Origin of the sequence: Nocardia sp. NPDC050413 (assembly GCF_040655475.1) — a bacterium.
Taxonomy (GTDB): domain Bacteria; phylum Actinomycetota; class Actinomycetes; order Mycobacteriales; family Mycobacteriaceae; genus Nocardia; species Nocardia coubleae.
Window position 1 is genome coordinate 1 of record NZ_JBFAJZ010000006.1, and the last position, 227,330, is coordinate 227,330.

Annotated in this window: 210 protein-coding genes, 6 tRNA genes, 1 rRNA gene and 1 pseudogene (1 of these 218 running past the window's edge); 111 read left to right on the forward strand and 107 right to left on the reverse strand. The window is 67.5% G+C overall.

Going from position 1 to position 227,330, the window contains the following annotated elements:
• The first annotated feature begins 176 nt into the window (after positions 1–176).
• The 4 genes from rrf (at position 177) to AB0I19_RS16420 (ending at position 3,365) form a co-directional block, all read left to right on the forward strand.
• Positions 177–293, forward strand: a 5S ribosomal RNA gene (gene rrf / locus AB0I19_RS16405).
• Positions 294–453: 160 nt separating this feature from the next.
• On the forward strand, positions 454–1,101 hold the full coding sequence (locus tag AB0I19_RS16410; RefSeq protein WP_067642724.1) for a YdcF family protein: 648 nt from the start codon (positions 454–456) through the stop codon (positions 1,099–1,101).
• Between the two features lie 86 nt (positions 1,102–1,187).
• Positions 1,188–1,997: an SAM-dependent methyltransferase gene (locus AB0I19_RS16415; protein ID WP_357149415.1), complete on the forward strand. Its 810-nt coding sequence runs from the start codon at positions 1,188–1,190 to the stop codon at positions 1,995–1,997.
• 48 nt (positions 1,998–2,045) lie between these two features.
• The gene (locus tag AB0I19_RS16420) at positions 2,046–3,365 is read left to right on the forward strand and encodes a sensor domain-containing diguanylate cyclase (protein ID WP_067642721.1); all 1,320 of its coding nucleotides are present in this window, start codon (positions 2,046–2,048) and stop codon (positions 3,363–3,365) included.
• On the opposite strand, the gene AB0I19_RS16425 is transcribed toward AB0I19_RS16420, so the two are convergent.
• Positions 3,353–4,339 (reverse strand): acyl-ACP desaturase, encoded by a 987-nt coding sequence (locus AB0I19_RS16425; RefSeq protein ID WP_357149418.1) that lies wholly within the window; start codon positions 4,337–4,339, stop codon positions 3,353–3,355. The two genes, AB0I19_RS16420 and AB0I19_RS16425, sit on opposite strands and share 13 nt — an antisense overlap.
• A 181-nt stretch (positions 4,340–4,520) precedes the next feature.
• Here AB0I19_RS16425 and AB0I19_RS16430 point away from each other — a divergent pair, with 181 nt between their 5' ends.
• Positions 4,521–5,741: a KasA/KasB family beta-ketoacyl-ACP synthase gene (locus AB0I19_RS16430; protein WP_357149421.1), complete on the forward strand. Its 1,221-nt coding sequence runs from the start codon at positions 4,521–4,523 to the stop codon at positions 5,739–5,741.
• Entirely contained in the window at positions 5,741–7,615 is a 1,875-nt protein-coding gene (fadD32, locus tag AB0I19_RS16435; protein WP_357149423.1) for a long-chain-fatty-acid--AMP ligase FadD32, read from the forward strand. The genes AB0I19_RS16430 and fadD32 overlap by 1 nt, the downstream gene beginning before the upstream one ends.
• Positions 7,616–7,684: 69 nt before the next feature.
• Here the strand turns inward: fadD32 and AB0I19_RS16440 are convergent, their stop codons facing one another.
• The 5 genes from AB0I19_RS16440 to AB0I19_RS16460 all read right to left on the reverse strand — a co-directional run bounded on the left by AB0I19_RS16440 (position 7,685) and on the right by AB0I19_RS16460 (position 12,513).
• A complete protein-coding gene (locus AB0I19_RS16440; protein ID WP_357149426.1) occupies positions 7,685–9,262 on the reverse strand; it encodes an LCP family protein in 1,578 nt (525 codons plus the stop codon).
• Positions 9,259–10,461: an Ig-like domain-containing protein gene (locus tag AB0I19_RS16445; protein ID WP_357149429.1), complete on the reverse strand. Its 1,203-nt coding sequence runs from the start codon at positions 10,459–10,461 to the stop codon at positions 9,259–9,261. The genes AB0I19_RS16440 and AB0I19_RS16445 overlap by 4 nt, the downstream gene beginning before the upstream one ends.
• A 26-nt stretch (positions 10,462–10,487) precedes the next feature.
• The gene (locus AB0I19_RS16450) at positions 10,488–11,033 is read right to left on the reverse strand and encodes a YceI family protein (RefSeq protein WP_357149432.1); all 546 of its coding nucleotides are present in this window, start codon (positions 11,031–11,033) and stop codon (positions 10,488–10,490) included.
• An 89-nt stretch (positions 11,034–11,122) separates the two neighbouring features.
• Entirely contained in the window at positions 11,123–11,317 is a 195-nt protein-coding gene (locus tag AB0I19_RS16455) for a hypothetical protein (protein WP_181700085.1), read from the reverse strand.
• Positions 11,314–12,513: an MFS transporter gene (locus tag AB0I19_RS16460; protein ID WP_357149435.1), complete on the reverse strand. Its 1,200-nt coding sequence runs from the start codon at positions 12,511–12,513 to the stop codon at positions 11,314–11,316. Before AB0I19_RS16460 ends, AB0I19_RS16455 begins: the two co-directional genes overlap by 4 nt.
• A 105-nt stretch (positions 12,514–12,618) precedes the next feature.
• Between AB0I19_RS16460 and AB0I19_RS16465 the strand changes: the two genes are divergently transcribed.
• Entirely contained in the window at positions 12,619–13,449 is an 831-nt protein-coding gene (locus AB0I19_RS16465; RefSeq protein WP_357149438.1) for a DUF72 domain-containing protein, read from the forward strand.
• A 314-nt stretch (positions 13,450–13,763) separates the two neighbouring features.
• Entirely contained in the window at positions 13,764–14,072 is a 309-nt protein-coding gene (locus AB0I19_RS16470) for an Rv3235 family protein (protein ID WP_357149441.1), read from the forward strand.
• A gap of 6 nt (positions 14,073–14,078) precedes the next feature.
• On the opposite strand, the gene AB0I19_RS16475 is transcribed toward AB0I19_RS16470, so the two are convergent.
• Positions 14,079–14,567, reverse strand: a complete 489-nt coding sequence (locus AB0I19_RS16475; protein WP_357149444.1) for a DUF4254 domain-containing protein — start codon at positions 14,565–14,567, stop codon at positions 14,079–14,081.
• A gap of 97 nt (positions 14,568–14,664) precedes the next feature.
• Positions 14,665–15,810 carry an acyl-CoA dehydrogenase family protein gene (locus tag AB0I19_RS16480; RefSeq protein WP_357149446.1) on the reverse strand — a complete coding sequence of 382 codons (1,146 nt, stop codon included), beginning with the start codon at positions 15,808–15,810 and terminating at the stop codon, positions 14,665–14,667.
• A 331-nt stretch (positions 15,811–16,141) separates the two neighbouring features.
• Here AB0I19_RS16480 and AB0I19_RS16485 point away from each other — a divergent pair, with 331 nt between their 5' ends.
• Positions 16,142–17,428, forward strand: a complete 1,287-nt coding sequence (locus AB0I19_RS16485) for a hypothetical protein (RefSeq protein ID WP_225280870.1) — start codon at positions 16,142–16,144, stop codon at positions 17,426–17,428.
• A 63-nt stretch (positions 17,429–17,491) separates the two neighbouring features.
• Here AB0I19_RS16485 and AB0I19_RS16490 read toward each other — a convergent pair whose 3' ends face one another.
• The 10 genes from AB0I19_RS16490 to AB0I19_RS16535 all read right to left on the reverse strand — a co-directional run bounded on the left by AB0I19_RS16490 (position 17,492) and on the right by AB0I19_RS16535 (position 28,169).
• Positions 17,492–19,069 (reverse strand): AIM24 family protein, encoded by a 1,578-nt coding sequence (locus AB0I19_RS16490; RefSeq protein WP_357149448.1) that lies wholly within the window; start codon positions 19,067–19,069, stop codon positions 17,492–17,494.
• A 66-nt stretch (positions 19,070–19,135) separates the two neighbouring features.
• Complete coding sequence (locus AB0I19_RS16495) at positions 19,136–19,696, reverse strand: GNAT family N-acetyltransferase (RefSeq protein ID WP_357149451.1); 561 nt, start codon at positions 19,694–19,696, stop codon at positions 19,136–19,138.
• Positions 19,693–20,667 (reverse strand): ABC transporter substrate-binding protein, encoded by a 975-nt coding sequence (locus AB0I19_RS16500; protein WP_357149454.1) that lies wholly within the window; start codon positions 20,665–20,667, stop codon positions 19,693–19,695. The genes AB0I19_RS16495 and AB0I19_RS16500 overlap by 4 nt, the downstream gene beginning before the upstream one ends.
• Positions 20,668–20,699: 32 nt before the next feature.
• Positions 20,700–21,779, reverse strand: coding sequence for an iron ABC transporter permease (locus tag AB0I19_RS16505; protein ID WP_357149457.1), 1,080 nt, complete (start codon positions 21,777–21,779; stop codon positions 20,700–20,702).
• Entirely contained in the window at positions 21,776–22,687 is a 912-nt protein-coding gene (locus AB0I19_RS16510) for an ABC transporter ATP-binding protein (RefSeq protein ID WP_357149459.1), read from the reverse strand. Before AB0I19_RS16510 ends, AB0I19_RS16505 begins: the two co-directional genes overlap by 4 nt.
• Complete coding sequence (locus AB0I19_RS16515; protein ID WP_357149462.1) at positions 22,684–23,670, reverse strand: hypothetical protein; 987 nt, start codon at positions 23,668–23,670, stop codon at positions 22,684–22,686. The genes AB0I19_RS16510 and AB0I19_RS16515 overlap by 4 nt, the downstream gene beginning before the upstream one ends.
• Positions 23,667–24,932, reverse strand: coding sequence for an MFS transporter (locus tag AB0I19_RS16520; RefSeq protein WP_357149464.1), 1,266 nt, complete (start codon positions 24,930–24,932; stop codon positions 23,667–23,669). The genes AB0I19_RS16515 and AB0I19_RS16520 overlap by 4 nt, the downstream gene beginning before the upstream one ends.
• Positions 24,929–26,095 carry a cysteine synthase family protein gene (locus tag AB0I19_RS16525; protein ID WP_357149467.1) on the reverse strand — a complete coding sequence of 389 codons (1,167 nt, stop codon included), beginning with the start codon at positions 26,093–26,095 and terminating at the stop codon, positions 24,929–24,931. The genes AB0I19_RS16520 and AB0I19_RS16525 overlap by 4 nt, the downstream gene beginning before the upstream one ends.
• Positions 26,092–26,913 (reverse strand): hypothetical protein, encoded by an 822-nt coding sequence (locus tag AB0I19_RS16530; protein WP_357149470.1) that lies wholly within the window; start codon positions 26,911–26,913, stop codon positions 26,092–26,094. The genes AB0I19_RS16525 and AB0I19_RS16530 overlap by 4 nt, the downstream gene beginning before the upstream one ends.
• Positions 26,910–28,169 carry an ATP-grasp domain-containing protein gene (locus AB0I19_RS16535; RefSeq protein ID WP_357149472.1) on the reverse strand — a complete coding sequence of 420 codons (1,260 nt, stop codon included), beginning with the start codon at positions 28,167–28,169 and terminating at the stop codon, positions 26,910–26,912. Before AB0I19_RS16535 ends, AB0I19_RS16530 begins: the two co-directional genes overlap by 4 nt.
• Before the next feature lie 100 nt (positions 28,170–28,269).
• Between AB0I19_RS16535 and AB0I19_RS16540 the strand changes: the two genes are divergently transcribed.
• Both AB0I19_RS16540 and AB0I19_RS16545 read left to right on the forward strand, forming a co-directional pair.
• Complete coding sequence (locus AB0I19_RS16540; RefSeq protein WP_357149475.1) at positions 28,270–28,962, forward strand: hypothetical protein; 693 nt, start codon at positions 28,270–28,272, stop codon at positions 28,960–28,962.
• A gap of 94 nt (positions 28,963–29,056) precedes the next feature.
• Positions 29,057–30,481 (forward strand): amidase, encoded by a 1,425-nt coding sequence (locus AB0I19_RS16545; RefSeq protein ID WP_067642664.1) that lies wholly within the window; start codon positions 29,057–29,059, stop codon positions 30,479–30,481.
• A 4-nt stretch (positions 30,482–30,485) separates the two neighbouring features.
• On the opposite strand, the gene AB0I19_RS16550 is transcribed toward AB0I19_RS16545, so the two are convergent.
• Together AB0I19_RS16550 and AB0I19_RS16555 are read right to left on the reverse strand one after the other, a co-directional pair.
• On the reverse strand, positions 30,486–30,710 hold the full coding sequence (locus tag AB0I19_RS16550) for a hypothetical protein (RefSeq protein WP_067642662.1): 225 nt from the start codon (positions 30,708–30,710) through the stop codon (positions 30,486–30,488).
• A 199-nt stretch (positions 30,711–30,909) separates the two neighbouring features.
• The gene (locus tag AB0I19_RS16555) at positions 30,910–31,359 is read right to left on the reverse strand and encodes a MarR family transcriptional regulator (protein WP_357149478.1); all 450 of its coding nucleotides are present in this window, start codon (positions 31,357–31,359) and stop codon (positions 30,910–30,912) included.
• Positions 31,360–31,428: 69 nt separating this feature from the next.
• On the opposite strand from AB0I19_RS16555, the gene AB0I19_RS16560 reads away from it, so the two are divergent.
• The 7 genes from AB0I19_RS16560 (at position 31,429) to AB0I19_RS16590 (ending at position 36,299) form a co-directional block, all read left to right on the forward strand.
• Positions 31,429–31,803 carry a cupin domain-containing protein gene (locus AB0I19_RS16560; protein WP_357149481.1) on the forward strand — a complete coding sequence of 125 codons (375 nt, stop codon included), beginning with the start codon at positions 31,429–31,431 and terminating at the stop codon, positions 31,801–31,803.
• Between the two features lie 67 nt (positions 31,804–31,870).
• Positions 31,871–32,800, forward strand: coding sequence for a metal ABC transporter substrate-binding protein (locus AB0I19_RS16565; protein WP_067642653.1), 930 nt, complete (start codon positions 31,871–31,873; stop codon positions 32,798–32,800).
• The gene (locus tag AB0I19_RS16570; protein ID WP_067642650.1) at positions 32,797–33,525 is read left to right on the forward strand and encodes a metal ABC transporter ATP-binding protein; all 729 of its coding nucleotides are present in this window, start codon (positions 32,797–32,799) and stop codon (positions 33,523–33,525) included. Before AB0I19_RS16565 ends, AB0I19_RS16570 begins: the two co-directional genes overlap by 4 nt.
• On the forward strand, positions 33,522–34,394 hold the full coding sequence (locus AB0I19_RS16575; protein ID WP_357149485.1) for a metal ABC transporter permease: 873 nt from the start codon (positions 33,522–33,524) through the stop codon (positions 34,392–34,394). The genes AB0I19_RS16570 and AB0I19_RS16575 overlap by 4 nt, the downstream gene beginning before the upstream one ends.
• Before the next feature lie 31 nt (positions 34,395–34,425).
• A complete protein-coding gene (locus AB0I19_RS16580) occupies positions 34,426–34,776 on the forward strand; it encodes an MmcQ/YjbR family DNA-binding protein (RefSeq protein WP_357149488.1) in 351 nt (116 codons plus the stop codon).
• Positions 34,777–34,789: 13 nt separating this feature from the next.
• Complete coding sequence (locus AB0I19_RS16585) at positions 34,790–35,332, forward strand: YaeQ family protein (protein WP_067497047.1); 543 nt, start codon at positions 34,790–34,792, stop codon at positions 35,330–35,332.
• Between the two features lie 43 nt (positions 35,333–35,375).
• The gene (locus tag AB0I19_RS16590; protein WP_357149491.1) at positions 35,376–36,299 is read left to right on the forward strand and encodes an alpha/beta hydrolase; all 924 of its coding nucleotides are present in this window, start codon (positions 35,376–35,378) and stop codon (positions 36,297–36,299) included.
• On the opposite strand, the gene AB0I19_RS16595 is transcribed toward AB0I19_RS16590, so the two are convergent.
• A complete protein-coding gene (locus tag AB0I19_RS16595) occupies positions 36,290–36,871 on the reverse strand; it encodes a TetR/AcrR family transcriptional regulator (protein WP_067642643.1) in 582 nt (193 codons plus the stop codon). The genes AB0I19_RS16590 and AB0I19_RS16595 overlap by 10 nt on opposite strands.
• Before the next feature lie 93 nt (positions 36,872–36,964).
• On the opposite strand from AB0I19_RS16595, the gene AB0I19_RS16600 reads away from it, so the two are divergent.
• A complete protein-coding gene (locus AB0I19_RS16600) occupies positions 36,965–38,002 on the forward strand; it encodes a beta-ketoacyl-ACP synthase 3 (RefSeq protein WP_357149494.1) in 1,038 nt (345 codons plus the stop codon).
• On the opposite strand, the gene AB0I19_RS16605 is transcribed toward AB0I19_RS16600, so the two are convergent.
• Positions 37,999–38,463 carry a CinA family protein gene (locus AB0I19_RS16605; protein ID WP_357150139.1) on the reverse strand — a complete coding sequence of 155 codons (465 nt, stop codon included), beginning with the start codon at positions 38,461–38,463 and terminating at the stop codon, positions 37,999–38,001. The genes AB0I19_RS16600 and AB0I19_RS16605 overlap by 4 nt on opposite strands.
• Positions 38,412–38,783, reverse strand: coding sequence for a hypothetical protein (locus AB0I19_RS16610; protein ID WP_357149496.1), 372 nt, complete (start codon positions 38,781–38,783; stop codon positions 38,412–38,414). The genes AB0I19_RS16605 and AB0I19_RS16610 overlap by 52 nt, the downstream gene beginning before the upstream one ends.
• Before the next feature lie 285 nt (positions 38,784–39,068).
• Between AB0I19_RS16610 and AB0I19_RS16615 the strand changes: the two genes are divergently transcribed.
• On the forward strand, positions 39,069–39,713 hold the full coding sequence (locus tag AB0I19_RS16615; protein WP_357149499.1) for an MspA family porin: 645 nt from the start codon (positions 39,069–39,071) through the stop codon (positions 39,711–39,713).
• Positions 39,714–39,747: 34 nt separating this feature from the next.
• Positions 39,748–40,413: an MspA family porin gene (locus AB0I19_RS16620; RefSeq protein ID WP_067496968.1), complete on the forward strand. Its 666-nt coding sequence runs from the start codon at positions 39,748–39,750 to the stop codon at positions 40,411–40,413.
• A gap of 195 nt (positions 40,414–40,608) precedes the next feature.
• On the opposite strand, the gene AB0I19_RS16625 is transcribed toward AB0I19_RS16620, so the two are convergent.
• The 6 genes from AB0I19_RS16625 to AB0I19_RS16650 all read right to left on the reverse strand — a co-directional run bounded on the left by AB0I19_RS16625 (position 40,609) and on the right by AB0I19_RS16650 (position 47,376).
• Positions 40,609–41,991: a HAMP domain-containing sensor histidine kinase gene (locus AB0I19_RS16625; RefSeq protein ID WP_357149502.1), complete on the reverse strand. Its 1,383-nt coding sequence runs from the start codon at positions 41,989–41,991 to the stop codon at positions 40,609–40,611.
• Positions 41,978–42,679 (reverse strand): response regulator transcription factor, encoded by a 702-nt coding sequence (locus AB0I19_RS16630; protein WP_357149505.1) that lies wholly within the window; start codon positions 42,677–42,679, stop codon positions 41,978–41,980. Before AB0I19_RS16630 ends, AB0I19_RS16625 begins: the two co-directional genes overlap by 14 nt.
• Positions 42,676–43,203: a TerD family protein gene (locus AB0I19_RS16635; RefSeq protein WP_357149508.1), complete on the reverse strand. Its 528-nt coding sequence runs from the start codon at positions 43,201–43,203 to the stop codon at positions 42,676–42,678. The genes AB0I19_RS16630 and AB0I19_RS16635 overlap by 4 nt, the downstream gene beginning before the upstream one ends.
• Positions 43,204–43,218: 15 nt before the next feature.
• Positions 43,219–44,508 carry a Na+/H+ antiporter NhaA gene (gene nhaA / locus AB0I19_RS16640; RefSeq protein WP_357150142.1) on the reverse strand — a complete coding sequence of 430 codons (1,290 nt, stop codon included), beginning with the start codon at positions 44,506–44,508 and terminating at the stop codon, positions 43,219–43,221.
• Positions 44,509–44,665: 157 nt separating this feature from the next.
• Positions 44,666–45,247 carry a TerD family protein gene (locus AB0I19_RS16645; protein WP_067496979.1) on the reverse strand — a complete coding sequence of 194 codons (582 nt, stop codon included), beginning with the start codon at positions 45,245–45,247 and terminating at the stop codon, positions 44,666–44,668.
• Positions 45,248–45,303: 56 nt separating this feature from the next.
• Positions 45,304–47,376 (reverse strand): acyltransferase family protein, encoded by a 2,073-nt coding sequence (locus AB0I19_RS16650; protein ID WP_357149511.1) that lies wholly within the window; start codon positions 47,374–47,376, stop codon positions 45,304–45,306.
• A 170-nt stretch (positions 47,377–47,546) separates the two neighbouring features.
• On the opposite strand from AB0I19_RS16650, the gene AB0I19_RS16655 reads away from it, so the two are divergent.
• Positions 47,547–48,593 carry a hypothetical protein gene (locus AB0I19_RS16655; RefSeq protein ID WP_357149514.1) on the forward strand — a complete coding sequence of 349 codons (1,047 nt, stop codon included), beginning with the start codon at positions 47,547–47,549 and terminating at the stop codon, positions 48,591–48,593.
• Here AB0I19_RS16655 and AB0I19_RS16660 read toward each other — a convergent pair whose 3' ends face one another.
• Both AB0I19_RS16660 and AB0I19_RS16665 read right to left on the reverse strand, forming a co-directional pair.
• The gene (locus tag AB0I19_RS16660) at positions 48,594–48,962 is read right to left on the reverse strand and encodes a MerR family transcriptional regulator (RefSeq protein ID WP_357149517.1); all 369 of its coding nucleotides are present in this window, start codon (positions 48,960–48,962) and stop codon (positions 48,594–48,596) included. It abuts the gene before it with no gap.
• A gap of 1 nt (position 48,963) precedes the next feature.
• Positions 48,964–50,481, reverse strand: a complete 1,518-nt coding sequence (locus AB0I19_RS16665) for a SulP family inorganic anion transporter (protein WP_357149520.1) — start codon at positions 50,479–50,481, stop codon at positions 48,964–48,966.
• A 392-nt stretch (positions 50,482–50,873) separates the two neighbouring features.
• Between AB0I19_RS16665 and AB0I19_RS16670 the strand changes: the two genes are divergently transcribed.
• The 4 genes from AB0I19_RS16670 to AB0I19_RS16685 all read left to right on the forward strand — a co-directional run bounded on the left by AB0I19_RS16670 (position 50,874) and on the right by AB0I19_RS16685 (position 60,948).
• Complete coding sequence (locus tag AB0I19_RS16670) at positions 50,874–51,812, forward strand: hypothetical protein (RefSeq protein WP_357149523.1); 939 nt, start codon at positions 50,874–50,876, stop codon at positions 51,810–51,812.
• Between the two features lie 291 nt (positions 51,813–52,103).
• A complete protein-coding gene (locus AB0I19_RS16675) occupies positions 52,104–57,560 on the forward strand; it encodes a carboxyl transferase domain-containing protein (RefSeq protein ID WP_357149526.1) in 5,457 nt (1,818 codons plus the stop codon).
• Positions 57,561–57,894: 334 nt separating this feature from the next.
• Complete coding sequence (locus AB0I19_RS16680) at positions 57,895–58,935, forward strand: carboxylate--amine ligase (protein WP_225280910.1); 1,041 nt, start codon at positions 57,895–57,897, stop codon at positions 58,933–58,935.
• Positions 58,936–58,947: 12 nt separating this feature from the next.
• Positions 58,948–60,948 carry a hypothetical protein gene (locus AB0I19_RS16685; RefSeq protein ID WP_357149528.1) on the forward strand — a complete coding sequence of 667 codons (2,001 nt, stop codon included), beginning with the start codon at positions 58,948–58,950 and terminating at the stop codon, positions 60,946–60,948.
• Here the strand turns inward: AB0I19_RS16685 and AB0I19_RS16690 are convergent.
• Positions 60,945–61,217, reverse strand: a complete 273-nt coding sequence (locus AB0I19_RS16690; RefSeq protein ID WP_181697801.1) for a hypothetical protein — start codon at positions 61,215–61,217, stop codon at positions 60,945–60,947. The two genes, AB0I19_RS16685 and AB0I19_RS16690, sit on opposite strands and share 4 nt — an antisense overlap.
• 195 nt (positions 61,218–61,412) lie before the next feature.
• Between AB0I19_RS16690 and AB0I19_RS16695 the strand changes: the two genes are divergently transcribed.
• The gene (locus AB0I19_RS16695) at positions 61,413–61,829 is read left to right on the forward strand and encodes a hypothetical protein (protein ID WP_357149531.1); all 417 of its coding nucleotides are present in this window, start codon (positions 61,413–61,415) and stop codon (positions 61,827–61,829) included.
• Positions 61,826–62,293 (forward strand): hypothetical protein, encoded by a 468-nt coding sequence (locus tag AB0I19_RS16700; RefSeq protein ID WP_357149533.1) that lies wholly within the window; start codon positions 61,826–61,828, stop codon positions 62,291–62,293. The genes AB0I19_RS16695 and AB0I19_RS16700 overlap by 4 nt, the downstream gene beginning before the upstream one ends.
• A 3-nt stretch (positions 62,294–62,296) precedes the next feature.
• Here AB0I19_RS16700 and AB0I19_RS16705 read toward each other — a convergent pair whose 3' ends face one another.
• Together AB0I19_RS16705 and AB0I19_RS16710 are read right to left on the reverse strand one after the other, a co-directional pair.
• The gene (locus AB0I19_RS16705) at positions 62,297–62,692 is read right to left on the reverse strand and encodes a Rid family hydrolase (protein ID WP_356987064.1); all 396 of its coding nucleotides are present in this window, start codon (positions 62,690–62,692) and stop codon (positions 62,297–62,299) included.
• 70 nt (positions 62,693–62,762) lie between these two features.
• Positions 62,763–63,401: a PadR family transcriptional regulator gene (locus AB0I19_RS16710; protein ID WP_357149536.1), complete on the reverse strand. Its 639-nt coding sequence runs from the start codon at positions 63,399–63,401 to the stop codon at positions 62,763–62,765.
• A 142-nt stretch (positions 63,402–63,543) separates the two neighbouring features.
• Here AB0I19_RS16710 and AB0I19_RS16715 point away from each other — a divergent pair, with 142 nt between their 5' ends.
• Positions 63,544–64,476: an ATP-binding cassette domain-containing protein gene (locus AB0I19_RS16715; RefSeq protein ID WP_357149539.1), complete on the forward strand. Its 933-nt coding sequence runs from the start codon at positions 63,544–63,546 to the stop codon at positions 64,474–64,476.
• Positions 64,473–65,282, forward strand: coding sequence for an ABC transporter permease (locus AB0I19_RS16720; RefSeq protein ID WP_357149542.1), 810 nt, complete (start codon positions 64,473–64,475; stop codon positions 65,280–65,282). Before AB0I19_RS16715 ends, AB0I19_RS16720 begins: the two co-directional genes overlap by 4 nt.
• 1 nt (position 65,283) lies before the next feature.
• Here the strand turns inward: AB0I19_RS16720 and glmS are convergent, their stop codons facing one another.
• Positions 65,284–67,116 (reverse strand): glutamine--fructose-6-phosphate transaminase (isomerizing), encoded by a 1,833-nt coding sequence (glmS, locus tag AB0I19_RS16725; RefSeq protein WP_357149544.1) that lies wholly within the window; start codon positions 67,114–67,116, stop codon positions 65,284–65,286.
• 10 nt (positions 67,117–67,126) lie between these two features.
• On the reverse strand, positions 67,127–67,504 hold the full coding sequence (locus AB0I19_RS16730) for a hypothetical protein (protein WP_245655485.1): 378 nt from the start codon (positions 67,502–67,504) through the stop codon (positions 67,127–67,129).
• Between AB0I19_RS16730 and AB0I19_RS16735 the strand changes: the two genes are divergently transcribed.
• Together AB0I19_RS16735 and AB0I19_RS16740 are read left to right on the forward strand one after the other, a co-directional pair.
• Positions 67,503–67,682, forward strand: a complete 180-nt coding sequence (locus tag AB0I19_RS16735) for a hypothetical protein (RefSeq protein ID WP_067497001.1) — start codon at positions 67,503–67,505, stop codon at positions 67,680–67,682. The genes AB0I19_RS16730 and AB0I19_RS16735 overlap by 2 nt on opposite strands.
• A gap of 101 nt (positions 67,683–67,783) precedes the next feature.
• Positions 67,784–68,377 (forward strand): hypothetical protein, encoded by a 594-nt coding sequence (locus tag AB0I19_RS16740; protein WP_357149549.1) that lies wholly within the window; start codon positions 67,784–67,786, stop codon positions 68,375–68,377.
• Here the strand turns inward: AB0I19_RS16740 and AB0I19_RS16745 are convergent, their stop codons facing one another.
• The 8 genes from AB0I19_RS16745 to AB0I19_RS16780 form a co-directional block, all read right to left on the reverse strand.
• A complete protein-coding gene (locus AB0I19_RS16745; protein ID WP_357149552.1) occupies positions 68,378–69,976 on the reverse strand; it encodes a carboxylesterase family protein in 1,599 nt (532 codons plus the stop codon).
• A gap of 78 nt (positions 69,977–70,054) precedes the next feature.
• Positions 70,055–70,486 (reverse strand): MarR family transcriptional regulator, encoded by a 432-nt coding sequence (locus AB0I19_RS16750; RefSeq protein ID WP_357149554.1) that lies wholly within the window; start codon positions 70,484–70,486, stop codon positions 70,055–70,057.
• A 92-nt stretch (positions 70,487–70,578) separates the two neighbouring features.
• A complete protein-coding gene (locus AB0I19_RS16755) occupies positions 70,579–71,643 on the reverse strand; it encodes a Gfo/Idh/MocA family oxidoreductase (protein WP_357149557.1) in 1,065 nt (354 codons plus the stop codon).
• 96 nt (positions 71,644–71,739) lie between these two features.
• Positions 71,740–72,153, reverse strand: a complete 414-nt coding sequence (locus AB0I19_RS16760; RefSeq protein ID WP_357149560.1) for a hypothetical protein — start codon at positions 72,151–72,153, stop codon at positions 71,740–71,742.
• Positions 72,154–72,193: 40 nt separating this feature from the next.
• Positions 72,194–72,604 (reverse strand): arsenate reductase ArsC, encoded by a 411-nt coding sequence (locus AB0I19_RS16765; protein ID WP_357149563.1) that lies wholly within the window; start codon positions 72,602–72,604, stop codon positions 72,194–72,196.
• Complete coding sequence (arsB, locus tag AB0I19_RS16770) at positions 72,601–73,698, reverse strand: ACR3 family arsenite efflux transporter (RefSeq protein WP_357149566.1); 1,098 nt, start codon at positions 73,696–73,698, stop codon at positions 72,601–72,603. The genes AB0I19_RS16765 and arsB overlap by 4 nt, the downstream gene beginning before the upstream one ends.
• Positions 73,695–74,057 carry a metalloregulator ArsR/SmtB family transcription factor gene (locus AB0I19_RS16775; RefSeq protein ID WP_067642571.1) on the reverse strand — a complete coding sequence of 121 codons (363 nt, stop codon included), beginning with the start codon at positions 74,055–74,057 and terminating at the stop codon, positions 73,695–73,697. The genes arsB and AB0I19_RS16775 overlap by 4 nt, the downstream gene beginning before the upstream one ends.
• 70 nt (positions 74,058–74,127) lie before the next feature.
• Positions 74,128–74,757: a helix-turn-helix domain-containing protein gene (locus AB0I19_RS16780; RefSeq protein ID WP_357149570.1), complete on the reverse strand. Its 630-nt coding sequence runs from the start codon at positions 74,755–74,757 to the stop codon at positions 74,128–74,130.
• 82 nt (positions 74,758–74,839) lie between these two features.
• Between AB0I19_RS16780 and AB0I19_RS16785 the strand changes: the two genes are divergently transcribed.
• A complete protein-coding gene (locus AB0I19_RS16785; RefSeq protein ID WP_357149573.1) occupies positions 74,840–75,721 on the forward strand; it encodes an alpha/beta fold hydrolase in 882 nt (293 codons plus the stop codon).
• Between the two features lie 58 nt (positions 75,722–75,779).
• On the opposite strand, the gene AB0I19_RS16790 is transcribed toward AB0I19_RS16785, so the two are convergent.
• Together AB0I19_RS16790 and AB0I19_RS16795 are read right to left on the reverse strand one after the other, a co-directional pair.
• Positions 75,780–77,096: an FtsX-like permease family protein gene (locus AB0I19_RS16790; RefSeq protein ID WP_357150145.1), complete on the reverse strand. Its 1,317-nt coding sequence runs from the start codon at positions 77,094–77,096 to the stop codon at positions 75,780–75,782.
• The gene (locus tag AB0I19_RS16795) at positions 77,093–77,866 is read right to left on the reverse strand and encodes an ABC transporter ATP-binding protein (RefSeq protein ID WP_357149576.1); all 774 of its coding nucleotides are present in this window, start codon (positions 77,864–77,866) and stop codon (positions 77,093–77,095) included. Before AB0I19_RS16795 ends, AB0I19_RS16790 begins: the two co-directional genes overlap by 4 nt.
• Before the next feature lie 70 nt (positions 77,867–77,936).
• On the opposite strand from AB0I19_RS16795, the gene AB0I19_RS16800 reads away from it, so the two are divergent.
• Positions 77,937–78,497, forward strand: coding sequence for a TetR/AcrR family transcriptional regulator (locus AB0I19_RS16800; RefSeq protein WP_357149579.1), 561 nt, complete (start codon positions 77,937–77,939; stop codon positions 78,495–78,497).
• A gap of 209 nt (positions 78,498–78,706) precedes the next feature.
• Here AB0I19_RS16800 and AB0I19_RS16805 read toward each other — a convergent pair whose 3' ends face one another.
• The 3 genes from AB0I19_RS16805 to AB0I19_RS16815 form a co-directional block, all read right to left on the reverse strand.
• Positions 78,707–79,105 carry a hypothetical protein gene (locus tag AB0I19_RS16805; protein WP_357149582.1) on the reverse strand — a complete coding sequence of 133 codons (399 nt, stop codon included), beginning with the start codon at positions 79,103–79,105 and terminating at the stop codon, positions 78,707–78,709.
• A gap of 254 nt (positions 79,106–79,359) precedes the next feature.
• Entirely contained in the window at positions 79,360–79,866 is a 507-nt protein-coding gene (locus AB0I19_RS16810; RefSeq protein ID WP_357149584.1) for an ankyrin repeat domain-containing protein, read from the reverse strand.
• Between the two features lie 122 nt (positions 79,867–79,988).
• Positions 79,989–81,095, reverse strand: a complete 1,107-nt coding sequence (locus AB0I19_RS16815; protein WP_357149587.1) for an NADAR family protein — start codon at positions 81,093–81,095, stop codon at positions 79,989–79,991.
• 146 nt (positions 81,096–81,241) lie between these two features.
• On the opposite strand from AB0I19_RS16815, the gene AB0I19_RS16820 reads away from it, so the two are divergent.
• The 4 genes from AB0I19_RS16820 to AB0I19_RS16835 all read left to right on the forward strand — a co-directional run bounded on the left by AB0I19_RS16820 (position 81,242) and on the right by AB0I19_RS16835 (position 85,464).
• A complete protein-coding gene (locus tag AB0I19_RS16820; protein WP_357149590.1) occupies positions 81,242–82,234 on the forward strand; it encodes a hypothetical protein in 993 nt (330 codons plus the stop codon).
• Positions 82,227–83,687, forward strand: coding sequence for a hypothetical protein (locus AB0I19_RS16825; RefSeq protein WP_357149593.1), 1,461 nt, complete (start codon positions 82,227–82,229; stop codon positions 83,685–83,687). The genes AB0I19_RS16820 and AB0I19_RS16825 overlap by 8 nt, the downstream gene beginning before the upstream one ends.
• A gap of 406 nt (positions 83,688–84,093) precedes the next feature.
• Positions 84,094–84,717 carry a hypothetical protein gene (locus AB0I19_RS16830; protein ID WP_357149596.1) on the forward strand — a complete coding sequence of 208 codons (624 nt, stop codon included), beginning with the start codon at positions 84,094–84,096 and terminating at the stop codon, positions 84,715–84,717.
• 171 nt (positions 84,718–84,888) lie between these two features.
• On the forward strand, positions 84,889–85,464 hold the full coding sequence (locus AB0I19_RS16835; protein ID WP_357149599.1) for a dihydrofolate reductase family protein: 576 nt from the start codon (positions 84,889–84,891) through the stop codon (positions 85,462–85,464).
• Here AB0I19_RS16835 and AB0I19_RS16840 read toward each other — a convergent pair.
• Positions 85,446–86,150, reverse strand: coding sequence for a helix-turn-helix domain-containing protein (locus AB0I19_RS16840; RefSeq protein WP_357149602.1), 705 nt, complete (start codon positions 86,148–86,150; stop codon positions 85,446–85,448). The genes AB0I19_RS16835 and AB0I19_RS16840 overlap by 19 nt on opposite strands.
• Before the next feature lie 85 nt (positions 86,151–86,235).
• Between AB0I19_RS16840 and AB0I19_RS16845 the strand changes: the two genes are divergently transcribed.
• The 4 genes from AB0I19_RS16845 (at position 86,236) to AB0I19_RS16860 (ending at position 91,182) form a co-directional block, all read left to right on the forward strand.
• Entirely contained in the window at positions 86,236–86,745 is a 510-nt protein-coding gene (locus tag AB0I19_RS16845; protein ID WP_357149605.1) for a DUF1990 domain-containing protein, read from the forward strand.
• A 386-nt stretch (positions 86,746–87,131) separates the two neighbouring features.
• On the forward strand, positions 87,132–87,716 hold the full coding sequence (locus tag AB0I19_RS16850) for a hypothetical protein (protein WP_357149608.1): 585 nt from the start codon (positions 87,132–87,134) through the stop codon (positions 87,714–87,716).
• 227 nt (positions 87,717–87,943) lie between these two features.
• A complete protein-coding gene (locus AB0I19_RS16855) occupies positions 87,944–88,963 on the forward strand; it encodes a hypothetical protein (protein WP_357149611.1) in 1,020 nt (339 codons plus the stop codon).
• A gap of 326 nt (positions 88,964–89,289) precedes the next feature.
• A complete protein-coding gene (locus AB0I19_RS16860) occupies positions 89,290–91,182 on the forward strand; it encodes a hypothetical protein (RefSeq protein ID WP_357149614.1) in 1,893 nt (630 codons plus the stop codon).
• A gap of 178 nt (positions 91,183–91,360) precedes the next feature.
• Here AB0I19_RS16860 and AB0I19_RS16865 read toward each other — a convergent pair whose 3' ends face one another.
• Together AB0I19_RS16865 and AB0I19_RS16870 are read right to left on the reverse strand one after the other, a co-directional pair.
• Positions 91,361–93,232 (reverse strand): ATP-dependent helicase, encoded by a 1,872-nt coding sequence (locus AB0I19_RS16865; protein WP_357149617.1) that lies wholly within the window; start codon positions 93,230–93,232, stop codon positions 91,361–91,363.
• The gene (locus AB0I19_RS16870) at positions 93,232–95,217 is read right to left on the reverse strand and encodes an AAA family ATPase (RefSeq protein WP_357149620.1); all 1,986 of its coding nucleotides are present in this window, start codon (positions 95,215–95,217) and stop codon (positions 93,232–93,234) included. The genes AB0I19_RS16865 and AB0I19_RS16870 overlap by 1 nt, the downstream gene beginning before the upstream one ends.
• Before the next feature lie 234 nt (positions 95,218–95,451).
• Here AB0I19_RS16870 and AB0I19_RS16875 point away from each other — a divergent pair.
• Positions 95,452–96,222: pseudogene (locus AB0I19_RS16875) on the forward strand (transposase).
• A gap of 994 nt (positions 96,223–97,216) precedes the next feature.
• On the opposite strand, the gene AB0I19_RS16880 reads toward AB0I19_RS16875, so the two are convergent.
• From AB0I19_RS16880 to AB0I19_RS16900, 5 genes are all read right to left on the reverse strand, one after another.
• A complete protein-coding gene (locus AB0I19_RS16880; RefSeq protein WP_357149623.1) occupies positions 97,217–98,371 on the reverse strand; it encodes a TerD family protein in 1,155 nt (384 codons plus the stop codon).
• A 479-nt stretch (positions 98,372–98,850) separates the two neighbouring features.
• Positions 98,851–99,447 (reverse strand): hypothetical protein, encoded by a 597-nt coding sequence (locus AB0I19_RS16885; RefSeq protein ID WP_357149626.1) that lies wholly within the window; start codon positions 99,445–99,447, stop codon positions 98,851–98,853.
• A 240-nt stretch (positions 99,448–99,687) separates the two neighbouring features.
• Positions 99,688–100,749, reverse strand: coding sequence for a site-specific integrase (locus tag AB0I19_RS16890; protein ID WP_357149629.1), 1,062 nt, complete (start codon positions 100,747–100,749; stop codon positions 99,688–99,690).
• Positions 100,746–100,925, reverse strand: coding sequence for a hypothetical protein (locus AB0I19_RS16895; RefSeq protein ID WP_357149631.1), 180 nt, complete (start codon positions 100,923–100,925; stop codon positions 100,746–100,748). The genes AB0I19_RS16890 and AB0I19_RS16895 overlap by 4 nt, the downstream gene beginning before the upstream one ends.
• A gap of 591 nt (positions 100,926–101,516) precedes the next feature.
• Positions 101,517–101,598, reverse strand: a tRNA-Leu gene (locus tag AB0I19_RS16900).
• Between the two features lie 396 nt (positions 101,599–101,994).
• Here AB0I19_RS16900 and AB0I19_RS16905 point away from each other — a divergent pair.
• Positions 101,995–111,300 carry a fatty acid synthase subunit beta domain-containing protein gene (locus AB0I19_RS16905; RefSeq protein ID WP_357150148.1) on the forward strand — a complete coding sequence of 3,102 codons (9,306 nt, stop codon included), beginning with the start codon at positions 101,995–101,997 and terminating at the stop codon, positions 111,298–111,300.
• An 11-nt stretch (positions 111,301–111,311) separates the two neighbouring features.
• Positions 111,312–111,749: a holo-ACP synthase gene (locus tag AB0I19_RS16910; RefSeq protein WP_067486057.1), complete on the forward strand. Its 438-nt coding sequence runs from the start codon at positions 111,312–111,314 to the stop codon at positions 111,747–111,749.
• A 30-nt stretch (positions 111,750–111,779) separates the two neighbouring features.
• On the opposite strand, the gene AB0I19_RS16915 is transcribed toward AB0I19_RS16910, so the two are convergent.
• Positions 111,780–112,412, reverse strand: a complete 633-nt coding sequence (locus AB0I19_RS16915) for a TetR/AcrR family transcriptional regulator (RefSeq protein ID WP_084457458.1) — start codon at positions 112,410–112,412, stop codon at positions 111,780–111,782.
• Positions 112,413–112,695: 283 nt separating this feature from the next.
• Between AB0I19_RS16915 and AB0I19_RS16920 the strand changes: the two genes are divergently transcribed.
• A complete protein-coding gene (locus AB0I19_RS16920) occupies positions 112,696–113,907 on the forward strand; it encodes a hypothetical protein (RefSeq protein WP_357149634.1) in 1,212 nt (403 codons plus the stop codon).
• A gap of 49 nt (positions 113,908–113,956) precedes the next feature.
• Here the strand turns inward: AB0I19_RS16920 and AB0I19_RS16925 are convergent, their stop codons facing one another.
• Both AB0I19_RS16925 and AB0I19_RS16930 read right to left on the reverse strand, forming a co-directional pair.
• Positions 113,957–114,712 carry an ABC transporter permease gene (locus tag AB0I19_RS16925; protein ID WP_357150151.1) on the reverse strand — a complete coding sequence of 252 codons (756 nt, stop codon included), beginning with the start codon at positions 114,710–114,712 and terminating at the stop codon, positions 113,957–113,959.
• 5 nt (positions 114,713–114,717) lie between these two features.
• Positions 114,718–115,659 carry an ATP-binding cassette domain-containing protein gene (locus AB0I19_RS16930; protein ID WP_357149637.1) on the reverse strand — a complete coding sequence of 314 codons (942 nt, stop codon included), beginning with the start codon at positions 115,657–115,659 and terminating at the stop codon, positions 114,718–114,720.
• Positions 115,660–115,780: 121 nt separating this feature from the next.
• Here AB0I19_RS16930 and AB0I19_RS16935 point away from each other — a divergent pair, with 121 nt between their 5' ends.
• Entirely contained in the window at positions 115,781–116,512 is a 732-nt protein-coding gene (locus tag AB0I19_RS16935) for a TetR/AcrR family transcriptional regulator (protein WP_357149640.1), read from the forward strand.
• Here the strand turns inward: AB0I19_RS16935 and bcp are convergent, their stop codons facing one another.
• Positions 116,513–116,986 (reverse strand): thioredoxin-dependent thiol peroxidase, encoded by a 474-nt coding sequence (gene bcp / locus AB0I19_RS16940; RefSeq protein WP_067486928.1) that lies wholly within the window; start codon positions 116,984–116,986, stop codon positions 116,513–116,515. It abuts the gene before it with no gap.
• A gap of 78 nt (positions 116,987–117,064) precedes the next feature.
• Here bcp and AB0I19_RS16945 point away from each other — a divergent pair, with 78 nt between their 5' ends.
• Positions 117,065–117,292, forward strand: coding sequence for a DUF3618 domain-containing protein (locus AB0I19_RS16945; RefSeq protein WP_067984714.1), 228 nt, complete (start codon positions 117,065–117,067; stop codon positions 117,290–117,292).
• 96 nt (positions 117,293–117,388) lie between these two features.
• Here AB0I19_RS16945 and AB0I19_RS16950 read toward each other — a convergent pair whose 3' ends face one another.
• Positions 117,389–117,688 carry an excalibur calcium-binding domain-containing protein gene (locus tag AB0I19_RS16950; RefSeq protein WP_067486070.1) on the reverse strand — a complete coding sequence of 100 codons (300 nt, stop codon included), beginning with the start codon at positions 117,686–117,688 and terminating at the stop codon, positions 117,389–117,391.
• Between the two features lie 117 nt (positions 117,689–117,805).
• Positions 117,806–118,777 carry a pirin family protein gene (locus tag AB0I19_RS16955; protein WP_067486934.1) on the reverse strand — a complete coding sequence of 324 codons (972 nt, stop codon included), beginning with the start codon at positions 118,775–118,777 and terminating at the stop codon, positions 117,806–117,808.
• Between the two features lie 69 nt (positions 118,778–118,846).
• Between AB0I19_RS16955 and AB0I19_RS16960 the strand changes: the two genes are divergently transcribed.
• On the forward strand, positions 118,847–119,296 hold the full coding sequence (locus AB0I19_RS16960) for a MarR family transcriptional regulator (protein ID WP_357149645.1): 450 nt from the start codon (positions 118,847–118,849) through the stop codon (positions 119,294–119,296).
• Here AB0I19_RS16960 and AB0I19_RS16965 read toward each other — a convergent pair whose 3' ends face one another.
• Positions 119,297–120,958, reverse strand: a complete 1,662-nt coding sequence (locus AB0I19_RS16965) for a helicase HerA-like domain-containing protein (RefSeq protein WP_357149648.1) — start codon at positions 120,956–120,958, stop codon at positions 119,297–119,299.
• A 172-nt stretch (positions 120,959–121,130) separates the two neighbouring features.
• On the opposite strand from AB0I19_RS16965, the gene orn reads away from it, so the two are divergent.
• From orn to AB0I19_RS16980, 3 genes are all read left to right on the forward strand, one after another.
• On the forward strand, positions 121,131–121,769 hold the full coding sequence (orn, locus tag AB0I19_RS16970; protein WP_067486075.1) for an oligoribonuclease: 639 nt from the start codon (positions 121,131–121,133) through the stop codon (positions 121,767–121,769).
• Positions 121,770–121,823: 54 nt separating this feature from the next.
• Positions 121,824–121,896: transfer RNA gene (locus tag AB0I19_RS16975), tRNA-His, on the forward strand.
• Positions 121,897–122,051: 155 nt separating this feature from the next.
• Positions 122,052–122,393 (forward strand): hypothetical protein, encoded by a 342-nt coding sequence (locus tag AB0I19_RS16980; RefSeq protein ID WP_067486076.1) that lies wholly within the window; start codon positions 122,052–122,054, stop codon positions 122,391–122,393.
• A 54-nt stretch (positions 122,394–122,447) separates the two neighbouring features.
• Here AB0I19_RS16980 and AB0I19_RS16985 read toward each other — a convergent pair whose 3' ends face one another.
• Positions 122,448–123,656, reverse strand: coding sequence for an Ig-like domain-containing protein (locus AB0I19_RS16985; protein ID WP_357149651.1), 1,209 nt, complete (start codon positions 123,654–123,656; stop codon positions 122,448–122,450).
• A gap of 253 nt (positions 123,657–123,909) precedes the next feature.
• On the opposite strand from AB0I19_RS16985, the gene AB0I19_RS16990 reads away from it, so the two are divergent.
• The 3 genes from AB0I19_RS16990 to AB0I19_RS17000 all read left to right on the forward strand — a co-directional run bounded on the left by AB0I19_RS16990 (position 123,910) and on the right by AB0I19_RS17000 (position 125,598).
• Positions 123,910–123,982 (forward strand) — tRNA-Lys (locus AB0I19_RS16990).
• Between the two features lie 561 nt (positions 123,983–124,543).
• The gene (locus AB0I19_RS16995) at positions 124,544–125,173 is read left to right on the forward strand and encodes a transglycosylase SLT domain-containing protein (RefSeq protein ID WP_067642507.1); all 630 of its coding nucleotides are present in this window, start codon (positions 124,544–124,546) and stop codon (positions 125,171–125,173) included.
• A gap of 80 nt (positions 125,174–125,253) precedes the next feature.
• Complete coding sequence (locus AB0I19_RS17000) at positions 125,254–125,598, forward strand: hypothetical protein (protein WP_357149654.1); 345 nt, start codon at positions 125,254–125,256, stop codon at positions 125,596–125,598.
• A gap of 1 nt (position 125,599) precedes the next feature.
• On the opposite strand, the gene AB0I19_RS17005 is transcribed toward AB0I19_RS17000, so the two are convergent.
• Positions 125,600–126,220, reverse strand: coding sequence for a LysE/ArgO family amino acid transporter (locus tag AB0I19_RS17005; protein ID WP_067486088.1), 621 nt, complete (start codon positions 126,218–126,220; stop codon positions 125,600–125,602).
• Between the two features lie 71 nt (positions 126,221–126,291).
• Between AB0I19_RS17005 and AB0I19_RS17010 the strand changes: the two genes are divergently transcribed.
• On the forward strand, positions 126,292–127,188 hold the full coding sequence (locus tag AB0I19_RS17010) for a LysR family transcriptional regulator ArgP (protein ID WP_357149657.1): 897 nt from the start codon (positions 126,292–126,294) through the stop codon (positions 127,186–127,188).
• Between the two features lie 4 nt (positions 127,189–127,192).
• Here the strand turns inward: AB0I19_RS17010 and cmrA are convergent, their stop codons facing one another.
• Positions 127,193–127,996, reverse strand: coding sequence for a mycolate reductase (gene cmrA, locus AB0I19_RS17015; protein WP_067486092.1), 804 nt, complete (start codon positions 127,994–127,996; stop codon positions 127,193–127,195).
• Between the two features lie 49 nt (positions 127,997–128,045).
• On the opposite strand from cmrA, the gene AB0I19_RS17020 reads away from it, so the two are divergent.
• Together AB0I19_RS17020 and AB0I19_RS17025 are read left to right on the forward strand one after the other, a co-directional pair.
• Positions 128,046–129,374, forward strand: coding sequence for a cytosine permease (locus AB0I19_RS17020; RefSeq protein WP_357149660.1), 1,329 nt, complete (start codon positions 128,046–128,048; stop codon positions 129,372–129,374).
• Positions 129,375–129,422: 48 nt separating this feature from the next.
• Positions 129,423–130,598 (forward strand): phosphotransferase, encoded by a 1,176-nt coding sequence (locus AB0I19_RS17025; RefSeq protein WP_357149663.1) that lies wholly within the window; start codon positions 129,423–129,425, stop codon positions 130,596–130,598.
• A 157-nt stretch (positions 130,599–130,755) separates the two neighbouring features.
• Here the strand turns inward: AB0I19_RS17025 and AB0I19_RS17030 are convergent, their stop codons facing one another.
• Positions 130,756–132,786 carry an NADPH-dependent 2,4-dienoyl-CoA reductase gene (locus AB0I19_RS17030; protein WP_357149666.1) on the reverse strand — a complete coding sequence of 677 codons (2,031 nt, stop codon included), beginning with the start codon at positions 132,784–132,786 and terminating at the stop codon, positions 130,756–130,758.
• Positions 132,783–133,337: a PadR family transcriptional regulator gene (locus tag AB0I19_RS17035; protein ID WP_357149669.1), complete on the reverse strand. Its 555-nt coding sequence runs from the start codon at positions 133,335–133,337 to the stop codon at positions 132,783–132,785. The genes AB0I19_RS17030 and AB0I19_RS17035 overlap by 4 nt, the downstream gene beginning before the upstream one ends.
• A gap of 113 nt (positions 133,338–133,450) precedes the next feature.
• On the opposite strand from AB0I19_RS17035, the gene AB0I19_RS17040 reads away from it, so the two are divergent.
• Positions 133,451–134,791: an MFS transporter gene (locus tag AB0I19_RS17040; protein ID WP_357149672.1), complete on the forward strand. Its 1,341-nt coding sequence runs from the start codon at positions 133,451–133,453 to the stop codon at positions 134,789–134,791.
• Between the two features lie 180 nt (positions 134,792–134,971).
• Here the strand turns inward: AB0I19_RS17040 and AB0I19_RS17045 are convergent, their stop codons facing one another.
• Positions 134,972–135,598: a TetR family transcriptional regulator gene (locus AB0I19_RS17045; protein WP_357149675.1), complete on the reverse strand. Its 627-nt coding sequence runs from the start codon at positions 135,596–135,598 to the stop codon at positions 134,972–134,974.
• A gap of 172 nt (positions 135,599–135,770) precedes the next feature.
• Between AB0I19_RS17045 and AB0I19_RS17050 the strand changes: the two genes are divergently transcribed.
• The 3 genes from AB0I19_RS17050 to AB0I19_RS17060 are packed head-to-tail and all read left to right on the forward strand — an operon-like array spanning position 135,771 to position 138,365.
• Positions 135,771–136,862, forward strand: coding sequence for a ferredoxin reductase (locus AB0I19_RS17050; RefSeq protein WP_357149677.1), 1,092 nt, complete (start codon positions 135,771–135,773; stop codon positions 136,860–136,862).
• 40 nt (positions 136,863–136,902) lie between these two features.
• Positions 136,903–138,051 (forward strand): acyl-CoA desaturase, encoded by a 1,149-nt coding sequence (locus AB0I19_RS17055; RefSeq protein ID WP_357149679.1) that lies wholly within the window; start codon positions 136,903–136,905, stop codon positions 138,049–138,051.
• Positions 138,051–138,365 (forward strand): hypothetical protein, encoded by a 315-nt coding sequence (locus tag AB0I19_RS17060; RefSeq protein ID WP_067486107.1) that lies wholly within the window; start codon positions 138,051–138,053, stop codon positions 138,363–138,365. The genes AB0I19_RS17055 and AB0I19_RS17060 overlap by 1 nt, the downstream gene beginning before the upstream one ends.
• Here the strand turns inward: AB0I19_RS17060 and AB0I19_RS17065 are convergent, their stop codons facing one another.
• Positions 138,366–138,851: a DUF4254 domain-containing protein gene (locus AB0I19_RS17065; RefSeq protein ID WP_084457441.1), complete on the reverse strand. Its 486-nt coding sequence runs from the start codon at positions 138,849–138,851 to the stop codon at positions 138,366–138,368.
• Positions 138,852–139,186: 335 nt separating this feature from the next.
• On the opposite strand from AB0I19_RS17065, the gene AB0I19_RS17070 reads away from it, so the two are divergent.
• Entirely contained in the window at positions 139,187–139,501 is a 315-nt protein-coding gene (locus tag AB0I19_RS17070; RefSeq protein WP_067642455.1) for a hypothetical protein, read from the forward strand.
• A 2-nt stretch (positions 139,502–139,503) separates the two neighbouring features.
• Here AB0I19_RS17070 and AB0I19_RS17075 read toward each other — a convergent pair whose 3' ends face one another.
• The 4 genes from AB0I19_RS17075 to AB0I19_RS17090 form a co-directional block, all read right to left on the reverse strand.
• Positions 139,504–140,496, reverse strand: a complete 993-nt coding sequence (locus AB0I19_RS17075; RefSeq protein ID WP_067486110.1) for an ATP-binding cassette domain-containing protein — start codon at positions 140,494–140,496, stop codon at positions 139,504–139,506.
• Positions 140,497–140,498: 2 nt separating this feature from the next.
• Complete coding sequence (locus AB0I19_RS17080; protein ID WP_357149684.1) at positions 140,499–141,332, reverse strand: ABC-2 family transporter protein; 834 nt, start codon at positions 141,330–141,332, stop codon at positions 140,499–140,501.
• Positions 141,325–142,113, reverse strand: a complete 789-nt coding sequence (locus AB0I19_RS17085; protein WP_357149687.1) for an ABC-2 family transporter protein — start codon at positions 142,111–142,113, stop codon at positions 141,325–141,327. Before AB0I19_RS17085 ends, AB0I19_RS17080 begins: the two co-directional genes overlap by 8 nt.
• Before the next feature lie 310 nt (positions 142,114–142,423).
• Positions 142,424–143,524, reverse strand: a complete 1,101-nt coding sequence (locus AB0I19_RS17090; RefSeq protein WP_357149690.1) for an alpha/beta hydrolase — start codon at positions 143,522–143,524, stop codon at positions 142,424–142,426.
• Positions 143,525–143,705: 181 nt separating this feature from the next.
• Here AB0I19_RS17090 and AB0I19_RS17095 point away from each other — a divergent pair, with 181 nt between their 5' ends.
• From AB0I19_RS17095 to AB0I19_RS17125, 7 genes are all read left to right on the forward strand, one after another.
• Positions 143,706–144,896, forward strand: a complete 1,191-nt coding sequence (locus AB0I19_RS17095) for a lipid-transfer protein (protein WP_357149693.1) — start codon at positions 143,706–143,708, stop codon at positions 144,894–144,896.
• A gap of 30 nt (positions 144,897–144,926) precedes the next feature.
• Entirely contained in the window at positions 144,927–145,367 is a 441-nt protein-coding gene (locus AB0I19_RS17100) for an SRPBCC family protein (protein ID WP_067486118.1), read from the forward strand.
• On the forward strand, positions 145,364–146,242 hold the full coding sequence (locus tag AB0I19_RS17105; protein ID WP_357149696.1) for a MaoC/PaaZ C-terminal domain-containing protein: 879 nt from the start codon (positions 145,364–145,366) through the stop codon (positions 146,240–146,242). Before AB0I19_RS17100 ends, AB0I19_RS17105 begins: the two co-directional genes overlap by 4 nt.
• 12 nt (positions 146,243–146,254) lie before the next feature.
• On the forward strand, positions 146,255–147,133 hold the full coding sequence (locus AB0I19_RS17110; protein WP_357149699.1) for an SDR family oxidoreductase: 879 nt from the start codon (positions 146,255–146,257) through the stop codon (positions 147,131–147,133).
• 2 nt (positions 147,134–147,135) lie between these two features.
• Entirely contained in the window at positions 147,136–149,346 is a 2,211-nt protein-coding gene (locus AB0I19_RS17115; RefSeq protein WP_357149702.1) for an acyl-CoA dehydrogenase, read from the forward strand.
• Between the two features lie 119 nt (positions 149,347–149,465).
• Complete coding sequence (locus tag AB0I19_RS17120; RefSeq protein WP_357149705.1) at positions 149,466–150,176, forward strand: TetR/AcrR family transcriptional regulator; 711 nt, start codon at positions 149,466–149,468, stop codon at positions 150,174–150,176.
• 998 nt (positions 150,177–151,174) lie between these two features.
• Positions 151,175–151,522, forward strand: a complete 348-nt coding sequence (locus tag AB0I19_RS17125) for a hypothetical protein (protein ID WP_357149708.1) — start codon at positions 151,175–151,177, stop codon at positions 151,520–151,522.
• Positions 151,523–151,631: 109 nt separating this feature from the next.
• Here the strand turns inward: AB0I19_RS17125 and AB0I19_RS17130 are convergent, their stop codons facing one another.
• The 10 genes from AB0I19_RS17130 to AB0I19_RS17175 all read right to left on the reverse strand — a co-directional run bounded on the left by AB0I19_RS17130 (position 151,632) and on the right by AB0I19_RS17175 (position 164,378).
• Complete coding sequence (locus AB0I19_RS17130; RefSeq protein ID WP_357149711.1) at positions 151,632–151,907, reverse strand: hypothetical protein; 276 nt, start codon at positions 151,905–151,907, stop codon at positions 151,632–151,634.
• Positions 151,908–151,926: 19 nt separating this feature from the next.
• Positions 151,927–153,189: a glycosyltransferase family 87 protein gene (locus AB0I19_RS17135; RefSeq protein ID WP_357149714.1), complete on the reverse strand. Its 1,263-nt coding sequence runs from the start codon at positions 153,187–153,189 to the stop codon at positions 151,927–151,929.
• A complete protein-coding gene (locus AB0I19_RS17140; protein WP_357149717.1) occupies positions 153,189–153,713 on the reverse strand; it encodes a TerD family protein in 525 nt (174 codons plus the stop codon). Before AB0I19_RS17140 ends, AB0I19_RS17135 begins: the two co-directional genes overlap by 1 nt.
• Before the next feature lie 48 nt (positions 153,714–153,761).
• Positions 153,762–155,069, reverse strand: a complete 1,308-nt coding sequence (gene nhaA / locus AB0I19_RS17145) for a Na+/H+ antiporter NhaA (RefSeq protein WP_357149720.1) — start codon at positions 155,067–155,069, stop codon at positions 153,762–153,764.
• A 277-nt stretch (positions 155,070–155,346) separates the two neighbouring features.
• Positions 155,347–160,377: a DNA repair ATPase gene (locus AB0I19_RS17150; RefSeq protein WP_357149722.1), complete on the reverse strand. Its 5,031-nt coding sequence runs from the start codon at positions 160,375–160,377 to the stop codon at positions 155,347–155,349.
• Positions 160,374–162,239, reverse strand: a complete 1,866-nt coding sequence (locus AB0I19_RS17155; RefSeq protein WP_357149725.1) for a flotillin family protein — start codon at positions 162,237–162,239, stop codon at positions 160,374–160,376. The genes AB0I19_RS17150 and AB0I19_RS17155 overlap by 4 nt, the downstream gene beginning before the upstream one ends.
• Positions 162,239–162,859: a hypothetical protein gene (locus AB0I19_RS17160; protein WP_357149728.1), complete on the reverse strand. Its 621-nt coding sequence runs from the start codon at positions 162,857–162,859 to the stop codon at positions 162,239–162,241. The genes AB0I19_RS17155 and AB0I19_RS17160 overlap by 1 nt, the downstream gene beginning before the upstream one ends.
• Positions 162,860–163,183: 324 nt before the next feature.
• Positions 163,184–163,663 (reverse strand): SRPBCC family protein, encoded by a 480-nt coding sequence (locus AB0I19_RS17165; protein WP_357149731.1) that lies wholly within the window; start codon positions 163,661–163,663, stop codon positions 163,184–163,186.
• Positions 163,660–163,995, reverse strand: a complete 336-nt coding sequence (locus tag AB0I19_RS17170; protein ID WP_357149734.1) for a metalloregulator ArsR/SmtB family transcription factor — start codon at positions 163,993–163,995, stop codon at positions 163,660–163,662. Before AB0I19_RS17170 ends, AB0I19_RS17165 begins: the two co-directional genes overlap by 4 nt.
• Before the next feature lie 309 nt (positions 163,996–164,304).
• Positions 164,305–164,378, reverse strand: a tRNA-Arg gene (locus tag AB0I19_RS17175).
• 134 nt (positions 164,379–164,512) lie between these two features.
• Here AB0I19_RS17175 and AB0I19_RS17180 point away from each other — a divergent pair.
• From AB0I19_RS17180 to AB0I19_RS17210, 7 genes are all read left to right on the forward strand, one after another.
• A complete protein-coding gene (locus tag AB0I19_RS17180) occupies positions 164,513–166,594 on the forward strand; it encodes a cytochrome c oxidase assembly protein (RefSeq protein WP_357149737.1) in 2,082 nt (693 codons plus the stop codon).
• 68 nt (positions 166,595–166,662) lie between these two features.
• Positions 166,663–167,565 (forward strand): serine/threonine dehydratase, encoded by a 903-nt coding sequence (locus tag AB0I19_RS17185; RefSeq protein WP_357150154.1) that lies wholly within the window; start codon positions 166,663–166,665, stop codon positions 167,563–167,565.
• A 128-nt stretch (positions 167,566–167,693) separates the two neighbouring features.
• Positions 167,694–168,263, forward strand: coding sequence for a single-stranded DNA-binding protein (locus AB0I19_RS17190; protein ID WP_357149739.1), 570 nt, complete (start codon positions 167,694–167,696; stop codon positions 168,261–168,263).
• A gap of 70 nt (positions 168,264–168,333) precedes the next feature.
• A complete protein-coding gene (gene ettA, locus AB0I19_RS17195) occupies positions 168,334–170,010 on the forward strand; it encodes an energy-dependent translational throttle protein EttA (RefSeq protein ID WP_357149742.1) in 1,677 nt (558 codons plus the stop codon).
• A gap of 198 nt (positions 170,011–170,208) precedes the next feature.
• Positions 170,209–175,095 carry an NAD-glutamate dehydrogenase gene (locus AB0I19_RS17200; protein WP_357149745.1) on the forward strand — a complete coding sequence of 1,629 codons (4,887 nt, stop codon included), beginning with the start codon at positions 170,209–170,211 and terminating at the stop codon, positions 175,093–175,095.
• Positions 175,096–175,136: 41 nt separating this feature from the next.
• A complete protein-coding gene (locus tag AB0I19_RS17205; RefSeq protein ID WP_067486948.1) occupies positions 175,137–175,562 on the forward strand; it encodes a thioesterase family protein in 426 nt (141 codons plus the stop codon).
• A 4-nt stretch (positions 175,563–175,566) separates the two neighbouring features.
• On the forward strand, positions 175,567–176,238 hold the full coding sequence (locus AB0I19_RS17210; protein ID WP_357149748.1) for a hypothetical protein: 672 nt from the start codon (positions 175,567–175,569) through the stop codon (positions 176,236–176,238).
• A 34-nt stretch (positions 176,239–176,272) separates the two neighbouring features.
• On the opposite strand, the gene AB0I19_RS17215 is transcribed toward AB0I19_RS17210, so the two are convergent.
• Entirely contained in the window at positions 176,273–176,593 is a 321-nt protein-coding gene (locus AB0I19_RS17215; RefSeq protein ID WP_357149751.1) for an AzlD domain-containing protein, read from the reverse strand.
• Entirely contained in the window at positions 176,590–177,570 is a 981-nt protein-coding gene (locus tag AB0I19_RS17220) for an AzlC family ABC transporter permease (protein ID WP_357149754.1), read from the reverse strand. The genes AB0I19_RS17215 and AB0I19_RS17220 overlap by 4 nt, the downstream gene beginning before the upstream one ends.
• Positions 177,571–177,634: 64 nt before the next feature.
• Here AB0I19_RS17220 and AB0I19_RS17225 point away from each other — a divergent pair, with 64 nt between their 5' ends.
• Positions 177,635–178,204 (forward strand): XRE family transcriptional regulator, encoded by a 570-nt coding sequence (locus AB0I19_RS17225; protein ID WP_357149757.1) that lies wholly within the window; start codon positions 177,635–177,637, stop codon positions 178,202–178,204.
• On the opposite strand, the gene AB0I19_RS17230 is transcribed toward AB0I19_RS17225, so the two are convergent.
• Positions 178,205–178,918, reverse strand: coding sequence for an HNH endonuclease (locus AB0I19_RS17230; protein WP_225280980.1), 714 nt, complete (start codon positions 178,916–178,918; stop codon positions 178,205–178,207).
• Between the two features lie 152 nt (positions 178,919–179,070).
• On the opposite strand from AB0I19_RS17230, the gene AB0I19_RS17235 reads away from it, so the two are divergent.
• The 10 genes from AB0I19_RS17235 (at position 179,071) to AB0I19_RS17280 (ending at position 187,137) form a co-directional block, all read left to right on the forward strand.
• Positions 179,071–179,484, forward strand: coding sequence for a globin (locus AB0I19_RS17235; RefSeq protein ID WP_357149760.1), 414 nt, complete (start codon positions 179,071–179,073; stop codon positions 179,482–179,484).
• A gap of 175 nt (positions 179,485–179,659) precedes the next feature.
• Positions 179,660–181,261, forward strand: a complete 1,602-nt coding sequence (locus AB0I19_RS17240; protein ID WP_357149763.1) for a glycoside hydrolase family 13 protein — start codon at positions 179,660–179,662, stop codon at positions 181,259–181,261.
• A 61-nt stretch (positions 181,262–181,322) separates the two neighbouring features.
• Positions 181,323–181,601 carry a hypothetical protein gene (locus AB0I19_RS17245; protein ID WP_067486150.1) on the forward strand — a complete coding sequence of 93 codons (279 nt, stop codon included), beginning with the start codon at positions 181,323–181,325 and terminating at the stop codon, positions 181,599–181,601.
• A complete protein-coding gene (locus AB0I19_RS17250) occupies positions 181,588–182,052 on the forward strand; it encodes a DUF5130 domain-containing protein (RefSeq protein WP_067486151.1) in 465 nt (154 codons plus the stop codon). The genes AB0I19_RS17245 and AB0I19_RS17250 overlap by 14 nt, the downstream gene beginning before the upstream one ends.
• 151 nt (positions 182,053–182,203) lie before the next feature.
• Positions 182,204–183,343 carry an MFS transporter gene (locus AB0I19_RS17255; protein ID WP_357149766.1) on the forward strand — a complete coding sequence of 380 codons (1,140 nt, stop codon included), beginning with the start codon at positions 182,204–182,206 and terminating at the stop codon, positions 183,341–183,343.
• Between the two features lie 36 nt (positions 183,344–183,379).
• Positions 183,380–184,246 (forward strand): alpha/beta hydrolase, encoded by an 867-nt coding sequence (locus AB0I19_RS17260; RefSeq protein ID WP_357149769.1) that lies wholly within the window; start codon positions 183,380–183,382, stop codon positions 184,244–184,246.
• A 106-nt stretch (positions 184,247–184,352) separates the two neighbouring features.
• Complete coding sequence (locus tag AB0I19_RS17265) at positions 184,353–185,552, forward strand: lipase family protein (protein ID WP_357149772.1); 1,200 nt, start codon at positions 184,353–184,355, stop codon at positions 185,550–185,552.
• 138 nt (positions 185,553–185,690) lie between these two features.
• On the forward strand, positions 185,691–186,080 hold the full coding sequence (locus AB0I19_RS17270) for a helix-turn-helix transcriptional regulator (protein ID WP_067642419.1): 390 nt from the start codon (positions 185,691–185,693) through the stop codon (positions 186,078–186,080).
• Positions 186,081–186,308: 228 nt separating this feature from the next.
• Positions 186,309–186,560, forward strand: coding sequence for a DUF5713 family protein (locus AB0I19_RS17275; protein WP_357149776.1), 252 nt, complete (start codon positions 186,309–186,311; stop codon positions 186,558–186,560).
• Positions 186,561–186,615: 55 nt separating this feature from the next.
• A complete protein-coding gene (locus AB0I19_RS17280; protein ID WP_357149779.1) occupies positions 186,616–187,137 on the forward strand; it encodes a DUF2199 domain-containing protein in 522 nt (173 codons plus the stop codon).
• Positions 187,138–187,228: 91 nt separating this feature from the next.
• Here the strand turns inward: AB0I19_RS17280 and AB0I19_RS17285 are convergent, their stop codons facing one another.
• Positions 187,229–187,828: a TetR/AcrR family transcriptional regulator gene (locus AB0I19_RS17285; RefSeq protein WP_357149782.1), complete on the reverse strand. Its 600-nt coding sequence runs from the start codon at positions 187,826–187,828 to the stop codon at positions 187,229–187,231.
• A gap of 60 nt (positions 187,829–187,888) precedes the next feature.
• Between AB0I19_RS17285 and AB0I19_RS17290 the strand changes: the two genes are divergently transcribed.
• The 3 genes from AB0I19_RS17290 (at position 187,889) to AB0I19_RS17300 (ending at position 191,347) form a co-directional block, all read left to right on the forward strand.
• A complete protein-coding gene (locus tag AB0I19_RS17290; RefSeq protein ID WP_357149785.1) occupies positions 187,889–188,872 on the forward strand; it encodes a patatin-like phospholipase family protein in 984 nt (327 codons plus the stop codon).
• Between the two features lie 169 nt (positions 188,873–189,041).
• Positions 189,042–190,514, forward strand: coding sequence for an NAD(P)/FAD-dependent oxidoreductase (locus tag AB0I19_RS17295; RefSeq protein WP_357149788.1), 1,473 nt, complete (start codon positions 189,042–189,044; stop codon positions 190,512–190,514).
• Positions 190,511–191,347, forward strand: a complete 837-nt coding sequence (locus tag AB0I19_RS17300; RefSeq protein WP_357149791.1) for an SDR family oxidoreductase — start codon at positions 190,511–190,513, stop codon at positions 191,345–191,347. Before AB0I19_RS17295 ends, AB0I19_RS17300 begins: the two co-directional genes overlap by 4 nt.
• Before the next feature lie 8 nt (positions 191,348–191,355).
• Here AB0I19_RS17300 and AB0I19_RS17305 read toward each other — a convergent pair whose 3' ends face one another.
• From AB0I19_RS17305 to pepN, 4 genes are all read right to left on the reverse strand, one after another.
• On the reverse strand, positions 191,356–191,946 hold the full coding sequence (locus AB0I19_RS17305; protein WP_067486173.1) for an ATP-dependent Clp protease proteolytic subunit: 591 nt from the start codon (positions 191,944–191,946) through the stop codon (positions 191,356–191,358).
• An 8-nt stretch (positions 191,947–191,954) separates the two neighbouring features.
• Complete coding sequence (locus AB0I19_RS17310; protein ID WP_067486178.1) at positions 191,955–192,560, reverse strand: ATP-dependent Clp protease proteolytic subunit; 606 nt, start codon at positions 192,558–192,560, stop codon at positions 191,955–191,957.
• 168 nt (positions 192,561–192,728) lie between these two features.
• Entirely contained in the window at positions 192,729–193,181 is a 453-nt protein-coding gene (locus tag AB0I19_RS17315) for an SRPBCC family protein (RefSeq protein ID WP_357149794.1), read from the reverse strand.
• 156 nt (positions 193,182–193,337) lie between these two features.
• On the reverse strand, positions 193,338–195,929 hold the full coding sequence (pepN, locus tag AB0I19_RS17320) for an aminopeptidase N (RefSeq protein WP_357149797.1): 2,592 nt from the start codon (positions 195,927–195,929) through the stop codon (positions 193,338–193,340).
• A gap of 166 nt (positions 195,930–196,095) precedes the next feature.
• Here pepN and AB0I19_RS17325 point away from each other — a divergent pair, with 166 nt between their 5' ends.
• Positions 196,096–196,932, forward strand: a complete 837-nt coding sequence (locus AB0I19_RS17325) for a phosphoribosylaminoimidazolesuccinocarboxamide synthase (RefSeq protein WP_357149800.1) — start codon at positions 196,096–196,098, stop codon at positions 196,930–196,932.
• A gap of 15 nt (positions 196,933–196,947) precedes the next feature.
• Here the strand turns inward: AB0I19_RS17325 and AB0I19_RS17330 are convergent, their stop codons facing one another.
• Positions 196,948–197,304 (reverse strand): helix-turn-helix domain-containing protein, encoded by a 357-nt coding sequence (locus AB0I19_RS17330; RefSeq protein ID WP_357149802.1) that lies wholly within the window; start codon positions 197,302–197,304, stop codon positions 196,948–196,950.
• Positions 197,305–197,385: 81 nt separating this feature from the next.
• Between AB0I19_RS17330 and AB0I19_RS17335 the strand changes: the two genes are divergently transcribed.
• Positions 197,386–198,249 (forward strand): NAD(P)-binding domain-containing protein, encoded by an 864-nt coding sequence (locus tag AB0I19_RS17335; RefSeq protein ID WP_357149805.1) that lies wholly within the window; start codon positions 197,386–197,388, stop codon positions 198,247–198,249.
• Between the two features lie 74 nt (positions 198,250–198,323).
• Here the strand turns inward: AB0I19_RS17335 and AB0I19_RS17340 are convergent, their stop codons facing one another.
• Positions 198,324–199,082, reverse strand: a complete 759-nt coding sequence (locus AB0I19_RS17340; RefSeq protein ID WP_357149808.1) for an NAD(P)H oxidoreductase — start codon at positions 199,080–199,082, stop codon at positions 198,324–198,326.
• Positions 199,083–199,204: 122 nt separating this feature from the next.
• Here AB0I19_RS17340 and AB0I19_RS17345 point away from each other — a divergent pair, with 122 nt between their 5' ends.
• Positions 199,205–200,167, forward strand: a complete 963-nt coding sequence (locus tag AB0I19_RS17345; RefSeq protein WP_067642409.1) for an AraC family transcriptional regulator — start codon at positions 199,205–199,207, stop codon at positions 200,165–200,167.
• 1 nt (position 200,168) lies between these two features.
• On the opposite strand, the gene AB0I19_RS17350 is transcribed toward AB0I19_RS17345, so the two are convergent.
• A complete protein-coding gene (locus tag AB0I19_RS17350) occupies positions 200,169–200,660 on the reverse strand; it encodes an NUDIX domain-containing protein (protein ID WP_357149811.1) in 492 nt (163 codons plus the stop codon).
• Positions 200,661–200,699: 39 nt separating this feature from the next.
• A complete protein-coding gene (locus AB0I19_RS17355; RefSeq protein WP_357149814.1) occupies positions 200,700–201,110 on the reverse strand; it encodes a MarR family winged helix-turn-helix transcriptional regulator in 411 nt (136 codons plus the stop codon).
• 64 nt (positions 201,111–201,174) lie between these two features.
• Between AB0I19_RS17355 and AB0I19_RS17360 the strand changes: the two genes are divergently transcribed.
• Positions 201,175–201,594 (forward strand): MarR family transcriptional regulator, encoded by a 420-nt coding sequence (locus AB0I19_RS17360; protein WP_357149817.1) that lies wholly within the window; start codon positions 201,175–201,177, stop codon positions 201,592–201,594.
• A 9-nt stretch (positions 201,595–201,603) separates the two neighbouring features.
• Here AB0I19_RS17360 and AB0I19_RS17365 read toward each other — a convergent pair whose 3' ends face one another.
• Complete coding sequence (locus AB0I19_RS17365) at positions 201,604–202,824, reverse strand: FAD-dependent oxidoreductase (RefSeq protein WP_357149820.1); 1,221 nt, start codon at positions 202,822–202,824, stop codon at positions 201,604–201,606.
• A gap of 149 nt (positions 202,825–202,973) precedes the next feature.
• Here AB0I19_RS17365 and AB0I19_RS17370 point away from each other — a divergent pair, with 149 nt between their 5' ends.
• Entirely contained in the window at positions 202,974–203,615 is a 642-nt protein-coding gene (locus AB0I19_RS17370; RefSeq protein ID WP_357149823.1) for a DsbA family protein, read from the forward strand.
• Between the two features lie 126 nt (positions 203,616–203,741).
• Here AB0I19_RS17370 and AB0I19_RS17375 read toward each other — a convergent pair whose 3' ends face one another.
• On the reverse strand, positions 203,742–204,686 hold the full coding sequence (locus AB0I19_RS17375; protein WP_357150157.1) for a M48 family metallopeptidase: 945 nt from the start codon (positions 204,684–204,686) through the stop codon (positions 203,742–203,744).
• Between the two features lie 327 nt (positions 204,687–205,013).
• On the opposite strand from AB0I19_RS17375, the gene AB0I19_RS17380 reads away from it, so the two are divergent.
• The gene (locus AB0I19_RS17380; RefSeq protein ID WP_067486200.1) at positions 205,014–205,487 is read left to right on the forward strand and encodes a ribose-5-phosphate isomerase; all 474 of its coding nucleotides are present in this window, start codon (positions 205,014–205,016) and stop codon (positions 205,485–205,487) included.
• Positions 205,488–205,491: 4 nt separating this feature from the next.
• On the forward strand, positions 205,492–206,295 hold the full coding sequence (locus AB0I19_RS17385) for a DNA-formamidopyrimidine glycosylase family protein (RefSeq protein ID WP_357149826.1): 804 nt from the start codon (positions 205,492–205,494) through the stop codon (positions 206,293–206,295).
• A 95-nt stretch (positions 206,296–206,390) separates the two neighbouring features.
• Here AB0I19_RS17385 and AB0I19_RS17390 read toward each other — a convergent pair whose 3' ends face one another.
• The gene (locus AB0I19_RS17390) at positions 206,391–207,347 is read right to left on the reverse strand and encodes a GGDEF domain-containing protein (protein WP_067486965.1); all 957 of its coding nucleotides are present in this window, start codon (positions 207,345–207,347) and stop codon (positions 206,391–206,393) included.
• 648 nt (positions 207,348–207,995) lie between these two features.
• On the opposite strand from AB0I19_RS17390, the gene AB0I19_RS17395 reads away from it, so the two are divergent.
• The 3 genes from AB0I19_RS17395 (at position 207,996) to fabG (ending at position 208,977) form a co-directional block, all read left to right on the forward strand.
• Positions 207,996–208,066: transfer RNA gene (locus AB0I19_RS17395), tRNA-Gly, on the forward strand.
• Positions 208,067–208,108: 42 nt separating this feature from the next.
• Positions 208,109–208,185 (forward strand) — tRNA-Pro (locus AB0I19_RS17400).
• A gap of 33 nt (positions 208,186–208,218) precedes the next feature.
• Complete coding sequence (gene fabG, locus AB0I19_RS17405) at positions 208,219–208,977, forward strand: 3-oxoacyl-ACP reductase FabG (protein WP_357149829.1); 759 nt, start codon at positions 208,219–208,221, stop codon at positions 208,975–208,977.
• A 3-nt stretch (positions 208,978–208,980) separates the two neighbouring features.
• On the opposite strand, the gene AB0I19_RS17410 is transcribed toward fabG, so the two are convergent.
• From AB0I19_RS17410 to AB0I19_RS17420, 3 genes are read right to left on the reverse strand one after another with little or no spacing between them, the layout of a single operon-like run.
• Entirely contained in the window at positions 208,981–209,340 is a 360-nt protein-coding gene (locus AB0I19_RS17410; protein WP_357149832.1) for a hypothetical protein, read from the reverse strand.
• A 49-nt stretch (positions 209,341–209,389) separates the two neighbouring features.
• Positions 209,390–210,193, reverse strand: coding sequence for a metallophosphoesterase (locus AB0I19_RS17415; RefSeq protein WP_357149835.1), 804 nt, complete (start codon positions 210,191–210,193; stop codon positions 209,390–209,392).
• A 42-nt stretch (positions 210,194–210,235) separates the two neighbouring features.
• On the reverse strand, positions 210,236–212,713 hold the full coding sequence (locus AB0I19_RS17420; protein WP_357149838.1) for a phosphoketolase family protein: 2,478 nt from the start codon (positions 212,711–212,713) through the stop codon (positions 210,236–210,238).
• A gap of 162 nt (positions 212,714–212,875) precedes the next feature.
• Here AB0I19_RS17420 and AB0I19_RS17425 point away from each other — a divergent pair, with 162 nt between their 5' ends.
• The 5 genes from AB0I19_RS17425 to clpX all read left to right on the forward strand — a co-directional run bounded on the left by AB0I19_RS17425 (position 212,876) and on the right by clpX (position 217,848).
• Complete coding sequence (locus tag AB0I19_RS17425) at positions 212,876–213,397, forward strand: FKBP-type peptidyl-prolyl cis-trans isomerase (protein WP_357149841.1); 522 nt, start codon at positions 212,876–212,878, stop codon at positions 213,395–213,397.
• Between the two features lie 142 nt (positions 213,398–213,539).
• The gene (gene tig, locus AB0I19_RS17430) at positions 213,540–214,904 is read left to right on the forward strand and encodes a trigger factor (protein WP_357149844.1); all 1,365 of its coding nucleotides are present in this window, start codon (positions 213,540–213,542) and stop codon (positions 214,902–214,904) included.
• 164 nt (positions 214,905–215,068) lie between these two features.
• A complete protein-coding gene (locus AB0I19_RS17435) occupies positions 215,069–215,644 on the forward strand; it encodes an ATP-dependent Clp protease proteolytic subunit (RefSeq protein WP_067984684.1) in 576 nt (191 codons plus the stop codon).
• Between the two features lie 45 nt (positions 215,645–215,689).
• Positions 215,690–216,355 (forward strand): ATP-dependent Clp protease proteolytic subunit, encoded by a 666-nt coding sequence (locus AB0I19_RS17440; protein WP_067486212.1) that lies wholly within the window; start codon positions 215,690–215,692, stop codon positions 216,353–216,355.
• Between the two features lie 212 nt (positions 216,356–216,567).
• Positions 216,568–217,848, forward strand: coding sequence for an ATP-dependent Clp protease ATP-binding subunit ClpX (gene clpX / locus AB0I19_RS17445; protein ID WP_067486214.1), 1,281 nt, complete (start codon positions 216,568–216,570; stop codon positions 217,846–217,848).
• A gap of 79 nt (positions 217,849–217,927) precedes the next feature.
• On the opposite strand, the gene AB0I19_RS17450 is transcribed toward clpX, so the two are convergent.
• A complete protein-coding gene (locus AB0I19_RS17450; protein ID WP_067486980.1) occupies positions 217,928–218,737 on the reverse strand; it encodes a hypothetical protein in 810 nt (269 codons plus the stop codon).
• Positions 218,738–219,212: 475 nt separating this feature from the next.
• Between AB0I19_RS17450 and mihF the strand changes: the two genes are divergently transcribed.
• Positions 219,213–219,527: an integration host factor, actinobacterial type gene (gene mihF / locus AB0I19_RS17455; protein WP_019045768.1), complete on the forward strand. Its 315-nt coding sequence runs from the start codon at positions 219,213–219,215 to the stop codon at positions 219,525–219,527.
• A gap of 69 nt (positions 219,528–219,596) precedes the next feature.
• Here the strand turns inward: mihF and AB0I19_RS17460 are convergent, their stop codons facing one another.
• Positions 219,597–220,793 carry an FHA domain-containing protein gene (locus tag AB0I19_RS17460; RefSeq protein ID WP_357149848.1) on the reverse strand — a complete coding sequence of 399 codons (1,197 nt, stop codon included), beginning with the start codon at positions 220,791–220,793 and terminating at the stop codon, positions 219,597–219,599.
• A gap of 116 nt (positions 220,794–220,909) precedes the next feature.
• On the opposite strand from AB0I19_RS17460, the gene AB0I19_RS17465 reads away from it, so the two are divergent.
• A complete protein-coding gene (locus AB0I19_RS17465; RefSeq protein ID WP_357149851.1) occupies positions 220,910–221,551 on the forward strand; it encodes a TetR/AcrR family transcriptional regulator C-terminal domain-containing protein in 642 nt (213 codons plus the stop codon).
• Positions 221,548–222,183 carry a GNAT family N-acetyltransferase gene (locus tag AB0I19_RS17470; RefSeq protein WP_357149854.1) on the forward strand — a complete coding sequence of 212 codons (636 nt, stop codon included), beginning with the start codon at positions 221,548–221,550 and terminating at the stop codon, positions 222,181–222,183. Before AB0I19_RS17465 ends, AB0I19_RS17470 begins: the two co-directional genes overlap by 4 nt.
• Positions 222,184–222,582: 399 nt before the next feature.
• Here AB0I19_RS17470 and AB0I19_RS17475 read toward each other — a convergent pair whose 3' ends face one another.
• Together AB0I19_RS17475 and AB0I19_RS17480 are read right to left on the reverse strand one after the other, a co-directional pair.
• On the reverse strand, positions 222,583–224,142 hold the full coding sequence (locus tag AB0I19_RS17475) for a glycerol-3-phosphate dehydrogenase/oxidase (RefSeq protein WP_357149857.1): 1,560 nt from the start codon (positions 224,140–224,142) through the stop codon (positions 222,583–222,585).
• Positions 224,143–224,160: 18 nt separating this feature from the next.
• A complete protein-coding gene (locus AB0I19_RS17480; protein ID WP_067642397.1) occupies positions 224,161–224,754 on the reverse strand; it encodes a TetR/AcrR family transcriptional regulator in 594 nt (197 codons plus the stop codon).
• 194 nt (positions 224,755–224,948) lie between these two features.
• Here AB0I19_RS17480 and AB0I19_RS17485 point away from each other — a divergent pair, with 194 nt between their 5' ends.
• Together AB0I19_RS17485 and AB0I19_RS17490 are read left to right on the forward strand one after the other, a co-directional pair.
• Entirely contained in the window at positions 224,949–226,577 is a 1,629-nt protein-coding gene (locus tag AB0I19_RS17485) for an FAD-binding oxidoreductase (protein ID WP_357149861.1), read from the forward strand.
• Positions 226,574–227,330: the 5' portion of a diacylglycerol kinase family protein gene (locus AB0I19_RS17490; protein ID WP_357149864.1), read on the forward strand. 194 nt of this gene lie beyond the right edge of the window; only the first 757 of its 951 coding nucleotides appear in the window; it begins with the start codon at positions 226,574–226,576; the stop codon falls past the right edge of the window. Before AB0I19_RS17485 ends, AB0I19_RS17490 begins: the two co-directional genes overlap by 4 nt.

The window sequence follows — 227,330 nt, forward strand, 5'->3', positions numbered from 1 at the left end:
GAAGCACGGTAACGTGTGGAGGTGACCGGTACTAATAGGCCGAGGGCTTACTATCGAAGGTGTTACGCGTCCACTGTGCGGTATCTGAAACAACACACAGATCACCGAGACAATAACTGTTCATTCCGTTTAGGCGGGTGAGTGGTTGTGGCTCTCTGTGGATAGTTTCATAGTGTTACGGCGGTTATAGCGGTGGGGAAACGCCCGGTCCCATTCCGAACCCGGAAGCTAAGGCCACCTGCGCCGATGGTACTGCACTCGACAGGGTGTGGGAGAGTAGGACACCGCCGGACAATCATTCACGAAAGCCCTCTGACTACGGTCAGGGGGCTTTCGTCGTTTCCAGGGTAGTTCCGGGCACGAAACAGAACCGACCAGCGAATGTTTCGGATTCGGCAGCGGCGGGAGCGCTTGTCCGTCACCATGATGCGACGTCGCTCTGGAGGTTGTCGCATGGACCGGCTCGCTCATCAAGTTCTCCGTCGCGGCGCTGCCGCGCTCGTGCTTCCCGCCGCCCTCATCGGGGCGGTCCTCACCGCCGCACCGGTAGCCGCCGAACCGAAACCCGACCCGCTCGCGGGCATCACCGACCGGGTCACCGCCGACATGCTCGGCGCCGCGAATTCCCTTGCGGGAGTGGCGGGAATCGACCTACCCGAGACCTACGGCCCCGAGACGGCGATCGTCGTACTCGGCTACGGCCTGCAACCCGACGGCACCATGCGTGCCGAGTTGAGCAACCGGCTGCACGCCGCGCTTGTTCAGGCGTACATGTCACCCGCCTCGCCGGTGATCGTCACCGGTGGCAATCCGCGCAACGGGGTCACCGAGGCGCAGGTGATGGCCGACTGGCTGCATGTGCGCGGAGTGGCCAGGCACCGGCTGCACGCCGAAACCGAGGCCGGTTCCACCGTGCAGAACGCGAAATTCTCGGCGCAGCTCATGGCGGCACTCGGCGCGCACAAGGCGGTGCTCATCACCTCGGCCGACCATATGCGCCGGGCGCTGGAGAACTTTCTGGCAGCCGGGGTGCCGGTCGTCGCGACGATGACGCCGGACGTGGCGCCGCTGTGGGCGCAGCCGTACGGTGCGGACAAGTGAACCGAACATCGCCTATGTCGGTGCCGGAGTTTACGATCATCGAATGCCGCCGGGGCGCGGCACGGAAAGACAGGGGTTGATCGGCGATGGACAGGCCTGCCTGGGCACCGGACGGTGTCGATATGCAGCAACCGAGCCCGGCTCGGATGTACGACGCACTACTCGGTGGCTCGCACAATTTCGCGGTCGACCGGATGGCTGCCGAAATGGGCACCAAGTTGGTGCCGGATCTGCCGCGCCTGGCGCTGAGCAACCGGGCGTTCCTGCGGCGTGCGGTCCGCTTCATGCTCGACGCGGGCATCCGCCAGTTCCTCGACATCGGTTCCGGTATCCCCACCGCGGGCAATGTGCACGAGATCGTGCACGAACTCGACCCGCAGGCCCGCGTGCTCTATGTCGACATCGACCCGGTGGCCGTCATGCATTCGCGCACGATCCTGCACGGGAACGAGCGGGCGGGCGCGATCGAGGCCGACCTGCGCAAGACCGACGACCTGCTGGCCGCCGTCCGGGAGACCGGACTGATCGACTTCGCGGAGCCGGTCGGACTGCTCCTGATCGCGGTGCTGCATCTGGTGTCCGACGACGACGACCCGGCGGGGAAGGTGAGCGCGCTACGCGAGGTGCTCGCGCCGGGCAGTCTCGTCGCCATCTCCCACCTGACCTCGGAATTGCGGCCGGAGGACGCGGGTAAACTGAGCGCCAACGCGGCGAACGAGAACCGGGTCGGTATCCATTTCCGGCCCAAGGACGCGATCGTCGCCATGTTCGATGGTTGGGATCTGGAGTCGCCGGGCGTGGTGGAACTGCCGGCGTGGCGACCTGAGTCGGAGCGAGATCAGCACGAGAAGCCCGGGCGTTCGCTCGGTCTCGGTGGGGTCGCGCGCAAGGGCTGAGCCCGTCGTCACGGCGGTGCGAGAGACGACGACAGGGGCGGATGAACGGTGGGGTCATGGGAGCTGGCGCAGCGGTGGGCTGACGCGCTCGACGGTGTGGTCGCTCCCACCCTCACCCGCTCCCAGATCGAGGACATGCTCGCCGCCCTGTGCACGGGTCTCATCGATGCCGCGCGCGGTGGTGAAGACCCCGACGTCGCCCGGCAGGCGGCGCGCATGCTGGTCGCGGTGAACTACCGCGATCCGGCCGCGGTGAGCCGTACGGTTCCGGTGCTGTGCACCGACCTCGTCGAGCACGCCGCCGCCGGTTTCGACGACCCGGCGCTGCCCGAAATCCGTAGCCGCGCAGTCGCTTTGGCGGGTGACTTCGCGGCCGGTTTCACCGCCGCACTGCGGGCGGCGGCACTGGCCGAACAGGAACAGACGCTGGCCGCGGTGCTCTCGGCCGCGCAGGAGGCAGAGGACCGGCGCGCCCTGTCGGAGGCCCGTTTCGAGGCCGTTTTCGACGGTGCGCTGGTCGGCATCGGCACCGTCGACATGACCGGCAGCGTGGTGAACTGCAACCTGACGCTGGCCGAAATGCTCGGACAGACCCCCGAGTCGATGGTCGGACGCACCGTCGCCGACATCCTCGGCCCGGCGAACCTCAACGATGCCTTCGTCGAACTGCAGCGGATGGTCGCGGGCGAGTCGGAGAGCTTCCGGACCGAGACCGAACACATTCGCGACGACGGCCGGGTCACCTCGATCGATCTGTCGATGTCGGCGGTTCGTGACGGCGAGGGCGCGATCCGGTTCCTGGTCGGTGTCGCGGTCGACGTCACCGAGCGCAAGCAGCTGGCCGACCGGCTGTGGCACGACGCCAACCACGACGCGCTGACCGGCCTGCCGAACCGGTCGCACCTGTTCAGCCGGCTCGCGGGCGCCGAACCACCGGTCGGCGTGTGCTATCTGGATCTCGACGGCTTCAAGGAGATCAACGACCTGTGGGGCCACACCATCGGTGACCGGGTGCTGCGGGTGGTGGGCGACCGCCTTCGCGACACCCTCGGCCCCCGCTCGGCGCTGCCCGCGCGTATCGGTGGCGACGAATTCCTCGTGCTCGTCGAAAAGTGTTCGGGTGAACAGGCATTGACCGAGCTGGCCGACGAGCTCATGGCGGCGTTGTCGGCGCCGCTCGAGGTGGACGGGCACATGCTCGCCGTGGGCGTGAGCATCGGCACCGCCTTCTTCGAACAGCCACCGGCCGCCGCCGACGAACTGCTCCAGGCCGCCGACGCCGCGATGTACCGGAACAAACACCATGCGCGAGCGGCGATCCGGCCACAGGTGCACCGGTCGCCGCCCGCGCTCGATCAGACCAGCTGACGTTGCTTCGCGCGCGCGAGTGAACGATCGCGCTGTTCCTCGAAGCGCACCACGTCCTGGCGCAACCGGTCGAGGAAGGCAGCCAGATCGTCGCGCGCTTTCTCGCCCCGCGGACCGAAATCGGTGCGCTCGAAGATATTCCATTTGCGCAGCACCGGCAGCAGGACTTCCTCGAGGTGCTGGCGCAGATCGTAGATGCCGTGCTTGGCCATCAGCACACCGTTGCGGCGCCACCCGGGCATGCCCGCGCCTGGCATCTGGAAACCGGCCACGATGGTCGCGATCGCCTCCATGGTCTGGTCGGGTGCCAGGTCGAGGGCGGCCGCGCACAGGTTGCGGTAGAAGATCATGTGCAGGTTCTCGTCGGCGGCGATGCGCGCGAGCATGCGGTCGGCGATCGGATCGTCGCAGGCACGGCCGGTGTTGCGGTGGCTCACCCGGGTGGCCAGTTCCTGGAACGTCACATACGCCACGGAGTACAGGAAACCGGCGCCGGAGGTGTCGCGCACATCGAAGGCGCCTGCCTTCTCGTCGACCACCGACATGGCCGAGTAGCCGTTGGTCATGTGGATCATCCGTGCGTTCTCGAGCGCGACCGGGTCGACGCCGCGCGTCACGACCAAATAGTCACGCATCACGATGCCGTGCCGGTTCTCCTCGGCGGTCCACCGACCGACCCAGGTGCCCCAGGCGCCGTCCTGGGAGAAGTTCTCGGCGATCTCGCGGTGATAGGAGGGCAGGTTGTCCTCGGTGAGCAGATTCGTGATCATCGCCGCCTTGGCGACCTCGTTCAGGGCGGATTGCTCGGGCGCCCAATCGATTCCGCCCATCGATGCGAAATTGCGGCCCTGCTCCCACGGCACGTAGTCGTGCGGATGCCAGTCCTTGGCCATCGATAGATGACGATCGACATTGCTCGCCGCAACATCTTCCAATTCGATCAGCAGTTCCAGCTGGGTGAGGTTCCTGGCCACGCTCGTGCCCTTTCGCTGCAGGGAAAAGCAAGAGTCGGTAATGTTGCCGGTCGTCGCCGAGAATAGACCCGGCACAAGGCACCTGGCGAAACGCGGTGCCATTCTCTACGCTTCACCAGTTCAGCTCCATCAGCGGTTCCCGTTCAGTCGTGGCATAGCTAGAGAGAGTGAGCGAAGAATTATGACGGACATCGTGGTCACGAGCCTTGCGGCGACCACGTCGATCGCGGGCGACGTCGACTCGACCTGGAAAGGTCTGCTCAACGGCGAGAGCGGGATCGACGTCCTGGAGGACTCCTTCATCGACGACTTCGACCTTCCGGTGCGGATCGGTGGTCACCTGAAGGTGTCGCCGGCGGCCTCGCTCACCCGCGAGGAGGCGCGCCGGTTGTCCTACGTCGAGCAGATGGCCGTGGTGCTCGGCCGTGAGGTCTGGCGCAACGCGGGCAGCCCCGAGGTCGACCTGGATCGGCTCGGCGTCTCCATCGGTACCGGGCTCGGCGGCGCCGAATCCCTGCTGTACGCGCGGGACAAGCTGTCCAACGGCGGCTACCGGAAGGTGTCGCCGCAGACCGTCGCGGCCATGATGCCCAACGGCGCCGCCGCGTGTGTCGGCGTCGAATTGGGTGCGCGCGCAGGCGTTTCCACGCCCGTTTCGGCGTGTTCGTCGGGTTCGGAGGCCATCGCCAACGCGTGGCGGATGATCGTGATGGGCGATGCCGACATGGTGGTGACCGGCGGGGTGGAAGGCTGCATCCAGGCGGTGCCGATCGCGGCATTCACCCAGATGCGTGCCATGAGCACCCGCAATCACGACCCCAAGGGCGCGTCGCGCCCGTTCGACGTCGACCGCGACGGATTCGTCTTCGGCGAGGCCGGGGCGATGATGGTGATCGAGACCGAGGCCCATGCCAAGGCGCGCGGGGCGACGATCCACGCGCGCCTGCTCGGTGCGGGAGTCACCTCCGACGGCTTCCACCTGGTCGCGCCCGACCCCGACGGCACCGGTGCGGCCCGGGCGATGACGCGGGCCATGCAGACCGGCGGCATCAGCCGCACCGACGTCACCCACATCAACGCCCACGCCACCGCCACCCCCATCGGCGACACCGCCGAGGCCAACGCGATCGGCAAGGCCATCGGGTCGCATGCCTCGGTGTACGCGCCGAAGTCGGCGCTCGGGCATTCGATCGGTGCGGTGGGTGCGCTGGAATCGGTGATCACCGTGCTCAGCGTGCGCGACAGCATCGTCCCGCCCACGCTGAACCTGGAGAACCAGGACCCCGCGATCGACCTCGACGTGGTCTCGGGTCAGGCGCGGCCGGGCCGCATCGATTACGCGGTGAACAACTCGTTCGGCTTCGGCGGGCACAACGTGGCCCTGGCCTTCGGGCGGTTCTGATGATCGGCGAGACACTCGACGACTACCTCGACGAGCACGGCGCCATCCGCATTCCCGGTAACCAGACGCTCATCGATTTCGTCGACAAGCACAGCGAAGCCAACGGCGACGAGCTGGCCTACCGGTTCATCGATTACTCGCGCGAACGCGACGGCGAGTACCAGGAGCTCACCTGGCGTGAGTTCGGGGTGCGGTTGCGGGCGGTGGCGGCGCGCCTGCAGCAGGTCACCGAGCCGGGCGACCGCGTTGCGGTCCTGGCGCCGCAGGGGCTCGACTACGTGGTGGCGCTGTTCGCGGCGGTGTACGCGGGCAATGTCGCGGTGCCGCTGTTCGATCCGGAGGAGCAGGGGCACAGCGATCGGTTGCACGCGGTGCTCGGTGACTGCGAACCGGCCGCGGTGCTCACCGTCACCGGTTCGGCGGCGGGGGTACGCAACTTCTTCCGCGAACAGCCGAACACGCGCAGGCCGAGAATCATCGCGGTGGAGGCGATTCCCGACGCGGTGGGATCGCGCTGGCGCAGGCCCGACATCTCGATCGACAGTGTGGCCTACCTGCAGTACACCTCCGGATCCACCCGGGTACCCGCCGGTGTGGAGATCACGCACCGCTCGGTCGGCACCAATCTGCTCCAGATGATCGACGCCATCGGCATCACCGAGAACGCGCGCGGTGTCACCTGGCTGCCGCTGTTCCACGACATGGGTCTGCTCACGGTGATCCTGCCGACCATCGGCGGCAAGTTCATCACCATCATGTCGCCGAGCGCGTTCGTCCGCAGGCCCTCGCGCTGGATCAAGGAACTCGCCGCGCAGGCCGACGGGGCCGAGATCTACTCGGCCGCACCGAACTTCGCGTTCGAGCACGCCGCGGTGCGCGGGTTGCCCAAGGGCGACGAGACGCTCGACCTGTCGAACGTGATCGGGCTCATCAACGGCAGCGAACCGGTGTCGGTGGCCTCGATGCGCAAGTTCAACGAGGCGTTCGCGCCGTTCGGGCTGTCCAAGACCGCGATCAAACCCTGCTACGGGATGGCCGAGGCGACGCTGTTCGTGTCGGCGACCCGCCGCGAGGACGAGGCGCGGGTGGTCTATGTGGACCGGGGCAAACTCAATGCCGGGCGCATGGTGGAGGTCGACGAGCACGCCGCGCAGGCGGTGGCGCAGGTGTCGTGCGGGTATGTCGCCAGGTCGCAGTGGGCCGTGATCGTCGATCCGGAGACGGGTATCGAGCGGCGTGACGGCGAGGTCGGCGAGATCTGGTTGCACGGCGACAATATGGGCATCGGGTACTGGGGGCGGCCGGAGGAGACCGCGCAGACCTTCCACAACCGGGTGACCCGCAATCCGACCGGCAGCCGGGCCGAGGGCGCGCCCGAGGACGCGACGTGGATGCGCACCGGCGACTTCGGTGCCTACTACGACGGGGAACTGTTCATCACCGGCCGGGTGAAGGACCTCGTCATCGTCGACGGACGCAATCACTACCCGCAGGACCTCGAATACTCGGCACAGGAAGCGAGCAACGCCCTGCGGCCGGGGTTCATCGCGGCGTTCTCGGTTCCAGCGGGAGAACTGCCCGCGCCGGTGCGGGTGGCCGATGCCGACGACATCGCCGAACAGCTCGTCGTGGTGGCCGAAAGGGGTTCGGGGGCGGCGAAACTCGATCCGCAGCCGATCATCGACACGGTGCGTGCGGCGATCTCGCGCAGGCACGGCGTGACGGTGCGTGACGTGCTGCTGGTGCCTGCCGGTTCGATTCCGCGGACCTCGAGCGGCAAGATCGCCCGGCGCGCGTGCCGGGCGGCCTACCTCGACGGGACGCTGCGTGGGGGTTACCGGCAGCAGGACTATCCGGACGCTCCGGTCGACTGAGGTCATCGAAAACGGCTCGGCCGCCGGGAAACCGGTGGCCGAGCCGTTTGTCGTCGGCCGTGGAGCGGCTCAGTTCACGCAGGGGATCGTGTCGCCGATATTGGTGGTGAGTGGTTTCCCGGCGTCCGGCAGGGGCTGTCCGGCGACGCTGGTTGTCGTGGTGACGGGGCGGGTGGTGGTGGTCGGGCTCAGTTCGGCCGGGGGAGTGAAGTCGGCGCCGAGGATGACGCGCACGTGGCCGTCCTCTACCCAGGGTGACGCGGAAACCGGTAGCCCACCGAGGATCTCGGCGACAGCACGGGCGTCATGGATGGCACCGGGGCCGTAGGTGACCGCCGAATAGGGCTCGTCGTTGCCGTCACCGCCGCCGACCTCGCCCTCGCCGTAGCCGCGCGCGGTCAGCATCTTCGACACCAGGGCAGCCTGCCCGGTCGTGGAGCCGACATTGTGCACGTCCACCACGGCATCGGGATTCGCCGCCGTCACAGTGGTTGTCGGGGCCTGCTGACCGAAAGCCGCACGTACCTCGCGTTTGATGGCCGCCGGGTCGACGATATTGACGTCCTGACCGTCGATCACGTCGTAGCGCAGCACCGGCAGGGTGCGGAACTCGACCGGGATGCTGCCCGCCGCACCGAGATCGCGGACGAATTCGAACAGGTCCCAGCCCTGCGACAGGACGATGTCGCGGTGCGCGGCATCCATCAGGGCGGACAGCTTGCTCAGATCGGTGAGCGTGCCGGAGTCCTTGAGCGACTTGGCAACCGAGGTGAGGAAGGCCTGCTGGCGGTGCGTGCGGTCGAGGTCGCCGTTGGGCAGACCGTGGCGCTGACGCACGAACGCGAGAGCCTGGGCCGCGTCGAGATGCTGACGGCCCGCCGGGAACACCGCGCCGGAGAACTCGCTGTCGTCGACGGCATTGGTCAGGCACACATCGACGCCGCCCACCGCGTCGGCCAGGTCGTAGAACCCGGCGAGCGAGATCTCGGCGAACCGGTCGATCGGCACCCCGACCAGGTTGCGCACCGTGGTGACGATGGATTCACGGCCCGCCTCCCGGCTGCGGCGCTCGAGTTCCACCGGGTCGTCGACGCCCTGCTCCATCAACTTCGCCTGCACCACCGCCTTTTTCAGGCCGTACGCCTCTTTGATCTTGATGCGCGAGTAGCCGGGGATGCCGGTGACCGCCACATAGTTGTCGCGGGGGATGGAGAAGGCGACGATCTTGCTCATATCGGCCGGAATGTGCAGCAGGATCAGTGAATTGGCGTTGTAGCCGCCTTCGCTGCCGTCACCGGCGTGCAGCTGATCGAGGATCGCTTTCGGCAGGTCCTTGCCGTCGAGGTCTTTGCGGGTGTCCAGGCCGATCAGCAGGATGTTGACCGCGCCGTCGAGCGAGCGCGGCGCGTCGTCGCCCAGCGCGTCGGAGTGCAGGAAACCGGCATCGAAACCGTTCTTCGCCGACCAGGCGAGGCCGGTGCCCGCCAGCACCGCGAGCGCGACGGCGGCGACGAACATCCTGGTGACGATCGAGCCGATGCGACGCAACCGGGCATGCCCGGTCGAGCGTGGGACGGGTGGGGCGCCGATACGCCTGGGCGGCTGCCGGCGCGGCCAGGGCGCCGGTGGTTCATCGATCCGGTTCACCTCAGGGCACTACCCGCCAGCCACTGGTCCCAGGGCACGCTCCAGTCACCGTTCTGCCACACTTCGAGCGGTGCGCCGCCGGTATTGCGGATCTCCACCACATCACCGGGCTGGGAGAATTCGTAGAACCAGCGCGCGTTCTCCCCGCTGAGATTGAGGCAGCCGTGCGAGACGTTGGTGTTGCCCTGCGCCCAGATGGTGTCGTCGAGTTGATGTAGGTAGATGCCGTCGGTGCTGATCCTGGTCGCCCAGCCGATGGTCTCCTTGTAGCCGAGGCGCGAGTTCACGGGCAGGCCGTAGGTGGAGGAGTCCATCACCACCGGGTTGGCCTTGTCCATGACCGTGTAGATCCCGGGCTGGGTCCAGAAGGAGATGGTTTTGCCTGCCACTTGTTCGCTGCCGCCGCGACCCATCGAGGTCGGCATGGTGCGCACCAGCGCGCCGTTCTCGTATACCTGGACCTGTTTGGTGGTGTCGTCGACGATCGACACGTGGGACGGGCCGATGGTGAAGCTGGTCTTGGTGTCCTCCTGGCCGTAGAGGCCGCCGCCGAGGTCCTTGCCGTAGATATCGGCGGCGAGCGTCACGCGGGTACCCGGCTCGTAGTAGTTCTGCGGGCGCCAGTGGGCGTTGCGGTCGTCGAGCCAGTACCAGGAGCCGGTGACGGGCGGGTCGGTGGTGACCGACAGGTGCCGTTCGGCGGTGGCGCGATCCGGCACGTTCTCGTCGAAGTGGGCGACGACAACCGTGCCGACGCCGAAGGTGCCCTGTGGTGAGAGGGCCGTGCCGCCCGTGGTGCGGAAATACACCTTGGTCTGGTTGTTGGGGGCCAGCGTGGTGAACGTCGAGGTGGTCGGCTCGGTGCCGCGGTCGGTCGCGGCGGTGATCGTGTAGGTGCGGCCGTAGCCGAGGGGCTCGGTCGGCTTCCAGGCGGTGCGGTCGGGAGTGAAGACGCCCTCGACCTCGTTGCCCTGCTCATTGGTCATCGTGACGGAGGTGAGCGTGCCTTCGCTGGTACTGACCCGGACCGGGGCCAGCGGGTCGATTTCGGTGGCGCCCGACTCGGGCGACACCGAGACGACGGCCTCGGGTGGGGCCTTGGTCGAGGACCCGGAGTCGGTGGTCGAGCCGCCGCAGGCCGCGACCAGCAGCAGCACGAGCACGGCGGCCAGCGCGGCCGCACAACGTTGTCGGATCATCTGCCCCTCCCTCGGTCCGGTTCCGCTCAGCTCTGCAGGCCGACCTCGATGTCGAGGGACAGGTTGATCTTGTCGCCGATCACCGCGCCGCCGTCGGCCATCGGCATGTCGATGGTGAGGCCGAAGTCGCGCCGGTTCACGGTGGCGGTCGCGGTGAAACCGGCGACCGGCGCGTCGGCCATGCCGGGGCCGGTGCCGAGGAACTCGACGTCGAGGGTGACCGGGTGGGTGGTACCACGCACGGTGAAATCGCCGGTGACGCTGAATTCGGTGCTCAGGGCCTTGAATCCGGTGGCCTTGAAGGTGGCCGTGGGATAGTTGGCGGCGTCGAAGAAGTCGGCGGTGGCCAGGTGGGCGTCACGCTGGGGGTTGTCGGTGGTGAGCGAGGCGACCTGGATCTCGGCTTCGGTGTCGGCGGTGCCGTCGTCGTGGACGACGAGGGTGCCGGAGAAGTCGGTGAACCGGCCGCGCACCTTGCTCACCATGAGGTGACGAACCGAGAATTCGAGGCTGGAGTGGGCGGGGTCGATGACCCAGGTTCCCGCGGCCAGTCCCTTGGCAGGTGCCGACATGATCTCTCCTCACTTGACGATCCGGCCGAGGGACGGCCGACGGGTGTGAAGCGATAACGAACCCAGCCTAGCCCGGCGGAGAGTATCGGTCAGCTATCGCTGCTCGTCCGTTCGCCGAGGAACCGCAGCAGCGCGGGGTCGGTCGAGGTGAATCGGTCGACCTCCTGGCCGCCGGTGCATTCGAACAAACCGATGGTGACGCTGTCGGCGCGGCGGGTGAGCACCCGCCAGATCGCGCCCGAATCCGCCCAGCGGCGCAGGGTTTCGACCGGGTCGGTGCTCATACCCGTTCACGATAGTTGGCCGCGACCAGCGCGAGGCAGGCCGCGGCGATCACCGCGGTCACCAGATACATGGCGGGATAACCGAACCCGAAGCTGCCGTGCAGCGCCGACAGGATCGCGGGCACACCGAAACCGAGGTAGCTCACCGAATAGAACACCGCGTTCAGCCCGGCCAGGTCGCCGGGGCCGGCGATCCGCTCGATCTGCTGTAGTCCCGCGACCAGGCCGATGCCGTAACCGCTGCCGAGGACGACGGCGGTGAGCAGCGTCGCGCCGATGGTGAGGGTCGACGCGGTCCACGCCGCGAGCAGCATGCCGGCGGTGAGCAGCACGAGCGCGAGCACCGCGGCGCGGGCGGTACCCGGCCGGTCGATGCGGCGCGCGACCGACTGGATGGTGAAACCGCAGCCGAGCGTGACCATGGTGACCAGGGCGGAGAACGCGATCGGGGCCTCGCCGACCTGCCCGAGCATGAGCGTGGGCAGCACGGCGTAGGCGGTGGCGTTGGCGGTGAACAACCACAGGGCCACCGGCACCGCGACCCGCAGGAAGCGGCGGTGACCTGCGGCGGGGATCTTCAGATCGTCGAGCAGCCGGGCCGGATGTGTCTGTCGGCGCACGGTTTCCGGCGCTCTCACCAGCCAGGCCGTGGCCAGGACACACAGCGCCACATTGACCAGATACGCGGTGGAATCGGGCAGCGGGCCCCACTGCGCGAGCACGCCCGCCACACCCGCGCCGAGGGCGAAACCGGCGGTCAGGCTCATCGCCGAGCGCCGGGCGCCGACGCCCGGCCCGGACAATTCCTTGAGCCAGCTGCCGCCGACGGCCATCGCCAGCCCGAGCGCGACACCGCACAGCATCCGCCCGGCCGCGAGCATCGGCACCGACGACGCCCCCGCCGCCAGCAACAGCGAACCGGCCGCGGCGATGAGCGGGGCGGGCAGCATGAGCGGGCGCCTGCCGAATCGGTCCGACAGCGGACCGCCGATGAGCAGGGCGGGCACGATGCCGAGCACGTAGTAGAAAAGCAGCAGATCGACGGCCGTGGCGGCCAGTCCGTGCCCCTTGTACATCACCAGCAACGGGGTGAACTCGTTGCCGCCCCAGGCGATCGCCACCACGGCGGCCGAGACCGCCTGCCAGGCGCGGGTCGCCGGGACAGCACGGGGCCGCTCGCTGGTGAGAATCGCCATCACAGGCCCTTTCTGTCGTGCGCGCACCGGGGAAACGCGCACGGGCGAAATGGTGGCAACCGGTCTCATTTTAGGGACGGGCGCTCGCTGTAATACGGTCGGGTAGTGCGTGAGCTGCGGGTGGGGTGTGCGATGTGGACTCATCCGCAGTGGCCCGCGTCGGCCGAGAAGCTGCGTTCCTACGCCGCGCACTGCGGCGCCGTGGAGGGCAATACGACCTTCTACGCGACCCCCTCGGCCTCGACGGTGCAATCGTGGGCGCGTCAGACCGCGCCGGACTTCCGGTTCGTCCTCAAACCGCCGAGGGCGATCACCCACGAACGAAGGCTCGTCGATTCGCGCGCCGAACTCGCCGCCTTCCTCGACGTGATGGCGCCACTCGGTTCCCGGGTGCACGCGCTGTGGCTGCAGATGCCCGCCTCGTTCGGTCCCGGTGATCTCGGCGCGCTCGCCCGGTTCCAGCGTGAGCTGCCCTCGGGTCTGCGCTGCGCCGTCGAGGTGCGGCACCCTGCCTTCTTCACCGACGACCACGCCGCCGTGCAGCTGGAACGAGTGCTCGGGCGAATCGGCGCCGAATGGGTGCCCTTCGACACGACGGTGCTGTTCGACGGGCCGTCGGCCGACGCGGCCGAGGTGGAGGCGCGGGCGAAGAAGCCTCGCGTGCCCAGGCGTACCCGAGCGCTCACCGAGTACCCGATCGTGCGCTATCACGGCCGTTCCGACGAGGAGCGCACGGTGGCCGGGTGGAAGCCCTGGGTGGCGACGGTGGCGCAGTGGTTGCGGGAAGGCCGGTCGCCGACGGTCTTCGTGCACACGCCCGACAATGCGGCCGCCCGTGACCTGGCCCGCCGGTTCCACGCCGAGGTCGCCGCGGTGGTTCCCGAACTCCCACCGCAACCCGCGGGCGGTACCGAGGAACCGATGACACTGTTCTGACCAGCCTGTCCGCGTCGATTCCGCGCACACTTGTCGGAGGGTCGTGGCATGCTGTGCGCCAGCACTGGGGAGTGTGTGGGCGGGACTCGAGGGGACAGCCCATGTCTGGGTCGATGGATGGAACGTCGTTGTTGCCCGCACCGCACTGTGAGCCGCGCTTGGAGCACGGCGGGCGATCGGAAGAGGTTGTGCCGCACCGGGTTACCCGGGCGCGCACGCGGCGGTCCGGGCACGGGACGCCCGCCGGGATCAGGCGCGCGGTACGCGGTGCGTGTGTGGCGCAGCCGCCGGTGGTCGAAGCGCCCACGGAGACAATGCGATTCGCCGAACAGGTACTGCGGTGGGTGCTCGAAGTCCTCGACCGGCGGCGGTCGGTCACGCATCTGCGACCCTTCGCCGATCCGCTGGTGGTGTCGGCGGTCGCCACCATGCTCACCCAGGATCTGGTTCCCGGAAAGGGATTGGGCGCCGCCAATCTCACGCGTGTCCGGCAGACCTCGGCCGAACCGGGAGCAGCCGAGGTGTTCGCCCTGTATCAGCGGGGCGACCGCACCCTCGCCATCGCCGGACGGATCGAATCGGGCAAGGACACCTGGCGGTTGGTCGCGCTGCGAATGTATTGAAGAAGGCTATTCGGTGCCCGGCCGATGCTGGTCGGCCTGGTCGCGGCCGCTGCCGGGGGCGTCGTCGGAGCCGTCGGGCAGGCGGCGCGTGCCGTTGGCCACCTCGGCGACGAGATCGTCGTAGCCGCAGGCCAATTCGTGCAAGCGCTGCTGGGCGGCACGCAACTCGGCCTCGGCGCCGCAGGCCAGCGCCCGGTAGGTGAGCGCGGCGAAATGGGCCATGCGATCGACGACGGCGCCGATGCTCTCGGTGTGCATCGGCGCCGTGGTCGGTGGTTTCGGCGAGCGGAGCAGCACCCAGCGGTCGATCTCGCAGACCAACCGGGCGCGCTCCCAATCGATATCGCTGGTGTCGCCGGGCACCAGCTGTTCGCGGCGTTCGTGCAGGGCCGCCAGTTCGTGCGCGGCCGCGAGCACGGGGTCAGCGGACCCGGTGACCCCGCACACGGCACGCATCATGTCGGCGCGGGCAGGCAGTCCCGGTTCCCTGTCCACGTTTCGCCGCACCGTCCTCGCCGGAGTTCGTACCGCTTTCCGAAGAACATTCGTCCCGGTCGCGGATACGGATAGGTCGGACGATTCCGCCCGCGGCCTACAGGCTGCGCGCGATGATCTCCTTCATGATCTCGTTGGTGCCCGCGTAGATCAGCTGCACGCGGTTGTCCACCCACATGCGCGCGATCGGGTACTCGTTCATGTAGCCGTAGCCACCGAACAGCTGCAGGCAGGTGTCGGCGATCTGCATCGCCTTGTCGGTGCACCACCACTTGGCCATCGCGACGGTGGGGATGTCGAGCTCGCCGCGCAGGTGCTTCTCGATGCAGTCGTCGATGAACACGCGCGCGATGCGGGCCTCGGTGGCCACCTCGGCCAGCTTGAACTTGGTGTTCTGGAAACCGAACACCGGGCGGCCGAACGCCTCGCGCTCCTTCGTGTAGCGCAGCGTGTGCTCGAGCGCGACCTCCATGCCCGCGACCGCACCGTGGGCCACGATCAGGCGCTCCTGGGGCAGCTGCTGCATCAGCTGGACGAAGCCCTGGCCCTCCTGGGTGCCGAGCAGGTTGCTCACCGGCACGCGCACGTCCTCGAAGAACAGCTCGGAGGTGTCCTGGCCCTTCTGGCCGATCTTGTCGAGCACGCGGCCGCGACGGAAGCCCTCGCGGTCGGCCTCGACCAGCACCAGCGAGACACCCGCGGCGCCCTGGGTGGGGTCGGTCTTGGCGACCACGATGATGAGGTCGGCCTGGGCGCCGTTGGTGATGAAGGTCTTGGAGCCGTTGATGACGTACTCGTCGCCGTCGCGGATCGCCTTGGCCTTCACGGCCTGCAGGTCGGAGCCGGTGCCGGGCTCGGTCATGGCGATGGCGCCGACGACCTCACCGGAGGCCATCTTGGGCAGCCACTGCTTCTTCTGCTCCTCGGTGCCGTAGGCGAGCAGGTAGTGGGCGACGATGCCGTTGTGCAGGCTCACGCCCCAGGAGGTGTCGACGGCGCGCGCCTGCTCCTCCATCAGCACCGCCTCGTGGGCGAAGGTGCCGCCACCGCCGCCGTACTCCTCCGGGATCGACAGACAGAGCAGACCGACTTCGCCCGCTTTGTTCCACAGGTCGCGATCCACATGGTGCTGCTCGCGGTACTTGTCGATATTCGGGACGAGTTCCTTGGCCATGAAGGCGCGGGCGAGGTCGCGCAGGGCGTCCAGATCCTCGTTCATCCAGCTGGACCGATTGGCGGCCATCGAGTCTCCTTATTACGGCTCGGCACAGCACCGGCCTCAGGCGTGACCGGTGGTTACGGATACAGTGTGTACCAATATTGGCGGAGTGACAATAGCGGCTTCGATCGGGGTGGCGAACGGTGTTCGACAACATTTGAGCCGCAGTGAAGTGAAAAGTGGGCTGTTTCGGCCGCAGGTGTGAAATGCGCGTGTCGCTCGCGGCGCGCCGCGTTTGGGCAGTGGTGTGGGAGCATCGGTTTCGCGCCGGAGGGTGAATGCACTAAGAATGGCGTGTGCCGTTCACACGTGTGCTCACCTGTCTGCCATCGCGATCCCGGGGCGGTGGTCTGGCATGACCAGCGAATCGCCCCTCGAGGACGACGTCAGCCAGCTCGCCCAGCGCGTCGAACGGGCGCGCGGACGACTCGCCTACCAGTTCGACCCGGCGCTCACCGACGCCCTGTCCGAGGACGAACTGCGCGCCGAACGTGAACTCGCCGAACGCATCCGTGAACAGGATCGCGAACAGCGCTGGAAACACACCCAGGCGATGGCGCAGGCCTCGGACCGTGCAAGGCAGACCACCGAAGCTATCGAGAAGGCCGACATGCGAGATCTGCTGCTCGCCAGGAAGGCGATGGCCGCCCAGCGGCGCGAATCGAGCCCGCACGCCAAACTCGCCTCGCTGTATCGGCACCGGTCCTGGTCACTGAAGGCGCTGGCGGGCGTGGTCGCCGCGGGCATGCTGTGGTCGGCGGTGAACGTGCAGCAGAACATCGCGCCCGGCGGGCCGACGGACCCGCTGTTCTGGTTCAGTTACCTGCTCGAGGCCATGATCAGCGTGTGTCTGATCATCATCATGGTCGGTACCAACAAGGTGGCCGAATGGGGCGTCATCGACAACCGGCGCCAGGTGGCGCTGGCCGAGATGGCATTGCTCTCGCTCACCGTCACGCTCAACACCTACCCCTATGTGCGTGACGGCCGCTGGTACGACGCCGCCGTACACGCCGTCGCGCCCGTGATGATCGGTGTCGCGCTGCTCATCCACGACGCGGTGAGTGCCAGGTACGGCCTGGCGATCACCCGGGCGACCAGCCAGGTCAGGGACCTGCCCGACCCCGCCGAGAGCATCCTCAACCGGCAGGCCGTCGACGGCGTGCGCCTCACCTACACCCCGCCGATGACCGGAAGCACCCGCATCGAGTCGGCACCGCCCGCGCCGTCGGTGACCGCCCCGATCACCCGCGAACCCGCCTGGACCCCGTCCGAGCCGGTCTCCAACGGCAGGCCGGCCGAGAAGCGCAAGCGGTTCGGCATCGGCAAGCCGTCCTCGGGTGACAAGGCCACAGCGAAGAAGACGGTCGTCGCCGCGGCCGAGCCGGTGAAGGAAACGCCCAAGCCGGTCGAGCAGGTGAAGACCACCGATTCGGTCCCCGCCGCCCGCAAGAGCACGATCTCCGACATCGAGGCCCGCGTCGAAAAGGCCTTCGCCGAAGCCAACTTCGGCTACGAGGCCATCGAACCGACCAGCATCTACGACACCGGCCAGTTCCGCATCGCCGAGAGCCTGGAACAGGAACTCAACGAGATGCGCGAGGCCCGGCGGCAGGCCCGCAAGGAGCGCGCGGGGTCGTAACCACTCCTTCCATACGCGCAAAACCGCCCTGGTTCCGAGCGAACCAGGGCGGTTTCGTGTGTGTCAGCCGAAGAGGCTGCCGCCGGTGCCTGCTTGCTGACCGCCGCCGGTGCCACCGAGGAGGCCGCCGGGTGGGAGTTCGGAGGGCTGGACGATGACGAAGCCGCGGCCGGAGAAGGACAGGGTGCTCGCTTCGCCGGTGCTGCGGCCGATGAGGCGGCCGAGGCCGAAGGAGTCGTTGCGTTTGATGCCGGTCTGCAGGCTGGAGGACCAGGCCACGGCGGCGTTGGGGTCGGCGTAGGTGGCCTGGTCGACAGTGAGGACGACCGGGGTGCCGTGGGTGGTGATGGCGATACGACCGCGGCCGGTGAAGACGCAGTTGAAAAGGCCGGCGTTGGAGGCGATTCCGGCCGCGCCCTGTACCCGGCCGATGTCGTAGCGCAGGGTGGAGTCGAAGGCGAGGACGTTGGCGCCGTTGATGGTGAGACCGTCGGAGCCGTCGAGGTCGATGATGTGCACGTCGGCGGCGCTGTTGGCCAGGAACAGGTCGCCGCGCCCGCTCACCTTCATCAGGGGCACACCTTCGCCGGTGAGGTGCTGCCGGATCGCGCGGCCGATGCCGCCGGAGCCGAGCGCTTCGAATTTCAGGTCACCCTGGTAGGCCACCATCGAGCCGGACCGCGCCATCACCTCCCCGTTCAACCCGACCTTGACCATCTTGCCGCCCTGCTTCTGGATGCCGAGGCCGTTGACCTCGGCATGCGAGGGGTCGAACAGGTCGCTGTGCACGGGCGGGACTCCTTGCTGAGAGGCGTACGAAGGTTGCGCACCAGGGTGAGCGGGTGGTGGGGAACCCGGTTGACCAGGCTGGGGGAACTGCCCGGGCGGCGGGTAGGGGGTTGTTGCATGTCCGGGGGCAGGGGCGTAGGCGCCTTGTCCGGGGGCCGGGGCCTGCCCAGGTGGTGGGTACGCGCCAGGTGGTCCGGGAGGTGCGAACTGCCCGGGAAGGCCGTGACCAGGAATGGGGTGGCCCCCGCCCGCCGGGGGTTGCCCGGGAGGCGTCGGGGCGCCGGGATGCTGCGGTGCACCCTGTGGCGGGTGTGCGGGGAACGCCGTATTGCCTTGGTGCGGAGCTGGTTCGGGTTCGTCGTCGAGGTTCACCCCGTACGCCGACGCGATGCCGGCGAGCCCGTCGTCGTATCCCTGGCCGATGGCGCGCACCTTCCACGCCCCGCCGCGCCGGTAGATCTCCACGCACACCACACCGCTCTCGGTGGTGAGCCCGGAGACGGGGAACGTCAGGGCGGTCGGCCCGGACTGGATAGTGGCGGTGAGGTTGCCGACGGCGGCGAAGGTGGCGGGCCCGCGCCCGTCGAGACTTGCCGTGACCACCACCTTGTCCACATCGGCGGGCAGCGCGGAGGTCTTCACCTGCACGATGTCGGGTCCGCCGTTGCCGTGCCGGTACACCACGCCCGGCCCGGTCGGCTGGTTGAAGAAGACGAAGTCGGCGTCGGAGCGCACCTTGCCCGCGGTGTCGAGCAACAGGGCCGACACGTCGACCGGGGCCGAACAGGCCACGGTGACGGTCAGCTCATCGCCCGGCGCGGGCCGGTTCTCTCCCGGTGCGAGCACGGTCACGACACGGCACCCGAACGCGGGCGGTTTCGCTGCTGTTCCACGAGTTCGATAGTGCCGTGTGTGCCGTCACCGCGCCAGTTCTCGATTCGGCCGGTCGAGGGGGATCTCGAGGTGCACCGTCTGGAATCCGTCGTGCGGACCGCGCGCGTCGTGCACGATGTGGCCGAAGGTGAGCCAGAACTCCAAGGCGCCCGGAGTCCGCGCGTCGGTGTGCAGGTACAGCCGGTCGAATTCCGTTGTGGCCCGGACAGTTTCGACGGCAGCGGTGACGAGCCGGGTGGCCAGCCCGCGCCGGTGGTGTTCGGGCCGGACGTAGACCCGGAACAGCTGAGCGGTGGTGTCGTCGGGATAGCGGCGTGCCAGCTCGGCCGGATGGGGTGGGTGCGCAGGTCCCTTCGCGCGGATCGCGGTGGTGCCGACGACGACTCCCTCGTGCTCGGCCACCCACAGGCGATTGCGCGGGTGACGCAGGTACGTGGCGTCGAGGTCGATCACGTCGTGGTGGTGTTCGGGCAGGTAGCCGATGCCGAACACCTGGTAGAAGGTGTCGAGCATGACGCTGCGTGCGCCGGTCAGGTCGGCGGGACCGGCCGGGCGGACGAGATAGTCGGTGGTGGTCGCGGTCATCGCAGGCCGGCCAGTTCGCGGTCGAGCACTTCCAGACCCTCGACGGCGACCGGTCCCGGACCGGTGTAGCCGAAGGGTGCGACGATGATCCGGTTGTCGCGGATGGCGCGCAGCCCGGCCAGTTCGGGGCGCTGGCGCAGGGTGGTTCGCACCGATTCGGGGGTCTGGTCGCCCTGGGTGAGCAGGATGATCACCTCGGGGTCCTGTGCGATGAGCGTTTCGGTGTTGGCTTCGAAATTGCGTTTGGCGATGTCGCCGTAGATGTTGGACAGGCCGAGGATGCGCATCTGTTCGTGGACGGTGCTCTGGGAGCCGTAGGCCTTGAGCTGGGCCCCGTCGCGCGACAGGATCAGCGCGGCCGCACGTCGAGGAGTCGTTGTGCCGCTGTGCTTTTCAGTGACCGTCCGCACGCGCTGCCGCAGCGTGGCGACTTCGGCGTCGGCGGCCTCCGCGGTGCCGAAGAGCTTGCCGTAGAGCGCGATGTCGGCGAAGACGTCCTCGAAGGTGCCCGCCGCGTCGCGGCAGTAACCACGGGTGACGATCAGCGGGATGTTCACCTGGGCCAGGTCGTCGGGCGTCACCGACAGTCCCTCGACGCTCACCACGAGGTCGGGGGAGCGGGCGATGATCTCCTCGCGAGCGAGTTCGGCTGTCGGCGCGGTGATCTCGATGCCTTTCAGGGCCTCACCGTACTGGCCGGGGAAGGCGGCGGCTTCGAAGGTACGGGTGACGATGCGGTCGGCGGCGCCGGCGGCGGCGATCGTCGGCGCGGCGATGGAGCCGACGGTGACGACCCGCTGTGGTGGCGCGGTGAACGTGACATCACGCCCACAACTCGAAACGGTCAGGGGGAAGCCGTCTTCCGCCGTGCTGGTGGTCGGCGCGGGCCCACCGCAACCGGTGACGACGGCGGTGAGCAGCGCGAGGGCGGGGATCGCACGGTGACGTGCGGAGGAGACACCTGTGAACACGGTGATCGGTATTCCTTTCGATGGAGCAGAAATCAGGAGGCGCGGGAGCGGCGGATCAGCAGCAGGAGCAGGGGCGCGCCGACGGCGGCGGTGACGATGCCGATGGGCAGTTCACGTGGTGCGAAAACGGTGCGGGCGCCCACATCGGCGACCACCAGGAACAGCGCGCCGAGCAGGGCACTCACCACCAGCAGGTGCCGGTGGGTTCCGCCGACGCACAGCCGCGCGACGTGCGGAACGATGAGCCCGACGAAGCCGATCGCCCCCGCGACGGCCACCACCGCGCCGACGGCGAGCGCGACGATCAGCAATGCCCACAACCGGATTCGATTCGGGGCGAAGCCGAGCGTGCGCGCGGTATCGTCGCCCGCTGCGAGCGCGTCCAGGCGTGGCGCCATCAGCAGCACCGCGAGCAGGGCGCCCGCGACCACTGCGACGGTGGTCGCCACCGAGGACCAGGCCGCCGGGGCGAGCGAGCCGAGCAGCCAGAACAGCACGGTCCGCGCGCCTTCGGGGCGGTCGGAGGCGAAGATCAGAAAGCTCGTGGCGGCCGAGAAGATGTAGCCGATGGTCACCCCGCCGAGCAGCAGGCGCAGCGAGGTGAGCTGCCCGTTGATCCGGGAGATGGCGAACAGCAGCACCGTGGCGATCAGTGCCCCGATGAACGCACTCGCCGCCAGTGCGGCGGAGGTGGCCGCCGCGCTCACGCCGAACAGCAGGTAGACGGCGGCACCGGTCGAGGCGCCCGAGGTGACGCCGAGAATGTGCGGATCGGCGAGCACATTGCGCACGATGGTCTGCAGAACGGCGCCGGTGATCGCCAATGCGGCGCCGACGAGCGCGCCGAGCAGTACGCGCGGCACCCGGACCAGCCAGACGATCGAGTCCTGCGCGGTGGTCCAATCGGGAGTCACCGGTCGGCCGAACGTGTGGTGGCCGATGATCCGGGCGACGGTGCCTGGCGGAACCGCCACCGGCCCGAGCCCGGCCGCCACCAACACGGTGACGGCGAGTGCGATGAGCAGCCCGCCGATCAGCAACCCTGTGCGCGTGCGGTGCCGCGCGTGATCGAGATCGTCGACGATCTGCTCGACTTCCAGTGTCGCGGTCATCGCGTCGCCGCCTCTCGGGTCTCGGTCATCGACGGTGACCCGTCGGGGCCGTCATCGGTGAGTTCTGCTGCGCCGCCGGGAGTGTGGTCAGCCGGCGTGGGGTGGATCTCGGCGGCCTCCGCGACAACCGGGTTGTGGTCTTCCGCATCGTCCGACGGTCCGAAGAGGAGTTGGGTGGCGCCGAAGGCGGTGGTGCGGCGGACGGGGATGCGGTAGACGGGTTCGAGGGTTTCGGGGGTGAGGACCTCGTCGACCCGGCCCGCGGCGGCGACTCGGCCGTTGTCGAGCAGGACCAGGTGGTCGCAGTAGCGGGCGGCCAGGTTCAGGTCGTGCAGGACGACGATGGTCGTCGTCTTGCCGAGGCCGCGGACCAGGGCGAGCAGTTCGTGCTGGTAGCGGATGTCGAGATGGTTGGTCGGTTCGTCGAGGAGCAGATGGTCGGCCTGCTGGGCCAGGGCGCGGGCGATGAGGACGCGCTGCCGCTCGCCGCCGGACAGGGTCGCGAAGGGGCGGTCGGCCAGGTCACGGGCGCCGACGCGGGCGAGGGCGGCGGCCGCGGTGATGCGGTCGGCGCGTGAATAGCCTTGGAAGGCACCGACCCAGGGCGCCCGGCCGAGCAGAACCGTCTCGGCGACCGTGATCGGTGTGTCCGGTGGTGATTCCTGGGCGACGACGGCCAGGCGTGTGGCGAGGTCCCGTCCGCGCAGTGTGCCGACCGGGGTGGCATCGATCGTGATGGTCCCACCGGCCGGGCGCAGGGCGCGATACAGCAGGCGCAACAGCGTCGATTTTCCCGACCCGTTCGGGCCGATCAGCCCGACCGTGCACCCCGGGTCGGCGCGGAAACTGATGTTGTCCAGGGTGATTCGTCCGCCGTAGCCGAAGCGGACCTGTTCGATGGTGATCATGCGGGTAGCTCTCTGCTCGGGAGGCGCTCGTGCGGAAGCCGGTGTCCCCGGACCGGTCGCCGGGTGTGGTGCACGCTCACCGCGCAGCCGAACGAAGCGCAGAGCTGCTCAGCGGCAGCGAGTTTGGTGCGATAGTCGCGGTCGTTCTCGCTCAGCAGGATTCCGGTCGTCGTGCCGCTGTGCGCGACGACCACACCCACCGCACCGAGCGCGCGTGCTTCCCGGATGGTCGAGTCCAGGTGCGGGCGGTGGCGGAACGCGGCACTGAGCACAGCGCTGCGGGTGGCCACCGCGCCGATCGCCGTCACGTCCCCGCGCACGATCGCGACACCGAGGTCGTCGAGCAATCCGGCGTATTCGCGCTGGTGCCCGGGGCCGAAAGACGGTTCGGTTCGGTTGAATTCGACGGTGTCGACCACGCCGCCCTCGTCGCCGGTGACGATGGTCAGCGGCGGCAGCGCGCCCAGCCGGGTGTGCAGACGCACCTCCCGATGGAAGTAGGCGACCGTGCCGGAATACATCACCCCGTCGGAGGGCTCGATGGCACGCAGGTCGGCTTCGAGTTCGGTGAGGCCGACCGTGCGGCCTTCGGCATCGGCGACCGCGCGAGCCGTCGCCACCAGATCGGCGGTGGAGCTGGCCAGGCCTTTGCCCTCGGGCAGTTCGCTGCGCACGGTGAGTCGTCCGCCGCGCAGCACCTGTGAGCGTGCCACCATCGCGCTCGCCAGGCGCCGAGCCTTCGACTTGTGCCCGGGGACGACGGTGATGTCGTCACCGCCTGGTTCGAAGACGGCGACGGAGCCGCGCTGGATGGGCAACGTGACGAGGAAATGGCGGTCCCCGTCGAGGACGCCCTGCAGCAGCTCCCCACAGCTGCCGTTGGCGCGGCCGACGCCGATGCCCGGAGTGTCGGCCGTCAGCGGTGTCCGGTGCTCGACGAAAGGCGTGCGCCACTCGCGCACCGGGTGGCGGGGATCAGTCATGTGCGGTCTCCCGAATGAGCCATATCGGCATCGGGCAGCACGGCCCGCCGATGCAAGCCGAGGATCGCGACCGCCGACAGCACACCCGTCCCGGCGCACAGCAGCGCGGGTGGCCAGGTGAGCGACCCGCCCGCCCGGTCGAGCACCGCGCCGCTGAGCGAGGTCGCGACCACGGTGAACAGTCCCGATGCCAGGTAGAACGCCCCGAAATAGGTTCCGGTGAGCCGGTTTCCGGCGAAGCGGCCGATCGACTCGTTCACGAACGGCTGCACTGCCGTCACCCCGATGGCCAGCACCACCGCGCCCGCCACCACGGGAGTCACCCGCAGTACGGTCCCCGCTAGTCCGCTGCCCACGCCTGTGACGACACCCGCGGCGGCCGGGGCGATCAGGAACGACACGCCCATGATCGCCATCCCCGCCGCCATCGCGGGCCCGCGCCGAGGCCGGCGGATGAGCACCGTGGTGACCCGAACCTGCAGGGCCACAACGGCTATGGTCTCCACCACGAACAGCGCGGCCACGGCCCCGGCGCGGTACCGGGGATCGGCGCTGTCCTGTGCCTGCAACGTGAGCAGAAAATAGATCTGGCTCTGCAACGCGAACATCGGCATCAGGGCGAGGGTGAACGCCCAGAAACGGCGATCGGTGAACACGGTCGTGAAGTCGGCGCCGATCCCGCCCTCGTGCGCGGGCACCGGTCGCGCAGGCAGCAGCACCCACTGAACCACCGCCAGCACCACGAAAATCACGGCCGCGACCAGCGCGGATATCCGGAAGCCCGCCGCGATCAACACGGTCCCCAACACCGGCCCGATCGCCGAACCCGCATTGCCGAACACATTGAACAGCGCGAACGCCTCCGCCGACCGCGAACCACTGTCGGTGGCGATATACGCGCGCACGGCCGGATTGAACAGCGCGCCCGCGAAACCCGTGAGGATGGCCGCCGCGAGCACCACCGGCAGTGAACCACCGAGCGCGAACAACGCGAACCCGAGCGCCCGCACGGCCAGCCCCACCATGATCACGCCCCGCGCCCCCAGCCGATCCGCCGCCGACCCCCCGACGAGGAACAGACCCTGCTGGCTCAGATTGCGCACCCCGAGCACGACACCGACCACCGCCGCCGACAGCGCGAGGTCGTGCAGCAGATAGTCGGCGAGGAACGGAATCAGCAGGTAGAAGCCGATATGCCCGACCAGATGATTGACCAGCAGCAACCGCACGCCCTTGGGCAGCGCGAGAAACGTCGTTCTCACCCGAGCACCTCGGCAGCGTCGTCGTGCACCGCGGTGGTGGATTTCCGCACAGGCTCGGCGGTGCCGCGCCCTTGGTCGACCGAGTCCTGCGCCCGGCCGGACGGATCACACATTTCGGTAGCCGGACCGCCAGATGGAGCGGCAGGGTCGCGGACCACTGTGCAACGGCCCCAGCCGCTGACCTCGGCGCTGTCGGGGGTCGGGATGGTTGTGGGTTCTGTTGCGGGAGGGGCGAACAGGCCGTTCGCGCGGCACCAGGTGTCGTTGTAGATGGTTCGGAGGTAGCGGTGGGGGCCGTCGGGGAAGACGGTGAGTACGCGGGAAGCCGGCTCGCGGTCGGCGATCCAGCCGGCGACCAAGGCGGCGGCACCGGTGCTCCAGCCGCCCGCGATTCCGGTGTGGGCCGCGAGTGCGCGGCAGGACGCGACGGCTTCGGCGGCGCCGACCCAGTGCACCTCGTCGAAGTCGGCATAGGCCACGTTGCGGGGGAGGATGCTGCTGCCGAGGCCGCGCATGAGCCTGCGGCGGTCCGGTTGCCCGAAGATGCGGGAGCCGACGGCGTCGACGCCGACTACCCGCAGCCGAGGCCAGCGGGTGCGCAGGACGCGGGTGAGCCCCGCACAGTGGCCGCCGGAACCGATCGAGGCGACGAGCACATCGACGTCGTCGACCTGCGCGAGGATCTCCGCGCCCATGGCCTGGTAGCCACCGGCATTGTCGGGGTTGTCGTACTGGTCGGGCCAGTACGCGCCGGGTGTCGCGGCCAGCAGTTCGGCCAGCCGGTCGAGCCGGGCCTGCTGCCAGCCGCCGGTCGGGTGCGGGGTGGTGACCACCTCGAGGGTGATGCCGAAAGCCGAGAAGAGGGCGCGCAGGTCCGGTTCCAGCTCGTCGTCGACCACCAGCACGATCGGGTGACCGAGCGCCTTGCCTGCCAGGGCGAGGCCCAATCCGAGAGTGCCGCTGGTCGATTCGATGATCGTGGCGCCCGGTGCGAGGTCGCCTCGCGCGGCCGCCGCCCGCATCATCGACACAGCCGCACGGGCCTTCATCCCCGCGATGCTCGCCGATTCGAGTTTGGCTGTGTACCAGCTGTTTCCGGTGGCGACTTGGACGACAGGGGTGTTGCCGATCAGTCGCAGCAGGCCGGGTTGCGGTGCGGTCATGAGAGCTCCCGGTAGGTGACCAGGGTGCTCGCGGCACCGTCGAGGGAGAAGAACGGGTAGGGCTCGGCCGAGATCGCGTGCACTCCGGCGCCGAGGAACCAGGGCAGCACCGCGCTGCCGGTCTGGGCGAAAAGAACAAGGGGTAGTCCCCGCTCGCGCGCGATGGCGCGGAATTCGTCGAATGTGCCGTTGCCCAGGGTCATTCCGGTGACGAGCAGTGCGTCGTAGTCCGACGGAGCCGTCGCCACGGACTCGAAGATCGGTTCACCCCACTCGGTGACACCACCCGCCAGATCGCACGGCACATAGGCGATGCCACGGTCGCGCAACTCGGCCAGCAGCGAACCGACCACCCCGACCACCAGCACCTTGGTGACCCCGGAGGGGAGCAGATCGACGACGGTGTTCGCGCGGCGCCGCGATTTCGTCAACGAGGTCGGCCCCGCCACCACCACGGGGCTACCGTGCAGACCCGCTGCCGCCGGATGCGGGTGCACATGCATCAGATAGGCATCGAGCGCCGCGACACGCACCGCCCCGACCTGGTGTTCGAGCAGGTCACCGACGGTCGCCGCGACACAGTCGTCGATCAGCTCGCCGGTGGCCGAACCGGGTTCGAGCCCACACGAGCCGACCGCCGCACCGACCCGGATGCTGAGCACCTCGTTGCGGTAGGCGCGGGTGCGTCCCGCGTGCCTGGTGCCGTAGGTCGTGAGAAAGGCGGTCGATGCCTTCAGGGTGTCGGGGTCGGGGCCGAGTCGCCCGGTCCGTGCCCACGTGGTGAGCTCGGCCACCGAGGCGGGGTGCGTCTGGATCACGCGACACCGCCGTCGAGCTCGACACGCAGCTCGGCGATCAGGGAATTCGCGAGTTCGCCTGCCTCGCCGAAGTTTTCGGACGTTACGAGGACGTGGCCGAGGTAGGTGTTGTTGTCGGTGGCCGGGCGGACCTCGGCGCCGGGCTCGGGGAGTTTGTGTTCCACGATGCGCGGATCGTCGGCCCAGCCGGCCGCACCGGCGACACGGGTCACCACGCCTGCCCGGTCGGGGACGGCGAAGGCGACGGCGGCGCTCCCGGCGTCGGTCTGCCGTGGGGTGAGCTCGGTTTTCCCACCCAGGACGGCTTCGACATGGACCCTGGTGAGGTCGATGCCGGTGACCCGGCGGACCAGTTCGGTGATCCGGTTGCCCGCGGGGCGTGGGTTCACCTCGATCAGGCACGGCCCGTCGACTGTGAGCTTGACCTCGGTATGGGCGACGGTCGCGTCGAGACCGAGCGCCTCGATCGCCGCCTCGGCGGTGTCCGCGACGGCTTGGCGATCGGTAGCCGACAGGTCGGCCGGGAACATATGGCCCGACTCGATGAAGGCGGGGGCGCCGGTGAGCTGCTTGTCGGTCACCCCGACGACAGTGGTCCGCCCGGCGACGGTCACCGTTTCCACACTGAATTCCGGCCCCTGCACGCATCTTTCGAGCAGCACCTGCGGTGACCTGCGCTGCCCACGCGCGTTCACCGGGAACCCGGCGATGCGCTCCACCGCAGCGCGCAACTCGGCGTCGTCGTCGACCCGGCACACGAACATCCCGCCACACAGATCGATCGGCTTCACCACCAGCGGATAGCCCAATCGAGCTGCGGCGCCGACAATCTCGTCCATCGCCTCGGCGACGGCGAAGTCGGGCCCGGGAACTCCGGCCGCGCGACAGATCTCGCGGGTCCGGTACTTGTCGCATGCCGCGACCACCGCCTCCCGGCCGGGGCCGGGCAGGCCGAGATCGGCGGCGATCGCGGCCACCGTCGGCAGGTAGTAGTCGCACGAGGTGAGTACGCCGTCGAAACCGAAGAGCTCGTGCAGCTTTCGCACATACGGCAGTAGCGCGGCCTCGTCGTTGGTCTCGGCGGTGAACACATTGTCAGCGGCCAGCAGCGGGTGTGGCGACGGTGTGCCCGGGCGGAGGTAATGCCCGAGATCCCTGGTCAGGAAGCTGAATCGGTGTCCGCCGTCCTTGATTCCCTGCGGCAGCAGGGTGCTCATCGAGCCGACCCAGCTCTCCACCATCAGCAGATGTCCCACTACGACCTCCCAGCCTCATCGAGATGATAATGATAACCATTATCGCTACGATTGCCACCGCCGGTCACCGCGATCGGCTGGAATCGATGAGGAATCACCCATGTTCTTGAAGAAAATCGCTGTGCCCGTGGCCCTTTCGCTGTCCGCTCTGGCCGTCACAGCAGCCGGAGCCCAGGCGGAACCCGCGGCGCCGCGGCCGGTCGAATACACCGCGCACACCGACGGCACCACCTCGGTCATCGAGATCGAGCACGGTTCGCTGGTGGTCGACAACGGTGCCCTGCAGGTGCGCGACGCCGCGGGCACCGTCGTCGGCGCGACGCCGCTGACCTTCGCGATCGACGACTTCCAGTTCCCCATCGACGCCCGGGTCGACGGTCGAACGGCGACCCTCACCCCCGCGCTGAGCATGGACAAGGCCGTGTACAAGCCGGTAGCGCTGCCGTTCGAGGACAAGGCGCCGTGGAAGTCCGAATACGACCGTGAACAGGCCGCCTGGTCCCGGATGACGAGCACCATCTCCATGGGCGCCACCATCGGCACCCTCGTCGGTGGCATCGGCGGCGCGGCCCTCGGTTGCCTCGCCGGTGCCGCCGCGGGCGTCGTGCTCACCGGTGCCCTGCTCACCCTGTTCGGTGCGGGACCGCTGGCCGGTTGCGTCGCGGGTGCGGCCGCCGTCGGTTTCCTCGGTGTCCTCGCTGGTCAGATCTTCGTCACCGCGCCGGTCGCCATCGGCGCGGTGATCCAGTACGTCACCACGATCAACCAGCCGTTCACGGCACCCGCCAAGTAGGGGCCCGCTCGTGCGGCTCGCCCACTGCCGGGCGGGCCGCACTGTCTGGCCGAAGTTCGTTACCCGCGCGTACGGTCGCGATTAGGCTGCGGTCATGAGCTCTGCCGTCCACGGATTCACCGACGACGCCCTCGGCGACCACGACGCCGTCGGCCTCGCCGCCGCACTGCGCGCCGGGGAGGTGAGCCGGGCCGAGGTGATCGAGGCCGCGATCGCCCGGACCCAGGCCGTCGACCCGCGCCTCGACGCCGTGCAGGTGCGCAGCTTCGAACGGGCCGCCTCGGCGCCCGAAACCGCCGGGGTGTTCGCCGGGGTGCCCGCGTTCGTCAAGGACAACACCGATGTCGCCGGGCTGCCGAGCTGTCACGGGTCGGCCGCGTTCACGCCGCACCCGGTGACGGCGACGAGCGGGCCCGCCGCGCAATTCCTGCACTCGGGTGTGGTCGTGCTCGGCAAGTCGACGCTGCCGGAGTTCGGGCTCACCGCGAGCACCGAGTTCGTCCACCGCCCGCCGACGCGCAACCCGTGGAATCCGGAGTTCTCGGCGGGCGCCTCCTCGGGTGGGTCGGCGGCGCTGGTCGCGGCCGGGGCGGTGCCGATCGCCCATGCCAACGACGGCGGTGGTTCGATTCGGATCCCCGCCGCCGCGACGGGTCTGGTGGGCCTGAAGCCCACCCGGTACCGGCTGCTCGACCAGCCGGGCGCGCGCAAACTGCCGGTGCACCTGGTGGCCGAGGGTGTGCTCACCCGGTCGGTGCGCGATACGGCGCATTACCTGGCCGCGGTCGAGAGTTTCGGTGCCCACCCGAAACTGGCGCCGGTGGGGCTGGTGGAAGGGCCGAGTGCGCGACGACTGCGCATCGGCGTGGTCACCGCGGATGTGTTCGGCAGGCCGGTGCACCCCGACAACCGGGCCGTCCTCGATTCGGCCGTCCATGTCTTCGCGGGTCTCGGGCACGAGATCGTCGCGAAGCGGCTGGAGGTCGACCCGCGCTTCGTCGACGACTTCAAGCAGTACTGGGCGGTGATGGCCGCGGCGATGACGCTGTCGTTCCGGCTCGGTCATCGCGGACGATTCGACGCGCGCAAACTCGACCCGTTCACCACCGGCCTGATCGGAATGGCCAAACGCAACCCACTGGGTTCCGCGGCGGCCGCATGGCGGCTACGCGCCGGAACCGCGGCCTACGACCGGCACTTCGCCGATATCGATGTGATGCTCAGCCCCGTGCTGTCGCATCCGGCGCCGCGCATCGGTGAGCTGGCGCCGGATCAGCCGTTCGACGACCTGTTCGCCAAGCTCGTCGACTATGTCGGCTTCACGCCGCTCAACAATGTCGGTGGGGGACCGGGCATCTCGCTTCCGCACGGACTGCTGCCGACGGGTCTGCCGGGTTCGGTGCAGCTGGCCGCCCCGCGCGGCGCGGAGCGAACCCTGCTCGACCTGGCCTACCAGCTGGAAGCGGCCAGCCCGTTCCCCCGGATCACCGACCGTCGCGCCGACGCGGGCGCGGCCTGAGGGCTCAGTTGTGGCGGGTCGCCACGTTGATCGGGCGGAGGCTGCCGGTGGTGCCCGCCTCGAACGCCCAGTGCTCGCCACGCCAGGTGGGGTGTTCGGCGCGCCAGCGGTCGACCAGCCGCGGGTCTTCGAGAGAGGCGACGACACCGGCGGAACCGGTGTACTGCAGCCGTTCGTACTTGTGGCGGGTGATGGTGTCGACCGAGGTGGCGGTCGCTAGAGCAGACATTCGAACTCCGGGATAGCGGGAACGGTGCGTGACGAGGCACGGCCCGGACCGGCGGCCCGGGGTGCTGCGGTGGCGCGTCACCGCTCGCAGCCGAGTATGCCGCTCGTCGCGATGTCGCGCGCGGGTTTCGAAAATCCTGTTGTTCGGATTAACGGATACCTGACAACAGATCGTTCGTCCGCCGCGAAGGGTTACGCCCTCACCAGCTCGGGCGGACCCGGCCAGGGGTGACGACCCGCGCCAACACGTCCCTGACCTGGTCGAGGTCCCCCGCGCCGAGGGTTTCGGACCAGTTTTCGGTGAGTTCGCCCAAGGCTGCGTCGGCGGCGCGAGTGCACGCCCAGCCGCGATCGGTGAGCGTGATGAGCCGGGCGCGTGCGTCGCGTGGGTGCGGATTGCGTTCGACATAGCCCTTGGTGACCAGCTCGTCGACCAGTTGGCTCGCCGCCTGCTTGGTGACACCGAGATGCTCGGCGATCTCACCGACGGTCGCCCCGTCGGGTGCCATTCGCACGAAGGCGAAGCCGTGTGTGGGCCGTACATCGGGGAAGCCGGCCGCGGCGACCCCGGCCTGGACCGCGTCGGTCACCTGGGCGGCGGCCGCGAGCAGCAGTAGGGGGAGGTCACCGGCAGGGGGCACGTTCGTCATTCTGGCACTTGACGGGATAGGAAAGCTACTTGACTATATAGACAAGTAAATTGACCAATAGGAGACGCAATGCCGGTAGTCCGTTCCGCCGACGCCCAGGTGCACGAAGTGCACAACGCCCGCTTCACCTCGTTGATCCGCCCCGGCACCGGCAGTGCCGACCTGTGCGTCTGGCAGACCGAGGTCGCTCCCGGCACGGCCGGAGTCGCCCACCGGATCCTCGGAGAAGAGGCATTCGTGCTGCTCACGGGCGAAATCGTCCTCACCATCGACGGTGAGTCGGCCACCCTGCGGCCCGGTGATGCCGCCGTGGCGCCCGCCGGCTCGCTCATCGCGCTCACCGACGAAGCCGGGGCGGGCGCGCGGCTGCTGGTCGCCGTCCGGACCGGCTTCGCCGCGGAGTTGCCGGACGGGTCGACCTTCGTCCCGCCCTGGGCATCATGACCGGTCGCCACCGCTGTTTCGGTGGCAGAACTTGAAAGTTCGGTCACCCGAACAATATAATTCCGGGATGAAGGTTGGGTTCCACCGTTCGTCGCGAGTGCTCGCGGCGTGCGTGCTGAGTGTCATGGTGTTCGCGCTCACCGCTTGCGGTGGCGTCGGCGCGTCCGACGACGACCGGAAGGTGGTCCTCACCACCTTCACCGTGCTCGCCGATATGGCGCGCAATGTGGCCGGTGAGCATCTGCGGGTCGAGTCGATCACCAAGGTCGGCGCCGAGATCCACGGGTACGAGCCGACGCCGGGGGACATCAAGAAGGCCGCGAAGGCTGATCTGATCCTCGACAACGGCCTCAATCTCGAGGCCTGGTTCGCCCAGTTCGTCGCCGACCTCGAGGTGCCGCATGCCGTGGTGAGCGAGGGTGTGACGCCGATGAACATCAGCGAGGACGCCTACGCGGGCAAGCCGAATCCGCACGCGTGGATGTCGCCGGTGAACGCGCAGATCTACGTGGACAACATGGTTCGCGCGTTCACCGATCTCGACCCCGACCACGCCGAGGCCTACCGCGCCAACGGCGAGGCGTACAAGACCCAGCTCGGTGCGGTCCGTGACGAGCTGGTGGCCGCCGTCAGCACGCTGCCCGCCGACCAGAAGGCCCTGGTCACCTGTGAGGGGGCGTTCTCCTACCTGGCCCGCGACGCGGGGCTGACGGAGAAGTACATCTGGCCGGTCAACGCCGAACAGCAGGCCACACCGCAGCAGATCGGGTCGGTGATCGACTTCGTCCGCCAGCGCGGGGTGCCCGCCGTGTTCTGCGAGTCGACGGTGTCGGACGCGCCGATGCAGCGCGTGGTCGAGGCGACCGGTTCGCGCTTCGGCGGCACGCTGTATGTCGACTCGCTGTCGGAGGCGGACGGCCCCGTGCCCACCTACCTCGACCTGATCCGGCACGACGCAGACACCATCGCGGCGGCACTGGCAGGAGCACCGAAATGACCGAGCCTGTTGTCGAAATCCAGGACGTGACAGTTCATTACGGTGATGTGCTCGCCCTCGACAACGTCGAACTCACGTTGAAGTCGGGTCGGGTGTGCGGTCTGATCGGGATGAACGGGTCGGGCAAGTCGACACTGTTCAAGACCGTCATGGGACTTGTCACGCCCGACCGCGGCCGGGTGCTGGTCAACGGTGGCGCACCCGCCGCCGCGCGCAAGGCGGGCGCCCTCGGGTACGTGCCTCAATCCGAGGACGTGGATTGGACTTTCCCGCTGTCGGTGCGCGATGTGGTGATGACCGGGCGCTACGGGAAAATGGGCTTCACCCGGCGCGCGAGCAAGGCCGACAAGGCCGCCGTGGAGGAGGCACTGGCCCGGGTCGAACTCACCGACTTCGCCGACCGGCAGATCGGGCAGCTCTCCGGCGGCCAGAAGAAGCGGACCTTCGTGGCGCGCGGCATCGCGCAGGAGGCGACCATCCTGCTGCTGGACGAACCGTTCGCCGGTGTCGACAAGCGCTCCGAGGCCACCATCACCGCGTTGTTGCGTGAGCTCGCCGCCGGTGGTGCGACGATCCTCGTGTCCACCCACGACCTGCACGCGCTGCCTCGATTGGCCGACGAGGCAGTGCTTTTGAACCGCCGGGTGCTCGAACACGGTGACCCCGACGTGGTGTTGCGGCCCGAGAACCTGGCCAAGGCGTTCGGATTGGACACAGACCAGTGAACCTCGAAGAATTCTTCCTCGACCCGTTGCGCTACGAATTCATGGTCCGGGCGCTGGCGACCACCGTCACCGCGGCCGTGGTGTGCGCGGTGCTGTCGTGCTGGCTGGTGCTGATCGGCTGGTCGCTGATGGGTGACGCGGTGTCGCACGCGGTGCTGCCCGGGGTGGTGCTCGCCTACATCGTCGGCTGGCCGTTCGCGGTGGGCGCGGTGATCTTCGGGTTCCTCGCGGTCGCGTTGATCGGGGTGGTGCGCGATACCAGCCGGGTGAAGGAGGACGCGGCCATCGGGATCGTCTTCACGACGCTGTTCGCGTTCGGGTTGGTGCTGGTGTCGGTGACACCGAGCCAAACAGACTTGAACCACATCGTTTTCGGCAATCTGCTCGGGGTGAGTCGCGAGGAGATGATCCAGATCATGATCCTCGCGGCGATCGTGCTCGTGGCGTTGGTGCTCAAGCGTCGCGACTTCACCCTGTACGCCTTCGACGCCACCCATGCGCACGCCATCGGGCTCAACCCCCGCGTACTCGGCACCGCGCTGCTCGCACTGCTCGCCCTCACCTCGGTGGTGGCGTTGCAGGCGGTGGGTGTGGTGCTGGTGGTGGCCATGCTCATCATTCCGGGCGCCACGGCCTACCTGCTCACCGATCGTTTCTCGCGGATGCTGCTGATCGCGCCGGCCGTGTCGGTGCTGTGCGCGGTCACCGGTCTCTACATCAGCTACCACCTCGACACCGCCGCGGGCGGGATGGTGGTGGTCACCCAGGGCGTCGCCTTCACCCTGGTCTACCTGTTCGCACCGCGTCACGGCATCATCGGCCGCCGCATCACCGCGAGCCGGGCCCGTTCGGCCAAGCTCGCCGTCTGAACCTGTCGGTGCGTTTTGAGATGATCGGATCATGACAGTCACCGGGGACGACGTCCGCACCTTCGCTCTGTCCCTGCCCGGCACCGCGGAGGAATTCGCCTGGGGCATGCCGATTTTCAAGGTCTCGGGCCGCCTGTTCCTCACCCTCCCCGAGAACGAGACCTCGATGGCCGTCCGCTGCCCGATCATCGACCGCGACGAACTGGTCCAAGCCGAACCCGCCAAGTTCTGGATCGCCTCCCACGAGGCGAACAACGCCTGGGTCCGCGTCCGCCTCTCAGCCCTCGACGACCACGACGAACTCACCGCCATCATCACCGACTCCTGGCACCAGGCCGCCCCGCGCGCCCTCCTGGAGTCTCACGAGTCCGCTACCAACTAGGGTGGCGGGTCTTATGGGAATCAGCGCTACTGTGCACACTTTCGCTATTCAGCTCGCCGATGTGGATCGGGGGGTTTATGAGGAGTTGGAGTTGCGGGTGGCTCGGCATCCGTCCGAGACGCTCGAGTACATGGTGACGCGGATTCTCGCGTACTGCCTGCAGTACGAGGAGGGGATCGTGTTCAGTGAGGGTGGGATCTCGGCTACCGACGAACCCGCGGTGCAGGTGCGGGATCTGACGGGGCGGACGACGGCCTGGATCGAGGTGGGGGCGCCCGACTCGGAGCGGATTCATCGGGGGAGCAAGCTGGCCGGGCGGGCGGCGGTGTACACGCATCGGGATCCGGTGAAGGTGCTCGCGCAGTACGCGGGCAAGAAGATTCACAACGCGGCCGCGATTCCGCTCTACAGTTTCGATCGGGCGTTCATCGACGAGGCGGCGCGGCTGGTGGATCGGCGCAATACCGCGAGCCTGTCGATCACCGAGGGCGTGGTGTACCTCGATCTCAACGGCTCCAGCCTGCGGACCGACATCATCGAACAACCGTTGGCCTGAACTGCGGGTAATTTGGCGGGCACCTGTACGAGTGGAGGTTGCGGTGCCCACAGTGATGAGCCGGTTCGTGATTCCGGGGTTCCTGCGGGCAGCCCGCCGCAACCGCAACTACATCGACGCCGAACGCGCCGAGGCCCATATCCGCGAGTTGGCCCTTCGCCCGCTGCCCTACGGCCCGCCACGCACCCTGCGCGGCGTCGACATCGCCGTGGTGCGCGATCGTGGCTGGCCCGTCTACACCCTCACCCCGCGCACCGGACAACCACGCGGCGGCCTGGTGTACGCGCACGGTGGCGGCTGGGTCGGTGAGATCGCGGTGCAGCACTGGCGGCTGGCGGCCATGCTCGCCATCCGCGCACGGCTCACGGTGACGGTGCCGATCTACCCCCTCATCCCGTTCGGCACCGCCGCGGACGTGATTCCCCGCGTAGCCGACCTCGTCCGCACCAGCGCGGACGATCACGGCCCCACCTTCCTCGCCGGTGATTCGGCCGGCGGCCAGATCGCCCTGTCCACCGCTCTGCACCTACGCGACCTCGGCACCACACTGCCGCGCACCGTCCTCATCTCCCCGGCCCTCGACCTCACTCTCGAGAACCCGGAGATCGATGTCGTACAGCAGCGCGACCCGTGGCTCGGTCGCGACGGCGGCCTCGTCTACGGCCGCCGGTGGAGCGGCGAGCTGCCGATGAAGGACCCCATGGTGAGCCCCCTGTTCGGCGATCTCACCGGTCTCGGCCCGATCACCCTGTTCACCGGCACCGACGACATCCTCAACCCCGATGCCCGCCTGCTGCGGGACAAGGCCCGCGCGGCCGGTGTCGACCTGGACTACATCGAGAAACCGGGTCTGGTGCACGTGTATCCGCTGACCCCGAGTCCCGAAGGCGCAACGGCCCGCCGCCACATCGTCACCACGCTGTGCGCGGATCTCGATGGCGCACCGGATGTTTCACCTCAACGCTGAGATAGGTGATAGTTGAACAGGATGGTCAGCTGGGTGACCGCCTGATCGAACGGATGCGCCGACTTGAGCGCCCGGCTGTGCACGATGGTGCCCTCGATGGTGGTGAGCAGGAACCCGGCAAGTGACACCGCCGTCGCCCGTTCGATCCCCGCCGCGACGATGCCGTCGGCCAAGCGCGCGGTCCATTCGGCGAAGGCCTGCCCGGCGATCGACTGCACCACCGGATCGCTTTCGTCCAGCGCGGCGGCCATCATGAACGAACCTGCCCGGAACTCGCTCTGCTCGAGCGGCACCCGCCAGAAGGCGAACAGGTCGGTCAGCCACTGCTGCGCCGACGGCGCGGTCTGCAGGGCGTCGGCCACGGCGCTGACGTGCGAGTACACCAGCCGCGACACGATGCGGGCCGCCGTCTGCACCAGTTCGCTCTTGCCGGAGGGAAAATGCTGGTAGAGCGAGTTGCGTGAGGTATTGCTCCGCTTGAGCAGTTCGCTCAACGCCGCCGCGTGCACACCGTGCTCCTGCACGGTCGCGATGGTGTGCTCGATCAGTCGGGCGCGTGGTCCGGCCGGCATCCGACTCTCCTCCCCGAAACGCTTGATTGAACCGATCGGTTCATGTTAGACCTTATAACGGATGAACCGATCGGTTCACATGGAGAGGATGTCATGCCAACCCCCATCGCCACCTCGATTCCGATCACCCACACGGGAATTCTCGGCCTCGGCGTGTACCGGCCGCGCCGCGTCGTGCCCAACTCGGAGATCGTCGAGGCCATCGACTCCTCCGACGAATGGATCAAGACCCGATCCGGCATCGCCGCCAGGCACTGGGCCGAAGACGACGAAACCATCGTGTCGATGAGCACCGCCGCCGCCCGCGACGCCCTCACCGCCGCGGGCATCACCGCCGACGAGGTGGACGCCGTGCTGCTGGCGACCTCGTCGCAGATGGTCCTCGGCCCCTCGGCGGGCGCGGTGGTCGCCACCGAACTCGGCATGCACGACACCGCCGCCTACGACATCTCCGCCGGGTGCGCGGGCTTCTGCTACGCGCTGGCCGATGCCGCAAACCTGGTCCGCTCCGGTCAGGCGCGCCACGTGCTGGTGATCGGGGTGGAACGGCTCTCGGACCTGCTCGACCGCACCGATCGCGGCACGGCGTTCATCTTCGCCGACGGCGCGGGCGCGGTGGTCGTCGGCGCCGCCGAGCAGGAGGGGATCGGCCCGGTGGCGTGGGGTTCGGACGGGTCACGCACCTCGGCGATCAAGCAGGACAAGGACTTCCAGGAGTACTTCGCCGAGGTGGCGGCCGCCGAGGCCAGTGGCGGCACGACGGTACGGCCCTACATCCGGATGAACGGCACCGAGGTATTCCGCTGGGCCGTCACCTTTCTGGAGCAGGCGTGCCGGGAGGCCTTGAAGCTGGCCGGTGTCACCGCCGCCGACCTGGACGCCTTTGTGCCGCACCAGGCGAATATCCGCATCACCGACGCGCTGGTCCGCACCCTCGACCTGCCCGACACCGTCGCCGTGGCACGCGACATCGTCGACACCGGTAACACCAGTGCCGCCTCGATTCCGATGGCCATGGAACAGTTGCTGCGCAGCGGCGCCGCCGAACCCGGCCAGACGGCGTTGCTGCTCGGCTTCGGTGCGGGTCTGGCGTACGCGGGCCAGGTGGTGCACCTGCCACCGATCGTCTAGCCGGTGAAGCGCTTCTCGCTCTCGCGCAACATCTCCAACGCGCATTGCACCGACTGTTCGAGCACTTGCTCGGGTTCGCCGTCGAAATTCCGGTGCACGGCCCAGGACGTGTCGCGGGTGGCGACAGCGCACCACACCGACCCCGCCGGTTCGCCGTCCTGATCGCCCGGCCCACCGACGCCGGTGGTCGCGGCGGCGATATCGGCGTCGGTCAGTGCCCGCACACCTTCGGCCATGGCCAGTGCGGCCGTCTCCGACACCACCGGCACGTCGGGCACGCCGAGAACGGACTGTTTCACCGTCACGGAGTAGGCGACGACCCCGCCACGGAACCACTGCGCGGAGTCGGGTGCCGCCGCGAGGGCGGCGGCGAGGTTACCGCCGGTGAGGGATTCGGCTACGGCGACTGTCAGCCCGTGACGCTCGGCGAAGTCACCGACATCTGCTGCGGTGGTGATGATGGCCTCCTCTGACGCGCCTGATCGCTGACTGGAACAGCGTAGGCCGCGCCGTCGCGGATGCCGAACTCGAACCGGCACGGGAACAGCGACGGCAGGCCGGTGGCGCGCAGGTCGTAGTTCGCGGCGAGGGTCTGCATGGCCCAGTTCTGCAAAGAATCCGGCAGTCGCAGGGTGGTGCCGTCGACGCAGGAAACATAGGCGTGGGTCTGTTCACCGTCGACCGGAAGCGGGTTGCGCAATCCGACCGCGCCGATGTCGAGAATTCGCCCGGAGTTGTGGGGAGAAGCGACGCTCGGCAAATCCAACTCGATGTCGTCCATGTGGGAAACCGTAACGCAGCAACTATCCAGGGAACATCGAAATCACGCCCCCTATACCGAACTTCGCAACATTGGCTGAACGCCGCATGTGTGACGACCGGTCTGCGCCCATCGCAACACCATCGCAAAGAACCGGAAATCTTCTCGTTCCATGAGCTTCATCGCCGGGTCCTCGACTGGTTCTCACCCCGCCATGGGGCGCGTGAATGCTTCGATCCGGCCCTCGACGCGCCCTGCCAGGTGCCGACGTCGAGGCGATACCGCTCGAACCTGATGAGGGGAAGAATGACAATCAAACGCTTCTACGTGGCCACGGCCGCCGCGGTCGCACTCGGTGGTTTCGCCGCCGGTTCCGCCGGCGCCGACGCTTTCGTCCCGCTGCCCGACGGCCAGAAGGCAGGCCCGGGCGTGACGATCACCCGCACCGCCGAGCGCGCCACCGTTTCGCCGTCGCTGGCGGCCAACGGCGCCGGCCGCGTCGCCTGGGTCTCGGGCACCGTCACCGCCGACGTCACCGCGACGCCGGAGGGCGAGGTCGGCCCGTTCAACGGTCCGTCGGGCAAGGACGGCTCCAACAACTCCTCCACCCACGGCGCCTCGCAGCTGAACACCGGCTACATCGTCGGTTGCCAGGTGGCCATCGGTGACGACGCCATCTCCGCGGGCGTCTCCGGCGGCATCGACCTGTCCGGCGGCAGCCTCGGCGGCTCGGTCGGCCTCGACCTGGGCCCCGGCGAGGTGAAGTTCGTCCAGATCGAGAAGAAGGACATCCTGAAGGCGGGCGTCTACTCGGTCGAGTACCAGGACGTCGAGATCGAGATCCAGGGCTGCGCCGGGTACGCCCAGGCCCGCGCCTACTCGGTCGTGGAGATCATCGGCGACCACTACTCCAAGACCACCCTCTACGGTGCCCCGTTCAGCATCGGCTGAGCGCATCCGACTTCGATCGCAAGGAATGACACACATGATCGACCGTAAGAATTCGGCCCGCATGGCCGGTCTGGTCGGCGCGGCCGCCGTGACCTTCGGCCTGCTGTCCGCCGGTGCCGCCAACGCCGACACCTTCGTTCCGCTGCCCGGCGGCGAGATCGTCAAGACCCTGTCCGACGGTTCGACCGTCACCGTTCGCCTGGTCGGCGAGTCGGCCCTCATCAGCCCGTCGATGGGCTCGACCCCGGTGCACCGCAACGCGTGGGTGTCCGGCTCCGCGCAGGTCGAGGTCTCCGGTAACGCCAAGGGCGGCAAGATCTACCCCGGTTACGTGGTGGGTTGCCAGGTCAACATCGACGGCGGCGGCGTCGAGGGTGGCGTCGAAGGCGAGAGCAGCTGGGACGGCGAGGACGTGAGCGTCGGCGCCGAGTCCGGTGCCGAACTGAGCCTCGGCCCCGGCCAGGCCAAGTCGTTCTACATTCTCGACATCGAGAAGGCCGACGACTACGGCAACGAGGACCACGGCACCAACAACAAGTTCAAGGGCAAGAGCGGCTCGGTGACCTGGGCCGACTCGACCATCGGCCTGAGCGGCTGCGCCGGGTACGCCCAGGCGCGCGCCTTCGTGAAGGTCAAGGTGGAGACCGAGAACGTGAGCTCGGTCGTCACCCTGTGGGGCCAGCCCTTCAGCATCGGCTGATCCTGACAACCCCAGCGGGGCCCGGCGTCCGAGTGGCGCCGGGCCCCGCCGCGTTATGACGAGAAGTCACCGGTGTCGGTGTCGCGCGACGACTTCGGGAATCGGCCGCGTGCCGTGGCAGCGCGACTTGTCCTCCTCCAGCCCGAGGCCGTGGCGATCACCCGACCCGGTGACCGAGACGAGAATGGATCACTTTCATTGCGGCGGCTCGGACGTTTTCTTTGCGATCACGTGACGATCCAGCGCGGGCAGCGTCAACTCGAAGCGCGCACCACCGCCCGGCCGCTCCGAGCAGCGGATCCGGCCCTCGTGTCCCGCAACGGTTTCGGCGACGAGGGCCAGGCCGATGCCGGTGCCGCCCGTGCGACGCGAGGCGGTGACGAAGCGTTCGAAGATGCGTTCGCGATCGGCCGCCTCGACACCGGGGCCTTCGTCGTCGACGGTGACGCGCACCTCGTCGCCGTCGCGCTCGACGCGCACCGCTGCCACACCACCACCGTGGCGTTCGGCGTTGACGAGCAGGTTCAGCAGGGCGCGTTCGAGTTCCATCCGCCGCCCGCGCACCAGTCCCGGGTCGGTGGCCGTGAGCACCTCGGCCGCGACGCGACGGCTCGCGAGCAGGTGGGCCAGCAGTTCGGCCAGCGACAGCGGCGCCGGGTCGGAGCGGTGGATGCCCGCCTCGGCGCGCGCGAGGGCGAGCATGTCGTCGAGCAGACCGCGCAAGTAGGTGGTCTCCTCCACGAGCAGTCCCAATGCGGCGCGCGGTCTTTCGGACAGTTCGTCGCGATGCCCGGCCAGCACGGTCGCGGTGGTGGTCAGGGTGGTGAGCGGGGTGCGCAACTCGTGGCTGAGGTCGGAGACGAGCCTGCGTTCGCGTTCGATGCGCCGCTGCAGGGAGTCGACCATGGCGTTGAAGGCCTCGACGGTCGGCGACAGGTCCACGTCTTCGGGCCGCGACAAGCGCAGGTCGAGGTCGCCCGCGGCGATGCGCGACGCGGTGCCCGCCACCTGGCGTAGCGGGCGCAGCGCGAGGTGCGCGGCCCAGGCGCCGAGCGCGGCGGCCACCGCGACGGCGAGCACCGCGCAGGCGAAGAGGATGGTGCGCAGCATCTTCAGCGTGTCCTCCAGCTCGCGCAGCGGCGCGAATTCCTGGAGGACGGCGCCGTTTTCGACGTAGGTCGCCGTGCGCAGATAGGGCTCGCCCGCGATGCGCACACGGGTGGCGGGCGAGGGCACCTCGGCGGCCCGTTCGAGCGTGGCGACGGTGGCCTGGTCGGCGCCGAGCACACCGGTGCCCGTGGTGGAGTCGAGGAGGGCGATGGTTCCGGCGGGCAGCCGCAACGATTCGAGGGCCTCCTGCCCCGTGGCCAGCGATTCCATCCGCAACCGCAGGATCTCGGCGTGCACTCCTACCGCGCGTTCGACCGTCCGAACCCGTTGGGACTCCATGTAATTGGTGCTGATGGCATACACCGAACCCGACAGCAGCACCGCGACGAGACTGGCGCTGAGGACGAACGCCGCTGTTACGCGACCACGCAGGCCGCGTAACCGGGTGGGCAATTCAGGACCCGGCATCGAGGCGATAGCCGAGCCCGCGCACGGTGACGATCAGGCGCGGTTCGGCGGGATCGCGTTCGATCTTGGTGCGCAGGCGGCGGATGTGCACGTCGACGATGCGGTCGTCGCCGAAGAAGCCGCGGTCCCAGATCTTGTCGAGCAGCACCTGCCTGCTCAGCACGAGCCCGTCGTTCTGTGCCAGTTCGCACAGCAACCGGAACTCGGTGAGCGTCAGGTGCACGTCTTCGCCCGCCAGCCGCACCGAACCGCGCTCCGGGCAGAGGATGAGCTGGCGGTCGGCGTCGAGGACGAGTTCGACCACCTCGCGTTCGGTGTTGTTGCGGGTGCGCCTGCCCACGGCCCTGATGCGCGCGGTCAGTTCCTTGACCTCGAACGGTTTGGTGACGAAGTCGTCGGCGCCCGCTTCCAGGGCGGCGACCACGTCGTGGGTGTCGTCACGGGCGCTGACCACGATGATCGGCACGTCGTGGTCGCGGCGCACCTCGCGGATGCAGGTGAAACCGTCCATGCCGCCGAGCATCAGGTCGACGATCAGGACGTCCGGCACGCCGACGTTGTGCACGTGTTCCAGCGCGTGTTCGGCGCTTTCGGCTTCGGCGACGACATACCCCTCGTCCTCCATCGCCAGCCGCAACGACTCCCGTACCCGGGTGTCGTCCTCCACGATCATCAACTGCGCGCTCATACCGGGCCCAAATATACGGTCAAATGGGGCAGGGCGACGGTCGGGTGATCGGCGAAGATCGGGTCGCCGATCAGCGCGAACTCCCAGCCCGCGCCGGTGCGGTGCAGTTTGCCGAGGACGAAGCCGGTGTGCGAGGTGGCGCTCGACAGGTCGACGCGCACGAGCTCCGCCCCCGTGACGCTGTCGGCGACGCGGCAGAAGCCGTTGACGACCTGCTCGAAGGTCTGTCCGGTGTAGCAGGTGACGAGGAAGACGATGGTGCTGGTCGCGGCGTCGACGCGGGTGAGGTCGACGGTGATGATCTCGTTGTCGCCGTCACCGTCGCCGGTGACGCTGTCGCCGAGGTGGCGCAGGGCGCCGTCGCGGGAGGTGAGCTGTTCGTGGAACGCCGCGTCGACGAAGTCGTTGCCCGCGAACGCCAGGGCCGTCACATTGAGGTCGATGTCCTTGCGGGTATTGCCGAAGGGGCCGGTCGGTGGCGCGGGGTCCCAGCCGAGGCCGACGGTCACGTGGGTGAGAGACATGGTGGAGCTCCTGGATCAGGGTGGGGTCTGCTGATAGACGTCCGGGATGCCGTCGCCGTCGGCGTCGACATTCTCGGCCTCGTCGAGGCGGCGGTAGACGCGGTTGCGGGCGCGCAGCACGATGGTCGCCAGCAGGGCCGCGGCCAGCGTGCCGCACAGCACGCCGATGCGGACGTGGTCGGCGCGGGTGTGGTCGTCGGCGAAGGCCAGTTCGCCGACCAGCAGTGACACCGTGAAACCGATGCCGCCGAGCAGCGCGACACCCGCCACGTCCACCCAGGCCAGATCGGCGTCGAGTTCGGCGCGGGTGAGTTTGGCGGTGAGATAGGTGGTCGCGGTGATGCCGACGAGCTTGCCGACGACCAGGCCCGCCATGATGCCGAGCGTCACCCGGTCGGCGAGGGAATCGGTGAACCCGCTGAGCCCGCCGATGGTGACACCGGCCGCGAAGAACGCGAACACCGGCACCGCCACTCCGGCCGAGAGCGGGCGGATGGTGTGTTCGAACCGTTCGGCCAGGCCGTGTTCGGTGTCGGTCTCGCCGCGCCCGGCCAGTACCGGAACGGTGAAACCGAGCAGCACGCCCGCCACCGTGGCGTGCACACCGGAGGAGTGCACCAGCCACCACGTCACCAGGGCCAGCGGCACCAGCAGGAACGGCGAACTGATCCGGCGCTGCACGGCGACGGCGAACAGGGCGATCGGGATCAGGGCCAGCGCCAGGTAGGGCAGGTGCAGTTCGCTGGTGTAGAAGACGGCGATCACCGTGACGGCGAGCAGGTCGTCGACGACGGCGAGGGTGAGCAGGAAGGTGCGCAGCGCGGTGGGCAGGTGGGTGTTGATCACCGCGAGCACGGCGAGCGCGAAGGCGATGTCGGTCGCGGTGGGGATCGCCCAACCGTCGACCGCGCCGCCCCGGTTGATCGCGAAGTAGATGAGCGCGGGCACGGCCATCCCGCCGACGGCCGCCACCACCGGCAGCGCGGCGCGGCGCGGATCCCGCAGATCGCCCGCCACGAACTCGCGTTTGAGTTCGAGGCCGACGACGAAGAAGAAGATGGCGAGCAGCCCGTCGGCTGCCCACTGACTCAGCGTCAGGTTCAGGTGCAGCGATTCGGGGCCGATGCGGTAGTCGCGCAGTGCCACATAGGCATCCGCCCACGGCGTATTGGCCCAGACGAGCGCGACGATCGCCGCGACGATCAGCAGGACACCGCCGACCGTTTCGCGGCGCAGCACCTCGCTGACGCGACGGGCCTCGGGCCAGCTGCCCCGGGTGAGAACGGTGCGGCGTGCTGCGCGGATCATCCGTGCCGGGGAGAGGTAGGTGCGGACATGTGGGTTCCCGTCTTCGCTCGAACCCCGCTCGACGGAATTCGAGCCGGGCTGCCGACCAGACTTCCCGGCGCACCGAGCCTAACTTTGCCGCACCGACCACACCCCGTGCAAACCGTGCGCGTCGCTAGCCGAGGGCGAAACGCAGCAGCGCCTGCTTGTCGCCCTGCTTGATCTTGCCCTTGCGATCGAGCACCTCGAGCTGCCATACCGGGCCGTTGCGGAAGGCCCGCGCGATGGCGTTGGCGTTCTCGGCGCCCAGCAGCGACGGCCAGATATCGGCCACCGGCTGGCTGTCGGCGCCGGTGGCGTCGTAGATCTTGAACGAGACGTTGTTGGCCTTGTCGAACGAGGATCCCTTCTTGAACGCGGCGGCGACGAACACGATGGCGTCGATCGCGGTCGGCACATTCGCGAAGGTGACGTGCACGGTCTCGTCGTCGCCCGCGGCCGCGCCGGTCTGCTCGTCACCGGTGTGCAGCACCGCGCCGTTGCCGAGCGGGTCGAGCGAATCGAGACCGGCGAAACGCACCGGCTCGCCACCCTGCATCAGGACGGCGACGAGATCGAGGTCGACGCCGCGCTTGCGGCGGGCGATGCCGAGCAGTCCACCGCTGGAACCGGCCGACGGGTCCCAGCTCACCCCCACGCTCATCTTGGTGATACCGGCGAGATCGGCCGCGCCGTCTTCCTTCTTCAGAGTAATCACAGCTCCGAGGCTACGGACTTCCCGAGTTACCCGCATGCCCAAGCGTTTTCGTTGCCTCACCACCATCCGAGCACGGGACCGATGGCGCGGCCGAGCGCGTCGGCGAGGGTGCGCGAGTAGGTGGCGGTGAGGTGGTGCTCGTCGTGGTAGATCAGCACATTGCCCTCGGCGACGGCACAGACGGTCGGGCCGCACACGGCGTCGGTGAGGTCGACGGGGAAGACGTGCGGGAAGGGTGCCGCCGCTTCGCGCTGCGGGTCGATCGGGTCGAGTGCGTCACCGCGGCGCATGCCGCAGCTGATGCGGTCGCCGCCAGAGGCAAGGCAGTCGGTGGCGCGGTAGCGCACGCCGTCGCGGCGCAGCCACGGCGTGTCGCGCAGGGTGAGCACCGCGAGTCCGCGCTCGGACAGGGCCGTCCACACATCGAGGAATTCCGGCGGTGTCTCGTCGCCGCCCGCGTCGCGGGGCCGGGTGCCGATGGTGAACACCCAGTCGGGGCGGTCGGTGCCGAGCCGGTCGATCACCTCGCGCGACCAGTCCCGGCAGTCGGGGATGGGTTCGCCGTTGTAGGTGGCGTCCTCGGCGAGGGTGAGCGGGCACCCCATCTTCAGATACACCTGGATGCGGAACGAATGCTCCTCGGCCAGTACCTGGAGTGCCGGCAACCAGTGTTCGACGTGGGAGCTGCCCGCCATGGCGATGGTGCGTTCGGCGTCGGGGTCGCCGTAGGTGCAGGTGACGACGGAGCGGGTGTTCCAGTCGGCGATGCAGCCGTCGAGCGTCGGCGGCGGCTGGTCGTTGCGGGCCTCGAAGAGGCTGGGCCGCAACGGTTCGGGCGCGACAGGGGTGTTCGCGGTGAGTGCTCGCGCCCCGGGGTACCTGGTCGCCTCGACGTCGGTGGTCGCGGCCGGTGGCGCCGCCCGCACGACGGCGAACTCCCAGGCCGACGCGGTCGCCACCACAGCCGCGAGCAGTGCCGCCACGCCCGCGGTGACCAGGCGCCTGCCGGGCCGGCGCGTCTTGGTGCGCAGTGGTTTCTCGATCAGCTGGTTGGTGAGCCAGGCAAGTGCCAGCGACACCGCGATCACGCCGGTGCCACCGAGCAGGTCGACTCGAGCACTGTCGCGTTCGGTGAGGAAGAAGATGAGAATCGGCCAGTGCCACAGGTACAGCGGGTAGGCGAGCTCGCCGAGCAAGCGCATGTGCCGGTGCGCGAGCAGCCGGTTGGGCCCGTCCCATTCGTGGCGTGGCACGTTGGCGACCGACACGATCACCGCGGCGGCCGCGAGCACCGGAAGCAGGGCGGCCGGGCCGGGGAAGCGGTTGGCGGCGTCGCCGATCAGCCAGCCGCACAGCACAACTCCCGCGATGCCCAGGGCGGCCAGCGGCGCCCGGCACCAGCGCGGCAGCACCAGGTACGGTGCGGCGACCGCGAGTGCCGCCCCGATCAGCAGTTCCCAGCCGCGCGCGAAGGTGTCGTAGTAGTTCCAGCCCTGATGGGTCGCGGTGCCACGGGTCGCGTACACGAAAGATGCCGCGGCAGCGGCGATCACGATCACTCCGACAACGGCTCGCGCCCGTCGCAACCGTGCGCACACCGCGACGAGGATCAGCGCGGCCAGATAGAACTGGCCCTGCACCGACATCGACCAGAGGTGTTGCAGTGGACTCACCGACGGGTCGGCGGCCAGATAGTCGGCCCAAGTGAGCGCCAATTCCCAGTTCTGCGCGAACAGCAGGGAGGCGAGCGTCTGCGCCGCGACCGCCGACCACTGGGTGTAGGGCAGCAGCAGCGTCGAGGCCACCAGAACCCCGGCCAGCACCACCGCCATGGCAGGCAGCAGCCGCCGCGCGGTCCGGCGAACCACCGGCCACACCCACCCGCGTGGACCGTGCTCGGCGCGGCGCAGCAGCATCCCGGTGAAGAAGTAACCGGACAGCACCAAAAAGACGTCTACGCCACCCGACACCCGGCCGAACCAGATGTGGAAAACCACGACCAGGCCGATCGCGAGGCCACGTAGACCGTCGAGGTCGGAGCGGTATTGCACTGTTCCGCTGCGTTGTTCGGCCGTCGAGCCCGAACCTGCCGAGGTCTCCGGCGAGAGAACCGAGGGTGACCACGCCATGTCATGTGACTATCACGCGGCCCGCGTGGATGTCACATCGAGGCATCGAAAACCGTGCGCCGCAGCGAAGATGGCGCGACGGGTTTGCCTTCCACCCGAACAGACGCCAAAATTTCGGGAAGGGACGCGGACATCATCGAATCGATGCCGCGCGGGGTTGGGAGAGACCTGTGACACGCGAAGATCCGCCCGCCGGGGGTGCCGACGATCAGGGTTCGTGGTGGATGACACCGCGTGCCGACGGACAGCAGGCAGATGCCGCCCCGCCGACGGTGCGCGCGGATGCGTCCGGTTTCGGGCAGCAGCCCCCGCCGAGCCAGCCGCAGTGGCCGGTCGGTCAGCAGAGTCAGCCGTGGCAGCAGCCGCCGGTGAGTCAGCCGTGGCAGCAGCCGATGCCGGGACAACCGATGCCCGGTCAGCCGATGCAGGGTCAACCGATGATGGGGCAGCCGCAGTGGCAGCAGCCGCGTCCGCCGTACGCGCGGTCGGGGTCGTCGTCGACGCCGTGGCTGATCGGCGGTGCGGTGGTCTGCGCGTTCCTCGTGCTCATCGTGATCGCGGTGGTGATCGGCGGCAACTCCGATCCCGATTCGCCTGTCGTCGCCGCGCCGACCACCACATCCTCGACGGTGCCGTCCACCTACTCCACCACCTCGGCCGCACCGACCTCGAAGCCGTTCGACTGGAACACCCTCGACAGTGCCTCCACCGACGACACCCCGCTCACCGTGAAAGCCCTGCTCCCGCAAAGCTTCACCGACTCCAAGGGCGTGCTCTACACCCTGCGTGCCAGCGGCGAACACGGGTGCGATCAGCCGGGCAACTCCGACAATGTGTCGTCCGCGATCACGTCCAACGGGTGCACCACCAATATCACCGGCTCCTACATCGACAAGGACGACCACATCCTGGTGTCGGTGAACGTGCTGGTGTTCCCCACCGACTCCGCCGCCCGCTCCGCCTACGACACCCTCGACGGCCAGACCCAGGACTGGGGAATCTGGTGCCCCACAACGGGTCTGGCCAGCGATACCTGCCACGGTGACATCATGTCCGCCACCCGGGTGCAGTGGTCGGCCTACAGCCACCGCTACTTCACCCAGGCCACCGGCATCTACATCGACCTGTCCGACAACAGCAGCCTCGAGGAATGGTGCAAGGCGGGCGCCAACGCGGCGGCCACCACCGTCGGCCCGAAGAACTACTGGCAGAAGTGATCACCGCGCTCGTCGCTCGGCGAGCAACGCGGTGAACTCCTCGGCGTAACCGAGCTGGCGGCGCAGTTTCGCGACGCTGTCCTCGGCTTTGGCGTGCAACGCCGCGAGCAGTTCGCGGGCCGCCGGGTTGCCGAGATCGTCGAGGGCGGACAGCAATTCGCCCATCTCGGCTAGGGTGAAGCCGAGCGGTTTCATCCGGCGGATCACCAACAGCCGGTCGATATCGTCCTCGGTGTAGAGGCGGAACCCACCGGCGCTGCGTGCCGAGGGCCGCACCAGGCCGACCTCGTCGTAGTGCCGAATCGTCTTGACCGACAACTCGGTTCGTTCAGCGACCTGACCGATCTGCAAATGCGCGCGGGCGGGCATCTCAGTGCCCTGCCAGGTGCCCGGAGAGCCTGCCGTGGCGCTGTTCGGAGGCCGCGTCGAGCCCGACGATCTCGACCTTCTTGCCCTTGGACTCGTACTTGGTGGTGATCGCGTCCAAGGTGGCGACCGTCGAGGCGTCCCAGATGTGCGCGTCGGACATGTCGATCACGATATTGCGTGGGTCGTCGACGTAGTCGAATTGGTACACCAGGTCGTTGCTCGAGGCGAAGAACAGTTCGCCGCGCACTTTGTAGACCCTGGTGTCGATGTCGCCGTCGTGGTCGATATCGGCCTCGCCGATCTTCTCGACCTCGGTGAAGTGGGCGACGCGGTGGGCGAAGGCAACCATCGCGGTGAGCACGCCGGCGATCACGCCGTAGGCGAGGTTGTGCGTCGCCACCGTGACGGCGACGGTGACCAGCATGACCGCGGTCTCGGCGAAAGGCATGCGGCGCAGGGTTTTCGGGGCGATCGAGTGCCAGTCCATGGTGCCAACCGACACCATGATCATCACGGCGACGAGGGCGGCCATCGGGATCAGGGCGACGATGTCACCGAGCCCGACGACCAGGATCAGCAGGAACAACCCGGCCAGGAACGTCGAAATCCTGGTGCGCGCACCGGAGGACTTCACATTGATCATCGTCTGGCCGATCATGGCGCAACCGCCCATACCGCCGAAGAAGCCGGTCACCACATTGGCCACACCCTGGCCCCAGCCCTCGCGGGTCTTGTCGGAGTGGCTGTCGGTGATGTCGTCGACGAGCTTGGCGGTCATCAACGACTCGAGCAGACCGACCAACGCCGTCGCCAACGCGTACGGGGCGATGATCTTCAGCGTTTCCAGCGTGAACGGCACATCGGGGATCAGCCAGGAGGGCAGGCTCGACGGCAGCTCGCCCTCGTCACCCACGTTCGGGACGTCGAGCGAGAACACGAGGGTCGCCACGGTGAGCAGCACGATCGCCACCAGCGGGGCAGGGACGACGCTGGACAGCTTGGGCAGGAAGACCATGATCGCGATACCGACGGCGACCATCGGGTACACCAGCCACGGCACTCCGAGCAGGTGCGGGATCTGCGCGGTGAAGATCAGGATCGCCAGCGCGTTGACGAATCCGACCATCACGCTGCGCGGGATGAATCGCATCAGCCGCGCGACCCCGATCACGCTGAGCACGATCTGCAGCACACCGGCGAGGATGACCGTGGCGATCAGGTAGTCCAGTCCGTACTGCCGCATGACGGGCGCGATCACCAGGGCGACCGCGCCGGTCGCGGCCGAGATCATCGCCGGGCGGCCACCGACGAACGCGATGGTGACGGCCATCGTGAACGAGGCGAACAACCCCACGCGCGGGTCGACCCCGGCGATGATCGAGAACGAGATGGCCTCGGGGATCAGGGCGAGCGCGACCACCAGCCCGGCCAGCACTTCCGTGCGGAGCCGGCGGGGGCTGCGCAGGGCGGCCATCACCGACCCTTCGGTCTGTCTACTGGCGGACACGGCTGTCCCCATCGGCTGCTCCCAACGAAAGTGTCGCCCTCACGGCGCTCGGCCGGCACGAGCGGACGCCCGTGCGATCGACCAACCCTACCCTCCCGTAAGGGTAGGGTTGGTCGACCATGGTCACGACGAGATAACCGCAGGTGCGAGCTTCGCCACTGCCGCCCGCCCTCGTGATGGGGAAGTCGGCGCAGGAATCGGCGATCGACGGCGGTTCTGGCCGATCCGAGCTCAGGTCACGAACTGGTCAACGGCCCAGATCACATGGAAAGTGCCAGGTGACGCGCCTAGGGTCGGTTACCGAGCTCGACGAGATGGAGTATTCGCCAAGAGGAAGTCGGGGGCGGACATTGCTTCGCAAGAGACCAAGTACACAGACGTGCCGTGACGCGGTGGAGTTGGCCGTGCGAGCACCGTCGGTGCACAACACCCAACCGTGGCGGTGGCGCATCGGGCACGGCCGCGTCGACCTGTTCGCCGATTTCGGCCGACAGGTCACCGCGACCGATCCGCGCGCCCGTGCGCTGACGGTGAGCTGCGGTGCCGCGCTGCACCATCTGACCGTCGCGTTCGCGATGCTCGGCTGGCACGCGGTCGTCGAGCGGCTGCCCGATCCCGCGCGGCCCGATCATCTCGCGCGGGTCGAACTGACCCCGCGCTCGCCGAGCGACCACGACATCCGGTTGGCCGCCGCCATCCATGTGCGCCGCTCGGATCGGCGCCGCTTCCCCGACCTGCCCATCCCGGCGCGCGACCTGCGTACGGTGTCGCGCTGCGCCTCACGGTTCGGCGCCGCGGCCCGCCACGTCCCCGACATGCTGCTGCCCGGGCTGGCCGAACCCATGCGCTCGGCCGCCGCCCGCCACGCCGTCGACGGTGACTACCTCGCGGAACTGAGCGAATGGAGCGGTTGCCACGGTGAGCTCACAGGTGTGCCCGCCCACAACGCCCCCGCCGCTCGCCGCCCCGACGAACTACCGGTGCGGGTCTTCGCCGACGCGCGGCTGTCGGAGTACACCGACGAACCCGACGCCGCGCACTGGCTGGTGGTGTGTACCCCGCGCGACACCCGGCTCTCCCAGCTGCGCGCGGGCGAGGCGACGAGCGCCATCCTGCTCGAAGCCACCCGGCTCGGTCTCGCCACGAGTCTGCAGTCCGAACCCCTCGGCATGCTCGACCTGCGCGACCAGATCCGCACCACGGTCCTCCAGGAATGCGCCTTCCCGCATGTGATGGTCCGCCTCGGCGTCATGCCCCACGCCGCCGCACCCCTGGAATCCACTCCTCGCCGCCTCGTGGACGACGTCATCGAGTACGACGAGACCGCGTTCGCCATGGCTTAGTTCTCCACCCGGCAGTTCCCGTCAGCGCCGCCGCCCGGTCCGGGTGCGCGGCGCTGACGTGCGTTCGGGCTCGAACGAAATCGGCTCGCCATCCGTAATCATCTCTGTCACGCGGCGATATACGACTGTATCGCCAGACGCGTACTGCCGCTTCGGACAACGATACGTGCGGGTAACCCTGCCTCGCGGTACACATACGTGGCAGAAGAGGGCAGACTGCCAGCAATCGCGAGTTTCGCAACCTCACCCGTCCGGGCCAGGTCCTTGGAGAATTGTGGAAGGAGTCGGCGAGTGTTCAGCCGTATCGCCATCGTGAATAGGGGAGAGGCCGCCATGCGCCTCATCCATGCCGTGCGTGATCTGGCGGCGGCGACAGGACTACCGATCGAAACGGTAGCCCTGCACACCGACGTCGACCGCACCGCGACCTTCGTGCGCGAGGCCGACATCGCCTACGACCTCGGGCCCGCCGCGGCCCGCCCGTACCTCGACCTCAAGGCGCTCGAGAAGGCACTGGTCGCCACCAAGGCCGACGCCGCCTGGGTCGGCTGGGGCTTCGTCGCCGAGGACCCCGCCTTCGCCGAGCTGTGCGAGCACATCGGTGTCACCTTCATCGGCCCGAGCGCCGACGCCATGCGCAAGCTGGGCGACAAGATCGGCGCCAAGTTGATCGCCGAGGAAGTCGGTGTCCCGGTGGCGCCGTGGAGCCGCGGCCCGGTCGACACCATCGACGACGCCATCGAGGCCGCGGGCCGCATCGGCTATCCGCTGATGCTGAAGGCCACGGCCGGTGGTGGTGGGCGCGGTATCCGCGTCATCACCAACGAAGCCGAACTCGTCGACGCCTACGAGCGCACCAAGCAGGAAGCCGCCCGCGCCTTCGGCAGCGGTGTGGTGTTCCTCGAGCGCCTGGTCACCGGTGCCCGCCACGTCGAGGTCCAGGTGATCGCCGACGGTCAGGGCAGCGCGTGGGCGCTGGGCGTGCGCGACTGCTCCGTGCAGCGACGCAACCAGAAGGTCATCGAGGAGTCGGCCTCGCCGGTGCTGAGCGCCGAGCAGACCGCCGATCTGAAGGCCTCGGCCGAGCGGCTCGCGATCGCGGTCGGTTACTGCGGCGCGGCCACCGTCGAATTCCTCTACCACCCCGGCGATCAGCTGTTCGCGTTCCTCGAGGTGAACACCCGCCTGCAGGTCGAGCACCCGATCACCGAGATCACGACCGGTTTCGACCTCGTGCACGCCCAGATCCGCGTCGCCTCGGGCATCAAACTCGAGGGCACCGCGCCCGCCGAGCGCGGCCACGCCATCGAGGCCCGCCTCAACGCCGAGGACCCGGATCGCGACTTCGCGCCCGCCCCGGGCCGCATCGTCCGCCTCGACCTGCCCGCGGGCCCCGGCATCCGCGTCGACACCGGCGTGAGCGAAGGCGACACCATTCCCGCCGACTTCGACTCGATGATCGCCAAGATCATCGCCTACGGCCGCGACCGCGACGAGGCGCTCGGCCGGTTGCGCCGGGCCATGGCCGAGACCCGCGTCGTCATCGAGGGCGGTGCCACCAACAAGAGCTTCGTGCTCGATCTGCTCGACCAGCCCGAGGTGATCGACGCCAGCGCCGACACCGGCTGGATCGACCGCGTGCGCGGCGAGGGCCGCCTGGTCACCCACCGCCACTCCACCGTCGCCCTCGCCGTCGCCGCGATCGACGCCTACGAGGAAGACGAACGCGCCGAACAGCACCGGCTGCTGTCCACCGCGTCGGGTGGCCGTCCGCAGGTGCAGCATCAGAGCGGTCGCCCGCTCGACCTGAAACTGCGCGGCGCGAGCTACCGCGTGCGCGTGGCCCGCATCGGCGCGCACCGCTTCCGCGTCGGCATCGAGGCCGGTGCCGACCTGCGCACCGCCGATGTCGATCTCGATCGTTTCGATCGCCACACCGGCCAGATCGTCGTCAACGGCACCCGGTACCGCCTGATCACCGGCATCCACGGCCCCACCCACGTGGTCGATGTCGACGGCATCACCCACCGCATCAGCCGCGACGAGGGCGGCGTGGTCCGTTCGCCCGCGCCCGCGCTGGTCGTCGGCACCCCCCTCGAAGTCGGCGCCGAGGTCGAGGCCGGTGCGCCGGTGCTCGTGCTCGAGTCGATGAAGATGGAAACCGTGCTGCGCGCGCCGTTCCGCGCCCGCCTCAAGGAATGCGCGGTCTCGGTGGGCACCCAGGTGGAGACGGGCGCGCCGCTGCTGCGCCTGGAACCGCTGGCCGACGACGACGCCGAGGACACCGCCGCCACCGGCACGGTCGTCCTCGACCTGCCCGCCGAGCCGACCCCGCGGAGCCCTCACGAGCGGATGTCGCGTGGCCTACAGGACCTGCGCAGCCTGCTGCTCGGTTTCGACGTCGACCCGCACGACAACAGTCGCGTACTCGACGACTACGTCGTCGCACGCAAGGAAACCGTCGCCGACAACATCCGCCCGCTCGGCGAGGAACTCGAACTGGTGCAGGTCTTCGCCGACCTCGCCGAACTGAGCCACAACCGGCCCGCCGAGGACGACGGCGCCCACAGCCACGTGCACAGCGCCCGCGAGTACTTCCACACCTACCTGCAGAGCCTCGACGTAGAGCGGGCCGGGCTGCCCGAGTCCTACCAGGCCAAGCTGTCGGCCGCGCTCGGCCACTACGGCATCACCGAACTGGACCGCACGCCCGATCTCGAGGCCGCCGTCTTCCGGATCTTCCTGGCCCAGCAGCGGCCCGCCGAGACCGGCGCGGTGATCACCACGCTGCTGCGCGAATGGCTCACCGAGCCCATGCCCGATCAGGTGCTGCGCGAGCCGGTGGGTCTTGCCCTCGAACGGCTCGTCGCCGCCACCCAGGTCCGTTTCCCCGTGGTCGCCGACCTCGCCCGCGGCCTGGTGTACGCCTGGTACGGCCAGCCGCTGCTGCGTCGCAACCGCGCCCGCGTCTACACCAATGTCCGCAGGCACCTGAGCTACCTCGACGCCAACCCGCAGGCCTCCGACCGCACCGAGCGGATCGCGGAGATGGTGCGCAGCACCGAACCGCTCGTCCGCTTGCTCGGCCAGCGGCTGCAGCGCGGCAAGGGCGACCACACCGCCATGCTCGAGGTGCTCACCCGCCGTTACTACGGCAACAAGGGCATCACCGGGGTCCGCACCGAGCAGGTCGGTTCGACCACCTTCGTCGTCGCCGAACGCGCCGGGTCGAGCCTCGTCTCGACCGCGGTGAGCTTCGCCGCGCTCGGTACCGCCCTGGACGGGCTGGCCGAGCTGGCCCGCGGCGCGGTGTCCATCGACGCCGACATCTACCTCAGCTGGGAGGACCAGCCCGAGGACTTCGACGCCATGGCCGTGGCCCTGCAGGAAGTGCTCGGCGCGCACCCGCAGCCGAACCAGGTGCACCGCATCACCGCCACCGTCGCGGGCAGCGGCGGCTCGGTCATGCACCACCACTTCACTTTCCGTCCCTCGGTCACCGGCATGGCCGAGGAGCGGCTGATCCGTGGTCTGCACCCCTACATCGCGCAGCGCATGCAGATGGAGCGGTTGCGCAAGTTCGACCTCACCCGCCTGTCGTCCTCGGACGAAGAGGTGTACCTGTTCCGTGCCGTGGCCAAGGAGAACCCCTCCGACGATCGCCTGATCGCCTTCGCCCAGGTGCGTGACCTGGCTGCGCTGCGTGAGCAGGACGGCAGGCTGGTCGCGCTGCCGACGGCCGAGAGCGCCATCGCCACCTGTGTCGACTCGATCCGCCGGGCCCAGTCGCGGCGCCCGTCGGCCAAGCGGCTCAACACCAACCGCATCGTGATGTACATCTGGCCGCCGATGGATGTCACCCGGGCGGAACTGGAGACCATCGGTGGTCACGTGCTGCCGTCCGCGGCGGGTGTGGGTCTCGAGGAGATCCTGCTCATCGCCCGCCAGCGCGATCCGCAGACCGGCGAGCTGAACAAGATCGTTGTCCGGATCTCCTTCGACGCCACCGGCGGCACCGAGGTGACGGTCGGCGAGCGGACCGACGAAGCCGTCGAACCGCTCGACGAGTACCGCCAGAAGGTGCTGCGCGCGGCGGCCCGCAACACGGTCTACCCCTACGAATTGACCGGGCTGCTCGGCGAATTCACCGAGTACGACCTCGACGAGAACCACGCGCTCGTCCCCGTCGACCGGCCGAAGGGCCACAACAAGGCGGCGCTCGTGGCCGGTGTGGTCACCACCCCGACCCCGCGTCATCCCGAGGGCGTCACCCGCGTGCTGCTGCTCGGTGACCCGACCAAGTCCCTCGGCGCCCTGTCGGAGCCGGAGTGCCGCCGGGTGATCGCGGCACTGGATCTCGCCGAGCAGATGCGTTTGCCGCTAGAGTGGTACGCCCTGTCCTCGGGTGCTCGTATTTCGATGAGCTCGGGCACCGAGAACATGGACTGGGTCGCGGCCGCGCTCAAGCGGATCGTCGAATTCACCCAGGACGGCGGCGAGATCAACATCGTCGTCGCGGGCATCAACGTCGGCGCCCAGCCGTACTGGAACGCCGAGGCCACCATGCTCATGCACACCAAGGGCGTGCTGGTGATGACACCGGATTCGGCGATGGTGCTCACCGGCAAGCAGTCGCTGGACTTCTCCGGTGGTGTGTCGGCCGAGGACAACTTCGGCATCGGCGGTTACGACCGGGTGATGGGCCCCAACGGTCAGGCGCAGTACTGGGCGCCGAACCTCGGCGCGGCGCGCGATGTGCTGATGTCGCACTACGAGCACACCTACGTCGTCCCCGGTGAGTCCGCACCGCGCCGGGCCACCAGCACCGACCCCGTCGACCGGGACATCTCCAGCTTCCCGCACACCCTGGCCGACAGCACCTTCGCCACCGTCGGCGAGATCTTCTCGGCGGCCGCGAACCCGGATCGCAAGAAGCCCTTCGACATTCGCACGGTGATGCGCGCGCTGGCCGACCAGGACCACCCGGTGCTGGAACGCTGGGCGGGCATGGCCGACGCCGAGACCGCCGTGGTGCAGGACGCGCACCTCGGCGGAATCCCGGTGTGCCTGCTGGGTATCGAGTCGCGCAATGTGCCGCGTCGCGGCCTGGTGCCCACCGACGGTCCCGACACCTACACCGCGGGCACCCTGTTCCCGCGCTCGTCGAAGAAGGCCGCACGTGCGATCAACGCGGCCAGCGGGAACCGTCCGCTTGTCGTGCTGGCGAACCTGTCGGGCTTCGACGGTTCGCCGGAGTCGATGCGCAAGCTGCAGCTCGAGTACGGTGCCGAAATCGGCCGTGCGATCGTCAATTTCGACGGCCCCATCGTGTTCTGCGTGATCTCGCGCTACCACGGCGGTGCGTTCGTCGTCTTCTCGAAGGCACTGAACCCGAACATGACCGTGCTCGCCCTGGAAGGTTCGTTCGCCTCGGTGCTCGGTGGCGCGCCCGCCGCCGCCGTGGTGTTCGCCGGTGAGGTCAACGCCCGCACCGCCGCCGATCCCCGCATCGGCGAACTGGAGGCGCGCGTGGCCAACGCCTCGGGCACCGACCGGGCGACCCTGGCCGCCGAACTCGACGAACTGCGGTCGTCGGTGCGCGCGGAGAAGCTGGGCGACGTGGCCGCCGAATTCGACCGCGTGCACAACATCCAGCGCGCGGTGGAGGTCGGTTCGGTCGACGCGATCGTCAGCGTCGCCGACCTGCGCCCGCGCATCATCGAAGCGATCGAAACCCGCCTGGGCTAGGGGGCTTTCGGGTGACCGGCCGTCCTCCCGGGGCGGCCGGTCACAGCTTCGTCATGATTCCCTTCGCTCGATCTGGGTAATTCTCTTGTGGCAGCCCTGTCGGCTGTCGATCGAGAAGGGATAAGGTTTGTCGATTTCCGCTGACGAATCCCAGAGTCGAAATCCGAACAAAGGCTATATCGCCCTTTTGGGCTGGAGTTTGAACGCCGTAGCGGCTGTCGATCGTTTCGATCGGCGCTACATCGTGGTAGCCCCCGCATGGGCGCAAGATTATTGCACAGAACACAACATTCCCTATATTCCATGGGATTTCGAACGTCTCAACGATCGTTCGATGGAGATCGCGGAAACGCTGAAGGATCTGGGCGTCGACGTCGCCATCCCGATCTTCGAGGAGACCGTCGAATGGGCGGGCGCGATCAATTCGGTGTTGCTCGACAACCCTCGCCTGCTCGGCCAAGCCATGTTGCTGCGCGACAAGTCACTGATGAAGCGGCGCGCCCAGCTCGGCGGCATCCGGGTCGGCATCTTCGAGGAGGCGCACGACCGCGACGACGTGGCCCGTTTCCTCAAGCGGGTCAATCAGACCCTGCTCAAGCTCGACGGTGACCCCAACGACCCGATCCACCTCAAGGCCTTCGACAAGGCGGGCTGCCTCGGTCACCGCGTGATCCGCACGCCCGACGAGATCGACACCATCCCCGACGACGAGTTCCCGATGCTGATGGAATCGCATCTCGACGGCTGGGAGTTCGCGGTGGAGGCCTGGGTACACAAGGGCCGCATCTGCTTTCTCAACATCTCCGAATACGTCACCCTCGGCTATTCGGTGTTCGTCCCGGCCACTCCGGAGCTGGAGAAATACCGGCCGGAGATCACCCGTCAGGTCGAAAAGCTCATCAAGACGTTCGACATCGAATTCGGCTTCATCCATCCCGAGTACTTCGTCACCAGCGACGGCGAGATGTATTTCGGCGAGGTCGCCTATCGCCCACCGGGTTTCAAGGTGTTCGAACTACTCGAACGCACCTACGGTTTCAACGCCTACCACGCGCTGGTGCTGGCCTTCGACCCGAAGACCACCGACGAGGAGATCGACGCCTTCTTCCCGAAGGAAGTCGTCGACGCCACCGGGCACGCCGGATGCTTCGGGGTGTACCCGCGCCGGCGGGTGGTCAGCCAGCTGTCGATTCCACCGGAAACCGAGGACCACGACTATTTCGAGTCCCACGAGCTCACCGAGCCGCTGGCCGAGAAAGTCACCAAGCGAACAGCTTTCGGCAACCATTGGGGCCTGCTCTATTTCTTCGGTGACGACCCGTACACTCTGCGGGATCTGCTGAAGCGACAAGAAGAGCTCGACTTCTACATCTGATCGGATCGGCGATTGAGTCCAAGTGACCAGGCGACGCTGGACAAGCGTCTCGCCACCCTCGACCACGCCACCGGGGCCCTGCACGACACCGGCGAATTCGGCAAACAGGTGAAACTGCCCAGAGTGCTCGACGCGCTGCGCCGGGTACTGCTGGTGCCGGGCGGGTGTGCGGCGGTGCGCGAGCGAGCGCAGCGCCTCGAGGCGGCAGGCCTGTTCCTCGGCACCGATTGGGCGCAGCCGCAGATTCTCATTCCGGCGCTGAGCACCGGTTCGCTGCGCAGTGCCAATGCCGACACCGTTGTGGTGGAGGCGGTGAGCGATCTGCGATTGCTCGCCGTGGCCAAGGGTGATTACGAGCATCCGCTGATCTCGGCCGCGGCGGCCGGTGAACACCTGTCGCAGGTGCTCGCGGTGAATCTGTCGCTGCTGTTCTCGCCGCCCACCGAGGCCGAGCGGGAGCAGCAGGGGCGGATGGCGCAGGTGTCGCGCGAGCTGCTGCACTACCTGGTGGCCGAGGTCGGGTACGAGAAGGTGCTCGAGAATCTCGTGGACGAGATCTGGCGGATTCTGCGACAGCGGCCCATCCAGGTGGACGCGGTGAAGCGGATGATCACCCAGATCGCGGTGGCCAGAGCCAATCCCGATGTCGATCTCGGCGCAAGCGGACTCGGCGCGGACAGGCTCATCAGCAGCCTCTACGGCACCACCGAAGGGTGTCGGGAGGATCCCGGTGTCGAGATCTACCGCACCCGCCTCGAATCCATGGACGACAGCGCCCTGCAGTACGAGGCAACAGGTTTCGCGCGTTCCATGCACGACACCGGCCTGGTATCGCCGTATCACGCTGTGCTGCTTCGCTTCCTGCTCGGCAAGGGCGAATACCTGCTCGGCGAGGCGATGGGCCTGTCGAGCACCGGCCGCGACAGCCTGCTCTGCTACCACGAACTCGTCCGCACCCTGATCGAGCAAGCCGTGTTCGTCGAAACAGCGCAGTGTGTCTACGGTTTGGCGTTGCTGCTCGAACGCGGCATCCTCTATCAGCCGCCGGTGGCGCCCGCGCTGTGGCGGCAACTGTCGCTGCGCCTGTCACCGCATTCGCAGCAGCGGTTGACGCAGGTGTTCGGCACGGTGCCCGACCCGCGCGCGCGATTGCTCGCGGGCGTGCTGTCGGTGCTCGGTCAGCCGCTCGGCATCGGTCAGGGCGACAACCCCACCTGCCAGTCGGCGCGGGCCCTGTCGATGTGGGCCTACAACGACCCCGACTACCTGCTGCAATCGGTGGCGTGGGCCGCGCGCGACGACGAGATCGTCATGCACTTCGAAGGTCAGCCGCTGTCCTCACGCGAGCACGGCGACCAGGTGAACGCCCTGCTGCACCACGACCTCGACCCGGTATCGCTACTGGTCGTGCCCCATCTGGACCGCATCTACGCCGAAATGGGCCGCCGGTGCGCGGGCCGTGAGGGCGACCCGCACCGCTGGATCAATCCCGAATTCCACGGATGGTGGTCCGGACGCGGTTTCCGCATCAATGTCGATGTCGCCACCGGCAACCTCGTCGACCTCGACGATTTCCAGCGCCACTTCTACGCCGGCTACCACCCCTTCTACAACGGCAACCAGCCGGTGATCCACCCGCAGCCCGCCGGTATCGCGGTCACCGACAGCGCCGCCCGCTTCGTCGGCTGGCACGCCATCACCATCCTGCGCGTGAGCCTCGACCCGCAGGGCAAGATGCGCGTCTACTTCTACAACCCCAACAACGACAGCGGCCAGGACTGGGGCGACGGAGTAGTCGTCGGCACCGCCGGGCACGGCGAACGCTTCGGTGAAGCGTCACTGCCCTTCGAGCAGTTCGCCTCACGGCTCTACATCTTCCATTTCGACCCGCTCGAGCCCGGCGAATCGGCGGCCGTGGACCGCGCGGAACTGGATCGGGTCACCGGATACATCCGGCGCAGTTGGGGTGCGGACCGCTTGCCGCCGGAAGATGGTGTGGCCGAACGGGATTAACTGTGTGTCGCGAGGTAGACCAGCGTGGCCACGCCGAGCGCGAGCGCGCCCAGGATGCCGCCGGCGATGGTGTCGGCGCGATTGGTCGCGATCCCGCGTTCGATCCGGTCCCAGCCGACGAACGCCGCGCCGACCGCGATCACAGCGGCGGGCACCGCGAGAAACTCACTCGCGAACGGGATCACGGAGAATCCGCACGCGAAGATGCCGAGTACCAACGAGAGCAGTCCCGCACCGTTGCGCGGCGGCGGCACCTGGGGTCCTGGCATTCCCCGAGCGTAGCGGGAGGGGCGTCGGCGGGCGCCGCGTTGTCGGCGGTGACGGCGTGCGTGAGCGCGCGCTCCTCGTCGGCACCGGCCCGTCGCTGACCGGTTGCTGGGAACGAACTCGGCATCTGTTCTATTTCATTTTCGTCCGGAAGTTACTCGGCGTTATATCGTGCAACTCCCTGTTCGAATGCGCTGATGCTCAGGACGAAATGGGGTTTCGCAATGGTGGTCGGGGCAGGGAAGGGTTCGCTGAAAGGAAGCCGTCGCGCGGTTCGGGTGCGTGCGCGGCGGCCGTTGCGGGTGACGGAACTGGTCACCGGGGCGATGGTGTTGCTCGCCGCGGGTGGCGGAATGGCGGGGCCGGTCATCGCGGCTGTACTGGTGTATCGGGCGGGTGGGCCGCGGGTCGGCACCGCCGTCACGGCCTCACTGGTGGTGGCGATCGCGGCGGTGGCGGTGTGCCTGGTCACCGGGCTCTTGCTGCTGGTCACGGCATGGCGTCGTCGCGCACCGCGCCCGGCACCCGACACCACGACGGTGCGAACCCCGGTGTCCCAGGGCCTGCGTCCCCGACTGGGGATGAGCGGCGTCGCCGTGCGGGGTGCGCCATGACGGCGGTAGGGCGGGTCGGCGTCGTCGAATGCCATCGGTGCCGGTTGTTCGTCGAGGTTCTCGACCGGGACCGGTGCGGGACGCGGCTCGCTCAGCTTCTCGCTCGCGCCCGCCAGCACTGGATCAGCCACAGCGATCGCGCCGTGTTCGGTCCACGAAATCACTGGGAGGGCATCACCCTCGACGATGCCGTCCGGTGTCCGGGCGACCTGGTCGAGGCGGCCGCGGCCGGTTGCGGCTGCGGTGACCAGGCCGAGGACCTGGCCACCGTCCTCATGCTGCTCTCGGGCTGTCCCGTCGTGGTCGAGCCGGTCGCGGGGCAGCCGTGTTTCCTGCTGTCTCTGTACGGCTTGGCCGACGACGATCTCGGTCTCGCCGAAACCCTCGTCCAGGTCTTCGAACTCGACCATTCCCTGCGCGTCGTCGACCGGACCAGCTGGACCGTTCCGGTCGACGCCTGCTGACCCTCAGCCGCGCACCGCGAGCGCGTCCACCTCGAACAACATTCCCGGCAGGGCGAGAGCGGCGACGCCGAGCAGCGTCTGGGTGGGCGGTCGCTCACCCCAGATCTGCGCGATCTGCTTGCCGAGCACGGTCAGCTTGTCGAGGTCGTGCTCGACGATGAACGTCCGCAGCTGAGCGACGTCGCCGTAGTCGAGTCCCGCTGAGCGGAGCGCGGTTCCGAGGTTGGCGAAGGCCCGCTCGACCTGTCCGGCGAAGTCGTCGGTGGTGGTGTGTCCCTGTGCGTCCGAGTCGTACTGACCCGCGATCAGCACGAGCTCACCGCTCACCTTCGCGACATGGCTGTAGCCGAACCCGGTGGGATCGTGCAGGTCGGCGGGGTTGCTGATATCCAAAGGCATGGCGTCTCTCCTGTGTGCGCGAATGGTCGGCACAGGGGAGACGACGCACCGCCGGAGAGTGTGACAACCGCTAGCGTGCGTCCGAGGGGTGGGGGCCGGTACTGAACGGGTTGGGCTCGTCGTCGGCGAGAACGCCCACGAAGGGCTCGCCCTCACCGGCGAACACGTACGCGCCGTCGGCGATGCGCTGGATGAGGCCGCGCGTCCACCTCGCTTCGCTGTCGGCCGAGTCGACCCACATGTGCATGATCTCGCCGATGTGCCCGAGCTGCCCCGGTCCCTGCTCCGGGGTGTAGTACTCGGTGACCGAGGTGCGCCACTGCTCGAGCTTGTCGATGCGCTGTTCGAGCAGGGTCACCACCTCGTCGCGGGGGAGGTCGACCATGAACCCGATGCCCGCCGAGAGCATGTCCATCTTCTGGTCGTAGGAGGTGAGGGCCTCGCGCAGCAGGGTGAAGTACTCCTCGGTGCCCGCCTCGGTCAGCTCGTACTCGACGCGCGGAGGTCCGCCGACGGTGCTCGGCGCGACTTCGTGGGCGAGCAGGAGTCCCTGCTTGGCCGACTGCTTGAGCGCGTGGTAGATCGACCCGGGTTTGGCGTTGGACCATTCGTGGGCGCCCCAGAACTCCAGGTCGTTGCGCACCTGGTAACCGTGTGCGCGCCCGTGTTGACGGACCGCGCCGAGAACCAGCAGCCGGATCGCTGACATGGCCGTCTCCCTTCCGCGTGATGGCAACCAAAGGTAGCAGCGGATCAAGTTTGACTACTCGTGTCGGTAATCAAGTTTGACTAATCGAGCACACGCGCGTACGTTGGCCGACCTAGTCAAGTTTGATTAATGGGAGGGTGAAGTGAGCGACCACGAGATAGTCGTCGAGGGCCTGCGCAAGAAATACGGCGCGAAACAGGCACTCGACGGACTCGACCTGGCTGTGCGCACCGGAACCGTGCACGCCGTACTCGGCCCGAACGGCGCGGGCAAGACCACCGCCGTGCGCATCCTCGCCACGCTGCTTCGTCCCGACGAGGGCCGGGTGGAGGTGGCCGGTCTCGATGTGCGCACCCGGGCCGACGAGGTCCGCGCCCGCATCGGGTTGCTCGGCCAGCACGCCGCCGTCGACGAGGAACTCAGCGGCCGCCAGAACCTCGAGATGTTCGGCAGGCTCTATCGGTTGGGTGCACGCGGTGCGAGCGCACGCGCGGAGGAATTGCTGGCCCGTTTCGGGCTGGCCGACACCGGCAAGAAGGCCGTCAAGCAGTACAGCGGCGGCATGCGACGCCGGCTCGACCTGGCCGCCTCGCTCATCTCCGCGCCGCGGGTGCTGTTCCTGGACGAGCCGACGACCGGCCTCGACCCGCGCGGGCGCACCGAGGTGTGGAACTCGGTGCGCTCCCTGGTCGACGGTGGCACCACCGTCCTGCTCACCACCCAGTACCTCGAGGAAGCCGATCAGCTGGCCGACCACATCTCGGTGATCGACCACGGCAGGGTCATCGCCGACGGCACGGCCGACGAACTGAAGGCCGACACCGGCGGCGACCGCATCGACGTGGTGCTGCGCGACCCGGCCCACCTGACCCGCGCGGCCGCGCTCATCCCCGGCGATCCGGTGATCGATGAGGACCGCCGGATGGTCAGCGCCACCGTCGGCGACCGGATCGTCGCCCTCACCGAAACCGTCCGGGCATTGAGCGACAACGGCATCGACGCCGAAGACATCGCGATCCGCCGCCCCACCCTCGACGAAGTGTTCCTGCACCTGACCAAGGAGAACGCGGCATGAGCGTGACTCACACCCACCCGGCTTCGACACTGAGCGCGGCGCTGACCGACTCCTGGACCATGACCCGGCGCGAACTCGCGCACTGGGCGCGCCAACCCGTCCAGGTCGGCGTCGGCCTGGTGTTCCCGGTGATGATGCTGCTGATGTTCGGCTACCTGATCGGCGGCGGGCGCGGCATCGACGGCGACTTCACCGACTACCTGGTCCCCGGAATGCTCACCATGACAATGGTTTTCGGCCTCGACGCCACTATGGTCGCGGTGACCCAGGACCTCGGCAAGGGCGTGATCGACCGCTTCCGTTCGATGCCGATGAACTCGGCGGCGGTGCTGGTCGGGCGCAGCGTCGCCGACATGCTGTCGTCGGTGCTCGGCCTGGCCGTGATGATCGCGGCCGGATACGCCATCGGCTGGCGCTGGCACGACGGACCCGCCGCGTTCCTGGCCGGCGTCGCGCTGTTGCTGCTGTTGCGTTTGGCGATGCTGTGGATCGGGATCTATCTGGCGATGGTCGCGGGCAAACCTGAGCTGGTGCAGACCGTGCAGCTGCTGATCTGGCCGCTGAGTTTCCTGTCCAACGCCATCGCCTCGCCCGAGTCGATGCCGTCCTGGCTGGGCGCGGTCATCGAATGGAACCCGATGTCGGCCACGGCCACCGCCGTGCGTGGCCTGTTCGGCAACCCGGTCGCCGCGGGCGACTCCTGGGCTGCCGACCATGCGGAACTGCTGGCGGTGGCGTGGCCGGTGGCGTTGATCGCGGTGTTCTTCCCGCTCGCGGTGCGGCGGTTCCGCGACCTGAGCCGCTGACCTATTCGACGGTGACGCTCTTGGCCAGGTTGCGCGGCTTGTCCACGTCGCGGCCGAGGGCGAGGGCGCAGTGGTAGGCCAGCAGTTGCAGTGGGATGGTGAGCAACATCGGGTCGAGTTCCGGGGCGACCTTCGGCACCCGGATCACGTCGTCGGCGATGCTGTCGGGCAGGTCCGCGTTGGTGACGGCGATGACCGGGCCACCGCGGGCCTTGATCTGCTCGATCGTGTTGATGTTCTTGGCCAGCAGTTCGTCGTCGGGGACGATCACCACGCTCGGCATCTCCGGGTCGATCAGCGCGAGCGGACCGTGCTTGAGTTCGGAGGCCTGATACGCCTCGGCGTGCACATAGCTGACTTCCTTCAGCTTCTGCGCGCCCTCGCGGGCCACCGGCCAGGCACGCACCCGGCCGATGAAGAACATGCTGCGTGCCTTGGCGTAGCGCTGGGCGATCTCGGCGATGGCCGCTTCGTCACCGATCAGCTGGTCGATGGCGTCGGGCACGGCGCGAAGACCGTCGACGATGCGCTGCCCGTCGGCGGCGGAGAGATCACGCACCCGCCCGAGCAGCAAAGCCAGCATGGTGAACGACACGGTCATGTTCGTGAGCGCCTTGGTCGAGGCGACCGAGATCTCGGGGCCCGCGTGCAGGAACACACCGGCACCGCACTGGCGGGCGATCGCGCTGCCCACCGCGTTCACCGCACCGATCACCCGGCCACCCTTGCGCTGCAATTCCTGCACCGCGGCCAGGGTGTCGAGGGTTTCCCCGGATTGGCTGATCGCCACGTACAGCGCGTCGGGATCGACGACCGGATTGCGGTAGCGGAACTCCGAGGCCGGTTCCGCCGTGGCGGGGATGCGGGCGAGCTCCTCCACCAGTTGCGCACCGAGCTGACCTGCGTAGTACGCCGACCCGCAGCCGAGGAACACCACCTTGCTGATGCCGCGCAGTTCGCGGGCATCCATGTTCAGGCCGCCCAGGCGCGCGGTGGCGAAGCGGTCGTCGAGGCGTCCGCGCAGGGCCCGGCGCACGGCCTCGCTCTGCTCGGCGATCTCCTTGCGCATGAAGTCGGGGTAGCCGCCGAGCGCGTAGTCCTCGGCGGCCATGTCGATGGTGGTCGGCACCTTGTCGGTCTGCTCGGGTTCGGCGCCGAGGGTGCTCGTGCGGAATCCGTCGGCGCGCAGGGTGGCGATCTCGCCGTCGTCGAGGAACACCACCCGCTGGGTGTGGTGCACCAGGGCGGCGACATCGGAGGCGATGAACATCTCGCCGTCGCCGACACCGAGCACGATCGGGCTGCCGTTGCGGGCAACGACCAGCTCGTCGGGCCGGCGCGCGTCGAGGACCAGCAGCCCGTAGGTGCCCTGCACGCGGTGCAGCGCGGCGCGCACGGCGGCCTCGAGCGAGTCGGTGGCGTCGAGCTCGGCCGCGATCAGATGCGCGATGGCCTCGGTGTCGGTATCGGAGACCAGCTCCACACCGAGCGCGGTGAGCTCGGACCGCAGCTGTTCGGCGTTCTCGACGATGCCGTTGTGGACCACCGCGATTCGGCCGCTGGTGTCGGTGTGCGGGTGGGCGTTGGCGTCACTCGGTTCGCCGTGGGTGGCCCATCGGGTGTGCGCGATGCCGACATTGCCGGGCAACGTGGCGGTATCGCCCTTGTCGCGCAGCTCCTGCACCCGGCCCTGCGTCTTGCGAACCCGCAGTTTGCCCCGGTACGGCAGCGCGAGACCCGCCGAGTCGTAGCCCCGGTACTCGAGCCGATGCAACCCTTCCAGCAGCACCGGAACCGCTTGCCGATGCCCGACGTACCCGACGATTCCACACATGCCGGCTCCTTTACCCGTAGACGATGCGCCGCAACTGCCGTTCGGTGAACCGGGGAGCCGCCACCGGCCGCTGCGCGAGTTCGCCCGCGAGCAACCGCCAGATCTCGGCATTACGCACCTGCCGGGCCTGCAACTCCCCGTGCCTGCGGCGCACGAACTCCTCGGCCGTCTCGTCGAAATATCCGACGATATCGGCGACCACCCGAGCCGCGACCCGCTCCGGAAGCCCCGTGGACATGGCCACATGCCGCACCAGCTCCGCCGAGGATCCGTCGTTCACCGCCGCAATCTTGCCCGCCGCGATCGTTTCCGCCAAGTTCCCTGCCCGATTTCGGGCAGAATCGTTGCCCATGGCACCGCGCGGGTATTCGGCGGACACTGGAACCATGGTCGACAGAGAACAACGCACCCCCTTCTACGGGGTGGTGCTGATTCTCGCAGCGCTGGGAGCAACCATGGCAGTGACGTTCTACGGTCCGACCTGGCTGCGCGTCGTCGTGTACCTCTTCATGGTCGTAGCCATCATGGTCGGCGGCGTCATGACCTTCCGCGACTACTCCCGCTGAGCTGCGATCTCGCCCGCGCCCCTGGTCCACGCCAGCGGGCGAGCGAACTGCGAGTGCTTTCGGGCGCCGCCATCGTGGCTGAGCCGTGGCACCATGCGTGGGTGGGTGACTATTTCGAGCGGATCGTCGATGTCGAGGTGGGTGCGGCCGAGGCGGAGGCGCTCGGTGCGCGGGTGGTGGACTGGATGGTGGCGCGTGGCTTGTTGACGCGAGGGATGTCCAGCGAGTCGATGTACAGCTCGAAAGTCGAGACGGGCTATGTCCCCGGGGCGCAGTGGGCGGGTATCGCGGACAACTGGGGCGCCGATTGGCTGCCCGGCCCGGTGGCCGTCATCGTCGGCCGCCATGCCCACCACGGCGGCCAAGGCGAAACCGAACCCGAGTACGCCACCTGCCCCCACTGCGCCACCCGCACCGTCATCATCGATTACCCGAACCGATGGGAAGCCGACCCCGCTGTCTGGCAACCCTTTACGTCCGCGATCGAGGAATGGGTCACCACCGGCGCCGGCGACGTCACCTGCCGAACCTGTCGGACATCCGTACCGATCAACGGTTGGACCTGGTCCGACGACTTCGCCCTCGGCGCGCTGGCTGTCGAATTCTGGCACTGGCCACCGTTGCACGACACCTTCGTCAGCGAGCTCGCCACTCAGCTCGGCCACCGGACCGTGCACCACACCGGCAAATTCTGACTAACCGATCCGGCTGATACCCGACCACAGGTCGCAATGATGCTGGGCTGCAAAAGAATCGCCGATGCTGATCCCGGCGCTGCTCATCTCGAGAGTGGTGCCGGGGGTGGTCGGCCAGTCGGCGAAGTCCGCTGTCACCGGATCGCCGGTGTGGGCGAACCGGGCCCAACTCTGCTGAATGCGGCGGGAGAGCTGGTCGCCTGCCGGCGGCAACGGGATCGGGACGCCGAGCAGATCGGTGAACACGTAGGGAAGTTCGGCCGCGTGAAAGGCGCCGGGCAGCAACGGGTTCTGGCCCAGGGGAGCTTCGTTGAAGCGGTATTGCCAGACCTCGGCCCCACCGGCACGTGCGGCCTCGGTAGTGAAAAAGGCTGGGCAAGCGAAGAATCCGTCGGTGAGCACCTTTTCCTTCGCCTTGACCGGGGAGGGGAACTCGGCCGACGGGTATCGGTGCAGAACCTGACCGGCGTTGTCGCCGAACAGTTCCTGCGCCCAGGTCAGGTAATCGGATTCATCGGGGATCGTGCCCTTCAGGTAGTCGAGCAGGGCGATGAAAGCGGCGCCCTCGTCGGCATTGCTGCCGACCACCAGCGGTATGTCGCGCGCGGCTCCGGCGGCGAGCGCCTCTTCGGGAGTGGAGGTCAACACAACCCCGTCCTGTACGGGGCTCCAGGTGATCGCCATCGAATGCAGTTCGGCACTGGGCGAATCCAGCAGCTTCTCGACCGGAAGCGCGCGCAGGCAGTTCGTTCGCGTGTGCGGATCGTGGCACCCGAGGCTTGCCGCGTAGTCGGCCGACCGCTGGAAGGCGAGTTCCCTGTCCGGCGGTGACAGCGGGCTCCGCGCGCACGACCCACTCTGGATGATCGCCCGGTGGAAAAGGCCCTGTGCCGGCGGCGAAGCGAGCTGCGTGCACACACTCATCCCACCGGCCGATTCGCCGAAGATGGTGACATTGCCGGGGTCGCCACCGAACGCGGCCGCATTCTCCTGTACCCAGCGCAGCGCTGCCTGCTGATCGAGAGTGCCGTACGTTCCCGTGATGCCGCCGGTGCTGTCGGCCAGTTCCGGCAGTGCGAGGAAACCGAACGGGCCGACCCGGTAATTGGGGATGGCCACGATGACCTTGCCCTCACGCACCAATCGGTCGGGGGAGTCGTACTGAGCGTTGGAGCCGAGTACGAAGGCGCCACCGTAAAGCCAGACCATCACCGGAAGATTCGCGCCCGCGGAGTTCTCCGGCACATAGACATCGATGCTCAGGCAGTCCTCGCTGGATTCCTGTAGCGCCAATCCGAACGGCGCCGGAGACGCCTGCGGACACTGCGGCCCATGCGCCACCGCCGCACGCACATCTGTCCACGGAACGGCGGGTCGCGGAGGGGCGAAACGGTTTTCGCCCGCGGTCGCGGCGGCGAACGGAACACCGAGGTATTCGACGATGCCGTTGGTGTGCCGACCGCTGATCGGCCCGCCCGAGACGGTGACCACCGTATCGTCGGGTGCCGCGGCGGCGGGCGAAACCACCACCGCCGCACCGGCACTCGCGAAGACAATGGCCGCAGCCAGCAACTGACGGATGAAGTTCGGGCTCCGCAACGCACGCTCCCACAGTGAAATGCTTTTGAAACAAAACTACTGTAGGTGACCGGCCTCACAGGGGGAAGAGTGCGCGACCTATTCGTCCAGCACGGACAGCAGCCGCTGCAGGGCGGGCACGGCGGATTCCAGCGCCCGTCGATCCGCCGGTGACAGTTTCGCCAGCGAGTCCCGCAGCATGGCCGCACTGGCCCGGTCATACCTGGCCAGCAGTTCCCGTGCCCGCGCAGACGCGACCAGCACCGCCCCGCGCCCGTCCTCGGTCGACGGCACCCGATCCACCAGATCGGCCATCGTCCGAACCAGATTGCTCACCGTCGACTGCGCCACCTTGAGCTCGTCCGCGGCACGCCCCGGCGCCAGACCGTCATGTGCCACAAGCAATCTCAGCAGTTCGATCTGCGCCTCCGGCAGATCGGGCAGTCCCTCCAGTGCCCGTGTCCGCCGCAACACCGCCCGCCGCAGCGGTCCGAGCAACGCACTCAACTGAGCTTCGACGCCACCTGCCATCCCGCCATTCTCCCGGCCACCGACGAATGGCTGTCCGTGGCTACCTACGTCAGGTGTCGAGAGCGGCGGGGCCGGCCGTGGTATGCGGCAGGTCACTCGGACAGTTTCGGCATTTCGATCGGGCGGGAGCCCTCGTGCAGGGACCGCGCGCCCACGACGCCGACCAGCGATGCCGCGATCGCCTGCTCTACCGGGACCAAAGGCTTCGCGCCGTGTTCGACGCATGCGCGGAACCCCTCGAGGATGCGGACCGTGCCCTCGGCTTTCGGCTCGACCGGTGTGCCGTCGGCGAGATACCTGGGTGTGGGTGCGCGTTCTTCGTCGACGGTGGCGCCGCCCACCCATCCTTCGGTGCGCACCCGCACCGACCAGGCGCGATCGCCGGGCGCCCGCACCGATTCCGCCAGCCCTTCGGTGCCGCGCACCGAAACCCAGCTCCAATGGCTGTCGGGTTCGCCCTGCAGGAACCCGTGCCTGCTGATCGCCAGTCCACCGCCACTGAGCCGGACCATCATGACGACCGCCGCTCGCGCATCGGCGGTGTCGACCGGGAACGCCGACACCTCGATCGGCAGCTGACCGGTGAGGGAGAGGATCGGCGAGAGCGTGTGCGTGCAGTAGGCCGTCGGTTCGATGCGTCCTCGCCAATGGGCGGGATCGCCGATCAGGCCCGTCACGTCGGCGGGTGACATCGCGTGCAGATAGTCGGCCTCGATCAAGGTGGGACGGCCGATTTCCCCATCCGCCAAGGCTTTCCGGATGAGATTCACATGCGGATGGAACACGTAGTTCTCGGCGAACGAATACGTCGCCGACGACCGCCGCTCGGCCGCGAGCAGCTCCGCCGCCTGCCGTTCGTCCACGCAGGCAGCCGATTCCGACAGGACGTGGATGCCCCGATCGAGGAACGCGATGGCCAAGGGTGCGTGTTCGTCGAAGTCGTTGGCCAGCATCACGGCATCCATGGGGTGATCGAGAAGCGCGGTCCACTCCTCGAAGAAGGTTGTCCCAGGCAGCATCTCGGCTGCCTCGCCCCGTCGCGCCGCATCCCGATCACACGCGGCGACCACCTCCATCCCCAGCCGCCGACACCACGCCGCCAGATGCAACCCCATCCGCAAACCCACAACCCCGACCCGCATACCCTGTCCCATCATTTCATCCTGTCGGAGAGTGCAGCCGATCGAACAGATACGTCACCGGAGGCAGAGCGCCCTGCCACGCCTCCGCCGACTGATGGACGGAAATCGGATTCAGACGACGTCTGCACGTTCAGCCAGGAATTGATCGAGCAGTTCGAACAAGACCTCGACGATGCGGAGTTCCTGCTCAGGACTGAGATCTGTTTCGTCGTCGCCCGCGGGCAGCGCAATCTGCGTAACCAAACCCGACCAGCAGAGGCTACTCTCGCGACGAAGGTGGTTGGCGAGAAGCCACTCGCGAAAGCCGTCCAGACCTCGACCTCCGGTCCGGCGAGCAGCGTAGTCGTAGCCGTTCAGGAAGCACGTCACGCCACGAACCGTGGTGAAACCGATGTACATGCCTGGGCGCGCGGCGAACTGGATTATGTACTCGCGCTCCGTCAATCCGTCCGGGGCTGTCGGCTTCCACTCGATGGCGCGTGCCCGCCGTGCGAAGTGTGCATCGAGACCTGCAGGTTTCTCCACTCGGATACTTCACCATGTCGACGGTGACCACACTTCCGGTTCAGCGGCGGGTCGGCAGCAATTCGGCGATCAAATCCTCGATGCGCTTCTTGATCTCGTCGCGGATCGGGCGCACCGATTCCACGCCCTTGCCTGCCGGATCCTCCAACTGCCAATCCCGGTAGTCGACGCCGGGAAAGTAGGGGCAGGCGTCGCCGCAACCCATCGTGATGACGACCGTGGACGTCTCGACCGCTTCGGGGGTGAGGATTTTGGGGGACTGGGCGGTGATGTCGATGCCGAGTTCGGCCATGGCTTCGACGGCGGCGGGATTCAGGGTGTCGCCGGGGGCACTGCCCGCGGAACGGACCTCGATCGCATCGCCCGCGAGGTGGGTGAGGAAGCCCTGGGCCATCTGGGACCGTCCGGCGTTGTGGACGCAGACGAAGAGTACCGACGGTTTGCCGCTCATTTGATGTCCTCGGAAGTGAAAGCCGGCGTAGCACCGGCGAATCGGTTGCGCAGCGCCAGCGAGACGTACACCAGCGCTACAAGAACGGGGACCTCGATCAACGGCCCGACAACACCGGCAAGAGCTTCGCCGGAGGTGGCGCCGTAGGTGGCGATCGCCACGGCGATGGCGAGTTCGAAGTTGTTGCCCGCGGCGGTGAACGCGAGGGTGGTGGTGCGCGCGTAGCCCAGGCCCATGACGGCACCGAGTGCGTAACCGCCACCCCACATCACCGCGAAGTACACCAGCAGCGGCAGCGCGATACGTGCCACGTCCCACGGGTGGGAGGTGATCTGACTGCCCTGGAGCGCGAACAGGATCACGATCGTGAACAGCAGCCCGTACAAGGCCCACGGCCCGATCTTGGGCAGGAATGTCGACTCGTACCAGTCGCGGCCCTTGGTCCGTTCACCGATGCGCCTGCTCAGGTACCCGGCCAGCAGGGGGATGCCGAGGAAGATCAGGACCGATTTCGCGATCTGCCAGGGGGAGGTGTCGATGGTGGTCTGTTCCAGGCCGAGCCAGCCGGGCAGCACCGACAGATAGAACCAGCCGAGCACGGCGAACATGAACACCTGGAACATCGAGTTCAGGGCGACCAGCACGGCGGCGGCCTCGCGATCACCGCAGGCCAGGTCGTTCCAGATGATGACCATGGCGATGCAGCGAGCCAGGCCGACGATGATCAGGCCGGTGCGGTACTCGGGTAAGTCGGGCAGGAAGATCCAGGCCAGGGCGAACATGAGGGCGGGGCCGAGCACCCAGTTCAGCACCAGGGAGCCGATGAGGAGTTTGCGGTCGCCGGTGACGGTGTCGAGCCGGTCGTAGCGCACCTTGGCCAGCACCGGGTACATCATGATCAGCAGACCGATGGCGATCGGCAGCGAAACACCGTCGATCTCGACCGCGCCGAGGGTGTCGCCGAGTCCGGGCACCATGCGCCCCAACAGGATTCCGGCCAGCATCGCCGCACCGATCCACAGCGGAAGGAACCGGTCGAGGGTCGACAGCTTGCCGACGACGGGCGGCTGCTCGGCCGTGGTCGCCGTGCTCACGCGGGCACATCCTCGGTGCTCAGCGCGCTGGAAATACGGGCGAACGCTTCGGGCACCACGCGGTAGTACACCCACGAAGCGCGCCGCTCACTGGTGAGCAGCCCCGCCTCGCGCAGCACCTTGAGGTGATGGGAGATGGTCGGCTGGCTCACCTCGACACCGTCGGAGATGTCGCACACGCACGCCTCACCACCGGCGCGACTCGCGACCAGCGACAGCAGCCGAAGCCGCACCGGATCCGACAACGCCTTGAACACCGCGGCGAGCTCGGCCGCCTCGGTGTGGGTCAAGGGATCGCGAACGACCGGTTCCGCGCAGCACGCGGCATCGGCCATCAGATTCAGCTCCGACTTCGACATGCATCGATATTGACGTATATCGAATCAATGTGCAAACGGTGGCGGTAGCTGTCGACTCGGGATGCGCCCGTCAGCCGCCGAAAACGGCGTCGACGACGGACTCGTCGCCGTCGATCTCGATCAACCGGAGGGCACGTGCCTCGTCCAGCGTCAGTGCGCCGGCGGCGAGGCCGAGAAGACATCCGGGATCGGCGCGGACGCCTGCGTCGAGTTCGCGGCCGTCGTGCCGGCCGACCTCGAAGCCCGATCGGGTACCGCGCAGCTGGAAGAACTCCGCCTCGATCTCCAGGCCGATCGTCACCGCACGGCGAAGCTCGACCCGTGCGTTGAGCAAGGCGGGGAGCGCGAGCGCGAGCCACCCGGGACGGAACGAGTCGCCCTCGGCAGGGCCGCGGCTCATCAGTGGCGTCGACCAGCGGATCAGGCCTTCGATCGGTTCACGCAGCTCGGCACCCCACGGTGTGAGGGCGTACTCCACGACGCTGCCCTCGCCGGTCAACCGCCGCTCGATCACACCCGACGCCTCGAGGTCGCGGAGCCGGTCCGCCAGCAGATTCGTTGCGATACCGGGAAGGCCTTCCAAAAGGTCGCGGTACCGGGCCGGGGCGAGGAGGAGTTCCCGGACTATGAGCAGATTCCAGCGGTCGCCGACAACTTCGACGGCCCGGGCGAGCCCGCAGTACTGACCGTAGCTGCGCATCATCACCTACTATCGCTTGATATTATAAAGTGCGCGTGAGATCCTCAAGCATACTCTGATGCCGAGTTCTGAGGAGACCACCGTGGCCGACACAACCAAGAGCGTGCGGCCCGGCTGGGTCGACGACGAACTGTTCCCCTTCGAGAGCCGATTCGTCGAGATCGACGGGCACACCGTGCATTACGTCGACGAGGGATCCGGCCCCACACTGCTGTTCCTGCACGGCAATCCGACCTGGTCGTTCCTCTGGCGCGACGTGATCCGTGAGCTGCGCGCCGACTATCGATGCGTCGCCCTGGACTACCCCGGTTTCGGGTTGTCGACGGCGAAGCCCGGCTACGGCTACCTGCCGGAAGAACACGCCGACGTGGTCACCGCCTTCGTCGACCAGCTCGGCCTCGGCGGCGCCACCCTGGTCGGGCAGGACTGGGGTGGCACGATCGGCCTGGCTGCCGTGCAGCGTCGGCCTGCCGTCTTCGATCGGTTGGTGCTCGCCAATACCTGGGCCTGGCCGGTCAACGGAGTTCTCCACTTCGAGGCTTTCGGCCGCCTCGCCGGCGGGCCCCTGAGCCGCTTCCTGGTCCGCCGGTTCAATCTGCTGGTCAACACCTTCATTCCCACCGGCCACCGGAGGCGCAAGCCGACAGCGGCCGAAATGTCGCACTACAGCAAGGCATTGGATACGCCGGAGCGCCGTCAGGCCTGCGCCGTGCTGCCCGGCCGTGTCCTGGCCGGCCGGGCATTCTTCGCCGAAGTCGAGGCCGGACTCGCCGCCATCGCCCACCTGCCGACGCTGATCGTGTGGGGTGACGCCGACATCGCCTTCCGCGCTCAGGAGCGTGAGCGTCTCGAAGCGACATTCGTCGATCACAAGACCGTGATCGTTGAGGGCGCGGGAACTTACGTGGAGTCGGACGCACCCGAGGAGTTCGTCGCCGCTTTCCGCGAATGGGCTACGAAGTAGCGGAAACGTCGAGCCGACCGGTTGATTCCTATCCGGTCGGCTCGACGGGTCGTCTCTGTTACGCCGCAGCTGCTCGAACCGCTCGACGGCCTGCCGCCGCGGTCACCCCGACCGTTGTGCCCGCACCGAGCACGACGGCGAGCGCATAGGGCAATGGTGCGAACGCGGCGAGCGGATCACCGGTCTTCACGATCGCGAACGGGACGGTGGTGACGAACGCGCCGAACGCACCGGTGACAGCGCTGATGATGACGGCTGCGGCGGCCTCGCCGATGAGCATCCGTTGTGACTGGCTCGCCGTCGCGCCGATGAGGTGCATGGTGGCGAACTCCGGATGGCGACGGGCGATGGAGGCAATCAGGTTGTTGGACAAGGCGATTGCCATGAACGCGGCGATGAGGACTACCACCAGGTAGTTGATGGTGGCCATCAGTTCCCCGTCGCTGCCTCCGGCGCCGTAACTGCTCTCGATGCTCTGCATGGACAGGGTGCCCGCGGCGACCCCGATGAACAGGGTCAGGAAGGTGACCGCGGGACGTATCCGTTCCGGTGCGGTGGCGAGATTCAGTGCGATGAGGTGCCCGGCCGGACCTGAGCGCAGGGCCGGGACCTTGGCGATCACGCGATGCGCCGCACGGATCAGCTCCGGTGCGAGCAGACCCGACCCGACTGCCGCGAGGACACACGCCGGCCCGGTGAGCGCGGTGGTCAGGATGTCGTCCGCATCGACCGCGAGCACGGCCGTCGACGATCCCAGACCGGCCGCGAGCGCCGCACCTGCCGCGATCCGGCGGATGCGCGTTGCACCACCGCGCATCCGTGCCGGCGTGGGATCTTCGATGGGGCTGCGGGCGGCGATGGTGCGGCTGCCGAGCCACGCGGCGGCGACGGCCGCACCCAGCATCAGCACGGTCGCGATCGAGGGGAGTACCACGCCGGGTGAGTAACCGGTGGTGTCGTCGACCAGTTCCGCGCTGCGGATTCCCGCGAGCAGGCCCGCGCCGAGCAGTTGTCCGCCGAGCAGGCCCGGCACGGCGGCGATACTCGCCACGATGGCGGTCTCACCGGCGACCATCCGGCGTATCTGCGACGGCGTGGCGCCGATGAGACGGATGCCCGCGATCTCGTTCGTCCTGCCGTGCAGTGCCACCGCGATCGTGGAGATCATGGCGAACAGGACGATCGCCAGCACCCAGCCGCCGAGGATGAGCGGGAACTGCACGAGAAAATCGCGGTCGCCTTCGGCGGCGGAAAGTCCGGTGCCCAACAGCCCGGCCATGGCGGTGACCAGCGTGGTTCCGGCGGCCGCGACGAGCCCGGTGGCGAAGGCGGAGGTTCGGTGGTGCGCGAACGAGCGCGCGGCCAGGCGCATCATCGCGACCACGCGTTCGAGCCGCGTTCGGCGGATTCGACCAGCACGGCCATCCGGTTCGCGACATCGGCCGCCGTCGGTCGCGCGAGGCGGTCGACGAGGGCGCCGTCGGCGAGGAACAGGACCTCGTCGGAGTACGACGCGGCAACCGGGTCGTGGGTGACCATGATGATGGTCTGCCCCTGGTCGGCCAGGCGGCGCAGCAGGGTGAGAACGTCACGGGCGCTACGGATGTCGAGTGCGCCGGTCGGCTCGTCGGCGAACACCACCTCCGGCTCGGTGATCAGCGCACGGGCGATCGCGACGCGCTGTCGTTGGCCCCCGGAGAGCTGGTCGGGCCGGTGATCGGCGCGCTCGCCGAGACCGACGTGGGCGAGGAGCGCGCGGGTGCGGTCGCGGTCGGGGCGTCGTCCGTCCAGGCGCAGCGGCAGTTCCACGTTGTCGATGGTCGACAGTGCGGGCAGCAGGTTGAACGACTGGAAGACGAAACCGATCCGGCGGCGACGCAGTTTCGCCAGCTCGGTCTGGTCGAGGGCGTCCAGCGCCTGGCCGCTGAAGGTGATGCGCCCCGAGGTGGGTGGCTGTAGTCCGGCCGCGCAGTGCAGGAGCGTGGTTTTGCCCGAGCCCGAGGGGCCCATGACCGCCGTGAACGAACCGGGCGCGAGGTCGAGGTCGACACCGCGCAGTGCGTGGACCGACCCGCTCTCACCGGGGTATTCGCGGCGCAGTCCGCGCAGTGACAGCACTGGCGGGGCCGAAGTAGTGGCGTGCATGGGATTCCTCCATGTGAACGACTGTTCTAAACGATCGTTGTAAACGAACGTTTATATATACTATCGGGACATGAGCAATCGAGACAAGCTCCGGCAGGCGGCACGTGACTGTCTGCTCTCGCTGGGCTACGCGAACACGACCGTGCGCGAGCTGGTCAAGGCGTCGGGAGCCAATCAGGCGTCGATCAACTACCACTTCGGCTCCAAGGAGCGCCTGCTCACCGAGACCCTGCACGACCTCAACCGGGAATGGGGTGACGTTCTCTTCGCGGCTCTCGACGGCGTGGATCCATCCGGTCCGGCGGGCAACGCGGCCAGATGGGAACGGATCATCGCGTCGATCGACGAGCACCGGGCGCTGTGGTACGTGAACTTCGAGTCGGTGTCGGCTTCCCGTCACGATGAGGAGATCAGGGCGATGATCGCCACCGGGCAGCGCGCGGCCCGCCGCATCCTCGCCCGCGCCTTCGGTGGGCTCGACCTCGACACCGCTGATGCCGATGCCATCGATGCGGTCGGCTCTCACTACTTCGCGCTGCTCGTGGGTGTGGCCAGTCAGTGGCTCGCGGACCCTGATCACGCTCCCACCGCGGAGCGCATCGTTGCGGTCGACGCATTGCGGAACTCATAGTTCCGTAATCGGGGGTGTGCTACACCTACCTGGCCCGCCGAAACCGGATGTGGTGCAACCGTTTCCGATGAGTGCGCCTTTCCTGGGCGCGGAAATCGACCGTGATGGACCTTCGGCATTGTCGTCGGGTTCATAGGCAGCACAGCGGCGCCCCGGATCGTGAGATCAGGGGCGCCGCAATTGCATTCAGTATCCGGTTGGGCCGATGCTCAGACCTCGAGCGCGCCCGCGATCTTGGCGGCCATCGCGGTCACCGCCGGGAGCGGAGCACCCTTGGCGGCGTGAGTGGCCGGCTCGATCGCGATCAGCACGGTATCGCGGAAGTTGGCTGCCTCGGCGGGGTAATCGGCCAGCGCAACCATGGCGGCGGTGAGGCTGGGCAACACGGTATCGGCGAGTTCGGCGACAGTCTTGCCCGGCAGGCGGATATCACGGGACTTCGCCGACAGGACATGACCGACCAGTCCGGTCGCGGAGGTGAGCGCGATGGTGCCGTGCGAAACAGCCTTGTGCGGAGCGCCCGCGGCAGCGATCAACGCGACGGCCCCGTACGCGGCGGTGCGCAGGGTGGCCTTGTCCTGGTCGGTCAGGGTGATGGTGGCGTTCATGATGTGCTCCTCGTAATCCGTTGTGGTCCAGCTCCTTCGGAGTAGGACCGCTTTGTTCGATGAACACACTCTGTCGGCCCTCGCTGACACGGACCTGACGCTCAGCTGACGCCAGTGCTGACATGGAGCACGCAGTCCGTAGGTTGATTGCGGTGATCGCTGAACGGATCATCTTCTGCGCCTCATGATCGCTATTTCGATCAGAGATGGCGGCGTACGCAGTCGAGATGGACTAGCTGTAGGCCGGGCGAGCATTATGGTGCTGCGCTGGAGCAAGGTGGTGGGTCGTCGACCCCGCGTTGTTTCTCCACGTCGTCATCGTCGACGAACAGTGAACGGATCTCGGGCTTGTTGGAGATCATTCCGATCAACCACAGCGGGGACTGACCACGGTGGTTCGCGATGCCGGCATCGGCTCCACGGTCTCTGAGTAGGCGTACGACTTCCGTCGTACTCCAGGGACTGCGGAACGCATAGAACAAGGGGGTATCGCCCTTGTCGTCCTGTGCATTCGGGTCCGCGCCCGCATCCAACAGCATTGTCACGGTATCGATTCCGCCGTACTGGGCGGCAAAATGCAGAGGAGTCAGCCCGGCGTGGTCACGATCGTTCGGGTCGCCACCCTGGACGAGCATCTGCTTGATCGCCGGGGCGCATCCCCCATTGGCATCAGCCGCAGCGTAATGCAACTCGGTGCGGCCCGTGCGATCCCGATGGGCGCCTTGCTGCTTGGGTTTCCGCCGCACAGCCAGACCTTTCATCTTCTCTACCCGGGGTCAGAATGCATCTGGCCCGACCGCCGCCCGTTGTGAGGTGATGACATCCGTGTAGCGGTGGCACACGGCGTCGCGATACCCACGAAAGGCCCTGTTGGACGAGCTACTCAGCTGCGGTCATAGGCCAATTCAGCGCGCACCAGTTCCAGGAGTCGACCAATCCAGTTGGCTCCATCCGAACGCTCTGTCCCCCAGTACGTGGCGTCGAATTCTTGATAGTAGATGGGGCTGTCACCGGTGGCGATGAGCTGCTCAGCCAGTTCGGGGTATCGAGCGAACTTCGCGCGAAGAAGCGCGGCCATGACGGCGGCCCGCCTCACCGACCATCCGGAGTGTCGCGTGCCTGACCCGGCGACCTTTTTGGCATCGAAGGGGCGCTCGGCCTGCCGAATCTGTTCAGCGATGTCCGGTTCTTGCGTGGACAGAGCCCAATATGCGTGCACGACTGTGGGATAGAGTTGGTCGGCGTAATTGATCGGCGCGGGAAACTCGTTGCGCAGCACCGAAAGCCCCGCGTCTTCCGGCCAGCCTTGCGGGTACACGACATGGCTCAACGTGATCGGACCGGATCGGCCACCTTCCGGCTCGTCCGTCACTCGCTGTTTCGCCCACCTGGCCTCGGACTGTTCGCGTTCCATGAAATAGGCGAACGCTGCCTCCCGCATCTTCGCGGTGACGATCTCGCCGCCGCCGATCATCGGCTCATCGACGGGGGTGCAGATCACCCGTAGGGGCCGATCCTTATAGTCCATGTCGCCGAGTACGTAACGCCGGTCCGACTCCGGGATCTTCAGGTACGCCTCGGCCAGCGCATGGCGGTCGGCCTCCTCGCGGCTGCTCACGTAATCCGCGATCAGCCGGCGGCAGCGACCGGTCGAATCAGGTCGATCGTTGAGCCGGTCGATCGCGTCGGCGACCTGAACAACGAAGTCGTCCGGGTTGATCCACATCTGCGGTTCGAGAAACTGCCAACCGGCGAGGTCGTGGGCCGAAGCACGGGCACCCGGCTCGATGGTGGTCGCGATCCACCCGCTCGCGAGTTTGTCGCGCAGCCCGTCGAGATCGACCATGCCCCAGCAGTCGATCGCGCCGTCGGCGTAAATCTTCAGGTCGGTGAGGTAATAGCTGCCACCGTTGCGGATGAAGATCGGCCGCCAAGTGCCCTCGATCCGCTGCCCGTCGACAACCCGATATGTCCGATTACCCCGACCCATGCGGTTCAGCGTAGTCCGTCCGCACGGGGGCCCTCAGCCCACCGATCGACGCACCCTCGCGTTGGGGCATGGGTTTCTGTGCAACTTGTCACACCGTGTCTATATTCTCCCAAAGTGGGTAAGGCGCACTGATTTCGGAGGACGCGATGGTCGAGCAGCTCAACGTGGGCAACGCTAAGGAGGGCATCGGCAGGACCGTCGACGGCCTCGGCAAGGTCGCGCGGACCGCGTCGACACAGTTCGTCGGACAGGTCGGCAGCGTCAAGGAAGCTGCCAGGGGCCGCGTCGAAAAGCTGACCGTCAAGAGGGCGGACCCCTACGAAATGGCTGTGGCCGAATACAACGACGTCTTCACCTCCATGGCCGACAGAGGTCTGTCGCTGATGCGTCAGCGTGAACGTTCGACGGATCTGATCGAGCTGGTCGAGCAGTTGGTGAACAGCATCGCCAACACCCCGAAGTCGTTCGACACCGATTTCGACGAGATCGAAGTGCACCGGAAGAGCTTCCTCGACGCGGAGGACTTCGCGCAGAAGGAGTTGGAAGCGGCGCGGCTGTCGGCGGCAGGCGCTGGTGCGGGGTTCGCTGCGGGAACAGCAGTAGCGGGACTCGCGCCGTCCGCGGCGATGTGGGTTGCCACCACCTTCGGGACAGCGTCGACCGGCACCGCGATCTCGACGCTGTCCGGTGCGGCGGCCAGTCAGGCGGCGCTGGCGTGGCTCGGTGGCGGCGCGCTGGCCGCCGGTGGGGGAGGCACGGCCGCGGGCACCACACTGCTCGCACTCGCCGGTCCCATCGGCTGGACCATCGCGGGCGCGACCCTGCTCGCGTCGATCGCTCTGTTCGCGAAGAAGAAGTTCGAGAACAGAGAGGCGAAGCAGGAGGCGCTGACCGCGATCAAGCGAAACACTGTCCTCGTCAAAGGTATGGATGCTCAGATCGACGACCTCCTCCAACGGACGATCTTGCTTCGCGAAGGGTTGGTGAAAGGCTACGGAGAATCGCTGGCACACTTCCGCGCCGATTTCCGCGCGCTCTCGTCCGCCGAACGGATGGAACTCGCAGCCTTGGTGAACAACACGAAGACGTGCGCTGCCATGCTGAGCCGACGCGTCGAACAGGACGCCGACAGTGAGTGAAACGACCGAGCTCGTGACGAGTGTCCAAGAGCAGGCGGTCGCCTCCTGGGTGAGCTATCTCAATCAGCTCCGCATCGACAACTTTCTCGGCGCGCTGAGCCGACAGGATGTACATCTTCGGGACGCACTTACCAGCATCGATGAGGCCATCAGGAAGATCGACCTCGAGGTGGTCGCCGCCAACCGGGGTGGCCGGCACGGCATGCACGGCTTCATCGCCGAGGTCGCGGAGGTCGGCATCGGCAACGCCCGGCAGCAGATCCTGGGCCAGGAGCCCATTTATCGCTGGGTGAACGACAACGGCCCCGTCGACCTGATGCGCGGCACCGTGGAGATTCAGCAGAAATTCGTCGCGGCAGGCGGTCGCTTCGCACTGGGTGCGATCGCCGAACACCTTCAGAAGTATCCGGACTACGTGCGCAACGGCGGGAAATATCAGATCCCTCGCGATTTCTTCGAGGTGGTGCAGCGGCTGCATTCGTTGCCGCCCGAGGAGGCGAGCCGAGAGCTGTCACGCAGTGGAGAGGGACCGTCGTTCAAAGACTGGCAGCGGGTTCAGTCGTTCTTCCAGGACAGATCGGTCGGCCTCGAGTCGCTCGAACCCTCGACGCTCGAATACAGCGAGGTACAGCGCGATGCCTACTCCTCGACGATGGCGGCAGAGAAAGAATCGCTTCTCGCCACAGACCAGTCCGCGCGCGACGTTGCCTACCAGCGGAGCCTGCCTGATCTGCGAGAAGGCGCGACGGCGGGCCTGACTGCCGCCACGCTCGCGGGCGGGACCGCTTTCGTGCTGGCCGTGGTCGCCAGACGCCGGAAAGGTAAGCGGCTCAATGAGTTCAGCGGGCAGGACTGGGCCGATATCGCGGGCGATGCCGGCGTGGGTTTCGGCAAGGGCGGTGTCCGAGGCCTGAGTGTCTACGCGCTCACAAACTTCACCGCTACCTCCGCCGCTGTCGCGAGTTCGATCGTCACCGCTTCCTTCGGTATCGCAGAGCAAGCGAACAAGCTGCGTCGCAACGAGATCGACGAACTGGAGTTCATCGAGAACGCCGAGCTGGTGGCGTTGGAGGCCGCCGTGCGCGCGCTGTCGTCGTTCGTCGGCCAGGCGACCATCCCGATTCCGGTTCTCGGTGCTGTCATCGGCACCGCCATCGGCACTGTGATGTACAAGGCTGTGGCGTCGTCGCTGTCGAAGCGTGAGGCGGCGCTGATCGAGCGCTATATCGAGGAGCAGCGCGTCCTCGATGAGCAGCTCGCCGCCGAATACCAGGAGATGCTGGCGAAGCTGGACCAGGGCATGTCGGACTATCTCGGGTTGCTCGCACGAGCCTTCTCGCCCGACATCCAGGTTGCGCTGACCGGATCGATCCAGCTGGCGGTAGAACTCGGCGTGGCAGCGGATGAGATCTTGGATTCCGATGAGAAGGCTCTCGCCTACTTCCTCGACTGATGTGGAGGGCGGCGGAGCGATCGATTCGTGGTACTCACCGGAGAGATACCCCCACACAGAACAGTCCCCGGTAGTCTCCATCGAAACGAAAGTTGTCAGTCGTCGCTAACAGCTCCGGAATTCGACTGGCTTGCCGGGGGCTTAGCCGGATCCTGAAAAACAACTCACCGCTGTCGACGGACGTCTCTGTCGGTAGCGTAGCCATTCTCCGGTGCTCCGGTATGTCTCCAGTCTGCTCTGATTTCTCCTGCTGTCAATACTTGTCGCCTGACTATTTCGCCGAAATTTCGAGGTCGGGCGGGGTGTTGGGGTGCGGCATTGTGCGGACGGCCGTCGCGGAGGACAGTGGGTATGTCCGGTGGTGTCCACCGGGGGCGCCACTCTTCGGAGAAGCAGGAGGTTGCCTGTGTACGCACGTTCGAGCACTATCGCGGCTCAGCCGTCGTCGATCGACAGCGGGATCGCGTACCTGCGTAACAAGGTGATGCCGCAGTTGCCCGAGTTCGACGGATGGGTCGGCCTGTCGCTGATGGTGAACAGGGCGACGGGACGTTGTATCGCCACGACCGCGTGGGATTCGGAGGATGCGCTGCGGTCGAGCCAGTCGCGTGCCCAGCCGTTGCGTGACGGTCTGGCCCAGGCGATGAGTGGGCGGCTCGAGAAGATCGACGAATGGGATGTTGCCGTCATGCACCGCGAACATCTGGCAGGCCCGCGCGCATGCACCCGATGCACCTGGTTGCAGATGGATCCGGCCGGGATGGACCTGCTGATCGACACCTTCAAGACCAGACTGCTGCCCGCGTTCGAGGAGCTCGAAGGGTTCCGCAGCGCCAGCTTGTTCGTCGACCGGGAAACCGGGCGTGCGGTCGGCTCCACCGTGTGGTCGAGTGTCGAGGAGTTGGACAGCAGCCGCGAACACACGGACCGGATGCGGGCCGCGGCCTCGAGCAGCCTGAGTGCCGAGGTCCTCGATGTAGCGGAGTTCCGGCTCGGCTTCGCGCACCTGCGCGTACCCGAATTGGTTTGATCGGCTGGGTGAGCCGGCCGGGAGGGTGCTTCCGGCCGGATTCGCCTTGCCCGGCGGGCACCGCGGTTGATGTGGCTCGCGCGGTGATCGTGTCGGTTTCGTCCAAGACGGGTGTTGGTGCCTCGACCTAGGGTGAGTGCAGTCCGACGCACGATCTTCAGGAGGAATCGCATGGCACGCGAGCTGGTTTACACGGGATTCATGTCGCTCGACGGGGTGGTCGATTCGCCCGGTGGCACCGTCGAGGGGCATCGCAGTGGTGGGTGGGTGATGCAGACCGAGTTCGTGCCGGAGGCGTATTCGCTCAAGGGGGAGGAGCTCGCGGAGACCTCGGCGCTGATGTTCGGGCGTCGCAGCTATGAGGCGTTCGCGCCGATCTGGCGGGATTCCGAAGACCACGCCGCGTACAAGGATCTGCCCAAGTATGTGGTGTCCTCGACACTGTCCGAGGACGACCTGATCGACGGCTGGGGTGAGATCACGATCCTGCGAACCCTCGCGGACGTGGAGAAGCTGAAGCAGTCCGACGGTGGGGCCGTCTTCGTCCACGGCAGTGCCGAACTGGCACGGAGTCTCGGCGACGCCGACCTGATCGACCGCTACAACCTGTTGGTCTTCCCGGTCCTGCTCGGCGCGGGCAAGAACCTCTTCAGTCATTCGGACCGACCGAAACAGCAACTGCGGCTGCGTGATTCGGACACCTACAGCAACGGTGTGGCCAAGCTCGTCTATGACGTGGTGCGCTGACCGAGCGCGATCGCCCCGCCCGCACCTTCGCGTAATTGCCGCGCTGTGCGCCCGACATAGCGTCGCAGCGCGCGGGCGAGGTGGGGTTCGTCGTAGTAGTCGAGCTTGGCCACGACATCGGCCGCGGTCTCACCCGCACTCAGCAGCAGAGCCGCGGTGCGGACGCGTTCGATCTGGCGGACCGCACCCTGCGTGAGGCCGGTCGAGGTGCGGAACCGGCGTTCGAGTGTCCGCTCACCGACCGCGGGCCGTGCACCACGCAGTGCCTCGACGACCAGCGGGTCGCGACCGACCACCCCTGCCGCGACCAGCCGTTCGACGAGCGCTTCGGTGTCGTCCGGGTGTGGTGTCTCCCAGCGCGTTCCGTCGAGCCAGAAGCCGCGGTCGGTCACGTCCGGCAGCATGATTCCGCCGTCTACCAGCGACGATGTCGCGACGGTACGCAACGAGGTGCCGACAGCGAACTGGACACCGACGAAACTGGCGCCCTCGGGTACCGGCGCCGTCCCCGCCCGGCTCTCCGGTCCCGTTACCGCGGCTCCGCGCGCACCGTCCTGGTCCCAGAAGACCAAGCCCCACGTCTCGGTCGCGACGGAGGTCATCTCCGCCACGTGCTCGCTGCGACAGGTCCACACCGTGGAAACCCACGGCGAATCGGACCCGCGCCCCTCGAACACCAAACCCACACGTCGATGCTAAACGGCCGTGCGACGATCCGGTCCCTAGAGTTGTCCGCCGCGGCCATTGTGGGGGAAAAGTACCGTCATAGGCATGCACGATCTGACCTACGCACCCGCAGGTGCGACCTGCCCCGCCGAGCGCATCTGGGCCGAAGGTCCCGACGGGTTCCGGCGGTTCGAGACCTCCGTGGTGATCGGGGACGGTGAGCAGGTGTGGGAAGGGGCGAGGCAGGCGGTGTTGTGCTGGGGTGTGAAGCGGCGCAGCGGGTTTCGGGTCGTGCCGGATGCGCCCGTCTCGGTCGACGCGGAGTATCGGGTGAGCGTGGGGTGGGGGCCGCTGTCGGTCCATGAACCCGTGCGGGTGGTGGCGGTGGTCGATACCGAGGACAGGTGTGGGTTCGCTTATGGCACTCTGCCGGGGCATCCGGTGTGCGGTGAGGAGGCGTTCGTGGTGCACCGACGACCTGACGGGACCGTGGAATTCACGCTGAGATCACTCACCCGACCCGCGCCGACCGGATTCTGGCGGACGATCTTTCCGATCCTGCTCGTCGCCCAACGCCACTATCGCCGCCGCTATTTGCGTGCACTGCTGCGCTGACCTATCTCGTTCTTTTCCCAGCCGGCGGACAGCGCTTTTACTCGGCGCGAAACTCGGTTCGAACCTTCTTGGCCACCGAGAATCGGCGATGACTTTCGGGCGTCCATCTCAAGGGACCCGTTCATCCCGCCGAGGTCACCACGCAGCCGACCGTGAGTCGGGCGCTCACGCTGAATTCCGAACGCAGCGTGCGTGTCTCAAATCTGTGCGCGAAAGGTGATTCGCATATCGATCGCGAATCCGAACTACGGAATGGATTGGTCTAACGACGTAAGTGTGAAATAGATCACAAAGATTGATTTAATATCTTTCTGCTATTACTAATAGCCCGGTCGACATTCGCTTGGTCCAGCTTTGGGGGGCAAAAGGTCGAGAGGGAGTAGTCAATGTTCATGCGCTCAACCCGCAGCATTCTCCTCGGTGCACTGCCCGTAGTTGTGGCGGTCGCCTTCGCCGGTAGCGGCGTCGCGTCGGCGGACGCCGCCGCCGACCAGCAGGCTCAGCCGGCCACCGTGCTGGCTGTCCACGGGGACAACTTCGCGACGGCCGTTGCCGCGTTTTCGTTCGGATCCGCCGCCCCGGCGGGCGCAGTGATTTCGCAGGATGCCGAGCCTTCAATTGCGCAGGCCGCCGAGCTTTCGGACGAAGGCTCGGTTTCGGAGGTGGCAGCTCCCGCGATTTCCGAGGCAACCGCCCCCGTTGTTTCGGACGTGGTCGAGACCCAGGTGCATGAGGTCGCGACCAATCCGAAGGCCGAGAACTCCGACCCGGTGGTCAACGGTGCCCTCGCTGGTGCCGGTCTCGGTGCGCTGGCCACTCTGGTCAACTGCATCCCGTCCGCGATCATATTGGGCGTGGGTTACCCGATCTGCCTCCTCCTCGGTGTACTTCCCCACGCGGCCGTCGGTGCCATCATCGGCGGCGTTGTGGGCCATGTGAATCCGGAGGTCGTTCCGCAGGTCCTGCCCTGAGAAGGCGGGTCGGCAGGTAACTGTCCCTGCTCCGGACTCCCGGTGCCGCTGCGGTGAAAAGTGCAGTGGCACCGGGGGTTTTGCTAGGGGGAGACTGATGTGTCGACCTTGCGAGCGTCACCGCGCCGGGAGGCACTCTTTCCGGCTGGGCCGCGGAGTGGGGCAGAGCCGAGACGGTGAGGCTCCGAGGGTGCGAGCTGTTCCCCAAAGCGCTTAGGGTCCATTGCATGACAAGGGTGGGGCGATCGCGTTCGGGTGCGGTGAAGTTGTTGCTCGGTGTGGCGGCGATCGCGTTCTTGGTCGGCGGTGCGGCGACCTTGGTCGGGCTCGGGGGGATGACCTCGGATCCCGATGCGGTTCCGACCTGCGACGGGAAGATCATGTCCGTCGGTGATCGGTGCGAGATCACTCGCCGTGGTTCCACGGTCGACTCCTACACCTATCAGGAGAAGATCGAGCGGCAACAAGCGAACAAAGACAGTGCCGGTACCACGCTGACCATCGGGCTGACGGTGATCGGGGCGAGTCTGCTCACGGGGGTGCTCGTCGAAATCAGGTTCCGGCGCTCTGGTCCTCGCCGAACATCTTTCGCGCCGGCCGGATCGGCGACGCCGTCGCCCGAGGTCCCCTCGCAACGCACCGAGGCTGCCGCACCCACGCGAGCAGGGACGGTGCACGTAACGCGGGCGGTGGTGATCACCGGTGTCGCCGCGGGGCTGTGTGTAGCCACCGCGGTAGTCGTGGGCGTGGTCGTGGTCCTCGCCGACCGGCCTGATTCGTCCGAGCCGACACCGTCGCAGGCGGCGGCCGCGTCCTCCTCGGCGGCTTACTCTCGGCATATCGAGGCATTGATGGCTGGGATGCCCGCAACCCTGCGTGCGGGGATCGAACACTGCGAACCGAGCCCGGTCAGACAACGTCACGTTCTCCGCGCAGGCACCTGCCATTTGACGAAGAACAGCCCACTGGTTGCGGGATTGGCCGCCCACGATGGGTTGGCGGGCATCTTCCAGGTCGCGAACGTGAACGCCACTTCCTACTACAAGACGATGCGCTACCAGGGCATCGCGTTCCGCGATGACGCAACCGGTTTCGCGGTCTTCAACCAGGACCAGACCCCCTCCGACCCGCCCGGTCTCGGAAACCTCATGGAGTACCTCGACCGCCGCACCGGCCTGTGGCTGAACGTGAGCCACTTGGTCACCGTGCAGGACGCCGAGACGTTTCTCGCACGCGCCGGGTTCTAGACACCCGCGAAGCCCAGCCGTCCGCTCAGCCGCGATCTGACCCGAAGGCCAGGAATGTGTGCGCGAGAGGGGACTCGCATACGGATCTCGGATCAGAACCCCGGAAATCTGTGATCGAGTGCGATCGAATACATATCGCCAGATACCTTGCCAAGCAGCCTAGCACCGCGCGCTTGTGCTGACTCTCCCAGCCTTGCAAGTCGTATATTGTGGAGGGGTTCTTGCGGTCCGCGTTGCTAAAAACTATCGAGATGGACCGCCAAGCAGCGCCGACGGTCGATTCATGTTGCCTTGAGTCTGCGAGTATCGAGTTGAGTGAGGTGCGAGTGACAAGTCCACAGGATGAGCGATGGACTGGTGAGCTTGTTGCTGTACTCAGCAAACGGATCGTCGTTTACACCGATTCAATGCCGTTGCCGGTCGCGGCCGAGGAGCTACTGGCATGGCTGCGTGACCTCCGTGTATTTCAGCGGATTCAGCATCGCGACTGGAAGTCAGTGATCGCGGAGTACGGCGAGAGCTTCAGGACGTCAGGCCCCCGATTGTGTGCTCTGCTACAGTCCGAGCACCGCGCGCTCAAGTCTTGCCTGGATCAGCTTTTCACGATGACAGGCAACCAGCCGATCCTCGATGAACACGTTCGCTCTGCAGCTACGACAGCGGCGGAAAAGCTCCTCTCGACATTGTCTTCCGACAGGGCAGTAATTGCGGCTTGGAAGGACATGGCGAAGGAGGCTCAGTGCACGGTTAGACATACTGACTGCCTTGAGTCTCGCAGGCAATGTTGGTCAGCGATCATCGAGATGCGTCGTCAAGGATCAGACGATGTTGCACGTCTCTGCGCCCAGATATTAACGGGCGACGAATCCGCGATTCGCTATCAGCTCGGTCGGCTCAGAGAAACACAGAAGCACGACTTGGCGATTGATGGTTCAGGCCCGCTTCGCCCATTTCAGAAGGCGGCATTGTGCGAATCCGTACTCACCGAGCCGCCGAAGAAGGGTGACTGTGTGGTTTGGCTACGTGTGGATGGCGCCCAAATGAGGAGAATGGAAGTCAGTCACGGCGGAGTCACCTTCTACGCTGCACAGCTTTTGGGTCCCGTCGTCGGAAGCGTCGATACCAGTCCGGCGCTCAAACTCAGGCCGTCCGAACTGGCTGCGCCTACGAAAAGCCCCATCACGGGTGACGTCATCACGTGGGACGACGATCCCGGAATCGTCTACGTGCGCGTCGCCCTCAATTCAGTCGAATTCCATCTTGCGGTTACGCAGGCCAGGGCGATTGCCGCCACCTTGATTCAGCTCGCCGACCCGCTTCCTGGCACATGGAAGCTCCTCGTTGGCGAAATCGTATACGTCGACGGTAAACTGTGGTATCAAAAGCGGTGGCGCCCTGAGGGCTTGCCTCTTCATCGGGAACGTCACCTTGTTGACGACATCGGGCAACGCCTCGAAGAGATCGGATCCACGACCACTTTCGCCGACATCGCTGGTGTCGAGAAAGTTGAAGTGGCGTTGGCTTTACGTTCAGCATTAGCCACTTCGCTAGAGGTCGGGCCTGTTGAGGTCGTAATGGCCGCAGTTAGAGCGCTTGAGCATGCCACCGCTTGGGCAGGCGGCGACGACTGGACCACGTTCCTGCGGTCTAAATTTCGTTACGCCGTCTCGCATGTGCAGCTCGTCGAATTCGTCACCGCGGTCATGGGTGCAATCGATGCGAATGCGCCGTCCAACGACCCGTTCGCGCCTCTTCCGGAAACCCTGCTCCGACTGACGTGTGAACTCTATGAATGGAATGGTGATGAAGACGAGTTGGTTCCCCTCGCGGCGATCGGCCACGCGGCCGCGATACGCGATATCTACGCCGAGCACTGGTTGTACCGATCCCTAGCGGAAGTGGCCGCTGTCTTCGAATCCGGCACCAAATTAAAGCAGGGTCTGGAAGCGAGCGATCGACGTTTCGACCACTACCTGGACCGTCTCCGGCGTGTGCGAAACTCCGCCATACACGGTGGCCCGATTACGACCGGCACATGCGACACAATTGCCCACTTTGCATTTCACCTAGGCCGCTACTGTCTGGAGCAAATATTGCGCGCACACCTCGCCGGCGAAAATGTTCAGAATTACCTCGATGATTTCACTAACGACCACGCCCGTCGTCGCGAAGTAGCGATCACCCACCAGTCCTACGAGCAGTTGTTCACAGCGCAGTGATCACCACATCCCGTGCGGGCATCGCCGCAATCGGCTGATTTTGCTCGATCACCAGCCCAATTAACCCTCGGGTTCCGTAGCAAGATTTCGATTCGTCCATGTTGGTGTGGGGCTGCTGCGATCGAATGGATTGCAGTGCGGCGATTCGTCGGCGACCATATATCGCATCAAATCAGGGTCAAGTCTGCTCCTCTGCTGGAGCCATGCGACGAGCCATCTCTACAACAAACCCAGAGGGCCCATCCTGCCTCCAGAAACCGTTTTTCGTGCGGTGCCCGGGGCCTACAATCAAGTGCAGTGCCGTTTCAGCCCGGGTTAGGGCTACGTAGAACGTGCGTCGTTGTTCTGCGAGCTCTGCCTTGTTGGGCCCACGCCACACGCCGCGGTCATTAACATTGCGCGGGATGATGCCTTTGAGTAGCCCTGGAAGGATCACTGTGTGAAATTCTCGCCCCTTCGCTGCGTGATAGGTGGTGAGCAGGACCTTGCCGATCACCTGCTCGCTCCGAGCGAGATCCTGCAGCGCGAGGTTCTCGGAGCGGCAGAGGTCGGCGAGGTCATCGAGGCCAGTGGTGTTGTCCTGGTCCGGGTGTGAGGCGGCCAATGCGTCGAGGTCGAGGCTCGCGCGTAGTTGCTGGAGCCAGTCGTGGGCGGGTGCGTCGGCCGGGTAAATCGGCTGGGGGTCTAGGCAGGTTTGCAGGGCCCGTGGCAAGGAAAGCCGCGATGCACTTGGAATCAGACAAGCTTCGGTTCGAAGTGTGGTGAGGGTGTGTGCCAACGTGGCGAGCGTCGGTGCTTCCGTTCGCCGCAACATGTCTAGGCGTTCGGAGTCAATGGCGGTGTGGATCTGGTAGCTCGTGACGGCGCGGCTGGCGCAGCGCTGAACGAATCGTGCGAGACTTCCGCCGGGAAGTTCATCCTCGCGCTCGTATAAGAAGTCAATTTTACGCAGAGTGAGTTCGCTATGGAGAGCATCAAGTAGCGGGCCGCGATGGGGGTAGAGGATTGCGATCCGCTCGGGGCTGATCTGTCTGCGCTGCGCACTTAGGGCGTAGTCGCAAGCAAGGCGTGCGTGGTCCTCGAGTCCTCCCTCGACCCGTTCGAGACTGACATCGCCGGGCGGCGCCCCATCACGTGCGCGACGACCTCGTGGAATTCCGAGGGCTGCCTCCGCTGCTGCGATGATGTCCTGACCGCTGCGATAGTTGATATCGAGTTCCAGATCGCGGAAGTCCTCTCGATCGGCCAACATTGTCAAATACTTGGCGTCGGCGCCGCTGAATCCGTAAACGGACTGGTCGGTGTCGCCGACAGCAAAAACGGTAATGCCGGCCAACTCGTGCAGGGTGACGACGAGCTCGTGCAGAACTCCGCCGAGGTCCTGGTACTCGTCCACGATGAGATGAGGAAATCGCGCTTGGAGAAGATCTCGGATGGCTTCATGATCTCGAACGATACGCACGGCGCGTATCACCATCGCCTCGAAGTCGATCACACCCTGGGTAACGAGCTGCTGCTCGTATACTCGTGCCGCCTCCACTTCTCGTGCATCGAAGGCGTCTAGTGGCTCACCACAGGCAATAGCGCGGCGAATCCTGGTGCTCTGAGGTGTGCGGTACTGGGCGACCATGTCGACGATTTCCACCTGATCAAAGCAATCCTGAAGTAGCGCTTGGGCCGCGGTATTGCTGAGAACTTGCCCTGCCTGGGGCGCAGGGTAGCCGGTGAGGTGTGCGAAGGGTCGCAGGATTTCGTTTAGACAGAATCCGTGGACAGTTGAGCAGGTGATTCTTCCTTCGGTGCGTACACCGCTCATGAGAATGCGGCGGCGCATCTCGTCAGCCGCCGTATTAGTGTAAGTGATGCATGCTACGCCACGGAAAGCGGAGATCTGTGTCTGTAGCAAGTAAGCGACTCGGGTAACCAAGGTGCGAGTCTTTCCACTACCAGGCCCGGCCCGCAGGACGACGTTGCCCGGGTGGACTACGGCATTATATTGTTTTGGGTGTAGCTCCTCAAGTTCCCTCAGAAGGGTATTGCTGATCTGCATCAATGACCTTCCGTGGGCTGGTTGCAGTCGGTGGTTGTCGGGCTCGCATTGAACAGTGCGGTTCCACGAGTTCTGTGCGAGATACGATCCAGGGCGAGGAAAAGGTAGGCAGCGGTGCCCAGGCTGCGCAAGGCTGGGGTGTCTATTGAAGACTTGTCGTTGGAGATACTGGCTACCGTGTGGATAAGCGCGAGTAGGTCTTTGCGTGCGACGTGCGCGGCGAGCCTCTGCGCGAAGCGACCTTTACCGAGTTCAGAGATTCGCTTGAGCATCTGCTTGCGGATGTCAGGGGCGACTGACGCGTTCTGTTCATTTGTGACACCGCTGCGTACGTCCGCGATCGCGTTGGCGTTGGTGCTTAGTTCCCGGAATGCCTGAACGATCTCTTCGCCAAACAAACCGCACAAATCGGTCTCCAAGGTCTGGGCGCCGACGTAGACGTTTATGCCTTCGAGCTCGTTAGTGAGGGTAACGCGGTCAAGTTGGTACCCGACGGCACAAGGCTCAGGCAATCTCTCGATCTGGGTTCGAATGGCCGCTGCGCGGGTCTCATCGGGGTGGAGGTTCGCACCTCGTCGCAGGCCAGCTTCCCGTAGGCCGCGCTTGTCGGCGGCAGCGTCTCCGTCCGTGACGATCAGGTGCGGTGTGTCTAGCCCTTTCGGCCCGAGAAGCGCGCGGTAGGGCTTGAAGTCGGTGCCATGCACGCTCGCCACTACGATTCCATAGGCATCGAGGTCGAACCCCGCGGCAGCTGCCAGTGCGGGCAATATGTACAGCTCGGCTAGTCCTTCGACCAGGATAACGGAGGAAGCGAACAGGACCTCAGCGCGGCTGACGTCGATGTATCGCTCTAAGTCGGCCGCCTCGTCGTCGGTTATCGGTATGCCGGCAGTGCTCGTCGCGGTGCTCCCATTCTCGGAGGTGCGTAGCACAATGAAGGAGCGGATCGGGGTGACCGCAGCAATGTGAGGGCTGTGTGTGGTGAGAATGAGGGACTGTCCGGTCCGTAACAGGTAGCCGAATAGATGCCGCTGGAGGCTGACGTGGAGATGCGCTTCCGGTTCTTCGACAGCCACCAAAGTGGCGACGAACTGTTCGTCCAAACGCTGCTGGCTGAGAGCTTCCAGCAGCAGTCCGAGGTAGATGACGTTGGCGCTGCCCAGACTAGTGTCGGAGATCCCCGTGCGGCGGGCTGTGTCGAAGAACAGGCGGACCGCGCGGATCAGCTCGTCTGGTTTGGATGAGGCGAACCCGAAGGTGGGCTGTACGGCCAAGCGTGGGCCGAACATAGCGCCAAGCCGATCCGTCAGGTGTCGCTCCAGTTTGCCGATGTTGTCGTCCTTGGTGAGTTGGTCGACGGCAGCGGCGATCACCGAGGCAGTCATCTGCAAGTTCGCCGGATCCAGAGGCAGTCGTTCAAGAAGATCCCGAAGGGGACTTCGCCGCCAGTTCTGGAGGTCGCTCTCGGCATCTCGTAGCGCTGGCAAGACCCGCAGAGCGACTTCGCGCCGAATAGTTCGCATGTCGTTGGTTTCGCTGGCGCCCGCGAAGGTGATGAAGTCATAGTCCTGGGTAGTCAGCGGCCGTTTAATGGACTTCAGGCCAGAGTCTGTCGCGTCGATCACCGTGCGGGGAGCGAAACGGTAAGTTAGCCGGGCGGTGTACGGGTCGACGTCCACAGTGGCAGCCGACAGGATGCTCTTAGCATCGTCGTCAGTGTCGTACCCCTGGAGCTCCACTACTACGGTTGCTTCAGCCCCACCGGCAAGGCCAGCCGGGTGCCCGTCCCAGATGTCCTCTTCACGCAGCACGCGGCGCGAGTCAGGTAGCGAAGGGTCGAGCACCAGGCGGATCGCCTCGATCAGGTTCGATTTTCCGACCCCGTTCTCGCCGACGATTACTGCGTGAGAGGGGAAGTCGTTGATATCCAGGTTCTGGAAATTGCGGAAGTTCCGTACTTCGAGCCGAGAGATGTGCAAGCCCATTCGTCCCTCTCCTCATGCCTGCTCTTGGTCAGCAGACATTCCGTCGTGCCGTGACCTGTTCACCGAAGGACCATCGTGTTTGGGCGGATGATCGCTACATGCCGGGGCAAAGACGCCGTATCGAGATCATTCGAAGCGAGGTGCCGAAACAGCCAGCGCCCAAGGGATGCTGGGGGTGTCGTCGAGGAGACTGTGTCTAAGGGATGTCCCGTCAGTTGTTGAGCAGCAACCGGTATGGGCTCGCCGGTGGTGATCTTGGCAGCTGATCCGGTGATGGTGGAGTTGTTCTCCGGGCTGCGGCCGACCACGTTTGCTCGACTGATCGCGCAGTTGCGGCGCGAGGGCGCTGACCGACCGCTACGCAGTCGACCGTGGGGATTGTGTTTCCAAGACCGGGTGTTGCTGGTCGCGACCTACTGGCGAACCAACCTCACGATGCGGCAACTCGCAGCGGTGTTCGGAGTCTCGAAGTCCACTGCCGCCCGGATGATCGAGGACCTGGACCAGCGTTGGCGCTACGGCCCCGAACCCGGTTCCCGCGTGGTGCGGTGCTGATCGTCGACGGGACTTTGGTCCCGACCCGAGATCACAAGGTCGCTGCCCAGAGCTAGAACTACCGGTACTTGACCAACCACCAGGTCGTTCATCGACGCCGATACCGAGCTGGTCGTCGCTAAGAAGACCGTTACCGGGTAACCGCAACGACTGCCGAGCTTGGACTGAGTCCGGTGTCGCCCACGCCGGCCGCAACGCGGTGGTGATCGCTGACGGCGGCTATCAGGGCACCGGTCTGATTATCCCGCACCGCCGATCACCGGGTGTCGTACTGCCGAAATGGAACAGGCCCACAACAAGTCCCACCGCAAGGTCCGTGCCCGTGTCGAGCATGCTTTCGCTCGGATGAAGATGTGGAAGATTCTGCTGAACTGCCGGTTACGTGGTGGCGGGGTGGGTGTCGCGATGGCTGGGGTAGCGACTCTGGCCAACCTTGCCCATGCCCACTGATTCTTGACCGGTGGACCGGTCGCCGTGACCGACCCAGACTTACGGGAGATCCCTTAGAGGGCCACTGGGTGAAGAACGGTGTGATCCTGTGTGCGGGGATAGGGCCGATCCATTCGGACCTCGGCATGCACCGACGAGTTCGGTGGCATCATGCTCAGGGGGAATCACCTGAACAGTTCGTGGGGCTCCATACCGGGAGTGGCAGGGGAGGACCTGCCCTAAGCGTGGCCGGGTGGCCAGCCGCGAGCGGGTGAACTTCATTCGTGAGCGCAGTAAGTGCCCCCGCGACTTCGAAGATGCTTGCTCGAACGTAGGTCAACGTTGCTCCGCCGGGCGTGAATTGGTGGGTATGGGCCGCGTAGGCGCGGGCGACCGCGAAGCCGAAGATGTCTGATGGTGAAGAATGGCGATATAGGGGTGGGGGTATATGGGGAGTGGTTGAGAGTGGCTGTGTGGGCGGGGCATAGAGGGGCGGGCGTGGAGATGGTTTGCGGGGGTGTGGGTGTGAGCGGTGTATTCGTCGTGTGCCCGTGGAGGGGGTGGTCCGGCTGACGATATACACCGGCGCGACGCGGCCGGACGCGCGAACGGCCGCACCGGCCGGACGGGCTGCACGCCATCCCCGGGTGGAGTTGACGAAGGAAACGAGAATGCTCCACAACAGAAGAATTCTTCAACGCACGGCCCTGTCCGGAGTGACTGTGCCTGGCGTACAAGACGCGCACACCCCTGCGCTCACCGAACCCGGCACCTACCCCCACCGCGCACGACAACAGCGCACGCCAGCGCGACCAACTACCGCCCGTGGCCGACAACCCGGCATCCTCGGCACCGCCGGATGTGCGGCCACCGATGGAGCGGACTCCGATCACGCCGACACAGCAACGGCGCAACAACCCGCCGCACACAACAACGCCGGCGAGCAAGGGCTCGCGCTGATCGGGCCGACTAGCGAAGCCACACGCCGTTGGTGTGGCCGGATGCGAGGGGGTCGCTATTGCGGGGCGACACGCCACCGTTTGGGTTTGGTCCAAGCTGCTTCGGCGAAGGCCTCCAGGCAGGTGCCATCGTCCGGGTCGTCGATGATTCGCACCATCCAAGGTCCGCGGAAGTCGTACCCGTCCTCGATCGCACGTTTGCTAATACGGTGCAGATCGCAGATCAGTTCCTTCACCTCGCATGGTCCGGCGCCGGCGCCACCTCGCCACTCGGGGCTGCGCAAGTCTGGTCGATAGCCATGGGTGGATGTCATCCCGTCTTCTTCGAAGACGACCCGGATTCCGTGGAGCGGGCGAATATGTTGGGGACTCGCGAAGAAACTGATCCGGCGCGCGGTGTATTCGTCGATGGCGTCGGCTGGGTCAAATGCGATCTCCCACCACAGGTTCTCGGCCTGCAGGTCGGCCCCAGCGAGCACGACCTCGAACATGTGCTCAAGGTCGAGCAGCAGCATCTCAAACCCACTCGGCACGTTGTAGGAGGAAGTCGCGCCATCACGTGTGACGGTGAACTGCTTCTCCACCGGGTACGCGGTCAACTCTGCTGTCCCGTCTACGGCTACGACCGGGGTTCGGAGTGGCGCGGAGGTTTGCGGTACGGCTGCGTCGAGTCTGGTGTTGTCCGTCCTCGCCGCATGCGTGGTGGGGGCAGGGGTGGTGTCGACCTCGACACCGTGCTGGATGAGCAGAGCCGCCACGCCGTCGTTCCAGCCAGCAGAAACGTTGCGGGCCTTCCACCCTCCGTCGCGGCGGTAGATTTCGAGCAGTACTGCCGATCGTTCGCTAGTCAAGCCAACTGCGTGAGCGATGAGCTCAGATCCCGATGGACTAGTTACCGCAACACCTAGTCCTGTGATCGTGGCGAGGCTCCCCGCCGTCGCGTCGTCGACGGCAACAGCTACCCGCAGGAACCGCACCGTTGCTGGCACTCGCAGCAGATCGATTTCGACGCGGTCACCTACGAGCTGTACGGCACCCTCCGGCGAGACCGGCGCGTTGTAGAAAATTAGATCTTGGTCATGACGAACCTTCTCGTCTGGACCGAGCTGGATCACAAACAGGTCTACCGCCCCGGCTCGCGCGCCAGCGATGGCGATGGTGAGCAGGTGATCACACAGCGGGGCGTTCTGCCCGCGAATCAATCCGACCATGACGTTGCGCGGCCGGGAATTCCCGGCCCTCCCTCCTGCAGCTGCGGAACCCGAATCTTCGCAGACGGTGCGGCAACAGGCATGCGGTTCCCGGCATCACGTGAACATCCACGGTGAAGTTGCGGCTCGGGATCAGGTGACGCACGGCACCCGCTCAAATGTCCCCACGCACGTCATGAGAATTCATGACCTGGTGATATCGAAGGGCGCTTGGGGGCAAAGTTTCCGAAGAGCATCGACAGCAAGATGACTGATCTGTTGGGGGCACCGTGCAGGCCGTTTCGGCTTCGGACGGCGGTACATCGATTTGGTGATAACGGTGCCTGGCGTGGCGTCTCATGTCCTCGAACCGCCCACTCGCCGGGACACCTGTCGACAAGCGCTTCTCATCCATCACAGGGACTGAGCACAACACGCAAGGCCTGCCCCAACGGGCCCGTCTGTTCAGCCTCTCAGATTCGTTCGATGGCCAGCAGGGTTCAGGGGGCTTCGACGATCTCGTCGAGTGCAACGCGGGCTGCCTCAAGAAGGTCGCGGTGGGAGGCCAGGAAGGTGTCGCCCGCAGTGTCGACCTTGCGCCGGAATTCGGTTAGGTCTTGTGCGATTGCGTGCGCTTGGGCGAATTCTTCGACCGCACCAACTAGTTCGCTGAAGTCGGTGTGGACTGTGTGTGCGGCCTGAGCGACGGTGTGAGGGCCTTCGAGGATGACTTTGTGGTGGGCTTGTTCGGCACCTTTGAACAGCTCGCGAATCTCAGCGAGTCGGGCTGGCTCGAACGGTACCGGCTCCGGCTCGGATCGTAGGTCGCGGAAGTATCGCTGGTTGGCCCGATCTGCATTCGACAGAGCGTCAAGTAGATCGAGGTATGCGGCTTGGCGTCGTTCACGACGCCAGCGCAGGTGCTCGGACCGCAACTCGCGCAGTTGCTCGTCGGTATGTGCCTGCTGCTCACGAGCGTGCTGGCGCTCCAGTGCAGCTTGACGCCGTCCGTCAGACTTCGCTGCGATGGCCGCGGTGAACGCTGCGCCGATAGCCGTGCCGAAGATCCCCACGGCCGCGATGAGAACGCTGATCACGAAACCCCCTCCAGGCTCGCTGTCGACTGTAGGCGTGATTCGGGCAGTCAAACAGGCGAACGACGAATGGATCGTCGGCTCGCTGGATGGCAACAGATGTTGGTAGACAGCATTTTTCGTTGACGTACCGGCAGCCGCGCAGCCTCCGGTGCGTGGGCACGTGGTGCGCACGCACCGGACTGGCTTGAACGTGCCTGGTCTACGGGCATGCCAGTAGCAATGTCAGGTGGGTGCGTTGGCTCAGGGCGCAGTGATGGCCAACACCTGTGCTACTTGCGTTCCAGCTCCACGAGCGAGCGGGTGGGGTTCACCCGTGAGGACAGCTAGCGCTGCTGCGACTTCGTGCACTTGGGCTTTGACGTAGGTATCGGTTGTGCCAGTGGTCTTTCCGCGGTGCCCGGCGAAAGCTCGTGCCACGGCGTAGCTGAACGTGCGTTCGACCCACGTAAGGGTGGTGTGGCGCAGCCAGTGCGTGGTGACACTTTGGGTCGCTACCCAGGGCAGCGATTCGCCCACGCGGCTCCAGATGTAGTCGTATCGGCGCCCCGTGATTGGGCGTCCGTGGTGGTATCGCAACAACTGGCCGGTGAACGGGGTGTGTCGGGTGGTCGCGTGGTCGTGCAGGTGCCGCATCAGCGTCGGCGACACGGGCTGCCAGCGGTCCGAGCCGCCCTTCTCTCGAAGGAACGCCAGGCATTGGTCGCGATCGAGATCCTGGGGGCGCATCGCCAGTGCGCCGCCGCGACGGCATGCGGTTTCGAGGTGGAAACGCAGGATCAGGGAGTCGAGTTCGGGGTCGTCTCCGGAGGTGGCTGCGATCTGGCAGATTTCGGCGACCTGACCGGACGGGATCGCATAGCGGTGTGAGGCGCGGCGGGTTGGGATCGGGAGCTTTCGTGCTGGATTGTCCTGCGGTCGAATCCAACCAGCCTCTTCCGCGTAGCGGTAGATGCAGCGCACTGCGGACACGTAGTGCTCGACCGCGCTCGTGCCTCCTCGCGATGCGCGATTCGTTCGAGCGTTCGCTTGCACCATCTGTGCGAGTTGTTCCAACTCATGATGGGTGGGTTCGCCCAATGATCGGTTTGCCCATCGGAACTCGAGTAGGTCGAAGTGGGTGCCATAGGTACGGGCCGTCCCCGCCGTCAGACGGGCACGCACGCGCGGGATCGCCTCGGCGAAAGTCGGCGCGGTGGGTGCGGTGTCGATGAGATCGGTCGCGGCGATGCCCATCTGGGCCAGCAGTAGCCGAGCGGCAGCCAGAGCCTCGGCAGTGATAGGGGAGCCAACAGTGTCTGTCACAGTGTCTCCTCCAGAAGTCGGCGGCTCTGACCGGTCAGGTTGTCGAGTACGGCGGGCGGATGGATCAGCAGTCCGCGCAAAGTGCGGTGTGCCATCAGCAGCACCCGGTCGCCTTCCATCAGTCCGACGCGGCGGCGAGTGCGGAACGGGATACGCAGGAACCCGGCACCGGTCATTGCGATCGACCCGTCCTCGGTCTCGCGGACAAGGATCAGTCGACCCTCCGGGGCACGACACGGTTAGCCGGGTACACGGAGACCAACCCAACTGGGTGAACACCGAACGGTCGGCAACACGTCCGGACTCTCCGACTACCGCTATCCCGTAGGCAAGGTTCTTGTTGGCTGATCGGGGAACGGCGAACACCGGCAGTGGGCCGTGGATGCGTTCTTCCAGTCCAGTCAGCGGCTCGATCATCGCCGATCACCCCGCCCCGACGACGACATGAGATGCCAGGCGTCCGGCTGATCAAAAGTGGCACAGCTGCCACCCTGAGAATTAGGTTCGCGCACGTCAGGCGCTTCTGGTGCCGAACTTGTGTATCTACACGGGCACTCGCACACCCGATAGTGCGTGAGCGCTACTCGCGTTCGAGAATCTGGCCTACAGACCGGTTTCGCGGAACGGCGGTCATCGCCGAAATGTGGCACAGCTGCCACCGGTGACACAGGTTACGCAGGTCATGGTCGTTCACGGGTGCTCTCCTGAGTGTGCGAGTGCACTCGAACACGCAGAAGCCCTGATCTGACCCGAAGGCCAGGAATGTGTGCGCGAGAGGGGACTTGAACCCCTACGTCCGTGGACACCAGAACCTAAATCTGGCGCGTCTGCCAATTTCGCCACTCGCGCTGGATGTGTACGACCGTCCAAACTCTACCGGGCGAATCGGGCTCTCCCAAGCGTTGGGGCGGCGTGGCGTACTGGTGGGTAACACGACCTGGGGTTATAACGATTCGATAAAGGTCAATATGAGGGGCACTCATGTTTTGCAAACGGACAGTAGGGCCTCACCTGCGCGTTCAAACATGAGGCGGGGTCATGTTTCAGAATAAAGTGGTACGGGCGTGCGGAAATACTGGGTGGTAGCTGCCGTGGGGGCGGCAAACGTGAGGCTTTCCTCATGATTTTGTGCGATCGTGGCTTCTAACAGGCCCGAGGGGCTGCCGGATACGTGTGCGTGCCGTCGGTGGGCGGAGCGCCAGGAGAAGGAAGTCGAGCGACTTGACGATCAACGAGAGCACCGAGATGGGCACGGGATCGACCGCGAAAGCCGAAGGTCGTGGCCGGGCAACGGGTGTCCGGGTGTCGCTGCTCGAGCAGTTGCGTGGTGGCGCGGGGTACGCGCTGGCCTTTGGCGGACAGGGCGCGCAGTGGCTGCGTGAGCTCGAGGAGATCGGGCGCGACAGCGCGCTGGAATCGGAGCTGACGGCGCTGGTCGGCGAGGCCGCGGCGCTGGTCGATCCGGTTGCCACCCAGTTGCTGATGGTTCGTCCAGGTGGGTTCGACCCCATGGGCTGGGTGCTGGAGAGCGAACTCGACGAGCCGGAGGAGCCGTCCTCGGCGCCGGCCGACGCGGTACTTCGGTCGGCGGCCGTATCGATGCCGGGCGTGCTGCTCACCCAGCTCGCGGCGATTCGCGCGCTGCGGCTGCAGGGCCTCGACCCGGCCGAGCACGCGCCGGTCGCCGTCATCGGGCACTCCCAGGGGCTGTTCGCCGCCGAGGCCGTGCGCGCCGGTGGCGCCCGCGACGCGGAGCTGCTGGCGATTGCCCAGCTCGTCGGTGCGGCCGCCGGTCTGATCGCGCGCAGGCGCGGGCTGATGCCGGTGGGGGAGCGTTCGCCGATGGTCGCGGTGTCGAATGTCGATCCGGAGCAGTTGCGCGCGATCGTCGCCGAGGTGAGCGAAGGGGTCGACCCGGCGCAGGCCGCGGTGGTGTCGATCCGCAACGGCCGCAGGCGGGTCGTGCTGTCGGGTGCGCCCGCGCAGCTCGACCGGGTGCGGGCGCGCTGCGCGCAGCTGCACGAGGAACAGAACCGTGAGCGCGAGGCGAAGATCCGTGGTGGCGCGGTGTTCTCGCCCGTCTTCGAAGACGTGACCGTCGACGTCGCCTTCCACCATCCGGCCCTGGCCGAGACCGTCGACGTGGTCGCGGGCTGGGCCCGTCAGTGCGAGCTCGACGTAGACCTGGCCGCCTCCCTCGCCCAGCAGATCCTGGTCGACCCGATCGACTGGGTCGCCATCGTCGACTCCGCCGTCGAGGCGGGTACCCAGTGGATCCTCGACCTCGGCCCCGGCGACCTGCTCTCGCGCCTGACCGGTGGTTCGCTCAAGGGCACCGGTGTCGGTGTCGTCGCGGCGGCCACGCGCGCGGGTCAGCGCAGCCTGCTCACCCCGGGTGCGGCGCCCGAACCGTCGGTGCCGTGGTCGGCGTTCGCGCCCAAGCCGGTGCGCCTGCCCAACGGCCGCATCGTCGTGGAGACCGCGTTCACCCGCCTCACCGGCCGTTCGCCGATCCTGCTCGCCGGTATGACGCCGACCACGGTCGACGCGAAAATCGTCGCGGCGGCGGCCAATGCGGGGCACTGGGCGGAGCTGGCCGGTGGCGGACAGGTCACCGAACAGATCTTCGCCGACCGGATGACCGAGCTGCGTCAGCTGCTGCAGCCGGGGCGCGCGGTGCAGTTCAACTCGCTGTTCCTCGACCCGTACCTGTGGAAGCTGCAGCTCGGCGGCAAGCGGCTGGTGCAGAAGGCACGTGCGGCCGGTGCGCCGCTGGACGGCGTGATCGTCACCGCGGGTATCCCCGAACTCGACGAAGCCGTCGCGCTGATCGCCGAACTCACCGAGGTCGGCATCAGCCACGTGGCGTTCAAACCGGGCACCGTCGCCCAGATCCGGGCTGTGCTGCGCATCGCCGACGAGGTGCCCGACTACCCGGTCATCATGCACATCGAAGGCGGCAAGGCCGGCGGGCATCACTCCTGGGAAGACCTGGACGACCTGCTGCTGGCCACCTACGCCGAACTGCGCGCCCGCGCCAACGTGGTCGTCTGCGTCGGTGGCGGCATCGGCACGCCCGAGCGCGCCACCGACTACCTCACGGGCACCTGGGCGACGAACCACGGCTACCCGGTGATGCCGCTCGACGGTGTGCTGGTCGGCACCGCGGCGATGGCCACCCTCGAGGCGACCACCGCACCCGAGGTGAAGCAGCTGCTCGTCGACACCCCCGGCACCCCCGACTGGGTGGGTGCGGGCACCGCGAGCGGCGGCATGGCCTCGGGCCGCAGCCAGCTCGGCGCCGACATCCACGAGATCGACAACGCCGCCTCGCGCACCGGCCGCCTGCTCGACGAGGTCGCCGGTGACGCCGACGCCGTGGCCGCGCGCCGCGACGAGATCATCGCCGCGCTCGATGCCACCGCCAAGCCGTACTTCGGCGACGTGGCGACCATGACCTACCAGCAGTGGCTGGAACGCTATGTCTCCCTGGCCGTTTCCAGCGATGTCCCGATCTCCTTCGATTGCGGCAGCGATATCGGTGACGCCATTCGCGACGCCACCCGCTCGGACTGGCTCGACATCAGCTGGCGCGACCGGTTCGCGGAGATGATGCGCCGCACCGAGGCCCGGCTGCACCCGGCCGACCGCGGCGAGATCGAAACCCTCTTCGCCGACGATGCCGACTTCGAGCACCCCGTGCAGGCGCTGTGCGCGCTGAAGAAGCAGTACCCGGCCGTCGCCGAGACCGTGCTGCACCCGGCCGACGTGCCGTTCTTCGTGTCGCTGTGCAAGACGCCGGGCAAGCCGGTGAACTTCGTGCCCGTCATCGACGCCGATGTGCGCCGCTGGTGGCGCTCGGATTCGCTGTGGCAGGCCCATGACCCGCGCTACTCGGCCGACCAGGTGTGCGTGATCCCCGGCACCGTCGCCGTCGCGGGCATTACCCGGGTCGACGAGCCGGTGGGTGAACTGCTCGACCGCTTCGAGCAGGACGCCGCGTTCAGCCTGGTCCGTTCGGGTGTCACCCCCGCGCCGGTGGACGCGCGCCGGGTGGCCGGTGTGGTCGCGGGCCCGATCGACACGGTGCTGGCGGCCCCCGATGTGCAGTGGGCCGGGCGCACCACCGTCAACCCGGTGCATCGCCTCGGCGCGGTCTCGGAGTGGGTGGTCGAGCAGGGCAGTGCGGTGCACACCGGTACCGGTGCCACCCTCACCGAAACGACCGGCCCGGAAGCCGAATTCAGCTATGTCGAACTGGTCGTTCCGTTGCTCGGCAAGGACGCGGTGCGCATCCGGATCACCGTCCCGACGAGTGTGTACTCCGGTGGGGCACCGGTCATCACCGAAGCCGATACCGAAGCCGCCATGTCCGCACTGCTCGGCGTCGCCGCCGGTGCGTCGCTGCCCGAGGTGAAATCCGGGGTGGCACACCTGAACCTGGCCTGGCGGCCGGATCTCATCGCCGACCACGCGGGCGTCACCGGCTCGGGTCTGCCCGAGACACTCAGCACCCTCGGCCGGACCGCACCCGACGTGCTCGTCGGCGCCTGCTGGCCCGCCGTCTTCGCGGTGCTCGGCGCGGCCCGCACGCCCGCGGGCGGTTCGGTGATCGAGGGCATGCTCGACCTGGTCCACCTGGACCACCAGATCGAACTGCTCGCCGAACTTCCCTCGGAGACAGCGATTCTCGTCGTCCGCGCCGACGGCGGTGAAGTGGTCGACACCGATATGGGCCGCGTGGTCGAGGTGGCCGTGAGCATCGGCGTCATCCTCGATCAGGGCCTCGACGCCACCCCGCTGGCCCGATTGGTCGAACGGTTCGCCATCCGCGGCCGCAACGGCGCCGGTGAGCTCACCGACCCGCCACGTGCCGCCGGGTCCGTGTCCGGCGCGGCCACCGACACCCCGCGTCGCCGCCGTCGCGATGTGAGCATGGCCGCGCCGCGCGCCATGCACGCCTTCGCCGCCGTTTCGGGCGACCACAACCCGATCCACACCAGTGAGGCCGCCGCCAAGCTGGCCGGCCTGGGCAGCCCGATCGTGCACGGCATGTGGCTCTCGGCCGCCGCCCAGCACGCCGTGGTGGCGGTGGATCCCGAAAGCTCCGTTCCCGCACGCACTCTCACGGCATGGACCACCCGGTTCCTCGGCATGGTGCGCCCCGGCGCGACCGTGGACGTGCGGGTGGAGCGGATCGCGGTGGACGCGGGCGCAGAGATCGTCGAGGTCTCCTGCCGCGTCGAGGGTGACCTGGTCATGACCGCGACCGGGCGCACCGCCGCCCCGAAGACCGTGTACGCCTTCCCCGGGCAGGGCATCCAGCGCAAGGGGATGGGCCTGGACGCACTGACCCGCTCGAAGGCGGCCAAGCAGGTGTGGGAGCGTGCCGACGCGCACACCCGCGAAGCACTCGGTTTCTCGATCCTGGCGGTGGTGCGCGACAACCCCACCTACCTCAAGGCGCGCGGTGTCGAACACCGCCACCCCGACGGTGTGCTGCACCTGACCCAGTTCACCCAGGTCGCCATGGCGACCCTCGGTGTCGCCCAGGTCGCCGAGCTGCGCGAGGCCGGTGCCTTCGTGGAAGGCGCCATGCTGGCCGGGCACTCGGTCGGTGAGTACAACGCGCTGGCCGCCGTGGCCGGAGTGCTGCCGCTGGAAGCCGTGCTCGAGGTGGTGTTCCAGCGTGGTTCGGCCATGCACGAGCTGGTCCCGCGTGACGCGCAGGGCCGCAGCGACTACCGGATGGCCGCCATCCGTCCGTCGCAGATCGGCCTGCCCGACGACGAGGTCATCGACTTCGTCACCGGCATCGGCGAAGCGACCGGCGAGTTCCTCGAGGTCGTGAACCTGAACCTGCGCGGCTCGCAGTACGCCATCGCGGGCACCGTCGCCGGGCTCGAGGCCCTGGAGACCGAGATCGACCGTCGCCGCGCCGAGTTCGGTGGCAAGCGGGCGTTCATCCTGGTTCCCGGTATCGACGTGCCGTTCCACTCCTCGGTGCTGCGCGACGGTGTGCCGGAGTTCCGGCACAAGCTCGAACAGCTGCTGCCCACCGAGGTGCACCCGGAGGTGCTGGTCGGGCGCTACATCCCGAACCTGGTGCCGCGGCCGTTCTCGCTGGAGCGGGAATTCCTCACCGAGATCGCCGAACTCGTTCCGTCGGAGCCGCTGCAGGCGGTGCTCGCCGACTTCGACAGCTGGGCCGAGCGCGATGCCGAACTGTGCCGCGTGGTGCTGATCGAGCTGCTGGCCTGGCAGTTCGCCAGCCCGGTCCGCTGGATCGAGACCCAGGACCTGCTGTTCACCGACACCGCCCACGGTGGTCTCGGCGTGGAGCGTTTCGTCGAGATCGGTCTCGGTGCCACCCCGACCGTGGCGAATCTGGCCAGCCAGACGCTGAAGCTGCCCGCGTTCGGTGGGGCGACCGTCGAGGTGGTCAATGTCGAGCGCGACGCCGCGGTCGTCTACTCCACCGATACCGATCCGGCGCCGGTAGAGGACGACATCGAGGAGACCCCGGTCGCCGAAACCCCCGCCGCCGCAGCCGCTCCCGTGGCCGCCGCACCGGTGGCGACCGGCGGACCGCGCCCCGACGACATCGCCTTCACCGCCGCCGACGCCACCCGGGTGCTCATCGCGCTGTGGACCAAGCTGCGCCTGGACCAGATCGGTCCGGTCGACACCATCGAGGGCCTCTGCGACGGTGTGTCCTCGCGGCGCAACCAGCTGCTCGTCGACCTCGGCGCGGAGCTCTCGCTCGGTGCCATCGACGGCGCCGCCGACGCCGACATGGGCGCGCTCGCGGCCACCGTCGAACGCCTGGCCCGCACCTACAAGCCGTTCGGCACCGTGCTCACCGACGCCATCGGCGACCACCTGCGCAAGGTCTTCGGGCCGTCGGGCAAGCGCCCGGCCGCCATCGCGGACCGGGTCAAGAAGGTCTGGGAACTGGGTGACGGCTGGGCCAGCCACGTCACCGCCGAGGTCTCGCTCGGCACCCGCGAAGGCGCCAGCGTGCGCGGCGGGGACCTCGGCGGACTCGTCGGCGGTGCTCTCACCGACGCCGCCTCCGTCGATGCCGCCATCGACGCGGCCGTGCAGGCCGTCGCCGCCCGGCGCGGGGTCGCGGTCTCGCTGCCTTCGGCCGGTGGCGCGTCCGGCGGTACCGTCGACGCGGCCGCGCTCGGTGAGTTCACCGAGCAGATCACCGGCCGCGACGGCGTGCTCGCCACGGCGGCCCGGGTGGTGCTCGAGCAGCTCGGCCTCAGCGAGCAGGTGAGCGCGCCCGAAGCCACCCCCGACACCCTCGTCGACCTCGTGTCGGCCGAACTGGGTTCGGACTGGCCGCGTCTGGTCGCTCCCGCGTTCGACGCCCGCAAGGCCGTCCTCATCGACGACCGCTGGGCCACCGCCCGCGAGGATCTCGCCAAGATGTGGCTCGGCAACGACGCCGAGACCGCCCAGCTGTCGATCGACGGCTACTACGGTGCCGGGGAAGCTGTTGCCGCACAGGCGAACTGGTGGCGTCAGCGGGCCATGCACGAGGCCCGTTCGGTGCTGGCCGGGGTGTACGCGCAGATCGCGCAGGCCGCCCTCGACACCAGCGAACCGGGGCTGTGGTCCGACGACGTCGCCGTGATCACCGGTGCCAGCAAGGGTTCCATCGCCGCCGCCGTCACCGGCAAGCTGCTCGCCGGCGGTGCCACCGTGGTGGTGACCACCTCGAGCCTGAACGACGAACGGCTGCGGTTCTACCGCTCGCTGTACCGCGACAACGCCCGCCACGGCGCGGCCCTGTGGGTGGTGCCCGCGAACATGGCCTCCTACCAGGACCTGGACGCGCTCATCGAGTGGGTCGGGTCCGAGCAGGTCGACAACGCCGGTGGCGCCAAGATCAAGGTCAAGGACGCCATGACCCCGACGCTGCTGCTGCCGTTCGCGGCGCCGCGCGTCGCGGGCGATCTCGCCGACGCCGGTGCGCGTGCCGAGATGGAGATGCGCGTGCTGCTGTGGTCGGTGGAGCGGCTGATCGGCGGCCTGTCCGCCCTCGGCGCCGACCACGACGTCGACGCGAAACTGCATGTGGTGCTTCCGGGTTCGCCCAACCGTGGCCTCTTCGGTGGTGACGGCGCCTACGGCGAGTCCAAGGCCGCGCTCGACGCCGTGGTCGCCAAGTGGCGGGCCGAGAAGTCGTGGGCCGCGCGGGTCACCCTGGTGCACGCGCTGATCGGCTGGGTGCGCGGCACCGGACTGATGGGGCACAACGACCCGATGGTCGAGGCCGTCGAGGCGGCGGGCGTACACACCTGGTCGACCGCCGAGATGGCCGACGAACTGCTGAAGTGGTGCACCTCGCGTGCCCGTCAGGTGACGGTCACCGGCCCGCAGCAGATCGACCTGACCGGCGGCCTGGCCCGCGCCAAGCTCGACCTGCCCGCGCTGGCCAAGCAGGCACAGGAAGCGGCCGCCGCGGCCGAGGAGGAAGCGGCCACGGCCGCGACCATCGCCGCGCTGCCCGCACCGCCGACCATGAGCTCGGCGCTGCCGGTGCCCGAATGGGGCGAGGTGACCGCCGATCTCAGCGAGATGGTCGTCATCGTCGGCGCGGGCGAGCTCGGCCCGTACGGCTCCTCGCGCACGCGTTTCGAGATGGAGGTCGAGGACGAGCTCTCGGCCGCCGGCGTGCTCGAGCTGGCCTGGACCACCGGTCTGATTCGCTGGGAGAACGAGCCGAAGCCGGGCTGGTACGACACCGAATCCGGTGATTTCGTGCCAGAGGAAGAGGTGGCCGAGCGCTACCACGACACCGTCGTCGAACGCTGCGGTGTGCGCCGCTACGAAGACGACGGCGCCATGCTCGACAACGCCGCACCGCTGCTCACCTCGGTGTTCCTCGACCAGGACCTGTCGTTCACGGTGGCGAGCGAGGCAGAGGCCCGCGCGTTCCACACCGCGGATCCCGAGCACACGGTGATCACCCCGGTCGCCGATTCCAGCGACTGGACCGTCACCCGCAAGGCGGGCACCGAGATCCGGGTGCCGCGCAAGGCGAAGCTGTCGCGTGTGGTCGGCGGCCAGATCCCGACCGGCTGGGACCCGACCATCTGGGGCATCTCCGCCGACATGGCGGCCTCGATCGACCGGGTGGCGCTGTGGAACATCGTCTGCACCGTCGACGCGTTCGTCTCGGCGGGCTTCAGCCCCGACGAGCTGATGAGCTGGGTGCACCCGAGCCTGGTGGCCAACACCCAGGGCACCGGTATGGGCGGCATGTCCTCGATGCGCTCGCTCTACGTCGACAACCTGCTCGGCGAGCCGCGCCCGAACGACATCCTGCAGGAGGCGCTGCCCAACGTCGCACTGGCGCACGTGGTGCAGTCCTATGTCGGCAGCTACGGCGCCATGGTGCACCCGGTCGCGGCGTGCGCCACGGCGGCGGTGTCGGTGGAGGAAGGCGTCGACAAGATCCGGCTCGGCAAGGCCGAGGTGGTGGTCGCCGGTGGTTACGACGATCTCGGTATCGAGGGCATCGTCGGCTTCGGTGACATGTCGGCCACCGCCGACTCGGCGGCCATGCGCGCCAAGGGCATCAGCGACCGGTACTTCTCCCGCGCCAACGACCGCCGTCGCGGCGGCTTCGTGGAATCCCAGGGTGGCGGCACCGTGCTGCTGGCCCGCGGTGACGTGGCCGTGGAGATGGGCCTGCCGGTGCTTGGCGTACTGGCCTTCGCGCAGTCCTTCGCCGACGGCGTGCACACCTCCATCCCGGCACCGGGTCTCGGTGCGCTGGGTGCGGGGCGTGGCGGCAGCGGTTCGCGGCTGGCCGCCGAGTTGCGCAAGCTCGGTGTCACCCCGGACGACATCGCGGTGATCTCCAAGCACGACACCTCCACCGCCGCCAACGATCCCAACGAGTCCGAGCTGCACGAGCGGCTCGCGGGCGCGCTGGGTCGCAGCGAGGGCGCACCGCTGTTCGTGGTGTCGCAGAAGAGCCTCACCGGCCACGCCAAGGGCGGCGCGGCGGCCTTCCAGCTCATCGGCCTGTGCCAGGTGCTGGAAAACGGTGTGGTGCCGCCGAACCGGAGCCTGGACTGTGTCGACGAGAAGATGCAGGCCTACCCGCACCTCGTGTGGGCCCGCGAACCGCTGCGCTTCGGCGAGAAGTTCGCGCTCAAGGCCGGTCTGGTGACCTCGCTCGGCTTCGGGCACGTGTCGGGTCTGCTCGCGGTGGTGCATCCGCAGGCGTTCCTGGCCGCGATCGAACCGGGTGCGCGCGCGGAGTACCAGGAGCGGGCGCAGGCGCGTCAGCTGGCGGGCAGGCAGCGTTTCGCCGAGGCCATGTGCGGCGGCGCGGCACTGTACGAGAAGCCGGCCGATCGTCGCCTCGGCGCCGACGGCACCCCGGCCAAGCAGGTCCGGCAGCTCGAGGCCGACATGCTGCTCTCGCCCACGGCCCGCCTCGACCAGGGGCTGTACCGGGCCAACGGAATCGGTTGCGAGACCGGGCTGCTCGGTTCCGCTCCGCAGACCAGCGAAGCGTCGTAGGCTGCCGCTTCGTGACGATTCTCGGTATCGGCTTGGACCTGGTCACCATTTCCGAGTTCGCCGAACAGCTGCAGCGGCCCGGGTCGGCCATGCTCAGGGAGACGTTCACCGCCGGTGAACGCCGCTACTGCCAGAGCAAGCAGACCGACCCGGCCCGCAGCTTCGCCGCCCGCTGGGCAGCGAAGGAGGCGGTGCTCAAAGCCTGGGCGTCGTCGCGTTTCGCGCGCAGCCCGCAGATCGGGGACAACCCGTATCCGCTGATCGAGGTGGTCAACGACGCGTGGGGCAGGCCGAGCATCAAACTGCACGGCCTGGCCGCGGAGTTCCTGCCGCGCGTGCGCGTGCACCTGTCGCTGACTCACGACGGCGACACCGCCGCGGCCATGGTGGTGCTCGAAGATCCAGGTGAACTAGCCGACCTCATCGAAGGACGGGTAGGAAACTCCTAGCACCGCAGACGTTCCGGACCCGGGTCGAGGTCACTCCTCCGACCCGGGTCCTTTCGCGTGCCTGGACTCTTTTTCGGCGACGAGCAGATACGCCACCATCAGCCGCTTGAGTTCGGCGACGGCGTCGGCGTTGGACTGCTCGTCCTGCACCGAGAAGTTGAGCATCGAATAGACGACGTGCACCAGCACCTCGGCCATCATCGTGCGCCGGGCGCGGGGAGTGCGCGGGGTGAGCGGCCGCAGCATCTGCGACACGACCTCGGCGAACTCCTTCTCGTGCAACGCACCCGTCGCCCGGGTGGACGGTGTGGACTGCATGGCCAGCCACACCTCGCGCCGCGACGGATCGGTGGTCCACAGATTCGCCAGGTGATCGACGAACTGGTTCATGTGCCGCAACCAGTCCAGCGACGGCACCTCGCCGTGGAAATCGGCGAGCTCGCGCGAAACCGCGACGAGGTCTTGCCGATTCAGCTCACAGACGATCACGTACTTGTTGGCGAAGAACTGATAGAGCGTGCCGATCGGCACCTCGGCGCGCTGGGCGACCTCTTCACAGGTGAACGATTCGAAACCCACCTCGACCAGCAGTTCTCGTGAGGCCTGCAGCAATGCGTCGAACTTGCGCTTGCTGCGCTCCTGGGTGGGCCGCTTGCGCGGCATCAATTCCTGTGGATCGTCCTGCAATTCCAGCGCGGGGTCCGGGCGGTGCTGCTTGGACCGGGCCTGCGCATGTACTTCCACCCATCCAGGCTAGCGCTAGAGGGACCTATACGACATCCGCATACCCGAAGCGTGTCAGGAACCGGTGCGATTCCCACCCATCCGCCCCGTGACCGGTGACGAATCATCAGATGAGCGTGCGTGCATCCGCACGCTGATTCGCGGTTCGTACCGCACCGCGTCGCACAGGGGCATCGTTTCGCTACAGGGGAAGGCAAGACTGGTGGCAGCAGTATCAGTGGTAACCCTCGGCGTGAGCACCGAGCGTGGAGCCGTGCACGCGGTCGCGCTCGCCGAGACGGGCAGCACCCTCACCGATCGGATGGTGCTGCGGCGCACCGTCCGTACCGCCGGTGACAGCAGACCGGAGACGGCCGAGGCGGTGCGCGTCGCGCTCGACGCCCTCGCCGCCGAACTCGGCGAGGACTACGAGATCGCCGGTGCGGCAGTCGGATACCGCGATGCCGCCGATCGCCGCGCCATCGTCACCCATCTGGCGACCACGCCGTGGAGCACGGCGTCGCTGGTGTCGGCCAAGTCGGCACACCTGTTCGTCGGCGGCGTGATGACCTGGCTCGACGAATTCGACACCCTGCTCGTCTACGAAGCGGTGCCGGGTTACCAGGCGATGACCCTGCTCGATCCGGGCAGGCACCGCGTGCTCGCGGCGTGCTCGCAGACCGGCCCGTCCACGCCCGAGGCGCTGCGTGCCGGGGTGGCGGCGGCAGGCGACCAGCTCGACGCGGCGTCGGTGCGCCCGGGCGCGGTGGTGCTCATCGGCTCGTCGGCCGACGCGCCCGCCGTGCGCGAGGCCGCCGCGGGCTTCGGGGTGCCGGTGCTGCCGTGCCGGCTGGCCGGCTACGCGCCCGCCGCCGGTGCCGCGCTGGTCGCGCTCGGTGACACGAAGGTGGTGCCGATCACCGGGCCCGCGCGGTCCCGCCGCGGCACCGCGGTGGCCGCCGCGGCGGCGAGTGTGCTGGCGGGTGGGCTCGTGGTCGGTGGTTCCTACGCGCTGATGGACGGTGGCACGCCTGCGGTCGACAACACCGCCGCGTCGTCCGAACCCGGCCTGGCACCGGCACATCCGGCCCCGGCGCCGCACGCGCAGGACGCCGCCGATTCCGGTTCCGCCGGTGGGATCGGCTCGGGTAGCGGCCTCGCGGTCGACCCGACACCGCCCACCGACATCTGGCCCTACGAAAAGGTGTCACCGAACCCGCAACTGGTGAATCCCGGGGTGTTCCCGCTGGACTACCCGACCCAGCTCTACGGCGACGCGGCCGAGGACGAGCCGCTTCCCCTGGAACCGGTACAGCCGGTCGTCCCGGAGATCCCGGTCGCCGTGCAGACCGTGCCGGGCACCGGCATCCCGCTCAGCATGCAACCCGCCCAGGCGATGACGCCGCCTGGCCGGATGTCACAGTCGGCCGACTGAGCCGCACACGGGCCGCGCGAGACGATCGCGCGGCCCGTGTCCCTTCCGCTCAGGAACTGGTGCGGCGCTGGAACATCCACCGCGCGGCCAGATACCCGGCCACCGCGATGCCGCCGCACCACAGCACCGCGAGCAGCCCGCTGTCGCCGATGGGTGTGCCCATCAGCAGCCCCCGCATCGTCTCGATCACCGGCGTCACCGGCTGGTTCTCGGCGAAAGCGTGCAGCCAGGTCGGCATGGTCGAAGTCGGCACGAACGCGCTGCTCACATACGGCAGGAACATGAAGAAGAACGTGAACCCGTTGGCGGCCTCCGGATTACGGGCCACCATTCCCAGCGCCGCCGACAACCAGGACAACGCGAACACGAACATCGCGAGCACGCCTGCCACGCCGAGCCAGCGCACCGGATCGGTGGTCGGCCGGAAGCCGAGCACCACGGCCACGCCGATCACGACGGCCGAGGTGACCAGATTGCGCAACACGCTCTCCACGACATGCCCGGTGAGGACCGCAGAGCGGGCGATCGCCATCGCCCGGAACCGGTCGACAATGCCCTCGGCCAGATCCGTCGACAGCGCCACCGCCGTGGTCGAGGCGCCGAACCCCGCACACAGCAGGATGATTCCGGGCACCACGTAGTCGATGTAGGCACCGTCGACCCGCATCGCGCCGCCGAAGACGTAGACGAACATCAGCAGGATCATCACCGGCAGCGCGATGGTCATGATCATGGTGTCCGGGCTGCGCAGGGTGTGGCGGATATTGCGGTCGAGCATGGTGACCGAATCCTGCACGGTGGTCATGGCGCTCATGCCGCCACCGCCGTCCGGCCGGTCAACGCGAAGAACACATCGTCGAGGTCGGGGGTGTGCACGGTGAGCTGCTCGATGGCGATGCCGAGTTCGGCGAACCGGTCGAGCAGCAGTTTGATCTCCACCGCGCTGCCTGTCGAGGACACCTGCATGCTCAGTTGTTCGGCGTCGACCTGTGCGCTCGGCACCGCCTTCGCCGCCGCGGTGAGCAGGGCGTGATCGGCGAACCGGAACCGGAGGTGCCCGCCGGGGACGAGCTGCTTGAGTTCCTCCGGGGTGCCGTCGGCGACGATGCGCCCGCCGTCGAGGACGGCGATGCGGTCGGCGAGCTGGTCGGCCTCCTCCAGGTATTGCGTGGTGAGGAAGACGGTGGTGCCCTCGGCGGCGAGTTCGCGGATGGCGGTCCACAGATCACGGCGGCTGCGTGGGTCGAGGCCGGTGGTCGGCTCGTCGAGGAAGACCAGCCGTGGGCGGCCCATCAGGCTCATGGCCAGGTCGAGTCGGCGTCGCATGCCGCCCGAGTAGGTGTCGACCGGTTTGGCCGCGGCGTCGACGAGATCGAACCGGTCGAGCAATGCGGCACCGCGGCGGGCGATTTCAGGCTTGTCCAGATGCAGCAGCTTGCCGGTGAGGCGCAGGTTCTCGTGGCCGGTGAGCACTCCGTCGACGGCCGCGAACTGGCCGGTGACGCCGATCAGCGCGCGCACGTCGTCGGCTTCGGTGACCGGGTCGTGGCCGAGGACGCGCAGTTCGCCGCGATCCGGTCGGGTGAGGGTGGCGAGGATGCGGACCAGGGTGGTCTTGCCCGCGCCGTTGGGGCCGAGCAGGGCGAAGACGGTGCCCGCGCGGACCTCGAGGTCGAGGTCGTCGAGGACGACGTGGGTGCCGAATGACTTGTGCAGCTGCCGCACCGAGAGTGCGGGTGGTTCGGGTGCCATGGATTTTTTCTCCGATCGATGCCACTGTTTATGGCCTATATTGTTTATAGGCTAAACAGTTGTTCGGCACAAGAGGGCCGCCGGTTAGAGTCGTGGCAGAGCGAAGGAGGCGGACGAGTCGATGACGACCGGCGAAGCGGCGTTACCCAGAGCGGTGGAACTGATGTGGGGGCTGGCCCAGCCGGCCGGTCGCGGACCGAAGCGGGCGCTCACCATCGACCAGATCATCGATGCCGCGATCGAGGTCGCCGACGCGGAAGGCGTCGCCGCGCTGTCGATGAGCAGGGTGGCCAAGCAGCTCGGCTTCACCGCCATGTCGCTGTACCGCTACGTCGACAGCAAGGACACCTTGCTCGACCTGCTGATGGACCGCGTGGTCGGCGCGCCACCGGACATTCCCGCCGGAACCTCCTGGCGCGCAGGTCTCGAACAGTGGGCTTTGGCCGAGTTCGACCGGATCGGCAGGCATCCGTGGTGGATCGATATCCCGCTGGCCCGCCCGCCCATGGGCCCGAACAATATGGCCTGGCTCGAGGTGGCGCTCGGCGCGCTCGCCGGGACCGGCGTGCCGGAGCCGGCGAAGCTCGAGCTGGTGATGAACGTGTCGGTCTACGTCATCGGCAAACGCCGCATGCTGCGTGATCTGCAGACCGTCGAAGGTGCCGATTTCGCGTCGGTGATGGCACGCGTACTCGACCCGCAGCGGTTCCCCGCGGTCACAGCCGCCATGTCGGGTTCGGCGTTCGACGGCGAGAGCGACGTCCATTTCGATTGGGCCAGAGCGGATTTCGAATTCGGGCTGGCGCGGATGCTCGACGGTTTCGAGGTGTTCATCCGCACCTTCGCCGAGTAGCTACACCGACAGGTCGCGGCGCAGTTTCGCCACGTGGCCGGTGGCGCGCACGTTGTACTGGGCCACCTCGATCGCACCCTGCTCGTCGACGAGGAAGGTCGAGCGGATCACCCCGGTGACGGTCTTGCCGTACATCTTCTTCTCGCCGAACGCGCCCCACTGCTGCAGCACGGTGCGTTCCGGGTCGGACAGCAGCGGGAAGGTGAGGCCCTCGGCGTCGCGGAACTTGGCCAGTTTGGCCGGCTTGTCCGGTGAGATGCCGAGGACGGCGATCCCGGCCTCGTTCAGTTCGGCGAGGTTGTCGCGGAAGTCGCAGGCCTGCTTGGTGCAGCCGGGGGTCGAGGCGGCCGGGTAGAAGTAGACGATCACCTTGCGGCCACGGTAGTCCGACAGTGACACGTCCTTGCCGTCGGCGTCGGGCAGCGTGAAATCGGGTGCGGTGTCTCCGGGGGAGAGGCGATGGTTGTCGGTCACCACCGCACGGTAACCGACCGGGTCCGCTGACGGCATGGATAGACTCGGGCGAGCACAGACACATACCTGGAGGTGACGGTGGCCAAGGACGACACCGACCGGATCGAACGCGAGATCGAGATCGCGCGCGCCCGGTTGGCGACCACGCTCGACGAACTGGCGGTGCGCGCCGATCCGCAGCGGATCGCCGACGACACGAAGGCGATCGTGGTCGCCAAGTTCAACGAGCCGAAGGTCAAATACACGCTGATCGGCGCGGGTGCCCTCGTAGCGGGCCTGGTCCTGGTCAAACTCTTCCGCCGCTGACAAACGGCCCGAAACACAGAACACCCGATGCGGCACAAGCCACATCGGGTGTTTCTGTATGCAAACGCACCAACTCGAGCGCGCCAGCGCTCCAAATTACTGCGTGGGGCAGGCCAGGCCGTCGCCGTCGGGGTCGAGGTGGGGGGAATAGCCCGCCTCGCCGCGGAACAGGGGGGCACGGCCTGCGGCCATCGCCTCGTCGCAGCTGCGGAACGCACCGCCGGCCGAACCGGACTGGACCAGGTTGGCCGAGCCGGTGGCGCCGAGCAGGGAGTCGAAGCTGGACGAGCCGGTGCCCGCGGAGCCCGTCACCAACGGATTCGCCTGAGCGGCGGGGGCGACGAGCAGGCCGAGGCCTACGGCGGCGAGGCTGACAGTGAGCCGACGAACGTTCATGAATTCCTCTATGTCTGCTGCGGTTCGGATGTTGGCCCGGACACACGCCTCGGGCGGCGAAGTCAACCTTCATGACGGGGCCCCCGCTTGTCAACCGCACCGCGTGTGCCTCGACTGTTACTCGCCGAGCCTGCGCCCGGTGAGGTGCTCGGCGGGTACGGTGCCCATCCGTCCGGCCTGGAAGTCCTCGAGTGCCTCGATGATCTCGGCGCGGGTGTTCATGACGAACGGTCCGTACTGGATCACGGGCTCGCGCAACGGTTTTCCGCCGAGCAGCAGCACTTCGAGGTCACCGTAGTCCTGTGTGGTGTCGGCGGTGAGCGTGATGGCCTCGCCCTTGCCGAACATCACCAGCTGTCCGGTGTGGATCGGCCGACGGTCGGTGCCCGCCGTGCCGCTGCCCGACAGCACGTAGGCCATGGCCGTGAAGTCCTGCGGCCACGGTGTTTCCAGCTGCGCGCCGGGGCTGATCGAGGCGTGCGCGTAGGCGATCGGGGTGTAGGTGGAACCGGGTCCGGCGAAGCCGCCGACCTCGCCCGCGATGAGCCGTACCAGGGCGCCGCCGTCGTGCGAGCTGACCAGGGTGAGCTCGCTGCCGCGCAGGTCCTGGTAGCGCGGGGTGGCGAACTTCTGGGCGCGTGGCAGGTTCACCCACAGCTGGATGCCGTGGAACCGGCCGCCGGAGATCACCAGTTTCTCCTCGGGCAGTTCGTCGTGCAGCATGCCCGAGCCCGCTGTCATCCACTGGGTGTCGCCCTCGCCGATCACGCCGCCGCCACCCTGGGAGTCGTGGTGGACCATGGTGCCGTCGAGCATGTAGGTGACGGTTTCGAAGCCGCGATGCGGATGCCACGGCGCGCCCTTGGCCTCGTAGGGCTCATAGGCCACGGGGCCCATCTGGTCGAGCAGGATGAAGGGGTCGGCCGCGCGCAGGTCGACGCTGGGGAACGGGCGCGTCACCTCGAAGCCCGCCCCCTCGCGCTGACGGTGGGCGGTGACGATCTGACGTACCGGCCGCTGGGTTTCGGTGACGTCCGGGCGGGGGAGCCGGGGCAGCACCATGATGTCGTCGACGGTGATCGCGGGCATGGGAAGCGCCTCCTGGAGTGGAACCTATTTGGTTTCCATGTCAACCAATGTGGCTCTAGGATCATTCCCGTGACCCGATGGTTGTCCGAGCAAGAGCAGCAGACCTGGCAGGCCTTCATCCGGATGCGGCAGCGGCTGGACGCGGCGCTGTCGGCCGGGCTGGCCGGGCACGGGCTGTCGATGGCCGACTACGAGCTGATGGTTCCGCTCTCGGCCGCACCGCAGGGCTGTCTGCGTGCCAGGGATCTGGCCGCCGAGGTGTGCTGGGACAAGTCGCGGCTGTCCAAACAACTGGCCAGGATGGCGGCGCGGGGGCTGGTCGACCGGGCCCCGGCCGCCGACGACGCGCGTGGCATCGTCGTCACGCTGACCGACCACGGGCGCGACGTCCTGCGCGCCGCCGCGCCCGAACATGTCGAGCTGGTACGAAAGCTGTTCGTGGACAACATGACCCGTCAGGAAGCCGCGGCATTGCGGTCACTTTCGGACAAGGTGGCCTCGGCGGTCGAGCAGAGCTGACTACCGGCGTCGCCGGGTGCCGAACAGGCTGCGGCTGATCTCGCGCCCCGCCGCACTGGCCGCCGAGCGCAGGAAGCTCTTCACGGCCGGGTTCTTCATGATCCGTTCGGCCGCCGAATCCGCGTCCGGTCCGGCAGGCGGCGGGGCGGTTTCCGGTGCGGGTGCGGCAGCCACGCTGGCCAGCAGCATCTCGTAGGCCGATTCGCGGTCGATGCTCTGCCCGTACTTGCCCTGCAACGAGCTCGACCCCGCGGCGGAGCGGATGGCGTCGTCACCGATGGTGTCCATCAGCGACCGCGGCGGCACGATCTTGGTCCAGGCAACCGGGGTCGGCGCACCCTTCTCCGACAACACTGTGACGATCGCCTCACCCGTACCGAGGCTGGTGAGCGCCTCCTCGAGGTCGTAGACCTCCGACTTCGGATACGTGCGAACCGTTTTCGCCAACGCCTTCTGATCGTCGGGGGTGAAGGCGCGCAGCGCGTGCTGGACGCGGGCGCCGAGCTGCGACAACACCGCGTTCGGGATGTCGGTGGGCAGCTGGGTGCAGAAGAACACACCGACACCCTTGGAGCGGATCAGCTTCACGGTCTGCTCGATCTGCTGGAGGAATGCCTTGGAGGCGTCGGCGAAGAGCAGATGCGCCTCGTCGAAGACGAAGACGAGCTTGGGTTTGTCGACGTCACCCACTTCGGGCAGCGTCTGGAACAGCTCGGCGAGCACCCACATCAGGAATGTGGAGAACAGTGCGGGCCGTGCCGCCTGCTGACCCAGTTCTACCAGCGTGATGACGCCCTGGCCGTCGACGACCCGGGCCAGATCGGCGGGATCGAGTTCGGGCTCGCCGAAGAACGTGTCACCGCCCTCGGCCTCGAGATTCACCAGCGAACGCAGGATCACCCCGGCGGTCTGGCTGGACACCCCACCGATGCCCTTGAGGTCTTCCTTGCCCTCGGGGCTGGTCAGGTGAGTGATGACCGCCCGCAGGTCCTTCAGGTCGAGCAGGGCAAGACCCCGCTGATCGGCCCAGTGGAAGATCAACCCGAGGGTCGACTCCTGGGTGTCGTTGAGGCCGAGGACCTTGCTGAGCAGGATCGGGCCGAAGGAGGTGATCGTGGCGCGGATCGGCACGCCGATGCCCTCGGTGCCGAGCGAGACGAATTCGGTGGGGAAACCGCTCGGCGCCCAGTCGTTCGCGCCGGTCTCGGCGGCGCGAACGCGGATCTTGTCGTTGTCGGCACCGGGGTCGCGCAGACCCGACAGATCGCCCTTCACATCGGCGAGCACCACGGGAACGCCCGCCCGCGAGAGCTGTTCGGCGATGCCCTGCAGGGTTTTGGTCTTGCCCGTGCCGGTCGCACCCGCGACGAGCCCGTGGCGGTTCATCATGCGCAACGGAATACGCACGCGCGCAGCGGGATCGGTGGTCCCGTCGACGACAACGGTGCCCAGCTCCAGGGCCTGGCCATCGAAGGCGTAACCGGCCGCGATCTGTGCGGCGGCGCCCGACCCGGCCGACGCGTCGGGTGACGTTGCCGCCGAAGCCGATTGCGCCGCCTCCCGCTCGGCGGCCTCCGCCGCGGCGGCTGCCTCGGCGGCGACGCGCGCCGCCTCTTCGGCTGCCAGGCGAGCCGCTGCCGCCTTCTCCTGAGGGGTGGTCATCGCGTCCTCCGTCTCGATCGCAAGAACATGAACGGACAATCTCAGGCAAACTGTATCCGGGCCGGTCACCCCTGTGGTGGCCTTCGGTGGGTGTCGTCGGCAAACACCTCCGCCGCGCCCGTGCGACACACCTGTCGGCGAGGCGCGCCGATACCCCATTAGGGTGGCTCGGGTGTCCGACAAACTCTTGGTCTGGATGGATTGCGAGATGACGGGGCTCCGTCTCGACAGCGACAAGCTGATCGAGATCGCCGCGCTCGTAACCGACAGCGACCTGAACATTCTCGGTGACGGTGTCGACATCGTCATCCACGCCGATGACGCCGCCCTGGCCTGCATGCCACCCGTCGTCGCCGACATGCACGCGAAATCCGGTCTCACCGAGGAGGTCCGGCGCTCGACGGTCACCCTCGAGCAGGCCCAGGAGCAGGTGCTCGACTACGTGCGCCAGTACGCGCCCGCCGCGCGCACCGTGCCGCTGTGCGGCAACTCCATCGCCACCGATCGCGGTTTCATCGCGCGCGATATGCCCGAACTGGACGCGCACCTGCACTACCGGATGGTCGACGTGAGCTCGATCAAGGAACTGTGCCGCCGCTGGTACCCGCGCATCTACTTCGGTCAGCCGGAGAAGGGGCTGGCGCACCGCGCGCTGGCCGACATCAAGGAATCCATCCGCGAGCTGGAGTACTACCGGCGCACCGCCTTCGTGGCGCCGCCCGGCCCGTCCTCGGCCGACATCGCGAGCATCGCGGCGGCGGTCACCGAGGCCGTCGATGTCACCGGAACAGGGTCCCGACCAGCGGATTAGGGCATCGGGGCCGGTACAAGCTAGTATTTACCGCGCCGGTGCAAGCCGGTGATGGTGACCGTAGTTCAGTTGGTAGAGCACCAGGTTGTGATCCTGGCTGTCGCGGGTTCGAGTCCCGTCGGTCACCCCGAAGAGAAGGCCCCGATCCTCTGGATCGGGGCCTTCTTCGTTGTCGGAGCCCACATCTGCTTCATGACGCAGGTCACGTTTGAACCGCTACACTCTGGACGGCTGCCCAAATGTGTGGGTCGCCATATCCTCGTTCGACCGGAAAGACCCTTGATGAAGCGTTCCACCGTCGTCGTGGCCCTCGCGGCCGCCACCGTGCTCGGCCCCGTCGCAGGCACCTCGGCGGCACAGACCCCCGGCCTGCCACTCACCGACTTCACGGCCACCCCCTCGGGCGGCATGGAACTGCCGGGACCGCCCGAAACGGGGTCGGCGCAGAGCGGATCGACCGGCGGCCTCGAGACCACCGGCTCCTCCGGTACCGGCTCGGCGGGCCTGCCCAACCTCGACCGCCTGCTGTTCGGTGGACGCATCCTCTGCGGGGCTCTCGGTAGCGCCATGGCCGTGGCGGGCGAGGCCATGATGGACTGCGCCGATCTGCCCACCCCGGTCTGATCAGGGCACGAAAAAGGCCGCCGGAGACATCCGGCGGCCTTTCGGCTGTATGGGTCAGGAGACGTCGGCGTTGCCCGCCTTCCACTCCGCCCACGGAATGTTCCAGTCACCGAGCCCGTCGACGCCCGACAGCGTCCCGCCGACCGTGTTCTTGATGATCGTGATGTCACCGCGCTTGGCGTTCTCGTACACCCAGCGAGCATTGGCGGGGCTCAGGTTCAGGCAGCCGTGGCTGGCGTTCGAGTAACCCTGCTGACCCACCGACCACGGCGCCGAGTGGAAGAAGATGCCGCTGTAGGAGATCCGCGTGGCGTAGTCCACCGGCGTGCGGTAGCCGTCGGCGGAGTTCACCGCGACACCGTAGGTGGACGAGTCCATGATGATCTTCTCGTGCTTGTCGGCGACGATGTAGATGCCGTTGTCGGTGGGCGTGGAATCCTTGCCCATCGAGGTCGGCATGGTCATGATCACCTCGCCGTTGCGCTCGACGGTCACCTGCTTGGTGTTGTCGTCTGCGGTGAAGATCACCGCGTCACCGATGGTGAAGTGCGAGGTGATGTTGTCCTGGCCGTACAGACCCTTGCCGAGGTCCTTGCCGTAGACGTTCACCTCCACGTTCACCCGCGTACCCGGCTTCCAGAAATGCTCTGGGCGCCAACGGACTTCGCGGTTGTTCACCCAGTAGAACGCGCCTTCGACGGGCGGTTCGGTGGTGATCTTGATGGCGTCCTGTGCGGCGCGACGGTCCGGGATGTTCTCGTCGAACTGGATCGCCACCGGCTGGCCGATACCGACTACCTCGCCCTCGCCGGGCATCAGGTACGGCTTGGTCTGGTTGTTCGGTGAGCTCGTGGTGAAGCTCAGGGAGGAGGAGTTCGCGCCGCCGAGGCCGATCGCGGCGGCCGAGAGCTGATAGGTCTTGCCGTAACCGAGCACCTCGGTGGTGGCCCACGAACGCCCGTCGGGCGCGAGCTGACCCGACACCTGCGTGCCCTGCTGGTTGGTCAGCTTCACCTCGGTGAACTTGCCGTCCTGCACCTGGAACTTCAGCGGCATCCCCGGCGAGACGCCGACCTGGCCGTCCTTGATCTCGGAGACCAGTTTCGGCTTGATGAGTTCGGTGATCGGGTTACGGTCGATCGCCACCTCGACCCCGGCACCCTCGGCCGACGAGCATGCGGAAGCACCGAGGGCGAAAACCGCCAACAGTGCCACCGGAACGATCATCCGCAATGACCGAGGTTTCCCCCGCTTCTTACCCATGTCCAACCCCGTTTCCATACCGACGCCCCGCCATTCTGCCAGCCCGCCCGGTCGCCACCAACGTCGAAAGCGTGGCGACACGACCCGAGTGGGCAATCGTTAGATACGTGCCGGGGCCCGATCTGTTAACACTGCGAACCGTCCGGCATCGGTGCTGGTCAGAGCCCGATTTCACTTTTCGCCCTCGGGCCTGTTAATGTTTCTTCCGCACCGCAGAGCGGAGCAGACGCCCCGCGGAGCGGGGCAGAGCCAAGCGCCATTAGCTCAATTGGCAGAGCAGCTGACTCTTAATCAGCGGGTTCGGGGTTCGAGTCCCTGATGGCGCACAGCAGACCGCATCCCGGCAGTTACCACTGCCGGGATGCGGTCTTTTTGCGGTCTGCCAGCCTCGTCATCGATCGTTACCTTCGGTGCCTCGCGCGCCCGTTTCACCACTGCGAACAGCCAGGAAACCTGATTCGGGCAAACTTTTTCTGTGACCCATACCACGGTTGCCGCAGTTCTAAACCCCCTGCATACATAACGATTCTGCAACCACGGGTCGAAGCGACCAAGATCGCCAGCACCTGCCGTTCAGATTTCGTTCATCTCGCGTTAACCTACCGTGACCATTCTGTCATCAGGTCACAAACAGACCTGCGGTTTGGTTAGCCACCGGGAACCCGGATACCGAACAGCGCGTGGTCTCCCCGCAGCCAGCTGTGGAGCACCGTGCGACGAGCGGGACAGCCATCGAGCGTCTCCGACACCACAGCGTCGCACATTCCCATACCGACAGAAACAACACATCGCCTGACCGGCGTGCGCCGCTGCGCGCGCTGCGCGGTCCACCGCGTCTCCACCGAGGCCTGCGGTCGCCAGACAGAGATGAAGGAACAGAGAAGAACATGATCGTCAAAGACAAGCTCAACTCCATGATCGGCCACCGCCGCGAGGCGTTCACCGTGGCAGTCGCCGCGGTCGGCCTGGTGGCCGTTGCCGCGTCCTCGGCGGTGTCCTTCGCCGACGACAGCGTCCCCCAGCGTGCCGCCATGGTCGTCGAGCAGGCCGAGGCCATCCCGGCCGTCGGTGCCGCCCCCGCCCCCGCCGTGGAGGCCGTGCCTGCCCCCGCGCCCGAGGTGCTGCCCGCCCCGGCCCCGGCTCCCGAGCCGGCCCCCGCCCCGATGCCCGCGCCCGCCCCCGCGGCGCCGGTGTACCCGAACAACCTCGACGGCTGGATCCGTGAGGCCCTCGACATCATGGCCGCCAAGGGCATCCCCGGCAGCTACGAGGGCATCATGCGCAACATCATGCGCGAGTCGACCGGTAACCCCCAGGCCATCAACCTGTGGGACTCCAACGCCGCCGCGGGCATCCCCTCCAAGGGCCTGCTCCAGGTGATCGACCCGACCTTCGCCGCCTACCACGTGGAGGGCACCCCCTTCGACGTGTGGCACCCCGTGGCCAACATCGTCGCGGCCTGCAACTACGCCGCCGACCGCTACGGCTCGATGGACAACGTCAACAGCGCGTACTGATACGCACTGAGAACACAGCAACGCCCGCGCACCGGTTTGGGGAAGACCGGGGCGCGGGCGTTCGCCGTTAGAATGCCCTCGTGCCAGACAGCGCCGATCAGGCACCCGATCACGCGCATTCCGACGCGGCGACAGCCAGTCGCGTCGCCAAGGCCCGCCGCTTGGCGGCCTACCTGTGGGCTCGCGACATCAGCAGCGCCGAATTACTCGCCCTGTCCGCGCCGACGCTGCGCAAGCTCGCCCGTGCTGCCGAGACCAATCCGCCGAGCACCGACGAGACGTGGCGGGTGGTCGCGGACCTGCTCGATCAGAAGGACGCCTGGGCCGCGCGCAACCCCGATCACGAGGCCGCACGCCGCGCCCATGCCGACGAGAAGCTGCTGTGGGTCAAGCCGCCGGTGACACCGTGGTCGGCGCAGTCCTGAGTCAGCCGAGGACGAGACCGATCGCGAGTGCGAGCATCACCACCGCGATCAGCGAGTCGAGGATGCGCCAGGCGAGGGGTTTCGCGAACAGCGGGCCGAGTCGACTCGCGCCGTAACCGAGGCCGAAGAACCACAGCACGCTGGCCAGCATGGCCCCGGCCGCGAGGAACCAGCGCTCCGAGGGCGCCCAGGTGCTGGCGAACGAGCCGAACAGGACGAGCGTGTCCAGGTAGACGTGCGGGTTGAGCCAGGTGAGCGCGAGACAGGTGAGCACCGAGGCGCCCAGTGCCGCCGAGGTGCCCGTGAGGTCGGCCTGCAGTGCCGACGACCCGAACGCCCGCCGGGCGGCGAACAGGGCGTAGCAGACCAGGAAAGCCGCCCCGGCCCACCGCGCGATGGTCACGACCGCCGGAAACGACTCGACGACGGTGCCGAACCCGGCCACCCCGGCCGCGATCAGCACCACATCCGAGAGCGCGCACACCGCGACCACCGGGAGGATGTGTCGGCCGCGCACGCCCTGTCGCAGGACGAACGCGTTCTGCGCGCCGATCGCGACGATGAGCGAGAGCCCGAAACCCAACCCGGAGAGTGCGGCCACTGCGGCCGACGATGTCGTCATATCCCCGACGCTAGGAAGCTCGGTGGATTCAGTCCAGCTAATAATTCTGCAGAACAATTAGAATCGCTGATGTGGATCTGCAGCTCGACCAGCTACGCGCGCTCGACGCCGTGCTCACCGAAGGCACCTTCGACGCGGCGGCCCGCCGATTGAACCTCACGCCGTCGGCTGTCAGCCAGCGGATAAAGGCACTGGAGGACGCGGCGGGCCGCATTCTCGTGCAGCGGTCGAAACCGGTGCGCCCCACCGAATCGGGACTCGCCGTGCTGCGACTGGCCAGGCAGGTGCACGTGCTCGCCGCCGATACCGCGCGCGAACTCGGCGAGCCGGACCGGCCGGCCGGGCGACCCGCCCGCATTCCGATCGCGGTGAACGCCGACTCGCTCGAGACATGGGTGCTGCCCGCCGTGTCGCGGATCGCCGGCATCGCCTGTCTGGAACTGCACCGCGAGGACGAGGAACACACCACCCGGCTGCTGCGCGACGGCACGGTGATGGCGGCGATCACCTCCACCGCCACCCCGGTGCAGGGCTGCCGGGTGCGACCGCTCGGCGCCATGCGCTATCAGGCGCTCGCCACGCCGGACTTCGCGCAGTACTGGTTCCCCGACGGCGCGCGACCCGGCTCCTACACCCACGTGCCGATGATCCAGTTCGACCGCAACGACGACCTGCAAGCCCGCCACCTGCGCGGTGCCAATCAGCAGCCCGCCGATCCGCCGACACATTTCGTGCCGTCCTCGACCGCATTCCGTGAGGCGGTCCGGCTCGGCATGGGCTGGGGCATGCTGCCCGACCTACAGACCGAAACCGACCGGGCCGCAGGCACTTTGGTGAACATCAACGGCCGGGCGCGGATCGACGTGCCGCTCTACTGGCAGCAGTGGAAGCTGGATTCGCCCGCCCTGAACGCGGTCGCCGACGCCATCATCACGGCCGCCGCGAAAGCCCTGCTGCCCGTCGAGTGAGCTGTCAGCCGCCGAGCTTCTTGTAGAACGCGCCCGCGATCGGGGCCGTCATCGCGCGCGGACCGTAGTTGCCCGCGACGCTCATGCCCTTGCTGATCAGGCCGGGGACGATACGCATCTTGTTGCGGGCCAGGGCGTCGATCGACACCTTCGCGGTGTATTCGCTCGACACCCACAGGAAGTCGGGGACCATCTTGTCGACGATCGACTCCTCTTCCGGCGCAGGCGTTTCCGTGCGCACGGGACCAGGCGCCAGCAGGGTGACATTGACCCCGCTGCCCTTGAGTTCGCCGCGCAGCGACTCGGAGAACGTGTTGGCGAACGCCTTCGACGCCGCATAGGTGGCGTTGTTCGGGATGGGCATATTGCCCGCCGCCGAGCCGCTGATCAGGATGCCGCCCGCCTTGCGCTCGATCATGCCGGGCAGCACGGCCAGGGTCAGGTCGTGCACGGCGGTGGCGTTGAGTTCCATCTGCGCGCGTTCGTAGGCGAAGTCGAGTTCGGCGACAGGGCCGAAGGTGGCGATGCCCGCGTTGTTGCACAGGATGGCGATATCGCGCACCGACAGCTCGTCGACCAGGCTCGCGCGCTGGGTGCGGTCGGCGAGGTCGACGGCACGGACCTCGGCGGTGATGCCGTGTGCCAGCGTCAGCCGCTGCGCCAGTTCGGTCAGGATCTCACCGCGCCGGGCGACCAGGATCAACGAATAGCCGCGCCCGGCCAGCTCGGCGGCCAGGGCGGTGCCGATACCGGAGGACGCGCCGGTGACGACGGCACGATTGTCAGCAGTGGGGGAGGGCAGGCTCACACGGCGAAGCTTAGGGGATCGCCCGCCCGGCCATAGCATGGCTCTTGCTATGACTACTGACTCCTCGCCCCGCGCCCAGGAGGCGCCGCTGCTGCTGTCCACCGAGCCGCCGCGCACGTTCGGGTTCGCCGATCAGGCCGCCTTCTGGACCAATCTCGGGGTGAGCCTGATCGGCTTCACCGGGGCCATCTACGTGCTGCAACCGCCCGGGTACGACCGGTTACCGCTGCTCGGGGCGGTGCTGGCGACCGTGGTCGGCACGATCGTCGGCACGTCGATGGTGGCCGCCGCCGGGGCGGTCGGCGCCGGAACCGGTGCGCCCGCGATGGCCAATTTCCGTGGGCTGTTCGGCACCAAATTGTCCGGGCTGCCGACGGTGGCCAATGTGGTGCAGTGCATCGGCTGGGGCGTGTACGAGCTCACCGTGATCGCGGCGGGTATCGCGGCGCTCACCAGCGACCGGGTGCCGCACGCGGTGGCGGTGATCGCGGCCGGGGCGCTGAGCACGGTGATGGCGATCTGGCCGATGCATGTGGTGGGGATCCTGCGGCGCTACGTCACCGTGGCGGTCGGTATCGCGATGCTGTACTTCACCGTGCAGATGTTGCGCCAGCCGCTGCCCGATATGGGACAGACCTCCTGGTCCGGGTTCTTTCCCGCCGTCGACACCGCGCTCGCCGTCGCCGTGTCGTTCGTGCCGTTGGCCGCCGACTACACCCGGCATTCGCGGTCGGTGAAGGTGGCGGGCGGTGCCACCGTGATCGGGTATTCGGTGGCCCAGATCTGGTGCTACCTGCTGGGTATCGTCGCGCTGTTGCACGTGGGCGGCGACCCGAACCAGCTGTTCGACTCGTTCCTCGGGATCACCGCGGGCTGGGTGTTCTTCGCGGTGCTCGTGCTGCGCGAGACCGACCAATCCTTCGCCAACGTGTACTCCACGGCCATGTCGTTGCAGAACCTGCTGCCGCGCGTGGATCGCCGCATCCTGGCCGCCGTCGTCGGCGTGCTCGCCACCGTCTTCGCCCTGAATGTGCGCGATTTCAGCTCTTACGCGAACTTCCTGCTGCTCATCGGCTCGGTGTTCGTTCCCCTCACCGCCGTGCTCGTGGTCGACTACTTCTTCGGGCGCGGCCGAACCGGCTGGGACCTGTCCGACAACTCGCCCGCCCGCCCGATCATGCTGCTGCCCTGGGCGATCGGCTTCACGGTGTACCAGCTGTGCAACCCCGGCTCGGTGTCGTGGTGGGCCGACCGGTGGACCGGGATCCAGGACGCGCTCGGCGTGCACCCGACCTGGTGGACGTCGGCATCGCTCTTCTCGTTCCTCGCGGCCGGTGCCGCGACCGGTGTCGTCGTGGTCGTCGGTCGGCGACGGTGATTCGGCGGCGCGGCGGGGTGCTCCGGGCGGCCGGGCGGAGTCCGAGCGATGGATGAGGACCGCGTTTTCGGAATGGGCGACGAGCCGCTGGCTGCACCGACATGGCCCGCGCTCACCGAAGCCGAAGCCGCCTCGGCCGTCGCGGCTACATGGGGCTCGAATGGAGCGACGATCGAATGGCGAAGTGCGCGACCGCTTTCCGCGACGGTCGGGGTGCGTACCGGCAGTGAGCGATTCGTCGTCAAACGGTTGCCGAGTGCGCTGCGTGACCTGGGTGCCCTGGCGGAGGAGCACCGGTTCATGGCACACCTGCGAGCACGCGGGATTCCGGTGCCGGAGGTACGCACCGTCACCGGGTCCGAGTTGCGGGCGGCTGCGTCCCGCAACGACCTCGGACAGCACCGGTTCGGTGTCGAGTCCACGGAGCCCGACAGCGTAGGTGGCGGCCCCGCCGATCATCGTCGTGCGTTCGTCTACGAGGTGCATCGGTTGGGGGAAGGGGACGATCGGTATCGCGCGGACTTTTCCTGGACACCGTTCCGCGATATCGAGGACGCTGCCGGAGCAGGCACGATGCTGGCCCGATTGCATTCGGCGGCCGAGGGTTTCGATGCCCCCGCCCGTCCCGCCCGCCCGTTGCTCGCCAGCATGCACAGCGACGTCATCGGCGCCTTCGAATGGCATATCGCGCGCCGGCCCGCTCTCGCGACGTTCCTCACCGACCGCGCCTGGCGCACAGAAGTCCCCGACCTCCGCGCCGACCTCACCACCGTCGAACCCCTATGGACGCATGGTGATTGGCACCCGACCAATCTCCTCTGGCGCGACCACGAGGTGACCTCGGTGATCGATTTCGGTCTGTCCGACCGCACCACCGCCGTCTTCGACCTCGCCACCGCCGTGGAACGTACCGCCGTGGACTGGATCGCCCTCCGGGACGGTGGCCCCGCCAACGTTCGCACAGACCAGATCACGGCCCTGTTCGAGGGCTACCAGTCCATCCGTCCGCTGAACCACGCGGAAAGCCAACTGTTACCGGATCTGCTCCCCCTGGCACACATCGGCTACGAACTCTCCGAGATCGACTACTTCCTCACGATCCCCCAGGAACCCCGCAATGCCGAAATCGCCTACCACGACTGGCTTCTGGGCCACCTGCGCTGGTACGAAACGCCCGAAGGCCACGACCTCAGAACACTGCTCCACGACCTGTCCGCCCGCTGAGGGACATGCCGCCGACCTGCGCATCTTCAGCTGTGCGGTACTACTCGGAGCGGCCACCCACCGCACCCCCAACCAAAGCCAACACCCCCATCCACCAGATGCGAGTTCGGTGGATGGGGGCGTCGCAACGGCCGTCCGTCGCGTCGGACGACCGGGTCTAGAGGCGAGCAGCCAGTCGCGTCCCCTGGTCGATGGCCCGCTTCGCATCGAGCTCAGCAGCCAGTTCGGCCCCACCGATGAGATGCAGCTCGACACCGGCCGCCCGCAACGGTTCCTCGAGCTCGCGCACCGATTCCTGCCCGGCACACACGATCACGTTGTCCACCTCGATGACTCGGGGGTTCTCCCGCTTCTCCCCGAAGCTGATGTGCAGACCCGTATCGTCGATGCGCTCGTAATTCACCCCGCCGATCTGCTCGACCCCCTTGGCTTTGAGCGCAGCACGGTGGACCCACCCGGACGTCTTGCCGAGATCCTTGCCGAACGGGGACGACTTGCGTTGCAGCAGAACGACGTCGCGGGCGGCGGGGGAGGGGTTGGGCTTCTTGAGCTGGCCGGGAACCTGCTCGTTGTCGGAGTCGACGCCCCACTCTTCCTTCCACTCGTCGAGCTTGAGCGTGGGATGCCCTTCCACGGTGAGGTATTCGCTCACGTCGTAACCGATGCCGCCCGCGCCGATCACCGCGACCTTCTTGCCGACCGGCTTCTCCTGCTTCACCAGCTCCGCGTACGAGAGCACCATCGGGTGGTCGATGCCGGGGATGTTGGGGATGCGGGGGCGTACGCCGGTGGCCAGGACGACCGAGTCGTAGCCGCCGTCGATGAGTTCGGTTGCACTGACACGCTTTTCGAGGTGCAGCTGGACACCGGTGAGCTCGATCTTGCGGCGGAAGTAGCGGATCGACTCGTCGAACTCCTCCTTGCCGGGGATGCGGCGGGCGATGTCGAATTGGCCGCCGATCTTGTCGTCGGCCTCGAACAGGTCGACGTGGTGGCCGCGTTCGGCGAGGTTCACCGCGGCCGAGAGCCCTGCGGGGCCCGCGCCGACCACCGCGATGCGTTTGGTGCGTCGGGTGGGCAGCAGGTTGAGGGTGGTCTCGCTGCCCGCGCGCGGGTTGACCAGGCACGACACCTTCTTGTTGCCGAAGGCGTGGTCGAGGCAGGCCTGGTTGCAGGCGATGCAGGTGTTGATCTCGTCGGCGCGGTCGCCGCGCGCCTTGTTCGCCCATTCGGGGTCGGCGAGCAGCGGGCGTGCGAGCGAGATGAGGGCCGCGTCGCCTCGGGTGAGGATCTCCTCGGCGATCTCGGGCATGTTGATCCGGTTCGACGCGCACACCGGGATGTTCACCTTGCGGGCGATCTTGGCGGTGAACTCCACGAACGCCGCACGCGGCACCGAGGTGACGATGGTAGGCACCCGCGCCTCGTGCCAGCCGATGTCGGTGTTGAGGATGTCGACGCCGACGGCCTCCAATTCCTGTGCGAGCGCGACGATCTCGTCGAAGGTCTGGCCCTTCTCCACGAGCTCGGCCATCGACAACCGGAACACGATGATGAAATCGGGGCCCACTTCGGCGCGGATGCGGCGGGCGATCTCCACGGGCAGCCGCCGCCGGTTCTCCGGGGTGCCGCCCCACTTGTCGGTGCGCTTGTTCACCCGCGGCGCGAGGAACTGGTTGATGAAATACCCTTCACCGCCCATGATCTCGCAACCGTCGTACCCGGCGAACTTGGCCAGCCCGGCGCAGCGGGCGTAGTCGTCGATGGTGCGTTCGATGCCCTTGGCCGAGAGGGCACGCGGCTTGAACGGGTTGATCGCCGATTTCACCGCCGAGGCCGAAACGCTGGTCGGCATATAGGAATAGCGGCCCGCGTGCAGGATCTGGATGGCGATCTTGCCGCCCTCGTCGTGCACCGCCTTGGTGATGCGCCGGTGCCGGTAGGCCTCGGTCTTGGTGGTGAGCTTGCCGCCGAACGGGAGGAGCCAGCCGGTGCGGTTGGGTGCGTACCCGCCGGTGATGATGAGACCGACACCGCCGCGTGCGCGTTCGGCGAAGTAGGCGGCGAGTTTGTTGGTGTCCCAGGCGCGGTCTTCGAGGCCGGTGTGCATGGAACCCATGACCACCCGGTTACGCAGGGTGGTGTGGCCGAGGTCGAGGGGCTCGAACAAATGGGGATAGGCAGTCATGGGCGATGGTCACCTTTTCGCGGTCGCAGGGCCTGCAGTACTTCGTCGCACCATTCGACGTAACCGGTCTCCGCGCGGATACCCGCGCGCAGCACCAGGTACTGGTGCAGAGCGGTGCCGGAGAGCTGGTCCGGCGCCGGAAAGAATTTCTTCTCGCTGAGCTGGTACTCCTCGAGGCGTTGCGCGTGTTCGGCACGATGGCGGGCGACCTCGGCGCAGACGGCGTCGATATCGCCGTGCGCGGCGCCACGCACCTTGACGCCGAGTTCGTCGCGGGTGGGCACCGATTCGGTGGGCTCGGCGATCCAGCGGGCCAGTTCCTCGGCTCCGGCGGGGGCGACCGAGTACACCTTCTTGTCGGGTTTGCCCTGCTGGGCGACCGATTCCACGGTGACCCAGCCGGCTTCCTCCATCCGCTTGAGCACGCGGTAGATCTGCTGGTGGGTGGCGCTCCAGAAGTAGCCGATCGACTTGTCGAATCGACTGGCGAGTTCATACCCGGAGCCTGCTCGCTCGCTCAGCGAGACCAGGAGCGCGTGCTCGAGTGCCATGCGACGAGGATATGCGCAACCAACGGTTCTATGCAACCAGGTTCATATGAATTGATGGCGTGGCGGATCGTCGATGCCCTGCCGGGCGCCGAACACGCCGTTACGCTCGGTGCATGACCGAGGTGAGCGCGTCCGCGACCATCGGCGAGGCGGCCGGACGCGGACAGGTGATGGCGTGGGGGCTGTGGGATTGGGGGTCCTCGGCGTTCCAGGCCGTGACGCTCACCTTCGTGTTCTCGGTGTATCTCACCGACAAGGTGGGCAAGGACCTGCCGGGAACGATCTCGGCGAGCGCGTGGCTCGGTTGGGCGCTGGCGGGCGCGGGTCTGGTCGTCGCGCTGACGGCACCGGTGTGCGGGCAGTACTTCGACGCGGTCGGCTCCCGCAAGCGCGCGCTGGCCACGTTGACCGCGCTCACCGTCGGTGCGATGGCGCTGATGTTCTTCGTCCACGCCGACTACCGAGACCTGTGGCTCGGGCTCGTCCTGCTCGGTTTCGCCTCGGCCACCTTCGAATTGGCGACGGTGCCCTACAACGCGATGATGCGCCAGGTGTCGACGCCTGCGACGGTCGGCCGGGTATCCGGATTCGGCTGGGCGATGGGCTATTTCGGTGGCATCGTGCTGCTGCTCGCCTGCTACGCGGGCTTCCTCGCCGGTGACGGCGACCGTCGCGGCCTGCTCGACATGCCGACCGATCAGGGCCTCAATGTGCGGCTGGTGATCGTGCTCGCCGCCGTCTGGTTCACGGTGTTCGCGCTGCCGGTGCTGTTCACCGTGCCCGAACTGCCACGCACCGGTGCCGATCCCGGCGCCGACCGCGTCGGATTCCTCGGCTCCTACCGGGTGCTGTGGCGTGACGTGCGCGACCTGTGGCGCACCGACCGGCACACCGTGTGGTTCCTGCTGGCCAGTGCGATCTTCCGCGACGGGCTGGCCGGGGTGTTCACCTTCGGTGCCGTGCTCGCGGTCGGTGTGTACGGCTTCGCCGACGCCGATGTGCTGCTGTTCGGTGTGGCCGCGAACGTGGTGGCCGGCGCGGCGGCGATCGCGGCGGGCCGCTTCGACGACCGACTCGGCCCCAAGCGCGTGATCGTCGGCTCGCTGATCGGGATGATCGTCTGCGGCGCGGTGTTGCTGGTGGTGACCGGTTCGCTGATGTTCTGGATCTTCGGTCTGGCCCTGACCGTCTTCGTCGGTCCCGCCCAAGCCTCGGCCCGATCGTTCCTCGCCCGCCTCGCCCCACCGGGCCGCGAGGGTCAGCTGTTCGGTCTGTACACCACCACCGGCCGCGCCGTCTCGTTCCTGGCACCAGCCCTGTTCGGCCTGTTCGCCTGGGCCTTCCACAACGACCGCGCCGGAATCATCGGCCTACTGGTCGTGCTCACCGTTGGTCTACTGGTTCTGCTCCCGGTCCGAGCACCGAGACCCGTGCAGGACGCCAAACCTGTGTAGCGTCACCGATTTCACCCGTTCCAATTTGTGAACACCTGTACTCCCAACCGGATCCACCGCGAATTCGCAAGAACATGGGTAACTCACCGGGTACGAACAAACGCGATCACGAACCCGCGTTCGGCCGCCGACGCAAGTCGACCCGCCCCTGAGTCCGGCCTGGATTCTCGGGGGAGGCGGTCAAGCCTCGGGGAGGTGGGAGGGCTGCCATGCGGCGATACCCAGGGCGATCAAGCGCATCTGCATCACCGTGCGCTCCACGACCGCCGCCTCTTCGCGCGGCGTCGCCGACACGAATGATCCGATGCCGTCGGTGACGGTGCTGACCAGCAGATCCGCGGCGATCTCGAGTTCCGTTGTGCTCCACGAGTCGAGCGCGCGCAACCGCGACAGATCCGCGACGATCTCGCGCACGATCAGCTGCATCTCCATCGCGATGGCCTGACGCAGTGGTGCCGAACCGCCGTGGCGTTCGCGCAGGAGGAATCCGAACAGCGCGCGCTTGGCGGCGACCTGGTCGAAGACGAACCGCACGGTGTCGGCGAGGTGGGCGTCGGGTTTGCGCCTGACCTCGCGCAATGCCAGCCGTAGCGCGGTGACACCCTCGTCGACGAGGGTGGCGCCCAGATCGTCCAGCGACGCGAAGTGGCGGTAGAACGCCGTCGGCACGATCCCGGCCGAGCGTGCGACCTCGCGCAGGCTCAGTGCGGCGAACCCGCGTTCCGCGGCCAGGGCCAGCGTGCCGTCGAGGAGAGCCGCCCGAGTGTGCGCTTTGCGCTCATTCCGGGTTCCTGCCTGCTCAGTCACATCGGTGAGCATACATCCGTTCACCATAGTCGCTTCCTTGGAAATGTAGTCCGGCTCACATCGCTGCCGGTTGACAGTGGGCCGGGTTCATCCGGCACACTGGTGAGTGTACAGGCGTGCACTGAAATTTTCGCCAGCACGTCCACGGAACATCCGCAGAGGGGCAACACACATGGTGGGACTGATCGACCTGGTGCAGACGTTGACGACGCCGCATCCGCTGGACCGGTACCTCGAACTCGTCAGCCCGGCGCTGACCGCGCGGGAACTGCGTGCCGAGGTCACCCATGTATCCCGCGCGGTGCCCGGCTCGGTGACCCTGACCCTGCGCACATCGCGCCGCTGGCGTGGACACAAGGCCGGGCAGTACATCCAGATCGGGGTGCTGATCGACGGCGTGCGCCACGTCCGCTGCTACTCGCCCATCGACCCCGAGGGCGGCAGCGACCGTTTCCTGCAGATCACCGTCAAGGCGCACCCCGGCGGGCTGGTCTCGAACTACCTGCACGATCACGCCGAACCGGGCATGGTCGTCAACCTCGAGCCGGCCGGCGGCGTGTTCGCGCTGCCCGAGCAGCGGCCGGCGAAGGTGCTGCTCATCAGTGGTGGCAGTGGCATCACTCCGGTGCTGTCGATGCTGCGCACGCTCGACGCCGAGGCGTACACCGGTGAGGTCACCTTCCTGCACTACGCGCGTCAGCCGGAGATGATTCCGCACCGCGCGGAACTTGCCGCGATCGCCAACCGGCGCCCCAACTTCCGGGTGGAATACCGCTTCCCGGTGGAGCCGGGCACGGTCGTCAACGGTGAGACCTCCACCGGCAGCGGCTTTTTCGACTACGACGAGCTCGAGCGCGTGGCGCCCTGGTTCGCCGACGCGCAGACCTTCGTGTGTGGCCCGCCGCCGCTGATGAACGCTGTGAAGAACATCTTCGAGGCCGAGGGTCTCGCGGATCGGGTGCACAGCGAGGAGTTCACCCTCACCACCGTTCCGGTCGACCCGTCCGAGGCCACCGGCACCGTCACCTTCTCCGGCAGCGACGTCGCCGCCGAGAACAACGGTTCCTCGCTGCTCGAGCAGGCCGAATCGGCCGGGCTCACCCCGGAATACGGCTGCCGCATGGGGATCTGCTTCTCCTGCACCGCGACCAAGGTGTCCGGCTGCACCCGCAACCTGCGCACCGGCGAACTCGACGCCGACCCCGACAAGCAGATCCAGATCTGCGTGAACGCACCCGTCGGCGACGTCGACATCGCCCTCTAGTCAACCGATCACCGCGAAACAACCCAGGGGAGATACTGCTATGACGATCCTCACCGAAACCGCAGACGGCCCGGTCATCCTGACCCCCGACCAGGTCGAAGAGCTCGGCAAGGCGCTCGACGATCTGCGTGCCCGCGTCGTCGCCGACCTCGGCGAACGCGACCGCGAATACATCTACAAGATCATCAAGACCCAGCGTGGTCTCGAGGTGGCAGGCCGCGGTCTGATGTACCTCGGCTTCCTCCCGCCGTTCTGGCTGGCCGGTGTCGCCGCACTCGGCGCGTCGAAGATTCTCGACAACATGGAAATCGGCCACAACGTGATGCACGGCCAGTACGACTGGATGCGTGAGCGCGGCGTGAACTCCCGCGAATTCGACTGGGACACCGTGTGCCCGGCCGATCAGTGGAAGCACTCGCACAACTACATGCACCACACCTACACCAACATCCACGACATGGACCGCGACATCGGTTACGGCATCCTGCGTATCGACGAGGGCCAGAAGTGGAACCCCTACTACCTGGGCAACCCCGTCTACGCCTTCCTGCTGATGGTGCTGTTCGAGTGGGGCGTGATGGTGCACGACCTCGAGGCCGACAACATCATCAAGGGCAAGCGCAAGTGGTCCGACCTCAAGCCGCTGCTCAAGGGGCAGTTCAAGAAGGCGGGCAGGCAGGTCCTCAAGGACTACGTGGTGTTCCCGGCGCTGACCGGCCCGCTGTTCCTGCACACCCTGGCGGGCAACGCGGCCGCGAACCTGGTGCGCAACCTGTGGACCTTCTCCATCATCTTCTGCGGTCACTTCCCGGCGGGCGTGCAGACGTTCACCAAGGAGGAGACCGCGGAGGAGACCCGTGGTGAGTGGTACGTGCGCCAGATGCTCGGCTCGGCCAACATCAACGGCTCGCGACTGTTCCACATCATGTCGGGCAACCTCTCGCACCAGATCGAGCACCACCTGTTCCCGGATATCCCGGCCAACCGGTACCCGGAAATGGCGCCCGAGGTGAAGGCGCTGTGCGAGAAGTACGGTCTGCCCTACAACACCGGCCGTTTCTCCAAGCAGATCGGTTCGGTGTGGGTCAAGATCTTCCAGCTCGCGCTGCCCGACAACATCACCAAGAGGGCGCCCAAGCCCGGTGTTATCGTTATGCGTAATCGGAAGGCAACCGAAGTGGGCGTGTAATGGTCGGCAAATTCGAAACCAACAAGGATCTCGTCCAGGAATTGACGACCTCCGGTGCGCAGCGGGTGGGCAATATCGCCGCGCTGATCACCGGAACCGTCGCGGGAGTGGCTCGGGAGATCGGTGAGTTCATCACCGACGCGATCGAGATGAAGGAAGCGGCCGCCGCGGCTCGCCGTGACGCGGCCGCGGCCGAACCGGCCTACGACGCCACCGACGACGAGGTGCGGGCGCCCGAGCAGCCTGTCACCGAGGCCGAGATCGTCGACGAGACCGAGGTGGTCTCACCGAAGCCGGTTCCCGAACAGCACTGATCACCACACCGGCAACCGGCGCCGGTGCTCGATCACATCGGTGATGAGATCGCGGTAGCCGTCGGCCAGTTCGGCCAGCCGGGACCAGTGCAGATGGGTTCGACCCTCCGGATCGCCGTCCAGCGCATGCTGGGCGGCGATCCATTTTCGTGCCATCCGATCGATCACCGCGCCGAGGGTCTCGGTGTGCAGCGAGGCACCCGCCCGATGGGCCAGGTTGGTGGCCACCCAGTTGTCGATGAGCGCCATCTGGGTGGTGCGTTCGCGGTCTATCTCGTCGATCAGGCGCAGGATCCGCGCGCTGGAGACGGCCGGGTCGCGGGCCTCCTCGATCACCGCGCGCCTGCGCGCGTGGCATTCGGCGAGGGCGGCGGCCGCGTCGAGTACCCGGTGATGGGGCCGGTTCCGATCGATCGGCCGGACGAATGCCCGTAACAAGGCCGACGGTGACGGTGGTTGTGTCAGGTGGCCGGAGTCGATCGGCATGGTGCACGCCCCTGAAAAAAGCTCGCGAGGGTGGATACGCCGGGGCCGGGGAATCGCCGGGACGCGCCCCGGCACCGGCGTAGCCCCGCCCAGGCGCCGACGTATTCCGCGACGCTGCGGTGAGGATGACGGCCCGGGAAGTATCGGGACCCTTTCAGGAAAGCGCGATCCGGGATCGACGCGCAATAGTATGGTGTACAAAACTCCGGGTCGGCAGAAATTGTTATGTGCCGATGACGGGCGAGTCACCGGGCGGTGACCGGGAAAACCGCTGCGGCACATTCACGGCAATCTCACCGACGACAAGACCCGCGTATGCACTAGCCTCGGTAGATGTGCCGGCTTACGTGTCCTCGCCCGAGCTGACCTTCGGCTTTCTCTTCGCGCTGGAAGACCCGCAGCGAATCGCCGATGTGGTCCGCGACCTGATGGAACGCCGTGCGGTGTCGGTGTTCCGGCTCGCCCGGCTGTCCGACGACGAAGGGCCACCGCAGCGCTATGTGGTGAACTGGGCCGCCATCCCGCAGATCGCCATCACCACCAGCGCCCCCGATGCCGACGAGTTGCGCGCGCAGCGGATCATGCTGGTCAACGCCTTCATCGGCGAGGGCGGCGAGGTGAGTATGTACTCCGGTAACCCGAACGCTTGAATTCAGCGCGCGGACTCGTAGATTCGGCGCACCACGTCTTCGATGCCCGGTTCCTCGATGGACAGATCGCGCACCTTCGCCCGATCCGAGACCGCCGCGAGCAACGCCGCGGCGGTGGTGTGTTCGGCGTCGAAGGCCAGGCGCTGACGCATGCCGCCCGCCGCGCTCGACAGCAGTTGCGCGCCGCACGGCAGATCGTCGAGATCCGGTGTCGGCTCGGCCAGGTCGACGACGAGCACCCGGCGCGCGCCGACGGTGGCGCCGAGGCCGGTGAGCGAACCGTCGTAGACGAGCGTGCCGTGATCCACTACGAGCACCCGTTCGCAGAGTCGTTCGATATCGCCCATGTCGTGGGTGGTGAGGAGCAACGTGGTTCCGCGTTCCATGCGTTCGGCGCGCAGGAACTCGCGTAATCGCTGCTTGGACAACACGTCGAGACCGATCGTCGGCTCGTCGAGAATCACCAACTCCGGCGAATGCAGCAGGGCAGCGGCCACCTCGGCGCGCATCCGCTGACCGAGCGAGAGCTGACGCACCGGCGTATCGAGGGTGTCGGCCATCTCCAGCTGCTCGACGAGCTCGTGTGTCCGCTTGCCCGCGACCTCCGGGTCGAGCCGGTGGATCGCGGCGAGGATCGAAAACGACTCGTGCAGCGGCAGATCCCACCACAGCTGCGACCGCTGCCCGAACACCACACCGATGCGTGAGGCCAGTTCCCGCCGCTGGCGCACGGGTTCGAGACCGCACGTGCGGACCGTGCCCTTGGTGGGGACGAGGATGCCGGTGAGCATCTTGATCGTGGTCGATTTGCCCGCGCCGTTGGCGCCGATGTAGCCCACGGCCGAGCCGCGTTCGACCCGAAAACTCATCCGGTCGACGGCGGTGATGATGTCGCGATGTCTGCGCCAGCGGCTGCCGTTCTTGCGGTACACGCTGAATTGCCGGGTGAGGTCGTCGATGTCGATGATCGGATCCGATGTGGCGTTGTCGTCCATCGTTATCCGCCTCCTCCCTGATAGTGCCTGGTCCCGACCCGCCATGCCGCCGCCGCGAGCAACCACACCCAGGCGGCGGCCAGCGGGGTCAGCCACGCCGACCACGCGGGCAGCAACGGCGGACCCTGCAGTCCGAGCAGCGCGATGGTCGGCACGTACGCCGTGAACGCGACCGGAATCGCGAACCCGAACAACAGTTTCAGCGGTGTCGGGAACACCGAGGCCGGCTGCATCGCGGCGAACGAGCCGCCGTAGGTGAAGCTGTTGGTGAGCTCGGCACCGTCTATCAAGAAGAACTGTAGCCCCGCCGCACATACGAAAAGGCCACAGAACAGCGCGATTCCACTCAGCAGGGTGATCACGATCAAGGTAACCGGGCCGATGCCCCAGTCGATGTCGTTGCGCCACAGCCCGATGCCGAGCACGACAACCGCGACGGCGGCACGGGCGATCCGGCGCAGCGAGATGTCGCTGGTGATCAACTGCAGCAGCAGTGGTTGCGGGCGAAGGTGATACGCGTCGAGGGTGCCCATGCGGATCATCGCCGGGAGCGAGTCGAGGTGGCCGACCAGCACCTGGGCGAGTGCGAAAGCGGTGTTGGACAGGCCGAACAGCAGCAGTGCCGCGTCGACGTCGAGGCCGCCGAGGGTGCCGACGTTGTGGAAGATCACCCACACCTCGGCGAACTCCACCAGGCCGATCAGGAACGCGCTGAACACCTCGATGGCGAAGGAAACCCGGTAGACCCGCTGTGCTTTGACACGCGAACGCAATACTGCGAGGTAGGGGGTGAACCAGGTCCCGGACACAATGCGTGCGGTCTCCGGTTCAGCCACCCTGTACCTCCAACCTGCGTTGTCCCGCTCGCAACAACACCCTGCCGAGCAGTCCGATCGCCAGTACCCAGAAGGCTTGTCCCGCAACGACTGACAAGGCTTCCATTCCGACGACCCGCCCTGACAGCGTATCGATCGGGGACTGAAGGATGGAGGGAAACGGGGTAGCGTGTGCCACCACGCGCAACCACTCGGGAAACATGTGGACCGGGACGAAAAGGCCCGCGAGGAACGTGCCGACGATCTGGTACAGCATGCGGATGCCGCGGATCTCCACCACCCAGAAACCGCACAGCGCGACCGCGAACAGGCACAGGAACGACAACGCGACCGCGAGCACCACGCTCAGCAGGCCGAGTAGATAGGCAGGTAGCGAGTCCGGCATCGACAGCCCGAACAGCGTCGCGCCGATCACGATGCTCGGCACGCCGCGCGGAATGAAGGTGCACGCCGCGCGGCCCATGTCGGCGGCGAGGTAGCCGAGTTGCACGTCGACCGGACGCAGGAAATCGATCGCGACGTCACCGGTCTTGATGCGCTCGACCAGATCGATCGGCGGACCCATGAACTGCGTCGCCCCGAGCAGGGCCTGCGACAACCACACATACGCGGCGATGGTCGCCTCGTCGTACCCGCCGAAGTCCCCGGCCGATCGCACGGCCGCGACCATCACCGCGGCACGAACGAACCCGAAGATGCAGTTGGTGAACAGCCCGGCGAACATCGCCAGCTTGTACTGCGCTTGCCTCTTGAAACCCGCCCGCACCAGAGTCCAATACACCCCGGCGGTACCTGGTGCGCGCCGTCGGCACCTGCGTCGGCGCACCGCGAGAACAATCCCCGCGTCCCCCTCCGCATTGCCCCGCACAATCAGTCAACTCTAGGCGGCAGAACCCTGGATCAGGACGAAAACGGCGTTGTTCGCCGATCGTTGTCAGTCCTTGGGGAACCCCGTCGCGAACAGGATCGCGATGGCGACCGAGCTGACCACAGAGATGGCGAGAATGATCCACATGGGGGGCAAGATTACCTGTCGCCTGCTCTTGACACGGCATCGGTCCGGCTCATCGCGGGCAGCTGTGGCCGGACCGTCAGTGTGCGGTGGCACTCGGTGCCAGGAGTTCGTCGGTGTCGACAGTGGTGTCGGCGAGGAAGTCGGCGATGGCGGCCCAGCTGGTGGTGCGCGCGTCGGGACCGGCGATGATGCCGAGGTGGCTGCCGCCGACTTCGACGAAGGTGACGGGGGCTCCGGTGAGGACGTCGACTCCGGCGGCTACCGACGCGGCGGAGGCGAGGGTGTCGCGGTTTCCGCCGATCAGCAGGACCGGGACGGTGATCGCGGTCAGGTCGACGGCGTGTTGGGCGTTGAGATGTACTGTGCCGGTCCACATTTCGTTGCGGATGATCAGTTGGCGGTACACCTGCGAGTAGAAGCGCGCCGGGTAGCCCGGCATCGTGTCCATGAATCGGTCGACGGCCTGCATTCTGGCCAGGGATTCGGGGTCGTTGGCGTGACGCGCGATGTAGAGCGGTTTGGTCAGTTCGCGGTCGAGCGATTGGGCGCGGAAACCGATCCGCACGGCCTGTTTCGGGATGCCGCCGAGTAAACGCACCGGCGTGGTGACGAGCTCGGTCGGGGCGAGGCGGCCGAGCGACCTGGCCAGCGACATCGGCCCGTTGCGTCGTTGGTCGAACGGGGTGCCGACAGCGGTCACCGACGCGACGGGGAGTTCGGGGTCGGCCGCGGTGGTCAACAGGCTGATGGTGCCGCCGAACGACCAGCCGATCACCTCGACCGGGGCGTAGGCGTGCTCGGCGCTGACTCGGCGGATCGCGTCGGGCACGATGTCGTCGACCCACTCCTCGAAGCCGAGATCACGGTCGGCGTAGGTGATCTCGCCGTAGTCGATGACGTACACCGCACGGCCGAGGCCGAGGAGGAATTCGACCAGGCTCTGGTCGGGCCGCAGGTCGTAGCACGAGATCGTGACCGCCAGCGGCGGGACAAGCAGGATCGGATTGCCGACGGCCGGTGTGGTGCGGCGATAGCACCGCAGCCGCCGATGGGGGTGGTCGTACACGTCGACCGACGGTGTCGGGGTGTAAGGCTCTATCCCCTCTCGGAACAAGGCGCCGATGTTGCGCACCGCGGTGCCCCATCCGACCATCGTCTTCCCTCCATCGCTGTGCATGTGCTGACCTGGACATCGTGTCTCACTTACACGACGGGTCGCAACTTCCCCTGATTTGAACATCTGCGTGACCGGCGATTTTCCGCACGTCAAGGTATTGACTGGGACACGATGTCCAATATACCTTCCTGGTACACGTAGTCCCACTTACTTGGGATACGCGACACACAGGAGTGCGTACATGACACAGAAGGTGTTCGTCGTCGGCGTCGGCATGACGAAGTTCGAGAAGCCGGGCGCGCTGGAGTGGGATTACCCCGACATGGCTCGCGAGGCGGGCACCAAGGCGCTCGCCGATGCCGGAATCGACTACAACCAGGTCCAGCAGGCCTATGTCGGTTACGTCTACGGCGAGTCGACCGCCGGCCAGCGCGCTGTCTACGAGCTCGGCATGACCGGCATCCCGGTGGTCAACGTCAACAACAACTGTTCCACCGGCTCGACCGCGCTCTACCTCGCCGCCCAGGCGATCCGCGGCGGCCTGGCCGACTGCACCCTGGCGCTCGGCTTCGAGAAGATGCAGAAGGGCTCGCTCGGCTCCACCTACGACGACCGTGAGCAGCCGATGATGCGGCACCTGCTGGCGCTGGCCGAACTGCAGGAGTTCGCCATGCCGCCCGCCCCGTACATGTTCGGCGCCGCGGGCAAAGAGCACATGGAGCGCTACGGCACCACCGCCGAGCAGTTCGCCAAGATCGGCGTGAAGAACCACCGCCACTCGGTGAACAACCCGTACGCGCAGTTCCAGAAGGAATACAGCCTGGAAGAAGTGCTGGCCGCCAAGCAGATCTACGGCCCGCTCACCAAGCTGCAGTGCTCACCGACCTCCGACGGTTCGGGCGCGGTGATCCTGGCGAGCGAGTCGTTCGTCGACAAGCACAACCTCGCCGACCAGGCGATCGAGATGGTCGGGCAGTCGATGGTCACCGACCTCGAGACCACCTTCTCCACCAAGAGCGCGATCAACCTGGTCGGCGCCGACATGTCGCGCACCGCCGCGGAAGCCGTCTACGCCCAGGCAGGCATCGGGCCCGAGGACGTCGACGTGATCGAGCTGCACGACTGCTTCTCCACCAACGAACTGCTCACCTACGAGGCGCTCGGCCTCTGTGTGGCCGGTGAGGGTGGACGCCTCGTCGACGACAACGCCACCACCTACGGCGGCAAGTGGGTCGTCAATCCCTCCGGTGGCCTCATCTCGAAGGGGCACCCGCTCGGTGCGACCGGTCTCGCCCAGTGCAGCGAGCTCACCTGGCAGCTGCGCGGCACCGCCGACGCCCGTCAGGTCGACGGCGCGCGCATCGCCCTGCAACACAACATCGGTCTCGGTGGCGCGGTCGTGGTGACCGCCTACCGGCCCGCCAACCGCTGATTTCCACCAATCTCACCGAGGAGTATCCCCATGGCATCTGTGTCCGTCTCCACCGAACTGCCCATCACCCCCGAAGCCGCCTGGGCGAAGCTGAGTGATCTCGCGACGTGGGAGGAGTGGCTGACCATCCACCAGGGCTGGCGTTCGGACCTGCCCGCCGAGCTGACCGTCGGATCGCGATTCATCGAGGTCGTCTCGGTGATGAACATGGCCAACAAGATCGAGTGGACCGTGGCCGAGGTCGACCCGCAGAAGTACCTGAAGATCACCGGCACCGGCATGGCGGGTGTCTCCGTGGAATTCGTGCTGAAGGTCGAGCCGACCGCCACCGGTTCCTCGGCCGCCTTCGACGCCTCGTTCAAGGGCACCATGATCGTCGGCCCGATCGGCAAGGCCGTCGCCAAGAACGCCGAGGCGGATCTGAAGGAGTCGATGGCCAAGTTCACCGAGCTCGTCGGGTCCGCGGCGTGAGCAGCGCCGACGCGACCACGGCCGGAGTCGTCTTCGACGGCTCCGGCCTGGGGGAATGGACCGACGAGGAGCGTTTCTCGGTGACCGCCGAGCGGATCGCCGAATACGCTGCCGCCACCAATGATCCGATCGCGGCCCACCGCAGCGGTGAAGTCGCACCGCCGGTGTTCGCGGTGGTTCCGGTGTTCACCTCGATGGCGCCCGCCGCGCTGTCGGTGGCCCCGGTGGAATTGCTGATGAAGCTGGTGCACGGGGAACAGGACTTCCTGTTCCACCGCCCGATCCGGCCCGGTGACGAACTGGTCGTGCGCGCCAAGCCCATCGGGTACGTCGGCAAGCCCAACGGGTCGACCGTCGTCGTCTACGCCGAAACGCGTGATGCAGCAGGCGAACTCGTCAACGAGCAGTGGATGACCGCGTTCTTTCGCAAGGTCGACGCGGGCCCCGGTGAAGGCGAGGCCGCGCCGGAGCACCGCATCACCGACGCCGATCGCGCGGGCGAGCCGGCCGCGCAGGTCACCGCGCAGATCGACAAGGATCAGACCTTCCGGTACTCGCCGGCCTCCGGCGATCCGATGCCGATCCACCTCGACGACGAGATCGCCCAGATGGCCGGGCTTCCCGGCATCATCAACCACGGCCTGTGCACCATGGCCTTCACCTCCTGGGCGGCGCTGACCGAACTCGCCGACAGCGAGACCGCGCGCCTGCGCCGACTGGCCGTGCGCTTCGCCAAGCCCGTCCTGCCGGGCCAGGAGATCGCCACCACCTTCTGGCCGACCGGGTCCGCCGACTCCGGCGTGCGCGCCTACGCCTTCGAGACCGAAGCCGCGGGCCAGATCGCCATCACCGACGGCCGCGTCGAATTCAATTAGGAGACAAGACTTATGGGAAAGCTTGACGGTCGCGTCGCGGTGATCACCGGTGCCGGTCGCGGTATCGGTCGCGAACACGCGCTGCTGTTCGCCCGCGAGGGCGCCAAGGTCGTGGTCAACGATCTCGGCGGCGCCAACGACGGCACCGGCACCGATGCCGGACCCGCCCAGCAGGTGGTCGACGAGATCGTCGCCGCCGGCGGGCAGGCCGTGGCCAACACCGACAACATCGCCACCTGGGAGGGCGCGAAAGCCCTTGTCGACCAGGCGATCAGCGAGTACGGCTCGCTCGACGTGCTGGTGAACAACGCGGGCATCCTGCGCGACGCGTTCATCGCGAGCATGGAGGAATCCCAGTGGGACGCGGTCATCGCCGTGCACCTCAAGGGCCACGCCGCCACCCTGCACCACGCCGCCGCGTACTGGAAGGCGCAGACCAAGGCCGGTAATCCGGTCTCGGCGTCGGTGATCAACACCGCCTCGGCGTCGGGCACCTTCATGCCCAACGCGGGCCAGGGCAACTACGGCGCCGCCAAGGCGGGCATCGCCGCGCTGACGCTGGTCGCCGCCGACGAGCTCGAGCGCTACGGCGTGCGGGTGAACGCGATCGCCCCGATCGCGCGCACCCGGCTCACCCTGGCCACCCCGGGCATGGGCGCGCTGTTCGCCGCCGAGGTGCCCGAGGGCGAGTTCGACCCGTTCTCCCCGGCCAACATCTCCCCGCTGGTCGCGCACCTGGCCGAAGCCGACTGCCCGCTCACCGGCAAGGTTTTCGCGGTGCAGGGCGGCGCCATCATCGAACTCGGCGGCTGGCACGACGTGCGAACGGTCGAGACCGACGGCCCGTGGACCATCGACGGTGTCGCCGCGCAGCTGAAAGAGAGCAGCTAGTCATGGCGCGCAACAGCTATGAGCTCGGTGTCGGCGTCAGCGAGGACCACCTGGCCCTCGCCGACGCGGTGAGCGGATTCGTCGAGCGCACCATTACCAGCGAAATCGTCCGTGCGGCAGTCGAATCCACCGACGCGGGCAAGCTGCCCTACTGGGACTCCCTCGTCGCGCAGGATCTGCTGAGCCTGCACATCGCCGAGGACCTCGGTGGACAGGGCGCTGGCCTGCTGACGCTGGCCGTCGCCCTCGAGCCGCTCGGGCGCGGCCTGCACACCGGACCGTTCGTCCCGACGGCACTGGCGAGCGCGGTGCTCGCCCAGGACGGGGGAGCGTGGGCGCGTGCCCAGTTGCCCGGTCTCGCCGACGGCTCGCGCACCGGCGCGGTCGCGCTGTCGTCGTCGCTGACCGGTGAGCTGCGCGACGGCGCGCTGATCGTCGACGGCACGGCCGACGGTGTGATCGGGGCGTTGTCGGCGGATGTGCTCATCGCACCGGTCACCGTCGACGGTGAACGGCAGTGGATCGCGTTCGACAACGTCGAGCTGAGCGTGAGCACCCAGGACAACGTCGACGTGCTGCGCGGTGCCGGGCGGTTGCAGGCGGACGCCGTCGAGGTGCCCGCCGAGCGGGTGCTCACGGTGACCTCGACCCGGGTGCGCTCGGTGACGGCGGTCGTGCTCGGCGCCGAGGCCGTCGGCGTGATGTCGTGGTGTGTCTCGACCGCGGCGGAGTACGCCAAGACCCGCGTGCAGTTCGGTCGCCCGATCGGGCAGTTCCAGGGTGTGAAGCACAAGTGCGCACACATGGGAATCGCGCTCGAGAAGGCGCGCGCTGTGCTGTGGGACGCCGCCTACGCCCTCGACCGCGACGACGACACCGCCGACTACGCGGCCGCGATCGCCGCGCTGATCATTCCCGACGCCGCCGTCGAGGTGGCCCAGGACTGCATCCAGGTGCACGGCGGCATCGGCTTCACCTGGGAACACGACGCGCACCTGTACTACCGGCGCGCGCTCGCGTTGCGCGGTCAGCTGGGTGGGCGCGACGAACGGGCCGAGGCTGTCGCCGGGTACGCGCTGTCGGGGGTCACGCTCTCCAACGAACTCGAATTGCCCGAGGAAGCCGAGCAGATCCGGGCGGGTATCCGGGCCGAGCTGGCCGAGATCGCGGCGATCGAGGACGAGGACGACCAGCTCGTCGCCCTCGGTGACGGCGGCTGGAACCTGCCCCACCTGCCCCGCCCGTACGGCCGTTCGGCCTCGCCGCTCGAGCAGGTGGTGATCTCGCAGGAGATCAAGGCCTCCGGTATCGCGATGCCGCAGTTGCTGATGGGCACCTGGGCGGTCGGCGCCATCGTCCCGCACGGTGACGAACGACAGAAGCGTGAACTGGTCGTGCCGACGCTGCGCGGTGAGCTCGTGTGGTGCCAGTTGTTCAGCGAACCGGGCGCCGGGTCCGACCTGGCGAGCCTGACCACGAAGGCCGTCAAGGTCGACGGTGGCTGGCGCGTCACCGGCCAGAAGATCTGGACCACCGTCGCGCAGTTCGCGCAGTGGGCGATGCTGATCGCCCGAACCAGCCCGGACAAGCCGAAGCACGAGGGCATCACCTATTTCGTGCTCGACATGTCGAGCCCGGGTATCACGGTGCGTCCACTGCGGGAGATGACCGGGTCGGCGCTGTTCAACGAGGTGTTCCTCGACGACGTGTTCATCCCGGACGAGAACGTGGTCGGCGCGGTCGACGACGGCTGGCACGTGGCCCGCACGACCCTGGCGGGCGAGCGGGTGGCGCTGAGCCAGAAGATGGAGGCCTACGCCACCGACACCGACCTGCTGCGGTTCGCGATCGGTCGTGAGCTGTCGCCGGTGGCCCGCTACCGGGTCGGCGAGCTGATGGCCGAGAGCCGGGCGGTGGACGTGATCGGTTCCCGGGTGGTGCTCAAGCAGCTGTCCGGCATCGATGTCTCCACCACCTCGAGCGTCGGCAAGCTGCTCGGTATGGGTCTAGGACAAGCGATCTCGGAGTTCATCGTCGCCGAACTCGGTGTCGCCGGTGTCGTCTCGGTGCCGGGCGAGCGTAGCGATCACGCGATGGAACAGCTCATCGCCGGTCGTGCCACCACCATCTACGGTGGCACGACCGAGGTCCAGCTCAATGTCATCGGCGAGCGCATGCTCGGGCTGCCGCGCGACGCGGCGCCGAGCGCGTAACCATGCTGATCGGTCTGCTGTCCGGCTGTCATCACGTGACGGCCGGACAGCACCTGCGCTGCGTCGATGCCCTCTTCGCGGGCAAATCCACGTCCGATCTCGCGGTGTAGGGTCCGACTGTGCCGAATCTGGAAACCGCCGCGCCCGCTACCTCGTCCGATGGTCGATCGCAGCGGTGGGACGGGCACAAGGCCGAACGGCGTGACCAGATCCTGGCCGCCGCCGTCGTGGCCATCCGCGAGGACGGCGCGCGGGTCGGCGTCAAGGACATCGCCGCCCGGGCCGGCGTCCCACGCTCGGTGGTCTACCGGCTCTTCGGCGACCGCGACGACCTCGACGAACAGGTCCGCACCCGCATCATCTCCGAGCTGATGACCCGGCTGACCCCCGTGCTCAGCCCGGAGGGCACCGTCGGCGACGCGGTCACCAGGGCGGTCGAAACCTATATCGGCTGGATCGTCACCAATCCCCACCTGCATCGATTCCTGGCCGCCGGGTCGAAACGGGTCGTCGGCAGCTCCCCGTCGGTCTCCGACGCCCGCACGGCCGTCGCGGTGCAGACCGCACGCCTCTTCGCGATCAGCATCGCCCGCCACGGCGGGACAACCGAAGTCGCCGAGCCCTTGGCCTTCGGTCTCGTCGGCATGGTCGACAACTCGGTCAACCGCTGGCTCAGCCGAGGCATGCAACCACTCACCGCCGACGAACTGTCACGCGTCCTACAACGCTGGATCGTCAACACGATCGCCGTCACCATGTCCGACATCGGCGTCGCCGTAGACGCCCAAACCCCGGTAGCCGACCTCTTCGGCCCCGACCAGGACAACTGAGATACCAAGTCTCGCGGCTGGATACTTCCGTGAGACGCCAGGCGAACTCGGCTTGATGAAACCCGGTGTAGAGATGGTCGACGCCGGTTCAGACGGTGATCGGTGTATCGATTCGGCAATCTGGGATAGATCGCGGCATGCTCGCCCACAATCGCCCGCACCCCGAGGCCCGCGAGATCGAAACGCCTACTCTCGTCGGTTCGTTTCAGCTGCTGAGATTCGGCGTCTGCGGCGGCCAGTTTTGTCGACAACGACCACGCCGTCCGCACTGGTCAGCCGCACCGTCGAATGTCCCAGCGACGCAATCGAAACGCTCATCCTGCTCCAGTTCTGATGGAGAGGGACGTCGGCTGCCTGTCCCCGGCGGAACTGTTCAGTCCGGCGAGGTGGAGGGTGTTGAAACAGTGAGGTGCGGTGGCTTCTAGATCGGTAGGGGCTGCGGACAAGATGCCCGAGATCCCGAATTCATCGGTGCCGAGTCCCCGATGAATCTTCGAAAAGTGCAGCACAGCAGGCGGTTTCAGCGACGGAGCGCGGGTCGGCTCGACAGTCCCGAGAGAGATCGGTGCCGGTGCGGTACGCTCTACGGCGATATCTGATTTTCTAGGAGAGATTTTGGTGCAGTCATGGGATGGAAAATTTGACGTCGTCCCCACTGAGGTCACCGACGCGGGCCGCTATATCCAGTCGACTGCCCAGGAATTGGCGAGCGGGCTCAGCGCAATCGACTCCGATGTGAACAATCTGCTACAGACCTGGACCGTTAATTCGGCTACGTGGTATCGCTCAGGGTGGGATGAAGCACGCAAGGTGGGTAAGCCGTCCTGAGTTCTCCGCAATGGTGGTGAGCCGCCGGCTTATCTGGAGGATGCCGTCGGCGCCTCTATAGCGGGCGCAGATCAAAGCGAGGATGGAGAGTAGATGCGCGTACTCTTGGCGCCGTGTTACGTGGTCGGCGGTAGCGCTGCGCTGTCACTCGTTGAAGGAGGGAAACGTCGGTGAGTAGAGAAATGATTCTCCTTATCGTTTTTTCTTCGATAGCAGCTGCCTATGCATTCAAATCGGTTCAACATTTGTGGGCTGCGAGAACCGGCGACCAGCCTGACAACGCGCCCGCGATGGGGGTGTCGGATTCCGACCTTGGTCAGGTGAAAGCTGGTCACCGATCTTCCGCTATGTGGTCTATTGCGGTTTGCTCGCTGAATCTTCCGTGGGTAGCGTACTTGGCTTACGTAACGCGCGAGAACGATGATGTTGCCTTGCCGGTTCTGGTCGCGATGGCTATCTATATAATTATTCTTAATGCAATAGCGCAACTTGGTTTCAAGCTGATAGAAGGGCGGTAGAGCTGCACTCGCCGCTTACCGTCATCCCGAATTCAGGGCATTTCCTCACTGACGAACAGCCTGGCCAGATTCTCAGCCTTGCCGACGACCTGCACGCACGAATCCGGGGTCAAGGCAATGATTCTGGAGGAGGGTAGAGATCGGCGATGGCGATCCTGGCCGGGCTACTCATTCTCCGTGTCGGTGAACGGCTCGGACCTGCACAACGCAGTGTTGAGGCGTCGACGAGGCCGATGTGAAAATTGCCAGGGCCGCGGGCCTGACCGACGGTGAGATCGCCGAAGTCATTGCCGGTGTCGCCCTGAATGTCTTCACCAACTACCTGAACAAGGCCGTCGACACCGATATTGATTGGCCGGTTGTTCGTCACCACCGGCTCGGGCATCGCCGAGTACCGGACGCGCCTATCGGTGGAAGTCCGGTGCGCCCGCCCGTTCGACGTCCGGTACCGGAAAGTCCGGGGCCGACCGGATCGGGTCGATCCCGTGAGTGAGCCGATGCTCGCGGCGTGCGGTCAGGTAGCGGTCACCGAGAACACAGAACACGACGATCAGCAGCAGTACCCAGCTGAAGGTCGCCCGCGAGTACTCGAGATTGCGTCCGAAGGCGGGCCATCGGAACAGCAACCAGGTTTCGTAGCTGGTGAAGCCGAAGACGGCGAGCCAGGCGACCCAGTTCCGCAGCACGGAGTTGGCAAGGACGACGGTGAGCAGGAACGGGAACAAGAACATCGAATAGTACTGCTGGCCCAGCGAACTCAGCGAGTACTCGGCGGTGAGCAGAACACCGGAAGCTGTGGTGACGAAGAACAGTTCCTGGTTTCTGTAGTAGCGCCACAACAGCCAGAGACTGATCGCGACCAAGACCGCGAGCAGCCCACGCGTGAGCAGGACCGCGGTCGGCGGCAGGCCGTAATAGGCGCCGAAGCCGGAGATCGAGGAGTTGTAGTAGTCGCGAACCTGCAGGCTATAGGGGAGGTTGTGCACGAAGTAGCGGCCGGGGTCGGCAGCGAGAGGCCACGCGATCGCGGTGGTGAGCAGCGGCATCGCCGCGGCGATCAGGATGGTCGACCACTGGCGGCGTACGGCGGGCAGGAGCAGCAGCGGCACGAGGATCGGTTTGATTGCGATCGTCACGCCGAGAACAAGACCGGCGGAGATGTTTCGTCGCCGCAGGAGCAGCATCAGGAACACGACTTCGGCGAGGAAGAACAGTCCGTTCACGTTACCGAACGTGAGGGTGTTGACGAGCGCCTCGGACAGAAACAGCGCGAAGTAGGCGACCGGCGCCATCGGTGAGCGCCAGCTGTGGCCGAACATCCGCAACAACAGATGGACCGCGGCGATCGCGGCGAACAGGTTGAGGAACAGGAACACGGTTCGGCCGGTCGGCTCGTCGAGCAGTCCGATCGGCGTCAACAGCAGGGTGCCACCGGGCGGATACAGGTAGTGCGGGTCCACCGACGACAGGTTCGCCGTGTAGACGGCTTCGCCGCGCAGGAACGCGGCGACCGCCGTGTAGACCGGTTTGAAATCATTGGTGTGATGGCCCGGTAGCGCCTTGGTGAAGACCATGTCCGCCGCCGTGACGAGAGCCAGCGGCCACATCACCGACTTGACGACCTGGCCCGCGCTGCGCTCGGCCTTGTCGAAGAGGTTGCGCGCCATCAGCCGAGATGCCTGGTGAGCTGCGGGATGGCGGTGACAACGTGCTGGGCCCAGATCGGTTCATCGATCCAGTCGAACGCCCACTGTCCCTTCGACGGGTGCAGCTTTCCGAGTATCAGGCCGGTGTGGGATCGGGCGCTGGCCAGCTCGATGCGGGCCAGTTCGGCGCCCGCGAGAGTGTCGACCACCCGGCAGAAGCCGCTGCCGATCCGGTGAAATCCTCGATCGGCGTGGCAGGTAGCGATGAACATGATCGTGGTGATCATCGGGTTGAGCCGGGTCAGGTCGACAACGAGGGCTTCTTTGTCGCCTGTCACGTCGTTGCGCAGGTGTCGGATAGCTCCGTCGCGTGAGGTCGTCTGTTCATTGAAGGTGATGTCGACGAGCCGATGCCCGACATAGGACAGCGCCGCGGCGTCGATGTCATCGGCGGACGAGTCGGGTGCACTGGTCGTGTCCCGGCCTAACCCGATGGTGATGTGGCGCAACGGCCCTCGCAGGGCGTGGGTGAGCGCTCCGGTCATACGATGCTCCTCGGCGAGCGGTCGACGGGCGGTAACGGGCGGGCCGGACTATGTGTCGGTGGCCGGAGGGCGTTGGTAGACGTCGGGCACACCGTCGCCGTCTTCGTCACGTGACTCCGCCTCGGCGAGCGTCCGATACACCCGGTTTCGCGCGCGCAGCACGATGGTGGCGAGGACGGCGGCGGTGACCGTGCCGAACAGCACGCCGATGCGGACGTGATCACCACGCAGATGGTCACCCGCGAACGCGAGTTCGCCGACGAGGAGCGAGACCGTGAATCCGATGCCGCCCAGCAGTGCGACGCCGGCGACGTCTATCCAGGACAGTTCGGAGTCGAGTTCGGCGCGGGTGAGTTTCGCCGTGAGGTACGTCGTGGCCGTGATCCCGATGAGCTTGCCCGCCACGAGGCCGACGGCGATCCCGATGGTGACCGGATCGCCGAGGGAATCGGTGAGCCCACTCAGTCCGCCGACGGTGACGCCGGCGGCGAAGAACGCGAACACCGGAACGGCGAATCCGGCGGACAGCGGACGGATGCGATGTTCGAATCGTTCGGCGGGCCCGTGTTCGTCGGGAGCGCCGGAGCTGGCAAGGACCGGAACGGTGAAACCGAGCAGCACGCCGGCGACCGTGGCGTGAACACCGGACAGATGCACCAGCCACCATGCGAGCACCGCGAGCGGGACCAGGAGCAACGGCGAGCTGATGCGCCGTTGCACGGCCAGCGCGAACAATGCGATCGGCACGAGAGCCAGCATCAGGTACGGCAGCTCTAGCTCGCTGGTGTAGAAGATCGCGATGACGGTGACGGCGAGCAGGTCGTCGACCACGGCGAGCGTGAGCAGAAAGGTGCGTAGCGCGGCGGGCAGGTGGGTGGTTATCACCGCGAGTACGGCGAGAGCGAAGGCGATGTCGGTCGCGGTCGGGATGGCCCAGCCGTCGAGTGCTCCTGCCGCGCCGCCCCGGTTGATCAGGACATAGATGATCGCGGGGACGGCCATGCCACCGACGGCGGCGACTACCGGCAGTGCCGCCCGGCGGGGGTCACGCAGGTCGCCCGCGACGAACTCGCGTTTGAGTTCGAGGCCGACGACGAAGAAGAAGATGGCCAGCAGCCCATCGGCGGCCCATTCACTCAGCGAGAGGTCGAGGTGCAGCGCCGACGGGCCGATGTGGAAGTCACGCAGCGCGGCGTAGGCATCGGCCAAGGGCGTGTTGGCCCAGATGAGCGCGATGACGGCGGCGACCATCAGCAACACGCCGCCGACCGTCTCGCTGCGCAGTACCGAGGCGATCCGGCGTGACTCCGGCCAGCTGCCGCGAGACAGGACGGTACGTCGTGTCGACGGACTCATCGGTCGCCTACCGGAAACCCGTGGCCGATGACCTGTGCGGAGGTGTTGTGCGTGGTGCGCAGTCGTAGCAAGACCATTACCCGTCGCTGATCGAACCCGACTCGACGGAGCTCGAACCGGGTTGCCGACCAGACTTCCCGGCGCACCTACCCGTAAAGATGCCGCAAGAGCCGCTGCCACCGCAAACCGGGGCATACCGGCGAGACGCACGACAGCCACCCCGGCAGCGGTCGCGAGTGTCCGCCATCACCGACCGATCCGGATCGAGCGAGGGCGATCACGATCGGTGCCAGGATCGGGGGGCTGCGTGGTTGCCCGTCGGCTGGCTGTCCGCGATTCCCCGGATGGCGGTTTCCACGGCGCCGAGGCGGTCGGCCAACAGGCCGAGGCCACCGACAGCCCGTACGAGGGGGTCGTCGTCGCTGCCACCGAGTGCCAGTTCGCGAACGTAGGCGGACTTGACCTGCTCCCATCGAACGGCTTGCTCGGGTGTGACGCGACCGCGGAGTTCGGCCAGTTTGAGCAGGTTGGCCTCCGCACCCGCGGCGAGGGTTTGGGCCTCGCCGCGGTAGTGGTCGTCGATCAGGGTCTCGAGTTCTTCGTCGTTCATCACCGAGACGATGCGGCTGGTGAGTCCGTTCATATCGCGGTAGGAGCCCTGTAGCTGGAACGGCGGCTCGGTGCGGGCGGTGTCGGTGGTGGCGGCCGAGGCGATGTAGGCCCGGTTGACGGCCAGGACGACCTCGCGCACGTGTAGTACTTTGCGCAGCACCGAACGGATGTCGGCCAGTTCGGCGGGCGAGTATGGGTGGGTGAGCTGGTCGGTCCGCGCGGTGTCGTCACCGGAGGCCAGACGCAGGAGCAGTTCGAGATCGGTGCGTTCGCGCGCGGCCAGCGGCGCGAGGACGGGATTGGTCGTGAGCGCGTTCTCGACGTAGCTGAGCGCGAACAGGTCGTCGCGGCCCGACAGCACCTCGCCGAGGTTCCAGACATCGGCACGGTTGGCGAGCATGTCCGGAACGCGGAAGCGTTTGCCCTGTTCGGTGTAGGGGTTACCGGCCATGCAGACCGCGAACCGTTTGCCGCGCAGATCGTAGGTGCGTGCCTCCCCGTTCCACACGCCTTCCATGCGCCGTTGGGCATCGCAGAGGGAAATGAACTTCTGCAGGAGTTCGGGCGAGGTGTGCTGGATATCGTCCAGGTAGAGCAGCACGTTGTTGCCGAGTTCGAGGGCGAAGTCGATCTTCTCGACCTCACGCCGGGCGGTGGCGTTCGGGGCGGCCGCAGGATCGAGCGATCGCACCGCATGACCCAGGGCCGGCCCGTCGACCTTGACGAAGATCAGGCCGAGTCGTGCGGCGACGTACTCCATCAGCGTGGTCTTGCCGTAGCCGGGCGGCGAGATGAGCAGCAGCAGCCCGGACTGGACCGCGCCACCCGCCTCGGCCGGGGTGCCGAGCTGGCGGGCCAGGTTGTCGCCGATCAACGGCAGATAGACCTCGTCGAGCAAACGGTTGCGCACGAACCCGCTCAGCACGGCCGGTTTGTAGTCGTCGAGGCGCAACCGCTGTCGCTGGGCGGCGAGCAGCGCGTCGCGTCGTCGCAGGTGCTCGCGGAAGGCGGGGACCGTCTCGATGCGGAAACGGTGCGCCCGCGCGGTCAGTTCGGCGAGCCGCACCGGTAGTGATCCTCCGGTGAGGGTGGGGTGTTCGCCCAGCAGTCCGTCGACGCTGGTGGTCAGCTCGGCTTCGTGGTCGTAGCGGTGCATGTCGTCGCCCCCGAGCTCGATCGCGACAGCTTCGTCCAGATACTCGAACAGCACTGTGTCGCCGCGACTTTCGGCGAACGCCCGCAGCCAGGTGCGGACGAGGTGGTATCTGCGCGGCAGGTCGTCGTCGAAGGACGCGATATCGCGACGTAGGTCCGCGTAGGCAGTGGGATGGGCGGCATCGAGATGATTCCGGAATCGGGCACAGAAATGTCGCGCGGGAGCGGCGGTGACGAAGCAGGCGGGGGTCTGGGCGATTTCCTGGAACAGGTAGCCGGCCGCCAGCGACGGGTCGACGTCGACCAGTGCGAGTCGCTCCACGAATTCGCCGACGGCACAGGACAATTCCTCGATCGTGTCGGCTCGTGCGCGCGGGTCCGCGAAGTACTCGGCGGCGCGTGCAGTCGAGCGGATGCGAGTTGTCCAGCTCGCGTGTGCCTGCGGATCGTGTGGTTGCCAGTCGGGGCCGCCGAACTGCCACCACAACTGCGCCGCGGCCCGGTCGACGGGACGGTAATGCAACAGACCCGCGCCCGCACGCATCCGCAGCAGCGCGTCCAGGATCAGTGTGGCGTCGTGATCGTGCACACCGAGCTGGTACCCCTCGTCATAGCGTTGCCGCGCCACCGCACGCACGAGCGCGTCGAGGGTGCCCCCCGCCGCCGCGTCGTGTAGCCGCTCGAGCCCGGCCGGCGCTCCCTCCACGTCGGCCAGGATCGAGGTCGCGAGGAACTCGCCCCGATACATCTGTGCGTTCTCCGACACCAGCAGCTGTGACCACAGACCCGCGGCGTCCGGCCCGAATTCACCCGCGGACAGCGGCTCCCGGTAGTCGGTGCCGTTGACGGCGAAGACCAGCGAGTCACCGTGCGGGACCAGCGCGAGCTCGGGTTCGGCGGTGGTGACCGCGAACCGATGCCTGCCGAGGCGGATCGTCCGACCGCCGTCGGAATAGAGGTCGTGCCGGTCGCGCAGCACCCGACCGGCTTCCTGTCGCGCCGTCTTGATCCGGCCGTCGAGTTCTTCCGCGGCGACCACCTCACCGGCAGTGCGCAAGTCGCTGATCGCCGTGCGCAGCCGCAGCACCATCGGATCGGCGGCGAAATAGCCGTTGACCTCGTCCGTCGAGGACAGAGTCCGGCTGCGTCGTTCGATGGTCGACAGCATCCGCCGCGCGGAGTCGAGGAGTCGACGGGCGCGCTGCGCTCGGTCGTCGAGAAGGTGCTGTTTGCGGGCGGCGAAGGCTTCGTAGATGTCGTCACGGCTGCTCGCGATCCGTTCGGCGAAATCGTCGATCGCTCCGAAGCGCGTTTCCAGTCCTTCGATCCGCGACAGCAGCGTCGACACCTGGTGGTCGCAGGCCTCCGGACTGTCGGTCGCGGCGAGCGCGCCGCTGACCGCCTGTCCGAGTAGCGCGTACTCGGCGGCGAACTCGGCGCGTCCCTCGGACGCGGCCAGCTCCGTGCGTCGCGCCGTCACGGTGGCGCGGGCCCGGTTGGCCGAGGCCAGTGTCGTGGCGACGCGCTCGAGAATGCCGGTCCGCAGGGTCGCGTCACCGATCTCGAGGCCGGTGACGACCTCGATGACGGTCTGCAGACCATCGGTCTGCTCGGCCAGCCAGTCCTGGATCGGAGCGACTTCGGCCACGGTGCCGATCTCGGCGGCCTGCTGGGTGACCTGCGCGATGGAAGTGGCGTAGTCGTCGAAAGCATCAGCGGTGCTGAGAAATTGGACACAACGAAGACTGGCGTCGTCGAGCGCGGCCGCGACCGTCGCGGCCAGCTCGTCGACGCGGTCGAGGTCCACATAGCGCAACTCGCGCAATGTCTCGACCTGTCCCGCCGCGCGACGCAGGGCCGTGAGCTCCTCGACCCAGCCTCGCGCGGTGCTGTGCCCACCGCCGGTGCGGACAAGGGTGGCGACCTGCTCGCCCGCCTCGTGCACCGCCGCCGCGGCCTGCGCGGTCCTGGCTTCGACCTTCGCGAATTCCTCGACGACCTGGTCGGCGGTGGCCCGGACGGCGGACAGCGACTCGGCCAGTCCGCCGAACTCCGGATCGGTGAGCCAATGGTGGTGGTCCGCGGTCCGGACGCAGGCGGCGATGACGGCCTCGAACACGTCGGTCGTCGACGCCATGTCGGCGACCATCCTGGTCACCGACAGGCAGTCCGAGATACCGCGCACCAGTTCGGCGTTCCCGATCCGCGACAACGCCGTGTCGCCGGTCGGTGCGTGGGTGGCGTGGGTGTCCGCGACGAACGGTGTCTGCCAGATCTGCATCGTGTGCACGCGCGTCGGTTCTTCCGAGATCGCGCGGAAGACCACCATGGTGCCGTCGTCGAACAGAGAGTATCCGTGGCAGGAGATCGGCGTGGTGACCTGTTTGCGGATCAGGTTGTAGGGCAGCAGGAGTGAGCGACCCTCCGAGCGTGCGTGGAAGACGTAGAGCACATCCTCACCGTTGGCGGCGCGAACGGTGCGTTCGTATTCGAGGTCGGTGACGGCGGTGTCGAAGACCTTGTGGACGCCGGTTTCCAGGTAGTAGCCGCCAGGGAAGACGATGCCCTGGTCCTCGGGCAGTAGGCGACACGACAAACCGATGCCGTCGAGGCGCACTACGGTGCGGGTGCGCGTATTGAAAACCAGGTGTCGCCACACTGTTTCGTTGTAGGGCCGGATGCGAAGCAGGATCAGCGCACCGACCTCGGCGTAGTGCACGTCGGCGTCGGCGAGGCTCTGCAGGGGTTCGTCGACCGGCTCGGAGTAGATCCCGGATCCGGTCTCGGTGTTGTTCTCCACCTTGACGGTGAGTGTGCCGCCGAGCGTCTCGACGAACACCTTGCCGAGGACGGACAGGTGCGGGTGACGTCCGGGCACCTGATCGTCGCGGGTTGTCTCGACCCAGGTGAACTCGTGCGGGGGCGGGAACACATGGTCGCGCTCGCCGCGATTGTCGAGATAGCCGACTTCGCCGGTAGCCGCGACGCGCCAACGCAGCACCTTGATGTCGTCGGTGCGCTGCCCGGTCTGGAAGACCGCGAGTATCCGCCCGTCGATCCGGCGCAATTGCAGCAGCCGGGTCTGGGTGTAGTACCGGTACAGTTCGGCGAAGTCGCGCCGAAACCGCGGGTCGTCGAGCAAGCCCGTCGATTCAGCTGTGTTGAAAGCGAATTCGGTACCGTCGTGGTGGAAGCGGTGCGCGGCGAAGACGTCGTCGACTTCGGTCTGTGGTTTGAGCCCTAGGAAGACGTTGTAGCCGAACAGCATTCGGCCGTCGCCCACGGCGACGATGTCGCGAGGAACGCAGTTGTGGTCGGTGCGGATGTGTTCGGTACCGGTCAGTGCCAGCTCGATGCCGCCGAAGTTCTCGATCCTGCGGTTGTTGAGTTCTTCACAGCGTGCGGCCAATTCGGCCGCCTGCTCGCGCAGTCGGGTACGCAGCACCTCGTAGGTGCCGCCGTCGAGGGCGGCACCCGTGGTCGGGACCGTGGTATCGGTCCCGACCGTGGTATCCCGGTGCCGCGTCTGCGGCGCGCTCACTTGTCCAGCAGGAGGTCGAGAGCGGCGGCGTCCTTGTCCGGTTCAGAACCGTTGCGTGCGAGCAGCGATCCGACTACGGCCGAGGCCGCTGCGCCGGTGTCGGAGTGCAGCAACCGGTCCATGCCCTTGCCGAGCCCGATCGACCCGACGAGGCGGTCGAGGAACATCGACTCCCCGCCGACGATATCGATCTTGGCGTTCTGCAAACCGGTGGACAGCACATCGGCCTGTGCCTGTGCCACGTCCCGATGCGCCTGCACGGTCGCCAGCTCCACTTCCTTCTGCAGTTCGAGCCGCAACCGGAACTCTTCGTGCTCGCGGGTCGCGTCGTCGAGAACCGCCATCGCGGCGGCCTTCTCGTGCAGACCCTCCGCTTCGCCCTTGAGCTTGTCGCGCAGGCCCTCAGCCTCCACGGTGTTGCGTTCCCGCAGCACGGCGGCCTCGGCGCGGCCGACCTTCTCGATGGCGTCCGCTTCGCGTTCCCGGACGAGCGCCTGACCCAAGCCGGGTGCCGCGGTTTCGGCCTGTGTCGCTTCGGCGAGCCGGATCTTGGCCTTGGCCTGCAGTTCCGCCGCCGCGACCTCGGCTTCGGCCAGCGTCATCGACTCCTTGGCCCGGAACTTCGCCGCGGCTTCGGCGGCTTCGGCGGCCTTGATGTCCTTGACCAGGTGCTCCTGCGCCTCGGCCTCGGCGCGAATGATGATCGACTGCCGTTCCCGTTCCGCGGCTTCCACCGCACGCAGCCCCTTGATCTTCTCTTCCTGCTCGGCGACGGTCCGGTCGACCGCGACGCGCTCCCGCACCACCTCGGCGACAGTGCGACGCTCGGTCTCGAGCTCCCGCTCGTTGGCGATCTGAGCCAGCGAGACCGCCCGGTCGCGGTCCGCCACCTCCAGCTGGCGGTCCTTCTCGATGCGCTCGGACTCGATCGCGATCACCCGTTCCCGGTTCTTCTCCGCGACAGCGATCTCACGATCCTTGTTCTGGGCCTGGATCCCGAGCGCCTCGTCGGTACGCATCGCCGCGGCATGCGCCTTGAGCCGCTCCTCGGCCTGCACCCGCAGAATTTCGGCTTCCTCACGCGCCCTAAGTGTTTCGACCTCACGCCGCTGCTTGTTCTCGGCATCGGCCTGCTGCCGCTCGAGCTCGAGCACGGCTTCCCGCGCTTCCACGTTCTGCCGGGTGATCTCCTTCTCCTCGTGCCTGCGGAACTCGTTGGTGCGCACATGCTCGATCGCGGTGAGCTCGGTGATCTTGCGAATGCCCTGAGCGTCGAGGATGTTCTGGCTGTCGAGCTGGATCAGCGGTGTCTGCTCGAGGTAGTCGATCGCGGCGTCCTCGAGGCTGTACCCGTTGAGATCGGTGCCGATCACGGCCATGATCCGGTCGCGGAACTCGTTGCGCTGGGTGTAGAGGTCGGTGAAGTCCAGGTGTTTGCCGACGGTCTTGAGCGCCTCGGAGAACTTGGCGCTGAACAATTCCTGCAGCGTCGTTTGGTCGCTGGCCCGCGCCGTACCGATGGCCTGAGCGACCTTGATGACATCCTCCACCGTCTTGTTGACCCGCACGAAGAACGTGATGCGGATGTCGGCGCGGATATTGTCGCGGCAGATCAGCCCGTCCCGGCCCACCCGCGCGATTTCGATGGTCTTCACCGAGATATCCATGATCTCGGCCTTGTGCAGTACCGGCAGGACGACCGCACCCGTGAAGGTGACGTCGACCTTGCGCATCTTCGAGATGATCAGCGCCCGACCCTGACTCACCTTCTTGAACAACCGGCTCACCAGGAACAACACAGCGAGTGCGACGAGCAGCAGGACGGCGATCAGCACGCCGAATCCGATAGCGATGGTAGACATCAGTTCCCCTCCAGTGCGGCCACCCAGAACGTGTCTGTGGCCGGGTCGTATTCGAAGACGACAGCGGAATCCCCTTGGGACAGGGGAGCGGTCCGCGCATGCACTGCGCTCTGGCGGACCTGGATGATCGCCGACGAACCGTCGGCGGATGTGAGTTCGGCCTGACCGAAGCCGGTATCGACGTGACCGGTGCGCACCACGCATATCCGGCCGATGAAGCCCTGCCGGGTCGGCTGCGCGCTGTCGCGGAAGAACCGCCGCAACGGAATCACCACGAGCCGGGTGCCCGCGATCGCGGTGACGACCGCGACGATCAGCACCGGGAATCCGGCGAGCACCGCGGCCACCCCGGACAGGCCGACCGCTCCGACCCCGACCATCGCGACAAGGCTGGTGAACCACGACAGCGTCACCAGACCGGTCACAGCGACCGTTACCGGAACCCCTCCCAACCCGAGCGAGTCCGAACCCGTTGTCACAAAAGAGGACTCGGATCCGTCGAGGAGTTCGGTCTCGGTGCCGCCGACGAGCACGAGCAGCCAGAAGGCGACGACGACGAACAGCGCGAACGTGAACAGCGCAGTCGGAAAGGTCAGGATCGCGGTGAAGAACTCACCCACGCGGCGGCGAGGTCGTCATGGGCATTTCCGCCACATGAGAGTCGCCGTATCGATGAAAAACAGACCAGATGGTGTGCACGGAATTCTCCCCACGTCGAACGAATCCCGAATTCGCACGAATTCGGGATGCCGACCAGACTTCCCGGCTCACCTGCCTGTAAGAATGCCGCAAAAACCCAACGCGCGCAACCCGATTGCACGTTTCGCCCGTGGGCCGAGGCGCGAGATCGCTCAGGCAACGTCGGCTCGGCCCGCGCGTGATCACCGCCATGGCATCGACGCCGTCGAGCAGGCGTTGGCCGTGGTCATGTAAGGGGTTCCGTGTCAGGAGGATTGCGCGGTCTCGGCGAACAGTTCCAGCAGGGTGCTCCATCCGCCACCGCGTTCGACGATCGTGTCCTGGATGGCTTTGCCGTCGACGAGGCGGTCGAGGTGGCGGTGTTCGAGGGTGACAGCGGTTTGCCCGGGTCCTTCGGCGGTGAAGCGGACTTCGATCTCGCTGGCGTGGGACGGGTCGGGGTCGAATTCCCAGTGGCCGTTGATCTGCCATGTCACCACGAGCCGGTGCGGTGGTTCCCAGACCAGTACTCGGCCCCAGTCGCATTCGGTGTCGTCGACGCCGCGTTCGTACCAGCGTCCGCCCTCGCCGGGCTCCAGGATCGCATCGGCCATCTCGCTTTTGCCGATGTGGTAGGCCGCGGGCCACCAGCTGCCGAATGATTCGGTGAAGAACGCGAACGCCCGCTCCGGGCTCATCGCGACGGTGGCTTTGCCTTCCAGGACAGGCCGTTGTCCAGTGGTCATGGTCGATTCTCCTGTTCGAAATCGGTGGCGGCCGCGTCGGCGGCCTTCTGAAAAGCGGTCAAAGCCTGGTCCCAGATGTTCTGGAAGTAGGCCTGGATCGCGGCGAGGCCGTCGGGATTGATGCGGTATATGCGTTTGGTGCCCTCGGGGGTCGCCACGACCAGACCGCCTTCTTTCAGGACACGCAGGTGCTGCGACACCGCTTGACGGGTGACCGGCAGCGACTCGGCGAGCTCGCCCACCGACGACGGCCGCCGGGCGAGACGCTCGAAGATCGCCTTGCGAGTCGGATCGCCCAGGATCCCCAGATCCACATCTTTGAAAGCCTCCACTTGCGTAAGTGTGCGCTTTCAAACGAAGGTACGCAAGACCTGGGCGCCACAGATGATCGGCGGATTTGTGAGTGGCGTACGCGCCGCGAAGTCGGGCGATGTACGAGGCATCGGTCGTCCGCGGTGAGCGTCTCGAGCAGGCCGGTTCGTCACGACCGGGCTCCGGGTACCGGGGAGTTCGGTGTTCGTGGCGCAACTCACGGCGCTCGGCCTGCGGGTCCCCGAGGAATCCGCGGTCATCGCAGGCGGTTCAGGGAACGTTCTGGAGAACAGGCTCCCCAAAAACGCCCCTGAACTGCGCAAATGATGCGCCCCCGGCAGGAATCGAACCTGCGACCTAGGGATTAGAAGGCCCTTGCTCTATCCAACTGAGCTACGGAGGCAGACGCATTCACCTTTGTCGATGTCGGCGTCGGTGTCCAGCGCGAAAAGTATAGCGACCGACCGGGTGGTGGGCGGGGTCGGGAGCGACGCCCCATGGGCGTGTGGGGGAGCAGGTCGAACTACCCTCGTTGACATGTCGTTATCGCAAGACCGCTCCGCCGGAACCGTCGGCGACGGCGCTGGACCGGCGGAGACGGATCGGGCGGCCGCGACGGGCAGCAGTTCCTCGGCGGGTGGGCGCGCGTTCGGCGCGCTCGGTGTGATCGCCGGGGCGATGGCCGCGGCGGTCGCGGCGATCGTCGTCGCGTTGTCGGCGGCGCAGGCGCTGAGTCTGCTGGGGATCCCCGATCCCGGCGCGCTCACCACGTACGGGCTGCCCGCGTTGCGGGCCCTCGCCGACCTGTCCGCCGCCGTGACGGTGGGCTCCCTGCTGTTCGCGGCGTTCCTGCTGCCGCCGAAAGACAGCGGGTTGCTCGAGGCCGGTGGGTACCGGGCGGTGCGACGGGCCTCGGACGCGGCGATCGTGTGGGCGGTGTGCGCGGCGTTGCTCGTGCCACTGACGGTGTCGGATACGACGGGTCAGCCGGTGGGTTCGATCTGGCGGCCCGAGGTGTTGTGGCCGGTGATCGCCCAGGTCGAGGTGGCGGGCGCCTGGCGAACGACGACCGTGCTCGCTCTCGTTCTCGCGATCGGGTGTCGGCTGGCCTTGCGCTGGAGTTGGACGCCGATCCTGCTCGCGCTGGCGATCGGCACCATGATGCCGTTGGCTTTGACCGGGCACTCGTCCTCGGGCGGTTCGCACGACGTGGCGACCAACTCGCTCATCCTGCACATGATCTCGGCCGCGGTGTGGGTCGGTGGGCTGGTCGCGGTACTCGCCCACGCGATGCGCGGCGGCGCCGATACCGATGTCGCCGCCCGTCGTTTCTCGCTGGCCGCGACCGTCGCGATCGTCGTCATCGCGCTCAGCGGTGTGATCAACGCCTGGGTCCGGGTGCCGGCCGCCGAGCTGTTCACCACCACGTACGGCAGGCTCGTGCTCGCCAAAACGGCGGCACTCGTGCTGCTCGCGGGCCTCGGCTTCCTGCAGCGACGGGCCGCGCTGCCCGCGCTGGCCGCCGACGCGCGCGATCGCGCGGCGCTGATCCGGTTCGCCGGCGTGGAGATGCTGATCTTCGCCGCCACGATCGGCCTCGCGGTCGGCCTCGGGCGCACCCCACCTCCGCCACCGACGGCCATCCCCACGCCGACGGAAGTGGAACTGGGCTACACCGTCGACGGTCCGCCGACCATCGGCAGGCTGCTGTTCGACTGGCGGTTCGACCTGATCTTCGGCACCCTCGCCATCGTGCTCGCCGCCCTGTACCTGCTCGGCGTGCACCGGCTGCGCGCGCGCGGCGACGCCTGGCCGCTCGGCCGCACCATCGCCTGGGTCAGCGGGTGCCTCGTGCTGCTGCTCGCCACCTCCTCGGGGGTCGGCCGGTACGCGCCTGCCATGTTCAGCGTGCACATGGGCGCGCACATGGCGTTGTCGATGCTCGCGCCGATCCTGCTCGCCCTCGGTGGTGCGGTGACCCTCGCCCTGCGCGCGCTCACGCCGGCCGGTCGCGGCGGGATTCCCGGTCCGCGCGAATGGATCCTCGCGGCCGTGCACAACCCGGTCTCGCGGTTCCTCACCCAGCCGGTGGTCGCCTCGGTGATCTTCGTGGCCGGGTTCTACGCGCTCTACCTCGGTGGGATCTTCGACGCCACCGTCGATTCGCACGCGGCGCACCTGATGATGAACGCGCACTTCCTCATCAGCGGTTATCTGTTCTACTGGGTGGTGATCGGCATCGATCCCAAACCGCGTGAGGTGGCGCCGTTGACCAAGCTGGCCATGGTGTTCGGCACCCTGCCGTTCCACGCCTTCTTCGGTATCGCTCTGATGAGCATGACGACCGTCCTCGGTGGCTGGTTCTACCGCACCCTCGACCTGGGCTGGAATATCGATCTGCTCGCCGATCAGCGCAACGGTGGCAGCTTCGCCTGGGCAAGCGGTGAGGTGCCGCTGGTCGTGGTGATGCTGGCGCTGCTGATCCAGTGGTCACGCAGCGATCAGCGGCTCGCCAAGCGCACCGACCGCGCGGCCGACCGCGACAACGACGCCGAACTCAACGCCTACAACGCGATGTACGCCGAACTCGCGCGTCGCGACCGCGAGGTGCGTCCGTGACCGAATGCGGTATACCGGCGAGCCAGACGAGTCGACCGGTCGGGATCCCGCGTGTGCTGCGGACCGATGTGCGGACGGCTCGGCGCCGATTATCGGGGCGGGTGCGTAAGACACCGGTGTTCCACACCAGCGTCGACGGGCCCGACGGACCGGTTCCGGTGTCGTTGAAGATGGAGTTCCTGCAGCACGGCGGCACCTTCAAGGTGCGCGGCGCGTTCAACGCGCTGCTGGCCGAGGAGTCGGCTGGGCACGTTGTCGTCGCCTCGGGTGGCAATGCCGGGATCGCGTTCGCGCTGGCAGCGGCGCAGCTCGGTAAGGAATGCACGGTCGTCGTGCCCGAATCCGCACCGCACACGAAGGTCGCGGCCATGTGGGCGCATGGTGCCGAGGTGCTCTGGCACGGTGCGACCTTCGCCGAGGCCGAGCGCCACGCGGTGACCCTGGCGGCCGAACGCGGCGCCGGACACCTGCGCGCCGACGACATTCCCGCGGTGGTGGCGGGTGCGGGCATCATCGGTCTGGAGCTGGAGGAACAGGTGCGTGGGCGGCCGCCGGTGCTGGCCGCCGTGGGATGCGGCGGGCTGATCGCCGGGCTCGGGGCCGCACTCGGCAGGCGACGTCAGATCGTCGGGGTGGAATCCGAGCACACGCCCGCGCTGTCGGCCGCGCTCGCGGCGGGCAGGCCGGTCGACGTGGCCACGCCGTCCCCGGGCGACGAACCGATGTGCGCGACCCGGGTCGGCGATATCGCCTACGACATCGCCAGCAGACAGCAGATGCGAGCCCTCGGCGTGGCCGACGACGCGGTGACCCGTGCGCGCGAATACCTGTGGCGCGAATTCCGGGTGGTCGTCGAACTAGAGGGCGCGTCAGCGCTGGCTGCGGTGCAGAGCGGGGCCTACAAACCGGAGCCCGGCGTGCGGCCGATCGTGGTGTTGTGCGGGGCGAACACCGAACTGCCCATGCTCTGACACGGCGGATATCCACAACCCGAGAAGTTGTCCCCAGATGTCGGCGGTGCCGGCTCGGCGGTGCTCGCCTGCGCCATTCTTGGATGGTCAGAGCAACAACACCGAATGTCTGAGCGGGGGCGGTTTCGATGTACGAGGCGAATGCGACGGTGATCGGCACGGTGGTCAACCATCCCGTGCGGCGGGATCTGGCCAACGGGGAACAGGTGGTGTCGTTCCGGATGGCGAGCACGGCACGCCGGTTCGATCCGAGCGCGGGTGAATGGGTGGATGCGGGCACGCTCTATCTCACCGTCAGCTGCTGGCGGCGATTGGTGGCCGGGGTCGACCGATCACTGCGCCGGGGCGACCCGGTGATCGCCTACGGTCAGCTGCGCTCGCACGAATACCGGGGCAAGGACGGCGGCGAACGTCGTGATCTGGAGATGCGCGCCGTCGCGGTGGGACCCGACCTCGGCCGGTGCAGCGCCACGATCCAGCGACGATCGGAGGCAGCGCGGTTCACCCCGCACGTGGTACGGAATATTCCGGGCGATCAGGGCGCTGTATTGTCGGCTGCCGCACCGTCGGGGGCGGAGGGCGAGTATGCGCCCGACGACCGTTCTGCCGTAGCCTCTACGTCCGCGGCGGATTCCCTCCCGGCGCGATCGCCGGACGAGATGCCGATCGAAGGCATTCCCGCGCAGGTCGACGCCTGAGGGCAGGTCCGCGGCACCGGCCCCCGCTCCGCATCGCACCCCCGTTACCCACACCGATAGGCTTCCGTATATGGCTGAGTTCATTTATTCGATGATCAAAGTTCGCAAGGCGCACGGCGACAAGGTCATTCTCGACGACGTTTCGTTGAACTTCCTGCCCGGCGCCAAGATCGGCGTGGTCGGCCCGAACGGCGCGGGTAAGTCCAGCGTGCTGAAGATCATGGCGGGGGTGGATCGGCCGAACAACGGTGAAGCGTTCCTCGCGCCCGGCGCTTCGGTCGGCATCCTCATGCAGGAACCCGACCTGAACGAGGAGAAGACCGTCCGCGGCAACGTGGAGGAGGGCCTCGGCGAGGTCAAGGTGAAGCTGGATCGCTTCAACGAGATCGCCGAGCTGATGGCCACCGAGTACTCCGACGAGCTCATGGACGAGATGGGCAAGCTGCAGGAGTTCCTCGACCACGCCGACGCGTGGGATGTCGACTCCCAGCTCGAGCAGGCCATGGACGCGCTGCGCTGCCCGCCGCCGGACGAGCCGGTCACCAACCTCTCCGGTGGTGAGCGTCGCCGCGTCGCCCTGTGCAAGCTGCTGCTGAGCAAGCCCGACCTGCTGCTGCTCGACGAACCGACCAACCACCTGGACGCCGAGAGCGTGCTGTGGCTCGAACAGCACCTCGCCTCCTACCCGGGCGCCGTGCTCGCCGTCACCCACGACCGGTACTTCCTCGACAACGTCGCGCAGTGGATCCTCGAGCTCGACCGCGGTCGGGCCATCGACTACGAGGGCAACTACTCCACCTACCTGGAGAAGAAGGCCCAGCGTCTCGAGGTGCAGGGCAAGAAGGACCAGAAGCTGCAGAAGCGCCTCAAGGAGGAGCTGGCCTGGGTTCGCTCCGGCGCCAAGGCCCGTCAGGCCAAGAACAAGGCCCGTCTCGGTCGCTACGAAGAGATGGCCGCCGAGGCCGAGCGGCACCGCAAGTTGGACTTCGAGGAGATCCAGATCCCCGCGGGTCCGCGCCTGGGCGACATCGTGGTCAACGTGTCGCACCTGGACAAGGGCTTCGGCGATCGTCAGCTCATCAAGGATCTGTCGTTCACGTTGCCGCGCAACGGCATCGTCGGTGTGATCGGCCCCAACGGTGTCGGTAAGACCACGCTGTTCAAGACCATCGTCGGGCTCGAGGAGCCCGACAGCGGCGAGGTGAAGGTCGGCGAGACCGTCAAGCTCAGCTACGTCGACCAGAACCGTGCGGGCATCGACCCGAACAAGAACGTCTGGCAGGTCGTCTCCGACGGGCTCGACTTCATCGAGGTCGGTAACCAGGAGATGCCCTCGCGTGCCTACGTCAGCGCGTTCGGTTTCAAGGGCCCGGATCAGCAGAAGCCGGCGGGGGTGCTCTCCGGTGGTGAGCGCAACCGCCTGAACCTGGCGCTCACCCTCAAGCAGGGTGGCAACCTGATCCTGCTCGACGAGCCGACCAACGACCTCGACGTCGAGACCCTGAGCTCGCTCGAGAACGCGCTCGAGCAGTTCCCGGGCTGCGCCGTCGTGATCTCCCACGACCGGTGGTTCCTCGACCGCACCTGCACCCACATCCTGGCGTGGGAAGGCGACAACGACAACGAAGCCAAGTGGTTCTGGTTCGAGGGCAACTTCGAGGCCTACGAGGCGAACAAGGTGGAGCGCATGGGCGCGGAAGCCGCTCGCCCGCACCGGGTTACGCACCGCAAGCTCACTCGCGACTGATATCCGCGCGGACTGCATCGACGGCCCGGCCTGACGATCGACTTGTCGATCGAACGGCCGGGCCGTCGGCGTTTCACAAGTTACCGGCGGGGAAGCCGGATTTCCGACGGCACGGCTCGCGCGGCGGCGTTAGTCTCGGAATCGCGTCACCGGACTTTACGGAATCGAAGCCAACCGAAACATGGGAGCAGGCGAAAGATGACGGTCTCGTCGGAAATGTCGAGTGCGGGCTGGGCGGCGGGAATGCCACCGAGTTTGCGCGACGATCTCGCGACACTCGAGGAGGCGTATTTCCGACACGTCGACGCGGGGGACGTGGATTTTCCGATCACCGGGATCACCCAGATCTTCCGCCACCACATGGAGCTCGCCGCCCGCCGTCAACCGGGTAAGGCCCTGGTCGAGGTGCACCATCCCGACGACGGGTCGGGCATGGGAGCTGCCGTGCAGGTGGTGACCGACGACATGCCGCTGCTGGTCGAGTCGATCACGGCCGCGCTGGGCCGCATGCAGGTGAGCGTGAGCGAACTGATCCACCCGATCTTCGAGGTCACTCGCGACACCGACGGCACACTCGTCGGCGCGGCACCGCACGAGGTGGACGGCAACGGCGCCGAGGGGCTGGCCGAGTCGTGGATGCATCTGCAGTTGCACCCGTCGACCGAGCAGGCCCAGCTCGACGAGATCGAACGCACCCTGCCCGAGGTGCTCGCCGACGTGCGTCAGGTGATCGACGACACCGAGGCGATGGTCGCGGCGCAGAGTTCGCTCGCCGATCATCTCGACCGGACCGCCGCGGCGGGCACCGCGCCCTTCCCGTCGGTCGACCTCGCCGACTGCGCCCAGCTGCTGCGCTGGCTGGCGGCCGGCAACTTCACCCTGCTCGGCTACACGCGCTACCAGCGCACGACCTCGAACGGCCGCACCGTCTCCGCGCGGGTTCCGGGCACCAGCCTCGGTGTGCTCCGCCCCGATATCGGTACCGACTTCCAGGTGCCGATCAACGGTGGTGACCGCCCGCTGCTGATGCTCACGCAGGGCTTGGTCCGCGCGACCGTGCACCGCTCGGTGTATCCGTACTTCATCGGGGTCGCCGATGTCGACGACGCGGGTGCGGTGGTCGGGGTGCACCTGTTCATCGGCGTGTTCACCGTCAGCGCCGTGCACGAGAACGTCCTCGACATTCCCGTCATCAATCGCCGCGTACGTACCGCCATCGAGGCCGCGGGCTTCGACAAGGACTCGTTCTCCGGGCAGGCGATGCTCGAGGTGATCGAGTCTTTCCCGCGCACCGAACTGTTCTCCGCCGACACCGCCACCATGCGGCGCACCGCCGTCGCGGTCCTCGGCGTCGGTTTGCGTAGGCAGGTGCGGCTGTTCCTGCGCTGCGACACCTACGGGCGGTTCGTTGCCTGCATGGTGTACCTGCCGCGCGACCGTTACACCACCGCGGTGCGGCTGGAAATGCAGTCGATCCTGGTGCGCGAACTCGGCGGCGTCGACATCGACTACTCGGCCCGGGTGAGCGAAAGTGAGCTCGCCAGTGTGTATTTCACGGTGATGCTGCCCCCCGAGGCCGCGGGTCAGGACGGACCCGACACCTCCGAGGAGAACCGGCGCCGAATCCAGTCGCTGCTGAACGCGGCAAGCCACTCCTGGGACGACCGGATCGGTGACGAGGTCGCGTCGTCGACCGTGCTCGACCCCGCCGTGGTCTCGCGTTATTCGAAGGCGCTGCCGGAGAGCTACAAGGAAGACTTCGCACCCGCCCGCGCGCTGGACGACATCGCGCGTCTCGAGCAGCTGTCCGAAGGTGGCATCGACCAGCATCTGTACCGCCGGTCCGAGGCCGCGCCGGGTTCGTGGCGGTTCAGTCTCTACATCGCCGGGCGTGGTGTGTCGTTGAGCCAGGTGCTCCCGGTGCTGCAGAGTCTCGGCGTGGAGGTCGTCGACGAACGGCCCTACCAGCTCGAACTCGACGGCGGAACCGAGCGCTGGATCTACGATTTCGGCTTGCAGGCCCGTCCCGAACTGCTGCGCAACGCCCTCGGCGGCGATCTCGACGCGGAGCTCCTGGAACACCCAGGCCAGGCCGACGGTCTGCGCGCCCGCTTCACCGAGGCGTTCGAGGCAGTCTGGTACGACCGTGCCGAAGCCGACGGTCTCAACGAACTCGTGCTGCGGGCAGGCCTGCCCTGGCGCTCGGTCGCCATCCTGCGCGCCTACGCGAAGTACCTGCAGCAGGCCGGTTTTCCCTACAGCCAGGTCAATATCGCCCGCGTCCTGCTCGCGCATCCGGAGGTCGCGCGCGACTTCGTCGCCCTGTTCGCCGCGCGATTCGATCCAGACACCGTGTCGGCCGAGCACGCCGCCGAACTGGAAACGCGCGTGCGCGCCGGCATCGACGAGGTGGTCAGCATGGATGCCGACCGCATCCTGCGCGCCATCCTCGGTCTCATCAAGGCGACGCTGCGCACCAACAATTACGTCGTCGATGCCGACGGCGCACCGCGCGGCTACCTGTCACTGAAGGTCGAGCCGCGAGAAATCGCCGAACTGCCCAAGCCGCGACCGCAGTTCGAGATCTTCGTGTACTCGCCCCGGGTCGAGGGTGTGCACCTGCGCTTCGGTTCGGTGGCGCGCGGCGGTCTGCGCTGGTCGGACCGGCTCGAGGACTTCCGCACCGAGATCCTGGGTCTGGTGAAGGCCCAGGCGGTCAAGAACGCGGTGATCGTGCCGGTCGGCGCCAAGGGCGGGTTCGTGGTGAAGCGGCCGCCCGCCGCCACCGGTGACCCGGCCGCCGACCGTCAGGCGAGTATCGCCGAGGGCATCGATTGCTACCGCACCTTCATCTCCGGCCTGCTCGACGTCACCGACAATGTCGACCTGGCCACGGGTGCGGTGCTGCCGCCCGAGCGGGTGGTCCGCCGCGACGGCGACGACACCTACCTCGTGGTGGCCGCCGACAAGGGCACGGCGAGCTTCTCCGACATCGCCAACGATGTCGCCAAGCGCTACGGCTTCTGGCTCGGCGACGCCTTCGCCTCCGGCGGGTCGGCAGGCTACGACCACAAGGCCATGGGCATCACCGCCAAGGGTGCGTGGGAGTCGGTGAAGCGTCACTTCCGGGAGATGGGCATCGATACCCAGAGCCAGGACTTCACCGTGGTCGGCGTCGGCGACATGAGCGGCGACGTGTTCGGCAACGGCATGCTGCTCTCGCGGCACATCCGGCTGGTCGCGGCCTTCGACCACCGCCACATCTTCCTCGACCCGAATCCCGACGCGGCCACGTCCTACGCCGAACGGGAGCGGCTGTTCGCACTGCCGCGTTCGTCGTGGGCCGACTACGACCGCAGCCTCATCAGCTCGGGCGGCGGCGTGTTCGAACGGACCGTGAAGTCGGTGCCGATCTCGCCGCAGGCCAGGGCGGCGCTCGGCCTGCCCGACGCGGTGCAGGCGCTGTCGCCGCCGGAACTGGTGCGCGCCATCCTGCTCGCGCCCGTGCAGTTGCTGTGGAACGGCGGTATCGGCACGTATGTGAAGGCCAGTACCGAGACCAATGCCGAGGTGGGCGACAAGTCCAACGACGCGGTCCGGGTGAACGGAGACCAGTTGCGCGTCAAGGTGATCGGCGAGGGCGGCAACCTCGGCGCCACCGCGCTCGGGCGCATCGAGTTCTGCCGCGCGGGCGGCAAGATGAACACCGATGCCCTGGACAACTCGGCGGGCGTCGACTGCTCCGACCACGAGGTCAATATCAAGGTGCTGCTCGACGGCGTGGTGAGCGCGGGTGCGCTCGCACCGCAGGACCGCAACCCGCTGCTCGCCTCGATGACCGACGAGGTCGCGCGAATGGTGTTGCAGGACAACGTGGATCAGAACTTCCTGATCGGTATCGCCCGCACCGACGCGGCGCAGATGGCCAGCGTGCACGCGCGGGTGATCTCCGATCTCGAACAGCGACGTGGTCTGGATCGTGAGCTCGAGGCGCTGCCGTCGGAAACCGAGTTGCAACAGCGGGAGGCGGAAGGCGTCGGTCTCACCTCGCCGGAGCTGGCGAACCTGCTGGCCCACGTGAAGCTCGGCCTCAAGGCCGACCTGCTCGACACGGACCTGCCCGACAGCGCCGCCTTCGCGGGCAGGCTGCCGCTGTATTTCCCCACCCCACTGCGCGAACGGTTCGGTGCCGAGATCAAGAAGCACCGGCTGCGCCGCGAGATCGTCACCACGATGCTGGTCAACGAGGTGGTCGACTACGGCGGCATCACCTACGCCCACCGGCTCAACGAAGAGGTCGGCGCGACCACCTCGGACACGGTTCGCGCGTTCGCCGCGGCCACCGCGATCTTCCAGCTGCACGATGTGTGGTCGCGCATCCGCAGCGCCGATGCCCCGGCCTCGGTCTGCGACCTGCTCGAACTGGAATCCAAGCGCACCCTGGACCGGGCCTCGCGCTGGCTGCTGAGCAACCGCCCGCAGCCCGTCGCCGTCGGGGCTGAGATCAACCGCTACCACCGGCGGGTGCAGGAGCTGGCGCCGCAGGTGCCCGGCTGGTTGCGCGGGCACCACGTCACCTCGCTCACCCAGGGCGCGGCCGAACTCATCGCCAGGGGCGCACCGACCGAACTGGCCACCGAAGTATTCGGACTGCTCGGTCTCTTCCCGCTGCTCGACGTGGTCGACATCGCCGACATCACCGACCGCGACGGCGCCGAAGTCGGTGCGCTGTACTACGCGCTCAACGAGCACCTCAAGATCGATTGGCTGCTCGAGGCGGTGAGCCACCTCGAACGCGGCGACCGCTGGCACGCGCTGGCCAGGCTCGCGCTGCGCGACGACATGTACGGCTCGCTGCGCTCACTGACCCTCGATGTGCTGTCGGCGGGCGACCCGGAGGAGACGCCCGACGAGAAAATTGCATACTGGGAGTCGAAGAACCAGTCCCGGCTGGGTCGTGCGCGCGCTGCCCTGTCGGAACTGTTCGAGTCCGGGACCCACGACCTCGCCACACTGTCGGTCGCCGCGCGACAGGTGCGGAGCATGGTGAGCGGGGTGGGCGCCCAATCGGAGGTACCACGGTGACGAGTTCGCCGAACGGCAGCACCGCCGCGCCCGAAGCGCAGCTGGTTCTGCCGCAGCGTTTCCACGCGAAGGTCGAGATCCGCTGGTCGGATATGGACGTGTTCCAGCACGTCAACCATGCCCGCATGGTGACGTTGCTGGAGGAGGCCAGAATTCCCTGGCTGTTCGACGACGACAAGCCGACCGCGTCGATGGGCAGGCAGGGTTGTGTGCTCGTCGATCTGCACGTGAAGTACCGGGGACAACTGCGCCACGAGGACACCCCGCTCGATATCGCCATGTGGATCAAGCAGTTGCGCGCCGTCGACTTCACCGTCGGCTACGAGGTGCGGGCCAGCGGCGCCGCACCGGATTCACCGCCCGCGGTCACCGCGACCACCCAGCTCGCGGCGTTCGACATCGACACCCAGCGGTTGCGCAGGCTCACCGACACCGAACGCGACTACCTGGCGTTGTGGCGGGCCTGATTTCGTGAGTTCCGAACAGCGCGTGCTGCATACGCCCGACCCGGCCGAACGCGAGAACCTGGCCACCTTCCTCAGCCGTGCGCTGCGCCTGGACCAGGCAGCGGTCGTGCGGTTGCGCAAGCGTGGGTCGAGTCTCGTGTCGGCGTGGGTGGCAACGGGTTTCGAGACGCTGGCGGTGCGCACCATCACCGCCGAACTCGGCGTCGACGATGTGACGGTCGGCGCCGATACCGTGCTGGCGGGGTTGCGCACCGGACACCCGGTGGACCTCGGCTACTCGATGGACTCGGCGTGGCGCGGCGCGTTGCCCCCGATGGACGGCTTCGCCCACGTCGATGACGTCCCCGCCCGCGCCCTGGTCGAATTGGCCGAGCGCGGCGCCGATCTGGCCCGCGAACACGGTGGCGCCCACGGCCCGCCCGCCTCGCTGCTCGATCAGTCGGTGCTCACCGTGACCGGCGCCGACGATCTCGAGGTGCAGGTGCCCATGCGCGTCGTCTTCGCTCTCACGGCCATGGATTTCATCCCGCACGCGGGGGAGAAGGCCGAAGCGCGACGCATCCAGCCCACCGAATTGGTCCGTGTCCGCGCCACCCGCACCTGGCTACGCCTCGACGCCCGCTACGGTTCCGTCGCTCGCCGCCTGGGTGGCGGAATTCCGTTGTCGCCCAGCTGAACTCACACGATCGCGCGGCGCGGGTGGGGTCGGCTCAATGCACGCCGACGAGCCGAAGCAGTGCGGTCGTGGCGGCTGCGGCGATCACCGTGACGAGCAAGGGTGCCCGTCGCCAGGCGAGCACACCGCCGACCGCCACCCCGGCGGGCAAGGCGACCCCGAGTTCCCCGGTGCCCGTCGGCAACGTCGCCGTCGCCACCAGCGCGGCCAGCAGAATCAACGCCCCGGTGTCGAGCAGCGCAATACTGCGCTCCGACAACCGGATTCGATCCCGCAACGCCGGACCCGCCCACCGCAACGCATAGGTGCCGACCGCCAGCGCCATCATCGCGGGCACCAGGTAGGGCGCGTTCACGACGCACCCCCGCGCGAGAATGCCGCAGGTGGGCAGCAATCCGAGTCGGCGGCAACCCACACGCTGGCACCCGCAGCGCCGACGCCTGCTACGCAACCATCGTCCACCGCTGAAACCGCGCCCCCAGCGCCGACGTTCGCATGGCGAGCCGATCGGACAGCTTGTGCTGTCGCCAAGGTGGTGGCGTCCGGTGCATCGGCTTCCGCATAGCCGGCCTCCGGGACGCGCTGTGGTGTCGCCCCCGCCGCGTCGACTTCCGCGTGGCCGACACCACCGACGCTCTCCGGCTGTGCCGCTGAGGAATCCGACGGCTTCGCAGGCCGGGACGCCAGCACCAACCCGATCAGCGCGATCAACACCGGCAACCCGGCAGGCACGAATGGCGCAATCGCGACTGCCAGCCCGGCCCCGGCCAGCACGGGCCGCAGCGTCGCGCGATCACGCAGCGCGGGGAGCAGCAGCGTCAGCAGGATGACCGGGAACACCGCGTCCAGGCCGAGCGCGGAGGTGTCCGGGACGAGGGAACCAAGGGCGGCGCCGAGGGTCGCGCCGAGCGGCCAGCACAGGGCCACCCCGATTCCGCAGGCCCAGTACGCCGCTCGCTTGCGCTCCCGAGCACCGGGTGCGGTCGCGAAGGCCACCGATTCGTCGTTGAGGACGTGGATCCCGAGCAGCCGCCGCCAGCCGTGTCCGAACACATCGGGGGCGGCCAGGCCGTACGGCAGGTGCCTGGCATTGAGCAGCAACCCGGCGACGACGGCGGCGAGCGGGCTCCCACCGGCCGCGACGATCCCGAAGAACAGCAGTTCCGAGCCGCCGGCCAGCACCGTCACCGCCGCGACGATCGGCATCCACACCGGGAAACCGGCAGCGATGGTCGAGGCGCCGTAGGAGACGCCGAAGAGGCCGACGGCCAGGCAGGCCGCGGCCACGGCGGCGGCGGTCCGCCGATCGAGTGTTCGCCATATCGAACGCATGTTTTTCATGGTGAACGCCGCGGGTCGGTAAAGTCAACGCGGAAACAGCTCCCAGGAGGCGTTGATGGACCGGCAGGACCCGGTCACCGGACCACCCCAAGCGGTGATCGCGGCGGCCCTACGACGAGAACGCGCGCGCGCCGGCCTGTCGCTCACCGAGGTTGCCAGCCGCGCGGGTGTGGCGAAGTCCACACTGTCGCAATTGGAATCGGGCACCGGTAATCCCAGCCTGGAAACCCTGTGGGCGCTGTGCGTCGCCCTGGAGATGCCGTTCTCGCGACTGCTCGATCCGCCGCGCCCGAACGTGCAGGTGATCCGCGCCGACGAGGGTTCGCAGGTGCCCTCGGCCGACGCGGATTATCGCGTCACCCTGCTCGCGGCAGGCCAGTCGCACACGCGCTGCGATGTGTACCGGATCGCGGCCGAACCCGGTCAGATTCGTCGCTCGGAACCGCACACGCCCGGTGTGGTCGAGCACGTGGTCCTCGCGGCCGGTCATGCCATCGTCGGTCCCGCCGACGAGCCCGTGGAGATGCGCCCAGGTGACTACATCCGCTACCTGGGTGATCTCCCGCACGTCTTCGAGGCTCTCGAACCGGGCACGTGGGCCACGATGGTCATCGAGAGCGCCTGATCAGGCGGCCCCTTCGCCCAGGTACTGCAACCAGAGCGGGTCGAGGTCGGCGGTGGTCGACAGCAGCCGCCAGTGCGGGCCCTTGGGCGAGACCAGCGGATGACGCAGCGTCCAACCCAGTTCGGTCAGCATCTTGTCGGCTTTGCGGTGGTTGCACGGCGCGCAGCTGGCCACGCAGTTCTCCCACGAGTGCTCCCCGCCGCGGCTGCGCGGGATGACGTGGTCGATGGTTTCGGCTTTGCCGCCGCAGTACCCGCAGCGGTAGCGGTCGCGGTGCATGAGTGCCGCCCGGGTCATCGGCACCCGGGCGCGGTAGGGAACCCGCACATAGGTGCGCAGCCGGATAACGGAGGGAATGGCAACCGTCGCGCCCGCCGAATGCAGGACCGGGGCGGCGGGATCGTCGTGGACCGCGTCGGCCTTCGCGCAGATCAGCAGAACGACAGCGCGGCGAGCGGACAGTGCGGTGAGTGGTTCGTAGGTGGCGTTGAGAAGCAGCACCCGGCGTTTACGCCAGGCGGCGGCGTCGTGATCGCCGGCGAGATGCAGTGGCGCGGGGCGATGCGGCAGGTCGTGCAGACCGTGTGCGCCCGGATGGTGATCGGACAAGATGTGCAGCGGAATAGCCCCCGAGCCACGATTGTGGACGTCGGCGGGCTGGAGTTGTCGGTGCGCGCGCGCCTCGTGTGACCTGGCGCTTGGCCGCTGCTTCATTGTGTGACCTCAATTTCATGATTGGCAGGATCATGTGGTATCTGGGGTCGATACTGTCCCCCAGTTGACCACGGTTGAGCCCGTATTGCACGGTTATTTTTCAAACTTTCGGGTGAACTGTGATTGAAGGCCCGGCGCGCGCTCGGGGCACAATGGAGCCCGTGACTTCAGGTGAGCAGACAACGACCTCGTTCTACGACGCGGTGGGTGGCGCGGAGACCTTCCGCCGCATCGTGTCGGTGTTCTATCGCGAGGTCGCTGCCGACGAGATCCTGCGCCCGCTGTATCCGGAGGAGGATCTGGGGCCGGCCGAGCGCAGGTTGCGGATGTTCCTCGAACAGTACTGGGGCGGGCCGCGCACCTACTCCGACGAGCGCGGCCACCCCCGGCTGCGGATGCGTCATCATCCGTTCGTCATCGGGGCGCTCGAGCGGGACGCGTGGTTGCGTTGCATGCGGATCGCCGTCGACGAGATCGAGCCGTCGATCCTGGACGCCGAGCACCGCAAGGCGATGCTGGACTACTTCCAGATGGCAGCGGCCTCGTTGCAGAACGCCCCGCACTGAGCACGGGACGCCCGGGGTTCGCTGATGACGTCCAGGTAGCGACCCGATTTCGGACCTGCGCCCCGGTTTACCGCGATGTTTCCGTCCGGCGTGGCGAACGCTGGCGATTTGCCGGATTCGAAGAAAGTCTCGCGCCGCATGAATATTGTGGGCGTTCTTTGGCAATATTGCGGTTGTGACACAGACACCTGCCTCGCCGGTGCCGGGGGACAACAGCACCGCTCCGTGGTGGAAAACCGCCGTGTTCTATCAGGTCTATCCGCGTTCGTTCGCCGACTCCGATGGTGATGGAGTCGGCGATCTCGGCGGTGTGCGCGAGAAGATGGGCTACCTCGAGCTATTGGGTGTCGACGCGCTGTGGATCTGTCCGGTGATGCGCTCACCGCAGGCCGACGGCGGCTACGACGTGTCCGATCCCCGCGACATCGACCCGCTCTTCGGTGGCCTCGAGGCCCTCGACCAACTCATCGCCGAGGCCCACGATCGTGAGATCAAGGTCACCATGGATCTGGTGCCCAACCACACCAGCACCGAGCATCCGTGGTTCGCGGCCGCGCTCGAAGCCGCACCGGGCAGTCCCGAACGCGCCCGCTACATCTTCCGCGACGGTCGCGGCGAAGACGGCGCCGAGCCGCCCAACAACTGGCCGAGCATCTTCGGCGGCCCGGCCTGGACCAGGGTCACCGAACCCGACGGGACGCCCGGCCAGTGGTACCTGCACATCTTCGCGCGCGAACAACCCGACCTGAACTGGGACAATCCCGACGTCGCCGCGGATTTCGAGAAGACGCTGCGGTTCTGGCTCGACCGCGGGGTCGACGGTTTTCGTCTCGATGTGGCCCACGGTATGGCCAAACCGGAGGGCCTGCCCGACATGGCGCGCGTCGACACCAAGATGCTGGTGCACGACGACGACGATCCCCGCTTCAACAATCCCGGTGTGCACGCCATCCACCGCCGCATCCGCACCGTGCTCGACGACTATCCGCACGCGGTGTCCATCGGTGAGGTGTGGGTCGACGACAACGTGCGCTTCGGCGAGTACGTGCGCCCCGACGAACTGCATCTGGCGTTCAACTTCCGGCTGGCCGAGGCGGCCTTCACCGCCGAGGACGTGCGCACCGCCATCACCCATTCGCTCGAGGCGGTGAGCGCGGTCGGCGCCCCGCCCACCTGGACCCTGTCCAACCACGACATCGAACGCGAGGTCACCCGCTACGGCGGCGGCAAGACCGGGGTGGCGCGGGCGCGGGCGATGATGATGGTCGAATTGGCGCTGCCGGGTGCGGTATTCGTCTACAACGGCGCAGAGCTCGGGCTGCCCAATGTCGACGATCTGCCCGAGGAGGCGCTGCGGGATCCGGTGTGGGAACGCTCCGGTCACACCGAGCGTGGTCGCGACGGGTGCCGGGTGCCGATTCCGTGGGAGGGCAGTACGCCGCCGTTCGGTTTCACCACGGGCACGCCGTGGCTGCCGATGCCCGCCGAGTGGGCCGACCGCACCGTCGAGGCCCAGCTGGAAACCCTGCACTCGACGTTGTCGCTGTACCGCCTGGCGATCGATCTGCGCGGTACCCGTTCGGAATTCGCGGGCGACCGGATCGACTGGTACGGCAGTCCGGCCGGATGTCTGGCGTTCCGCCGGCCGGGCGGGCTGGTGTGTGTGCTCAACGCCTCCGACGGGCCGATTCAGCTGCCGCCGGGGGAATTGCTGCTGTCCAGCGCTCCGGTCGGCGGCGACCGCCTGCCCGCGAACGCGGCGGCCTGGTTGGTCTGACACGCGCATTTCCGACGGCCGGAGGATGAACTACTACAGAGCATCGTCTAACGTTTCACTCGTGAGCATTCTCGAGACAGTGCTGATCTTCGTCGGCATCCCGGCCGCGATCTACTTCGCGATCGCGGGTTTGTCCTATCTCGGTAAGCCACTGCCCGGTGAGAAGCCGGCCCACTTCGAGCTCGGGCAGAAGTGGACCCACCCGCCGGTGCTGTGGAGCGCTACCGACGAGGTGACCGCTGCGTCCGGTCACCACCACGCCGAACCGCATGGCAGCCATGCGGTTCTCGAACCCGCGCACGCGGAGCTGATCGGAGGCCGGGCAAGTGGCAAGTTCTAATTGGCCCGCGGTTGTCGAAGCCGACCTGCCGCACGGGTACGCGCTGACCAGCAGTGGCCGCGTCTCCGGTGTGCACGAGCCCGGCACGGTCTTCGACGAGGTGCCGTTCACCGATCGTGAGCGGGTCGCCCTCGACAACGCGCTCACCGACGCCACCCGCGCCACGAAGGTGCGCTTCAACATCTACCTCGGCGACCTGGGTGCCGACCCGGCCGCCGGTGCCGACGCGCTGCTGCCGAACACCCCCGAGTCCGCCGACTCGGTGCTCATCGCGGTCTCGCCCAACCAGGGCGCCGTCGAGGTCCGCTCGGGTGCCGCGGTGGCCGAGCGCGCCAACGACCGCATCTGCCAGCTCGGCGTCACCGCCGCCCTGGCCTCCTTCCGCCAGGGCAACCTGATCGATGGACTGATCTCGGCTGTCCGGGTGATGGCCGCCGCTATCGGCCGCTAGTCCCTTTCGCCGCGCACCGGCGCGTTCACCTGCAGAGGTGAACGCGCCGTTCGTGTTTCGGCGCGAAAAATCTCCGCGCATCGGGAATCAACCCGACGACTGTCGACTTCTAACCAGTGAAACAACTTTGACTAGTTAGGAAGTGGCGAGGATGCGGCGAGAGAATCTTGCCTGGGCGGGACTGGCGGCGATGACCGTGTCGTTCGGGCTGAACTTCACCATGGGGGTGTTCTTCGCGCCGACCGCCGCGTCGTACGGGGTGTCGTCGACGGCGCTCGCCGTGGCCGCCGCACTGGGGACGGCGGTGACCGGGGTGGCGCAGCAGGGGATCGGGCGTCTGCTCGATCGGTTCGGGCCCAAGATGGTGCTGACCGGCGGGCTCAGCCTGATCTCGGGCAGTTACCTCGTGCTCGCCACGGTCACCCAGACCTGGCAGTTCGTCGCCGCCTACATGGTGCTCGGCGGACTCGGGTTCGCCTCGGCATCCACGCTCACCGTCACCACGCTGCTCGGACGGGCGCACGGGGCGCAGGCGGGACCTGCGATGGCGCGGGCGGCGATCGGCATCAATCTGGGTCAGCTCGTCACTCCGTGGGCGGCGACCGCGTTGTTCGAGCCGATCGGTGTGCGCGGCACCTTCGCGCTGCTCGGTGCGGTCGGCCTGGCCGTCACGGCCGTGTTGTGGGTGCTGCTGCCCAACGATCGGCGGGCCACCGGTGTGGCCGGTGCGGGGGAGTCGCTGGCCGATCGGTGGAAGGTCTTGGTGGCGTTCGGATTACACTCCGCGACCCTCTATGTGGTTGTGCTGATGTTGCCCAAGCACGCGGTGGAACTGGGGTGGTCGGTCACCGGTGCGGGCAGGCTGGTCGCCGTCGCGGCGCTCGCGGCCGGCGTAACCTCCGCCGCGCTGGTCCCGCTGTTGCGCCGTCACCGACCCGAAGATCTGCTGCGAATCCTGTTCGTGGTGCGGCTGTCCGCGCTGCTGCTCGCGGTGTTCGTGCCGGGTTCGCTGGTGCTGGTCGCGGTGCTGTTCGGTATCGCCTCCTTCCCGGTCATCCCGCTCACCATGGCCATCGTTTCGCGCGGACTCGATCCGGCGCGGATGGGCCGAACCCTGGCTCCCGCCTGGGTGATTCATCAGCTGTCGGCCGCCGCCGGGCTGGGTGTCGCCGCCCTGATCCACACCCTCACCGACAGCTACCGCGGCTACTTCGCGCTCACCGTGGTGTTCACCGTGGCCGCCGCTGTCCTCGTCGCACCGGTTCGCCGTCGCGAACCGGTCACCGTCTGAACCTCCGCAAAACCCACCGAGAAAGAGAGATCCATCATGAGCCAGGTCCGTCACAACACCGTGCAGATCCAGGGCCAGTCCATCTTCTACCGCGAGGCGGGTGACCCGTCGGCGCCGACTGTTGTTCTGCTGCACGGATTCCCGACGAGCTCGGCGATGTTCCGGAACCTGATCCCGGCCCTTGCCGCCGACTATCACGTGATCGCGCCCGACCATCTGGGCTTCGGGCAGTCCGGGATGCCGAAGGCCGACGAGTTCGACTACACCTTCGACAACCTCACCGCCCTCACCCTAGAACTGCTCGACACCCTCGGCATCGACCGGTTCGCGCTCTACATCCAGGACTACGGCGCCCCCATCGGGTTGCGTATCGCCGCCCGCAATCCGCAGCGCGTCAGTGCCCTCATCACCCAGAGCGGCAACGCCTACCTGGAGGGCTTCACACCGTTCTGGGAGCCGCTGTTCGCCCACGCGAACGACCGTGCCGCCCACGAACCGGAGGTGCGCAAGCTGCTCGAGGCAGACGCGACGAAATGGCAGTACACCCATGGCGTTCCGGCCGACCGGTTGTCGCCGGTCAGCCCGGACACCTGGACTCTCGACCAGGCCTACCTGGACCGTCCCGGCAACAAGGAGATCCAGCTCGACCTGTTCGCCGACTACAAGAACAACCTCGACGGCTACCCCGAATTCCAGAAGTACTTCGCCGAGCACCGTCCTCCGACGCTCATCGCCTGGGGTGAGCACGACGAGATCTTCGGAGCCGACGGCGCCCGCGCCTACCTGCGCGATCTGCCCGACGCCGAGCTGCACCTGCTCGACGCGGGGCACTTCGCGCTCGAGACGCACGGCGCCGAGATCGCCGCGCTGATCCGTGATTTCCTCGGCCGGGTCCTGCGCTGAGCCACCTGCGGACGGCCGGGCACCCGCCCGGCCGTTCGCGCGTGATCGAGTACCCTGAGCGGCGGCTTTCGCGGCCGGCACGGCCGGTCGCCGGTGAAGGGGGATCATGCGCACAGCACTGGCTAGGATCGTCGCCGCGGTTGCGGTGACCTGCTTGTCGACCGTCGGTTGCGCCGACGACTCGTTCCGCGACACCGAACCCGCCGCCGGTGCGCCGACCTCGGACTTCTACACCGCCGACGGCGAAACCCTTCCGGGCGCACGGGGTTCGGTGATCCGCACCCGGTCGCTGCCCGACGCTGTACTGGGTGCCCGCACCGAGCTGATCCTCTACCGCTCGATCGACGCGCACGGGGCGACGGTCGCCGTCTCGGGAACGGTGTCGGTGCCGCCGGGCACGCCGCCGGTTGGCGGCTGGCCGCTGATCTCGTTCGCGCCGGGCACCAACGGCGTCGCCGACGTGTGCGCGCCCTCGCGCGCCGACGGTGCGTCACCGACGAGGGACGAGCTGGCCCGCTGGGTCGCCGCCGGGTACGCGGTGGCCCGCACCGACTACCAGGGTCTTGGCACACCCGGCGGCCACGGCTACCTCATCGGGGAGACCGAGCAGCGCGCCGTGGCCGACATCGTCGTCGCGGCACGCGAAGTCAACCGCGATATCGGTGCCCGCTGGGTGGCGATGGGTCACTCCCAGGGTGGGCATGCGGCCCTGTTCGCCGCGAGCGCGTCGGGCGGTTGGGCTCCCGCGGTCGATCTGCTCGGTGCGGTGGCGCTCGCACCCGCGTCCCATCTGGCGGAGCAGGTCCGAATGGCCAAGTGGGCGGTGTCGAACCCGCTCGGCTCGGTCGGGACCGGTGGGCTGGCGGTGTACCTGCCGATGCTGGTTCGCGGCGCGCAGACGGTCACCGAGCTGGACCCGGCCCGGTTCCTCACCGAGCGTGCGGTGTCGATGCTGCCGCTCGCCGACACCGACTGCGCGGCGGCCCTGAGTGAATCGGGCAAATGGGGTGGGCTGTCGGTCAAGGACGTTCTCGAGCGCGATGGTGACCTGTCCGGGCTGCTGCGCGTCCTCGACGACAACGACCCGAGCGGGTTGAGCTTCACCGAACCGGTGCTGGTGCTGCAGGGCCGCGACGACCACACCGTTCCACTGAAGTCGACCGACGCGATGGTGGCCCAACAGCAGATGCGCGGTCAATCGGTGGACTACCGCAAGTACGACGGCGTCGACCACAGCGAAATCATCGCTGCATCGTTCACCGACGCCCTCGGCTGGGTCGACACCCGCTTCGGCATCACCCGTTGACGCGTACGCCCTCGGATCGACGCGAGCTGCGGTGTCACCTGGTCGAAGGTGTCGTCGCGCTGTCCCGGCACTGCCGCTGAGTTACGCCCTCAGCAGAAGAACCGGGTGTGTCGCGCCGGCAGTCCTTACGCTCGGACCATGGGCGAGCACAAGGGTTTGCGGGTGATTCCAGGCGGGCGCGAGGAGCGACGGGCACGCCCCGAACCGCTGTGGCGCGAGGCCCTCGGCGAACGGCTGCGCACGCTGCGCCAAGAGCAGCGCTCTACGCTGGTCGACACCGCCGGCCGGGCGGGCATCTCCCCGCAGTACCTCTCCGAGGTGGAACGCGGCCGCAAGGAACCCTCCAGCGAAATGATCGCCGCCCTGGCCGGTGCACTTGGCACCAGCGTGGGCGACCTCGTCGGCCAGGTGGCGGAAATGATGCGCCGCCGCACAGCCGTCGTCGTCGGCGGCGACCGCCGCATCACCGCCCCGGCCATGCCACGCACCACGATGATCGCGCCCAACGCGCTGCTGATGGCGGCTTGACGCCGGCCTGATCCGCTCGGCGGTGGCTGTAGATCGTATCGGCCACCGCGCGAGCCGGCTTCCGCTGCACACGCCGGAGTATCGGTCTCCTCGTCGCCGAGCCCGCGTAGCTGTCGGTGGTGCCATGCATCATCGACCCATGCCGCTCACGAACCGTCAGATCGCAGATCATCCGTTCCTGCGAGAGATGTACGAGGACCCGTACTATCCCGACGCCGTGCTCGACCGGTGCAGGCGGTCTTGCTGCGCCTGTGCGAGACCATCGAGTCGGACCGGCCGTCGGACCTGGCGGCCCTGTACGTCCTCACCCAAGCCGCCACGGCGGAGTTCAACGACCTGGAGGCGGAGTTCGAGGCAGCCGACAGCGAAATCGAGACGGTCGCACGCGAAGTGATCGCCGAGGATTTCTGTGTGATCGCGGCGGCCTATGGCTTCTCGAATGCGGATTCGGAGGAGCTGCTAGCCGGGCGAGAGTGGTGACGGGCTGCTCATGGAAGTGGTTGGCGGATCCGGCGATGAAGGTACGGTTCCCGATGTGAAAGCCGGCTCCACCTACACCTGCTCCCGCTGTGCCGAACCGCACGACGGACCCCCGCTCGGTTACGGCATGCCGGCACCCGCGTACTGGAACCCCGAAGTCGCGGATCAGCCCGGCAGCGTGCTCGGAGAAGAACAATGCGTGATCGCGGGATCGCACTTCTTCGTGCGGGCACGACTTGTCATTCCGGTGATCGACCTCGGCACCGAATTCGACTGGGGCGTGTGGGTTTCCCTCAGTGCGGCGAGCTTCGAGGAGATGTCGGCGCTGTGGGACAAGCCCGAAAGAGTCGAGGAGCCACCGTACTTCGGCTGGTTGTCCACCATCCTGCCCGTGTACGAACCGACCACCTTGAACCTGAAGACCAAACTCCATTCCCAGCCCATCGGCAACCGACCACTCGTGGAACTGGAACCCACCGACCACCCCCTGGCTGTCGAGCAGCGAACCGGAATCAACTCGGCTCGAGTTCAATGGTTCGCCGAACAATTCCTGCACACCGACAACCCCTTGCACTGAACTCGACCATCAGGCTGTCCGGTGATGTCCGCGGTGGCACAGCGTCTGCCACGACTGGAGCGTCGACTGACGGCGGCGCGCGCCGGTCGGGTCAGGTTGTCCGGATCGGGACGGTCAGTTCGCGGAGCATGTCGACGAGGGCGGTTACCGGCATTTCCGGGTCGATGGCGCGCTGGACGCCGAGGCCGATGCCGAGGGCGAGCATGCGGAGGGCCGCTTCGTCGGCGGGGAGGGGGAGGGCGATGCCGAGTTCGGTGGTCTGGATTTCGATGAGGGAGGCCAGGACGGCGGTGAGGGAGCGGCGGCGTTCTGCCAGTTCGGTGCGGATATCGGGGAGGTGGCGGGTGCTGGTGGCGAACTCGACTTCCAGGGCTGTCCAGCCGACATCGCCGATGTTCTCGTCGGCCCAGCGGGCGAAACCCTCGATCCGTTCGGCCATGGTGTCGGGTCCGAGAATCGCGGCCGACAGCGATTCGGCCCGCTCCACGTGCACCACATCGAGCACGGCCAGGCCGAGTTCGTGTTTGGTGGCGAAATTCGAGTAGACCGCGCCCTTGGAGTAGCCGGCCTCGGCGGCGACCTTCTCCAGGGAGGTCACGTTGTAGCCGTCGGCCAGGAACAGGCGTTTGGCGGTCTCGACGAGACTTTCGCGCGTCCGGGCGTGGGACTCTTTGCGCGTCAGCCTGGTCATATGCGGCAGTTTAGCAAGAAGGGGTACCGGTGGAATTCGAATACCGTTAGTATCTGGATGATGAGCACTCGACGTGGCCTTGCCATCGGTTGCGGTGGTGTCCTCGGGTTCGCCTGGACCGCCGTGGCCCTCGACGCGGTCGAACGCGCACTGGACTGGGATGTTCGATCGGCCGACGTACTGATCGGGACGTCGGCCGGCGCGGAGATCGTGGCCGCCCTCGGTTCCGGTCGCACACCCGCCGATCTGCTGGCCGCCCTCGACGCCGAGCCCGACGCCGACCCGGTACTCGCGGCGCACATCGCCATGGACCCCGGCAAGTTCCCGCCGCTGCCCGGTATCGGCCTGCCGAACCTCGGCCTGATCGGTGCCGGACTCCGCGCGGGCTCGGCCTACAGCGCCTTGGCCGGGCTGCTGCCACGCGGGCGCGGTGACGCGAGCTGGCTCCGCTCGTTCGGTCGGTCCCTCGCCGACGCCGACGGCTGGGTGGATCACCCCGCGACCTGGTTGGTGGCAGCCGACGCCGCGACCGGCGAACGAATCGCCTTCGGTGCCAAGGATTTCGAGGCCGACCCGCTGAATCGGGAGGATGGCGGTCCCGGCTCGCCCGTCGACCTGGGCGACGCGATCGCCGCATCCTGGGCGATCCCCGGCTGGTTCCCGCCGGTGCGGATCGGCGGCCGGGACTATGTCGACGGTGGCGCGGTGTCCTCGGTCTCGGCCGACCTGCTGCTCCCACTCGACCTCGACGAGGTGGTGGTGATCGCCCCGATGACCTCCGCGGGCGGTGCCCCCGCCACCGGCTTCGACCGCATCGAACGCCTCCTGCGCGCCCAGATGACTCGCGGCCTAGACCGCGAGGTGAAGCTCCTGCGCGACAACGGCGTTCGCGTGGTCCGCGTCGAACCGGGCCCCGCCGAATTGGCCGCGATGGGCCCCAACTTCATGGATTCCCGCCGCCGCCCGGCGACCCTCGCCGCCGCCCGCGCCAATGCCCACGCCCGCGTGCACGAAGCACTGCGCACCGCGAGTCTCGCGCGATGATCGGTAGCTCGCAGATCAGAGCGCGCACTCGGTGCACGGCAGGCCCCGGCCGCCGGAAGGCGCCCGGTCGTCAGCGGGTCGCGGCCACCGGCGTGCGGCACCCGGCCCATGAGCCCATGCGCACGACGAGCGCACAGCGACCCGAGATTCTGTGAAGAAGGAGAGCCGGATGACTCAGCACCATGAGGTGATCGTGATCGGGGCGGGGGTGTCCGGGGTCGGCGCCGCCATCAAGTTGCGGGAGGCGGGGGTCGACGATGTGGTCATCGTCGAGAAGGCCGAGACGTTCGGGGGGACGTGGCGGGCCAATACGTATCCGGGGTGCGCGTGTGATGTGCCGTCGGGGTTGTACTCGTTCTCGTTCGCGCCGAACCCGGAGTGGTCGCGGCTGTTCGCGACTCAGCCGGAGATCCTTGCCTACGTCGACTGGGTGGCACGTGAGCACGGCCTCGCCGAGCGCACCCGTTTCGGGGTGACGATGACCGGCGCCCAGTGGGACGCGGCAGCCGAATTGTGGCGCCTGGACACCACTTCCGGCGAATTCACGGCGCGTTTCGTCGTCTCGGCGGCGGGCCCGTGGAACGAACCGCGTTTCCCCGACATCACCGGTCTGGACGAGTTCGAGGGCGAGGTTTTCCATTCGGCACGCTGGAATCACGACTACGACCTGCGCGGGAAGCGGGTGGCGGTGATCGGAACCGGTGCGTCGGCGGTGCAGTTCGTGCCGCAGATCCAGCCCGAGGTGGCCGCACTGCACCTGTTCCAGCGCACCGCGCAGTGGGTGCTGCCGAAGCCGGACCATCCGGTGCCGGGCATCGAGAAGCAGGTGATGCGGCGTGTGCCGTTCGCGCACAAGGCTTTACGTGGCATCGAGTACGCCATGATGGAGGGTCTCGGTGTGGCCTTCCGGCATCCGCGTCCCCTGATGCAGGCGGTGCAGGGGATCGGTTCGGCGTATCTGCGTGCGGTGGTGCGTGATCCGGTGCTGCGGGCCAAGCTCACTCCCGACTACCTGCTCGGTTGCAAACGGATCCTGTTTTCCAACAACTACCTACAGTCGCTCACCAAGCCCAATGTCGACGTGCACGCCACCGCCGTCACCGAGATCCGGGGCAGTACGGTGATCGGCGCCGACGGCAGCAGCGCCGAGGTGGACGCGATCATCCTCGGCACCGGCTTCCACATCCTGGACTCCCCACTGGGCGAGATCGTGCGCGACGCCGACGGCCGCTCCCTGGCCGACCACTGGAAGGGATCGCCCGAGGCCTACCTCGGCACCGTCACCACCGGCTTCCCCAACATGTTCTCCGTCCTCGGACCGAGTCTCGGCACCGGACACTCCTCGGCGTTCGCCGTTCTCGAAGCGCAGATCACCTTCCTGGTCTCGGCCGTCACCCGGGCCCGCCGCGAGGGCTGGCCCGTGCTGGACGTGCGCCCGGAGGTGCAGGCCCGGTATGTCGACGAGGTGCAGGCCGCGCTGCCGGGCACCGTCTACAACTCCGGTGGCTGCCGCAGCTACTACCTGGATATGAACGGGCGCAACAGCTTCAGCTGGCCGTGGTCGACCGGGGCACTGACGAAGCGGGTCAGTTCGTTCGATCCTTCCGATTTCACCGTCACCGAGAGCAAGGTGCTGTCATGAGCTATCCGAAGATCGAACTCGAGGGCGCGCTCGTCGCCATCACCGGCGCGGCGCGTGGCATCGGCCTGGCCACCGCGCGCGCCTTCGTGGCGGCGGGTGCGCGGGTGGCGCTCGGCGATCTCGACGAGGCGCTGGTCGTGCAGGCCGCGGCCGAATTCGGCGACCGGGCCATGGGGCACGCGCTCGATGTCACCGACAAGGATTCCTACGCACGGTTTCTCGATGCCGCCGTCGACTGGCACGGTCGCCCGCTGGACGTGCTGGTCAACAACGCGGGCGTCATGCCCAACGCGCCGTTCCTCGAACAGTCCGATCGCATCGACCGGCTCACCATGGACGTCAACGTCTACGGTGTCATCCACGGCATGCGGCTGGCGCTACCCGCCATGGTGGAACGCGGCTACGGCCACGTGGTGAACGTGGCATCGCTGGCGGGCAAGTTCCCGCTCAAGGGGCTGGCGGTGTACAACGCGAGCAAGTTCGCGGTGGTCGGGCTCAGTGCGGCGACCCGGCTCGAGATGGACGGCACCGGGGTGAGCGTGAGCACCGTCCTGCCCTCGGCCGTGCGCACCGAACTCAGCTCCGGCATCGACGTGGGCATCCTGCCGACGGTCGAGCCCGAAGACATCGCCGCCGCCGTGGTCCGCACGGTGAAGACCCGGGCCGCCGAGACGTCGGTCCCGTCGTATGTCGGTGTCGCCGCGAACGCCGCCACGCTGCTGCCGGAATCGCTGATCCGGTTGGTGCGCAAGGCCGCTCACGACGACGCCGCGATCAACCGGGTCGACGACGACGTGCGCCGGGTCTACCTCGATCGCATCGAGAAGCAATAGCGCACGGCTCACTGCCGTTCGTGCAGAACCTGGTCTACCAGCCCGTACTCCAGAGCGGTCTCGGCGGTGAACACCCGGTCGCGATCGGTATCGCGACGCAAGGTCTCCGGGCTCTGACCGGTGTGCTTGGACAGGATCGCCTCGATCGCCGCCCGCATGCGCACGATCTCGTCGGCCTGCAGGATCAGATCGGGAATCGTGCCCTGACCACGAGTCGCGGGCTGGTGCAACACGATTCGGGTGTGCGGGAGCATTGCCCGGTGCCCCGCCTCGCCACCGGCGAGCAGTACCGCACCGACCGCGATGGCCTGACCGACACACGTGGTGTGCACGGGCGCCTTGATGAAGCGCATGGTGTCGTACACGGCGAGCATGGCCGACAGGTCGCCACCCTCGCAGTTGATGTAGAGGCTGATCGCCTGGCCGGGGCTGTCGGATTCCAGGTGCAGCAGCTGTGCGATGAGCGCGTTGGCGACGCCCGAGTCGATCGGTGTGCCCAGGTAGACGATGCGTTCGCTGAGCAGGTGCGAGTAGATGTCGGTGATGCGTTCCCCGCCGCGATGCTGGGAAACCACATTCGGGATCGTGTAACTGGTCATGGCAGCTCCTAGGCCGTGATGCCGATGCGGCGGCGGTTGGGGACGACCTGGTCGAAGGACTCCACCACGTGGTCGATGAAGCCGTACTCGAGGGCCTGGGTGGCGGTGAACCAGCGGTCGTGCAGGGAGTCCTCGTAGACGCGGTCGAACGGCTGGCCGGTGTCCTCGGCGATGAGTCCGAGCACGGTGTCGACGGTGTAGCGCAGGTCGTCGGCCTGCACCTCCACCTCGACGGCGCTGCCGCCGATACCCGCCGAACCCTGGTGCATGAGGATGCGGGCGTGCGGCATCGCGTACCGCTTACCCGGCGTCCCGGAGGACAGCAGGAATTGCCCTGCGCTGCAGGCCAATCCGAGTGCCAGGGTGGACACCTCGCACGGCACCAGCCGCATCACGTCGCGGATGGCGAGCATCGACGGCACCGAGCCGCCGGGGGAGTGGATCCACAGCGAGATTCCCGCTTCGGGTGCCTGGGCGGCGAGGGTGAGCATCTGGGTGATGAGCAGGGTCCCGTTGTCGTCGTCGAGCGCACCGTCGAGCACGAGAATCCGCCGCCCGAACAACTGCTCACGCATCCGCCAACTGAACATCGGTGCTTTGTCGTCGTGTGCCATGAGTCAACGGTGCCTCGCACACACCACGATTCGCCGCCGATGCTGCCCCCAGCAGATCTGCTCACAGCAGCGAGCACCGCGAGACCGGAACGCGGCGGTGCCTGGCCCGGTACGCGTTTTCTGTGCCGGACGGCGAGGCGAACGCGGCCGCAGCCCGCGAAGGGTGCTTCAGCGGCGGGCGGAGACTCCGAGGTCTTTCGCGCACGCGTCGAGGATCTTCCCGAAGACCATCGCGGCGATCGGTGTGGTGAGCCGGGTGATGGTCGCGGCGGCGAACGGGGCTTTCACCTCGCCGACGCTCGTCCAGCGCACCCTGGTCCCGCCCGGTTCCGCCGTGAACGTCATGGTCCCACCGTCGTGCCGGGACGGCGGAAAGCTGCGTTCGACGAGGTAGTCGAAGGCGTGCGGCGGGTCGTAGCGGGTGATCCGCTCGGTGAACCGGCCGATCATCCACAGGTGCTGCCGGACCGCGGCGACGCCGTAGGGCGCGTCTGTCCCGGGCCGGACCCAACGATTACGCAGCACCCAGAACGAACGCCCGTAATTCCTGGTGTCGGCGCACCATTCGAAGACCTGCTCGATCGGCGCCGCGATAAAGCGCTCGGCCGCAATGGTTTCCATCCCGCTTCTCCTTCGAAGATCGACATGGAGGAAATCCCCCGCCCCGAATACTACCCTCGGTAGTAGTTCCACCGTGGCGAAATGCGTCGAGCCGGCCAGTGCCGGAAACGGCCGATGGCCCCGATCCGGCGAGATCGGGGCCATCGGGTCCGTACGCTACTTGGCGTCGAATTCCCTTGCGCGCAGCGAGCGTTCGATCCCGGCGCGCCCCTCCGAAACCAGGCGGTGCAGGGCGGGCGGGTGGTCACCCGCGAGGAATTCGTCGGCCTTGGCCATCGCCTCCTCGGTGATCGCCCAGTGCGGGTACAGGCCGACGACGACGGTCTGGGCAACCTCGCTCGAGCGGCGTTCCCAGACGGCGGGAACCTCGGCGAAGTAGCGGTCGACATACGGTGCCAGCAGCTCGCCCTGGCCCGCCGGGGCAAAACCGCCGACGATGGCGCGGGCGGTGATGTTGGGCACCGTGTCGTCGCCCATCACCGTGTTCCAGGCCTGTTCCTTCACCGCCGCCAGCGGACGGGCCGCGCGGGCGGCGGCAGCCTGGCGCTTGCCCGCCGCGGTCGGGTCACGGTCCAGTTCGGCGTCGATCACCGGGGACTCGAGCCCGTCGGCGTCGATGCGGCCCGCGGCGGCCAATGCGGTGACGATGCGCCAGCGCAGGTCGGTGTCGACCGTGAGCCCGGCCAGTCCTGCGCCCGCCGGATCGCTGTCGAGCAGCTGGGCCAGCACATCGGTGTGGCGGGTGTCGAGCTTGGCGCCGGTGAGCGCGTTGACGAACGCCAGCTGATGATCCGAACCCGCCTCGGCGCCGCGAGCCAGTTCCAGCAGCCGATCGGCGAAACCGGGCCAGCCCTCCTGCTCGGCCCAACCGGGCTCCGCGTAGCTCGAGATGGCGGTCGCGGCCTGCATGAGCAACCGCTGCACCACTCCGATCTCGGACTCGGCACCGATCCCGCGCTGCACGAGCGCGACGAAATCGCGGGCCTTCATCTCGGCCTGCCGGGTCATCTCCCAGGCCGCCGACCAGGCCAGTGTGCGCGGCAGGGATTCGGCGATGTCACCGACGCGGTCCACGACCACCGCGAGCGAGTCGGGGTCAAGGCGCAGCGAGCAGTAGGTGAGGTCGTCGTCGTTGACCAGTACCAGGGCGCCACGCGGTACACCGACCAGCTCCGGCACCTCGGTCCGTGCGGCGGCGTCGAGGTCGAGCTCGATGCGCTTGGCACGCACCAGCTTTCCGTCGACATCGTCGTAGACACCGATCGCGATCCGGTGCACGCGGTACTCGCCCGCACCCGGTGCGGCGCCCTCCTGCACCACCGCGAAACTCGAGAAGGTGCCGTCGGCCGCGACGGTGAAATCGGGCCGCAGGATATTGAGGCCGGTGGTCTTGAGCCACTGCGCACCCCAGTCCGACAGGTCACGCCCCGACGCCTTCTCCAGCGCCGACAGCAGATCGTCGAAAGTGGCGTTGCCGTAGGCGTGTTCGGCGAAGTAGTCGCGCAGACCGGCCAGGAACGGCTGCAACCCGACATAGGCGACCAGCTGCTTGAGCACCGAGGCGCCCTTGGCGTAGGTGATGCCGTCGAAGTTCACCTCCACCGCGTGCAGGTCGGGGATGTCGGCCGCGATCGGGTGGGTCGAGGGCAGCTGGTCCTGGCGGTAGGCCCAGGACTTCTCCACATTCGCGAAAGTGGTCCAGGCGCTGGTGTATTCGGTCGCCTCGGCCTGGCACAGCACCGACGCGAACGTCGCGAACGACTCGTTGAGCCACAGGTCGTCCCACCACTTCATGGTGACCAGGTCGCCGAACCACATGTGCGCCATCTCGTGCAGCACCGTCTCCGCGCGGCGCTCGTAGGACGCGCGGGTCACCTTGGACCGGAACACGTAGTCCTCGAGGAAGGTGACCGCGCCCGCGTTCTCCATCGCGCCCGCGTTGAACTCCGGCACGAACAGCTGGTCGTACTTGCCGAAGGCGTACGGCACACCGAAGTTCTTGTGGTAGAAGTCGAAACCCTGCTTGGTCTCGGTGAACAGCCGCTCGTGGTCCATGTGCTCGGCCAGCGAGGCCCGGCAGAACAGGCCGAGGGGGATCTCGCCGTGACTGTCGGAATAGGTGTCGGTCCAGGTGGCGTAGGGACCGGCGATCATGGCGACCAGGTACGTGCTCATCCGCGGTGTGGTCGCGAACGTGTGGCGCACGACCGCGCCGATCTCGTGCCGGTCGATATCGGCACCGTTGGAGACGACAACCCAGTCGCTCGGCGCGGTCGCGACGACGTCGAAGGTGGCCTTGAGGTCGGGCTGGTCGAAGCAGGCGAACATCCGCTTGGCGTCGGCGGTCTCGAACTGCGAGTACAGGTACACCTTGCTGTCGGCGGGGTCGACGAAGCGGTGCAGGCCCTCACCGGTGTGCGAGTACTCGCAGTCGGCCACCACCACGAGCTCGTTGTTCTCGGCCAGGTCCGACAGGGCGATACCGGTCTCCTCGGTGTAGGAACTCACATCGAGCTCCCGACCGTTGAGCACCGCCGACCGCACCCGCGCCGCGACCAGATCGATGAAGGTGCTCGCCCCCGGCTTCGCGGTGAAGGTGACGGTCGTCGTCGAACCGAAGGTGTCCGACACCGCCGAATCCGCCCCGCGCGGCTGATCGGTGAGGTCGAGCTCGATCCGGTAGTTGTCCACGGCCACCACGGCCGCGCGTTCGACCGCCTGGTCGCGGGTGAGATTCGGGGCAGACATTGATCTCCTTCGTCGTCGACGAACACGGCACGCCTCGCGCACTGCGGCCTCGGCCGCGCGCACATCAGCGTCCACAATGCCACTTGCCGCCGACACCCGCTCACGAGTTTCGGCCCCCTCGGTACAGTGCCTACGGAAAAGTTCGCACCTACCAGGAGGCTCGACGTTGAAGCATGTGCACGCCGGGAAAGTCCGTGACCTCTACGAGGACGGCGATACCCTGCTGCTCGTCGCGTCGGATCGGGTCTCGGTCTACGACGTGGTGCTGCCGACGCCGATCCCCGGCAAGGGCGCACTGCTGACCCAGCTGTCGAACTGGTGGTTCGAGTACTTCACCGACATCCCCAACCACGTGGTGTCGGCCACCGATGTGCCCGCCGAGTTCGCCGGGCGCGGTATCCGGGTGAAGCCGTTGAAGATGCTGCAGGTCGAGTGCATCGCGCGCGGGTACCTGACCGGGTCGGGACTCAAGGAGTACCAGCAGTCGGGCACCGTCTCCGGTATCGCGCTGCCCGCCGGCCTGCGCGACGGCGACAAACTGCCCGAGCCCATCTTCACCCCCTCCACCAAGGCCGCCGAGGGTCACGACGAGGCGATCAGCTTCGCCGACGTGGTGAACCAGGAAGGCCGCGAGGTCGCCGAGAAGCTGCGCGACCTGACCCTCGAGATCTACACGCGCGGTGCCGAGCACGCGGCGAAGGCGGGGGTGATCGTCGCCGACACGAAGGTCGAATTCGGCTGGGACGGTGAGGTTCTCACCCTCGGTGACGAGGTGCTCACCTCCGACTCCTCGCGTTTCTGGCCCGCCGACGAATGGGAGCCCGGCCGTCCCCAGCGCTCGTTCGACAAGCAGTTCGTCCGCGACTGGTCCACCTCCACCGGCTGGAACAAGGAATACCCCGGTCCGGAGATCCCCGCCGACGTGGTCGAGGCGACCCGGCGCAAGTACGAAGAAGCCTACGAGCGCATCACCGGTGCGAGCTGGACGGGTATCCGGGGATAGCGGTCGCCGCGCTCGTCAGTGCACGGGTGCGGCAACACCTTTCACCGCGCAGATGTGGTCCATCTGCTCGTTTCCCCATTCGCCGAGGCTCACCAGCGCGGCGTTGAGCGACACCCCGCGCTCGGTGAGGGAGTATTCCACTTTCGGCGGGACCTGCGCGTAGATCTCACGGCTGATGATGCCGTCGTGCTCCAGCTCACGTAGCTGCTGGATCAGCATCTTCTCGGTGACACCGGGGACGAGGCGTTTCAGGTCGCCGAAGCGCTGGGTGCCGGTGGACAGGGCCCACAGGATCAGGGCCTTCCATTTGCCGCCCACCACGTCGAGGGCGGCATCGATGCCGCACGAATACGGATGCTGTCGCTGCTTCATCTCCGCCTTACTTACTTTTTTGTAGGTATTGCACTTCACAGTCGGTACTTGTGAAGTCTAGCGCAACAGGCGAATCTGGGAGTGCATCGCCGAGCGACGGCGACAACCTTTCGGACTAGGGGAGCAATGAGCAACTCGACTGCGGTACAGCGTGTTTCGGTGATCGGCCTCGGCGCGATGGGTGCCGCGCTCGCGAAGGCGCTGCTGGCGGGTGGCCACGAGGTGACGGTGTGGAACCGCACCGCCGCGCGGGCCGAGCCGCTGGTCGCCGAAGGCGCGACGGTGGCGGCCACCTCGGCCGAGGCGATGGCGGCCGGGGACCTGGTGATCCTGTGCGTCCTCGACGACGCGGCGGTGCGCGAGCACGTGGAGCCCGCCGCCGAGCAGTTGCGCGGCCGTGTGCTGGTGAACCTGACGACCACCACCCCGGAACAGGGTCGCTCGCTCGGGCGCTGGGCCGAAGCCAACGGTGTGGAGCTCATCGACGGCGGCATCATGGCGGTGCCGTCGATGATCGGCGGGCCCGCGGCCTTCCTGCTCTACAGCGGTATCACCGCCGCGTTCGACCGGTTCCGGCACGTCCTGGATCTGTTCGGGCGCGCCGAATGGGTCGGTACGGACTACGGTGCCGCAGCCATGTACGACCTGGCGATCCTCGGCGGCATGTACTCGATGTTCGCCGGCTTCCAGCAGGGCGGGAAGATGGTGCGTACCACCGGTGGTTCGGCCGCTCACCTGGCCACTCTGATGGGCCCGTTCCTGCAGGCGATGGCCGGGATGTTCGCTCAGTACGCACCAGGCATCGACGACCCGGCGAGCTACGTTCCCGAGCAGAGCGCCGAATTCACCGTGGGCGCGCTCACCACCATCAACACCGCCGCGGACGAGGCGGGTACGCCTTCGGAGTTGCTTCAGGTGCTCCTGAAGACGGTGCCCGGCATCTGAGCCAGAGTGCGCGGTCCGATCGTGCGAAAGCTCCGCGATCGGACCGCGCTGTGTGCACCGGCAACCGGGCGGCGTCAGGCGTTCACCAACTCGGCTGGGAGGAGTTCGTCGACGAAGCCCTCGGCCCGCGCGTCGAACGCGGCGTAGTGCGCGGCCCGTGCGTCACCCGCGATGGCCTCGCCGATCACCAGATTGCCTTCGGCGTCGATGGATTGGGGCTGGTCCTCGGCGTCGGGCAACAGGCCGACGCGGGAATCGGCGAAACCGCTGTAGTACGCCAGGCCCTCGCTGAGCTGGGCCTCCAGTAGCTGCTGCATGCCGGGAACGATCGCGTCGCCCGCGGTGGCACCCGCCAGACCCAGCCACAGGATGCGTTTGCCCGCCAGCTTCGGCTTGCTGCGGCCGTAGGCGAAACCGTAGTTCCAGACGCTGTCGATCCAGCCCTTGAGCATGGCGGGAACGCTTTGCCAGTACACGGGGAAAACGACGACGATCACGTCGGCGGCCTGGACCCGGCGCATGTGCGCCTCGGTGGTCGCCGAGTACACCTTGTCGCGGTTGCCCCATTCGGGCTGGTCGGCGACGGTCATCCGGGGGTCGAAGTTCTCGCGGTGCAGGTCGAGGAAGTCGATCGCGTACCCGGCGGCGGTGAGCCGGGCGACCGCGCGGTCGGCGACATGAGCCGACAGCGAATCGGCGCGGTGATGCGACAGGACCACCAAGGCCCGCCGGTCGACCGCCGATTCGCCCGCGCTCGCGGCGTGATCGAGGCCGGTGGGCGCGGGAGGCGTTGCGGTGCGAGCGGATTCGGGTGTGGCGGAGGGCTGCGACATGGTGACTCCCTGGTCGTCGGTGGTGCGGGCGGTGTGCCCTGTGCTTCGAGTCAACCGTGAAACGCGTGGACGATCTATGGGTGATCATCTCCAGTCGATAGGAATTCGTCTACGCTGGTGGCGTGGATCCGTTGAGTTCGCTGTTGAGCGGCATTCGTGCCGAAGGATCGGTCGTCACACACGCCGTGCTGCGGTCGCCGTGGACCATCCGCTTCGCCGACCGGGCGCCCCTGGTCATGGTCACCGTCCTGCGTGGCGGCGGCACCCTCGTGCTCGCCGACGGGTCGTCGACCCGGCTGGTTGCCGGTGACACCGCCGTCGTCCAGGCCTGCGAACCGTTCCATCTGGCCGATACCCGGGCCACGCTCGACCGCCCGCACATGGGCTACGAGCTGTCGTGTTTCGTGCCACGTGGTTTCGGTCCGGCCGATCTCGCCTGTGCCACACCGGAACTCGTCGAGACCGCGACCGGCGCGCCGGAGGAGACCTCGCTCATCGTCGGCGCCTATCGGGCGTCCGGGCGGCGGCACGAACGGCTGCTGCGCGCGCTGCCGCCGGTGATGGTCGTCAGCGACGATCCGGAAGTCTGCGCGTGGCTGGAGCAGTCCGCCGCCGACGCGGTCCGGCTCAGCGCGGGGTCGCAGGCGTTGATGGACCGGCTCCTGGACTGGGCGCTGGTATGCACGCTGCGGACCTGGCTCGCGGCACAGCAGCATTGCGCGCCCGCCTGGTATCGCGGCATGGCCGACCCGGTCGTCGGGCCCGCGCTCGAGGCCATCCACAACGATCCGTTCCGGCGCTGGACGGTGGCCGATCTCGCGGCCGAGGCGGCGGTGTCGCGGGCCCTGTTCGCGCGCCGGTTCAGTGAGGTGATGGGCGAGACTCCGCTGGCCTATCTCACCGAATGGCGGATGGCCGAGGCGGAGGAACTGCTCGCCGACCCGAATCGCAGCGTCGCCCAGGTGGCGACCACCGTCGGCTACTCCGACGCTTTCGGGTTCAGTGCCGCCTTCAAACGTCTTCGCGGGCAGAGTCCTTCGGAATTCCGCTCCACGCTGCGTCAGCCTGCCCTCGCGAGGGCGTGAGTCACGGCGTCGGGGCGGTACCCGCGAGGTGCTCGGCCAGGCGCTGCAACAGCGGACGCTGACCCTTGACCAGCTTGGGTTCGGCGATCGCCGGGGCGAACCAGCCGACCCGGTCGATCTCGGGAAACTCACCGAGGCGGCCCGAGCGCGGCGGCCACTCCATGGTGAAGGTGCCCGGGACGATCGCGTCCGGATCGAGGTCGCCCTCCACGGCCCACACCGTGACCGTCTTGCGGCGCGATCCGCTGCCGTACTGCACGTCACCGAGCGCGATCCACGGGCCGTCCGGCACCGGCAGCCCGAGCTCCTCGGTGAACTCGCGTGCGGCGGCCACCTCCGCCGATTCGACCCCGATCTCGTACTCGCCCTTGGGAATCGACCACGCCGACTCGTCCTTCTTCGCGAACAACGGGCCGCCCATATGCCCGATCAACACCTCGACCCCGGTCTCGGCACGCCGGAACACCAGTACACCCGCACTGTAGACATCCACACCGTCGAGTCTGCCAGGTGCGGGAAACGCGGTGGCGGCTCAGTCGAGGGCGTCGACGAAACGGGTGAGCAGACGGACGAATTCGGTGCGCTCGGTGGGGGTCCAGCCGGACATGGCGCGGTCGAAAGCGCTCTGGCGGCGACGGTGGGCCGCGGTGAGGATGCCGGTGCCCCGGTCGGTGAGCTCCAGGAGTGACCGTCTGCCGTCGGTCTGATCGGCCACGCGGCGCACCGAGCCGTCGGCCACGGCGGCGGCCACCAACTTGCTCGCGCGCGGTTGGTCGACGGCGAGGGCGGCGGCGACGGTGGAGACAGTGGGGTTGTGGTGTGCCTCGATGACGTCGAGTACGTCGAACACCTGCCCGGTCGGCGCGTCCGGCGACAGCGTCCGCCGGGTTTGGCGGCGCCGGATACCGATCATGGCTCGTTCGATGTACTCGACCTCGTTCACGCCATCATGATAACCTTTTGCATGTACATGTCCTTTGACATGTACATGAGTGTGGAGGTTTCTCATGGTGGAGCGTCGGCTCATCGGGTACCAGGTCAAGCGACTGGACCAGCTCATCGAGGCAGCGTTCGACCGTGCCGTGGAGGCCGTCGGCATGACGCGCCGCGAGTGGCAGACGCTCTCGACGATCGAGCGTGACCACCCCGATCGTGCGGAATTGGTGCGGGCGCTTCGCCCGTTCTGGGAACACAACGGCGAATCCGTCGATGCGGTGATCCTGGGTTTGACCGAGCGCGGCTGGATCACCGGTGCATCGACGGGCCGCTGGGAACTCACGTCGGCAGGTCGTCGCACCTACGAGTCGGCGACCAATTCCGTGGGGACCATCCGGCGCCGCATGGCCGACGGCATCGGCGCGGACGAATTCACCGCCTGCACAGGGACTCTCGAACGCCTGATCGCCAACCTCGAGTCGGCGACCTGAGCCGCACGCTCACAATTCGGTGTTCGGGTCCGCCAGACGGTTCGGGTCGACCGGTTCACCCGAGGTCACCAGTTCCTTGATGCGATCGGTGACATCCCAGACATTGACGTTCATGCCCGCGCGCACGCGGTTGTCCCGGTCCAGCCAGAAGGCGACGAATTCCGGTTTCGCCACGTCGCCGCGGACGACAACCCGCACGTCGTCGTCGCGACCGACATAGCCGGTGTACTCCATGCCGAGGTTGTACTGGTCGGTGAAGAAATAGGGGAGACGGTCGTAGGTGGCGGGCTTGCCGAGCATCGTCAGCGCGGCAACCGCAGGCTGATTCAGGGCATTGGCCCAGTGCTCCACGCGCACCCGCTTGTCCAGCAGCGGATGCAGCTCCTCGGCGATATCGCCGACCGCCACCACATCCGGGTCGCTGGTGCGCAGGGACTCGTCGACCAGGATGCCGGTGCCGGTGGCAAGCCCGGCGGCTTCGGCGAGCTCGATATTCGGCTGCGCGCCCACCGCGACCAGCACCGCGTCGGCGGGCACCACCTGGCCGTCGTCGAGCTGCACGCCCGTGGCCATGCCGTCCTCGGTGAGGATCGTGTCGACGACGACACCGGTACGCAGGTCCACACCGTTGCCGCGATGCAATTCGGCGAACACGGTGCCCATCTGCGGACCGAGCACCGACACCAGCGGCAGCTCCGCCGCCTCGAGCACCGTCACCTCCAGCTGCCGCGCCCGTGCCTGCGCGGCGACCTCGAGCCCGATCCAGCCCGCGCCGATGATCACCAGCCGATGCTTCGAACGCAGCACCTCGAGCAGCCGATCGGAGTCACCGATGGTGCGCAGGGTGTACACATTGCTCGCCTCGGCGCCGGGAACGTCGAGTGTGCGCGGCCTCGACCCGGTGGCGAGCGCGAGCTTGTCGTAGGACAGGGTCGAACCGTCCGGCAACGACACCGTTCTCGCGGCCGGATCGAACGCCTCGACCGTGGTACCCAAGCGCAGGTCGATGTGGTGATCGCGGTACCAGGCCGGCGAATCCACCGTGAAATCCGGCAGCTGCTGATCACCGGCCAGGTGCTGTTTCGACAGCGGCGGGCGCTCGTACGGTAGATCGTCCTCGGCCGCCAGCAACGTCACCTGGCCGTCGAAATCGTTGGCGCGCAAGGCTTCGGCCAGTTTGGCGCCGGCCAGCCCACCACCGACGATCACGAAATGCTGATTCGAGCTCATACACGGACTCCTTCTCACGGACGTTCCGGTTTCCCTCGCCGTCGAGCCTAGCCGCGGGCGGCGATCAGGGGAACGAATCCGGCGCCGGCACGGTTGCACCAACCAGCGGGCCGCCCTGCCCGCCCCCAGCTGACTCGAGAGGAAGACCCGTGAGCGATCAGGCCACCAAGGATCTCGCCGAATTCTGGTTCGACCCGCTGTGCCCGTGGTGCTGGATCACCTCGCGCTGGATCCTGGAAGTCCAGCAGGTACGCGATATCGAGGTCCGTTTCCATGTGATGAGCCTGGCCGTGCTCAACGAAGGCAGGGACCTGCCGCCGCAGTACGTCGAACTGATGGCCGCGGGCTGGGGCCCGGTGCGCGTCGCCATCGCCGCCGCCCAGAAGCACGGCGAGGAGATCCTGGCCCCGCTCTACACCGCCCTCGGCACCCGCATCCACGACCGCAAGGCCGAGTTCGAACGCGCGACCACACAGGAAACCCTGACCGCCGTGATCGCCGACGCCCTCGCCGAACTCGACCTGCCCGCCGAACTGGCCGAGGCCGCCGACAGCACCGACTACGACGAGGCGCTGCGGGTGAGCCACCACGCGGGCATGGACAAGGTCGGACCCGACGTGGGCACACCGACCATCCACGTCAACGGGGTCGCGTTCTTCGGCCCGGTGCTCTCACGCATCCCACGCGGCGAGGACGCGGGCCGGGTGTGGGACGGGGTCGTCGCCCTCGCCTCCTACCCGCACTTCTTCGAACTCAAGCGCACCCGCACCGAAGAGCCTGTGTTTATTTAGCGGCTGGCGCCGCGGGATTTTCGGCCCTGAGGGCCTCGAATCCGAGGGGCGATACTGCGGCTTCGCCGTTACGTCTCGCCCCTCGAATCCGAGGCGGCCGAAAACCCGTGGTGGTTGCGTTGGGGATCAGAGCGGTTTCGGGGGGAGGGCCGGGGGAGCTGTCTGGAGGGGGTAGCCGCCTGGGGGTGGGAGCGTTCCGGGGTGTGGTGGGCTCGGGTGCCAGAACATGGGGCCCGGTTTGCTGCGGTCGCGCAGTGCCCACATCCGCCAGGTGAGGACCGGGTGGCTGGACATGGAGTTCACCAGCAGGACGAAGCCGCCTTTCTCGGTGGCGGCCCGGTCTGCCATCTCGTCGAAACCGACCTCCGTATTGAGGTACTTGCCCGCCGCGAGGGTGGCCATGGCACCGGCCGCGCCCTGGTGGCGGTTGCAGAAGCCGTGATTGTCGGCGGTGTACTCCTGCGCGCGGATCAGCGACGACCCGAGAATCGGCAGGTACGGTGCGACGAACATGCCGAGCTGGCGCCAATACGACACGTGACCAGCGGCGATATGGCCCACCTCGTGGCCGATGATGAAGGCGAGCGCGTCGGGCTCGCGTGCGGCGCCACCGATCTCGAACAGGTCGCTGTAGACCACGACGAACCGGCGGAAGCCGTGACCGGAGGCGAAGGCGTTGATCTGGCCGTTGCCGAGGATCACGTACGCGTCGGGCGCCTTCGACATCCCGAACCGCGCGGCCGCCTCCTGCACCAACCGGTACCCCTCGGGGAACTGGGTGGGTGACATCTTCACCCCGTTGATCCGCATTCGGGCGAAATTCATGCCACGTCCGGCCCACAGCAGCACCGGCGCGAACAACAGAATCAGCACGTACGGGCTGGTCAGCAGCGAACCCTCGGACTCGGGCTGACCCTGGGCGTCGGCCACGGGCTCGGCGACCAGCTCCACCAGCAACATCAGGATCGCCAGCAGGTAGGCCACGCCGGTGATCATGATGACCACCACCAGCAGCGGAATCTCCCACGGATGCCGCGCGGGCATCCCGAACGGCGACAGCCCACGCGGCATCGGCTGCGTCGTCCCCGGCGGGCCGCCCGGCGGATAGAAACCTTGCGGCACAGGCGGATACGCACCGGAAGGCGGCGCGGGAAACGCGCCGGTCGGTGGGCCCGGCTGCTGCCACGGCGACGACCCGGCGAACCCCGGCTGCCCCTGCGGCCACGGGGGCGGCGGATATTCGCCCGGCCGCGGTGCGGGCTGGTCGGCGGGGGTGGCGTCGCTCGGCCGGTCGGCGGGTTGGCCGGAACGCTCCGGTGGGGGACCTGCCGAATGCGGTGAATGCGGTTCGTGCGGGTGCATGAAACGACTCTAAGCGCGCCTGCGACAATCGCAGCCATGCGCGTTTACCTGGGTGCCGACCATGCCGGTTTCGAACTGAAGAATCACGTCAAGGCCCATCTGCTCGAGGCCGGACACGAGGTCGTCGACTGCGGCGCCCTCGAATACGACGCTCTCGACGACTACCCCGCCTTCTGCATCGAAGCGGCGCGGCGCACCGTCGCCGACCCGGGCTCGCTCGGCCTGGTCTTCGGTGGCAGCGGCAACGGCGAGCAGATCGCCGCCAACAAGGTCCCCGGCGCCCGCTGCGCCCTCGCCTGGAGCGTCGAGACCGCCAAGCTGGCCCGCGAACACAACAACGCCCAGCTCATCGGCATCGGCGGCCGCATGCACACCACCGAGGAAGCCCTCGCCATCGTCGACGCGTTCATCGCCCAGCCCTGGTCGGAAGAACCCCGCCACCAGCGCCGCATCGACATCCTCGCCGACTACGAGAAGTCCGGCGAAGCCCCCGCAGTCCCCGCTTACTGAGAGAGTGCCTGAAGGACACACCCTTCATCGCATCGCGCGGCTGCATCAGGAGCGATTTGCCGGTGAGGCCGTGCGGGTTTCGAGCCCGCAGGGACGGTTCGCCGACGGGGCGGCGCTCGTGGACGGGCAGGTGCTCGAGCGGGCCGAGGCGTATGGGAAGCATCTGCTGCATCACTACGCGTCCGGGCTGACGGTGCACGTGCATCTCGGGTTGTACGGCACCTTCAGTGAAGTCGAGCTGCCGATGCCGGCGCCGGTGGGGCAGGTGCGGATGCGGATGATCGGTGCTGCAACGGGATTCGGCTCCGATCTGCGTGGGCCGACGGCGTGCGAGGTGTTGCACCCGCCGGAGGTGGAGGCGCTCACCGCGCGCCTGGGAGCCGACCCGCTGCGCCCGGACGCCGACCACGAACGGGCGGGCGCGCGAATCCGTCGCTCCCGCAGGGCGATCGGGGCGCTGCTGATGGACCAGTCGGTGATCGCCGGCGTGGGCAACGTCTACCGCGCCGAAGTCCTGTTCCGGCACGGCATTTCACCGTTCCGGCCGGGTACCTCACTCACGGCGACCGAATGGGACGCGCTGTGGGCCGATCTCGTCGAACTCATGCCGACAGGCGTGGAGACCGGCCGCATGCACGTGGTGCGTCCCGAACACGACAGCGGCGCACCGTCCTACGCCAAGGATCGCCCACGCACCTACGTCTATCGCCGCCAGGGAGAGGCGTGCCGCGTCTGCGGCACCCCGGTCTCCCACGGCACGATGGAAGCCCGAAACCTGTTCTGGTGCACCGTCTGTCAGCCCCGCTGACGAAAACACCTCGGCCACGGTCGAAACCGTGGCCGAGGTGCGCAGAGAAGGTCGACCGAGTCCGGGCCGCGAAGTGCAGGCTTCGCGATCCGGACTCAGCCGGCGACCGCCGTTCCCAGTTCGGGGTCGCCCGATTCGGCGAGGGCGAAACGCCGCCCGCCCGCCGATTTCGCCGAATACATCGCGCGGTCGGCGCGACGCAGCAGGTCGGTGAAATCGCACGTCTTTCCCGGTGGGCAGAACGCGGTGCCCACGCTGGCCGACACCGGCACCGGGCCCGCGCTCGACCACACCGGGTCGCGCAGGGCCGCGACCACACGGTGCGCCAGCTCGCTCAGGGTGTCACGGCGCGGATTGGCCGCCACGACGAACTCGTCGCCGCCGTACCGGCAGATCACGGTGTCGGGCGGGCACACCTCGCGCAGCCGGTTGGCCAGCTCCACGAGCACCTCGTCACCGATCGCATGTCCGTAGCCGTCGTTGATCTGTTTGAAGCGGTCCAGGTCCACCACAAGCACCCCGACCCCACGGGTCGGGTCGGCGGCGAAGGCACGCACCCGTTCCTGCAGGAGTGTGCGGTTCGCCAGGTCGGTGAGGGCATCGTGGGTGGCCTCGTGGCGCAGGCGGTGCTGCAGCGCGGCGATCTCCTGCACGCGCAGCGACACCTTCGCCGAGATGTTCTGTTCCTGTTGCGCCAGTGCGCGCTCCTGTAGTGCCTGGGCGTAGCTGTCGATGGCCTGGCTGGCCACCAACGGCCAGCGGGTCGCCACCAGGGAACCCGGCACCCCCGAGGGGAAACCGAGCAACCAGCGGGTGGCATGGGCCAGCATTCTCGTCCGTTCGAACGGCGCCTCGGCCAGTCGTGCGCCGAGCTTGCGCGCCTGCGGTACCGGGAACGGTTCTGTCCTCGCCAGATGCAGCAGGCGCTCGACGATCTCGATGAGCACAGGCTCCAGCTGATGCGGTGCCACGGACGATCCCGGTTCGGCACACACCGCGCGGGCCCAGGCGCGGGCCATCGCGGCGACCGGTGGCTCGATGTGTGCGGACATCGACATCACCGGCGGAAGGTGGCGACGGTCTTGCCACCTCGATCGTTCGCACTGCTACGCGGTTGGGTCCGCCGAGTTCGGCACACGCTCACCGCCCCCTTTCCAGATACCCCCGTCCGGCAAAAAGGATCCTAGCAAGCCACTCGAGACTCAAAAGCCGCGTTCTAGAACGCGTTGCAGTCTCTCGCGAATGGCGATCGGCTATGACATCGCTACAGCCGCCCGGGCGTTACACACTTCGCGAAAAAACTTTGGGAACACCGAAACGTGCAGCGTGTTGCCCGATTTCGGGCGGTGGGCGTGTTGTCGCCATGGTCCCTCCTGGCAAAGGTGTCGCGCCGACCGGTCGGGCCGTCGCGCGCTCTTTTATGGTGGCCTACCCGCCGCCCCCGTGCCAGGTTTTCGAGGAAAATTCTCCTTTATATTCCCCCGGTGGAGCAGGCGTCGGTCCCCTGAGACGCAACCACCATCGTGTCCGGTACCCGTGGTCCCGCAATAGGGCCTAAGGGCCCTAATCGGGCGCGGAAAGAGGGGGAATCACCGCAGCGCCGAGACGTTTCGCGGGGCCGGATTGGCGTTCGGCGCGCGGGATTCGGTACAGTCGTGGCGCACACGACATCGTGGCGATCCCATCGATGTCGTATGCCTGCGGGTGTAGTTCAATGGTAGAACCTCAGCCTTCCAAGCTGATGGTGCGGGTTCGATTCCCGTCACCCGCTCAAACATGACTTCCCTCGACGGCGTGAACCGCCCCGAGGTATCGGGGTGTAGCGCAGCTTGGTAGCGCATCCGCTTTGGGAGCGGAGGGTCGCAGGTTCAAATCCTGTCACCCCGACCATCACGACGAACGCGCCCCGATAGGGTGGCGCGCATGTCCACTACCTCACGGGTCGCGATCGTCACCGGTGCCGCACGCGGAATCGGTGCCGCCGTCGCGAAGAAGCTCGCCGCCGACGGTCACGCCGTCGCCGTTCTCGACCTCGACGAAGCCGCCTGCGCCGACACCGTGTCGGCCATCGAAGCCGCCGGGGGCACCGCGCTCGCCGTCGGTGCCGATGTGTCCGACGAAGACGCCGTCGCCGCGGCCGTCGAACGGATCGCCGGCGAACTGGGCGCGCCGACCGTGTTGGTGAACAACGCGGGCGTGCTGCGCGACAACCTGCTGTTCAAGATGTCGGTGCAGGACTGGGACATCGTCATGAACGTGCACCTGCGCGGCGCCTTCCTGATGACGCGCGCCGTACAGAAGTACATGGTGGAGGCGAAGTTCGGGCGCGTGGTCAACCTGTCGAGCACCTCGGCGCTCGGCAACCGCGGCCAGGCCAACTATTCCGCCGCCAAAGCGGGCATGCAGGGCTTCACCAAGACCCTCGCGTTCGAGCTCGGCAAATTCGGTGTCACCGCCAACGCGATCGCCCCCGGTTTCATCGAGACCGAGATGACCGCGGCCACGGCGGCCCGCGTCGGCGTCGACTTCGAGGCCTTCAAACAGGCTGCGGCGGCACAGATTCCGGTGAACCGGGTGGGTACGCCCGACGACATCGCCCATACCGCCTCGTTCCTGGTGAGCGAAGGCGCGGGCTTCGTGTCCGGTCAGGTCGTCTATGTGGCGGGCGGTCCCAAGGACTGACGCTCAGGCGCAGCGGAAGCGGAACTCGGCGCGTGCCTCGGTGCCTGCGGCGACGGTGAGCCGCACCGGTTCGGTGTCGGCGAGGCCGCAGCCGCCGGGCACCGTCGCCACCCGCGCCTCGTAGCAGCCGTCCGGCAGCGCGACGCTCGCGCTGCCGTCGGCGCCGCTCACCAGCGTGGTGACGATCTCCTCGGCGCCGCAGGCGCGGACTTCGATATCGGCCCGGTTGACCGGCATCGGTTCGGAACCGGTGATCGCGCGAACGGTGAGTGTCCCGGTTCCCGGCGGCGCCGGATCGGCGCTCGCCACACCGGCGATCATCAGTGGAGCCAGAACGGACAGTGCGAGCAAACTACGGCGCATGAACCTCTCCTCGTCGATGAGTCGGGTCGTCCGCTGCTGATGGTAGGCCCTAGTCGGGCACCGGTGTGATACCCGCGCGTTCGTACCAGACCTGTTCGGCGGGCACCGAGACGGTGTCCAGCTCCGGGTAGCGCAGGGCCGACAGCGTGCCGCCGAACACCACGCCGGTGTCCAGGCAGAGCGTGTTGTTCACCCACTGCAACGCCGTGACGGGTGTGTGCCCGTAGACGACCATCGGCGCGCCCCGATAGTCCTGCGCCCAGTCGTAGCGGATCGGTAGACCGTGCATGTCCACCTCGCCGGTGGGCGCACCGTAGAGCGCGAACGACCGCGCCCGCCCGGATGTGCTGCCGTGCAGGCTTTCCGGCAGTCCCGCGTGGGCGACGACCAGCCTGCCCCGGTCGAGCAGGTAGTGGCCGGGCAGCTCGCGCAGGAAAGCCTGTGCGGCGGCGCGGAATTCGTCGTCCTCGTCGGCCAGCTGAGCCAGGGACTGCTCCAACCCGTGCGCGATGCGCACATTGCGACCGTCGAGGGCGCGCACCAGTTTGTAGTCGTGATTACCCGCCACGCACAGCGCCGTACGGGCCGCGACCATGCCCATCACCAGCCGAAGCACACCGGGCGTGTCGGGGCCACGGTCGACGAGATCACCGACGAACACCGCCGTGCGACGCTCGGGATGCGCGGCCGTGACCGGCCTGCCCTCGTCGTCGCGCTCGACGACGTAGCCGAGCTTCCCGAGCAGTGCCTCGAGTTCGGCGCGGCAGCCGTGCACATCCCCGATCACGTCGAAGGGACCGCGGAGGTCGCGGCGGTCACGCGGGAGTATGTCGATACGGCGTTGCTCGGTCATCGCCTCCATCGTCGGCCGGCCGCGACCCGTGCCGCAACCGCGTTACGTCACAGTGGGGATCGACGCCTCCGGCCAGACCCAGTTCGCGACGGCCGGAATGTCCTCGCCGTGCTCCCTGGTCCAGCTGCGCGCGGCGAGCCGGGCGTCGACCATCTCCTGGCGCAGACCCGCCGCTCGCGTGCGCAGGCCGGGCACCCGGTCGATCACGTCGAGCACCAGGTGGAAGCGGTCGAGGTCGTTGAGCATCACCATGTCGAACGGGGTGGTCGTCGTGCCCTTCTCCTTGTATCCGCGCACGTGCAGGCCCGCGTGATTGCGCCTGCGGTAGGTGAGCCGGTGCACCAGCCACGGATAGCCGTGGAAGGCGAAGATCACCGGCCGGTCGGTGGTGAACAGGGTGTCGAAGTGGGCGTCGGGCAGGCCGTGCGGATGCTCCTCGGCCGGCAGCAGCCGCATCAGGTCAACGACATTGACGACGCGCACCCGCAGGTCGGGTAGGCGGTCGCGCAGGATCGCGGCGGCGGCCAGCGTCTCCAGCGTGGGGACGTCGCCCGCGCAGGCGAGCACCACATCCGGGGTGGTGCCCTGGTCGTCGTTGTGCCCGGCCCACTCCCAGATGCCGACGCCGCGCGCGCAGTGCACGGCGGCTTCCGGTGCCGAAAGCCAGTCCGGCCCGGGCTGTTTGCCCGCGACCACCACGTTCGCGTAGTGCAGCGAACGCAGGCAGTGGTCGTAGGTGGACAGCAGGGTGTTGGCATCGGGCGGCAGGTACACCCGGACGATCTCGGGGCTCTTGTTCACCACCACATCGAGGAAACCCGGGTCCTGATGGGTGAAGCCGTTGTGGTCCTGGCGCCACACATGCGAACTCAGCAGGTAGTTCAGGCTCGGGATGCGGCGTCGCCACGGTACGGCGAGGCTGGCGTCGAGCCACTTGGCGTGCTGGTTGAACATGGCGTCGACGATGTGGATGAACGCCTCGTAGCAGGTGAACACGCCGTGGCGGCCGGTGAGCAGATAGCCCTCGAGCAACCCCTGGCACATGTGTTCGGACAGCACTTCGACCGCGCGCCCGGTCGGTGACAACGCCACATCCCAGCGGCCGACCTCGGCCTGCCAGTCGCGGCCGGTCACCTCGAGGATGTCCTGCAACCGGTTGCTGGCCAGTTCGTCGGGGGCGAAGGTCAGGAAGTTGTGCGGATTGCGAGCGGTGACGTCACGCAGCCAGCCGCCGAGCACCCTGGTCGGTTCGTGTCTGCTAGCCCCCGGCTGCTCCACCGGCACGCCGTAATCACGCCAGTCGGGCAGGTCGAGATCGCGGACCAACAGCCCGCCGTTGGCCACCGGATTGAGGCTCATCGGCCGATCGGGAATCCGGTCGAGCAGGGCGGGTACCGGCCTGCCCGCTTCGTCGAAGAGTTCCTCGGGCCGATACGACCGCAACCATTCCTCGAGCACCCGCCGGTGTTCCGGGTCGGTGCGCGCGGCGGGCAACGGGACCTGGTGGGCGCGGAAGGTGCCCTCGACCCGCTCGCCGTCGACCACCGGGGGACAGGTCCAGCCCTTCGGCGTGTGCAGCACGACCATCGGCCAGCGCGGGCGGGTGGTGTCGCCGTCCTCGCGCGCCGCCCGCTGGAACCCGTCGATCCGGTCGAGGCAGGCGTCCATGGCGGCGGCCATCTTCTGATGCACCCGCGACGGATCGTTGCCCGACACGATCAGCGGTTCGTAGCCGTACCCGCGCAGCAGTTCGATGAGCTCCTCGCGGGGGATGCGCGCGAGGATGGTCGGATTGGCGATCTTGTACTCGTTGAGCGCGAGGATCGGCACCACCGCGCCGTCGCGGGCCGCGTTGAGGAATTTGTTCGCGTGCCAGCTGCCCGCCAGCGGACCGGTCTCGGCCTCGCCGTCGCCGATCACGCAGAACACCGTGAGATCGGGGTTGTCCAGCGCGGCGCCGTAGGCGTGCAGCAGCGAATAGCCGAGCTCACCGCCCTCGTGGAAGGAGCCGGGGGTCTCGGGGGCGCAATGGCTCGGGACGCCGCCGGGAAACGAGAACTGATGGAACAGCCGGCGCATACCGTCGGCGTCGCGGGGGATGTCGCGGTAGAGCTCGGCGTAGGCGCCCTCGAGCCAGGCGCAGGCGTTGGGACCGGGTCCGCCGTGACCGGGGCCCGCGACGAAGACGGCGTTCAGGTCGCGTGCGCGGATCACCCGATTCGCGTGCGCCCACACCAGGTTCAGGCCGGGCACCGTGCCGAAATGGCCGAGCAGGCGCGGCTTGATGTCGGTGGAACGCAGCGGCTCGCGCAGCAACGGGTTGCGCATCAGGTAGATCTGGCCGACCGCGAGATAGTTCGCGGCCCGCCACCACGTGTCGACCGCGATCAGCTCCTCGCTGGTCAGCGGACCTGGGGTTGTGGTGAGTGAATAGGGTTGGGGGGCAATGGATTCGCCTTCGCCTCCGCCGCCCACATTGTCGGCGGCGGTATCGCCCTCGCTGTTGCTGAGCCGGGTCATCGCTGACTCTCCTCGCACTCGCCTGAGCTGCGGCGTCGCCCGCCGCCGGACTGGTCGGCGCGCCGGAGGACACCCGGCGGCGCCGGTGGAGAAACGCAGTGCCGAGCCTACCGGTCGTGCCGGTTCGCGCCGCCGGACCAGCGCTCCACTACTGTGCGGGCCATGGTTTCTCTCCCCAGGATCATCGGGACCGGACTGGTCGCCCTCGCCGCCCTCGTCAGCGCGGCATGCGGGTCCGACAGCGGACCGGCCGAATCCAAGGCGGCACCGACGCGCGAATGCATCGCCGAGGACATCAAGGTGGCGGGCGGCTTCGGTGACCCGCCGGAGATCACCATCCCCGACGACTGCACCCCGCCCAAGTCGCTGCTCGTGAAGGACCTGGTGCCCGGCACCGGACCCGGCGCGGTGGCCATGCAGCCGCTCACCATGAACTACGCGCTGGTCACCTGGTCGGACAAACAGACCCTCGACAGCTCGTTCAAGCGCGGTGCGCCCTTCGACCTGACGCTCGGCGCGGGCCAGGTCATCGAGGGCTGGGACAAGGGCCTGCTCGGTGTGCAGCAGGGTGCGCGCAGGCTGCTCATCGTGCCGCCGGACCTCGGCTACGGCGAAGGCGGCAACGGCGTCGCGCCCAACGAGACACTGGTCTTCGTCACCGACGCGGTGCAGGTCGGAAGCTAGCCGCCACCGCAACCAACCGCCGATTGCACGACCGCGCGTGCGGTCAACTACCCTGGTCGGGATGCGTGCGTCCGCACCGACTCAGGGCGCGACGCCCCATGCGGGGGCCACCACCATGAACTACGAACCAAGGAGCATGTCCGTGAAGAGCACCGTCGAGCAGCTGAGCCCGACCCGGGTCCGGATCAACGTCGAGGTGCCCTTCGAGGAGCTGAAGCCCGACTTCGACAAGGCGTACAAGGCGCTGGCCCAGCAGGTGAAGATCCCCGGCTTCCGCCCCGGCAAGGCCCCGGCCAAGCTGATCGAGACCCGCGTCGGCCGTGGCGCCGTGCTCGAGCAGGTCGTCAACGACGCGCTGCCGAACAAGTACGCCGAGGCCGTGCAGGCCGGCGAGGTGAAGGTCATCGGCCAGCCCGAGATCGAGATCACCAAGATCGAGGACGGCGACGAGCTGGCCTTCACCGCCGAGGTCGACGTGCGCCCGGAGATCGCCCTGCCCGACTACTCGGGTATCGAGGTCACCGTCGATTCCTTCACCATCGGCGACGAGGACATCGAGCAGCAGCTCACCTCGCTGCGTCAGCGCTTCGGCACCCTGACCGGTGTCGAGCGGGCCGTGCAGGACGGCGACTTCGTCTCGATCGACCTGTCGGCCACCGTCGACGGCGAGGACGTGCCCGAGGCCGCCACCACCGGCCTGTCGCACGAGGTCGGTTCGGGTCAGCTCATCGAGGGCCTCGACGAGGCCGTCATCGGCCTGAAGGCCGGCGAGTCCGCCGAGTTCACCTCCACCCTGGTCGCCGGCGAGCACGCCGGTAAGGAAGCCGTGATCACCGTGACCGTGCAGTCGGTCAAGGAGCGCGAGCTGCCCGAGGCCGACGACGAATTCGCCCAGCTGGCCAGCGAATTCGACACCATCGACGAGCTCAAGGAAGACCTGAAGGGCCGCGTCGAGCGCACCAAGAAGATCGAGCAGGCCGGTCAGATCCGCGACAAGGTGCTCGACACCCTGCTCGAGACCGTCGAGGTCCCGCTGCCCGAGGCCGTCGTCAAGGCCGAGGTCGACGCGGTGCTGCACGACGCCGTGCACGGCTTCGACCACGACGAGGCCAAGCTGGCCGAGGCGCTCGAGGCGCAGGGCTCCTCCCGCGAGGAGTTCGACAAGGACACTCAGGAAGCCGCCGAGAAGTCGGTGAAGACCCAGCTGCTGCTGGATGCCATCGCCGAGGCCGAGGGCACCCAGGTGGGCCAGCAGGAGCTCACCGAGCGCATCCTGTTCCAGGCCCAGCGCTACGGCATGTCGCCGGAGCAGTTCATCCAGCAGGTGCAGCAGGCCGGTCAGCTCGGCGCGGTGTTCGCCGATGTGCGTCGCGGCAAGGCGCTGGCCGGAGTTGTCGGTCAGGTGAAGGTCACCGACACCGACGGCAACGAGGTCGACACCACCGAAATGTTCGGTGACCCTGCGGAATCCGCCGAGACCGAGCAGGGCGAAGCCGCTGCTGAGTAAGTTTTCCCGGCGTGATTTGATTGCGCTGTGAGCGAAGAAGGGCGGTACCGGGAGTTCGGTGCCGCCCTGTTTCGTTAGTGTTTGAGACGACGACGAACCGTAGGCCGTTTGCAATCGGTGAGAAGAGAAGGCAGGTATCCGTGACAATCAACCAGGCAGGGGTCATGACAGCCGCTACTGCTGGTCTCAACCTCAGTGATTCCGTGTACGAACGGCTGCTGCGCGAGCGCATCATCTTCCTGGGCACCCAGGTCGACGACGAGATCGCCAACAAGATCTGCGCGCAGATCCTGCTGCTCTCGGCCGAGGACGCGACCAAGGACATCGCGCTCTACATCAACTCTCCCGGTGGCTCGGTCACCGCGGGCATGGCCATCTACGACACCATGCAGTTCGCCGAGTGCGACATCAAGACCGTCGCGATGGGCCTGGCCGCATCGATGGGACAGTTCCTGCTCACGGCGGGAACCAAGGGCAAGCGTTTCGCGCTGCCGCACACCCGGATCATGATGCACCAGCCGTCGGCGGGCATCGGTGGTTCGGCCGCCGACATCGCGATCATGGCCGAGCAGTTCGCGCACACCAAGCGTGAACTCAACGAGCTGCAGGCGCTGCACACCGGCAAGTCGGTCGAGCAGGTGACCGAGGACGCGGACCGCGACCGCTGGTTCACGGCGAAGGAAGCCCTCGAATACGGCTTCATCGACCACGTGGTCAGCCACGCGAACCAGGCGAAGTAACCCACGCCGCGCCCCGACACACTCGACTCGACCTTGGAGACAACCATGGCCAATCTGATCGACCCGCGCGCAGGCTTGGGTGGCGCTGCCGCCGCCAACCCGCAGTCGCGCTACATCCTGCCGCAGTTCACCGAGCAGACTTCGTTCGGCGTCAAGACCTCCGACCCGTACAACAAGCTGTTCGAGGAGCGCATCATCTTCCTGGGCAACCAGGTCGACGATGTCTCGGCCAACGACATCATGGCCCAGCTGCTCGTGCTGGAGTCGCAGGATCCCGATCGCGACATCACCATGTACATCAACTCGCCCGGTGGCTCGTTCACCGCGCTGATGGCGATCTACGACACCATGCAGTACGTGCGCCCCGACGTGGTGACGGTCTGCCTGGGCCAGGCCGCCTCGGCCGCCGCGGTGCTGCTGGCCGCCGGTGCCCCCGGTAAGCGGGCCGCGCTGCCCAACGCGCGCATCCTGATCCACCAGCCGTCCTCGGGCGGCGTGCAGGGTCAGGTGTCCGACCTCGAGATCGCCGCCGCCGAGATCGAGCGGATGCGCCGTCTCATGGAGGTCACGATTTCGCGGCACACCGGCAAGTCCGAGGAGCAGGTCCGCAAGGACACCGACCGTGACAAGATCCTGACCGCCGAGGAAGCCAAGGAATACGGCATCGTCGACCAGGTCTTCGACTACCGCAAGCTCAGCGGACAGAAGTGACACGCCCGGGTCCGTCGCCTGCTACCCGGCGGCGGACCCGGTTTTCTGCTACAACCCAACACATCGAACATGCGCGAGTTGTCGACCTGGCTCGCGCACAGCAGGTACGGTCGACTCAGGGACCATTGCTCTGATTGTCGGCACCGAAACGTATTCCGGCCCAATCGGAGGACGAGGGTCGCACTCGGACATAGGAAGTAGGGACCTACGAGATGGCGCGCATCGGAGACGGCGGCGATCTGCTCAAGTGCTCGTTCTGCGGAAAGAGCCAGAAGCAGGTCAAGAAGCTCATTGCGGGCCCTGGGGTCTATATCTGCGACGAGTGCATCGATCTCTGCAACGAGATCATCGAGGAAGAGCTGGCCGAGTCGAGCGAGGTCAAGCTCGACGAGCTGCCCAAGCCCTCGGAGATCCGTGATTTCCTCGAGAACTACGTGATCGGCCAGGACACCGCCAAGCGGACCCTCGCCGTCGCGGTCTACAACCACTACAAGCGCATCCAGGCGGGCGACAAGGGTCGCGACAGCCGGGGTGAGGCCGTCGAGCTGATGAAGTCGAACATCCTGATGCTCGGCCCCACCGGTTGCGGCAAGACCTACCTCGCGCAGACGCTGGCCAAGATGCTGAATGTGCCGTTCGCCATCGCCGACGCCACCGCGCTCACCGAAGCCGGTTACGTCGGTGAGGACGTCGAGAACATCCTGCTCAAGCTCATCCAGGCCGCCGACTACGACGTGAAGCGCGCTGAGACCGGCATCATCTACATCGACGAGGTCGACAAGATCGCCCGCAAGAGCGAGAACCCGTCGATCACCCGCGATGTCTCCGGTGAGGGCGTGCAGCAGGCGCTGCTGAAGATTCTGGAAGGCACGCAGGCGAGTGTGCCGCCGCAGGGCGGACGCAAGCACCCGCACCAGGAATTCATCCAGATCGACACCACCAACGTGCTCTTCATCGTGGCGGGCGCGTTCGCGGGCCTGGAGAAGATCATCTCCGACCGCACCGGTCACCGCGGTATCGGTTTCGGCGCCGAGGTGCGCTCCAAGGCCGAGGTCGACACCGACGACCACTTCGCCGACGTGATGCCCGAGGATCTGATCAAGTTCGGTCTGATCCCCGAGTTCATCGGCCGGCTGCCGATCGTCGCCTCGGTGACGAACCTGGACAAGGAATCGCTGGTCAAGATTCTTTCGGAGCCGAAGAACGCGCTGGTCAAGCAGTACGTTCGCCTGTTCGAGATGGACGGTGTGGACCTCGAGTTCACCCCCGATGCCCTCGAAGCTGTCGCTGATCAGGCCATCCTGCGCGGCACCGGTGCGCGTGGTCTGCGGGCGATCATGGAGGAAGTCCTGCTGCCGGTGATGTACGACATCCCGGGCCGCGACGACGTCGCCAAGGTGGTCGTGAACGCCGACACCGTCACCGAGAACGTCCTGCCGACCATCGTGCCGCGCAAGGCCCAGCGCACGGAACGTCGCGACAAGTCGGCCTAGGCCGTACCCCCGAACACCACAGCGCCCGCCGGATCCGATCCGGCGGGCGCTGTGCTGTGTGGTCGGTTGTGGCGGTCGCTCAGTTGTCGCGGAACGACGGCGCCGCCGACACGATGTCCTCGTCGTCCTCGGCGGGGATCTCGGCCGAGGCGCGGGCGATGGCGGTGCTGTAGCGCGCGCTGGCGGCATTGTGGATGAGCAGGGCCACGCCGATCATCACCGGGGCCACCGCGTGTACAGCGGCGTCGTACCAGTTGCCCGCGCTCAGATGCGGGTAGGTGTTGAGGGCGATGGTGAGTGCGAGCAGAAAACCCTCGGCGACGAACACCTGGGTGCGGTTGCCCATCACGCCCCACTCGGAGACCCGGGTGGTGCCGATCATGATGATGACCAGGCAGACGCTGATCATCGCCTCCAGGCCGAAACTCGCCCAGAACAGCGGGTCGCTCGGGCCGCCGGGGGCGATGTTGTGCTGCACGTTCACCGCCGACCACAGCATGCCCGCGATCACCACGCCCGCCAGCGCGCGCAACGACCAGGTTCGGTGCTGGTAGAGGGAGGCCAGCCGGGCGCGCGGGTTGGATTCGCGGCGCTGCGCGGCGATGGCCTTGCGGGCGAGCATGAGGTCGGCCATCTCGGCTCGTTCGAGCTCGGCGGTCGTCTCGCGCAGGCGGTCGGCGTGCGTCGAGGCGGCTTTGATCTGCTTCCAGCGCTGATCGCGCTCGTAGGTGCGGATCTTCTCGGCCAGCTCGCGTTCGGCGCGCAGTTCGTCTTCCGAGAGCGCGTCGGTCAGCGCCGGGTCGGATTGATAGGTGATGCGTTGCCGGGCACGTTCCACCCGGACGGGCAACGCGAGGACTTCGTCATCGAGCGGGTGTTCCTCGCGCATCGCAACTCCAGTGTGCAAAAGGGTTCGCCTGGTCGCGTCATTGTTGCGCATCGAGGCGCCCGAGGCACATCCGAGGTCCGGGTCGATCGAACATGCGGATGCCGGAAACTTCTGGCGCACAACTGTGTAGCTGTTTCAGAGGCCGTCGTGGACACGGTGACGAACGATTCGCATCGTTCGCGCCCGGTTGTCGAGGAGCGTCGTTGATCCTCCGTGGTTCGCCGTTGAACCTTTGTCCCGTTCGATGCTTCTGTTGATGATGTCGCTGCCGGTCATCAGCGTGTTACCTGGTGTTCGGAAACTTTCGTTTCGTCCTTTTCGTCCGCCTTGCAGGGCGTTCACCCATTAAGACGGGCTCACCTCGCAAAACTCATCGGCGTATCCTCGCGGTGTGTCGGACTGATGCTGCTGATTTCGTGCTGTTTACTCGGTCCGTCAATCAGATGTTCGAGTGACGAGTGGAAGCGGAGGAGACATGGCACTGCCTACGATGACCGCCGAACAGCGCACCGAGGCGTTGGCCAAAGCGGCTGCCGTGCGCAAGGCGCGCTCGGAACTGATCGGCAAGGTGAAGGAGGGCAAGGTCACCGTCGCCGATCTGCTCAAGAAGGCCGACAGCGACGACCTGGTCAAGAAGACCAAGGTCGCGGCCGTGATCAAGGCGCTGCCGGGCGTTGGCCCGGTGAAGGCGGCCAAGCTGATGGATCAGGCCGAGATCCCCGAGGATCGACGTATCGGTGGTCTCGGTGCACGCCAGCGCGCGGCACTGCTCGACGCCCTCGAGGCCTGAGCCGGATCGTGATCCGGCGCCCGTGGTGCACCACGCACGGGCGTCGGGATGGTCTCGGGCTCGCGGAGCTCAGACGCAGTAGGTCAGCAGGAAATCATTGATACGCAGGCGCCAGCCCGGCTGCAGTTCGATCGGGAGGGTGCCGACCCGCGACCACCGGTCGCTGTCGGGGGCGGCGAAATAGGTGCCGGAGGTGGCGGGCGCTTCGCGGACGAACACCTTGCCCCGGTCGGGATCGACGAAGGCATGAACCCGCGAGACCAGCCGATCGCGTTCGATCAGGATCGGCGTGGCCGCGGACTGGCGAACGGAATTGTCGCCGGAGGGGTTGCGGCCCAGCACATATGGCCGGTCGAGGGGATAGCTCAGTCCGTCCTCGGTGACCAAGGCGCCTCGCGGACTTGACGAATTGACCAGGTGCTCTTGGCTTTTGCGCAGCCCCACCGGCTCGGCACGCTTGGCGGCATCGATCGCCTGCGACCACGCCAGCGGTGCGTGCGCGGCGGGGGAATTGCGCGGACCGGTGCTCACGGTGGCGCCCTCACCGGAATCGGACCGACCACCCACGCTCACGGTCTCACCGTCCGGAATGCTCGTCACCGGCTCGTCGGCCACGGCGAAACCACTGGTCGACGGCTGGGCCGCGACGGGCTCGGCCTCGCTGCGCGGGCGCACCGCCTGGAAACCGGTGGCCTCGGTGGGTGGTGGTTCGTCGATCGCCTCCACCCGGCGCGGTGCGGGACCGCGACGACGGCCCAGGTTGAGTACGAAACCGTTGCCGTTGACGATGCCCGCGCGCAGGTCCGTCCGCGGGTTGGCGCTGGTCGGGTCGGCCATCTCGGCACCGATGGCGATGCGGCGGACCGGTTCGCGAATGATCTCGTCGACCCAGGTGAAGGCGCGATCCCCGGCCAGGCGGCGGTTGCCCTCGGCACCGGAGACCTCCGCGATCACGGTGCCGCGCAACAAGATCAGGATCCCGTCGGCGGTGGGAGCGAGGACACCGAACGGCGGTGGCGCCGACGCGCCGCCGAACACCACCCCGGCGAGCCGCTGGGCGAGTGCCGCACCGGGTGCCGAGGCTGTGGTGTTGAGCGCGACGGTCTCGACCGCTCCGAGTAACCGGTCGGTCGACGGTGTCTCGCCGGCCAGATAGACCACGACATCGCCGAACCGAGCGACGATTCCGGTACCGGGCACGATTGCCACGGTGGACGAATGCGCGCGCATCAACGCCTCCTTGTCGGACGGGGTCACTGCCAGCATAGAGGGACACGGCGGGCTCGGAAGCGGGTTGTCGCAGGCTTCGCAAACTGACCGGACGGTCTCGCGAACATTGTTCGTCGCAAACGACGTTCGGGTGGCGAGTAGGATTACCTGCCATGAATGCCGCACCCGTCAGTCGCCGGGCCAGACCGGCGAAAGCTCCACTGAGTCGTGACATCGTCATCGAGACCGGATTGCGCATCCTCGACTCCGAGGGATCGGCCGCGCTCACCATGCGCCGGGTGGCGCAGGAACTCGATACCGGTGCCGCCTCGCTCTACGTCTACGTCGCCAATCGCGACGACCTGATGACGGGCATGCTCGACCACGTCCTGGCCGCCGTACCGACACCCACCCACGGCGACTGGCGCGAGCGCCTGGAAACCCTCGTCACCTCGGCCGTCGACGCGCTCGGCCGCCACGAAGGTCTCGCGCTCGTCGCGTTCGCCCGGTCCACCGGTCGCGCGCTCGGGCTGATCGAGCAGTTGCTCGGCCTGCTGCGCGAGGGCGGGCTCGACCCGGCCCGGGCCGCCTGGGCCGTCGACCTGCTGTACCCGCACATCACCGCCGCGGCCGCCGAGCGCGCCGTCTACGACGACACGACCGTCTCGCGCCGCCTCGCCGACCTGCCCGCACGGCGCTACCCGAACATCACCGCCGCCCGCGAGCACCTGGCGGGCGACGCCGCCGCCCGCACCCGGTGGGCACTGAACGCGCTGCTCAACGGCATCCTCACCACCCCCGTGGAGGTGCGATGACCGGCCTCGAGCACGTACCCGCACTGGTTACCGGCTACGCCATCGCACCGGACGACCCCGTCCAGCGCCGCGAGCCGGCCAGGGTCGGCGAACTCGTCCGGCCGGGCGGACCGATCCGGCTCGCCCGCGAACGAGATATCGCCACGCTGCAGGAGATCGAACGACGCGCCGGTGCGCCGTTCGCCGAGATCGGCATGGTCGCCGTCGCCGAGGACGAACCGCCGTCGGCGGAACTGCTGCGCGAGTTCCTCGTCGGCGAACGCGCCTGGGTATGGCCCGATGCGCAGGACGAACCGATCGGTTATCTGCTGCTCGGCATCATCGACGGGCAACCGCACATCGACCAGGTGTCGGTCGACCCCGCCTTCGCCGGTCTGCGGATCGGCAAGAGCCTGATCGACCACGCCGTCACCTGGGCGAAATCCCAGGGCCTGCACGAACTCACCCTCACCACCTTCACCGAGGTCCCCTGGAACGGTCCCTACTACGAGCGGCTCGGCTTCACCTACATCCCGGTCGACGACGAACCACCTGGTCTGCGCGCCGTCCGCGCCGAGGAATCCGCCAACGGCCTCGACGAATGGCCGCGCGCGTGCATGCGCGTGGACCTGACGGGCTGGGTCTACGACTGACCCGTCGTTGGGGTCCGAGTCGGTGGTGCCGGCCCGCACCACCAGTCGCCACCCGTCCGCCGCCGCTGCGTCCAGGCGGCGGGTGTGCGACTGTCCTGCGCCCTATTCGCAATGCGTGGCCTTGCGCCGACCCTGGCTCCTCGAGTCGGTGTAGCGGTCGAAGGCACAGGCCGCGCTGGGGTGCCGACGTGTCCCTACGGCCGACTGCGACTCATCCGAAGGCTTACACCGCGCGGGGCCGAGTCTCCGAAGTGCAGGTGCCGGGCGCGGTTTGCGGATCAGCGTTCGCACGCCGAGCCGAATTGGCCACGCAGCACCTGCGGCCCCGAGGTGGCCGGCTGCCTGTGGTCGCTTTGTGCCGGGCTACGCGGTCGAAGGCCGCTTCCGGAGTCGGGCGGCTTACGAGCGACGTCCGATGATCGCGGCGTTGCGGGCGAGGGCGGCTTCGGCGGCCGGGGTCGCGGCGGCGCGGTCGGTGGGGACCAGGCCGATGCGGGTGCGGCGGTCGAGGAGATCGTCGACCGTTTCGGCGCCCTCGTGGGTGATGGCGAAGTCGAATTCGGCGGCGGTGACGTCGATTCCGGGGGCGACGGGTTCGGCGAGGGCCGGGTCGGCCAGCCAGGCCGAGACGATGGCGCCCGCTTCGTGCCCGTAGCGCTCGATCAGGACCGGTGGGGCGTCGATGCGGTCGCGCGCCGCGCCGGACACCGCGCCGACCAGCGGGAGGCGGGTGGTGCGGCAGGGCGCGGCCGACAGGCCCGCATGCGCGATTGCGGCGTCGATCGCGTCCTGCGCCATGCGCCGGTAGGTGGTGAGCTTGCCGCCGACGACGGTGATGAGCCCGTCGGGTGCGGTCAGCACGGCGTGCTCGCGGGAGATGTCGGCGGTGCTGTCGTCGGCGGTCTTCAGCAGGGGCCGCAGCCCGGCGAAGCGGCCACGGATGTCCTTGCGTGTCAGCGGTTCCCGCAGCGCGGTGTTGATGGTGTCGAGCAGGAAGTCGACCTCGGCTTCGGTGGGCTGGGGTTCGTCGGGGATCGGCCCGGGGGCGTCCTCGTCGGTGAGACCGAGATAGACGCGGCCGTGGGCGGCGGGCAGGGCGAACACGAAGCGGCTGATGCTGCCGGGCACGGGCACCGTGAGTGCCGCGCTGAGCCCACCGAATGCGGCGGCGTCGAACACCAGGTGGGTGCCGCGGCTCGGGCGCAGTTCGATGCTGCTGTCCACCTCGCCCGCCCACACGCCGGTCGCGTTGACGACGGCGCGGGCCCGAACGGTCAGCTCCTCGCCGCTTCGCGTATCGCGCAGTCGCACCGAATTGCCGTCGGCGGCAACGGCTTCCATGCGCGTGAGCACGGTCGCGCCCGCACCGGCCGCCGTCCGAGCCAGGGCGACGACGAGGCGGGCGTCGTCGACGAGCTGCCCGTCCCACGCCTGCAATCCGCCGCGCAGGCCGTCACGGCGCACGGTCGGCGCCAGCCGCAATGCCTCCGCGGCGGCGACCTTTCGCGATCGCGGCAGGATCGCGGCCCGGGTGCGCGCGGCCACCCGCAGCGCGTCACCGGCGGCGAAACCGGCACGGATCAGCGAACTCTGAGCCGCACCCATACCGGGCAGCAACGGAACGAGCTGGGGGAGCGGGCGCACCAGATGGGGTGCCGTGGTGCGCAGCAGGATGCCGCGTTCGACCGCGCTCTCGTGGGCGATGCCGACCCGCCCGCTCGCCAGGTAGCGCAACCCGCCGTGCACGAGCTTGGAACTCCAGCGGCTCGTGCCGAACGCGAAGTCGTCGCGCTCCACCAGCAGGGTGCGCAGGCCGCGCGCGGCGGCGTCGAGCGCGGCACCGGCACCGGTGACACCCGCGCCGATCACCACCACATCCACCTCCGGGTGGTCGCCGAGCGCGGCGAGGTCGGCGGTGCGGCGAGCCGCGTCGAGCGCGGTGGGTGAATCAGCAGTCATCACAATCCTTGTCGGGGTTCAGGGAAGCAGGTAACCCTCGATCGCCCTCGCCAGCTCGGTGTCGAACTGCGCGCCCTCGAGCAACGGCGCCATCGTGCCCGCCGACTGCACCGCCGACTGGGCGATGAGCAGCAGCATGGCGGCCAGCTGCTCGGGCTCGCCTGCCCGGATCGACCCGTCTTCCTGGCCGATCCGGATCGCGGTGGCGAACAGTTCGATGAGCGTGCGCTGATTGCGTCCCAGCCTGCCGAACACGTAGGTGAGCATGAGGTCGGTGTCGGTGCGGAAGATCTTGGCGAACACCGCGTTGGCCCGCACCGCCGCCGCGCCCGCCACGATGCCGCGCACCAGCCGGTCGAGGCCGAGGCCGGTGTCGGGCATGGTCTCGGCGACGATGGTGCGCAGTTCGCGCACCAGCAGTTCCGCGATCAGCGAGCCGGTGTCCGGCCACCGCCGGTACACCGTCGGCCTGCTGACACCGGCGCGGCGTGCCACTTCGGTGAGCGTGGTGCGGCGCACCCCGAAATCGACGACGCAGGCCCGCGCGGCATCGAGAATCGCCATATCGGTAGGCGAAAGCCGCTGGTCGGCTCGAGCCGCGAGGTCGATCATCCTGTACACCCCCATGGTGTTCGACGGCGCCGTGATGAGGCGCCGTGGTCTGGCCGGAACGCCCAAGGGTATCGAGCGCGCCGGTGGGTTCGTCGCCGCGAATTCGCGGCAGTGACATCCGACAACTGGGTAGAGGCCGACTCGAGGAGAACTCGTGTAGTTACTGCTTGACACTATATGTCAGGATGTAACGCATGGTCGAGTTGAACAGCGAAATGTCCGGATCGACGGCCGAACGGCCGAGTATGGTGTGGGACGCCTGGGGTGTGCCCGCCGGACATCAACCCCTGTCGGCGCAGATCCGCGGCCTGCTCACCCAGGTCTTCGGGATCTCCGGTGAGCCGGCGGCACGACGCGACGAGGGCGACGTGCCGCTGGTCGCGAGCACGCTCGCCGCCACCACCCGCGCGGACCTCGCTGCCCTGGTCGGTGCCGAGCACGTCAGCACCGACGACATCGACCGGCTGCGGCACGCGGGCGGCAAGAGCACCCTCGACCTGCTGCGCCGCCGCGACACCCGCCCCCAGGACGCACCCGACGCGATCGTCGCGCCCGCCGACCACGACGCGGTGCTGGCCGTACTGCGGTACTGCTCCGCGCACGGCATCGCGGTGGTGCCCTTCGGTGGCGGCACCAGTGTGGTCGGCGGCGTCGACCCGGTGCGCGGTCGATTCCCCACCGTGATCGCGCTCGACCTGCGCAGACTCGACACCCTCACCGAGGTGGACGCGGTGAGTGGCACGGCCACCCTCGGTGCCGGGCTCACCGGGCCGCAGGCGGAGAAACTGCTTGCCACACACGGTCTTTCGCTCGGGCATTTCCCGCAGAGTTTCGAATTCGCCACCATCGGCGGGTTCGCCGCGACCAGGTCGTCGGGGCAGGCGTCGGCGGGTTACGGCCGCTTCGACGACATGGTCCAGCGACTGGTGGTCGCCACCCCGCAGGGCACTCTCGATCTCGGCCGCGCGCCCGCCTCGGCGGCCGGGCCCGACCTGCGTGAACTGTTCGTCGGGTCCGAGGGGACGCTCGGCGTGATCACCTCGGTCACCGTGCGGGTGCACCCGATCCCCGAAACCACCGCCTACCAGGCCTGGTCGTTCCCCGACTTCGCCACCGGCGCGGCCGCCCTGCGCACCGTCGTACAGACGGGTGCGGCGCCGACGGTGCTTCGCCTGTCCGACGAGGCCGAGACCGGCCTGAACCTGGCCCGCTCGAGCGATATCGGCGGCGCGCCGGTCTCCGGCTGCCTTGCGGTGACGACCTTCGAGGGCACCGCCGCCCATGTCGCGGCCCGCAGCGCCGAAGCGAGCGAACTGCTCAGCGCCGCCGGCGGAACCGCGCTCGGGACCGCCCCGGCCGAACAGTGGGAACACGGCCGTTTCGCCGCGCCCTACCTGCGTGACGCCCTGCTCGATGTCGGGGTGCTGTGCGAGACGCTGGAAACCGCGACCAGCTGGTCGAACCTGGCGAACCTGAAGGCGAAAGTGACTGCCGCGCTGTCGGATTCGCTCACCGCCCAGGGCACGCCCGCGCTGGTGATGTGTCACATCTCGCACACCTACCCGACCGGTGCGTCGCTGTACTTCACCGTTGTGGCCAAGCAGCTCGAGGATCCGATCGCGCAGTGGCGCGTCGCCAAGACCGCCGCGGGCGACGCCATCATGGCGGCCGGTGCCACCATCACCCACCATCACGCCGTCGGCGCCGACCACCGTCCGTGGATGGGCGCCGAGGTCGGTGACCTGGGCGTACAGGTGCTGCGGGCGGTGAAACACGAACTCGACCCCGCAGGCGTGCTGAATCCTGGAAAGCTGGTGCCGTGAAACAGCATTCGGTACAGCGATTATTGCTCGTCACCAACCCGCACTCCGGTGCCGGTCGCGGCGACGGTGTCGCCGAGGCGGTCCTGGCGGTAGCCCTGGCCGGTGGCGTCGAGGTCGCACAGGTGCGGGCGCCGAGCGCGGCGGAATCGGTGGAGCAGGTGGCCGCCGCGATCGCCGACCCGGCCAGGCGGCCCGACGCGGTCGTCTGCGTGGGCGGTGACGGTCTGATGAACGTGCTGCTCGCCGCCGTCGCCCACACCGGCGTGCCGCTCGGGCTGGTCCCCGCGGGCACGGGCAACGACCTCGCCCGCGAACTCGGCATTCCCACCGGCGACCCGCGCGCCGCCGCCGAGATCGTGCTGCGCGGTCGCACGAAGATCATCGATCTGGGCCGTATCGAATCCGCCGGTGCCACGCCCACCTGGTTCGCCACCATCGTCGGCGCCGGTTTCGACGCGCGAGTCACCTTGCGCGCCAACGCGATGCGCCGCCCGCGTGGACCGCTGCGCTACACCTTCGCGGCCGCCGCCGAACTCATGCGCGGCTACACGCTGCCGTTCCAGATCGAGATGTCGGGTCTGGCGCCCGGCGCGCTCGACAACCCCGACGACGCGCACGCGGTGATCTACACCGACGCCGTGATGACGCCCATCGGCAACACCCGCACCTACGGCGGCGGCATGCTGGTGTGTCCCGAAGCCCTGCCCGACGACGGCTACCTCGACATCACAGTGGTCGGCGCGGTCTCGCGAC

What these genes read in the sequence shown, in the direction of transcription:
- AB0I19_RS16865 (WP_357149617.1), bottom strand. Translation starts at nt 93,232, where the DNA reads ATGCAGATCAGCAATACCCTTCTGAGGGAACTTGAGGAGCTACACCCA.
- AB0I19_RS17295 (WP_357149788.1), top strand. Translation starts at nt 189,042, where the DNA reads ATGACTCAGCACCATGAGGTGATCGTGATCGGGGCGGGGGTGTCCGGG.
- AB0I19_RS17050 (WP_357149677.1), top strand. Translation starts at nt 135,771, where the DNA reads ATGGTGGGACTGATCGACCTGGTGCAGACGTTGACGACGCCGCATCCG.
- AB0I19_RS16635 (WP_357149508.1), bottom strand. Translation starts at nt 43,203, where the DNA reads ATGTCTCTCACCCACGTGACCGTCGGCCTCGGCTGGGACCCCGCGCCA.
- AB0I19_RS16515 (WP_357149462.1), bottom strand. Translation starts at nt 23,670, where the DNA reads ATGACTGATCCCCGCCACCCGGTGCGCGAGTGGCGCACGCCTTTCGTC.
- AB0I19_RS16985 (WP_357149651.1), bottom strand. Translation starts at nt 123,656, where the DNA reads ATGGGTAAGAAGCGGGGGAAACCTCGGTCATTGCGGATGATCGTTCCG.
- AB0I19_RS16935 (WP_357149640.1), top strand. Translation starts at nt 115,781, where the DNA reads ATGACGACCGGCGAAGCGGCGTTACCCAGAGCGGTGGAACTGATGTGG.
- AB0I19_RS16650 (WP_357149511.1), bottom strand. Translation starts at nt 47,376, where the DNA reads ATGGCGTGGTCACCCTCGGTTCTCTCGCCGGAGACCTCGGCAGGTTCG.
- AB0I19_RS17060 (WP_067486107.1), top strand. Translation starts at nt 138,051, where the DNA reads ATGGTCGGCAAATTCGAAACCAACAAGGATCTCGTCCAGGAATTGACG.
- AB0I19_RS16995 (WP_067642507.1), top strand. Translation starts at nt 124,544, where the DNA reads ATGATCGTCAAAGACAAGCTCAACTCCATGATCGGCCACCGCCGCGAG.
- AB0I19_RS16615 (WP_357149499.1), top strand. Translation starts at nt 39,069, where the DNA reads ATGACAATCAAACGCTTCTACGTGGCCACGGCCGCCGCGGTCGCACTC.
- AB0I19_RS17270 (WP_067642419.1), top strand. Translation starts at nt 185,691, where the DNA reads ATGGGCGAGCACAAGGGTTTGCGGGTGATTCCAGGCGGGCGCGAGGAG.
- AB0I19_RS16570 (WP_067642650.1), top strand. Translation starts at nt 32,797, where the DNA reads ATGACCGAGCCTGTTGTCGAAATCCAGGACGTGACAGTTCATTACGGT.
- AB0I19_RS16445 (WP_357149429.1), bottom strand. Translation starts at nt 10,461, where the DNA reads ATGATCCGACAACGTTGTGCGGCCGCGCTGGCCGCCGTGCTCGTGCTG.
- AB0I19_RS17235 (WP_357149760.1), top strand. Translation starts at nt 179,071, where the DNA reads ATGGAGCCCGTGACTTCAGGTGAGCAGACAACGACCTCGTTCTACGAC.
- AB0I19_RS17310 (WP_067486178.1), bottom strand. Translation starts at nt 192,560, where the DNA reads ATGGCACACGACGACAAAGCACCGATGTTCAGTTGGCGGATGCGTGAG.
- AB0I19_RS16555 (WP_357149478.1), bottom strand. Translation starts at nt 31,359, where the DNA reads ATGACGAACGTGCCCCCTGCCGGTGACCTCCCCCTACTGCTGCTCGCG.
- AB0I19_RS17230 (WP_225280980.1), bottom strand. Translation starts at nt 178,918, where the DNA reads ATGAAGCAGCGGCCAAGCGCCAGGTCACACGAGGCGCGCGCGCACCGA.
- ettA (WP_357149742.1), top strand. Translation starts at nt 168,334, where the DNA reads ATGGCTGAGTTCATTTATTCGATGATCAAAGTTCGCAAGGCGCACGGC.
- AB0I19_RS17110 (WP_357149699.1), top strand. Translation starts at nt 146,255, where the DNA reads ATGGGAAAGCTTGACGGTCGCGTCGCGGTGATCACCGGTGCCGGTCGC.
- AB0I19_RS16835 (WP_357149599.1), top strand. Translation starts at nt 84,889, where the DNA reads ATGGCACGCGAGCTGGTTTACACGGGATTCATGTCGCTCGACGGGGTG.
- AB0I19_RS16505 (WP_357149457.1), bottom strand. Translation starts at nt 21,779, where the DNA reads ATGACCGCGACACTGGAAGTCGAGCAGATCGTCGACGATCTCGATCAC.
- AB0I19_RS17410 (WP_357149832.1), bottom strand. Translation starts at nt 209,340, where the DNA reads ATGCGCCGTAGTTTGCTCGCACTGTCCGTTCTGGCTCCACTGATGATC.
- AB0I19_RS17435 (WP_067984684.1), top strand. Translation starts at nt 215,069, where the DNA reads ATGACAGCCGCTACTGCTGGTCTCAACCTCAGTGATTCCGTGTACGAA.
- AB0I19_RS16955 (WP_067486934.1), bottom strand. Translation starts at nt 118,777, where the DNA reads ATGCCCGCGATCACCGTCGACGACATCATGGTGCTGCCCCGGCTCCCC.
- clpX (WP_067486214.1), top strand. Translation starts at nt 216,568, where the DNA reads ATGGCGCGCATCGGAGACGGCGGCGATCTGCTCAAGTGCTCGTTCTGC.
- AB0I19_RS16915 (WP_084457458.1), bottom strand. Translation starts at nt 112,412, where the DNA reads ATGCCGCGCAAGCGGCCCACCCAGGAGCGCAGCAAGCGCAAGTTCGAC.
- AB0I19_RS17065 (WP_084457441.1), bottom strand. Translation starts at nt 138,851, where the DNA reads ATGCCGATCGACTCCGGCCACCTGACACAACCACCGTCACCGTCGGCC.
- AB0I19_RS16455 (WP_181700085.1), bottom strand. Translation starts at nt 11,317, where the DNA reads ATGAGCACCGACCCGGTCGAAACCCTGCGCCGCTGGGCGGATTCGGGC.
- AB0I19_RS17360 (WP_357149817.1), top strand. Translation starts at nt 201,175, where the DNA reads ATGGTGGAGCGTCGGCTCATCGGGTACCAGGTCAAGCGACTGGACCAG.
- AB0I19_RS16625 (WP_357149502.1), bottom strand. Translation starts at nt 41,991, where the DNA reads ATGCCGGGTCCTGAATTGCCCACCCGGTTACGCGGCCTGCGTGGTCGC.
- AB0I19_RS17220 (WP_357149754.1), bottom strand. Translation starts at nt 177,570, where the DNA reads ATGCGTTCGATATGGCGAACACTCGATCGGCGGACCGCCGCCGCCGTG.
- AB0I19_RS17135 (WP_357149714.1), bottom strand. Translation starts at nt 153,189, where the DNA reads ATGGCGCGCAACCTCTTCGACAAGGCCGAGCGCAGCGCGGGCCAGGTC.
- AB0I19_RS16495 (WP_357149451.1), bottom strand. Translation starts at nt 19,696, where the DNA reads ATGACCGCGACCACCACCGACTATCTCGTCCGCCCGGCCGGTCCCGCC.
- AB0I19_RS17475 (WP_357149857.1), bottom strand. Translation starts at nt 224,142, where the DNA reads ATGACTGCTGATTCACCCACCGCGCTCGACGCGGCTCGCCGCACCGCC.
- AB0I19_RS16600 (WP_357149494.1), top strand. Translation starts at nt 36,965, where the DNA reads ATGCCAACCCCCATCGCCACCTCGATTCCGATCACCCACACGGGAATT.
- AB0I19_RS17165 (WP_357149731.1), bottom strand. Translation starts at nt 163,663, where the DNA reads ATGACCACTGGACAACGGCCTGTCCTGGAAGGCAAAGCCACCGTCGCG.
- AB0I19_RS17260 (WP_357149769.1), top strand. Translation starts at nt 183,380, where the DNA reads ATGAGCCAGGTCCGTCACAACACCGTGCAGATCCAGGGCCAGTCCATC.
- AB0I19_RS17095 (WP_357149693.1), top strand. Translation starts at nt 143,706, where the DNA reads ATGACACAGAAGGTGTTCGTCGTCGGCGTCGGCATGACGAAGTTCGAG.
- AB0I19_RS16480 (WP_357149446.1), bottom strand. Translation starts at nt 15,810, where the DNA reads ATGGCCGCCAATCGGTCCAGCTGGATGAACGAGGATCTGGACGCCCTG.
- AB0I19_RS16790 (WP_357150145.1), bottom strand. Translation starts at nt 77,096, where the DNA reads ATGATGCGCCTGGCCGCGCGCTCGTTCGCGCACCACCGAACCTCCGCC.
- AB0I19_RS17300 (WP_357149791.1), top strand. Translation starts at nt 190,511, where the DNA reads ATGAGCTATCCGAAGATCGAACTCGAGGGCGCGCTCGTCGCCATCACC.
- AB0I19_RS17450 (WP_067486980.1), bottom strand. Translation starts at nt 218,737, where the DNA reads ATGCGCGAGGAACACCCGCTCGATGACGAAGTCCTCGCGTTGCCCGTC.
- AB0I19_RS17380 (WP_067486200.1), top strand. Translation starts at nt 205,014, where the DNA reads ATGCGCGTTTACCTGGGTGCCGACCATGCCGGTTTCGAACTGAAGAAT.
- AB0I19_RS16415 (WP_357149415.1), top strand. Translation starts at nt 1,188, where the DNA reads ATGGACAGGCCTGCCTGGGCACCGGACGGTGTCGATATGCAGCAACCG.
- AB0I19_RS16795 (WP_357149576.1), bottom strand. Translation starts at nt 77,866, where the DNA reads ATGCACGCCACTACTTCGGCCCCGCCAGTGCTGTCACTGCGCGGACTG.
- AB0I19_RS16620 (WP_067496968.1), top strand. Translation starts at nt 39,748, where the DNA reads ATGATCGACCGTAAGAATTCGGCCCGCATGGCCGGTCTGGTCGGCGCG.
- AB0I19_RS17075 (WP_067486110.1), bottom strand. Translation starts at nt 140,496, where the DNA reads ATGGACGACAACGCCACATCGGATCCGATCATCGACATCGACGACCTC.
- AB0I19_RS16560 (WP_357149481.1), top strand. Translation starts at nt 31,429, where the DNA reads ATGCCGGTAGTCCGTTCCGCCGACGCCCAGGTGCACGAAGTGCACAAC.
- AB0I19_RS16925 (WP_357150151.1), bottom strand. Translation starts at nt 114,712, where the DNA reads ATGACCACCGTGCAGGATTCGGTCACCATGCTCGACCGCAATATCCGC.
- AB0I19_RS16805 (WP_357149582.1), bottom strand. Translation starts at nt 79,105, where the DNA reads ATGAACGCCACCATCACCCTGACCGACCAGGACAAGGCCACCCTGCGC.
- AB0I19_RS17035 (WP_357149669.1), bottom strand. Translation starts at nt 133,337, where the DNA reads ATGGCACTCGAGCACGCGCTCCTGGTCTCGCTGAGCGAGCGAGCAGGC.
- AB0I19_RS16545 (WP_067642664.1), top strand. Translation starts at nt 29,057, where the DNA reads ATGAGCTCTGCCGTCCACGGATTCACCGACGACGCCCTCGGCGACCAC.
- AB0I19_RS16470 (WP_357149441.1), top strand. Translation starts at nt 13,764, where the DNA reads ATGCGATTCGCCGAACAGGTACTGCGGTGGGTGCTCGAAGTCCTCGAC.
- AB0I19_RS17285 (WP_357149782.1), bottom strand. Translation starts at nt 187,828, where the DNA reads ATGACCAGGCTGACGCGCAAAGAGTCCCACGCCCGGACGCGCGAAAGT.
- AB0I19_RS17200 (WP_357149745.1), top strand. Translation starts at nt 170,209, where the DNA reads ATGACGGTCTCGTCGGAAATGTCGAGTGCGGGCTGGGCGGCGGGAATG.
- AB0I19_RS17330 (WP_357149802.1), bottom strand. Translation starts at nt 197,304, where the DNA reads ATGAAGCAGCGACAGCATCCGTATTCGTGCGGCATCGATGCCGCCCTC.
- AB0I19_RS16660 (WP_357149517.1), bottom strand. Translation starts at nt 48,962, where the DNA reads ATGCCCGCCCGCGCGCATTTGCAGATCGGTCAGGTCGCTGAACGAACC.
- AB0I19_RS16485 (WP_225280870.1), top strand. Translation starts at nt 16,142, where the DNA reads ATGACCAGCGAATCGCCCCTCGAGGACGACGTCAGCCAGCTCGCCCAG.
- AB0I19_RS16595 (WP_067642643.1), bottom strand. Translation starts at nt 36,871, where the DNA reads ATGCCGGCCGGACCACGCGCCCGACTGATCGAGCACACCATCGCGACC.
- AB0I19_RS17025 (WP_357149663.1), top strand. Translation starts at nt 129,423, where the DNA reads ATGGATGAGGACCGCGTTTTCGGAATGGGCGACGAGCCGCTGGCTGCA.
- AB0I19_RS16610 (WP_357149496.1), bottom strand. Translation starts at nt 38,783, where the DNA reads ATGGACGACATCGAGTTGGATTTGCCGAGCGTCGCTTCTCCCCACAAC.
- fadD32 (WP_357149423.1), top strand. Translation starts at nt 5,741, where the DNA reads ATGATCGGCGAGACACTCGACGACTACCTCGACGAGCACGGCGCCATC.
- AB0I19_RS16735 (WP_067497001.1), top strand. Translation starts at nt 67,503, where the DNA reads ATGGTCGACAGAGAACAACGCACCCCCTTCTACGGGGTGGTGCTGATT.
- AB0I19_RS16680 (WP_225280910.1), top strand. Translation starts at nt 57,895, where the DNA reads ATGGAGATCGCGGAAACGCTGAAGGATCTGGGCGTCGACGTCGCCATC.
- AB0I19_RS16980 (WP_067486076.1), top strand. Translation starts at nt 122,052, where the DNA reads ATGAAGCGTTCCACCGTCGTCGTGGCCCTCGCGGCCGCCACCGTGCTC.
- AB0I19_RS17480 (WP_067642397.1), bottom strand. Translation starts at nt 224,754, where the DNA reads ATGATCGACCTCGCGGCTCGAGCCGACCAGCGGCTTTCGCCTACCGAT.
- mihF (WP_019045768.1), top strand. Translation starts at nt 219,213, where the DNA reads ATGGCACTGCCTACGATGACCGCCGAACAGCGCACCGAGGCGTTGGCC.
- AB0I19_RS16800 (WP_357149579.1), top strand. Translation starts at nt 77,937, where the DNA reads ATGAGCAATCGAGACAAGCTCCGGCAGGCGGCACGTGACTGTCTGCTC.
- AB0I19_RS16430 (WP_357149421.1), top strand. Translation starts at nt 4,521, where the DNA reads ATGACGGACATCGTGGTCACGAGCCTTGCGGCGACCACGTCGATCGCG.
- AB0I19_RS17470 (WP_357149854.1), top strand. Translation starts at nt 221,548, where the DNA reads ATGACCGGCCTCGAGCACGTACCCGCACTGGTTACCGGCTACGCCATC.
- glmS (WP_357149544.1), bottom strand. Translation starts at nt 67,116, where the DNA reads ATGTGTGGAATCGTCGGGTACGTCGGGCATCGGCAAGCGGTTCCGGTG.
- AB0I19_RS16580 (WP_357149488.1), top strand. Translation starts at nt 34,426, where the DNA reads ATGACAGTCACCGGGGACGACGTCCGCACCTTCGCTCTGTCCCTGCCC.
- AB0I19_RS16895 (WP_357149631.1), bottom strand. Translation starts at nt 100,925, where the DNA reads ATGACCGGTGCCGGGTTCCTGCGTATCCCGTTCCGCACTCGCCGCCGC.
- AB0I19_RS16710 (WP_357149536.1), bottom strand. Translation starts at nt 63,401, where the DNA reads ATGTCAGCGATCCGGCTGCTGGTTCTCGGCGCGGTCCGTCAACACGGG.
- AB0I19_RS17375 (WP_357150157.1), bottom strand. Translation starts at nt 204,686, where the DNA reads ATGCCGCGTGGGCTGTCGCCGTTCGGGATGCCCGCGCGGCATCCGTGG.
- AB0I19_RS16880 (WP_357149623.1), bottom strand. Translation starts at nt 98,371, where the DNA reads ATGGTCGGATTGATTCGCGGGCAGAACGCCCCGCTGTGTGATCACCTG.
- AB0I19_RS17425 (WP_357149841.1), top strand. Translation starts at nt 212,876, where the DNA reads ATGGTTTCTCTCCCCAGGATCATCGGGACCGGACTGGTCGCCCTCGCC.
- AB0I19_RS17090 (WP_357149690.1), bottom strand. Translation starts at nt 143,524, where the DNA reads ATGCACAGCGATGGAGGGAAGACGATGGTCGGATGGGGCACCGCGGTG.
- AB0I19_RS16905 (WP_357150148.1), top strand. Translation starts at nt 101,995, where the DNA reads ATGGGCACGGGATCGACCGCGAAAGCCGAAGGTCGTGGCCGGGCAACG.
- AB0I19_RS17340 (WP_357149808.1), bottom strand. Translation starts at nt 199,082, where the DNA reads ATGTCGCAGCCCTCCGCCACACCCGAATCCGCTCGCACCGCAACGCCT.
- AB0I19_RS16755 (WP_357149557.1), bottom strand. Translation starts at nt 71,643, where the DNA reads ATGATGGGACAGGGTATGCGGGTCGGGGTTGTGGGTTTGCGGATGGGG.
- AB0I19_RS17305 (WP_067486173.1), bottom strand. Translation starts at nt 191,946, where the DNA reads ATGACCAGTTACACGATCCCGAATGTGGTTTCCCAGCATCGCGGCGGG.
- AB0I19_RS16540 (WP_357149475.1), top strand. Translation starts at nt 28,270, where the DNA reads ATGTTCTTGAAGAAAATCGCTGTGCCCGTGGCCCTTTCGCTGTCCGCT.
- AB0I19_RS16630 (WP_357149505.1), bottom strand. Translation starts at nt 42,679, where the DNA reads ATGAGCGCGCAGTTGATGATCGTGGAGGACGACACCCGGGTACGGGAG.
- AB0I19_RS16450 (WP_357149432.1), bottom strand. Translation starts at nt 11,033, where the DNA reads ATGTCGGCACCTGCCAAGGGACTGGCCGCGGGAACCTGGGTCATCGAC.
- AB0I19_RS17415 (WP_357149835.1), bottom strand. Translation starts at nt 210,193, where the DNA reads ATGACCGAGCAACGCCGTATCGACATACTCCCGCGTGACCGCCGCGAC.
- AB0I19_RS17100 (WP_067486118.1), top strand. Translation starts at nt 144,927, where the DNA reads ATGGCATCTGTGTCCGTCTCCACCGAACTGCCCATCACCCCCGAAGCC.
- AB0I19_RS17020 (WP_357149660.1), top strand. Translation starts at nt 128,046, where the DNA reads ATGACTACTGACTCCTCGCCCCGCGCCCAGGAGGCGCCGCTGCTGCTG.
- AB0I19_RS16525 (WP_357149467.1), bottom strand. Translation starts at nt 26,095, where the DNA reads ATGACCGCACCGCAACCCGGCCTGCTGCGACTGATCGGCAACACCCCT.
- AB0I19_RS16720 (WP_357149542.1), top strand. Translation starts at nt 64,473, where the DNA reads ATGAGCGTGACTCACACCCACCCGGCTTCGACACTGAGCGCGGCGCTG.
- AB0I19_RS17485 (WP_357149861.1), top strand. Translation starts at nt 224,949, where the DNA reads ATGGTCGAGTTGAACAGCGAAATGTCCGGATCGACGGCCGAACGGCCG.
- AB0I19_RS16775 (WP_067642571.1), bottom strand. Translation starts at nt 74,057, where the DNA reads ATGTCGAAGTCGGAGCTGAATCTGATGGCCGATGCCGCGTGCTGCGCG.
- AB0I19_RS17030 (WP_357149666.1), bottom strand. Translation starts at nt 132,786, where the DNA reads ATGACTGCCTATCCCCATTTGTTCGAGCCCCTCGACCTCGGCCACACC.
- AB0I19_RS17315 (WP_357149794.1), bottom strand. Translation starts at nt 193,181, where the DNA reads ATGGAAACCATTGCGGCCGAGCGCTTTATCGCGGCGCCGATCGAGCAG.
- AB0I19_RS16705 (WP_356987064.1), bottom strand. Translation starts at nt 62,692, where the DNA reads ATGCCTTTGGATATCAGCAACCCCGCCGACCTGCACGATCCCACCGGG.
- AB0I19_RS17115 (WP_357149702.1), top strand. Translation starts at nt 147,136, where the DNA reads ATGGCGCGCAACAGCTATGAGCTCGGTGTCGGCGTCAGCGAGGACCAC.
- AB0I19_RS16815 (WP_357149587.1), bottom strand. Translation starts at nt 81,095, where the DNA reads ATGGGTCGGGGTAATCGGACATATCGGGTTGTCGACGGGCAGCGGATC.
- AB0I19_RS17180 (WP_357149737.1), top strand. Translation starts at nt 164,513, where the DNA reads ATGTCGTTATCGCAAGACCGCTCCGCCGGAACCGTCGGCGACGGCGCT.
- AB0I19_RS16410 (WP_067642724.1), top strand. Translation starts at nt 454, where the DNA reads ATGGACCGGCTCGCTCATCAAGTTCTCCGTCGCGGCGCTGCCGCGCTC.
- AB0I19_RS17265 (WP_357149772.1), top strand. Translation starts at nt 184,353, where the DNA reads ATGCGCACAGCACTGGCTAGGATCGTCGCCGCGGTTGCGGTGACCTGC.
- AB0I19_RS16750 (WP_357149554.1), bottom strand. Translation starts at nt 70,486, where the DNA reads ATGGCAGGTGGCGTCGAAGCTCAGTTGAGTGCGTTGCTCGGACCGCTG.
- AB0I19_RS17460 (WP_357149848.1), bottom strand. Translation starts at nt 220,793, where the DNA reads ATGCTGGCAGTGACCCCGTCCGACAAGGAGGCGTTGATGCGCGCGCAT.
- AB0I19_RS17140 (WP_357149717.1), bottom strand. Translation starts at nt 153,713, where the DNA reads ATGACCGGAGCGCTCACCCACGCCCTGCGAGGGCCGTTGCGCCACATC.
- AB0I19_RS17225 (WP_357149757.1), top strand. Translation starts at nt 177,635, where the DNA reads ATGGACCGGCAGGACCCGGTCACCGGACCACCCCAAGCGGTGATCGCG.
- AB0I19_RS17255 (WP_357149766.1), top strand. Translation starts at nt 182,204, where the DNA reads ATGCGGCGAGAGAATCTTGCCTGGGCGGGACTGGCGGCGATGACCGTG.
- AB0I19_RS16810 (WP_357149584.1), bottom strand. Translation starts at nt 79,866, where the DNA reads ATGAAAGGTCTGGCTGTGCGGCGGAAACCCAAGCAGCAAGGCGCCCAT.
- AB0I19_RS16950 (WP_067486070.1), bottom strand. Translation starts at nt 117,688, where the DNA reads ATGAACGTTCGTCGGCTCACTGTCAGCCTCGCCGCCGTAGGCCTCGGC.
- AB0I19_RS16870 (WP_357149620.1), bottom strand. Translation starts at nt 95,217, where the DNA reads ATGGGCTTGCACATCTCTCGGCTCGAAGTACGGAACTTCCGCAATTTC.
- AB0I19_RS16550 (WP_067642662.1), bottom strand. Translation starts at nt 30,710, where the DNA reads ATGTCTGCTCTAGCGACCGCCACCTCGGTCGACACCATCACCCGCCAC.
- AB0I19_RS17420 (WP_357149838.1), bottom strand. Translation starts at nt 212,713, where the DNA reads ATGACCCGGCTCAGCAACAGCGAGGGCGATACCGCCGCCGACAATGTG.
- AB0I19_RS16690 (WP_181697801.1), bottom strand. Translation starts at nt 61,217, where the DNA reads ATGCCAGGACCCCAGGTGCCGCCGCCGCGCAACGGTGCGGGACTGCTC.
- AB0I19_RS16665 (WP_357149520.1), bottom strand. Translation starts at nt 50,481, where the DNA reads ATGGGGACAGCCGTGTCCGCCAGTAGACAGACCGAAGGGTCGGTGATG.
- AB0I19_RS16700 (WP_357149533.1), top strand. Translation starts at nt 61,826, where the DNA reads ATGACGGCGGTAGGGCGGGTCGGCGTCGTCGAATGCCATCGGTGCCGG.
- AB0I19_RS16695 (WP_357149531.1), top strand. Translation starts at nt 61,413, where the DNA reads ATGCTCAGGACGAAATGGGGTTTCGCAATGGTGGTCGGGGCAGGGAAG.
- AB0I19_RS16965 (WP_357149648.1), bottom strand. Translation starts at nt 120,958, where the DNA reads ATGACCACCCCTCAGGAGAAGGCGGCAGCGGCTCGCCTGGCAGCCGAA.
- AB0I19_RS16565 (WP_067642653.1), top strand. Translation starts at nt 31,871, where the DNA reads ATGAAGGTTGGGTTCCACCGTTCGTCGCGAGTGCTCGCGGCGTGCGTG.
- AB0I19_RS16765 (WP_357149563.1), bottom strand. Translation starts at nt 72,604, where the DNA reads ATGAGCGGCAAACCGTCGGTACTCTTCGTCTGCGTCCACAACGCCGGA.
- AB0I19_RS17130 (WP_357149711.1), bottom strand. Translation starts at nt 151,907, where the DNA reads ATGCCCGAGCCGGTGGTGACGAACAACCGGCCAATCAATATCGGTGTC.
- AB0I19_RS17440 (WP_067486212.1), top strand. Translation starts at nt 215,690, where the DNA reads ATGGCCAATCTGATCGACCCGCGCGCAGGCTTGGGTGGCGCTGCCGCC.
- AB0I19_RS16460 (WP_357149435.1), bottom strand. Translation starts at nt 12,513, where the DNA reads ATGGCGATTCTCACCAGCGAGCGGCCCCGTGCTGTCCCGGCGACCCGC.
- AB0I19_RS17390 (WP_067486965.1), bottom strand. Translation starts at nt 207,347, where the DNA reads ATGTCCGCACACATCGAGCCACCGGTCGCCGCGATGGCCCGCGCCTGG.
- AB0I19_RS16850 (WP_357149608.1), top strand. Translation starts at nt 87,132, where the DNA reads ATGTTCATGCGCTCAACCCGCAGCATTCTCCTCGGTGCACTGCCCGTA.
- AB0I19_RS16930 (WP_357149637.1), bottom strand. Translation starts at nt 115,659, where the DNA reads ATGGCACCCGAACCACCCGCACTCTCGGTGCGGCAGCTGCACAAGTCA.
- AB0I19_RS16845 (WP_357149605.1), top strand. Translation starts at nt 86,236, where the DNA reads ATGCACGATCTGACCTACGCACCCGCAGGTGCGACCTGCCCCGCCGAG.
- nhaA (WP_357149720.1), bottom strand. Translation starts at nt 155,069, where the DNA reads ATGAGTCCGTCGACACGACGTACCGTCCTGTCTCGCGGCAGCTGGCCG.
- AB0I19_RS16510 (WP_357149459.1), bottom strand. Translation starts at nt 22,687, where the DNA reads ATGATCACCATCGAACAGGTCCGCTTCGGCTACGGCGGACGAATCACC.
- AB0I19_RS16780 (WP_357149570.1), bottom strand. Translation starts at nt 74,757, where the DNA reads ATGCGCAGCTACGGTCAGTACTGCGGGCTCGCCCGGGCCGTCGAAGTT.
- AB0I19_RS17365 (WP_357149820.1), bottom strand. Translation starts at nt 202,824, where the DNA reads ATGAGCTCGAATCAGCATTTCGTGATCGTCGGTGGTGGGCTGGCCGGC.
- AB0I19_RS17055 (WP_357149679.1), top strand. Translation starts at nt 136,903, where the DNA reads ATGACGATCCTCACCGAAACCGCAGACGGCCCGGTCATCCTGACCCCC.
- AB0I19_RS17040 (WP_357149672.1), top strand. Translation starts at nt 133,451, where the DNA reads ATGACCGAGGTGAGCGCGTCCGCGACCATCGGCGAGGCGGCCGGACGC.
- fabG (WP_357149829.1), top strand. Translation starts at nt 208,219, where the DNA reads ATGTCCACTACCTCACGGGTCGCGATCGTCACCGGTGCCGCACGCGGA.
- AB0I19_RS17190 (WP_357149739.1), top strand. Translation starts at nt 167,694, where the DNA reads ATGTACGAGGCGAATGCGACGGTGATCGGCACGGTGGTCAACCATCCC.
- AB0I19_RS17005 (WP_067486088.1), bottom strand. Translation starts at nt 126,220, where the DNA reads ATGACGACATCGTCGGCCGCAGTGGCCGCACTCTCCGGGTTGGGTTTC.
- pepN (WP_357149797.1), bottom strand. Translation starts at nt 195,929, where the DNA reads ATGTCTGCCCCGAATCTCACCCGCGACCAGGCGGTCGAACGCGCGGCC.
- AB0I19_RS16585 (WP_067497047.1), top strand. Translation starts at nt 34,790, where the DNA reads ATGGGAATCAGCGCTACTGTGCACACTTTCGCTATTCAGCTCGCCGAT.
- AB0I19_RS16820 (WP_357149590.1), top strand. Translation starts at nt 81,242, where the DNA reads ATGGTCGAGCAGCTCAACGTGGGCAACGCTAAGGAGGGCATCGGCAGG.
- AB0I19_RS16730 (WP_245655485.1), bottom strand. Translation starts at nt 67,504, where the DNA reads ATGGTTCCAGTGTCCGCCGAATACCCGCGCGGTGCCATGGGCAACGAT.
- AB0I19_RS17290 (WP_357149785.1), top strand. Translation starts at nt 187,889, where the DNA reads ATGAGCACTCGACGTGGCCTTGCCATCGGTTGCGGTGGTGTCCTCGGG.
- AB0I19_RS17465 (WP_357149851.1), top strand. Translation starts at nt 220,910, where the DNA reads ATGAATGCCGCACCCGTCAGTCGCCGGGCCAGACCGGCGAAAGCTCCA.
- AB0I19_RS16855 (WP_357149611.1), top strand. Translation starts at nt 87,944, where the DNA reads ATGACAAGGGTGGGGCGATCGCGTTCGGGTGCGGTGAAGTTGTTGCTC.
- AB0I19_RS17155 (WP_357149725.1), bottom strand. Translation starts at nt 162,239, where the DNA reads ATGTCTACCATCGCTATCGGATTCGGCGTGCTGATCGCCGTCCTGCTG.